176 protein-coding genes and 1 pseudogene are annotated in these 199,951 nt (G+C 59.9%); 94 read left to right on the plus strand and 83 right to left on the minus strand.

The window, feature by feature from the left end:
* Positions 1-514: 514 nt before the first annotated feature.
* Together LGH70_RS19450 and LGH70_RS19455 are read left to right on the plus strand one after the other, a co-directional pair.
* Positions 515-676, plus strand: coding sequence for a hypothetical protein (locus tag LGH70_RS19450; RefSeq protein WP_226189166.1), 162 nt, complete (start codon positions 515-517; stop codon positions 674-676).
* A gap of 45 nt (positions 677-721) precedes the next feature.
* Positions 722-1,231: a DUF6169 family protein gene (locus LGH70_RS19455; RefSeq protein ID WP_226189169.1), complete on the plus strand. Its 510-nt coding sequence runs from the start codon at positions 722-724 to the stop codon at positions 1,229-1,231.
* A gap of 47 nt (positions 1,232-1,278) precedes the next feature.
* On the opposite strand, the gene LGH70_RS19460 is transcribed toward LGH70_RS19455, so the two are convergent.
* The 25 genes from LGH70_RS19460 to LGH70_RS19580 all read right to left on the minus strand — a co-directional run bounded on the left by LGH70_RS19460 (position 1,279) and on the right by LGH70_RS19580 (position 18,815).
* Complete coding sequence (locus LGH70_RS19460) at positions 1,279-1,533, minus strand: hypothetical protein (RefSeq protein WP_226189170.1); 255 nt, start codon at positions 1,531-1,533, stop codon at positions 1,279-1,281.
* Between the two features lie 239 nt (positions 1,534-1,772).
* On the minus strand, positions 1,773-2,552 hold the full coding sequence (locus LGH70_RS23875; RefSeq protein ID WP_348533754.1) for a T9SS type A sorting domain-containing protein: 780 nt from the start codon (positions 2,550-2,552) through the stop codon (positions 1,773-1,775).
* 77 nt (positions 2,553-2,629) lie between these two features.
* Positions 2,630-3,475, minus strand: a complete 846-nt coding sequence (locus LGH70_RS19470; protein WP_226189171.1) for a hypothetical protein — start codon at positions 3,473-3,475, stop codon at positions 2,630-2,632.
* Between the two features lie 10 nt (positions 3,476-3,485).
* Positions 3,486-4,043 carry a hypothetical protein gene (locus tag LGH70_RS19475; RefSeq protein ID WP_226189172.1) on the minus strand — a complete coding sequence of 186 codons (558 nt, stop codon included), beginning with the start codon at positions 4,041-4,043 and terminating at the stop codon, positions 3,486-3,488.
* Complete coding sequence (locus LGH70_RS19480) at positions 4,036-4,860, minus strand: hypothetical protein (protein WP_226189174.1); 825 nt, start codon at positions 4,858-4,860, stop codon at positions 4,036-4,038. Before LGH70_RS19480 ends, LGH70_RS19475 begins: the two co-directional genes overlap by 8 nt.
* A 1-nt stretch (position 4,861) precedes the next feature.
* On the minus strand, positions 4,862-5,095 hold the full coding sequence (locus LGH70_RS19485; protein ID WP_226189175.1) for a hypothetical protein: 234 nt from the start codon (positions 5,093-5,095) through the stop codon (positions 4,862-4,864).
* Entirely contained in the window at positions 5,085-5,936 is an 852-nt protein-coding gene (locus LGH70_RS19490; RefSeq protein WP_226189177.1) for a hypothetical protein, read from the minus strand. The genes LGH70_RS19485 and LGH70_RS19490 overlap by 11 nt, the downstream gene beginning before the upstream one ends.
* A complete protein-coding gene (locus LGH70_RS19495) occupies positions 5,936-7,489 on the minus strand; it encodes a hypothetical protein (protein WP_226189178.1) in 1,554 nt (517 codons plus the stop codon). The genes LGH70_RS19490 and LGH70_RS19495 overlap by 1 nt, the downstream gene beginning before the upstream one ends.
* A 9-nt stretch (positions 7,490-7,498) precedes the next feature.
* On the minus strand, positions 7,499-7,813 hold the full coding sequence (locus LGH70_RS19500) for a LysM peptidoglycan-binding domain-containing protein (protein ID WP_226189181.1): 315 nt from the start codon (positions 7,811-7,813) through the stop codon (positions 7,499-7,501).
* The gene (locus tag LGH70_RS19505) at positions 7,810-8,118 is read right to left on the minus strand and encodes a hypothetical protein (protein WP_226189184.1); all 309 of its coding nucleotides are present in this window, start codon (positions 8,116-8,118) and stop codon (positions 7,810-7,812) included. Before LGH70_RS19505 ends, LGH70_RS19500 begins: the two co-directional genes overlap by 4 nt.
* Complete coding sequence (locus tag LGH70_RS19510; protein WP_226189187.1) at positions 8,115-8,309, minus strand: hypothetical protein; 195 nt, start codon at positions 8,307-8,309, stop codon at positions 8,115-8,117. The genes LGH70_RS19505 and LGH70_RS19510 overlap by 4 nt, the downstream gene beginning before the upstream one ends.
* A 2-nt stretch (positions 8,310-8,311) precedes the next feature.
* A complete protein-coding gene (locus LGH70_RS19515) occupies positions 8,312-8,734 on the minus strand; it encodes a hypothetical protein (RefSeq protein WP_226189190.1) in 423 nt (140 codons plus the stop codon).
* Entirely contained in the window at positions 8,731-9,699 is a 969-nt protein-coding gene (locus tag LGH70_RS19520) for a hypothetical protein (RefSeq protein ID WP_226189193.1), read from the minus strand. Before LGH70_RS19520 ends, LGH70_RS19515 begins: the two co-directional genes overlap by 4 nt.
* Complete coding sequence (locus tag LGH70_RS19525) at positions 9,699-10,328, minus strand: DUF6046 domain-containing protein (RefSeq protein ID WP_226189196.1); 630 nt, start codon at positions 10,326-10,328, stop codon at positions 9,699-9,701. Before LGH70_RS19525 ends, LGH70_RS19520 begins: the two co-directional genes overlap by 1 nt.
* Positions 10,328-12,166, minus strand: coding sequence for a tape measure protein (locus tag LGH70_RS19530; protein WP_226189200.1), 1,839 nt, complete (start codon positions 12,164-12,166; stop codon positions 10,328-10,330). Before LGH70_RS19530 ends, LGH70_RS19525 begins: the two co-directional genes overlap by 1 nt.
* A 212-nt stretch (positions 12,167-12,378) precedes the next feature.
* Positions 12,379-12,681: a hypothetical protein gene (locus LGH70_RS19535; RefSeq protein ID WP_226189203.1), complete on the minus strand. Its 303-nt coding sequence runs from the start codon at positions 12,679-12,681 to the stop codon at positions 12,379-12,381.
* Complete coding sequence (locus tag LGH70_RS19540) at positions 12,672-13,106, minus strand: hypothetical protein (RefSeq protein WP_226189205.1); 435 nt, start codon at positions 13,104-13,106, stop codon at positions 12,672-12,674. Before LGH70_RS19540 ends, LGH70_RS19535 begins: the two co-directional genes overlap by 10 nt.
* A gap of 12 nt (positions 13,107-13,118) precedes the next feature.
* Complete coding sequence (locus LGH70_RS19545) at positions 13,119-14,315, minus strand: DUF2586 family protein (RefSeq protein WP_226189207.1); 1,197 nt, start codon at positions 14,313-14,315, stop codon at positions 13,119-13,121.
* Between the two features lie 153 nt (positions 14,316-14,468).
* Entirely contained in the window at positions 14,469-14,744 is a 276-nt protein-coding gene (locus tag LGH70_RS19550) for a hypothetical protein (RefSeq protein ID WP_226189210.1), read from the minus strand.
* A complete protein-coding gene (locus tag LGH70_RS19555) occupies positions 14,686-14,913 on the minus strand; it encodes a hypothetical protein (protein ID WP_226189212.1) in 228 nt (75 codons plus the stop codon). The genes LGH70_RS19550 and LGH70_RS19555 overlap by 59 nt, the downstream gene beginning before the upstream one ends.
* A 50-nt stretch (positions 14,914-14,963) precedes the next feature.
* Positions 14,964-15,566, minus strand: a complete 603-nt coding sequence (locus tag LGH70_RS19560; protein ID WP_226189214.1) for a hypothetical protein — start codon at positions 15,564-15,566, stop codon at positions 14,964-14,966.
* The gene (locus tag LGH70_RS19565; protein WP_226189217.1) at positions 15,563-15,847 is read right to left on the minus strand and encodes a hypothetical protein; all 285 of its coding nucleotides are present in this window, start codon (positions 15,845-15,847) and stop codon (positions 15,563-15,565) included. The genes LGH70_RS19560 and LGH70_RS19565 overlap by 4 nt, the downstream gene beginning before the upstream one ends.
* A gap of 2 nt (positions 15,848-15,849) precedes the next feature.
* Entirely contained in the window at positions 15,850-16,470 is a 621-nt protein-coding gene (locus LGH70_RS19570; protein ID WP_226189220.1) for an N-acetylmuramidase family protein, read from the minus strand.
* A gap of 78 nt (positions 16,471-16,548) precedes the next feature.
* Positions 16,549-17,640, minus strand: a complete 1,092-nt coding sequence (locus tag LGH70_RS19575) for a major capsid protein (protein ID WP_226189223.1) — start codon at positions 17,638-17,640, stop codon at positions 16,549-16,551.
* A gap of 65 nt (positions 17,641-17,705) precedes the next feature.
* A complete protein-coding gene (locus tag LGH70_RS19580) occupies positions 17,706-18,815 on the minus strand; it encodes an ATP-dependent Clp protease proteolytic subunit (RefSeq protein WP_226189226.1) in 1,110 nt (369 codons plus the stop codon).
* 149 nt (positions 18,816-18,964) lie between these two features.
* Between LGH70_RS19580 and LGH70_RS19585 the strand changes: the two genes are divergently transcribed.
* From LGH70_RS19585 to LGH70_RS19595, 3 genes are read left to right on the plus strand one after another with little or no spacing between them, the layout of a single operon-like run.
* On the plus strand, positions 18,965-19,450 hold the full coding sequence (locus LGH70_RS19585) for a hypothetical protein (RefSeq protein WP_226189228.1): 486 nt from the start codon (positions 18,965-18,967) through the stop codon (positions 19,448-19,450).
* Positions 19,440-20,930, plus strand: coding sequence for a hypothetical protein (locus LGH70_RS19590; RefSeq protein WP_226189232.1), 1,491 nt, complete (start codon positions 19,440-19,442; stop codon positions 20,928-20,930). Before LGH70_RS19585 ends, LGH70_RS19590 begins: the two co-directional genes overlap by 11 nt.
* Before the next feature lie 2 nt (positions 20,931-20,932).
* Positions 20,933-21,346, plus strand: coding sequence for a phage protein Gp36 family protein (locus LGH70_RS19595; RefSeq protein ID WP_226189234.1), 414 nt, complete (start codon positions 20,933-20,935; stop codon positions 21,344-21,346).
* 1 nt (position 21,347) lies between these two features.
* Here LGH70_RS19595 and LGH70_RS19600 read toward each other — a convergent pair whose 3' ends face one another.
* Positions 21,348-21,530 carry a hypothetical protein gene (locus tag LGH70_RS19600; protein ID WP_226189236.1) on the minus strand — a complete coding sequence of 61 codons (183 nt, stop codon included), beginning with the start codon at positions 21,528-21,530 and terminating at the stop codon, positions 21,348-21,350.
* 26 nt (positions 21,531-21,556) lie between these two features.
* Here LGH70_RS19600 and LGH70_RS19605 point away from each other — a divergent pair, with 26 nt between their 5' ends.
* The 6 genes from LGH70_RS19605 (at position 21,557) to LGH70_RS19630 (ending at position 26,228) form a co-directional block, all read left to right on the plus strand.
* Positions 21,557-22,798, plus strand: a complete 1,242-nt coding sequence (locus LGH70_RS19605; protein WP_226189238.1) for a phage portal protein family protein — start codon at positions 21,557-21,559, stop codon at positions 22,796-22,798.
* 116 nt (positions 22,799-22,914) lie between these two features.
* Complete coding sequence (locus tag LGH70_RS19610) at positions 22,915-24,261, plus strand: phage head morphogenesis protein (protein ID WP_226189239.1); 1,347 nt, start codon at positions 22,915-22,917, stop codon at positions 24,259-24,261.
* Complete coding sequence (locus LGH70_RS19615; RefSeq protein WP_226189242.1) at positions 24,243-24,422, plus strand: hypothetical protein; 180 nt, start codon at positions 24,243-24,245, stop codon at positions 24,420-24,422. Before LGH70_RS19610 ends, LGH70_RS19615 begins: the two co-directional genes overlap by 19 nt.
* A complete protein-coding gene (locus LGH70_RS19620; RefSeq protein WP_226189244.1) occupies positions 24,422-24,907 on the plus strand; it encodes a phage virion morphogenesis family protein in 486 nt (161 codons plus the stop codon). The genes LGH70_RS19615 and LGH70_RS19620 overlap by 1 nt, the downstream gene beginning before the upstream one ends.
* Before the next feature lie 10 nt (positions 24,908-24,917).
* The gene (locus tag LGH70_RS19625) at positions 24,918-25,667 is read left to right on the plus strand and encodes a hypothetical protein (RefSeq protein ID WP_226189247.1); all 750 of its coding nucleotides are present in this window, start codon (positions 24,918-24,920) and stop codon (positions 25,665-25,667) included.
* 12 nt (positions 25,668-25,679) lie between these two features.
* On the plus strand, positions 25,680-26,228 hold the full coding sequence (locus LGH70_RS19630) for a hypothetical protein (RefSeq protein ID WP_226189250.1): 549 nt from the start codon (positions 25,680-25,682) through the stop codon (positions 26,226-26,228).
* Here LGH70_RS19630 and LGH70_RS19635 read toward each other — a convergent pair.
* From LGH70_RS19635 to LGH70_RS19650, 4 genes are all read right to left on the minus strand, one after another.
* A complete protein-coding gene (locus LGH70_RS19635; RefSeq protein ID WP_226189253.1) occupies positions 26,217-26,981 on the minus strand; it encodes a hypothetical protein in 765 nt (254 codons plus the stop codon). The genes LGH70_RS19630 and LGH70_RS19635 overlap by 12 nt on opposite strands.
* 73 nt (positions 26,982-27,054) lie before the next feature.
* Complete coding sequence (locus tag LGH70_RS19640) at positions 27,055-27,267, minus strand: hypothetical protein (protein WP_226189256.1); 213 nt, start codon at positions 27,265-27,267, stop codon at positions 27,055-27,057.
* On the minus strand, positions 27,264-27,725 hold the full coding sequence (locus LGH70_RS19645) for a hypothetical protein (protein WP_226189260.1): 462 nt from the start codon (positions 27,723-27,725) through the stop codon (positions 27,264-27,266). Before LGH70_RS19645 ends, LGH70_RS19640 begins: the two co-directional genes overlap by 4 nt.
* A complete protein-coding gene (locus LGH70_RS19650; protein ID WP_226189262.1) occupies positions 27,725-27,952 on the minus strand; it encodes a hypothetical protein in 228 nt (75 codons plus the stop codon). Before LGH70_RS19650 ends, LGH70_RS19645 begins: the two co-directional genes overlap by 1 nt.
* A gap of 166 nt (positions 27,953-28,118) precedes the next feature.
* Here LGH70_RS19650 and LGH70_RS19655 point away from each other — a divergent pair, with 166 nt between their 5' ends.
* Entirely contained in the window at positions 28,119-28,808 is a 690-nt protein-coding gene (locus LGH70_RS19655) for a hypothetical protein (protein WP_226189265.1), read from the plus strand.
* A gap of 63 nt (positions 28,809-28,871) precedes the next feature.
* Here the strand turns inward: LGH70_RS19655 and LGH70_RS19660 are convergent, their stop codons facing one another.
* The 12 genes from LGH70_RS19660 to LGH70_RS19715 all read right to left on the minus strand — a co-directional run bounded on the left by LGH70_RS19660 (position 28,872) and on the right by LGH70_RS19715 (position 34,962).
* Complete coding sequence (locus LGH70_RS19660; protein WP_226189268.1) at positions 28,872-29,402, minus strand: YfbU family protein; 531 nt, start codon at positions 29,400-29,402, stop codon at positions 28,872-28,874.
* Positions 29,403-29,424: 22 nt separating this feature from the next.
* Complete coding sequence (locus LGH70_RS19665; RefSeq protein ID WP_226189271.1) at positions 29,425-29,607, minus strand: hypothetical protein; 183 nt, start codon at positions 29,605-29,607, stop codon at positions 29,425-29,427.
* A 61-nt stretch (positions 29,608-29,668) separates the two neighbouring features.
* Positions 29,669-29,872, minus strand: coding sequence for a hypothetical protein (locus LGH70_RS19670; RefSeq protein WP_226189273.1), 204 nt, complete (start codon positions 29,870-29,872; stop codon positions 29,669-29,671).
* Complete coding sequence (locus LGH70_RS19675; RefSeq protein ID WP_226189276.1) at positions 29,872-30,081, minus strand: hypothetical protein; 210 nt, start codon at positions 30,079-30,081, stop codon at positions 29,872-29,874. The genes LGH70_RS19670 and LGH70_RS19675 overlap by 1 nt, the downstream gene beginning before the upstream one ends.
* A 38-nt stretch (positions 30,082-30,119) precedes the next feature.
* Positions 30,120-30,989, minus strand: coding sequence for a hypothetical protein (locus LGH70_RS19680; RefSeq protein WP_226189278.1), 870 nt, complete (start codon positions 30,987-30,989; stop codon positions 30,120-30,122).
* 4 nt (positions 30,990-30,993) lie between these two features.
* The gene (locus tag LGH70_RS19685) at positions 30,994-32,031 is read right to left on the minus strand and encodes a helix-turn-helix domain-containing protein (RefSeq protein ID WP_226189280.1); all 1,038 of its coding nucleotides are present in this window, start codon (positions 32,029-32,031) and stop codon (positions 30,994-30,996) included.
* Positions 32,028-32,300: a hypothetical protein gene (locus tag LGH70_RS19690; RefSeq protein ID WP_226189282.1), complete on the minus strand. Its 273-nt coding sequence runs from the start codon at positions 32,298-32,300 to the stop codon at positions 32,028-32,030. The genes LGH70_RS19685 and LGH70_RS19690 overlap by 4 nt, the downstream gene beginning before the upstream one ends.
* Before the next feature lie 375 nt (positions 32,301-32,675).
* Positions 32,676-33,530 carry a hypothetical protein gene (locus LGH70_RS19695; RefSeq protein ID WP_226189284.1) on the minus strand — a complete coding sequence of 285 codons (855 nt, stop codon included), beginning with the start codon at positions 33,528-33,530 and terminating at the stop codon, positions 32,676-32,678.
* An 81-nt stretch (positions 33,531-33,611) separates the two neighbouring features.
* Positions 33,612-34,022, minus strand: a complete 411-nt coding sequence (locus LGH70_RS19700) for a hypothetical protein (protein ID WP_226189285.1) — start codon at positions 34,020-34,022, stop codon at positions 33,612-33,614.
* Positions 34,019-34,222: a hypothetical protein gene (locus LGH70_RS19705; RefSeq protein ID WP_226189287.1), complete on the minus strand. Its 204-nt coding sequence runs from the start codon at positions 34,220-34,222 to the stop codon at positions 34,019-34,021. The genes LGH70_RS19700 and LGH70_RS19705 overlap by 4 nt, the downstream gene beginning before the upstream one ends.
* Before the next feature lie 33 nt (positions 34,223-34,255).
* Positions 34,256-34,726 (minus strand): hypothetical protein, encoded by a 471-nt coding sequence (locus tag LGH70_RS19710; RefSeq protein ID WP_226189288.1) that lies wholly within the window; start codon positions 34,724-34,726, stop codon positions 34,256-34,258.
* Positions 34,726-34,962 (minus strand): helix-turn-helix domain-containing protein, encoded by a 237-nt coding sequence (locus LGH70_RS19715; protein WP_226189290.1) that lies wholly within the window; start codon positions 34,960-34,962, stop codon positions 34,726-34,728. Before LGH70_RS19715 ends, LGH70_RS19710 begins: the two co-directional genes overlap by 1 nt.
* Before the next feature lie 499 nt (positions 34,963-35,461).
* Between LGH70_RS19715 and LGH70_RS19720 the strand changes: the two genes are divergently transcribed.
* The 3 genes from LGH70_RS19720 to bglX all read left to right on the plus strand — a co-directional run bounded on the left by LGH70_RS19720 (position 35,462) and on the right by bglX (position 41,508).
* A complete protein-coding gene (locus LGH70_RS19720) occupies positions 35,462-36,211 on the plus strand; it encodes a LexA family transcriptional regulator (protein WP_226189291.1) in 750 nt (249 codons plus the stop codon).
* A gap of 375 nt (positions 36,212-36,586) precedes the next feature.
* Positions 36,587-37,948: a phage integrase SAM-like domain-containing protein gene (locus LGH70_RS19725; protein ID WP_226189293.1), complete on the plus strand. Its 1,362-nt coding sequence runs from the start codon at positions 36,587-36,589 to the stop codon at positions 37,946-37,948.
* Between the two features lie 1,202 nt (positions 37,949-39,150).
* Positions 39,151-41,508, plus strand: a complete 2,358-nt coding sequence (gene bglX, locus LGH70_RS19730; RefSeq protein WP_226189294.1) for a beta-glucosidase BglX — start codon at positions 39,151-39,153, stop codon at positions 41,506-41,508.
* An 86-nt stretch (positions 41,509-41,594) separates the two neighbouring features.
* Here bglX and LGH70_RS19735 read toward each other — a convergent pair whose 3' ends face one another.
* Positions 41,595-42,455, minus strand: coding sequence for an SdiA-regulated domain-containing protein (locus LGH70_RS19735; protein WP_226189297.1), 861 nt, complete (start codon positions 42,453-42,455; stop codon positions 41,595-41,597).
* Positions 42,456-42,739: 284 nt separating this feature from the next.
* On the opposite strand from LGH70_RS19735, the gene LGH70_RS19740 reads away from it, so the two are divergent.
* A complete protein-coding gene (locus tag LGH70_RS19740; RefSeq protein ID WP_226189299.1) occupies positions 42,740-43,585 on the plus strand; it encodes a phosphatase PAP2 family protein in 846 nt (281 codons plus the stop codon).
* A gap of 111 nt (positions 43,586-43,696) precedes the next feature.
* Here the strand turns inward: LGH70_RS19740 and LGH70_RS19745 are convergent, their stop codons facing one another.
* Entirely contained in the window at positions 43,697-44,875 is a 1,179-nt protein-coding gene (locus LGH70_RS19745; protein ID WP_226189302.1) for a LacI family DNA-binding transcriptional regulator, read from the minus strand.
* 326 nt (positions 44,876-45,201) lie between these two features.
* Between LGH70_RS19745 and uxuA the strand changes: the two genes are divergently transcribed.
* The 13 genes from uxuA to LGH70_RS19810 all read left to right on the plus strand — a co-directional run bounded on the left by uxuA (position 45,202) and on the right by LGH70_RS19810 (position 71,912).
* Positions 45,202-46,452 carry a mannonate dehydratase gene (gene uxuA, locus LGH70_RS19750; protein ID WP_226189304.1) on the plus strand — a complete coding sequence of 417 codons (1,251 nt, stop codon included), beginning with the start codon at positions 45,202-45,204 and terminating at the stop codon, positions 46,450-46,452.
* Positions 46,453-46,488: 36 nt separating this feature from the next.
* Entirely contained in the window at positions 46,489-48,609 is a 2,121-nt protein-coding gene (locus tag LGH70_RS19755; RefSeq protein ID WP_226189306.1) for an alpha-glucuronidase family glycosyl hydrolase, read from the plus strand.
* 27 nt (positions 48,610-48,636) lie between these two features.
* A complete protein-coding gene (locus tag LGH70_RS19760) occupies positions 48,637-49,449 on the plus strand; it encodes an SDR family NAD(P)-dependent oxidoreductase (protein ID WP_226189308.1) in 813 nt (270 codons plus the stop codon).
* 42 nt (positions 49,450-49,491) lie between these two features.
* Positions 49,492-52,599 (plus strand): SusC/RagA family TonB-linked outer membrane protein, encoded by a 3,108-nt coding sequence (locus LGH70_RS19765; protein WP_226189311.1) that lies wholly within the window; start codon positions 49,492-49,494, stop codon positions 52,597-52,599.
* An 11-nt stretch (positions 52,600-52,610) separates the two neighbouring features.
* A complete protein-coding gene (locus LGH70_RS19770) occupies positions 52,611-54,563 on the plus strand; it encodes a RagB/SusD family nutrient uptake outer membrane protein (protein WP_226189314.1) in 1,953 nt (650 codons plus the stop codon).
* Between the two features lie 369 nt (positions 54,564-54,932).
* The gene (locus tag LGH70_RS19775) at positions 54,933-56,867 is read left to right on the plus strand and encodes a sialate O-acetylesterase (protein WP_226189317.1); all 1,935 of its coding nucleotides are present in this window, start codon (positions 54,933-54,935) and stop codon (positions 56,865-56,867) included.
* A 41-nt stretch (positions 56,868-56,908) separates the two neighbouring features.
* Complete coding sequence (locus tag LGH70_RS19780) at positions 56,909-59,617, plus strand: glycoside hydrolase family 3 C-terminal domain-containing protein (protein WP_226189319.1); 2,709 nt, start codon at positions 56,909-56,911, stop codon at positions 59,615-59,617.
* A 394-nt stretch (positions 59,618-60,011) separates the two neighbouring features.
* Positions 60,012-61,535 carry a xylulokinase gene (locus LGH70_RS19785; RefSeq protein ID WP_226189322.1) on the plus strand — a complete coding sequence of 508 codons (1,524 nt, stop codon included), beginning with the start codon at positions 60,012-60,014 and terminating at the stop codon, positions 61,533-61,535.
* Complete coding sequence (gene xylA / locus LGH70_RS19790) at positions 61,513-62,844, plus strand: xylose isomerase (protein WP_226189324.1); 1,332 nt, start codon at positions 61,513-61,515, stop codon at positions 62,842-62,844. The genes LGH70_RS19785 and xylA overlap by 23 nt, the downstream gene beginning before the upstream one ends.
* Before the next feature lie 407 nt (positions 62,845-63,251).
* The gene (locus LGH70_RS19795; RefSeq protein WP_226189327.1) at positions 63,252-66,095 is read left to right on the plus strand and encodes a bifunctional transaldolase/phosoglucose isomerase; all 2,844 of its coding nucleotides are present in this window, start codon (positions 63,252-63,254) and stop codon (positions 66,093-66,095) included.
* A gap of 97 nt (positions 66,096-66,192) precedes the next feature.
* The gene (locus LGH70_RS19800) at positions 66,193-67,749 is read left to right on the plus strand and encodes an alpha-N-arabinofuranosidase (protein ID WP_226189328.1); all 1,557 of its coding nucleotides are present in this window, start codon (positions 66,193-66,195) and stop codon (positions 67,747-67,749) included.
* Between the two features lie 105 nt (positions 67,750-67,854).
* Positions 67,855-68,946 (plus strand): endo-1,4-beta-xylanase, encoded by a 1,092-nt coding sequence (locus LGH70_RS19805; RefSeq protein ID WP_226189329.1) that lies wholly within the window; start codon positions 67,855-67,857, stop codon positions 68,944-68,946.
* A 281-nt stretch (positions 68,947-69,227) separates the two neighbouring features.
* A complete protein-coding gene (locus LGH70_RS19810; RefSeq protein WP_226189330.1) occupies positions 69,228-71,912 on the plus strand; it encodes a glycosyl hydrolase 115 family protein in 2,685 nt (894 codons plus the stop codon).
* A gap of 140 nt (positions 71,913-72,052) precedes the next feature.
* Here LGH70_RS19810 and LGH70_RS19815 read toward each other — a convergent pair whose 3' ends face one another.
* From LGH70_RS19815 to LGH70_RS19830, 4 genes are all read right to left on the minus strand, one after another.
* Positions 72,053-73,129 (minus strand): hypothetical protein, encoded by a 1,077-nt coding sequence (locus tag LGH70_RS19815; RefSeq protein WP_226189332.1) that lies wholly within the window; start codon positions 73,127-73,129, stop codon positions 72,053-72,055.
* 78 nt (positions 73,130-73,207) lie between these two features.
* A complete protein-coding gene (locus tag LGH70_RS19820; RefSeq protein ID WP_226189333.1) occupies positions 73,208-73,732 on the minus strand; it encodes a thioesterase family protein in 525 nt (174 codons plus the stop codon).
* A gap of 131 nt (positions 73,733-73,863) precedes the next feature.
* The gene (locus LGH70_RS19825) at positions 73,864-77,199 is read right to left on the minus strand and encodes a UTP--glucose-1-phosphate uridylyltransferase (RefSeq protein WP_226189335.1); all 3,336 of its coding nucleotides are present in this window, start codon (positions 77,197-77,199) and stop codon (positions 73,864-73,866) included.
* A gap of 13 nt (positions 77,200-77,212) precedes the next feature.
* Entirely contained in the window at positions 77,213-78,157 is a 945-nt protein-coding gene (locus tag LGH70_RS19830; RefSeq protein WP_226189336.1) for a UTP--glucose-1-phosphate uridylyltransferase, read from the minus strand.
* Between the two features lie 293 nt (positions 78,158-78,450).
* Between LGH70_RS19830 and LGH70_RS19835 the strand changes: the two genes are divergently transcribed.
* Positions 78,451-78,855, plus strand: a complete 405-nt coding sequence (locus tag LGH70_RS19835) for a hypothetical protein (RefSeq protein ID WP_226189340.1) — start codon at positions 78,451-78,453, stop codon at positions 78,853-78,855.
* 57 nt (positions 78,856-78,912) lie between these two features.
* Here the strand turns inward: LGH70_RS19835 and argH are convergent, their stop codons facing one another.
* Positions 78,913-80,211, minus strand: coding sequence for an argininosuccinate lyase (gene argH / locus LGH70_RS19840; protein WP_226189342.1), 1,299 nt, complete (start codon positions 80,209-80,211; stop codon positions 78,913-78,915).
* Positions 80,212-80,393: 182 nt separating this feature from the next.
* Here argH and LGH70_RS19845 point away from each other — a divergent pair, with 182 nt between their 5' ends.
* Positions 80,394-80,858: a VOC family protein gene (locus tag LGH70_RS19845; protein ID WP_226189345.1), complete on the plus strand. Its 465-nt coding sequence runs from the start codon at positions 80,394-80,396 to the stop codon at positions 80,856-80,858.
* Positions 80,859-80,860: 2 nt separating this feature from the next.
* Here LGH70_RS19845 and LGH70_RS19850 read toward each other — a convergent pair whose 3' ends face one another.
* Both LGH70_RS19850 and argB read right to left on the minus strand, forming a co-directional pair.
* A complete protein-coding gene (locus LGH70_RS19850) occupies positions 80,861-81,934 on the minus strand; it encodes a M20 family metallo-hydrolase (RefSeq protein ID WP_226189347.1) in 1,074 nt (357 codons plus the stop codon).
* Positions 81,922-82,704, minus strand: coding sequence for an acetylglutamate kinase (argB, locus tag LGH70_RS19855; RefSeq protein WP_226189350.1), 783 nt, complete (start codon positions 82,702-82,704; stop codon positions 81,922-81,924). The genes LGH70_RS19850 and argB overlap by 13 nt, the downstream gene beginning before the upstream one ends.
* Before the next feature lie 616 nt (positions 82,705-83,320).
* On the opposite strand from argB, the gene LGH70_RS19860 reads away from it, so the two are divergent.
* The 9 genes from LGH70_RS19860 to LGH70_RS19900 all read left to right on the plus strand — a co-directional run bounded on the left by LGH70_RS19860 (position 83,321) and on the right by LGH70_RS19900 (position 94,441).
* Positions 83,321-83,896: a GNAT family N-acetyltransferase gene (locus LGH70_RS19860; RefSeq protein ID WP_226189353.1), complete on the plus strand. Its 576-nt coding sequence runs from the start codon at positions 83,321-83,323 to the stop codon at positions 83,894-83,896.
* A gap of 116 nt (positions 83,897-84,012) precedes the next feature.
* Positions 84,013-85,203 carry an argininosuccinate synthase gene (gene argG, locus LGH70_RS19865; protein ID WP_226189356.1) on the plus strand — a complete coding sequence of 397 codons (1,191 nt, stop codon included), beginning with the start codon at positions 84,013-84,015 and terminating at the stop codon, positions 85,201-85,203.
* Positions 85,193-86,173: an N-acetyl-gamma-glutamyl-phosphate reductase gene (argC, locus tag LGH70_RS19870; protein WP_226189358.1), complete on the plus strand. Its 981-nt coding sequence runs from the start codon at positions 85,193-85,195 to the stop codon at positions 86,171-86,173. Before argG ends, argC begins: the two co-directional genes overlap by 11 nt.
* Positions 86,173-87,312 (plus strand): aspartate aminotransferase family protein, encoded by a 1,140-nt coding sequence (locus tag LGH70_RS19875; RefSeq protein ID WP_226189362.1) that lies wholly within the window; start codon positions 86,173-86,175, stop codon positions 87,310-87,312. Before argC ends, LGH70_RS19875 begins: the two co-directional genes overlap by 1 nt.
* A gap of 535 nt (positions 87,313-87,847) precedes the next feature.
* Positions 87,848-88,933: a glutamine-hydrolyzing carbamoyl-phosphate synthase small subunit gene (gene carA / locus LGH70_RS19880; protein WP_226189363.1), complete on the plus strand. Its 1,086-nt coding sequence runs from the start codon at positions 87,848-87,850 to the stop codon at positions 88,931-88,933.
* Between the two features lie 133 nt (positions 88,934-89,066).
* Entirely contained in the window at positions 89,067-89,468 is a 402-nt protein-coding gene (locus tag LGH70_RS19885; protein ID WP_226189365.1) for a hypothetical protein, read from the plus strand.
* 99 nt (positions 89,469-89,567) lie between these two features.
* Complete coding sequence (gene carB / locus LGH70_RS19890) at positions 89,568-92,798, plus strand: carbamoyl-phosphate synthase (glutamine-hydrolyzing) large subunit (protein WP_226189367.1); 3,231 nt, start codon at positions 89,568-89,570, stop codon at positions 92,796-92,798.
* Between the two features lie 32 nt (positions 92,799-92,830).
* Positions 92,831-93,160, plus strand: a complete 330-nt coding sequence (locus LGH70_RS19895) for a hypothetical protein (RefSeq protein ID WP_226189369.1) — start codon at positions 92,831-92,833, stop codon at positions 93,158-93,160.
* Positions 93,161-93,496: 336 nt separating this feature from the next.
* The gene (locus LGH70_RS19900) at positions 93,497-94,441 is read left to right on the plus strand and encodes a Rossmann-fold NAD(P)-binding domain-containing protein (protein ID WP_226189370.1); all 945 of its coding nucleotides are present in this window, start codon (positions 93,497-93,499) and stop codon (positions 94,439-94,441) included.
* A gap of 62 nt (positions 94,442-94,503) precedes the next feature.
* Here the strand turns inward: LGH70_RS19900 and LGH70_RS19905 are convergent, their stop codons facing one another.
* Both LGH70_RS19905 and LGH70_RS23735 read right to left on the minus strand, forming a co-directional pair.
* Complete coding sequence (locus LGH70_RS19905; protein ID WP_226189372.1) at positions 94,504-95,301, minus strand: oxygenase MpaB family protein; 798 nt, start codon at positions 95,299-95,301, stop codon at positions 94,504-94,506.
* Between the two features lie 257 nt (positions 95,302-95,558).
* Positions 95,559-96,893: a glycoside hydrolase family 11 protein gene (locus LGH70_RS23735; protein WP_284438447.1), complete on the minus strand. Its 1,335-nt coding sequence runs from the start codon at positions 96,891-96,893 to the stop codon at positions 95,559-95,561.
* A gap of 411 nt (positions 96,894-97,304) precedes the next feature.
* Between LGH70_RS23735 and LGH70_RS19920 the strand changes: the two genes are divergently transcribed.
* Positions 97,305-97,520, plus strand: coding sequence for a hypothetical protein (locus LGH70_RS19920; RefSeq protein WP_226189373.1), 216 nt, complete (start codon positions 97,305-97,307; stop codon positions 97,518-97,520).
* A 74-nt stretch (positions 97,521-97,594) separates the two neighbouring features.
* On the opposite strand, the gene LGH70_RS19925 is transcribed toward LGH70_RS19920, so the two are convergent.
* Positions 97,595-99,361, minus strand: coding sequence for a T9SS type A sorting domain-containing protein (locus LGH70_RS19925; protein ID WP_226189375.1), 1,767 nt, complete (start codon positions 99,359-99,361; stop codon positions 97,595-97,597).
* Positions 99,362-99,711: 350 nt separating this feature from the next.
* Here LGH70_RS19925 and LGH70_RS19930 point away from each other — a divergent pair, with 350 nt between their 5' ends.
* The 16 genes from LGH70_RS19930 (at position 99,712) to LGH70_RS20005 (ending at position 124,046) form a co-directional block, all read left to right on the plus strand.
* Positions 99,712-102,357: a pectinesterase family protein gene (locus LGH70_RS19930; RefSeq protein WP_226189377.1), complete on the plus strand. Its 2,646-nt coding sequence runs from the start codon at positions 99,712-99,714 to the stop codon at positions 102,355-102,357.
* 92 nt (positions 102,358-102,449) lie between these two features.
* Positions 102,450-104,087, plus strand: a complete 1,638-nt coding sequence (locus tag LGH70_RS19935; protein WP_226189378.1) for a glycoside hydrolase family 43 protein — start codon at positions 102,450-102,452, stop codon at positions 104,085-104,087.
* 172 nt (positions 104,088-104,259) lie between these two features.
* Positions 104,260-104,442: a hypothetical protein gene (locus tag LGH70_RS19940; RefSeq protein WP_226189379.1), complete on the plus strand. Its 183-nt coding sequence runs from the start codon at positions 104,260-104,262 to the stop codon at positions 104,440-104,442.
* Between the two features lie 193 nt (positions 104,443-104,635).
* Complete coding sequence (locus tag LGH70_RS19945) at positions 104,636-107,953, plus strand: SusC/RagA family TonB-linked outer membrane protein (RefSeq protein WP_226189381.1); 3,318 nt, start codon at positions 104,636-104,638, stop codon at positions 107,951-107,953.
* A gap of 21 nt (positions 107,954-107,974) precedes the next feature.
* On the plus strand, positions 107,975-109,759 hold the full coding sequence (locus tag LGH70_RS19950; protein ID WP_226189382.1) for a RagB/SusD family nutrient uptake outer membrane protein: 1,785 nt from the start codon (positions 107,975-107,977) through the stop codon (positions 109,757-109,759).
* A gap of 161 nt (positions 109,760-109,920) precedes the next feature.
* Positions 109,921-111,441: a tagaturonate reductase gene (locus tag LGH70_RS19955; protein ID WP_226189384.1), complete on the plus strand. Its 1,521-nt coding sequence runs from the start codon at positions 109,921-109,923 to the stop codon at positions 111,439-111,441.
* A 100-nt stretch (positions 111,442-111,541) separates the two neighbouring features.
* Positions 111,542-113,533, plus strand: coding sequence for an alpha/beta hydrolase family protein (locus tag LGH70_RS19960; RefSeq protein ID WP_226189385.1), 1,992 nt, complete (start codon positions 111,542-111,544; stop codon positions 113,531-113,533).
* A 244-nt stretch (positions 113,534-113,777) separates the two neighbouring features.
* A complete protein-coding gene (locus tag LGH70_RS19965) occupies positions 113,778-115,460 on the plus strand; it encodes a sodium/sugar symporter (RefSeq protein ID WP_226189387.1) in 1,683 nt (560 codons plus the stop codon).
* 294 nt (positions 115,461-115,754) lie between these two features.
* A complete protein-coding gene (locus LGH70_RS19970) occupies positions 115,755-116,537 on the plus strand; it encodes a rhamnogalacturonan acetylesterase (RefSeq protein WP_226189388.1) in 783 nt (260 codons plus the stop codon).
* Positions 116,538-116,548: 11 nt separating this feature from the next.
* Positions 116,549-117,367: a rhamnogalacturonan acetylesterase gene (locus LGH70_RS19975; RefSeq protein ID WP_226189389.1), complete on the plus strand. Its 819-nt coding sequence runs from the start codon at positions 116,549-116,551 to the stop codon at positions 117,365-117,367.
* A complete protein-coding gene (locus tag LGH70_RS19980) occupies positions 117,364-118,317 on the plus strand; it encodes a pectinesterase family protein (RefSeq protein ID WP_226189391.1) in 954 nt (317 codons plus the stop codon). Before LGH70_RS19975 ends, LGH70_RS19980 begins: the two co-directional genes overlap by 4 nt.
* Positions 118,318-118,425: 108 nt before the next feature.
* Positions 118,426-119,463: a pectinesterase family protein gene (locus LGH70_RS19985; RefSeq protein WP_226189392.1), complete on the plus strand. Its 1,038-nt coding sequence runs from the start codon at positions 118,426-118,428 to the stop codon at positions 119,461-119,463.
* A 91-nt stretch (positions 119,464-119,554) separates the two neighbouring features.
* Complete coding sequence (locus tag LGH70_RS19990; RefSeq protein WP_226189393.1) at positions 119,555-120,259, plus strand: 3'-5' exonuclease; 705 nt, start codon at positions 119,555-119,557, stop codon at positions 120,257-120,259.
* 1 nt (position 120,260) lies between these two features.
* Complete coding sequence (locus LGH70_RS19995; protein ID WP_226189396.1) at positions 120,261-122,180, plus strand: DUF294 nucleotidyltransferase-like domain-containing protein; 1,920 nt, start codon at positions 120,261-120,263, stop codon at positions 122,178-122,180.
* 46 nt (positions 122,181-122,226) lie between these two features.
* Positions 122,227-123,285 (plus strand): aldose epimerase family protein, encoded by a 1,059-nt coding sequence (locus LGH70_RS20000; RefSeq protein ID WP_226189398.1) that lies wholly within the window; start codon positions 122,227-122,229, stop codon positions 123,283-123,285.
* 191 nt (positions 123,286-123,476) lie between these two features.
* Positions 123,477-124,046: a hypothetical protein gene (locus LGH70_RS20005; RefSeq protein WP_226189400.1), complete on the plus strand. Its 570-nt coding sequence runs from the start codon at positions 123,477-123,479 to the stop codon at positions 124,044-124,046.
* Between the two features lie 151 nt (positions 124,047-124,197).
* Here LGH70_RS20005 and LGH70_RS20010 read toward each other — a convergent pair whose 3' ends face one another.
* The 5 genes from LGH70_RS20010 to LGH70_RS20030 all read right to left on the minus strand — a co-directional run bounded on the left by LGH70_RS20010 (position 124,198) and on the right by LGH70_RS20030 (position 128,779).
* Positions 124,198-124,554, minus strand: a complete 357-nt coding sequence (locus LGH70_RS20010; protein WP_226189403.1) for a hypothetical protein — start codon at positions 124,552-124,554, stop codon at positions 124,198-124,200.
* Positions 124,555-124,590: 36 nt separating this feature from the next.
* Positions 124,591-125,505, minus strand: coding sequence for a UV DNA damage repair endonuclease UvsE (gene uvsE / locus LGH70_RS20015; protein ID WP_226189405.1), 915 nt, complete (start codon positions 125,503-125,505; stop codon positions 124,591-124,593).
* 164 nt (positions 125,506-125,669) lie between these two features.
* Positions 125,670-126,332, minus strand: a complete 663-nt coding sequence (locus tag LGH70_RS20020; protein ID WP_226189408.1) for a carboxypeptidase-like regulatory domain-containing protein — start codon at positions 126,330-126,332, stop codon at positions 125,670-125,672.
* 367 nt (positions 126,333-126,699) lie between these two features.
* The gene (locus LGH70_RS20025; RefSeq protein WP_226189410.1) at positions 126,700-127,368 is read right to left on the minus strand and encodes a hypothetical protein; all 669 of its coding nucleotides are present in this window, start codon (positions 127,366-127,368) and stop codon (positions 126,700-126,702) included.
* Positions 127,369-127,519: 151 nt separating this feature from the next.
* Positions 127,520-128,779, minus strand: coding sequence for a metallophosphoesterase (locus LGH70_RS20030; RefSeq protein ID WP_226189411.1), 1,260 nt, complete (start codon positions 128,777-128,779; stop codon positions 127,520-127,522).
* Between the two features lie 160 nt (positions 128,780-128,939).
* Here LGH70_RS20030 and radC point away from each other — a divergent pair, with 160 nt between their 5' ends.
* The 6 genes from radC to rny all read left to right on the plus strand — a co-directional run bounded on the left by radC (position 128,940) and on the right by rny (position 135,615).
* The gene (radC, locus tag LGH70_RS20035) at positions 128,940-129,638 is read left to right on the plus strand and encodes a RadC family protein (protein ID WP_226189524.1); all 699 of its coding nucleotides are present in this window, start codon (positions 128,940-128,942) and stop codon (positions 129,636-129,638) included.
* Between the two features lie 78 nt (positions 129,639-129,716).
* Positions 129,717-130,358, plus strand: a complete 642-nt coding sequence (locus LGH70_RS20040) for a DUF1684 domain-containing protein (protein ID WP_226189413.1) — start codon at positions 129,717-129,719, stop codon at positions 130,356-130,358.
* Positions 130,359-130,483: 125 nt separating this feature from the next.
* Positions 130,484-132,919, plus strand: coding sequence for a phenylalanine--tRNA ligase subunit beta (gene pheT, locus LGH70_RS20045; RefSeq protein ID WP_226189414.1), 2,436 nt, complete (start codon positions 130,484-130,486; stop codon positions 132,917-132,919).
* 256 nt (positions 132,920-133,175) lie between these two features.
* The gene (locus LGH70_RS20050; RefSeq protein WP_100334523.1) at positions 133,176-133,472 is read left to right on the plus strand and encodes a hypothetical protein; all 297 of its coding nucleotides are present in this window, start codon (positions 133,176-133,178) and stop codon (positions 133,470-133,472) included.
* A 31-nt stretch (positions 133,473-133,503) separates the two neighbouring features.
* Positions 133,504-133,794 carry a cell division protein ZapA gene (locus tag LGH70_RS20055; RefSeq protein ID WP_226177438.1) on the plus strand — a complete coding sequence of 97 codons (291 nt, stop codon included), beginning with the start codon at positions 133,504-133,506 and terminating at the stop codon, positions 133,792-133,794.
* A gap of 123 nt (positions 133,795-133,917) precedes the next feature.
* Complete coding sequence (gene rny, locus LGH70_RS20060; protein WP_226189415.1) at positions 133,918-135,615, plus strand: ribonuclease Y; 1,698 nt, start codon at positions 133,918-133,920, stop codon at positions 135,613-135,615.
* Between the two features lie 61 nt (positions 135,616-135,676).
* On the opposite strand, the gene LGH70_RS20065 is transcribed toward rny, so the two are convergent.
* Positions 135,677-136,771: a DUF695 domain-containing protein gene (locus LGH70_RS20065; RefSeq protein WP_226189417.1), complete on the minus strand. Its 1,095-nt coding sequence runs from the start codon at positions 136,769-136,771 to the stop codon at positions 135,677-135,679.
* A gap of 360 nt (positions 136,772-137,131) precedes the next feature.
* Here LGH70_RS20065 and LGH70_RS20070 point away from each other — a divergent pair, with 360 nt between their 5' ends.
* Complete coding sequence (locus LGH70_RS20070) at positions 137,132-137,956, plus strand: hypothetical protein (RefSeq protein WP_226189418.1); 825 nt, start codon at positions 137,132-137,134, stop codon at positions 137,954-137,956.
* 9 nt (positions 137,957-137,965) lie between these two features.
* Here the strand turns inward: LGH70_RS20070 and LGH70_RS20075 are convergent, their stop codons facing one another.
* Positions 137,966-139,360 (minus strand): mercuric reductase, encoded by a 1,395-nt coding sequence (locus LGH70_RS20075; protein WP_226189420.1) that lies wholly within the window; start codon positions 139,358-139,360, stop codon positions 137,966-137,968.
* 151 nt (positions 139,361-139,511) lie between these two features.
* Here LGH70_RS20075 and LGH70_RS20080 point away from each other — a divergent pair, with 151 nt between their 5' ends.
* Positions 139,512-140,270, plus strand: a complete 759-nt coding sequence (locus LGH70_RS20080) for a hypothetical protein (RefSeq protein ID WP_226189421.1) — start codon at positions 139,512-139,514, stop codon at positions 140,268-140,270.
* Positions 140,271-140,492: 222 nt separating this feature from the next.
* Here LGH70_RS20080 and sucD read toward each other — a convergent pair whose 3' ends face one another.
* Entirely contained in the window at positions 140,493-141,374 is an 882-nt protein-coding gene (sucD, locus tag LGH70_RS20085) for a succinate--CoA ligase subunit alpha (RefSeq protein ID WP_226189423.1), read from the minus strand.
* A gap of 577 nt (positions 141,375-141,951) precedes the next feature.
* Between sucD and LGH70_RS20090 the strand changes: the two are divergent.
* Both LGH70_RS20090 and LGH70_RS20095 read left to right on the plus strand, forming a co-directional pair.
* A pseudogene (locus LGH70_RS20090) lies at positions 141,952-142,926 on the plus strand (PLP-dependent cysteine synthase family protein); the annotation flags it as partial.
* 63 nt (positions 142,927-142,989) lie between these two features.
* Positions 142,990-143,415, plus strand: coding sequence for a response regulator (locus LGH70_RS20095; protein WP_226189425.1), 426 nt, complete (start codon positions 142,990-142,992; stop codon positions 143,413-143,415).
* 81 nt (positions 143,416-143,496) lie between these two features.
* Here the strand turns inward: LGH70_RS20095 and ade are convergent, their stop codons facing one another.
* Complete coding sequence (gene ade / locus LGH70_RS20100) at positions 143,497-145,149, minus strand: adenine deaminase (protein ID WP_226189426.1); 1,653 nt, start codon at positions 145,147-145,149, stop codon at positions 143,497-143,499.
* A gap of 297 nt (positions 145,150-145,446) precedes the next feature.
* Here ade and LGH70_RS20105 point away from each other — a divergent pair, with 297 nt between their 5' ends.
* The 7 genes from LGH70_RS20105 (at position 145,447) to LGH70_RS20135 (ending at position 150,504) form a co-directional block, all read left to right on the plus strand.
* Positions 145,447-146,115, plus strand: a complete 669-nt coding sequence (locus LGH70_RS20105; protein WP_226189428.1) for a hypothetical protein — start codon at positions 145,447-145,449, stop codon at positions 146,113-146,115.
* A 12-nt stretch (positions 146,116-146,127) separates the two neighbouring features.
* Entirely contained in the window at positions 146,128-146,829 is a 702-nt protein-coding gene (locus LGH70_RS20110; protein ID WP_226189429.1) for a hypothetical protein, read from the plus strand.
* A gap of 10 nt (positions 146,830-146,839) precedes the next feature.
* Positions 146,840-147,232, plus strand: coding sequence for a hypothetical protein (locus tag LGH70_RS20115; RefSeq protein WP_226189432.1), 393 nt, complete (start codon positions 146,840-146,842; stop codon positions 147,230-147,232).
* A 35-nt stretch (positions 147,233-147,267) separates the two neighbouring features.
* A complete protein-coding gene (cmk, locus tag LGH70_RS20120; protein WP_226189527.1) occupies positions 147,268-148,005 on the plus strand; it encodes a (d)CMP kinase in 738 nt (245 codons plus the stop codon).
* A gap of 59 nt (positions 148,006-148,064) precedes the next feature.
* Positions 148,065-148,952, plus strand: coding sequence for a 4-hydroxy-3-methylbut-2-enyl diphosphate reductase (locus tag LGH70_RS20125; protein WP_226189436.1), 888 nt, complete (start codon positions 148,065-148,067; stop codon positions 148,950-148,952).
* A gap of 96 nt (positions 148,953-149,048) precedes the next feature.
* Positions 149,049-149,606, plus strand: a complete 558-nt coding sequence (locus LGH70_RS20130) for a DUF502 domain-containing protein (RefSeq protein ID WP_226189439.1) — start codon at positions 149,049-149,051, stop codon at positions 149,604-149,606.
* 103 nt (positions 149,607-149,709) lie between these two features.
* The gene (locus LGH70_RS20135) at positions 149,710-150,504 is read left to right on the plus strand and encodes an alpha/beta fold hydrolase (RefSeq protein ID WP_226189441.1); all 795 of its coding nucleotides are present in this window, start codon (positions 149,710-149,712) and stop codon (positions 150,502-150,504) included.
* Positions 150,505-150,683: 179 nt separating this feature from the next.
* Here the strand turns inward: LGH70_RS20135 and LGH70_RS20140 are convergent, their stop codons facing one another.
* Positions 150,684-151,253 (minus strand): O-acetyl-ADP-ribose deacetylase, encoded by a 570-nt coding sequence (locus LGH70_RS20140; protein ID WP_226189443.1) that lies wholly within the window; start codon positions 151,251-151,253, stop codon positions 150,684-150,686.
* Positions 151,254-151,439: 186 nt separating this feature from the next.
* Here LGH70_RS20140 and LGH70_RS20145 point away from each other — a divergent pair, with 186 nt between their 5' ends.
* Positions 151,440-151,745, plus strand: a complete 306-nt coding sequence (locus tag LGH70_RS20145) for a 2TM domain-containing protein (RefSeq protein WP_226189445.1) — start codon at positions 151,440-151,442, stop codon at positions 151,743-151,745.
* Positions 151,746-151,755: 10 nt separating this feature from the next.
* On the opposite strand, the gene LGH70_RS20150 is transcribed toward LGH70_RS20145, so the two are convergent.
* A complete protein-coding gene (locus LGH70_RS20150; protein WP_226189447.1) occupies positions 151,756-152,892 on the minus strand; it encodes an MBL fold metallo-hydrolase in 1,137 nt (378 codons plus the stop codon).
* Positions 152,893-153,099: 207 nt separating this feature from the next.
* Between LGH70_RS20150 and LGH70_RS20155 the strand changes: the two genes are divergently transcribed.
* The 9 genes from LGH70_RS20155 to LGH70_RS20195 all read left to right on the plus strand — a co-directional run bounded on the left by LGH70_RS20155 (position 153,100) and on the right by LGH70_RS20195 (position 162,737).
* Positions 153,100-154,224, plus strand: coding sequence for a PQQ-dependent sugar dehydrogenase (locus LGH70_RS20155; RefSeq protein ID WP_226189448.1), 1,125 nt, complete (start codon positions 153,100-153,102; stop codon positions 154,222-154,224).
* Between the two features lie 291 nt (positions 154,225-154,515).
* Positions 154,516-154,992, plus strand: coding sequence for an ATP-dependent zinc protease family protein (locus tag LGH70_RS20160; protein ID WP_226189450.1), 477 nt, complete (start codon positions 154,516-154,518; stop codon positions 154,990-154,992).
* 70 nt (positions 154,993-155,062) lie between these two features.
* A complete protein-coding gene (rimK, locus tag LGH70_RS20165) occupies positions 155,063-156,022 on the plus strand; it encodes a 30S ribosomal protein S6--L-glutamate ligase (protein WP_226189453.1) in 960 nt (319 codons plus the stop codon).
* A gap of 118 nt (positions 156,023-156,140) precedes the next feature.
* On the plus strand, positions 156,141-156,569 hold the full coding sequence (locus LGH70_RS20170; protein WP_226189456.1) for a GNAT family N-acetyltransferase: 429 nt from the start codon (positions 156,141-156,143) through the stop codon (positions 156,567-156,569).
* Positions 156,570-156,708: 139 nt separating this feature from the next.
* The gene (locus LGH70_RS20175) at positions 156,709-157,761 is read left to right on the plus strand and encodes a succinylglutamate desuccinylase/aspartoacylase family protein (RefSeq protein WP_226189459.1); all 1,053 of its coding nucleotides are present in this window, start codon (positions 156,709-156,711) and stop codon (positions 157,759-157,761) included.
* 34 nt (positions 157,762-157,795) lie between these two features.
* Positions 157,796-158,356 (plus strand): GNAT family N-acetyltransferase, encoded by a 561-nt coding sequence (locus LGH70_RS20180; protein ID WP_226189462.1) that lies wholly within the window; start codon positions 157,796-157,798, stop codon positions 158,354-158,356.
* Between the two features lie 92 nt (positions 158,357-158,448).
* Entirely contained in the window at positions 158,449-159,099 is a 651-nt protein-coding gene (locus LGH70_RS20185) for an OmpH/Skp family outer membrane protein (RefSeq protein ID WP_226189464.1), read from the plus strand.
* Positions 159,100-159,293: 194 nt separating this feature from the next.
* Complete coding sequence (locus tag LGH70_RS20190) at positions 159,294-161,690, plus strand: TonB-dependent receptor (RefSeq protein ID WP_226189466.1); 2,397 nt, start codon at positions 159,294-159,296, stop codon at positions 161,688-161,690.
* A gap of 18 nt (positions 161,691-161,708) precedes the next feature.
* On the plus strand, positions 161,709-162,737 hold the full coding sequence (locus LGH70_RS20195; protein ID WP_226189468.1) for a DUF4249 domain-containing protein: 1,029 nt from the start codon (positions 161,709-161,711) through the stop codon (positions 162,735-162,737).
* Between the two features lie 114 nt (positions 162,738-162,851).
* On the opposite strand, the gene LGH70_RS20200 is transcribed toward LGH70_RS20195, so the two are convergent.
* The 5 genes from LGH70_RS20200 to LGH70_RS20220 all read right to left on the minus strand — a co-directional run bounded on the left by LGH70_RS20200 (position 162,852) and on the right by LGH70_RS20220 (position 168,865).
* A complete protein-coding gene (locus LGH70_RS20200; RefSeq protein WP_226189470.1) occupies positions 162,852-164,156 on the minus strand; it encodes a T9SS type A sorting domain-containing protein in 1,305 nt (434 codons plus the stop codon).
* A gap of 403 nt (positions 164,157-164,559) precedes the next feature.
* Positions 164,560-165,141, minus strand: a complete 582-nt coding sequence (locus LGH70_RS20205) for a hypothetical protein (RefSeq protein ID WP_226189472.1) — start codon at positions 165,139-165,141, stop codon at positions 164,560-164,562.
* Positions 165,142-165,201: 60 nt separating this feature from the next.
* Positions 165,202-165,876, minus strand: coding sequence for an NAD(P)H-binding protein (locus LGH70_RS20210; RefSeq protein WP_226189473.1), 675 nt, complete (start codon positions 165,874-165,876; stop codon positions 165,202-165,204).
* Between the two features lie 106 nt (positions 165,877-165,982).
* On the minus strand, positions 165,983-166,819 hold the full coding sequence (locus tag LGH70_RS20215) for a CvfB family protein (protein ID WP_226189474.1): 837 nt from the start codon (positions 166,817-166,819) through the stop codon (positions 165,983-165,985).
* A 129-nt stretch (positions 166,820-166,948) separates the two neighbouring features.
* A complete protein-coding gene (locus LGH70_RS20220; RefSeq protein WP_226189477.1) occupies positions 166,949-168,865 on the minus strand; it encodes a BamA/TamA family outer membrane protein in 1,917 nt (638 codons plus the stop codon).
* A gap of 260 nt (positions 168,866-169,125) precedes the next feature.
* Here LGH70_RS20220 and LGH70_RS20225 point away from each other — a divergent pair, with 260 nt between their 5' ends.
* The 5 genes from LGH70_RS20225 (at position 169,126) to rfbD (ending at position 173,541) form a co-directional block, all read left to right on the plus strand.
* Positions 169,126-170,391: a putative DNA modification/repair radical SAM protein gene (locus LGH70_RS20225; RefSeq protein WP_226189480.1), complete on the plus strand. Its 1,266-nt coding sequence runs from the start codon at positions 169,126-169,128 to the stop codon at positions 170,389-170,391.
* Positions 170,392-170,514: 123 nt separating this feature from the next.
* Entirely contained in the window at positions 170,515-170,703 is a 189-nt protein-coding gene (locus tag LGH70_RS20230) for a hypothetical protein (protein ID WP_226189483.1), read from the plus strand.
* A 22-nt stretch (positions 170,704-170,725) separates the two neighbouring features.
* Positions 170,726-171,607 carry an alpha/beta fold hydrolase gene (locus LGH70_RS20235; RefSeq protein ID WP_226189485.1) on the plus strand — a complete coding sequence of 294 codons (882 nt, stop codon included), beginning with the start codon at positions 170,726-170,728 and terminating at the stop codon, positions 171,605-171,607.
* A gap of 63 nt (positions 171,608-171,670) precedes the next feature.
* On the plus strand, positions 171,671-172,600 hold the full coding sequence (locus tag LGH70_RS20240; RefSeq protein ID WP_226189487.1) for a TIGR03915 family putative DNA repair protein: 930 nt from the start codon (positions 171,671-171,673) through the stop codon (positions 172,598-172,600).
* A gap of 83 nt (positions 172,601-172,683) precedes the next feature.
* Complete coding sequence (gene rfbD / locus LGH70_RS20245) at positions 172,684-173,541, plus strand: dTDP-4-dehydrorhamnose reductase (RefSeq protein ID WP_226189488.1); 858 nt, start codon at positions 172,684-172,686, stop codon at positions 173,539-173,541.
* 92 nt (positions 173,542-173,633) lie between these two features.
* On the opposite strand, the gene LGH70_RS20250 is transcribed toward rfbD, so the two are convergent.
* Complete coding sequence (locus LGH70_RS20250) at positions 173,634-174,848, minus strand: MFS transporter (RefSeq protein ID WP_226189490.1); 1,215 nt, start codon at positions 174,846-174,848, stop codon at positions 173,634-173,636.
* Between the two features lie 256 nt (positions 174,849-175,104).
* Here LGH70_RS20250 and LGH70_RS20255 point away from each other — a divergent pair, with 256 nt between their 5' ends.
* Positions 175,105-175,629, plus strand: a complete 525-nt coding sequence (locus tag LGH70_RS20255; protein ID WP_226189491.1) for a GreA/GreB family elongation factor — start codon at positions 175,105-175,107, stop codon at positions 175,627-175,629.
* A gap of 81 nt (positions 175,630-175,710) precedes the next feature.
* Here LGH70_RS20255 and LGH70_RS20260 read toward each other — a convergent pair whose 3' ends face one another.
* Positions 175,711-178,200, minus strand: coding sequence for a M1 family aminopeptidase (locus tag LGH70_RS20260; protein WP_226189493.1), 2,490 nt, complete (start codon positions 178,198-178,200; stop codon positions 175,711-175,713).
* 79 nt (positions 178,201-178,279) lie between these two features.
* Complete coding sequence (locus tag LGH70_RS20265; RefSeq protein WP_226189494.1) at positions 178,280-179,200, minus strand: AraC family transcriptional regulator; 921 nt, start codon at positions 179,198-179,200, stop codon at positions 178,280-178,282.
* Between the two features lie 137 nt (positions 179,201-179,337).
* Between LGH70_RS20265 and LGH70_RS20270 the strand changes: the two genes are divergently transcribed.
* On the plus strand, positions 179,338-180,867 hold the full coding sequence (locus LGH70_RS20270; RefSeq protein ID WP_226189496.1) for an aldehyde dehydrogenase family protein: 1,530 nt from the start codon (positions 179,338-179,340) through the stop codon (positions 180,865-180,867).
* A gap of 59 nt (positions 180,868-180,926) precedes the next feature.
* Here the strand turns inward: LGH70_RS20270 and LGH70_RS20275 are convergent, their stop codons facing one another.
* Positions 180,927-181,304: a four helix bundle protein gene (locus LGH70_RS20275; RefSeq protein ID WP_226189497.1), complete on the minus strand. Its 378-nt coding sequence runs from the start codon at positions 181,302-181,304 to the stop codon at positions 180,927-180,929.
* A 67-nt stretch (positions 181,305-181,371) separates the two neighbouring features.
* On the opposite strand from LGH70_RS20275, the gene LGH70_RS20280 reads away from it, so the two are divergent.
* Positions 181,372-181,776: a DUF779 domain-containing protein gene (locus LGH70_RS20280; RefSeq protein WP_226189500.1), complete on the plus strand. Its 405-nt coding sequence runs from the start codon at positions 181,372-181,374 to the stop codon at positions 181,774-181,776.
* Between the two features lie 147 nt (positions 181,777-181,923).
* On the opposite strand, the gene LGH70_RS20285 is transcribed toward LGH70_RS20280, so the two are convergent.
* The 4 genes from LGH70_RS20285 to LGH70_RS20300 all read right to left on the minus strand — a co-directional run bounded on the left by LGH70_RS20285 (position 181,924) and on the right by LGH70_RS20300 (position 185,453).
* Positions 181,924-182,391 (minus strand): YybH family protein, encoded by a 468-nt coding sequence (locus LGH70_RS20285; RefSeq protein ID WP_135397004.1) that lies wholly within the window; start codon positions 182,389-182,391, stop codon positions 181,924-181,926.
* Positions 182,392-182,477: 86 nt separating this feature from the next.
* Entirely contained in the window at positions 182,478-183,026 is a 549-nt protein-coding gene (locus tag LGH70_RS20290; RefSeq protein WP_226189501.1) for a YMGG-like glycine zipper-containing protein, read from the minus strand.
* Between the two features lie 198 nt (positions 183,027-183,224).
* Positions 183,225-184,145 (minus strand): alpha/beta hydrolase, encoded by a 921-nt coding sequence (locus LGH70_RS20295; RefSeq protein WP_226189503.1) that lies wholly within the window; start codon positions 184,143-184,145, stop codon positions 183,225-183,227.
* A gap of 591 nt (positions 184,146-184,736) precedes the next feature.
* Positions 184,737-185,453, minus strand: coding sequence for a hypothetical protein (locus LGH70_RS20300; protein ID WP_226189504.1), 717 nt, complete (start codon positions 185,451-185,453; stop codon positions 184,737-184,739).
* Positions 185,454-185,671: 218 nt separating this feature from the next.
* Between LGH70_RS20300 and LGH70_RS20305 the strand changes: the two genes are divergently transcribed.
* Complete coding sequence (locus tag LGH70_RS20305; protein ID WP_226189506.1) at positions 185,672-189,448, plus strand: RCC1 domain-containing protein; 3,777 nt, start codon at positions 185,672-185,674, stop codon at positions 189,446-189,448.
* Between the two features lie 68 nt (positions 189,449-189,516).
* On the opposite strand, the gene LGH70_RS20310 is transcribed toward LGH70_RS20305, so the two are convergent.
* From LGH70_RS20310 to LGH70_RS20325, 4 genes are all read right to left on the minus strand, one after another.
* Positions 189,517-190,119: a nitroreductase family protein gene (locus LGH70_RS20310; RefSeq protein ID WP_226189507.1), complete on the minus strand. Its 603-nt coding sequence runs from the start codon at positions 190,117-190,119 to the stop codon at positions 189,517-189,519.
* A 68-nt stretch (positions 190,120-190,187) separates the two neighbouring features.
* Entirely contained in the window at positions 190,188-193,424 is a 3,237-nt protein-coding gene (locus tag LGH70_RS20315) for an efflux RND transporter permease subunit (protein ID WP_226189509.1), read from the minus strand.
* Positions 193,425-193,647: 223 nt separating this feature from the next.
* The gene (locus LGH70_RS20320; RefSeq protein WP_226189510.1) at positions 193,648-194,787 is read right to left on the minus strand and encodes an efflux RND transporter periplasmic adaptor subunit; all 1,140 of its coding nucleotides are present in this window, start codon (positions 194,785-194,787) and stop codon (positions 193,648-193,650) included.
* Between the two features lie 146 nt (positions 194,788-194,933).
* Positions 194,934-196,283, minus strand: coding sequence for a TolC family protein (locus LGH70_RS20325; protein ID WP_226189512.1), 1,350 nt, complete (start codon positions 196,281-196,283; stop codon positions 194,934-194,936).
* Positions 196,284-196,713: 430 nt separating this feature from the next.
* Here LGH70_RS20325 and LGH70_RS20330 point away from each other — a divergent pair, with 430 nt between their 5' ends.
* A complete protein-coding gene (locus tag LGH70_RS20330; RefSeq protein WP_226189515.1) occupies positions 196,714-199,017 on the plus strand; it encodes a PAS domain-containing sensor histidine kinase in 2,304 nt (767 codons plus the stop codon).
* Here the strand turns inward: LGH70_RS20330 and LGH70_RS20335 are convergent.
* The coding region (locus tag LGH70_RS20335; RefSeq protein ID WP_226189518.1) for a sulfite exporter TauE/SafE family protein at positions 199,010-199,951 on the minus strand (942 nt) is incomplete at its 5' end. The two genes, LGH70_RS20330 and LGH70_RS20335, sit on opposite strands and share 8 nt — an antisense overlap.

The following is a 199,951-nucleotide window of genomic DNA, read 5'->3' on the forward strand; positions in this document are numbered from 1 at the left end:
CCGTAGACCTGACTAGTCAGGTCTACGGGCCCCTCCAGTGCACGGTTTCCGTATCGTGGTCTTTTTTTGCAATGACGTAACCTACGACCAGCTTGTGCGTATCTGCTTAAGCAGATACGCACAAGCTGGTCGTACAATTCGGATCCTTTTGTTGGGATGTAAGCAAAGTAGTATGGATGCGAATCCCTGTACTGTACTTGGATTCTCTTTGTAGGCGAGTGACATCTTCTCTCATTCAGTACCACATAACCGGGTATTCATCCCTACAAACCCATCGTTGGTCCACGAGTGACAGATGCTATATAACAAATCGCTATACTTGTAACGGGCCTAACATCTGGTTATAGATGTTGCTTGCTAACTTCCTAGCATTCTGACTAAAACATTTCCTTTACTACAAAAAGGGTGTACTAGCCGAACCTGAAAAAAAGCTATTGCGTTATAACCTGAACCTGCTACATTTGTCATAATTGTAACCAACGGTTATAGAAAAACCGTTTAAAAACCGCTAGTCATGTCAACTGACTTCAACACCCAGCAAGCTAATCAGCCTGCTGCTCGCGGTGCGAATGTCATCAGCACCATCTTGAAAATGAAGAAAGCTGCTGATGCAGCTATTCGTAGTGGCCAAGTGAGCAAGCTGAAAGAGGCCGGCTACAACTTTGTTGTATCCTAAGCCACTGATTAAGTACGGGGTAAGTGCTGATAGCCGTAGTGTCCGATGTTTGACCCGTACTCAATCACAGTAGAAGAAGGCTCTACTTATTCCTTCGTAACCCAACACTCAGTACAATATCAAGCCTACTTTCTGGCTGTCCCTACCTCAGAGGCACCGGAAATCGATGGCTTGATATTTACGTTTTCATTCGTGGCTAATCATGAAGCGTGTGACTTTCTCCCTCCCTCTGATTACCGTGTAAAAGCGACGCTACGCCAAATTATCCGTGATTTTCTGGCGAAAGACTCTGAGCGTGTGTTATGCTTCACTTGTGATTCAAATGATGGCAAGCATCACAAAAGACAGATAACCTTTGAGCGGTGGCATAACGAGGAAGACCCCCAGAAGCAGTATTACTACTGGCCATTCTCTATACCAGCACCTTCAGAGGATGAACACCCGACTTTAGGCGGGTACTTTATCCACAAGGATCATCCAATGCGCGGTGTTATTCAGGAGCACTTTGTAGAGTCAGTGATGATGTTCACAGACATCAAGACTCAGGCAGCCTAATTTCACTTTGGTATTCGAGCCCCGCTTCGAAAGAATGCGGGGCTTTTTCATGCTTCCAAGTCATGCAGCTTGACATACGCCGCATAGTCTTCTAGGCACCGCGTGCTGGTAAACGCGCGTGTGCGCAGCATCTCGTTGCTCTCTGGGTCATAGTACACCTCGGCGAAGAAGGTGCCCATGTGGTAGAGGTTCACGGCATCGTCTTCCTCCCAGCGCGTGGCCAGGAAGGTGCCCTCAGCCCAGATGGCTTTGAGCCGATCCTCGAAGGGCAGGGCGCGGAAAGCATAGTGGGAGAGGGGCATCAGAGTAGTTATGGATAAAGCCACATCAATAGGCGAGCCAGCCCGATGAGCAGGGCCACACCAAGCACTTTCATCCACCACGGTGGGGTGTCTGGGTCTTCGTAGTCGTTGTAGGGAGAGTAGCGGCCCATATAGGCAAGAAACGAAAAAGCCCCGACCTGCGCCGGGGCTTTTTGCTACAATAGGCTTTGCCCAGTGCACACCTCTGTGAATTCTGGGCAAGGCAAATATATAGTGGCTTATCGGCTCACAACAAACTTCTTACCGGCAGTGGCTCCAGTGGCCGAGGTTACCCGGTACACGTAGGTGCCGGCGGGTAGCTCCCGTGCGCTGAGCTGCAGGTGGTCAAACGTCGCGTCGACCTGGTACGACTTCACCACTTGGCCTGTCATGTTGAGCACGTCGAGCGTGGCCACCTCGCCTTTCTTCACCAAGTAAGGTAGGCGGATAGATTCAGCGGCTGGGTTGGGGTAGGGGGAGGCTGTGAGTTCATCCAGTTTGGTGGACGCTTTAAGTGGTGTGTACGTGCCACCTATGCTATAAAACCTAGGGCCTTCCTTAGTCCGCTTTATGTTGTAATTACGGTCAACGATCATCTTAGTCCCCAAGGGAGAGTTAAAAAACTCTACTGACGACACAGAATCAATGCTGGCTAGTAACGTACCAGCTTCTGTAATTACTTTGTATGCTGTATTTGAGTACGTTGGGGTTGAAACCTTAATGCCGAACTCCAGTGCTGCATCTTGATTGAAGAGCTTGTCACTTACTAGCTCAATGTAAAAGTTGCTACTCAGCAGTGCTGTTGGTAAAGTGACTTGTCGAAACAGAGAATGGTCTTGATTGTAAAGTCGAACAGCAGGGTCGTTATCCACCGTCAAAACATACTTTACGGCACCAGTAGACAGCTTAATAGGAGTCACGTAGCTGCCACTGTTACGAGTGTACTCTTTCTCAAAAGTTATTTGAGCACTGGCGGCAAAAGCGGAAAACGAAAGAATGAGAGTAAATAGTCTTTTCATAAAATGACTTAGAGTGAAGCGCAAAGCTATGCATTTGTAATATTCACCCTAAGTCATCTCATGCTAAAAGCTGTGGACTAGAGCCCGATCCACTGGCGAGCTGCCAGAGTGATGAACGGCTGGCGGTTTTCGTGTGCTTGTCCACCACCGGCAGGGTCCGTCTGGAACATGGCTGGTCCTTCACCACCTTTTACTCCTCCTTTCAGCGTAACGCTACCATCATTAGGCCCATTAGGCGAATACGAATCCCGCTGCCGGTGCACGTGATTCGGCATCTGGGCCGCCGTCAGCGTGACCGTCTTTACGCCCCCGGTTTTGCCAATGGTATCGTAATCCGGATCGGCCGCATCGAGAGCCACCGCAACACGCGACCTGATATTTTTCGTGCCATTGTTCCCGTCGGCCCGGGCCCAGCCGTAGGCCTCCGTCCCATACTTACCCAACCCATTCTCGTAGTCGTCGCTATTCCACTCGGCCAGCCACTGAATTTCGGATTTGGCCCGTAGCCGCGCCTGCTGCACGTGCCACCACGTTTTAGTGCCGGTCGCCAGCACGGGAATCTTGCTGACGGGTTCCGCCGATGCCTCCCGGCAGAGAGCTTGCTGTTCCACGATACCGGCCCGACTGGAGCCATCGGCATAGGCCCGTTCCTGGATGGCTTCCACCGGCCCAAGCACCAGCTCCGCCGGCAGCACCTGGTTACTGGCCCCCACGAACCGCACAATCTGCCCGCCCAGGAATACGATGCCACTACCAATATTATAAGCATTCGGGCCGGCAGGAGTGACTTTGCAGCCCTCCAGGACGAAGGAGCCATTGCCCAAAAACTGAGCACTCATGGCCGTGTAGATTTCCTGTTGGGGTACGATCAGGTCATCGTTGGTGATTTCGCGGCCGTTAATGTCGGCTTGTAACATTTGCATAGGAAAGCGCTTAAAAGAAAACTGTCGTGTGTTGAATGGTGGCCAGCTTGTAGCGCACGATGAAGGCGTCGAGTCTGGCGTAGTAAGCCCTGGTGCCGGCGGCATCGCTGGCATCGGGTAGCAAGGAAGCCGGTACAAAGACCGTGAACCCGGCAGCGACGGCCTCCCGGGTAAAGCGCAAAAACCGCTGGGTGCGGTCGGGCTCGGCTTCGAACCAGACTGGTATCGGTGGCTGTGCCTCTACCTTGAAAGAGAGAAAGAGTGGCTGCACGTCCACATCATTGTTCTCGATGTAGATCCGGCGCAAGGCCGGATCGAACGTGTCATTCAGCGCCTTCTCAAACAGCAGCGTCTGCGAGTTGTAGCTGAGCAGCACGCGCACGCGCTGGGCATAGCTCTGCAGCTGCTGGTTGAGCTCGACTACTGGACGGAGCAGGCAGAGCAGCCAGGCGACCATGCGCGGGCGCCTCAGGAAAGAAGGCAGCAGGTCCCGCACCAGCGCCGGCACCTCCAGCTGCGTGCCGGCGTCGCTGGGCAGCTTGCTAATCGTCTTGTTTGGGTTAGCCATTGTAGGGGATGAATTCCAGGGTGTCGAGCCAGCTCAGGCCGGACTCATCTTCTTCTACTACATAGCCCGCTCGGGTTTCCCACACGCGGTCGAATACTACGGGCAGGTCATTGCCCAGCCGAATGGATGCCTCCACAATGTCCTGGTCAATGATGCCGGGCACTTTCTGAAACTCGTCTACCAGCTTGGCTTTGTAGAGCACGCCGGCAAAGTCTAAGGCCTTGGTGTAGGTGGTCAGGCCCGCCCGCAGCGCCGGCTTTATCTGGCCCTCCAGGTCGCGCAACGGGTCGTAGTACACCTGGCCGTGGAGCTGCAGGCGGTCGGCTTCCCGGCTCACCAGGCTGATTTTCACACCAGCCGGCCGGATGCGGTCCAGGTAGGAAAACACCTGTACCTGTTCCTCATCCGTCAGGCCCCGAAGCGTGTCGGCCGTGGTGCCCAGGCCGGCGACCTTGATAATGAGCTTGCCTTTGGTATCCTCCTTGGCCGCGGCCCGTGTCACGATGCGGGCACCGGTGGAGCCCACCTTATACTGAATGATGTTGTTGCGCACCTCCAGCGTGTCGTTGAGTTGAAACAGCAGCACCTGCCGCTGAAACCAGGTTGGCGTGCCGTACTGGTTATTGGCAATGGCCGTATCGACATCGGCCCGGAGCCCATCCATGAGCACCTCGTGAAAGTGGTGCACCGTGGCCACCACGTAGGCCCACAGCCGGTGCAGGGCTGTCGCGGAGGGCGAGCTCAGCGCGGCCAGCTCGGGACTGGTGGCGCGGGCCACCTGGATAGAATCAAAGATTTCGGGTATCGTGCGGGCCATCTTAAATCGTCAGAGAGTGAAAAGGAGGATGCACCGGGAAGTCCACCGCCCCGAGCGTGGTGATGGTGATGGTGGTATCAGCGAAGATTTCCGGGAAGTCGAGCAGGCTGCACAGGGCACACACGTAGCGGCCATCAATGGAGCGGGTGGCCCGGAAGGTGTTTTGGCCGTTCACGTAGCCGGCGAAGCGGGTGGCGAAACTGGCTGAAACCACGGCGTAGTAGTTAGACAACATATCGATTGAGGGCTAGTTGAAACTCTCTGTTGAGCTGCTCGATGGCGGCCAGTTCTACCGGTGTGAGGCCTTGCTTGGCATACCAGGCGGTGCCGCACTCCCGGGTGGTGCCGTAGAGCACGTCGAAAATCAGCAGGCCCCCGATGGTGAGAATGTTGGTGGGCAGTAGGCCCTCGAAGGGCTGCGAAACCAGTTGCACAGTATCCCGGTACAGGGCCGCCGGCGTGCCGGTGCCAAACGAGCTGGTCATAAAATGGCCGTAGCCCGGGCCGGCTTCCCCGTACATGCTGGAGCCGGCATTGCGCGCCGCCGGTCGGCCATCGGTGCCCTTGGTCACCAGCAGCAAACTTTGAGAAGGCGTGTTGTTGCTGCCCATGTCGATTTCACCCGGGGCAATAATGTCCTCCCGGCTGTAATAGCCCATGGCCACGCCGGTTTCCTCCGTCGAAACGCCCGCGGGCGTCAAGTGGCTCAGGGCATACTGTGTGGTGCCGTTCCAGTCGATGCCGGTGGCCGCGTGCAGCGGGCTACCCACAAATTCCTGCCGGAACGCATCGTTCGTATCGCGCGGGTCCCGCAGGTTCCATTTGTGGCTGAAGGCGGTGCCGCCAATCAGCGGATACCAAAAGCCCAGCTTCCACCACACGCCGGAATCCTTGAGGCCTTTTACCAACCGGTTCAGGGCGCTCCACAGGCCCGAGCCGCCAATTTCGTACGGGGTATCCGGGTAGTAGATGCCCCCGTATACGATGCCTGCCGCCTGCAGAAAGGCCCGGGCGTCGGCGTCGAATACCGTGGCCGGGTGAAAGCCCGGGTTAAGAATGGAAAACGCGCTCGTCATTATTTCACCAGGGAAAACACGGCCGTCACGTCGCTTTCCAGCGGGCCGAAGCAGTACAAACTCAGGATGCCTTTCTTGTTGGCGGGTAGGGCGGCCGGCGCTCCCTCGCCCAGCCAGTCCCACCCGGCCGGAAAGGCCAGCGTACGGCTACTGGCGTCGCAGATAATGCGGATCATCTTCTGCCGGGCATTGCCCCGGTTGCTCGTGCCCGAAATCGTCAGGTTGCCCGCCAGCACGAGGTTGCGCACGTTATCGGTGGCAAAGTCCACCGTGACCGACGCGGCATAGCCCATGGCCGACAGCACGTCAGCGGGAGCCTTGCCGTTCCAGGATGCCTTTTCCGCGTCGGTCACGAAACGCGCTGTAGCGGAGGTCAGAATCTGGGCCGGGGCAAATTTGCCATCCCCGTCCGGGTCGTAGGTGCTGGCCAGCATGTCACCGCCCACGGTGGCCTCCGGGAGCTGATCCGCCGGCACCTTGCCCGTCGCATCGAGGGCGGCGTAGCCGTTGGGCTGGCCTTTCTCCGCCGCGCCCTGCTTGCCGTTCCAGGTGTTCCTTTCCGCATCGGACACAAACCGGGCAGCCGCGGTGGTCACAATCTGCCCGGGGCTGAATTTGCCGTCGCCGTCCGGGTCGTAGGTGGCGGCCATCATGTCGCCACCGGTCACGGCACCGGGTAAGTGCTCAGCCGGCACCTTGCCGTTGTCGTCCAGGCCGGCGTAGCCACCGGGCTGCCCTTTCTTGGCGCTTTCTTCGCGGGCATCCCAGCTTTGGATCTGCGTATCCTCCACGAACATCCGGGAGGCGGTGGGCTCAATCAGCGCCGCCGAAATCTTGCCGTCGTTGTTCGGGTCGTACACTGACCGGAGCATGGCATCCCCCGCCACGGGCACCTCGCCGGTGGGGGCAGCACTGGCAGTGAAGCGCAGGCGCCAGATATCGAATTCATCCGTGCCGTTGCTCAGCTCTGGCCGGCCCACGCACTCGTAGAGGGCGTACTGGGTTTCACTCAGCAGGTGGTACCAGGCATCCCCCGTCCGGCCCGGGTTGGCATTGGTCGGGGCGTAGGATTGCCAATTGATGGTATTGCCATCGGCTCCGTTCTGACCATCCTGGTAGTCCACCCCTTTGATGGGCGTATAGCCATTTTCCCCGTCCCGGTAGTCCACCCCCTTGATGGGCGTATAGCCGGGCTCCCCGTCGAAATAGTCTTTGCCCTTCACCGGCGTTTTGCCATCCTTGCCCCGCATGGTGAACTTGTACACCCAGCCTGTTGCCTGCTTGCGCGACAGGTCGCCGGTGGTTTCGTTCAGGTACACATCGTTCAAGCTGCCCAGGGAGGCGACCGGTGCTCCAGCACCAGACAGGATTTCATTGGCGTGCGTGACGGTAAAGAGGGCCGCTATTAGCGCCTCTTCGTAGGCCAGCACTTCCTCCGTCCGGACCTTATTCTCTGGGTTCGCGGGGTTGAATGGCCGGAAAACCTGACGCGCCAGCAGCTGGAGCTGGAGCATCAGGGGTTGCGTAATGCCGATAGGGTTAGAAGCTGCCATTATTCTGTATTAAAACCATTGTAGATGAAGCCATTCGGCGTTGTCCCACTGCTGCGGCCCTTCCTCCACCGGTTCGGGGTCGGGACCGACAGGCAGCAGCTCACTGCCCTGGCCGGTATTGATGCGCTGCTGCCGGCTGGCGAAGTAGGCGGCTATATCCGGGCGGCTGGCTAGGCTCGCAGGAATCACCAGGCGCTGCCCGGCCTGAAGTGCCGATGTGATGCGTAGACCGTTGGCCGTGGCCAACTCGGGCGCTACGGCCACCGTGCCCAGCTCCTGCAGGCAGATGTCGAGCAGGCTTTGCCCGTCGCTTACCTGAATCATAGTCGTTCGGCGTTGAGTTTGAAGTCGGACAGGTCGGCCACGTCGAGCTCCAGTACTTGCAGCCCGTCTCGCTCCAGCTGCACGGAAATTTCCCGGCCCAGAACAGCAGCCTGCGCGGGGCCATAGGGTGCCTTCAGGTAGCGGGCAATGCCCACGCCCACGAGCGGGTTTTCGCGCCAGTCGCCTTGCCGGCTCTGGAGCAGCAGATCCACGTGCTGCGCCTCTGACTCGCCCAGCACGAAATCTCCCTGGGCCGATACAGCCAGGTCAAACGACTCATCGAGCAAAATATCGAGGCTCTTCATAGGATGGTGCCGGTTTGCGTAGTGGCCGAGCCGGTGGTGGTGACGGTACCGGTTTTGATGTGGGCCGTGATGGCCACGGCCAGCTGGTGGGCGAAGTCCTTGCGGGCCTGCGCCGGGTTGTCGGTGCGCTGGGCCTGGTCGTCGAGGATGCTTAGGATGGAGGTTTCGAGCTGCGGGGTGTTCAGGGGCATGGCTACTTTACAAAGAGGTTGGGCAGGCGCTGGGCCAGCTGCTGGAAGGCGGGCAGGTTGATGGGAGGGCCGCTCTGGCCGGTACCCGTCGTCACGGTGAGCTGCATGATGGCCTGCAGCACGTCCTGGGCCCAGGTGAGGAAACTCTCCTGCTCGGTGGCCAGGCGGAAGTGCGTCACCTTGTCGGCCGAAATGAGGAAGGTATCGACGAGCCGGTTTTCCACCAGCCCGATGAGCACCTCGGCACCCACCGCCGGGTAGATGCCGTTGAGCAGCGCCACATCGAGCACCAGGGCATCCCCATTATCGGGCTGCACGTCGCAGGTATCCTCTTCCGGCCGCACGGCTGTTACCGTACCACTGATGACGGCCACCGGAATCTGGCCGTTCACCATTCGCTCGAATTCGTCTTTTAACTCGCTCATGCTTTTGGCCCTAGTGTGATGACGCGCCGGCTGCCGCCCACGCCGAATGTCTTGACTACCTTATCCACCGCGTAGGCCCCTTCCCGTTCCGGATACAGCGGGTCCTGAATCACCACCACGTGGCCATGCTCCACGTAGGGCGCCCCGAACGTGGTGAGCGTGCCCCGGTAGCCGTCGAAGCGCAGGCGGGCCAGCTCGGCTTTCGCGCGGGCCTCCAGGTCGGCCTCGGCCACACCCACGAAATTGAGCGTGCGCAGCTCCCCATCGAGGATATCCCCGAATTCTTTCACGATGCGCTTGCGGCCCCGTTTCTTGCCCTCAATGTGGCTGATGGCCCGCACCTTGATGCGCACGTCGGAAGCCCGCACGTACTGCAAATCGTTGGTGATGACGTTGCCGCCGAAGGTGAGCAGATGGCGCGGGGCCGTGGCCACCGCCTGGTAGGGGTCGCCGGCGATGAGCACCCCGGCCCGGAAAAAGCTGCGGATGCCGTAGTCCTTGCGCAACGCGTCGAGGGCCTGGGCGCCCGTGGCCTGGTTGATGGTGAATTTGCCCAGATCGGCCGCGCCCAGTGTCTCGATGCCGAACGACAGGCCGGCCTGGGTGCGGATATACTCCAGTAATCCCTGTAGCGACACTGCCCGCCACGAGTGGGTCAGCGGCTTGCGCTTGAGTAGGTACATTTCATCCTCACACTGGATTTCGGCCGGTGGCCCCGTCTTCACGCCCACGATGTAGCCAGCAAACTCGGTGCGCAGCACGCCATCGTAGCCGTATTTCACCTCCACCCGGTCGCCCACCCGTAACGCGTCGGGCAGCAGCTTGCCCCCCAGCACCAGGGCGCGGCGCGGAAGCTTCAGCGTGCAGGTGTCGGTGAGCTGCTGCCAGGAGCTTTCGATCTGGATCTCGTTGACGAAATCCAGGGTAAAGCGCCCGATGGTGAGTTGGCAGGTGAGGCGGAGCATTAGGTCGTCGGCGAGAAAGCGAAGCCCAGGGCGGGCAGGGTAGCGGTTTGTAATTCGATGGCCTCGTCGCTGAGGCAGCGCAGCTCGTAGGCCTGCAGGTTGGTGAAGCCCGGCAGCGACGGCCACGAGTGGCCCTTTATCACCAGGTTGCGAATGCCCAGCAGCTTGAACAGCCGCCCCGTCACGGGCAAAGCTTCCTTAGCGTTGATGATTGCCTGGAGCGCCTGCACTTCCCGGGTAGGGTAGCGCCGGGCATAGCGGCCGTCGTGTGGGTCACTGGCCAGCACCCCTTTGATGGTCACGGCATAGTCGCCGTTGCTGATGAACTCCTTCACGGTCCCGTCGCGGCCCTCGATTTCGGTCGTCACGATGAGCTTGTCGCGGCTGATTTCCACAATCGGGTCGTTCAGCACCACCTGGGCCCAGCCGGCGGCGGCCAGAAATTCTACCCGCGCGAAGACGGGCAAGCCGAGCAGGCCGGTGCCTTCGAAGTCGGGCGGGAGGGGCGTGCCGTAGAGTTCCTTCGACGGGCCTTCCTGCTCGGGCTGCTCGGGCAACTCATAGCGGATCAGGGGCGCGTAGCCGAAAGCCTCAGCGGCCAGGGCGCGCAGGTTGATATTGTACTGCATCAGGTCGTCATGGCGTTAGCGTCGTTGAGCACCGAGAGCAGGGCCCCGCGCACGCTCTCTTTCATCTGGGTGGTGCCTTCGCGCACGGAGGTGCTGTGAATAGTCGTCTGGCCCAGGCTCTGAATGTTGATGGTAATGTGCGTGACGCCCCGACCGGCCCCGGTCGCGCCGCCACTCTTGCCCTTGGCATCGGGCAGGCCCACGCCACCGCCGGTAGGCGTCGGGCCAGCGGCACCAAGTACTTGGTCGGGCGAGGTGCCGACTTTTGAGCCTCCACGGAACGACTCAACCCCTTTCCCGTAGCCTTCCCGGTACCGCTTGCTGATGTTCATCAGCTGCTCGACACCACGGGCTACCTGCATCGGGTTGATGGTAAAAGCGCCAGCAATCACGTTGCCCAGGCCCTTGAACAGCTCCATAGCGCCAAAGGCGAAGCCGTAGAGGAAGGCCCGGAAGCCTTCGAACTTATTCCAGCAGTAGAGCACGCCCGCTACCAGGGCCATAATGCCCGCCACCACCAAGCCGATGGGGTTGAGCATCATCGCTCCGTTCAGCAGCATTTGGGCCGTCGTCCAGAGCCCGGTAACCATAGCCGCGGTGCGCACATAGGCCGAGTAGGCCAGCACGCCGGCCACGACGGGCAGAATAAAGGTGGCCAGCACTTTGAAGGCTGTGGCGTGCTCCTGCACAAACTGCGTAGCAGCGCGCACCACTTCCATCGTGCTACGCACGCCAGCCATCAGCTCCATGACCGTAGGCAGCAGGGCCTCTACCAGAATGGTTTTGGTTTTGAGCCAGTCGTTATCGAAGCGGTTCAAATTGGCCTGGGTAGAATTCACCGCTTTCGCTAAGCCAGGACCGAAGACTTTCTGCAGCTGGGCGGCAAACCTGGGCAGGAACACGTCGGAGGTGAGCTTGCCGTCGTCCATCATCTTGTTGAGCGCGGCCTGGCTCACGCCCATAGCATCGGCGGCAATTTTGAAGGCCCCCGGGATTCGCTCCCCAATCTGGCCGCGCAGTTCTTCCGCCTGCACCTTGCCCTTGCTCATGATCTGACCCAGCGCCAGGAACACGCCTTTCTGGTCGTCGCCACTGGCACCCATCACGGTGGTGGCGGTGGCCACCTGCTCAAACATGCGCCGGGTGCCTTCGCCCTGCAGCTTGGTGCCCATCATCGAGCCGGCCAGCGTACGGTAGCCCTCCGTGGCACTGAGCAGGTTCAGGCCCAGCTTATCACTGCTACGGTCCAAAAACTGCAGCGTGGTAGCTCCTTCCTTCGCTGAGCCAGCGGCGAAGGTGATGGCGTTGTTCATGCCCTGCATCTGGGCTGTATCGCGCACGCCACCCATCAGGCCGGCCACACCGCCGGCAATGGCCAGGCCACCCATAAGCCCACCTAGGCCGAAGCCCCCACCACTGCGGCGGCCGTGGTTTTCCAGCTGGTCCATCTTCTGCTCGACTTCCTGAATGGCGCGGTTGGCGAGGGCCAGGTCGTTGAGATTGAGGGCCACACGTCGCTCGTTTTTCAGCGTGTTGAGCTTTATCTCCAGCGCGTTCAGGCTGCTGGTGGCGCGGGTGCTCGTGCTCAGGATACGCTGATTAGCGGCCGAAAAGGAGCTACCCATCTGCACCGCTTTGGCGGCGGCACCCTGGGCAGCCTGACCGAGCTTCCCCACCGCAGCCGCTCCACTCGTGCCGGCCTTGGTCGTAGCCGCCTGCACCCGCTGAGCCGCGCGTGTTACCCGGCCCATCGACGACTCTCCATCTGCCGCTGCCTTGCGGAGCGGAGCCGTGAATAAGTCGACGATTTTAAGGGTGTAGGAAAGGAGATTGGCCATAGAGGGAAAAGCGAAGGGGAGCCACCGTGGCGGCTGCTCCCCTTACTGTTGTTCTTGAATGATCCGGTGCAGCCAGTTGGCTTGCCCGGCTTTGTCCTGCCACACGTCATCCGAAAGGGCTTCCGGATGCGGAATGTGGAGGTAGTAGCTAATCAGCGCATCGGCTTTGCGCAGGCCATCTTTGCCTGCGCGCTCGTCGATAGGCAGCGGCGTTAGTTTTTTTTAAGCTCCCCGTCGAGCATCTCCACCAGCTGCACGGCCTGCATGGCGGCCGACATTTTCACCTTGGGAGTGCTGAGTATCGAGTCTTCGCCGGCGACCAGGCAGTTTTCCAGCAGGAACTCGCCAGCCTCGAAAACTTTGGTTTGGGCAATGAGCGACATGGCCCGGGCCACCTGGTTGCGGTCCGGATCTTTCAGGTAGGCCGTAGCCACCACCTGGCCAGACTTGTCGTTGAGCGTGAGCGTGTGAATGTCGCCGTGCTCTTTCTTGAGGTCTTCGATGTTTACTTCCACTGGATGTGCGAAATGATGAGTTCGTGTTCTACTTCGATTTTGGTGTCGCCTGCTTTCACGTCGCGCTTATTGCCCTTGAACTGGCAGTTCATCAGCTTATGCGTCACAGTTTTATTAGCGGGGTTGACATAAGCCACCGTGATGGGGAACGGGGGAATGTCCTGGATGCGGCCGGTGGGCGTGGCTTCCACGAGGCGCTCGGATTCCTTGGCCTCGATGGTGATGGAGGCTTTGGATTTGAGCTGACCATAGCCGCGGCTGGTGGGCATCATGCCGGCACCGAAGTTGTCCTCCATCACCTGGTCATCCTCGTAGGAAATGGCCGTGATGCCGTACATGGTTTTGCCCAGAATCTGGGCGTTGATGTCGGCCCAGCTATAGGCCACACCGTTGATAAGCGGCTGAATGTCGTTGAGTCCAGGCATTGCTAGGAGAGATTAAAGGCTTTTGACAAAGCCGATGGTACCCACGATTTCCCGCGCTACTCCCACCGGCACGATAGAGTAGTCAACCCCCACCCGGCTGGTGGCCAGCACGTCCTGGGCCGGGTCGATGTACACGTCGCAGGCCGAGAATTCACCGGCCCGGCCCATGTTAGCGTCCAGGGCAGTTTTGCCTTTGGCCTCCAGATCACCCACCACCTGAGGTTGCAGCAGGCCATCGGCCGTGAGCCGAAGTGGGCCTTTGAGCGAGGGCAGCAGCGACTGGCGCACCACGCGGGCCACCTTGTTAAGCGTGCGGGTGTTCTCGATGTAAGCATAGTCGCTGTCCAGGGGCGCGCAGGTATGCGAGTCATTCCAGTACAGGCCATCAAAGCCGGTATGCTTCAGCGCGAACAGGTAACCTTTGCTATCGAGGGCACCCAGGTCGGCCGGCAGGATGGTGCTCAAGGCATCGCCGTTGGCCAGGCCTGCTTTCAGGAAACGGCCATCGGAGGCAAGGTTGAACTTGTCGAGCCAGCCAATATCCTCGTGCACCTGGGCAAAGCTGAGCGTACCCAGCAGCGTACCCACCGCCGGCACGCCGGGCTTGGTCACGTGGTCCGTACCGATAACGACACACACATTTTCGGCATTCTGGGCGCGCAGATCCAGCACGCCGGCCAGGTTGGTCGCCAGGCCGTGGCCGCCGAGCAGCACGAGCACCGGGCGGTGCTCGATGAATTCCTGCGCGGCCAAGCCTTGAGCCAATGGCAGCGCGGCTACCACGTCGGCATCGAGGCCATTGACGATAGAGGTCGGCGTGTAGCCGGCAGCCGAGTCGAGGCAGATAGCCAGCTGCTTGATTTTCCCATCAGCTTCGACGAGCAAACGCTTGGCGTGGGTGAGGGTTTTGTCGGCCATCTGGGCCATCGTGACCGTGCGGGCCACTACCAGCAGGTAGAGCACGCCGCCCTGGCTCATGCGGAAGAATTCCGACACGTGGTAGTGCAGGTCGGCACTGTTGGTGGTGTCGTAGTCGGCATCCACGCCCAGGGCTTCGAGCTGCCGCAGGGAGCGGAGTTCGTAGACGGTGCCGAGCTCCAGGCCACCATCAACGGCAATGCCCTGGGTAACCAAGCCACAAATACCGTCCTCGGTGGGGCGCTGCCGGCCCAGGCCGCCGCGGCCTTTTTTTAACAAAACGTCAGCCATTACGGGAGCGTATAAGTAATGAGGGTTGAACTGTCGCCACTATTGTAGGCTGTGGCGGCCTCGGGGGTAGTGAAGTAGGCCCCATCCCCGGTGCCATAGAGCACCGCGACACCGAGCAGCTGCAGGGTGTCGCGGGCCCGGGTAGCGTCGGCCTTAGTTGGCCTCTTCTTCTTCCGGCTCGTCATCGGCATCGTCGCGGGTCACAATCGACACGGTATTGTCGCCCAGGAATTTGGCGTGAGACTTGGCGGGGCCTTCTTTCAGAAATGCCTGGTTGTCGCTGGTGACGTAGAGTTCCTCGGCAGCGGGGTTGGCTTCGAACGTCGAGCTGAAATCAGGGGTAGCTGCCTCCGTAGTGGCTTCTGCGCCTTCAGGGGAGGATTTGCGGCCCTTGCGGGCTTTCTTGGGGGTTGGGGTATTCGGGTCCATCCTTACAGGTGAATTGCGCCGTACCGGCGACGGTGGTAAAAAAGACAAAAGCGTATTTGAGGTAGCCCATCACCACGTCGGGCACGAGCTCTGGCTCCAGCTTGAGGGCGGCAATCACGCCCAGGCCGAACAGGGCCAGTTTTTGGGCGCGCCGCCAGAACGTGGGCATCTCAGCCCGTAGCCGGGCAAAGGGGACGAAGAGGCTGGAAAGCAGGGTTCTCATCGGGTAGCGCGTAAAACGAGGGAGCAAATCACAAGGCAGAAGCCAACACCCGCTACGAGGCCGGCTAGGAATGACCACCACCAGGGCCAGCCGCGCGGGTCATACCACAGATATTCCGGAGCATCAGGGCAGGGCACCAGCTTGGTTGCCACCACGTCGGTTTTGCTGGTGGCCTCGATGGCCTTGCGCACCACCCAGACCTGGTAGGTATCTGCTTCGCGCCACACCCAGCCTTTGACGCCCAGCGTGTCGAAACACAGCGTGTCGTTGAGCACCGGCCGGCTCTGCACGTATTTGATCACCTGGTGGCGGGCGGCGGCGCGCTGGGCGCTGTCGAGGGAGGCCTCCACGTGGCGGAGTAGCGAATCCAGGCGCAGGCTTTCCCGCTGCTCCCGGAGGGTGTCGCGCACCGGCACGTATTGGGTCCGAAACTCGACCTGGGGCACGACGACTGGCACCTCGACACGAATCGTTTCCGTGGCTGTCAACTCAGGATGCTGTTCGACGAGGGTGGCCAGTTTCTCCTGAGGCGTGGGCTGCTGCAGGACGGCGCAGCTGGAGAGGGCCAGGCTAAGAAGGGCGGAATACAAGATTTTCATTTGGCGGATGCTTTAGGTATGCCCAGGGCCCCACGGATGGCAGCCATATCCACTTTCACGTCGTTGACGGCTTGCAGCACCTCCTTTTGGGTCTGGTCCTGGGTGTTGAGCCGCTGGTACACATCAGCCTTGGTTTCCTTGGCTTCATTGATGTGCGCCTGTAGGGCCTGCTCCGTGCTCGTGAGCCGGTGCTCGGTGTTGAGGGCGTACCCAAAGGCGCCGCTGCTGAGTAACAGAGCGACGCCCAGGGCCCACTTCACCCATTCACTAGTTGATTGCACACTCACGATACAGAAGCATAAGCCGCGGCGAGGCGGCGGTCATAATTGAATTGTTTATAGCCTGCCCCATTGTAGTAGTATGCCACCATCGCCCAATCCTTAGCTTTCACCGCGCGGGCCAGGGCGGGTTTGCTCTGGATAAAGCGGAGCATGCCGGCGAGCTGGTTGGCTTCACTTTCGCGGAAGCTATCCACCAGCGCATCCACCGTGGCAAAGCCCAGGGCCGCATGGTTGAACCCCATCATTTGGGGCAAGCCCCACGAGGTTGACAGCATAGCCGCCGTCTTATCGATGGAAAAAGCCGCGTTGAAGGCTTCCCACTCGCGTCTCTGGCCTTCCACGCCGTTGGCCTGGGTGGTTTCCCAGGCGGCAATCAGGGACAGTTGAATGGTCGAGGCGGTGCCGGCGGCGCGGGCCAGCCGGGCCCGCTCGATTTCCAGGAGCCGGGCTTTGCTGAGTTTGCGCCGAAACCAGCTGGGTTCAAACTGAATCAGCAGCTTGCCCGTGGTCAGGTCGTAGCCACTGCCGCCGGTTTCCACCTTCAGGATGGCCTGCACGGTGCGCGGCTCGAAGCCGGCGGCCATGGCGGCACTTTTGATCTGCAGGGGAGTGAGGCGGTTCATAGGACAGGCTTTTGCCGCCACAAGCGGCCACCCCGAAGAGTGGCCGCTGGTTTGCGGTTAAGCGTTGCGTGCTGGAGCTTAGACAGCCGACTGGCGAATGGCCACCACGCCCTTTTTGTCGGTGCGCAGCAGCTTCATGCCGAAGCGCACGGCGTTGTTCATCAAGCCGCCCAGGTACTGCGCCTGTGCTTCGTTGATATAGACTTTCACAGCGCCCTCCACACGGCCGATGGCATTCTCATTCCAGATGAGCATACCCTCGTTGTCGTCGGCAGCAGTAGCAGCGCCCACCGCCTTGGCAACGCCCGCACCGGTGAAAATGGCTGCGGTGCTCCGCTTGTACCACTCCACGCCCATCACCGAGCCGAGGGCACCGGTGAGCAGCGCCGACTTGTTGCCGGTCTTCTCGTAGTCCACGAAGCCCTCGATTTTGAGCAGCTCACTGTAATGGGTCGCACCCACCAGGCCGTAGCGCTTGCCCTGCATGTCGGTGCGGTCGAGGATTTCGCAGGCCTTGATGATGTCGTTTTTGGTTACGGCCTTGCGGTTGCCGGTCAGGCCAGGCAGCGCAGCAGCGGCAGCGTCACCCGAGGTCAGTACCATGGCCCCGGAGGCCACTTGCGACATGCGGTTGAGGGCTACGCCGGCAGCCATCTGGTCGAGCACAGCCGCGTGCAGGCTCAGGAAGCTGGCGCGGCGGTCGTAGCTGGTTTCCAACTGCTCCCGGTCACCCAAGCGGGTCGGCTTGGTGGCCAGCAGGCTCAGCGTCACGATTTCGTTACCACCTTCCAGCTCTTCAATGGGCAAAGGGAACGTAGTCGGGTCGGTAATGCCCTCGGGCATCTGGAGCTCTTGCGGGATCTGATAGGAGGCCGCCGCAGTACCAGGTGCATCCGAATCTGTGTTCAGCTTCTTGGTGCGCTTGTAGAAGCTGTTATCCGGGAACAGGATTTTCTGCAGGTCCCGGGTGAAAATGCTGGTCAGCACATCGTCGAAGGCCAGGCCCGGCATTTCTACCGGCTTGGTGCAGGCGCGCAGCACCTGGGCACCGAATACCACGCCGCCGGTGAGCAGCGGGTTGAGGCCCATGGCCGAGCCGATGATGGCGCCCACGAACAGGGCAATCAGGAAGCCAATAGCCAGCTTACCGATGAGAAGGAGATTTTTCATGAGAAATAAGAGAAGTAAAACAGTCGGATAGGGCGTGCCCTGGTAGATGCTGGAGAGAAAAGGGCTTAGATGATGCCGGAACTGGTCAGTAGATTCTGGTACTGGTCGGGGTCGTTGCGCTTCATCTCGCGCAGGCCCCGCTCATCTTCCTTGCTCCACTTGTCGAAGTCCCAATCGTTGCGAGCGGTGTTGGCGGCACCTGATGCGGCTTGCGAGTTGGCGCGCTGGGCGGTTGACGTGCGGCCGGGCATCGAGTCCAGCGCTTTGGTGGTGTTGGTGAAGTCCGCCTTCAGCAGCGACGTGTAAGTATCTTTCTGCGTGGCCGTAATCTTGCCCGTGCTGATGGCCGAATTCACCACGTTTTCGATTTGCTTCTGCTGGTCGGACTGGCGCGACTCTTCCAGATCCTGGATTTTCTTGCGGAGCTTGGCCAGCTCGTTGTTGTCATCTTCCGACTTCGGCGCGGGCGCCTCGGGCGTAGGAGCCTGGTTTTTCAGTTTGGCAATGGCAGCCAGTACGTCGGCATCAATGGCGTCAGCGGCCAGGGTCACGCCGGCTTGAGCCAGTGCGTTTTTCACTTCGTCGAGTTTCATCTCGTTTGTTGGGGGAATGAGTGACATATAGTATTTGTGCACGTCGGCCGCAGCCATGCTGGCGTCGGCGGCAACGAGGCCAGGTTTGGCCGGAAGCACTTCCGTGCAGAATTCCATTGTGTGGGCCTGTTCTGCGCTGAGCCAGGTTTCAGCCTCCATCAGTTGCTCCCATTCCTCCACCGTCTTGTTGGAGGCCACCACATACATTTCGGCGGTGGAGCGGTTCAGGGCTTCCTGAGCAGCCACGGCCTTTTTCAGCTCCTTTACCTGCACATAGCCCGGCTCACTTGATACCTGGTGCATCATGAACTTGGCGTGGGGCTGGCACTGGCGGACGTTGCCGGCGGCGTAGAGCAGGGTGGCCGCTGAGCCAACCAGGCCCTCGTTCACGGTTGTGACCTTCAGTTTGCTGCTGAGTAGCTGCACACGCATGAGCTGGCCAGCCATCCAGGAGCCGCCGGGGGAGTTGATGCGGATGGTAGCCGTGCGGGCCCCGCTGCTCTCCAGTTGGGAGAGAAAGGTGCTGAGATGGGCCACATGCCACATCTCGATTGGCTCAAACAGTTTGTAATCGCGCTCCATTGTGCCCCAAAACTTGCCCTATGCAGCGCAGGGGGCAAATTGGCGGGGACAGACACGGTACCAGAAACCCGTTATTCACGGTAAAATTTGCCGTGATTGTCTTCTGAAAATTGACGAAAAACGGCATTAGGGCCACATTTGAGGCACTTATGCCCTCGAATTCGAACGAACAGCGTCAAGACGCCCAGCGCAACCAGGCCAAAATCCAGAAGGAAATAGCCCGGATCATCCGCAAGGAGATGCGCAAGCCTACCGTGCAGGAGTTGGTGGCCGCCACCGGCTTGTCGGATAAGACGGTAAAGGCTCACCTCAAGCGCGTAAAGCTGGGGGATGGGGCTACCAACGTATTCCAGGCCCTGACGCCACACGTGATTCTGAAGCTCTACGAGCGGGCCACGGGCTACTCCCACCAGGCCGTGAAGTTCATGACCGTATCCGCCGGCCAGGGCCTGGGCTCCAGCGTGGAAGAGCACGAGTACACCGAGCACTACCCGCCCGACACGGCCGCAGCCAAACTATTTGTGCAGCTCGTCGAGGGCTTCAAAGAGAAGTCCGAAACGGAGCATAAGCTGCCCGCTGGTGGCTTCACCTTCAAGTATGTAGTACCTACAGACCCCAACGCCGATGGCCAATAAAGCGAAGGCAGCCGCCAAGCTCAAGGCCAAGGAGGATGCTGCGTACTTCGAAGGCGCCGGCGTCAACTTCCGGCCCAGCTGGAAACAGCACCTGGCCTGGCAGGCTCTGGAGGATGACACCACCGAGGAAGTGATGTACGGCGGCGCGGCCGGCGGCGGGAAATCGTACCTGGGCTGCTCGTGGAAGGTGTACCGGCGCATGCGCTACGCCGACAGCCGCGGCGTTACCGCGCGTACCCGCCTGATCGACATCAAAGAGTCGACAGTCATTACCTATTTCAAGGTGCTGGCCGAGTGGGGCCTGGTGATGGGCAAGGACTACCGGTACATCACGCGCTCGGGCGCTCCGGAGGCGCTCATCTTCAACAATGGTAGCCGCGAAATCTTCAAGGAACTGGCCTACTCGCCGGCCGATGAGGACTACCAGCGCCTGGGCTCCCTGGAAATCACCGATTGCTGGATTGAAGAGGCCAACGATGGCGTGCCCGAAAAAGGCGCCGACATCATCAAAAGCCGCATCCGCTGGAAGCTGGCTGAGTTCGGCCTCATCCCGAAAATCCTCATCACCTGCAATCCGGGCTACACCTGGGTGCGGCTCAAGTACGTGTATGATGTCGAAAACAACCCGGTACTGCTCAAGCCTTACCAGCAAGTAATCCAGGCCCTGGTGACCGATAATCCGGACCGGGAGTTTGTGCGCATCTACAAAAAGAGCCTGGAGCAGCTGAAGGACTACGACCGGCAGCGCCTACTGGAAGGGGACTGGAACGCCGTGGAGAAAACGGGCGGCGAGATGTACCCCAGCTTCGATACGCAGCTGCACGTGGGCGACTACGCCGGTACCTACGACCCGGGCCTGCCGCTGCACATTACGCTCGACTTCAACCTCACGCCTGGCGTGACGCTGAACGTGTGGCAGGTGCGGGGCAAGCAGGCTACCCAGATTGATGAGTTCACCCAGGACAGCAAAACCAAACTGGCCTGCCAGCGCTTCATGCGCAAGTATGGCCAGCACAAAGCCGAGGTGTTCCTCTACGGCGACCCAGCCGGCAAGCACGGCGACACCCGCACCGAACAGGGCTCCAACGACTTCACTATCGTGATAAAGGAGCTGCGCGGGCTTCCCAAAGTCACCCAGCGCATCGAGGCCTCGGCGCCATCGGTGAGCATGCGGGCCCTCTGGATTGATGAAATACTGGAGCATGAGCAGGACGGCATCCGGATTCGGATTGACCGCAAGTGCAACGTGACCAGCACCGACTACCAGAAGGTGAAGAAGGCCAGCGACGGGACCAAGGACAAAAAGAAGGTTCAGGACCCGAAAACGAAGGTCAGCTACGAGCCTTACGGGCACGCCACCGACGCCAACGACTATTTCCTCTGCCGCTGCTTTCAAAGCGAATGGCGCGCCTACCAGCGCCAGGGCAACAATAAACCCGCCGTGGGCAACCGCTCCGACGTTCACCAACGCGCCTTTTAACCATGGCCTTTCTCACCGCCGCCGACTACGGCACCCTCATCAAGCAAGAGCAGCTCGACATCGTGCTGCAGGGCAACGCCACCGCCTTGAGCGGGGCCGAGCTATTCGCGCAGCAGTTTATCGAGAGCTACCTCCGGAGCCGCTATGACGTGGCCAAGATTTTCGGCGCGCTCGGCGCTGAGCGGAGCCAGCTCATCATCACCTACATGGTGGACATCACGCTCTACACCGTGCACAGCCGCCACGGCCGTGTGCAGATGCCCGACAAGCGCATCGACCGCTACGACCAGGCCGTGGAGTGGCTCAAGGCGGTGGCCGCCGGCAAGATATCCGCCGATTTACCGCTGCTGCCGCCGGCGGAGCGCACGGGTGGCTTTAAGTGGGGCTCCGCGCCTCAGCAAACCCTCAGCTGGTAGCTTATTTATCGGGCCAGTTGCGCTTGTAGCGCAAATAGAGAACAATGACGGCCCCGAAACCCAATATCACTTTCACAAAAAGTAGATATGCCTCTGAAGTGGAAGGGTCTTCAGCTGCATAAGCACTGATAGGCAAGCAGCCTATAAACAGAAGGGTGAGCCACAAGCCCGCGCGGTTTTTCATGATTCAATAATAGCTCCGAAAGTAAGATGAACCTGCACCAACGACTCCAGGCCCAAGTGGGCGCCGTCAATACGAATATCACCAAGATGGGCCGCCGCTCGGTATCAAGCCGCATCCAGGAGCACCAGACTGCGCGCCTGCGGGCCGACCTGAGCCACTGGCGCATGGCTCTGGCCAACGCCGAGAATAAGGCCTATCCGGACCGCACGGAGCTGTACCGGCTTTACCGGGAGGCCATTATCGACTCCCACCTCACCAGTGTGATGGAAACCCGCACGCTCAACATCCTGTGCCAGCCTTTCAAGGTCGTGAGCATCAAGGGCCAGAAAGAGGATGAGAAACTGACGCACATGTTCATGACGCCGTGGTTTTTCAGCATCCTGAAGGAAGCCATGGAAGCCGTGTTCTGGGGCCCGCGGGTCGTCGAGCTACTCGTGCCCGTCGACGGAGAGTTTTCCGGTACCGAAGTCATCCAGCCCGAAATGGTCGTGCCCGAGTGGGGCCTCATCCGCTCGGCACCGGGCAGCGCCACCGGCATTCCCTACCGGGAGGGCGTCGAGGCGCAGTGGCTGGTGCAGTTGGGCGACTCCAAGGAGTTGGGCTTGCTGCACAAGGCCATTCCGCACGTCATCTGGAAAAAGAACAGCATGCAGGCCTGGGCCGAGTACTGTGACCGGTTCGCGCTGCCGGTGCGCACCGTGGAAATGGATCTGGGCGACGAGGACCGGGTGGAGGTGGAGAACATGCTCAAGAACATGGGCCGGGCTGCCTACGCCATCCTGCCACCTGGTGCGCAGAACTTCACCTACCACACCCCGCAGAACTTCCAGCAGGGCGTGTTTTCGGGCATGATTGACTACCCCAACGCGGAGCTGAGCAAGCTCGTGCTCGGGCAAACTATGACCACCGAGGACGGCAGCAGCCGCAGCCAGGCCGAAGTGCACGAGCGGGTGAGCGACAAGTACACCAAGGCCGACAAGATGTACGTGCGCAACTTCGTGATGTGGGAGCTCTGGGACCGGCTGCTCATCCATGGCTACCCTGTGGGCGGCTTCGAATTCAAGTGGGACGAAACCGAAACGCTCACCAAAAAGGAGCAGTGGGACATCGTGCAGGGCATCATGCAGCACTCGGGCTACCGCGTGCCGGCCAAGTACATTCTTGACACCTTCGGGGTAAACGTCGAGGAAAAGCCTGAGCCCGTGGTGGTGCCGGCGACGCCCGGCCAGCCAGCACCAGGTAAGCCAGCACCCGCGCCGGGAAAGTAGTCGGCGCGGGTGTAGCCGCTCTCTACGCCCGCGCCTGCACCCATGGCCACGAACATGGCCTCGATACTGTACGCGCCGCCGGCGACGAGTCGGGCAACGCCTTGCTACAGGAGTTTATGGCCCTGGCCCGCGCGGTGCACAAAGCGCAGTCCCCCGGAGCCGGCCTGCAGCTGGGGCTGTTCACCCAGACCAGCAATAAGCTGATGAGTGGGGTAGAGGTGGGCTACAACTCTACCGACGAGAAGGCCACGGATTTTCTGCGGAAAAACGTCTATCTGTTCTCGGCCGCGAAGACCCGGCACCAGGCCGTGGAGCTGAGCAAGCAGCTGCTCGACGACGAGGGCCAGATACGGCCGTGGCGGGCGTTTCGGAAAGAGGCCCTGGGCATTCACCAGCAATACAACGTGCGCTGGCTGGAGGCCGAGTATGAGCACGCCGTGGCCAGTGCGCAGATGGCCAGCAAATGGCAGGAATTCGAGGACGAAGATGTACTCCAGTACGAAACCGTAGGTGATAGTCGGGTGCGTCCGGAGCACAAAGCCTGGGACAGCATCACGCTGCCCAAATCGGACCCGTGGTGGCTCACACACTACCCGCCCAACGGCTGGCTGTGCCGGTGCACCGTCATTGGGGGCGCGCCCGGGGCCCGGCACACGCCGCAGAGCATCCTGCCGGCACTACCCGAGCCGGATGGCATTTTCCGGGGCAACGTGGGCAAAACCGGCATCATCTTCCCGCTGGAGCATCCTTACTATGCTGAACTGACCGCCGGCGAGCAGCAACTTGTGCAGAAGGCGGCTGGCCAACGCCACATCAGCGACCTGGTAACGCACAGCAAGTCGCTGGCCGGTGTTCGGCGGGATGGCGTGAGCTCCGCGCTGCAGGCTATCAACAAGGTGCACGTGCTGCCTGAGTCACCCACCAGCAATAAGACACTGCCCATTTCCTTTGCCAAAACGGCCCAGGGCACCAATGGCGTGTTTAGCTACGTGCCCCTGCGGGACGTGCCACCGCCCACGCTGAAACTGTCCTCTGACCTAACCGATGCCGGCCAGATTGCCTTTACTACACTACACGAGTTGGCCCACTTCATTGACCATACTTACCTGGACCTGCCGCGCATGGTGACCAAGTACATGGATAAGGTCGATATCGAGGACGTGCTCAATGCCGTGAAGGAAACCAAGCTCTGGCAATCGTATGATACCATGTTGGCTGACCGGCTGCTGCCCCGCAACCGGCGGGCGTTTCTGGAGGACTATCTGATGCAGCCCTACGAGGTCTGGGCCCGGGTGTACAGTCAGTATATTGCTGAACTCTCCGGCGACGAAGCCATCATCGCGGCCATGGCCAAGGGCCGTACCGGCATCATTGCCGACCAATGGGAGGATGAGGATTTTGAGCCTGTCCGGAATGCCCTACGCTCACTATTTGTTAAAAAAGGATGGACACCAACCGAGTAACAGAGCTAGAAACCAAGTTTGACCAAGGCACGCTCACCTTCGATGAGTATGTGGCGCTGAGCGTCGAGCACTACGGTGAAACCAAGGAAGATGCCGAGCGCATGTGGGTGGGCTATCTGGCCAAGCACACCCCCAACTACGGTAACGGCATCCTGTTCTAATGCAGTTCAACCTGAAGCAGCTGGAGCGGCAGGCCGCCGCCATCGAGCGGTTCATGGCCAAGGCCCCGCGGCAAGTGGGGCAGCTGGCCGTGCGCGAATTCGTGGGCAACTTCAAACGGCAGAGCTTCCAGGATGAGGCCGGCGCTGAGCATGCGTGGCCCTCTCGAAAAGTGCGGCGGTACCGGCGCACGTCGAGCAAGGGTAAGAGCAGCCGCCTGGTGCTCACGGCCGCCGGCAAAGCCGACCGGGGTCGGGCCCTGCTCGTGGACTCGGGCAAGCTGCGCCGCTCCATCCGGGTAGAAGCCGTCGACAAGGACAGCGTGACCGTGGCCACCGATAGTGAGTACGCCCAGGCCCACAACGAAGGGCACCGCTACGACAACCACACGCTGCCTCAGCGTCAGTTTATGGGTGGTTCGAAGCGCTTGAATAATGAGATGATTACTTACCTTAAGTCTGGCATTGAAGCCATATTAAAAGCATAAATGAATTAATATGTTTGAATTTAAAGAGAGATGGCCATGGATTTTGTTAGCCCTTGCTGTTTTTATGTCAACTCTTTATGAGTATGGCTACTGGTCAACATTTCAGTTTAACGCGTTCGAGTATTTCTCTATAGAGGCCTTGATCAAAAACTTTGCTTATGTAGTTATCTCTGGTTTTGCTCCATCAGTTCTGTGTCTGTTAGTTAATCTTGTTCCCAGCATAATACGCGAATACAAGGGTGAGGAAAGCTCATATTCGCTTATTGAGGATTTTGAAGAAAATTATCCGAAGGCTAAGCTAACGTTTGAATTGTTTGCTGTGGCAATGTTTTTTTTTGTTACTGTCTACATAGGCTCCTATTCCAAGTTGCAAGATATTCCATCATGGATAGTCATGATCGATTTAGGGTTGCTTTCACTTTACATAGCATTAGATGATAATTATAAAATATTTGGCAAGAGACAGATTCGTGGTTTAGTTTTATACTTTGTTGGATTCTATTGTTGGGTTGCTGTTAGTACGGGACGTAAAGAGGCAATTGCTATTTTGCGCGGACATAATTGCTTTTATGTGAACCTTTCACCAGGAGAGCAAAAAGATTTAGGTGCTAAGCAGGCAAAGTATATAGGTGCATTAGGTGATTCGTATGCATTTGTTACTGTGGATAACAAGAAGACTTTCTTAGTTACAAAGGAACATATGCCAGCTCTACGGCTGGAAAGATCAAATAAGAAAAGAGGTCTTCCTCGTTTACATTAATATCCAACAAGAATGCTGCATATCCTTTACCCTCAACTGGCTAACCACTTGCGCCAGGCCGTGCCGTCGCTGGGTACCATTGATCTAGATATGGCCCAGCTCGACTACCAGAGCAATGAGCCGATCAGCTACCCAGCGGTGTACATCGACCTGGAGGATATCCCATGGCGCGACATGGGCGCGGGCATCCAGACCGGCCGGGCGCTGCTGCGCTTCACCGTGGCCACCGAAGTATCAGAGGAAACGCACCAGGGCAGCGGACAGGTTGAGGCCGCCGTGGCGCGCCTGCTCATCGTGCAGCAGGTGCATGCGGCCCTGCAGCACTACCAGGGCGAAGGCTTCGGGCCGCTCGTGCGCACGAGTTACCGCCGGGACCGGCCGCAGCATCCGGAGGCCTGGTGCATGGCCCTGGGCTACGTGACCGAAGTAAAGGACGAGGACGGGGCGAAGCGGGGCATTTTGGTAAGCGACGTACAGCTCAGTGCGAGTCCTGGGCTTCGGCCTGTAGTAGAGGAAGAGGGCAACTATATAGTGCCTCTCAAAGAACGGTCATTTGTATAAGGGCTCTAATTCAGCATCTATCTCCATTTGACATAGATATGCATCAGGCATATCTATAATCTTTAACAGCATGCTGGATGTTGATAATGCGCATCTCACCGCCAAGTCAAAAAAGTGTATGCTGCCTCCGAATTTATCGTAGGTAAGCCTCTTGCTAAATGATGAAACGTGGGCTTGCTGAGATAAAGCCGTATAAGCAAAACTCAAGTCCTTTATCAATGTGCTTTGGGGAGTATTGCCTACGTATTCGCATATTTCTGAAAAAGTATACTTCCTTGTCTTCAATGGCGATATACTTTCCGCGTTAGTTGTGAAATTATTAGGGGCAATGTTTCTCCATCCTTGATAAATGGCCTGAATTTCTGCTTCTGAAGAGCTTTCTCGAAGCTTGTTGGTATTTGTTCTTATGAAATTGGCATCTTCACTCATAAGTCTTTCGGGGAAAGTCTTATCATCTTCGAAGAGCCAATAAGCCATGACCATATCATATATAAGTGCTCTGAATATTTGGCTCAGAGGGACTAATAGATTTTTAGTGTCTCTAAGAGGGTCTATCATATAAAGAGCGCCTCTGCAGTTATAACATACTCTTTCTAAGAAGTCAAACGCTACTAAAGCCATTTTGCTATTAACGCTTTTGCCATCAAGTGATTCTAGAAACGGGCTAACTATTTTATAGTAACCTTCTAAGCACTTCTCAATGCGATTTACTCTAAATATAAGTTCTGCTATATGGTTTTCTGGATTCTGCATAGTGCTTCAGGAGTAGAGTTTTGTCTTTGCAATATAGATAACTGACAAAGTATCTTCGCCTTATTTAAATAGACTACGCAGCTGCTTTGGTTTCCTCCGAAGCGTAGATGATATCCTCTACTGTGTGCATCGAGAGGTAGTATTCCTCGGCCAGCTGGGAGATGATGTACTCTCTGGAGTATTTGCGGGGCCGGGGCGCATCGGTGTACCGCTTCTTGAATTGGGCCCGAATCCGGGCGTTGCGCTTCTCTCGATTGGTTTTGCGGGCTAGTACGCGTTTTGTCATAGAATGAGCCAGGCCCCCACGCCCCAGAGCACCAGCGCCACCGCCGCCATCCACGTGCGCTGCTTTCCATTAAAGTCATTCCGGGCCGTGGTGGTGGGCGACTGGTAGCCGTACTGGTATTCGGTCCAAGCAAGGTCCCATGCAGCCCAGTCGGCATATTCGTGCCCATCCTTACCCCACTTGTAGGTAATCCACAGCCGGGTGAAGTTATAAGCCTCATCGTGAAACAGGGGAAACAGCAGCGCCGCCGGCACCAGCTCGAAGCCCACGTAGAGCATCGAGCCGGACCACTTATAGAGCAGCACGCCGGCCAGCGGCAGGGAGGCAACGACAATCCGCTGCAGCACCATTTCGGCATGCTCATTCCGCGTGAAGGCTTCGGCGCCTCGACGAGAATACAGAACGGCCTCGATGATGCCACTCAGGATGCCGAAAAGTTGATACAGCAGTACAATCATTACTTAGCCTCCTGATTTTGGCCCGATACCAATACCAGCACCAGCAGGCCACCCACTACGATGCTACCTGCTATGCTCCAGCCCACGGCCGCAAACGAGTAATCATGTGGCAGGCCCCGGACTATCCACGTGGCAGCAGAGCCCACAATAGCATGGTAAGCAGCACAAGCGGGGTAGGCCACCGGCTGCACTGCTGTTGAAACGAAGTTGAAAATAGATTTCTTCATGATGTAGGCGTTTTGATTTTACCTGTTCTCTTGTACTTAACAGGTATCAAAACTGGCTCCATTCATCATTCAGAGCTAGAAAAGGATAGTTAAAAGTTGATGACGCAGAATATTAATTTACCTTAACGATCTACTTCCGGTATTCTTCAGTAACGCCTCAGACCTAATGATAAACCTTCTTACTTCTCCCCCTTGGCGTATTGTTCAGAGTGCCGACCAAACTATACCACTAGCTACATACAGACACTTAGAAAAACAGTATGTTGAGAGCTTCTTTGCAACTGGTGCATTGCGGTTAAGTTCTGTAAAGAGATTCTCAACTCACACAGACGAGGTTAGAGGAGATAACCAAGAGCATTCTGCTATGTATATGTCGAACTATCGACCTGAAGAGGGAGAGGGAGCAGGACATGCCATAGTGTTCGGCATAAAAGCAACAGAGAAAGCATTTATACTCTGTACAACTCAAACTCCGAGTAATGAGCAGACATTCGAGGGGTGTGACTATGACGCTAGTTTCAGAATCAACGATCCTCTAAGATTCGCTATAGAAGTTGGTAAAGTCCTAGCTACGTTTCGAGGGGGACTACTAGGACCATGCCTTTACAGAGAACCTCCGATACTGACACTGGATCTAGGTAAGTTTAACACAGTAGACTTGAGCCCATCCCAATTGCAGGAAAAGGTAGATCAAGCACAAAGATTAATAGCTGACGACCATGAGATACTCTTCCTAAAAAGAAAGCACTTCGAGAACCAGACAGAATACCGAATGATTTGGTTTGTTGATAATGAAGAGGAATACATAGACATATTCTGTCCTGAGGCAGTAAGATTCTGCGAAAGGCTTACCTGATAAGTAGCTTTGTAGAGAGAGCCTCACCACCGAAGTGATGAGGCATTCCCATTACTGTTTTCTTTATTCTTCTAGAGCAGCTGCTTGAATGGCTTTAAGGCTTTCAAGAGGTAGAACACGGGTTATTTGCTCTTTTTGCTGAGCATTAAACTCAGCAAGCATCCTCCTATAAATTTCTATCGAATAGGAATGATGAGAATTTATATCTTGGCCATGCAGCTCACGATACAAGCCCAACTTTTCGATCAAGAACTCAGCTATGGAATAATGAGGGTCGTTATTACCATCGAACCCTTGGAATTCAAAAGTGAATTGTGACCGCTCTTCAGCAGGTAGTAGGGCAACCGCATTTTCAAGGACTCGAAACATGGTTAATATGTCATACGTCTCTCGGACAGTCGACTCTGGCACTTCTTCGCTCAGAACGTCAAAGATTTTGTGATACAGTCCGATATAACCACGTTCTAATATCTCAGCCTGCATTTCATAGTCCTTGCGCTGGGAATCGTCTAAGAGTGCCAGGATTCGAAACTGATTGATCAATTGGACACGCTCTGTGTTATTCATAATAAGTTTCTTAAAGGTGAGCTTCAATATACGGGCTTAACTAAGCTCATCAAGCTCGGCCCCGCTTCTTCAGTTCAGGGTGGGCATTGATGAAGTACTTGAGGCTGCCGACCGTGCGGCCCAGTTCTGAAGCACAGGCCGCCGCCTTCTTCTGGCCATAGTTCATCAGCAGGTAATTGTAGTCGGCAGTCCGGTAGGCCCGCCGGGATTGGATAGTACGGGTTGGGGGCATATAATCAGGTGGTTACAGGTCGCTAAATGCTTTCTGAAAGGGGGAAGTTTCTCGGAGTTTCTCAGTAAGGATGGAAGCCGTTTTGATCCAGTAGTTTCTTCAGGGTCTCCCACCGCTCCGGGCTCATGCTGTTGATTTTGCAGTTCATTAGCCCATGCTCTGTCTTGGATTCGGCGGCCATGTAGCGGGGCCGGTCGGTGGGTGGCTTGGGGCCGGGCGTTATGATGCGCCCGGCCAGGCCTTCCGCGGTAAAGCCTTTCGCCATTACTGGGTAGAGGTAGGTTTCTTCTTCCTGGCCGGTGCTTTGGGCTTGACTGTCGGCACGGGCGTGTTCAGCCTTTTGACCTCCACCACCAGTGCCTCAGCAGCATCCGCAATGCGGCATAGCGCTGAGAGGAGAAGCAGTTTGTTGCCAGCACGCTGGTTGGTAGGAAGCGTCCTGTTCCGGCTCAGATCGGTGATTTTAGTGCTCATGGATTCTTGAGAGTGTAAGTGATGAAATTGGAGTTTGCTCAGGCAGCCTTGGAATTGTGGCTCAGGTCCGTGAGCCAGGTGAGTAAGTCGGTGCCACGGGCTACGTGGTAGCGAATCCACTCGCGCAGCACCCGCTTTTTGCAGTTGTTGATGACCGTCGTGGCCAGGGGGTGCTCAGCCGGCCAGCCGTGGCGGAGCTGGTGGGCGAAGGTTTTGACCTGCCGACGAACATCTTTTTCCAGGCTCTGGGCTTTGGTGAGGTTGATAGACTCTTTGCGCATCATTTCCTGGTACTGCTCGGGCGTTTTGAAGCCCGAGAAGGCCCCGACGCTTTTCAGCCAGTTGTAAGCCAGATTGCCGGCGTCGAGCGGATTGGGGAAATAGCCGAGCGTGGCCACCTGCCGGGCCAGCTGGGCCACCGCCGCCGGCAGCTCATGTTCGAAGGTGGGCGCGGGCAACTGCTTCCGCTCTGCTTCGGCCGCCGTCTGCAAGGCCTTGAGGGCATCGGCGCGGCACGTGGCCTGGTAGCTGCTCAGCCAGTGGGTGAAGTTGGGCAGCGACGGGGCTAGGAAGCCGTTGGGGAGTAGCCACTCTCCAGAGGCACCCCGAATCAGGGCCTCGGTAATCTCGGCCAGCTTCAGGGCCGGGAAGCGCCGGTGCACCACGGCAGCCAACGCCGTGCCCATTACCTTCAGGTCCTTGGCTTCGGCCAGGGCGTTGTTGTGGCCCAGCAGCAGAGCTACGGCCGAAAGAGGCTGGTACAGGGCTTTGCGCAATTCCACCGACGTGAACGTATTGGCGGCGGGCTCTTGGCTGAGCACCAGGGCAGCGGCCTGGCGCACTTGAGGGGAGAGGGAGGGAGGCAGCTGGCGCTGCAGCTCCGGACGGAGGGCAAGGGCTGTGCTCATCGGGCTACTGGTTTTCTTCTTCATCATCCAGGGCCATGGCTGCCTCGATAGCGCTACGGCGCTTATCAACCTGGCCCACTTTACCGGGCTTGCCGCCGGCCACCGGCATCTTGGTCACGAGGCCGGCATCAGAGTCCCGTTCCCGCTTCAGCCAGGCGTGCACGTAATTGCGCCAGCCGGCTTCGTCCCGATCTTCCTCCCCCAAAGCTTTGACCTTCATGTCGGGCAGGTAGTACTCAGCGCAGGCCGTGGAGCAGTTGCATTGGCTGGCCAGCTCTCGGAAGCCCTCCAGCGTAGCAAACTTGGAATCTGCGAAGGGCCGCCGCGCCGCCCCCCTAGTGTGCGAAGCCGACGCGGTAGCGCCACCAGGACGAACAGCGTTCAGGCTGTTGCGGAGCTGGTCCCGCTGGTGGGTAACTGTCTCCAGCTTGGCCGACAACTCCTCATTTTTTTTTGAGGCGGCGGCGAGGGCGGAGCGCAGCGCCTCCACCTCCACCGTCTGGTCGTTCTTGGTCGTATGGTCGTCTCTATATACGCGCGACCCTACTTGGCTATAGTTTGACCCCAGTTGTCCATAGTTGGTGCCCTGGTTGTCTATAGTTTCGGACAAAGTGGCTATAGCCATTCGGTCCGTTTTGTCTATAGTTGGGGCCGTTTTGTCTATAGTTAGGGCTTGCGAAACGAAGCGTATTGCCGCCGGCATATCGGTACCGGCGTAGCACGCCCGCAGTTGCGGAGAGGGCAGCATCTCCCGCTTGTTGGTGGCGCCCGACACGTCGAGCAGGCCCAGCGCTTCCAGGCCTGCCAGCGTACGCGAAATGGTACGGGGGCTGGCCTGGAGCCGCTCGGCCAGGTACTCATTGGATGCGTTGCAGGTGCCGGCGGTACCATTCTCCACCAGCTCACAGACCTCAATCAGCACCGCCTTATAGGTGCGGTTGATGCCGGCAAGTTGGTTGAGGTTCTGACGAATGGGAAGCATGCGGCGGGAAGGGGTAAAGGAGCCGCCCACGTGGGCGGCCATCATCGGCAGGGCACTCATGGGCGGTCAAGGTGTCGGGGTGGATACTTGCGGCCCTCGTCCCGGCCGAAGAGGCTGGCCTGCTCCACGGGCCGCATCGCCGGGTAGAGCTGGTACATGTCTTCGATCAGTTCCTCGATGACAGCAATGCGGTGGGCAGCATCCTCAGCACTAATGCCGGTTTTGGAATTCTGCCGGTGCTTGTCAATCCAGCCAGGGTACACGCGCTTGCGGGTGCTCAGCTCCCGGAGTAGCTCGGTTACGCGCTGGCCAGGGGTGGTCTTAGGCACGGGCCACCTCCTTTCCTGCCAGCAGGGCCAACAACTGCTGGGCTGCCTTGTGAAGGGTCGGACCGCCAAAATCCGATACTCCATGCTCACCAGGGAGGTAGATGCTCCAGACTGCACCGCCCACATGAAATAGAGTGCCGAGCCAGGTACTGCCTTGGTAGACATAATAGTGTACATCTCCCATCTGCTCAGCCTGCACACGGGCCACTAGGCCGCCGGGCAACACCTGCTTCGGCGCATCGGGTTCTGGGCCTTCCGGATGCGGCCCCAGCCGGCGGATAGGCTGCCGCTGAGGGGCAACGAACAAGGAAAGCTGGCTACTCATCGTCGAGCGTCCTCCCCCGTAGGATTTCAGGAAATACCATGGACAAAGGGCTAAACACTAGCATGTGCATGGTTTTCTACCTGTGCCATTTCCTCCATCAGCCATTCCATGCCCTGCTCTTTCTCCAGCAGTAGCGATGCGGTGGCCACGGTAGCATCCTGGCAGATACCCATCAGGCGGCCGGTTTCGGCAACACCCAGCGCGGCCTGGTTCTGCTCGGCAAACTCATAGAGGGCAGCCGCTGCGGCGGTGCGCTCTGTGGCCAGCTCCTGTTTGCGCGTGGCGCAGGCTTCCACAAACAGCTGGTTTTGCTGGAGGTGGGCATTGGCTTCCCAGATCGGCTTCACTTTGGGTGCGGTGGCCAGCTGGGCCAGCACCTCAACTAGTGGGTTTTCTTCGGACGCCGCGGGTGCTGTAGGGATTACTGTAGCCGGCACGCTGGCCACGGGTGCCGGCTGGGTAGGGCGCACAGCGTCTACATCGTCCAGCGTAGGCGCGCCCACATTTTTGGACTGCTTGAACTCATCGGATTCCTCTTCCCCGTACACGCCCAGCTCATAGAAGCCCATCAGCATGAGGATGCTGCGCGACTTGGCGCGCTTCTCGGCCATCTCGGCGTAGTAGCTCACATGACTATTCTTGGCATTCGCGGAACCCAGCGACTGAACGCTGAGCCTCCTGCGGTCAACCGAACGGACGGCCGTGGCCTTCACTACGGCGAAGTCTGCGCCGGCAGCAGCCAGCTCAATATCAACTTTGATGTTATTCAGGCCCTGAATCTTCTCGATGCCGGGGCGGCTGATAATCCAGTTTCCGGACTGCTTGTGCTGCCATACATCGGTTTTACCCAGGCCGTTGGCTTTGCACAGGTTGCGGAAAGTTTCTAATTGTTCTATGGTTTGCATAAGTTTGCGGCCAGTCCCGGCCTTTCTTGGTGAAAAGGTTTAGGAGGGCGGCACTCGGTCAGGGGTGCCGCCCTCACTTTTTTAGTAGCCGTTGGGGTTGGCTTGCTCTCTATCCTGCAGGGAAACTGCCTTAGTCGGGGCCAGCTTCTTCTGGCAGGCACTCAGCACCAGGCTGCCCACCACGAAGGCTACCACCAGCACCAGGCCCACCAGCGCTTCCACCTTCTGGCCCAGCGTTGAGAGCAGGCTTACCGCCTCGTACTCTTCTGCCTCAGTAGGTCCATTGTAGGAGAGTGTGGCAGAAGCCGGGGTAAAATCGTTGACGGCGTAAGGCATGGTGGAGGGCGCAGCAGAGCAGAGGTCGAGCCGGTAAATCATATCGTGCCGGCCGGTCACGATGAAGCTGGTGCCGTCTGAGGCTTGCCAGCGAAGGGCGCCGCCGGCATCGATGCCCAGGCGGCGCGACAATTCGGAGTGCAGGACGGTCTTCATGCTGCTTGCTGTGTTGCAAGTGTCAGCTGAGTCTGCATCGGCTGGCGCTGCCGGTTCAGTTCTTTTTGGGCAGCCTGCCGGCACTGGTACTCGGCGTTCAGCTTCGTGCGGCAGCCATCGACACCACACAGGTAATGGCTGTTGTAGGTTGCCGTGGCGCTCCAGCCGTCGGCGTACTTCTTGGAGGTGATACTAAGCATCGGTCAGAATGATTAGAGGTGAGAAAATGAGGTTTAAGCGGCTTCTTCGAGGTCGTCGTATTCGTCTTGACCGAGGTTGTCGTGCTCTTCCAGCGCTGCCGAGCGGGCCTCTAGCACGGCGGTGAAGTGGGCCAGCAGCCATTCACGCTCAGCCGGGTGGCACACCATGGCCAACTCCCGGGCCTGCTGGTATTCGTCGCGCGGGTCGATGAGCACCTCGTGGGCCGACAGTACCGCCAGCAGCTCACGCGGGTGGATTGAGTCAGCGGGTACTGGCACCTGGTGCTTGAGCTTTTCCCGCTGAGCCTTCAGGCGGGTGGCTAGGCGGTGCTGTTCGGTACTGCTCCAGCCTGGGTACTGCTCCATGCGCTCTTTCACTAGGTCCGGATGCTTTTCCAGCAGCAGCGGGTTGGTGAGCCAGAAGGCGCAGGCCGCGCGGGCTGGCATTCGGGAAGGCAGCAGCACGAAAGCGGTGTTAATAGAGGCGGTGGCCAACAGTGTCATTAGGCTGCTTCCTGTGTGGTACCAACCAAATGAGCATAGCCAGCTGGGTCGAGGTAGCGGAACACCGCCGACTCACTCACCACGATTTTCTTACCCATGCGCTGATGCTTAATAGCATTTGCGCGGAGCAGGGCGTAAGCTGTGTTCTTGCAGCAGCCCAGGCGCTCGTGCAGTCGGTCATCGTAGTCCAAGCCTTCGGTGGGCTCGTCGCTCAAAACGTAACGGCGCGCCAACATTCTGAATTTGGCTTCCTCAGAAGCTTGAGCAGCAGCAGCCATTCCCAGAATGAACTTCTCTTGGGGGGCAGTCAGGTTTAGGCCTACGCCTGTATTGTTTATTACTAACTCCATGATTTAAATGGTAAGAAATGTGGTGAAATGGCTTGTTGGAATGAGAAAAAGCTTAACAAAACGATGCAGACAGGGCAAAAAAAAGCCTCAGCCTTTTTTGGCTTTTTCTTCTATCCACTCGGCGGCAATATCAACGATTCGCACTCGCTGGCCTGTGGCTGCTTGCCTACGAGCTTGCTCTTTTACCAAGGCTGTTCGGGCATCTTGAGATACCTCAGCTTGGACGCTGTAAGTAGACTTGGTTGCTTTCTGTCGCATGGCGCTATGGTATGTTCTTCATAACAAATATACGTAACATAACTTACCACAGTATACCAATATGTAAAATATTTTTACCATATGCTTTGTATGGAGTTGTTTTGTAAAGGATTCCTTGCTCAAAATCATGTCTGCTGCGCTCTCACAAACCAAATCGAACCAAGCCACTCGCCTTGCCGAGCTTCGCCGCCAGAGCGGGATGTCACAGCGAGAGGTAGCAGACAATATCAATAAGCTAGGCGTGAAAATAAGCTACCCCCGTATTGGTGCTTACGAAGCGGATAAGGACATCCAAATAAAAATGCCTGTGCTCAAAGCACTGGCGAAAGTTTACAAGACCACAATTGAGTTTATCGAGCGTGGCGACACAACTCCACCTAAACCCACCGGTGCTAATATAGAAGTGCAACCACTCGCCACTGGCGGGGAAGGGGGCCGCATCCTGGGTAGTTTACCTTTTATGGAATACGTGAACCTACCATTCATCCCATACACGGCTTTCGGCACCTTTGCCGAGAATTGTCGGGACCCCAACTACGAAGAGTTTCGCTTCGTCCCCGTTTTAAAGCGGCCAGGCCTGGACTATGATAACGCTGTCGTTATCGAGGTACGGGGAAACAGCATGGCCCCACGCTACCCGGATCAGAGTTGCCACGTGGCACGCCCCGTCTCAGATGGTAATTGGCAATATGCCACTGGTGTACATGGACTATCCTTGCGCAACCACATGTTTCTGATTAAGCGCATTGTGGGTAATAAGGAAGGTACCATCACCTTAAGCAGTGATGCTACCAATGAGCAAATGGAAATAACGCTCGGGGATATTAACTGCATGTGGAAGGTCGGGGAAGCTGCTTATATGCCCTCCGAGGATTAAATCAACCAGTCTTATGAAAAAGTATGCACTTCCGCTTCTGCTCCTAATAAGCTGTGGCGGACCAGATTCGTCATTTCGTTTGATTCCTCAAACTCAGAAGCCAAACCACCTCTACCTGCAGGTTGTCAACTTCCACGGTGAGTGGGGAGCTTTGCAAGATTCTATGCAATGGTATGCTGATGGAGTTGCGGGGCCTGAGCAGTCCGTAATGGTGCACGTGCTGGATACGACTATGAGTGCGCCCCCTGTATCTGGGCTGTATGGGGGAAAGCAAATGCAGCAAAAAGTAGTTGCGCAGTTGGTACGGCCAGCTGGCGGGGGCGAAGTAATATTCTCCCAAAACCCTTTCGATAATTCACGCTACAAGTAATTCTCGTGAACCTGTCGATTCGCCAACGCACCGACCGGCCAGATAAGAAGGGGCAGTGTCAAATCTTCTTTGATATTACCTGGAACAATCAGCAGTTGCTCGTGGCTACTGGCGTTAAGTGTCTGCCGGCACACCTACAGCCAAACAAGAAGCTTACCGTATCTGGCAAGGATCTGCTCGCTGGCGAAAAGAACGATAAGCTTGACGCGGTACTAGCAGCCATCAGTGGTGTGTTCAAGCTGGCCTCAGCAACGGATGCGCTTGTGACACCCGACCAGCTCAAATCCGCGGTGGCCCTGGCTGCTGGTCGGAAACAAGCAGCCAAGCCCGAGGCAACAGCGGCGCCCGCCTGCACCCCGCTGCAAGCCTTGTACGAGGTTTGGAAACGGGAGCATCCCAATCAGAGTCTCGACGCTGCCCGGCGCTATACCCAGGTAGTTGCCCGCCTCGAATCATTCCAGCCCGGCCTGACACTGGAGCAGCTGACCCGCCCGATATTCATGGACTACCTGAGCATGCTCTACGAGGCAGGCCTCAGCGACGGGACTATTTCCCACCACGTAAAGTTCCTGCGCATCTGCCACCGCCTGGCCGAGCGGCCGGTACCGGTATGGCTGAAAATCAAAGTACGCTATGGCCGCGCGGTTTCCCTACGGCGCGAAGAACTGCAGGCGGTGCTCAGCGTCGACCTGAGCAGCACGCCCTACCTGGAACGGGAGCGGGAGCGGATGCTCTTCCAGACGCTGCTGCTGCTCCGGGATTCTGACCTACGCCGCATCAAGCCCCACCACATCACCGAGCAGGAACTCGTGGGCTTCGGCCGCCTGCACGTGCTGGAGTTCTACCAGAAGAAGACCGGGGAAGAGGTCCGATTACCGGTGCCGCCGGCGGCCGTGGCTATCTGGCAACGGTGGGAGGGTAAGGTGCCCAACGTGACCCAGCAGAAGCGCAACATGTACCTGAAGGAAATGGCCCGGGCAGCCGGCCTGGAGCGGGGCTTCGTTCGAGTGCGCTACCACCAGGGCCAGCCCCTGGAGGAAGTATTGCCGCTCTGGCAGGTGGTGACGACCCACACCCCCCGCCACACCGGGGCCGACCTGGTGCTCTGGGGGAGCAATGGTGACCAGAATTTAAAGGAGGTTGCCCTGGGCCACTTGGCTGGGGCCAGCGTCTACGGCTATGACCGCATCGAGCGCTACGGCCCGCTGTTCCTGCGGGCGTGGGCAGAAGTATTGGCAACTCCGATTTCTGCCAATACTTTTCTTGGTACATCAGAGCAAGCAGATAGTAAGACCTGTGACGTAATGGTAAATCAGATGCCGTTTACGGGCGCTTTCTACCGTGTCGTGCCAAGCTATGGCAAATAGGCAACTCCCTGCAGCTCCACTTTAAACCCGCCTTACAGCATTGTAGGGCGGGTTTTTTGGTTTCTGCGCCTCATTGTGGCGGCTTGGTTTCAACTCGTTTCTTTTCAGTCCAGGCTCTTGCCTGGCTTTTGAAATTCTTTGCTTGACGCTTGTGATACTTGCTGGCCGGGGCAGCGCTACCACAAATTTTGATGCGCTGAAGCGAAGGTGCGGTTCCGAAAAAGCCGGGGGTGGCCGCTGGTTGCCCGCCCCTATAAGCTCTAGCGCTGTCAGTCGCAGCGGCTCCGTTGGGCAAGCAACGGTTATACGCTTACATAACACGTAGAAAAGGCTGTTGAGAGCTTCGTATAGCTGTTTTTTATATATAAAAACAGCCCGCTGGTTCCAGGATAAATTCGTGGCTTCCGATTGGGGTTTTAGCCCTGGTTTCGTTACCACCCGGGCTGATGGCAGCAAGTCGTTACGTCGCTTTAATACCCCTTTATATTGTTGGCAGGCCTGGCTATTCTAGGTTGCCGCCGCCGTTTACTGCCTCGGGTGCATACGGGCATGAGTGCTGTAGCTGTAGTGCGCGGCCCACCGGCAATGAACTGAGCGGGAAGTTCTGCTGGTTGTTGCTATTTCAGAAAAAAGCGGAAACTGCCCGGCCTTAAGTAGGCGACTACACTGTGTCTTTGTCCCGCGGGAAACTAGAAAACATTGATAGCCAGCAGGCAGCCCTGGTGCGTCGCCAACGAGCAGATGTGAGGCTTGCCTGAGCCCAAGGATTCTGCTTTCTTCAGGAAAGAAACCAGCGTTTGCCGACTGGTTTCTTCTTAAAAAATGGTTTCGCTTCGAGGCCGCCCCGGCAATTGCCAGGTCCCGCGCCTGCCGTCCCGCGCCATTTTTCGCCCAATAGACAGCATTAACCGCCAGCCACTAGCGCCGGCCTATACTGACGCTTACGGCGCACCCCCGACCATAGGTCCGGGGAAGGTAGCTGCCCGCGTAGTCGTGCCTCTGTTACTTCCGACTTCCTACCTGCTTCTGACCTGAAATCGACCACCCCGTCTTCCCGACGGTCCGGGTATGCTGCTCCCGTGGTCTTGGCACCACACTAGGGGCAGCGGTTAGATGACAACAAAGCCCGCCGCTGAAATCGTGTTGACTTGTGCGCAGGTAGGTATACCGTAGTACGCTTCACCCTTCTTAATTCTCTGCTTATGAAACGCACCTTCCGCGCGGTCGGGCTCCTGGCTCTGGGCCTGCTGCTGAGCCCGTCGCTGCCTGCTCAAAAAACGTCCGGGCCCGCCGGGCCTGCTGCACCGACCACCGCCGCCAACGACCCCAAAATGCAGCGCTTCATCGATGAGCTGATGCGCAAGATGACCTTAGAGGAGAAAATCGGCCAGCTCAACCTGATTACTGTCGGCTTCGACGTGACCGGCCCGGTCGTCAGCAAGGACGTGGATGCCAATATCCGCAAGGGTTTGGTCGGTGGCGTGTTCAATACCTACACGCCGGTGGCCGCGCGCAAGCTCCAGGACATGGCCCTGAAGGAGTCGCGCCTGCATATTCCGCTCATCTTCGGCTACGACGTTATCCACGGGCACCGCACGATTTTCCCGATTCCGCTGGGGCTGTCGGCTACCTGGGACATGGCAGCCGTGGAGCGCAGCGCCCGGATTGCGGCCGAAGAGTCGGCGGCCGACGGGCTGCACTGGGTGTTTTCGCCCATGGTCGATATTGCCCGCGACCCGCGTTGGGGCCGCGTGGCCGAAGGTGGGGGCGAAGATCCTTACCTGGGCAGCCAGATTGCCCGCGCCATGGTGCGCGGCTACCAGGGCACCGACCTGAGCAAGAACAACACCGTCATGGCCTGCCTCAAGCATTTTGCCCTGTACGGCGCCGCCGAAGCCGGCCGCGACTACAACACCACCGACATGAGCCTGCCGCGCATGTACAACGAGTATCTGCCGCCCTACAAGGCGGCCATCGAGGCCGGCGTGGGTTCGGTGATGAGCTCGTTTAATGACATCAACGGCACGCCGGCCACCGGCAACAAGTGGCTGCTAACCGACTTGCTGCGCGGGCAGTGGGGCTTTAAAGGCTTCGTGGCCACCGACTACACGGCCATCAACGAAATGGTAGCCCACGGCGTGGGCAACGATGCCCAGGTGTCGGCCATGGCTCTGAATGCCGGCGCCGACCAGGACATGGTGGGGGAGATATTCCTGAAAAACCTGGCCCAAAACCTGAAGGACGGCACCGTGAAGCAGGAAACTATCGACCTGGCCTGCCGCCGCATTCTGGAAGGCAAGTACAAGCTGGGCTTGTTTCAGGACCCCTACCGCGGCGTGAGCGAGAAGCGCGCCAAGGCCACGATGATGAAAAAGGAGTTTCTGGACGACGCCCGCGCCATTGCCTGCAAAAGCTTTGTCCTGCTCAAAAACGATAACAACGTCCTGCCCCTGAAAAAGGCTGGTACCATTGCCTTGGTCGGCCCACTAGCCAGCCGGCAGCGCGACCTGATCGGGAGCTGGAGTGGGGCCGGCGACTGGAAGCAGGCTGTTTCGGTAGAACAAGGAGTGCGCAACGTAGCGGGCAGCGGAGTGAAAATCGTAACGGCCCAGGGTGCTAACATCACCGACGACGCCCAGCTCGTGGAGCGCCTGAATGCGTATAGCGGCGACATTGTGCCCGACAAACGCTCGTCGGAGGAAATGATTCAGGAAGCTGTGCGCGTGGCCCAAGGTGCCGACGTGGTAGTGGCCGTGGTGGGCGAGTCGCAGGGTATGACCGGGGAAGCCGCCAGCCGCGCCGACCTGGGCCTGCCCGGTCAGCAGCTGGAGCTACTGAAAGCCCTGAAGAAGACCGGCAAGCCGCTGGTGGTCGTGCTCATGAACGGGCGGCCCCTCACCCTGAGCTGGGAGCAGCAGAACGCCGATGCTATCCTGGAAACCTGGTTTGCGGGCAGCCAGGGCGGCAATGCCATTGCCGACGTGCTCTTTGGCGCCTACAATCCCTCGGGCAAGCTCACGGCTACCTTCCCGCAGTCAGTGGGGCAGGTACCGCTCTACTACAACCACAAAGCCACCGGCCGGCCCTTCGACGCCGCTGACCCCAAGGAGCGGCTGACCAAGTACAAGTCTCGCTACCTCGACGTGAGCAACGAGCCGCTTTACCCGTTTGGGTTTGGCCTGAGCTACACCACGTTTTCCTACTCCAAGCCTACGCTGAACACGTCTACGCTCAGCGCCAGCGGCGTGCTGGAAGTAAGCGTGACGGTGAAAAATACGGGCAATTACGATGGCGAGGAAGTAGCACAGTTGTACCTGCGCGACGTGGTAGGCTCGGTAACGCGGCCAGTGCGGGAGCTGAAAAGCTTCCAGAAAGTGCTACTTAAGAAGGGAGAAAGCCGCACGCTCACTTTCCGCCTGACAACCGAAGACCTTAAGTTCTACAACAACGACTTGCAGTGGGTAGCTGAGCCCGGCGACTTTCAGGTGTTCATCGGCCCCAATTCCCGCGACACCCAGGAGGCGTCGTTTCGGCTGGTAGAAGGCACGGCGGCTAACTGAGGTCTAGCTGACCATCCTTGACATTCAACACAGAGGGCGTGCCCCCCCGCGGAGCACGCCCTCTGTGTTGAATGTCAACGGGCGCATTATTTATTCACGGCCACGGGTGAGGAGCGGAAAAACTGAATCTGGCCCGCTTGGCCATTGTCGCCCATTTCACTGGCAATGTACAGGTCGCCGCTGGGTGTGAAGGCCAGGCCCTCAGGCTGGGGGAAACGCTTGCGCGGCAGCTTCTGCACGGCCAGCAGGCTGCCCTGGGCATCCAGCTCCACTAGGGCATTGCCGCTGGCGGCCAGCACGAATACATGGTGGGTAAGCGGGTGAATAGCCACGGCCGAGGGTGCAAACCGGTTGATGGTATTACCCTGGCCCTGGCGGCGGTCCAGGGCAATAATGTCAGCCACATCCAGCACGAAGGCGGGTTTGGAACTGGCCTGGTAGGTTTTGGGGTCGAGGCGGTAGAGGGCCCGTTTCTGGTCGGGCTGGCCCACGCCGGCCACACCCTTGCAGGCCACCAGCAAGGTTCCGGTGCGCGGGTCGTAGGCCAGGCCCTCGGGGTCGTTGGCGGCCGTCAGCCCGGTGGCGTAGGAGGTGGTCGTGCCCTTATCCGTGTACTTGAACAGCATCCCGTCGGCGCGCAGCACCAGCCAGGCGTCTTTCAGGCGGGCCAGGTCCTCGTAGTCGCCCTGCTTGCCAAATTTCAGCGTCGATTCCACCTGTTTGGTGGCCGCGTTGTAGATGTAGATGCTGCCCGTCTGATCTTCCACGCACCCCAGGCGCTGCCCCGCCAGCAGTGCAATACCCGATATTTCCTGCAGCTCCTTGGGTAGCGTATAGGTGGCGCTGGGCTGCTCCAGATCATAAGCGGCCGGCGGCGCTTCAGCGGGAGTAGCGGCGATACTGACAACCAGAAAACTGGCTACTACACAGGCAGGTAGGTTTTTCATAGCAAAGAGCGAAAAGGCGGGACAGACAGTATTCTTTCAACGCAGGCAACCCTATGAAGTTGACTTCACGTAGGCACGAGCCCAAACCGGCCCTTGCGCTGGGGCGGTATTTTTTCGGCACCGGCATGCGACGATTTGATGCCCGGTCGTTGTTCACGAGCTGAGCCGGCGCGTGCGGATGGCAGATAGTCTGCCGCGTTTTTTACCGTAACCCGGCGAACTTCATCTGCCTTGCCTCCAGGTTGCGTCCTTTGTTGTTCAGTCTTCTCGTTCTTTTCAGCTGTATGCCTATTTCCTTTGCCCGCACTATTGCCACTCTGGTTCTGTGGACGACTTCCTTTGGACCGGTCCTTGCCCAGGTGACCCCGCCCACCTCACCCGCGCCCACCGATACGACTCGGAAGTATGAAAACCCGGCGGGTGTGTCGGGGCAAGCCAAGCAGCCCTGGTACAAGAGCAAACTGGTGAAAGCCACGGCCGTACCGGCCCTGCTTATCACCTATGGCGCCATTCATGCCAACAACGGGGGATTTTATACCAACGAGCAGGCCAACCGGGATATTCACAAGCTGTTTCCCGGCTACCGCACCCGCCTCGACGACCTGCTGATCCTGGCGCCCTACGCCGAACTGGGGCTTGTGGCGCTGGCCGGCGTCGAGTCGCGGAGCGACCGGCTGAACCTGCTGCTGGTCGTGCTGAAAAGTGAGGCCATTATGCTGACCAGTACTTTCGCGGTGAAGCACTTAGTACAGTCGGAACGGCCCGACAAGTCCGACAAGCTGTCTTTTCCCTCGGGCCACACGGCTCAGGCTTTTCTGGCTGCCAGCATTGTGCACACCGAGTTTCGCGACCAAAGCCAGTGGTACGGCGTGGGGGCCTACGCCATTGCGACCAGCGTAGCTGCCCTGCGCATGATGAATACCAAGCACTGGCAGAGCGACGTAATAGCCGGTGCCGGCTTCGGTATTCTCTCGGCCCACCTGGGCTACCTCACTCACCGCAACCGCTGGGGCCGTCAGCCGCGCCTGCCCAAAGGCATGGGCTTTTCGCCTACCTGGCAAACCGGCTACACGCCCACCGGCAGCCTGGCCGGCGCCCCGGGCCTGCGCTTCACCTGGCAGCTGCAATAGGCAGCGGAAAGTGGCGCTGACTATACCTCATAAAAAACGGCCGCCCCGGAAGGAGGCGGCCGCTTTGCTTATGGCATAAGCACGCGTGTCCTTAATCGGGTTGAACTGTTGCTAGATGCTCAGCCGGAACAGCGGACCTTTGCCTTTCAGGGATGATTGCCGAATCACCAAATCGCCGGACAGCACGTAGGTGCGGGGTTTGAAGTTTTCCTTGAGCCGTACCTGGTCCAGAAACAGACGAGCGGCTTGCTGGCCGATGCGGTAGGGGTGCAGGTCTACGGTCGTCAGGGCCGGCTCGATCATGGAGGCCAGAAACTCGTCGCCGTAGCCAACCACGGCAATGTCTTCCGGAATGCGGATGCCGCGCTGCTTCAAGGCCTGAATTACATCCAGGGCGTTGGTGTAGTTCACCGCGAAGATGGCGTCGGGTGGCTCGACCAGCGCCAGCCACTGGTCCAGGGCCGCCACTGCCGACTCGGAGCGGAAGTCGGTGTTGATGCGCAGCTCTTCCATGGGCTCGATGCCGTAGTGGTGCAGCGCGTTGAGGTAGCCGCCAATGCGCTGCTTGCTAATGAGCAGCGCATCGGGGCCAGCCAGGATGGCAATGCGCTGACAGCCTTCCAGAATCAGGTGCTCGGTTACGGCGAAGGCACCGCCCCAGTCGTCGAGCATCACCTGGGCGCTGTTCACCTCGTTGCACACCCGGTCAAAATGTACCACCGGAATTCCGCGGCAAGCATCGGCGCGCACGTGGTCGAAGTTCTCGGTTTCGCGGGAGTGGCAGATCAGCAGGCCATCGACGCGGCTGGCAATCAGGGCCTGCACGTTGCTCACCTCCGTCTGATACGATTCCTTCGACTGGCAGATCATCACACGGTAGCCCGATTCGGCTGCTACCTGCTGAATGCCACTAACGGCGGTGGCGAAAAAGGGGCGCTCAATGTCCGGAATCAGCACCCCGATGGTATAGGTCTCACTGCTTTTCAGGCTTTGGGCCAGCAGATTGGGCTGGTAATCGAGCTGGCGGGCCACTTCCAGAATGGCCTGGCGCGTGTTGGGGCTGATGTCGCTGTGTCCATTCAGCGCGCGTGAAACGGTGGAGGAGGCCACGCCTAGGGCCTTGGCTACGTCGCTGATGGTGGTTTGGTGGCGGCGGCGCTCAGGCACTGCTGCCGATTTTTCTTCCGTGAAGTGGTAGTCGCAGGCTTTGCAGAAGAACCGCTGCCGGCCCCGGATGAAGCCGGCTTTCATGACATCGTCAGCCAGCTTGCATTTAACGCACTTTATCATGGTGAATAGTATTTTTTAACAATAAGCCGGGTGGGAGGGTAGCAGAGCGGGTGGCTTACCGTTTCATTATTCGAAGATAATGTACTAAATATTTTTCGTGCTATGCCAGAGCAAAGATACCTATCACAAACGTTTCCGGAAACGTTTTCGGTATTTTTATTTCGAAATCAGTTAGTTATGGCGGTTTTTGACTTGTTTTTGATAGGTCTACCTACCTTATCTTTAAGGACCGGATACGCACCGATAGCTATTTCCGGCTTGTATTGCTCAATGGCCGCACCAGCCGAGGAGTATACTGAAAATTGTATTTTTTGTTCTGCTCTGCTATGCTTCACACCATGCGCTGGTTCGGCCCCCACGACCCGGTTTCGCTTTTCGATATTCGTCAGGCAGGATGCGCCGGTGTGGTAACTGCTTTGCATCAGCTGCCGGTCGGGGCAGTATGGCCCGTTGAGGAAATTCGCCGCCGCCAGGAGCTGATTGAAGCCGATAACACGCGCTACTCGCCCCTGCACTGGGCCGTGGTTGAGAGCCTGCCTGTGCACGAAGACATCAAAAAAGGCCGACCCACGCGGGCGGCTTACATTGATAACTATAAGGAGTCGTTGCGCAACTTGGCCGCCTGCGGTATTCGCACCGTGTGCTACAACTTCATGCCCGTGCTCGACTGGTCGCGCACCAACCTGAGCTACGAGCTGCCCGATGGCTCGTTGGCCCTGCGCTTCGTCTGGCAGGACTTTGCTCTGTTCGACCTCTGCATTCTGAAGCGCCCCGGCGCCGAAGCCGACTACGAGCCGGAAGTAGCGCAAGCCGCCCGTGCGCAGTTTGCCCTAATGAGCGCCGAGCAGATAGCCGAGCTGACCAACACCGTGTTGCTGGGGCTGCCCGGTTCGGAAGAGGCGTTTGAGCTGGCCGGCTTCCAGGCTCTGCTCGATGAGTACGCCACCATCGACAGCAAGGCGTTGCGCGCTAACCTTTACTACTTCATTCAGGAAGTAGGCCCCGTGGCCCAGGAAGTTGGCATCAACCTCTGCATTCACCCCGACGACCCGCCGTATCCGCTGCTGGGCTTGCCCCGGGTAGTTAGCACCGAGGCCGACCTGGCCCAGCTGCTGGCCGCTTACGACGCACCGGCCAATGGCCTCACGTTTTGCACCGGCTCCTTGGGCGTGCGCCCCGACAACGACTTGGCCGGGGTGGTGCGCCGCTTTGGCTCCCGCATCCACTTTGTGCACCTGCGGGCTACCAAGCGCGAAGAAAACCCGCGCAACTTCCACGAAGCCGACCATCTGACCGGCGACGTGGATATGTACAGCGTCGTGCGGGAATTAGTGCTGGAAGAGCAGCGCCGGGCCCGCACCGGGGAAGGTAATGCATCCTTGCCCATGCGCCCCGACCACGGCCACCAGATGCTCGACGACCTGAAAAAGAAAACCTACCCCGGCTACTCCGCCATCGGCCGCCTACGCGGGCTAGCCGAGCTGCGGGGCCTGGAGCATGGCATCCGCCACGCCCTGGCCGCCGAAGCGCACGTAGCCGCCCGCCTCACTTCCGAGGTTTTGCTGGCCAGTCGCTAGCCTCCCATTTCGCTTTCCGCCTTTCCCACCCCGCCCATGTTTCTCCGCCACCTCTTGCTGTTTCTGTTCTGCTGCGCTGCCGCTCACCCGAGTGTGGCCGACGACGGATATCGGCTGTGGCTGAAATATGACCTGATGGCCGACAACGGTCTGCGCAAAGACTACCAGAAAGCTACTGGCTTTATTGCCGGGACGGGCAACTCTCCCATTCTGAAAACGGCGGCCGAAGAGCTGCAGCAAGGCCTGCAGGGGCTGCTGGGCCAGAGAGTACCAGTACTAGCCGGCGCCGAAAAGAGAAAAGGCGGGGTCCTTTTTGTTGTAGATGCTACCGCAAACGTTTCCGGTAAGCCTCTGGCCAAGGATGGCTACCGCATTGCCGCGCAAAATGGCAACGTGGTAATTACAGGCAGCTCAGAGTCAGGGGTGTTGTACGGCGCGTTTGCCCTGCTACGCCAGATCCAGACCCGCCAGCCGCTCAAAAACATCGACCTGAGCAGCAGCCCCCGAATTCAGTATCGCCTGCTCAACCACTGGGACAACCCCAACGGCACCGTGGAGCGCGGCTACGCGGGCTCCAGCATCTGGAAATGGTATGAACTGCCCGAGCGCCTCGACCCCCGCTACCAAGACTACGCCCGCGCCAATGCCTCTATCGGCATCAACGGCGTGGTGATAAACAACGTGAATGCCAGTGCCCGCTACCTCACGCCCGAATACATCGGAAAAGTAGCCGCGCTGGCCTCCGTGATGCGGCCCTACGGCATCCGGGTGTATATGTCGGTGCTCTGGGCCGCGCCCAAAGTCATCGGCGGCCTCACAACTTCCGACCCGCTCGACCCCAAGGTAAAGCAGTGGTGGACGGCCCGCACCGACGAGATTTACCAAGCTATTCCCGACTTCGGCGGCTTTCTGGTGAAGGCCAACTCGGAAGGGGAGCCCGGCCCCCAGGATTACGGCCGCGACCATGCCGATGGCGCCAATATGCTGGCCGACGCCCTGGGCAGTCACGACGGTATTGTGATGTGGCGCGCCTTTGTCTACAAAGCCAACTCCGACGGGGACCGGTTCAAGGAAGCCTACCAGGAATTCAAGCCCCTTGATGGTCGCTTCAAGCCCAAAACCCTGGTGCAGGTCAAGAACGGGCCGATTGACTTTCAGGCTCGGGAGCCGTTTCACCCGCTCTTCGGCGCCATGCCCCGCACCCCGCTGGTGCTGGAAGTGCAGCTCACGCAGGAATATCTGGGCTTTGCTACCCATATGGTGTACCTGGCGCCCATGTTTAAGGAAACCCTCGACGCCGATACCTACGCCAAAGGCAAAGGCTCGACGGTGGCTAAAGTAATTGACAGCTCGGTAGATAACCACCCCATTAGTGGCATTGCTGGTGTGGCCAACATCGGCTCGGACCGCAACTGGACCGGCCACCCCATGGGTCAGGCCAACTGGTACGCCTTCGGCCGCTTGGCTTGGGACCACACCCTGACGTCGCAATCCATTGCGGAAGAGTGGACACGCATGAGCCTGACCACTGACGCGTCGGCCGTGCGCACCATTGCCGACGTGATGGTGAAGTCGCACGGCATCTACACGCGCTACACGATGCCGCTGGGCCTGCACCACATCATGGGCCAAAGCATCCACTTCGGCCCTGAGCCCTGGCTGGCCAGCAGCGCCCGGCCCGACTGGACGTCGGTGTACTACCACAAAGCCGATGCCGTGGGCCTGGGCTTCGACCGCACCGCCAAGGGCAGCAACGCGCTGGGCCTCTACCGGCCCGAAGTGCAGCAGCTCTGGAACGACCCCAAAACCTGCCCGCCCGACTACCTGCTCTGGTTTCACCACGTGCCCTGGACCCAGCCGCTGAGTACCGGCCGCACCCTCTGGAACGAGCTCTGCACCCGCTACTACACCGGCGCCGACTCCGTGACCTGGATGCAGCAGCAGTGGGCCGCGGTAAAGCCCCAGATTGACCCCGAAATCCACGCCGATGTAACGGGCCGCCTGCAAACCCAGCGCAAGGAGGCACTCTGGTGGCGCGACGCCTGCGTGCTGTACTTCCAGACCTTCGCCAAGCAACCGATACCCGCACCGTTCAGCCCACCCGAACGCACCCTCGACGACATCAAACGACTGGTAATGATCTACCAGCTTCGGTAACGACCTGAATTTCAAAATTTTATTGTCATGAAAACTTTGCCGTACGTGAACGGTCACGCCGTTCATACCAGCAGTATTACGCACCAGAACAGCTTTTCCCTGGAAGGGCGTCTGGCTTTGATTACCGGCGGCGGTAGTGGTATCGGTTTGGCCATTGCCCAGAGCATGACCCACGCCGGCGCCCACGTCATCATCACCGGCCGCCGCGAAGAAGTACTGAAGGAAGCTGTGGAAGCCCTAGGCGAATCGGCTCAGTACATCGTGAACGACATTTGCGACCTGGCCTCCATTGAGGACATGGTCGAGCAGCTCGAAGCCACCCACGGCCCTCTGGACGTGGTGGTGAACAATGCCGGTATCAACCTCAAAAAACCCGCCCTGCAGGTAACCGACGAAGAATTCAACAACATCCTGCACACCAACCTGAACTCGGTGTTCTCCCTAACCCGCGCCTGCGCCCGCCGCATGGTGGAGCGGCAGCGGGGCGTAATTTTGATGATTTCGTCGATGGCCGCCTACTACGGTATCGATAGGGTAGTGGCTTACGCCGCGTCCAAGTCGGCGGTGGAAGGCATGGTGAAAGTACTGGCCTCCGAGTTTTCCGGCGACAATGTGCGCGTGAATGCCATTGCCCCGGGCTTTATCGAAACTGAGATGAGCCGCAAGGCCATGAACAACGACCCCGACCGCCGCGACCGGGCCATGCGGCGCACGCCTATGGGCAAGTTTGGCCAGCCCGACGACATCGGCAACGCTGCCGTGTTCCTGGCCTCTGATGCCGCCCGCTACATCACCGGCGTCTCGCTGCCCGTCGATGGCGGCAACTCGATTGGCTTCTAATTTCAAGAAATTTCAAAAACACCTTAAAATTCCCACACTCCTATGTATCAACCCATACGCAAAACGGCCTTCTGCCTGAGTTGGCCGCTGTTTGTGGCCTCCGGGCTACCGCTGGCTGGTGCGGTGCTGCTGCCTTCCAAGGCCTGGGCCCAAGCCACTCCGCAAACCATTTCGGGCAAGATTACCAGCTCCGACAACGGCGAAACGCTGCCCGGCGTGACGGTGCTGCAGAAAGGTACCACCAACGGCGTCTCGTCTAATGCCGACGGCTCCTTCGTGCTGACGGCACCCCTGGGTAGCACGCTGGTAATGAGTGCCGTAGGCTACGTCAGCAAAGAAATTGAGGTGACGGGTACTACCCTGAACGTCACGCTGGCTTCCGATATCAAAGCCCTGAGCGAGGTAGTCGTAGTTGGCTACGGCACGCAGCGAGCGGAAGCGGTAACGGGTTCGGTGGCCTCGGTCAGTGGAGAGACCTTGCGCGAAGTACCCGCTGCTAACATCACCCAGGCCTTGCAAGGCCGTTTGCCCGGTGTAGAGTTTGCGCAGTCCTCCTCCCAGCCTGGTGCTACCACCCAAATTCGGATACGCGGTACCCGCTCACTTGGTGCCAGCAATGATCCATTAGTGGTATTGGATGGTATTCCTTTCCCGGGTTCAATCGGCGACATCAACCCCAACGATATCCAGAGTGTGGATATCCTGAAAGATGCGTCGGCCACGGCTATTTATGGCTCACGTGGGGCGAACGGTGTTGTCCTGATAACCACCAAAACCGGTAAAAAAGGGCAGAAACCGCAGATAACCTACGACAGCTTCGTTGGCGCAAAAACCCTTTTCGCCAAATACCCCATGATGAATGGGCCTGAGTTTGTTGCGCTTCGCAAAGCCGCCGGCCTGTATAAGAATGGCTTGGATGAAGCCGATGATGTAGATACCGATTGGCAGGATCTGTTGTATAAAACCGGTATTCAATCCAACCACAACCTGGGTGTTTCCGGTGGCACTGAGAACGGGCGTTACAACTTCAACGCGGGTTATTACAAGGAAGAAGGGGTAATTCCTACCCAGCAATACACCCGTTATTCCGTCCGTGGAACGCTTGACCAGGGAGTTGGTAAATACATCCGGTTGGGTTTCACTACCAACAATACCTATAGCCTGTCGGAGGGCTCTAACGTGGGTATATATGGTGTCCTGAACTCGTCGCCAATCGCCAATCCTTACAATCCTGATGGTAGCCTGAAAAGAACCATCAGAATGCCGTTGGATGAGCAATGGGTGTATACCCGCGACGTAGTAGAAAGCTTGAGTGATAGATGGTTAAGTGAAACCAGATCTATGGCCACCTACAATACCCTATTCGCGGAAGTTAAAATGCCGGGCGTAGAGGGGCTGAAGTACCGGGTCAACCTGGGGGTAAACTACCGGCAGGGCCAGGGTGGTTCTTACACCGGACAGGGAATCACCGCAGTGAACCCTACTACCCTTTCTACAGCATCCGTCAGTAACTCAGTTACCAGAGACTGGACTATTGAAAATATTCTGTCCTACGACCGCACCTTTGGTGAGAAGCATAACATAAATGCCATAGCCTTATACTCTGCCTCAGATAACACCTTCAATCGGTCGCAGGTTAATGCCCGGGATATTCCTTCTGATGCCTTCCAATACTACAACCTGGGACTGGCCGCCGGCGAAATCACCGTACCCACTGGTAATAATGAACAGCGGTATGAAAAATACGGTTTGTTGTCCTACATGGGGCGGGTGATGTATTCCTACGATGACCGGTATCTGTTATCTGCTACAGTCCGTGCAGATGGCTCCTCCAGACTTGCCCCCGGGAACAAATGGAAAACCTACCCGGCTGTGTCGGCAGGCTGGAACGTGGCCAAAGAGTCGTTTATGCAGGGTATTTCTGCCATAAACATGCTGAAGCTGCGTGCTGGTTACGGTATAACGTCAAACCAGGCTATTACTCCGTATTCTACCTTGGGCCGTTTGAGTACCCGGTTCTATAACTTTGGCCCCACCGGTTACCAGACAGGTCTGTTCGTAAGCCAGCTGCCGAACGCTGACTTAGGTTGGGAATTCTCTAAAACCTGGAACTACGGGTTGGATTTCGCTGTCCTGAAGAACCGTATTTCGGGTACCGTTGAGTACTACCTCACCAACACCGAGGATGTTCTGCTGCCCTTGCCATTGCCTGCCACTTCAGGCGTAGAGAGCTACACGGCCAACATCGGATCTACCCAGAACAAAGGGGTGGAACTGTCCTTGAACGGCGTGATTCTGGAGAACCTCAATGGCTGGACTTGGGAAGTGGGTGTCAACATGTACGCCAACCGCAACAAGATTACGTCGCTGGCCGGCGAGCAGCAGCGGGATGAAGGAAACTGGTGGTTTGTTGGCAAACCGATCAACGTCATCTATGATTACGAGAAAGTAGGCCTGTGGCAGGAAGGTGACCCATACCGAAGCATCCTGGAGCCCGGCGGAAACGTGGGTATGATTAAGGTAAAGTACACCGGCGATTACAAGGCAGATGGTACCCCTTCCCGAGCCATTGGCCCACAAGACCGGCAGGTGCTGGACGTGACCCCGAAATTTCAGGGTGGCTTCAATACCCGTGTTGCGTATAAAGGATTTGATTTCAGCGTAGTAGGTGCTTTCCAGAATGGCGGTATCCTCAACAGCACCCTGTATGGTGCATCGGGCTATCTTAACCTGATGAACGGTCGTCGGGGCAACGTGAAAGTGGATTACTGGACGCCGGAAAACACGGGTGCCAAATATCCCAAGCCAGGTGGCCTCGCTAGCGGCGACAATCCCAAGTACGCCAGCACGCTGGGTTACTTCGATGCCTCCTACCTGAAGGTGCGCACCATTTCGCTGGGCTATAACTTCGATAACAACGCGTGGCTGAAAAGCACCGGTATTAGCCGCCTACGGGTTTACGCAACGGCTCAGAACCCATTTGTAATCTTCTCTCCCTACAAGAAAGAGTCGGGCATGGACCCTGAGACCAACTCTTACGCCGACCAGAACGTGGCTGTAACTACCGGCGTTCCGGCCCGTCTGTTGACCATAGGTACTAACTCGCCTGCAACCCGCACCTACCTGGTGGGCCTGAACTTTACCTTCTAATAAAGAGCAAAATGAAAAGCTTCAACATAAAATTCTTTATCGGAGCGGCCCTAATATCAATGGCCGCGCCAGGCTGCACCGACCTTTTGGACGAAGAACCCCGGAGTATTTACACGCCCGAATTCTTTCAGACCGAAAGAGGCGTGAACGGTGGCTTGACCTCCATGTACGCTCACCTGCGCTACATCTACGGGGACGCTTACTTCTACAACGCGACGCTGACCGGCACCGATGAGGTAACCTACGGCCGGGATGCCGACGAGAACTTTCTGGCCATGGACTTCTCCGGCCGGGCGGTGCTCAACTCCAATAACAGCCGGGCGGATAGATTGTGGACGGCTGCCTTCCCGAACATCAACACGGCTAATGGTATTATCAAGAATGCCAGCGCAGTACCAAGTATTTCGCCAGCCCTGGTTGCTGAAGCACGGTTTTTCCGCGGCTTCGATTATTTCATGCTGGTCCAAACCTTTGGCGGGGTGCCGTTGGATTTAGGGGCGGGAGAGCTGCAGTTCAACGTCAATGCTTACCGCACCTCGGTCCGCAATACGGTACCCGAAGTTTATACCAAAGCAATTTTCCCTGATCTGCTGCAGGCAGTTGCTGACTTGCCGGCAACTCCGCGGGTGATAGGTGGTGCTACCAAAACGGTGGCCCGCCTATATCTGGCCAAGGCCTACCTGACCTATGCCTGGTGGCTGGAAAACCCGAACGGTATTCCAACCTACCCAGCGACTACCAGAACCGACCCTGCCGGTCGTACCGCCCAGTATTATTATCAGCAGGCGTATGATGTGGCAATGGCTGGTATTGAGAGCCCCGGCCCATTCCGTTTGCAGCCAACGTACTACGATGTACACCTGGCAACGAATGACCGCAATGCTGAAATGCTGCTGTTTGCTGACCACACCGAATCCAGCGAGCAGTACAACGGTGGCAGCCTGACCTTTGGTAACGGCGGGGCCCCAGATAACTTTGCCGGCTGGATGATGACCTGGAACTATACCAACATCAGAAGCGCCACCAATGCGAACGGATCTAATCCTGTCTCGTCGGTTCAGCGGGAGGCAGTTCAGCAGCTGGGTCGTCCCTGGAACCGGATGGCGCCTACCATTGGCGCCGTGGAAACCACCTTTGCCGACAAGACGAACGATTCTCGTTACGACGGCACCTTTACCACTGTTTACCGTGGCAACTGGCCCAAAGGCGGCATCGCTAACGCAACCTTGTACAATGCCAACAATCTGCCCGTTAGCCCAGGTGCCCCAATCCTGACTTTCCTGAACGAAGAGCCTACGACTGCTATTACGTACCCCACCGGAGGCGGTGCGAGCAATGTAGGAGCAGGAACGCTGCCTAACAGAGCGGATTATGTGATTTCGCCGCGTGGCATAAGCAGAATTGTGTACCCCGGCCTTTGGAAGCTTGGACCTTACCGGACCGATAATGGCTCCGGATTAGGACAGCCTAATGCTGCCAGTACGCGTCCGTTCAATATTGCCAAATTCTCGGAGCTGTACTTTGTAGCGGCAGAAGCTGCTGTAAAAGGAGCAACTACTAAAGCTGGTCAGGGTGCCAGAGAATTGATCAACGTTATTCGGGCCCGGGCCGGTAAATGGCGTTTCGACCAGAACGGCAACACGGCCAAGGTGCAGGATAATAGCGCGGCCATGGTTGCGGCCACTCCGGCTACAATCGATATCAACTACATCCTGGCAGAACGCTCCCGTGAGTACTATGCCGAGGGCTACCGCTGGTATGACTTGGTGCGTACCCAGAAATGGAATGAGTTGGCTTCTACCTACCGTATTGGCGGAATCAACTACGGAGACCATACACCACAAACCGTTACGCGTACCATTAAGCCGACTGACTACCTGCGTCCTATTCCGCAGGTTCAGCTTGACCGGATGGATGTGCCAGCATCGGAAAAAGCTGCTTATCAAAACCCAGGCTACCTGTAGCCTAGTGGAGAAGGGGTAAAAAGAGTGGGTGCTCGTAACTGAGCACCCACTCTTTTTACCCCTTTTTTTGACGCATTGTCAGGAAACGAATGCCGACTGGTACGTGCCGGTCTGTGGAGCTTCTGCAGCGTCGCCTACCGACGGAGCCAGCAACTACGGTTCCGGTGCGGCCTACGCGTTGCAGCCCATTGTACAGCGCGAAACTGGCCGTGCGGGCAGCAGGACAACGCAGAGCCCTGGTTACCGGCAGTAAGGGTAACCGTTGTCAGAACAGTTGAAATAAGCTGTGATTTCGCTCTGAAATCACAGCTTATTTTATGAGGGGGTACTGTACAACGGCCTAATCAATATAATGGCTTTAATAATCTCATGATAAACAATACGTTAAAGGTTTCGTTGCTGCTGACCATAGCCGCCGCGCAGCCAGCCACAGCTCAGGTGCGCCTGCCCAAGCTCGTGAGCGACGGAATGATTCTGCAGCGTGATGCCCCCGTAGCCGTGTGGGGCTGGGCCGCGCCCGGCGAGAAGGTAACCGTGACGCTGGCCGGCAAAACCGCCGCCACCACCGCCGGGCCCGACGGCCAGTGGCGCACCAAGCTGGCCAGCCTGAAAGCTGGCGGCCCCTACGAAATGACCGTCGCGGGCACCAACCGCATTACCATCAAGGATGTATTGGTCGGCGACGTGTGGGTGTGCTCGGGCCAATCCAACATGGAAACGCCCATGTCACGCTTGCGCGACAAGTACCCCGAGGTCGTGGCCCAGGCCAACAACCCTATGATCCGGCAGTTCAATGTGGATCTGCGCTACGCCTTCAACGGACCGAAAGCGGATGTAGCGGGCGGCAAGTGGGTAACGACTACGCCCCAAAATGTGCTGGCCTTTAGCGGGGTAGGATACTTTTTTGCCAAGGCGCTTTTCGACAAATACCGGGTGCCCATCGGAATTATCAAGTCGGCCGTGGGTGGTTCGCCTGCCGAAGCCTGGCTGAGCGCCGAGGCTCTGAAGGCTTTCCCGACCTACCAGCAAGCCGCCGAGAAAGTAAAGGACAGTACCTACGTGGCCAGCACGATTGCGCAGGGCCAGGCCGCCTCCCGGGCGTGGTACACCAATCTGCGGCAGCAAGACCAGGGCCATGCCAAGGGCTCGACGCCCTGGTATGCCCCGGCCTACAACGCCACGGATTGGAAAACCATGAAAATTCCCGGCTACTGGGCCAACCAGGGCCTGGGCCCGGTGAACGGCGTCGTGTGGTTTCGCAAAGAAGTAGACGTGCCGGCCAGCATGGTGGGCAAGCCCGCCCGCCTGGAGCTGGGCACCATCGTCGATAGTGACTCGGTGTATATCAATGGGCAGTTTGCGGGCACCACGGGTTACCAATACCCGCCGCGCAAGTACGAGCTGCCCGCCACGCTGCTCAAGCCCGGCCGCAACCTGCTGGTAATTCGCGTCATCAACAACGGTGGGCGCGGCGGTTTCACCCTCGACAAGCAGTACCGGCTCGTGGCGGGCGGTGAAACGCTGGATTTGCGCGGCGACTGGCAGTACAAGCTGGGCGCTGCGACGCCACCCACGCCCGGCTCCGTTTCCTTTCAGAACCAGCCCGGCGGCCTGTATAACGGTATGATAGCACCGCTGCTGCCCTACGCCATCAAGGGCGTGCTCTGGTACCAGGGCGAATCGAATACCGCCAAGCCTGAGGAATACCAGCCGTTGCTCACGGCCCTGATTGCCGATTGGCGCCAGCACTGGCAGCAGCCGGAGCTACCCTTCCTGTATGTGCAGCTGGCCAACTTTATGGCGACCAAAGACCAGCCCTCGGAAAGCAACTGGGCAGGCGTGCGCGAAGGTCAGCGCCGCACCTTGGTTGTGCCCAACACCGGCATGGCCGTGGCCCTGGACCTGGGCGAGTGGAACGACATTCACCCGCTCAACAAGGAAGACGTGGGCAAGCGCCTTGCTTTGGCCGCCCAGAAAGTAGCCTACGGCGACAAGAAAGTGGTGGCCTCAGGGCCACTGTATCAGAGCATGAAAGTGGCCGGCAATAAAGCCACGCTCAGCTTTACCAGCACCGGCGGCGGCTTGATTTCCAAGGACGGCAAGCCCCTACGCTACTTCGCCATTGCCGGCCCCGACAAGAAATTCGTGTGGGCCCAGGCGCGCATTGAAGGCAACAAAGTGGTTGTCTGGCACGACCAGGTAGCCACGCCGGTAGCCGTGCGCTACGCCTGGGCCGACAACCCCGAAGGCGCGAATCTGGCCAATAAGGAGGGGCTGCCGGCTTCGTCGTTTCAGGCAGAATAAGGTCGCGTTGCTCGCACTCCACCACTCAACTCACCCAATGCATGAAGAATACCTTTCTCACCCTGGGGCTGGCTACGCTGCTGGGCTGCGCCTCAAGCCAGCGCCAGCCGAGCGCAACGGCCGCCGCCCCGGCCGCAGTGCCCGAAGCCGCCACCGCCGTTAATCCGGCCGATCTGCCTTTCCGAAACCCCAGCCTGCCCATCGACCAGCGCGTGGATGACCTGGTGAGCCGCCTCACACTACCCGAAAAAGTGTCGCAGATGCTGAACGCCTCGCCGGCCATCGACCGGCTCGGCATTCCGGCTTACAACTGGTGGAACGAGGCCCTGCACGGCGTGGCCCGCACCAGCATGAAAACGACGGTATTTCCGCAGGCCATCGGCATGGCTGCCACCTTCAATACCGACGCCATGCTGCGCATGGCTACCATCACCTCCGACGAAGCCCGGGCCGTGCACCATGAGTACGCCCGGCGCGGCGAGCGGGGAATCTACCAGGGGCTTACTTTCTGGACGCCCAACATCAACATCTTCCGCGACCCACGGTGGGGTAGAGGACAGGAAACCTACGGCGAAGACCCCTACCTGACCGGCCAGCTAGGGGCGGCCCTGGTGAAGGGCTTTCAGGGCGACGACCCGAAGTATCTCAAGATTACGGCCTGCGCCAAGCACTTTGCCGTGCACAGCGGGCCCGAGCCCTCGCGCCACGAGTTCAACGCCCAGATTGGCGACTACGACCTCTGGGACACGTATCTGCCGGCTTTTCGGGACCTGATTGTAGATGCCAAAGTGGCCAGCGTGATGTGCGCCTACAACGCCTACGCCAGCCAGCCCTGCTGCGGCAGCGACAAGCTGATGAACGAGATTCTCTACGATAAGTGGAAGTTCAAGGGCTATGTCACCTCCGACTGCGATGGTATCAACGACTTCTGGCAGCACCACAAAACCGACCCCGATGCCGCTACCGCCGCGGCCAACGCCGTGATGCACGGCACCGACCTCGAATGCGCCACCGGCAAGCTGTTCACCTACAACTCGCTGCTGGAATCGGTGCAGCGCGGGTTGATTACCGAACAGCAGATCGACGTATCGGTGAAGCGGCTGTATAAAATCCGCTTCCAGCTGGGCATGTTCGACCCCGTGGAGCAGGTGAAATACGCCCAGATTCCGATGAGCGTGGTGGAAAGTGCCCCGCACCAGGCCCACGCTCTGCGCATGGCCCAGGAGTCGGTGGTGCTGCTCAAGAACGAGAAGAACACGCTGCCGCTGCGCAAAAACCTGAAGAAAATCGTGGTGCTGGGTCCTAATGCCGACAACGAAACCGCCCAGCTCGGCAACTACAACGGCTTCCCGACCAACAACGTGACGCCCTTGGAAGGCATCCGGGCCAAGGTGGGCCCCGGCACGCAGGTCACCTATATCCAGGGTGTTGATTATGCCAGCAACATCGTGTACGAGACGCTCGACCTGAATAAAAACCTGGCCTACGAAGGCAAGCCAGGCTTCAAGGCTGAGTACTTCAAGGGTACAGAGCTGGAAGGCCAGCCCGTGGCCACTGTGCAGGAAGCCGGCCTCGACCGGTATCTGGCCAATGTGAAGCAGGAAATCGTGCCGGGCCTGCTGGCCGAAAATGTATCGGCCCGCTACCGCACCACGTTCACCCCGGCGAAGTCGGAGCAGATGGCGTTTCAGATTACCGGCGACGACGGCTACCGCCTGTTTGTGAACGACAAGCTGGTGCTCGACAACTGGAAAGGCCGGGGCGTATCGACCCAGCAGCACACGATGCAGGTGGAAGCCGGCCAACAGCTGGACCTGCGGCTCGAATATTTCCAGACTGACCGCCGGACCATTCTCAAGTTCACCGGCGCACGGGTAGTGCCGATGAATGCGCAGAACATCCGGGCCCAGGTGAAAGACGCCGATGCCGTGGTGTTCGTGGGTGGCATCTCGCCCCGCCTCGAAGGCGAGGAAATGAAGGTGAACGTGGAAGGTTTCAGCGGCGGCGACCGAACCAGCATTGCCCTGCCCAAAGTGCAGACCGAGCTGCTCAAGGTGCTGCACGGCACGGGCAAGCCTGTGGTGTTCGTGATGATGACCGGCAGCGCCATTGGCTGCCCCTGGGAAGCCCAGAACCTGCCGGCCATCGTCAATAGCTGGTACGGCGGGCAAGCCACCGGTACGGCCCTGGCTGATGTGCTTTTCGGCGACTACAACCCGGCCGGCCGCCTGCCCGTCACGTTCTATAGGTCGGAAAGCCAGCTGCCGCCCTTCGAGAACTACGATATGGCCGGCCGCACCTACCGCTACTTCAGCGGCACGCCGCTCTACCCGTTCGGACATGGCCTGAGCTACACCACTTTCGGCTACCGCAATCTGAAAGTGGCTTCCACGGCTCAAACCGGTACTCCTGTAACCGTATCGGTGGAGGTGCAGAACACCGGCAAGCGCGCCGGCGACGAAGTAGTGCAGCTGTATGTGCGCCATACCGGGGCGAAAGGCCGCGTGGCGCTGCACGCGCTGCAAGGCTTCCAGCGCGTGCCGTTGCAGGCAGGGGAGAAGAAGATCGTGCAGTTTACGCTCACGCCCCGGCAACTGTCGCGGTTGGATGCCAACGGCCGGCGGGCCGAGCAGCCCGGCACTATTCAGCTTTTCGCCGGGGGCGGGCAGCCCGTTAGCCAAGCCGTAAGCAAGGGCAAAGTGCTACAGGCCGCCGTTACCCTGACCGGTACCAGCGTTGCCCTCGACTAGAGACGCCGGAATTGATTTCCTTTCTCGGCCGGGGAGAGAAATCAGTTCCGGCGCTTTCGTCCTACCAATCGGTAGCCTCTTCACTATTCAATGATTATCCGGTAATTATTTCCCGAAAAATATTTTTCGGGCGCTCACCTATCGAAACCGTTTCCGGAAACGGTTTCGATATTTTATCTTCGAAATTGGCCTGTAAACAAGGTTTTTACATGGGCTTTCCTATCTCCGAGCCCACTATCTTCGAAGAGAAGTCAGGCCTACCGGCCGGCCACCGCTCTGAGTACCGCTCGTTGCAGGCATCATCGGCAAGGATGAGCGCCTGGCACTTTCTCTTCAAAAACCCCACCTGGCAATGCTACCCTCTCAGAGGTAGTGCGCGCCATCTTTCACCCCCATGAAATACCTCCTCGGCTACGACATTGGCAGCTCGTCCATCAAGGCGTCGTTGCTCAGTATTGACACCGGCCGGTGCGTGGCTTCGGTCACCTCGCCGAAAAAGGAGATGGAAATAACCGCGCTCCAGCCCGACTGGGCCGAACAGCGCCCCGAGCGGTGGTGGCAGGAAGTCGTAAATGCTACCCTGCAGCTGCGCGCCGACTACGATTTCGACACGGCCCTGATTGCCGGTATCGGCATTACCTACCAGATGCACGGCCTCGTGCTCGTCGACAAAGACGGTGAGGTACTGCGCCCCGCCATTATCTGGTGCGACAGCCGCGCCGTGGATTACGGCAACCAGGCATTCCAAGACCTGGGCCAGGAATATTGCCTGAGCAACTTCCTCAACTCGCCCGGTAACTTCACGGCCTCCAAGCTGAAGTGGGTGCGCGAAAATGAGCCCGCCATCTACGAGCGGATTCACAAAATCCAGCTGCCCGGCGACTACATTGCTTTCAAGCTTACGGGCCAACTCCAGACCACCGTGTCGGGCTTGTCGGAGGGTGTGTTCTGGAATTTCAAGCAGCAGGCCATTGCCCAGGAGTTGCTCGACTATTATGGCATCAGTTCTGCCCTGCTGCCCGAAGTCGTCGACACCTTCTCGGTGCAGGGCCACCTGAGCGCCGAAGCGGCGCGGGAGCTGGGCCTCACGGCCGGTACGCCCATCAGCTACCGGGCCGGCGACCAGCCCAACAACGCCTTTTCGCTGAATGTGCTGCAGGCCGGCGAAATAGCCGCTACGGCCGGAACCAGCGGCGTGGTCTACGGCATCAACGAAACCATGACCTCGGATTCCCGTTCCCGGGTCAATTCATTTGTGCACGTAAACAGCACGCTGGAGCAGCCCAAGAACGGCGTGCTGATGTGTATGAACGGCACCGGGATTCTGAACAGCTGGCTGCGCAAAGTCCTGGGCGATATTCCCTACGAGGACATGAACCAGCTGGCCGCGCAAGCCCCGATTGGCTCCGAGGGCCTCACGTTTCTGCCCTTCGGCAACGGCGCCGAGCGAATTCTGGAAAACCGCCAGCTCGAAGCCGAATTACGCGGCCTCAACTTCAACCAGCACGGCCGGGTGCACGTGGCCCGCGCCGCCCAGGAAGGCATCGTCTTCGCCCTGAACTACGGCGTCGACATCATGCGCGAATCCGGGGTGCAGGTGCGCAAAGTGCGGGCCGGCAACGCCAACATGTTTTTGAGCCCCATTTTCCGCGAAGCCTTCGTGAATAGTGCGGGCGTGGAGCTGGAGCTGTTCAACACCGATGCAGCCCAAGGCGCGGCCCGTGGCGCGGGCGTCGGGGCCGGCATCTACGCCAGCACTTCCGAGGCGTTCAACGGGCTGGAACGCATCCTCACGCTGGAGCCCCAGGCCCAGCTGCAGGAACAATATCAGGCTGCCTACACCCGCTGGCAGGCCATTCTCAATCAAATCGTACCATTACCAACCACCCCTCGGCATGTCATCCAACACGCTTTCTAAAACCGAGTATTTCACCGGCATCGACACCATTCGCTTCGAAGGACGCGAATCGGACAATCCGTTGGCCTTCAAGTGGTACGACGAAAACCGCATCGTAGCTGGCAAAACCATGAAGGAGCACCTGCGCTTCGCGGTTTCGTACTGGCATACCTTCACCGGCACCGGTGGTGACCCGTTCGGCCCCGGCACCAAGCAATTCGCCTGGGATTCGCACCACGAAATTATCGGCCGCGCCAAAGACAAGATGGACGCCGCCTTCGAGTTCTTCACCAAGCTCGGCACGCCCTACTACTGCTTTCACGACATTGACCTCGTGGACGAAGGCAACTCGCTGGCCGAGTACGAGCGCAACCTGGCGGCCATCGTCGACTACGCCAAGGAGCACCAGGCCGCTACCGGCGTGAAGCTGCTGTGGGGCACGGCCAACGTGTTTTCGAACCCGCGCTACATGAACGGGGCCAGCACCAATCCCGACTTTCAGGTGGTAGCCCACGCCGCTACCCAGGTGAAAAACGCCATTGACGCCACCATTGCCCTGAACGGCGAAAACTACGTGTTCTGGGGTGGCCGCGAGGGGTACATGACCCTGCTCAACACCAACATGAAGCGCGAGCAGGAGCACATGGGCCGCTTCCTGACCATGGCCCGCGACTACGCCCGCCAGCAGGGTTTCACCGGCAAGTTCTTCATTGAGCCCAAGCCCGCCGAGCCCACCAAGCACCAGTACGACTTCGACGCGGCCACGGTAATTGGTTTCCTGAAGCAGCATGGGCTGGAAAACGACTTCATGCTCAACCTGGAAGTAAACCACGCCACCCTGGCTGGTCACACCTTCGAGCACGAGCTGCAAGTGGCGGCTGATGCTAACATGCTGGGCTCGATGGACGCCAACCGTGGCGACTACCAGAACGGCTGGGACACCGACCAGTTTCCCAACAACCTCAACGAGCTGACCGAGTCGATGCTCATCATCCTCGAAGCCGGTGGTTTCAAGCACGGCGGCATCAACTTCGACGCCAAAACCCGCCGCAACTCGACCGACTTGGAGGACATCTTCATTGCCCACATTGCCGGCATGGACACCTTCGCCCGCGCCCTGGTAACGGCCGATGCCATCCTGGAAAAGTCGGCCTACCGCAAGTTCCGGCAGGAGCGCTATGCCTCATTCGACTCCGGTGCCGGTGCCGCTTTCGAGAAAGGTCAGCTGACGTTGGAAGACCTGCGCAAGATTGCCCACGAAACGGGTGAGCCTACGCCGAAGAGTGGCAAGCAGGAGTGGCTGGAAAGCATCATCAACCAGTACATCTAGAAACTAAAAAGGTGAGAGAGGAACGTTGGCCGCGCCGGTGCTGTAACGCCGGCCGGCCAACGGAACTTTCGCTCACGGAACAGCTTTCCTGAAAGCCCGGCCCGGTGCCGCCTTTCAGGTAGTGTGGGAGAGGGAAGCAGAAAAGAGGCGTACCAGCGCGCAGTGCGAATCGAGGGAGAGCTTTTCGCATTGCGTTGGCAGCTACGATACTGCCGGCTGGCACGCCTCACTGCGCCTCCTTTTCAACGCTTCTAATTCAGAAATAAGGCTTGAATTGCGGCGGCCCCTGCTTTTCTACTGGAAAATATCTGGTAGAAAATCAGGGTTTTATAGCAAAATAAACTGCCTGAGGTAAAGCCCAAAGAAGTAGTTTCCTCATCTTTGGAACGACTTCTAACTGAAACCCTATGAATCCATTAGTTGACATCCGTCAATTCGACCAAAGCATCTGGCTGGACTTTATCCGCCGTAAGATCCTGATCAACGGTGAGTTGCAGCGGCGTATCACCGATGAGGCTTTGCGCGGCGTAACTTCCAACCCGGCCATTTTCGAGAAGGCCATTGGCGGCTCCGACGACTACGACGCGGCCATCCGCAGCCTGGCCCTGCAGGGCAAAACCACCGACGAAATCTACACCGCCCTGGCCGTGGCCGACGTGCAGCACGCCTGCGACCTGTTCCGTCCGCTCTACGACAGCCACGATAATTCCAGTGACGGTTACGTAAGCCTGGAAGTGTCGCCGGCACTGGTGAATGACACCGAAGGCACAATTGAGGAAGGCATCCGTTTCTGGAAAACGGTGAACCGCCCCAACGTCATGATTAAGGTGCCGGCCACCCTGGAAGGCCTGCCCGCCATTCGTCGTCTCATTGCCGAAGGCATCAACGTCAACGTAACCCTGATTTTTGGTCTGGAGCGCTACCGCCTCGTGGCCGAAGCCTTCCTGGCCGGCCTCGAAGACCGGGTGAAAGCCGGTCTGCCCATCAAGAACATTGACTCCGTCGCCAGCTTCTTCCTCTCGCGCATCGACGTGCTGATTGACCCGATGCTGGAGAAAATTGCCGCCGAAGGTGGGGCGAAAGGCGAGCTGGCCCAATCAATGGTGGGTGAAGTAGCCCTGGCCAGCGCCAAGCAAGCCTACCAGATCTACAAGGAGATTTTTGCCGGTCCGCGCTGGGAAGCCTTGGCCGCCCAGGGTGCCGATACGCAGCGCCTGCTGTGGGCCAGCACCGGCAACAAGAACCCTAAGTATGACGACCTGAAGTACGTGGAGAACCTCATCGGCCCCAAAACAGTGAATACCGTGCCGGTGGAAACCCTCGACATCTTCCGCGAAAAAGGCAAACCCGCCAATCGCCTCGAAGACGGCCTCGACAAAGCCGCCGAGGTGCTGCGCCGCCTGCCCGAGCTGGGCATCAACCTGGAAGAGCAAACCAACTTCCTGGAAGTCGACGGCGCCAAGAAATTCAACGAGCCCTTCGGCAAGCTGATGGACTCCATCGAGAAAAAACGCCTGACTTCGCTCGACACGACCGTAGCCGAAGCCACCATGCAGCTGGGCCAGTACCAGGCCGCCGTGGATGCCAAGGTGCAGGAGTTCAACGCCAAGAACTTCACCCGCGGCTTCTGGGACAAGAAAGCCGACTTGTGGGTGCAGGACGAGGACGGTCAGAACAGCATCCGCTCGTTTATGGGCTGGCTGCGCGTGGCCGAAACGATGGTGGGCGCGGTGCCCGAAATCGAGCAGTTCGTCAACGAAGTAAAAGCTGCGGGCTTCAAGCACGTGGTGGTAATGGGCATGGGCGGCAGCACGATGGCGCCGATTGTGTTCAAATCCTCGTTCCCGATGGGCGAGAACGGCCTGCCCATGTCGGTACTCGACACGACGGACCCCGGCACGGTGCGCCAGATTGAAGAATCGGTGCCGCTGGCCGAGACGCTGTTTATCGTGGCCAGCAAGTCGGGCACCACGGCCGAGCCCCTGGCTTTCGGCGACTATTTCTACGACCGGCTGAAGCAAATCAAAGGCGACAAAGCTGGCGAGAACTTCGTGGCTATTACCGACCCGGGCTCCAAGTTCGTGACTTCGGCCACCGAGCAGGGCTACCGCCGCATCTTCCTAAACTTCGCCGAAGTGGGCGGCCGTTTCTCGGCTTTGTCGTACTTCGGGCTGGTGCCCGCCGCTTTGTACGGCTTGCCCATTGGCGAAATACTGGAGCGTGCTATTCGCATGATGCGGGCCAACGGCGCGTATGGTTCGGTAGAGCAGAATCCCGGGCTGGAGCTGGGTGTGGCGCTGGGCGTATTGGCGCAGCAGGGCCGCGACAAGCTTACCCTGATTGTGCCCGATTCTCTGGCTGATCTGGGCTTGTGGCTGGAGCAGCTCATTGCCGAAAGCACTGGCAAGGAAGGCAAAGGCATTCTGCCCGTGGCCGGCGAGCCAGCCCGCGAGCCGGAAGTGTACGGCCAGGACCGCGTGTTCGTGTACGTGGGCTACGAAAACGACGCTGACGCTGATAATACGGCCAAAATTGCCGCGCTGCAGGCTGCTGGTCACCCGGTTATTTCGGTGCGCATGACCGATGCCCTGGACCTCGGAGCCGAGTTCTTCCGCTGGGAAGTGGCTACGGCCGTGGCCAGTGCCGTGCTCGAAATCAACCCCTTCGACCAGCCCAACGTGCAGGCCGCCAAAACCGCTACCGACAGCCTGATGAAGGTGGTGCAGGAAAAAGGCAGCCTGCCCCAGGGCGACGCTCCGAAAGTGACGGAAAACGGCGTATCGTTCTACTCGGCCGTATCGGGTAACTCGGCCGCCGAGGTAATCCAGAACTTCTTCGGCCAGGCTAAGCTCGGCGACTTCCTTAACATTCAGGCTTACCTGACTGAGTCGGAGGAGCTGAACAAAGGGCTGGCTGAGCTGCGCACCCAGGTACAGGAGCAGCTGCACTTGGCTACCACTTCGGGTTACGGACCGCGCTTCTTGCACTCCACGGGCCAGTACCACAAGGGCGGCCCCGACAAGGGCTTGTTCGTGCAATTCACCGTCGACCACCCGCAGGACCTCGCGCTGCCAGGCCGTTCGTACACCTTCGGGACGTTCAAAAACGCCCAGGCCGCCGGTGACTTGCAGGCCCTGCACGACTACAACCGCCGCACGCTGCGCATCCACCTCGGCGACAATGCCGAGCAGGGTTTGCGCACGGTGCTGAGTGCGTTGCAGTCGGCGCCGCTGACCGCAACTACCGCGTAAGAATGCTGCCGGGGCGGCTGGTTGGGAGGCCGGCCGCCCCGGTAGTTTTTTGCGCTTTCTGACCTTTCCCCATCGAAAAATTCCCTATTTCCTCTCGATGTCAAACTTAAAGCGCCTTGTGGCGGCCGCTGGCTTTACGCTGGCCGCTAACCTGACTTTTGCCCAAACGGTAAGCCTGACCGTGCAGCCCGGAGACCCGAAGCTGCAAATCAGCAAAGACATTTATGGGCATTTCGCCGAGCACCTGGGCCGTTGCGTCTACGACGGTTTCTGGGTTGACCCCGGCTTGAACGTGCCCAAGCAGGGCCGCATCCGCATGGATATCGTGGAGGCCCTACGCAACGTTAAAGTGGCCAACCTGCGCTGGCCCGGTGGCTGCTACGCCGACGCCTACCACTGGCGCGACGGGGTAGGACCCACCGCCCAACGCCCCCGCACCATCAACACCTGGTGGGGCGACGCCGTGGAAGACAATTCCTTCGGTACCCACGAATTTCTGGAACTCTGCAAGCTGCTCGGCGCCGAGCCGTATCTGGCGGCCAACGTGGGCAGCGGCACGGTGCAGGAAATGGCGAACTGGATGGAGTACCTGAACTCCAACGCCGATACCCCGCTGACCCAGCAGCGCAGGCAAAATGGCCGCCCCGAGCCGTATGGCGTAACCATGTGGGGTATCGGCAACGAAAGCTGGGGTTGCGGCGGCAACATGACCGTCGACTACTATACCGACGTGTATAAGCGCTACGCCACTTTTGCCCACAACTACCCGGGCAGCCCCAAGCTGAAGCGCATCGTGAGCGGGGCCAACGGCGACGACGCCAACTGGACTGAAACGTGCATGAAGAAGATTCCGCTCGACCAGATGTGGGGCCTGACCTTGCACCAGTATACCCTGCCTACCGGCAGCTGGACCGGCAGCAAGGGCCCGGCCACCGGCTTCGACGAGGCCCAGTACTTCAACACGATGAAGAACTGCCTGAAGATGGAAGCCGTGGTGACCAAGCACGCGGCCATCATGGACAAGTACGACAAGGACAAAAAGGTGGCCTTGCTCGTGGACGAATGGGGCGTGTGGACCGACGTGGAGCCTGGCACTAACCCCGGCTTTCTGTACCAGCAAAACTCCCTGCGCGACGCGCTGGTGGCCGGCACCACGCTCAACATCTTCAACAACCACTGCGACCGGGTGCGCGGCGCCAACCTCGCCCAGGCCGTAAACGTGCTGCAGGCCCTGATTCTCACCGACAAGGAGAAGATGCTGCTCACGCCCACCTACCACGTGTTCGACCTGTATCAGGTGCACCAGGACGCGCAATACCTGCCCCTGCAATTTACCAGCCCCGAGTACACGCTGAACGGGGACAAGCTGCCGGCCCTGAATGCCTCGGCCTCGAAAGATGCCAAAGGCGCGGTGCATATTTCCCTGGTCAACCTCGATACCAAGAAGGCCCTGAAGCTAGAAACGACCTTGCCCGGCGTAACCTGGAAAAACGTGTCGGGCCGCATCCTGACCTCGGCGAAAGTCAACGACTACAACAGCTTCGACAATCCGAATAAGGTGAAGCTGGCCGACTTCAAGGGCGCCAAAAAGCGCGGCGGCAACCTGGCCGTGGAGCTGCCCCCGCAGTCGGTAGTGGTGCTGGAGCTGAAGTAGAAAGTAGCTGGTAAAGCATAACCTCAAACCGTCGGTCATCCTGAGCTTGCGAAAGTCCTTTGCAAGCTCAGGATGACCGACGGAAAAAACATACGCGTAACCTATATGAAACCCACCTCGACCTTCCGCAAGCTCACGGCCGCCGGCCTTTTGCTAACGGGCCTTGCCGTATTCAGCAGCCAGCAAAAAGCGCCCGAAAAGGGCCTGAAAGACTATTACAAGGACTATTTCCTGATGGGCGTGGCCGTGTCGCCGGCAGGTCTGAAGGGCGCGGAAGGGGAGCTGATCAAGCAGCACTTCAACAGCATCACGCCCGAAAATTCCATGAAAATGGGCCCGATTCATCCGGAAGAAAACCGCTACGAGTGGAAGGATTCCGACGAAATCGTCCAGTTTGCCCAGGACAACAAGCTGCGGGTGCGGGGCCACAACCTGCTCTGGCACGAGCAGACACCCAAGTGGCTTTTCAAGGACGCCAACGGCAAGCAGGTGAGCAAGGAAGTGCTGCTCAAGCGCCTGCACGACCATATTTTCACGGTGGTGAAGCGCTACAAGGGCAAAATCTACGCCTGGGACGTGGTAAACGAAGCCATTTCCGACAACCCCCAGGAGTTTCTGCGCAACTCGGAGTGGTACCAGATCTGCGGGGAGGATTTCATTGCCAAAGCCTTCGAGTACGCCCACGAGGCCGACCCCAAAGCGGTACTGTTCTACAACGATTACAACACCGAGCGGCCCGAGAAGCGGGAACGAATTTTCAAGCTGCTCAAGAAACTGAAAGACGCCAAAGTGCCGATTGATGCTGTCGGCCTACAAGGCCACTGGTCGTTGCAGGAACCCACTGAGGCCGAGCTGCGCCAGGCGCTGGACCAGTATTCGTCCTTGGGCCTGAAGGTGCAGATTACCGAGCTTGACGTGTCGATTTACCCCTGGGAAAAGGAGAAGCGTGCCAAGCGCCCCGGCGAGTCGGATGCCTACACGCCCGAGCTGGAGCAGAAGCAGGCCGAGCAGTACAAGATGTTCTTCAAAGTGTTCCGCGACTACAAAAAGGTGCTGACCGGCGTCACGTTCTGGAACATCTCCGACAAGTACACCTGGCTGGACACCTACCCCGTAGCCGGCCGCAAAAACTACCCGCTGCTCTTCGACCAGAACCAGAAGCCCAAAAAGGCCTACTGGGAAGTGGTGAAGTTTTAGAGCTAATAAGATAGTCCAGTCCCCCTCCTTTTTTCAAGTTCCGCGCATCAAGCGGTGTGGGTGCCCGGAGGGCGGGGTGGTCTAATCGTTGAACAACCTTCTGGCTCTAGTTCGCCTCACCCTTAGCCCTTCTCCAACATGGAGAAGGGGACTAGCGCTAAAACTGTGCAACGGTTGAACCACCCCTAGCCCCTCCTTGAAAAAAGGAGGGGAACTAGTTTTCTAGCTTTAGTCACCTGCCTCATACTTTCCGACTGCCGCGCCTTTTCCACCCGATTCCAATGAAAACCCTGCCTTTCACCCAACCCCACACCTGCGCCGCCCGCCGCTCCTGGCTGGGTCGGCTGACGCTGGTGCTGCTGTTCTCAACGTCCGTTGCCTGGGCCCAAGCTCCGAAATCGACGCTGAAAGAAGACATCTACGTATCTTCGGAAAAGGGCAAAAGTGGCTTTCCATTGGCTGCTTCCGGTAAAACGGCGGCGCTGTTTGCCAGCAACACCGACTGGCCCGGCGTGCTGCGCGCCGCCAAGGATTTGCAGGCCGACATCAACCGCGTGACTAAGCTGACGCCCACTTTCACGACCGACAAAGCGCCCACGGGCAAGGAGGTCGTGCTGATTGGCACCATCGGCAAAAGTGCGCTGATTGATGGGCTGGTTAAGGCCAAAAAACTGGATGTATCCGGCGTGGCGGGCAAGTGGGAAACCTTTGTGTTGCAGGTAGTAGAAAAGCCCATGCCGGGCGTAGAGCGGGCCCTGGTTATTGCCGGCAGTGACAAGCGCGGCACTATCTACGGTATTTACGACCTCTCGCAGCAAATCGGGGTGTCGCCGTGGTACTGGTGGGCCGATGTACCGACCAAGCCGCAAACGGCATTGTACGTAGCCCCCGGCCGCCATTCACAGGGCACCCCGCAGGTGAAGTACCGCGGTATTTTCCTTAACGACGAAGCGCCAGCGTTGTCGGGTTGGGCCAAGGAAAAGTTCGGCGGTATTAACTCGAAGATGTACGTGCACGTGTTTGAGCTGATTTTGCGGCTCAAGGGCAATTACCTGTGGCCCGCTATGTGGGGCAATGCCTTCAACGACGACGACAAGCAGAGCCCGGTGCTGGCCGATGAGTACGGCATCGTGATGGGCACCTCGCACCACGAGCCCATGGTTCGGTCGCAGCAGGAGTGGAAGCGCTTCGGCTCCGGCCCCTGGAACTATCAGACCAACGAAAAGACGCTCCAGGACTTCTGGCGGCAGGGCATCAAGAACATGGGCTCCAAGGAAAGCATCGTGACGCTGGCCATGCGCGGCGACGGCGACGAGCCCATGAGTGAGGGCAGCAACATTACCCTGCTCGAAAAAATCGTGGCCGACCAGCGCAAGATTATTGCCGAGGAAACCGGCAAGCCCGCCGAACAGACGCCCCAGCTCTGGGCCCTCTACAAGGAAGTACAGGACTATTACGACAAAGGCATGCGCGTGCCCGACGACGTGACCCTGCTCTTGTGCGACGACAACTGGGGCAACCTCCGTAAGCTGCCCAAGGCAGGGGAGAAGCCCCGCAAAGGCGGCTACGGCATCTACTACCACTTCGACTACGTGGGCGGGCCGCGCAATTACAAGTGGCTCAATACGAACCCGCTGCCCCGCATCTGGGAGCAAATGCACCTGGCCCACGAGTACGGAGCCAACCAGATCTGGATTGTGAACGTGGGCGACCTGAAGCCCATGGAATTTCCCATCAGCTTCTTTCTGGACTACGCTTGGAACCCCGACCGGATCAGTGCCGACCAGGTGGACGACTACTCGCGCGCCTGGGCCGCTCGGCAGTTTGGCCCCAAGCACGCGGCCGGTATTGCCGATATTCTGGCCAAATACGCCAAGTACAACTCCCGCCGCAAGCCCGAGCTGCTCGACGCCAACACCTACAGCCTGACCAACTACCGCGAATGGGAAACCGTGGTGGCCGATTACAACCAGCTGCTAACCCAAGCCGAAGCCATCAACCAGCAGCTGCCCGCCGAGTACCGCGACGCCTATTACCAGCTGGTGCTGCACCCGGTGCAGGCCTGTGCCAACCTGAACGAGCTGTACTACACCGTAGCGCAAAACCGGGAGGCCGCCAAAGCCAGCCTGGCCACTACCAATGCCTTGGCCGAAAAAGCCAAGGCGCTGTACGCCAAAGACGCCGAAATTACGAAGCGCTACCACGCCCTGGCCGGGGGCAAGTGGAACCACATGATGGACCAGACCCACATTGGCTATACCTACTGGCAACAGCCCGAGCAGAACGCCATGCCCGCCGTGCAGACCCTGGCTCCGGGTGCTGCTACTACGCCGGCCCCCGCCGCGTCCGTGCAAAAGTCGCCCGCAAAACCGGCCGCCGGCGCTGGATTCGTAGAGGCCGACGGCTACGTAAGCATCGAGGCCGAGCACTACAGCAAGGCTGTAAATGGCAGCGCCGTGAAGTGGCAGACTATTCCCGACCTGGGCCGCACGCTTTCCGGCGTCTCCACGTTCCCCACAACGGTGCCCGGCCAGGACCCCACGGCCAGTTCGCCACACCTGGAGTACCGCGTGCAGCTCACCAGCACCGGTCCGGTAACGGTGCAGGCTTACCTGGCGCCTACGCTGAATTTTAGTGGCGGCCAGGGTTTGCGCTACGCCGTGTCGTTCGACGATGAAGCCCCGCAGATTATCAACCTGCATACCGGTATGGTGGCGGATAATGGCAACCGGCCCTGGGAAAAGGCAGTGGCCGAAAACATCCTCATCAAAACCTCCAAGCACACCCTAAGCAAGCCCGGCGCCCACGTACTCAAGTTCTGGCGCGTAGACCCCGGCGTGGTACTCGAAAAGCTGGTGGTAGACCTGGGCGGCGTGAAGCCCAGCTACCTTGGGCCGCCGGAAAGCCCTTCGAGCACGGTAGCGCCGAAAGCTGCGGACGCTAAAGGCAGCGTGGGCCAACGGTAGAACGGCTGTGTAATGTAGCTCTCTGCGACTGTCATGCTGCACCTGAGGGCCTTTGCATAACGAAAAGTGGGGCGGTAAAGCACTGGTCGACCAGTACTTTACCGCCCCACTTATTTGTGGCTAGCTTGCTCTAGCTCGTTCTAGCTGCGGTCGGCGTCATTGTCGCGGCCGGCGTTGCGGCGGGGCATGGTGCCATAGTCGGTGCCGTTGTCGTGGGGCGGCACGGGGGCGTCGTTCTGCACGTCGCGGCTGTAGTCGTCCTTGGTCGGGGAGGAGGCGTCGGCTGCTGGGTTCATCGGCGTGTTCGGGTCGTTGTAGGAGCCGCCTTTCGAGCCGATTCCCTCACCGCTGTTACCCTGGTAGCTGGCCTCGCCTTCGGTGCGGGTGTAGCCGGTGCGCGAGTCGGAGCCGGTGGGCGTGGCGGCTTCCTGGTTGGGGCCGGGCTCGTTGGCACCGCTCAGCTCACCGGTGCGGCCGTGCACCGTCGGCTGCGGATTGTAGGTGGTGCCCGGCTGCTCGTCGCGCTTATCGTTCTGAGAAGGGATATAGTCGTAGTCGGCACTCTGGTTGCGCTGTTCCCCATTGCCCCCATCGTGCCCCGAACCCTGGCCACCAGCTAAGGAAGAGTGGCCGTAGTCGGCGCTGAAGCCCGAATCCGGCGCTTGGGGCGAGGCGTTGTCGTTGCGGTAGTGCGGGTCGACGGTGGTGCCGGCCAGGGGCGTGGCGGGCTCGTGGCCGAAGGTGCTGCCCTGGGGGTTGTACTCGTCGGTGCCGGTGTTATTTTCGGGCCGGCCGCCCACGTAGCCGCCGGAGCTTACCGGCTGGGAACCGAGCTGGGCGCCGTACACGTCGTCGGCGCGGTACTGATTGCCGTAGCCACCCTGCGTACCGCCGGGGCCCTGGGCGCCAAACTCGCCGCGGCCGGGGCTGCTAAGCTGGTTTTCGCGCCGGTCGTTATCATGGTAAATGGGCTGGACGCTGTTGCCAAACTGCCCGCCCCAATCGGCTTTCGGCGCTTCTTGCGTCGGAGCCTCGCCCCGCCGCACCGCGTTACGGTCAGCTTCCTTGTTTTCCTGCTCGTCTTCAGGTCCAGCATCCAGGGCGCCTTTGCCCACGCTCATTTCCGAATCGGCCAGGGATTGGCTGGAGGTGCCGGGTGAGGTAGCCTGGTGCTTTTTATCGTCGTTATTCGTCGTGTTATCTTGTTCAGTAGCCATGATGCAGTGGGTTTTAGCCGGCAACAACAAGTGTCGCCTCTAAAACCATACGCGCCGGCTACAGTAGAGTTTTGGCCTTCAGGCCGCTCGCAGTTCGCGCATGTTCTGGCTCCAGGCCCGCACCCAGTCCGGCAGCTCCGGCGACTCTGTAGCCTCGCCGGCGTGGGCCAGCACCTCGGCCGGGTCGACGGTGCCGCCCTTGCGTTTTACGAAGCGCAGGCTTACTACGGCCGTGGCAATAACCTGCTCGCCGCGGATAAACTGCTGCTGCAGGTAGAGCAGCCGGTCGTCCCAGCCCAGGGCCCGGGTTTCGATTTCGAAGGACTCAAACGGCTCCAGGGAGCGGCTAAACTGAATGGTTTCGGCGGCCACTACGGCCATGGGCGCGAAGTTCTTGATTTTGCTGAGCAGCCCCGAGCGAATCAGAATATCCATGCGGGCCAGGTCACAGAGAATCAGGTACTGCCCGTTGTTCATGTGGCGCAGCACGTCCAGGTCGGTGGGCCACACCCGAAACTTGGTGCGGCATGGGCCCATTACGGGTACGTTGGGTTGAAAGCGAGCAGTAAGCAAAAGCCAGATCAGGCGGAAGTACAGTTTCATAGCGGCAAAGAAAAAGGCCCCGGCCGGTAACTACACCGGCCGGGGCCTTTAGGTTTTGGTATTGTCGGAGCTAAAAAGAACGTCATGTCTCATTTAGGCTCGACATGACGTTCTAATTGGGCACTCTAGCGCTACTCAAACAAGCCCAGTGACTCGACGTGCGCTTTGCTGCCGTCCGTCACCCAGGCGTCGAGCTGGGCGGGGTCTTTCATCTGCTGGCCGCGGCTGCGGGGCACCACGATGTAGCCGCATTTCACGTCGGGCAGAGCCGACATGTCGCTCCACAGCTTTTCAATCTGCGCTACTGGATAGATATCCTCCTGACCGTGGCCCCAGCGGAACTTCACGTCCTTGGTCGTCACGTAGGTCGGGATGCGCTGGGCCACGGCGCGCACGGCGCGGGCCAGCTGGGTTTCGTCGGCCGTTTGCAGCTCGGCGCGGGTGAGGCCGAAGAGCTGGAGCAGCGGGTCAACCTCAATCCAGGTCGTCATCGAGTTGTAGTAGCTCAGGGCCAGCTCGTCTTCCTCGCGCGGTTGGGCCAGGCCTTCCAAGAGGCGCACCTGGCCGTTCACGCGCGCCAGTCCGCCGCCGCGGTCCTCGATGCGGCGCGGAATTACCTCGAAGGTCAGCGCATTGCCCGAGGCCCGGTGGTAGCCCAGGGCCGCGGCGTGCACGTCGGCGCCCAGCGTGTCGATGTTGTGGAGCATGATGGTTTCCACGGCCGGGTTTTCGCGCAGCAGGCGGGCCAGCGTCCCGTTGCGCAAGAGGTTCGACACCTCGTACCAGTGGCCGAGCGGGGAGAAGCGCTGGGCGGCAATGTTATCGACGTAGTCGGTGCCTTCGCCCTTGGTTTTGGCCCAGCCAATCATGGTGTTGCGCACCGCGTCGCGCACTTTCTGCTTGTTTTCGTCGAGGGTTTCCTGGGGCATCTCCTCCCACATAAAGCGCAAGTCCCGCTCCATGGGCACGAAACGCTGCCCAATCGAGCGGCCTTCGGAGAGGTACACCGCGCCGTCGTAGCCGTAGTTCCGGGTCTGGGCCAGCGTTTGGCGAATCGGCTCGTGGGTCAGGTAGCTGGTGGCCACGATGTGCGGAATTTTCGCGCCGTACTCCTGGGCCACGCGGCGCGTTTTGGCCAGGTGGATTTCCAGGAAGCTGCGGTGCCGCCCGCCTATTTCCACGAAGGGATTCAGGGCCTTAATCACGCCCGCGCCCTTGGTCCAGCGGCTGCCCACGCCGGCCGCCAAGCTCAGCACGGCCACTTTGCCGGCCCGAATAGCGTCTTCACCGCGCTGGGGTACGTCCTGTAAGTCGGCAAACTGCACCACGTCGGCAGCCTGCACGTCGTCGATGGCCGTTTCGGCCGGTAGGCGGTTGCGGGAGAGGCCAATCAGCCCCTTTTGCAATTCCTCCCGGATGTCCTCGTGCTGAATGTAGTCGAAGCCGTTGTCGCGCTTGATTTGCTCGGCCTTGTCGTTTTCCACGCTGCGGTTGCCCTGGCTCGTGGGGTCCGACACCTTGAACAGGTTGCTGACAATGGTGCGCAGCAGCGGATAGGCCAGGTTGTTCTGTTCGCAGTAGGTCGTGAAATAGTCGATTTCGGCCCGGCGCAGGTAGGAAATGGATTCCGGGTCGCGCTTCACCAGGCCCGAGACGTGGATGGCGTAGTACTGCTCCGGCATCAGGGCCTCGTTGCCCTCGTGCAGCGTGCTCCAGGTGCCGCGCCGGTTGATGCTCCAATTGTACACCACCGGCTCCATGGCGAAGGGCAACGCGGCCGAGAGTTCCTGCTTGGTTGTGCGCAAGAGGTCCAGCACGCGCACCTTGTAGTCCTCATACTTGTCGGGATTTACGAACATGCCCATGCCGCCGCCCGACATGCCGCCGAGCATCAGGAAGCCGTAATAATCAGCGCCGAATCCCTGCTTGGCCTTGGCAATAATCTGCTCGGTGAAGTAGGTCGAGGCCCAGGGAATGATGGTTTTGATGGGCCCCTCGAAGTTGCGGGCCGTGTTAGCCCCCAGCTTTTGAATGTCGCCTTCCTTGATGGAGGACAGGATGTTGTCGAAAATCTCGTTGGTCTGGTGCCGGGCCGCCGTTTCCTGGGCCCCGCGGAGCAGGTATTTCTCGGTCACCATCTCCAGAATCGGGCCCACGTTGGAGGCCATGCCCCCGTGCATCAGCACCAGGGACTTCATGATTTTCTCCCCGATTTCGGGATGCACATCGTCGCCCTCCAGCACCCGGTGCCGCGGCAGCAGCGTGCCCCGGCTAATGTCGTATTCCGGGTCGCCGGGCTGGGCGAAGGTGCCCTGAATGGCCTTGATGCCGGGCCACACGCCGCCCGAATCCTGCCAACCCCCGCCCGAGCCGCCAATCCACTCCCCCAGAATGGCACGGGAGGCCACCAGACGCCGCTCATTCTCGTCGAGGCCGCCGGTCAGGTTTTGGGTCTGCCCCGTGGCCCGCATCAGCAGGCTGATAATGGAGCCCAGCAGGTTAGTGGAAACCGCGAAACGGGAGCCTTTAGGAATGTCGTTTACCTTGGTCACCAGCTCGATGCCCATACCCGGGGCCACAATGCGCGCCAGGATTTCGGTCAGGCTCTGGTTGGTGCCTTCGAAGGAGGGCGGAATAAGGCCCGAGGCAATAACCCCGGCTTTGACCAGGCTCAGGTAGTCGTTGCCGAAGTTGAACAAGTCGGCCAGGTCCGTGACATCCTTGGTCGTGTTCAGGTCGATGCTAGTCAGGCGCAATACCGGCTCGGGAATGACGCGCACGTAGGCGTGCAGCGGGGGCCGGATGTCCTTGTCGCGCCCGAACATGCCCAGGTCAATCGACAGGTTGACAACCCGCGCACCCTCGGGGTAGTCCATGCCCAGAAAGAAGATATCCGACCAGCCGCTGTGCGTCAGGTCCATGCGCACGGAGGTGTGCTCGTGCAGCACGGGGTAGAACAACGACGAGTCGGAGCGCTGCAGCAGGGCCGGGTGAATCCGGATGGGATGCTCGTCCTGGTGGCCCACGCGGAACATCCACTGGTTGCCCTTGCTGGAGCGTACGCTCTTACGAACCTGGTCGGCCAGAATCTGGAAGGAGAGATGGTGGTAACTATCGGCCAGGGCGCTGAAGAGGGTGGCATTGGGGCCGTGCTGGTCCAGCTCGCGCAAAAACGTGCTGATGGCCTGCTCGAAGCGGCGGCTCAGCAAATCCTCAAAGCCGTGGTAGGGAATCTTGCCCACAGCCGGAATGTCCTTGGATTCCTGCAGGAAAAACCGGAAGCCGGCGTACAAAAACAGGATGGCCCGCACCTTGTCGTAGAGGTTGGGCGTGGCCTTGCGGAACTCGTCCAGCTCCCGCAGGTTCTGCAGCAGCTCCCGGGCCGAGAGGCCGCGGCTCAGGGCGTAAAAGTCCCGGTTTCGCTTCTCGGGCTCGGTAGCGGTAATCGTTTCGACGAAAATATTCATGGGTGGCACGGCTCTACTTGCGGGTATTGGCTTCGGCCAGCAATTCCACCATGGTGGTTAATGTCTCGTCGTGGGCTTCGCCAGCCAAACCCAGGGCCAGTTGGGCGCGGAGCAGGCCGTGGCGGCGGCTCAGGTCGTAGCGGTTGCCGCGTACTTCCAGGGCCAGGTACTTCTCGGTTTCGGCCAGCTCCTGCAGAGCGGGCGTCAGCAGCACGTTGGTCGAGCCAGCATCGAGCTGCTTCTGCAGAATCGGGAAGATGCTGGGCGTCAGCACGTGCATGCCGAAGAAGCAAAGGTAGTAGCCCGCCCGCAGGCCCGGCGTCTGGAGTTCCAGCTCGGCGGTGCTCAACGAAGGCTTCTCGATGATTTTGTCAATCTGATACACGCCCGCCTGACCGGCCACGTGCTTGCCCGTGAGCGTGCCGTAGCGGCTGATCTGGTGCTCAATGGTCGGGTTGACAGCGGCCACAGCGCATTCTTCCTGCGTAGCCAGCTCCAGTACCTGGGCGGCGCAGCGCTTGCCGGCCACGTCAGATACGTAGAGGTAGTCGCCGAGCAGCAGCAGGAACGGTTCGTTGTTGACGAACTCCCGGGCGCAGGCCACGGCGTGACCGTAGCCCAGGGCTTCGGTTTGCTCGGCAAACTGCAGGCGGCTAAGCAGGTGGTCGATTTTCTCGGCCTGCTGCCGGGCCCAGTCGATGTTCTGGTAGGTCTTAATCAGGTTGTCGCGCAGGGACGTGAAGGCGGCCACGTAGCGCGGCCCGTCGCCGGGGGCGCAGACGACGCACAGCTCTTCGATACCGCTGCTAAACGCCTCCTCGGCAATAATCTGAATGACGGGCTTGTGCAGACCGTCTACGTCTACTACCGGCAGCATGGCCTTCTGAATCGTGTCGGCCACCGGATACAACCGTTGGCCGCGGGCGGCGGCAGTAATGACTGCTTTTTTGATCTTCATGGGAATGGATTGTGTATTCACTCAGGAAAATGCCGGGAGAGAGGCGGGGTTGAAAAAATAGGTTCATCAATCCGGAGCGGGAAAGCTGCTGACCGGTCTGATGTTGTTTATCGTTTGTGTTGCAAGAACGTCATGCTGCACTTGCTGAGAAATGTCGCGGGCTGAGGTTGCAATAGCAGCTGTCATGCTGAGTGAAGTTGAAGCGTCTCTACCGCTTCGTTGATTGAACTTTGTTCAATGGATTTTTCAAATTGAAACAGAAGAGGTAAAGGCTAACAAAGGTAAGTTTGCCTATGACGCAGAACATCGAATTAGAAATCAAAGTAATCCAACGGTTTATCAACCAGAGCAAACAAGACCGATACATCCAGTTCGTGCGTTCGACCAGGAACCGGAGAAAGTTTACTGCCGACCTAAATCACTGGGATATTCTGCAAGCAGATGCTTTCGAGTACGTTCGAGGTGCTGAGAGCGAAGTAATTCAAGCAACGCTTCAGGCACAGGGAGTTATCAATACGACTTGTTATGTCATTAGCGAAAACACCTTTATCGATGCTCAGACGCTAGCCATAGATGAAGCTTTGCGAATGACTGTGGGACATGGTATGGGCACAATTCTGGTTTTTGGCAACGCAGAAGTGGTGTTTTACGAGTGTGAAACTATGAACGTGCGATACATCAGCAAGCCTAAATATTAAGCGGCCCGACGAAGCGGTAGAGATGCTTCGGCAAGCTCAGCATGACGTTCAAGAAGCTTAGAACAAGTTGCTCGAACTCTTCAGCCGCTCCACCTTCGCCCGGATTTCCTCCAGGCCCAGGTTGTGAATACTGCCCAGGTGCGTAGTCTGAAACTCCTTGTGGGGCACGTAGGAGCCGTCTTCCACCGCCTGGCCCACCTGCTTGTAGGCCGTGCGAAACGGCGTGCCGCTTTGAATGAGCTGGTTGATGTTTTCCACCGTGAAGGTCGCGTCGTACTTCTCCTTGTTGAGCAAATTCGGCTTGATCTGCAGCTGGGGCAAGGCGAAGAGCACGATGTCGAGAATGTCCAGAAACTGCGTGAGCGGCTCAAACAGCAGCTCCTTGAGAATCTGAAAGTCGCGGTGGTAGCCGCTGGGCAGGTTGCTGATGGTAAGCGTAATCGTGTTGGGCAGGGCCTGCAAGGAGTTGCACCGCGCCCGGATGAGCTCAAACACGTCCGGGTTTTTCTTGTGGGGCATAATGCTGGAGCCGGTGGTGAACTCCTTGGGCAGCTCCACAAAGGCCAAGTCCTGAGAGTTGTACATCACCAGGTCGTAGGCCATTTTGGCCAGGGTAGCGGCCATGCCGGCCACGGCGAAGGCCACGGTTTTCTCGGTTTTGCCCCGCAGCATCTGGGCGCCCACGCTGCTCACGGCCACGTTGCCGAAACCCATTTGCCGGGTCGTTAGCTGCCGGTCGATGGGGAAGGAGCTACCAAAGCCCGCGCCCGAGCCCAGCGGGTTCTGGTCGGCCACGGTGTGAGCCGCTTCGAATAAGGCTAAGTCCAGCAGCAAATGCTCGGCGTAGGCCGAAAACCAGAGTCCGAACGAGCTGGGCATGGCGGCCTGAAAGTGGGTGTAGCCCGGCATCAGGTCGGCCTGGTGGGCGTCGGCCTTTTGCAGCAGCACGTCTACCAAATTCATTGTCTTACTGGCCACCCGCTCGGTGTAGTCTTTCAGGAACAGCTGAATGGCCGTGAGCACCTGGTCGTTGCGGGAGCGGGCGGTGTGGATTTTCTTGCCCGCATCGCCAAACTTCTCGGTCAGGTAGTACTCAATCTTGGAGTGCACGTCCTCAAACTCCGCCTCGATGGTGAAGCTGCCGTCGGCAATCTGCGTGGCCAGCTCCCCGAGGCCCTGCTGGAGCTGCTCGTTTTCCTGCGCCGAAAGCAGGCCGGCCTGGGTTAGCATAGCCGCCTGGGCCTGGGAGGCCTGCACGTCGAACTGCGCCAGGTACATATCCAGTTCCCGGTCTTTGCCCACGGTGAACTGCTCAATCTTTTTGTCAACGGCGATGCCCTTGTCCCAAATCTTCATGCTCGGTTGTCTAGGAAAGCCCGGCTGTCGGGCTATTCCGGTACTACGTTTTACGGCCGGGTTCAGCCAGCGCAAGCCCTAAGTTGACTTGTCGCAAACCACCCGGTAATTGTTGTTTTTCTACTGCCTGCGGCCTGGCCCCGGTGGTACTTTTACGCATCATCCACCCAGATTACGGCGCCATGCAAAAGATTACCACCTTCCTGACGTTCAACGACCAGGCCGAAGAAGCGGCCAGGCTCTATACCAGCTTGTTCCAGGATTCGGCCATCCGCACTACCACGTATTACCCGGCCGGCACCTATATGCCGGCGGGCAGCGTGATGACCGTGGAGTTCGAGCTGGCCGGACAAAAGTACGTGGCCCTGAACGGCGGACCGCACTTTTCGTTCAGCACCGGCATTTCGCTGGCAGTAAGCTGTCAGGATCAGGCCGAAATAGATGCGCTCTGGAGCCAGCTCACGGCAAACGGCGGGGAGCCGGGCCAGTGCGGCTGGCTGAAAGACCCGTTTGGCGTATCCTGGCAGATTACACCCGCCAACCTGCCCCAGCTCCTGCACAGCGCCGACCCGGCCCGGAGGCAACGCAAAATGGCCGCTATGCTGCAGATGCGCAAACTCGATATTGCCACCCTGGAAAACGCCTAGGCCTACAGCTGCAGCCCTTCGAGCAGCTCGATGTAGGCCTTGATGCCACCCCGGATTTCGTAGAGGTAAATGTACTCGTCGGGGGTGTGGGAGCGGGCCGAGTCGCCGGGGCCCATCTTCACCGTCGGAAACGGCATCAGGGCCTGGTCCGACATCGTGGCCGAGCCGTAAGTTTTGCGGCCCAGGGCCACACCTTTGCGCACCAGCACATGGTCGGGGTCGATGCGCGAAGAGTTGAGGCGCACGGAGCGGGGCACCACTTCCGACTGCAAATGCTCCTGCACCGTGCGCACCACTTCCTCGTTCGAGTAAAACTCGTTGGTGCGCACGTCCACCACGAAGCGGCAGGTATCGGGCACCACGTTGTGCTGGGTGCCGGCCTGAATCTGGGTCACAGTCATCTTCACCGGCCCCAGCAGCTCCGACGACTGCGGGAACCGGTACTGCTGCAGCCACTGAATGTCGGTCAGGGCTTTGTACAGGGCGTTTTCACCTTCGTTGCGGGCCGCGTGGCCAGTCTGGCCGTGGGTGGTGCAGTCGAGCACCACCAGTCCCTTTTCGGCTATGGCCATGTCCATCTGCGTCGGCTCCCCCACGATGCCCAGGTCAAGCCGGCCCAGCTTGGGCAGCAAGTGGCTGATGCCGTTGGCGCCCGAAATTTCCTCCTCGGCCGTAATGGCGCAAATCAGGTTGAAGGGCAGATCTTGCCGCTCGTGGAAATGCAGAAACGTAGCCAGCAGACTCACCGCGCAGCCGCCCGCGTCGTTCGAGCCTAGCCCGATCAGCTTGTCATCCTCCTCGATTACGGCGCCAAACGGGTCGTAGGTCCAGGTCGTGCCGGGCTTCACCGTGTCGTGGTGGGAGTTGAGCAGCACGGTCGGCTTTTCCGCGTCGAAGTGCCGGTTCACGGCCCATACGTTGTGCAGCTCGCGCCGGGGCTGGGCGCCGTGCTGCCGCAGAAACTCGAAAATCAGGTCGGCGGTGGCCGCTTCTTCCCGCGAGTAGGAGGGCGTCTTAATCAGGCGCGTCAGCAGCTCAATGGCCTGCTCCGACAGCGGCTCCGCTAGCTCTGGCATAGAATCGTCTTTACGGGCTCGTTGATTTTCAGCGCATTCTCAATAACCACCCGCTCCACGCCGGCCTCCAGGGCGGCAAAGGCGTTGTCGAGCTTGGGCACCATGCCGGCCGCAATTACGCCGCTGGCTTTCAGGGTTTGGTACTGGGCGGGCGTTATCTGCGGAATTACCGACTGCTCGTCCTGCACGTCGGCCAGCACCCCATCCTTCTCGAAGCAGAAGTGCAGCTCGACCTGGTAGAATGGCGCCAGGGCCCGGGCCAGGGAGCTGGCAATGGTGTCGGCGTTGGTGTTGAGCAGCTGGCCCTGGCCGTCGTGGGTAATGGCGCAGAAAACCGGCGTCAGGCCCGCGCTGAGTAGGGTTTGCAGCAGCCCGGTTTCCACGCTGTGCTCGTCCACGTCGCCCACGAAGCCATAGTCGATTTCCTTGACCGGCCGCTTGCTGGCGCGAATCACGTTGCCGTCGGCCCCACTCAAACCCAGGCCATTCACGCCGTACTGCTGCAGCAAAGCCACCACCTGCTTATTCGTTTTACCAGCGTAAAACATGGTCACGATGTCGAGCGTGGCCGCGTCGGTGATGCGGCGGCCCTGCACCATCCGGGGCTCAATGCCCAGGCTCTGCAGCATCTGGCTGGCGCCTTTGCCGCCGCCGTGCACCACAATTTTGCGCTCCGGCACCCGGGCTAGCTCCCGCAGAAACTGGCTGAGCTGGGCGGTATCGTCGATAATGCCGCCGCCGATTTTAAAAATTTTCAGGACTTCGCTCATGCGGATAGGAAAAGGAAATGTGGCGCTCAGGTCCATGAAACGCCAGAATATAGACTCCGTTCAATCTTCGCCGCTTCGGCCAGCCAGTGGGCCCGGATCTTTTTTTGAAGCCGGAGCGGCAAAGTTTCCGAAAAAAAACATCTAGTTTTGCAACGATTTAGCGGTTTAAACGATTTAAACCGCGAAACACTCCCTATGCCGCCCCGCGGCACCCGTCATGATTCGTCTCTCCTCAATTGCGCTTTTGCGACGACCGATGCAGGTCGTGCGAATTATGCCAGCTTAACCGCTGGCTGCAATACTTCGCCGACCTTACTTTTCTAGAATCGGCGCGGGGCCCACGGATAGCCGGCCCCACTTGAAGAGAATTTCTACGAATAACCGACCTGAGTCCGAGTGTAATTTCCCAGTGCGACTTTTCCTGGCCTAGCGCCCGAACGCCCCACTCCCTGGCCTGATACGCCAAGCCCATTCCGCTTTTCTGGGTTTTATCTGTTGCTGCCGGCGCTTGTGCCGGTTGCCGCGTAGCCTCGCCCCACCCGCTACGCTCCCCGCATTTCTTTCCGTCTTTCCGAGTCTGTTGCCGTATAACGAGGCGACCAACCGAGCTTTGACCATGATGTTACGAGTCGCCAATGCTGCCGATGCGCAGTATGTGGAAACCCTTTGTCAATGGTATGAGGAATCTGCCAGAACGCGCGGCGTTGGTATTGCCAAGCGCGATCCTAACTATCTGAAAAAGAAGATGGAACGGGGCGATGCCATCATTGCCTTCGTCGACGAGCAGCTGGCCGGCTTCTGCTATATCGAAACCTTCGAGGACAACAAGTTTGTCGTCAATTCCGGCCTGATCGTCAACACCGAGCTGCGCAAGGAGGGCCTGGGCCGCGCCATCAAGCACCGCGTGTTTGAGTTGTCGCGCACCAAGTACCCCAGCGCCAAAATCTTCGGTATCACTACCAGTGGGCCGGTCATGAAGATCAACACCGAGCTGGGCTACCGTCCCGTGACCTTCACCGAGCTAACCCAGAGCGACGACTTTTGGAAGGGCTGCATGGGCTGCAAAAACTACCCGATTCTGCAGGAAAACCAGCGCAAAATGTGCCTGTGCACCGGCATGGTCTACGACAAGCTCGAAGACCAATACGGCAAGATTGCCCAGGAAACCATCGAAATACTAAGCCAGAAATAGCGCTGAGCGCTTAGCAGTCAGAGCGTAGAAAAGCTCTGGCAGCAACCTCTCCCGTTTTCTGCCTCCAACCTCGATTACAGAGCTCTCAGCTCTAAGTTCTAACCTCTAAGTTCTACATGAAAAAGAAGGTAGTTTTAGCGTACAGCGGCGGCTTGGATACGTCCTACTGCGCGGTATACCTGACCCGTGAGCTGGGTCTGGAAGTGCACACGGTTATCGTCAACTCCGGCGGCTTCTCTGAGGAAGAACTGGCGGCTATCGAGAAGCGGGCCTACGAGCTGGGCTCGACCAAGCACGAGGTCATCGACGTAACCCAGCGCTTCTACCAGGACTGCTTGCGCTACCTCATCTTTGGCAACATTCTCAAAAACGACACCTATCCGCTGAGCGTCAGTGCCGAGCGCATGTTTCAGAGCCTGGCGCTGGCTGAGTATGCCCGCGAGCATCAGGCCGACTACATTGCCCACGGCAGCACCGGTGCCGGCAACGACCAGGTGCGCTTCGACGTGGCTTTCTCGGTGATTACCCCCAACACGGAAATCATCACGCCCATCCGCGACCTGAAACTCTCGCGCCAGGCCGAAATCGACTTCCTCAACCAGCACGGCTTCGAGATGAGCTGGGAAAAAGCCAAGTACTCCATCAATAAAGGTATCTGGGGCACCAGCGTAGGCGGCGTCGAAACGCTGACCTCGCACCAGGCTTTGCCGGAGTCGGCCTACCCCACCCAAATCAGCGCGACGGAGCCGACCAGCATCGAAATCACCTTCGAGAAAGGTGAGCCGGTAGCTCTGAACGGAGAGACAATGAACCCCGTGGCCCTGATTCAGGCCCTGAACGAACTGGCCGGCACCTACGCCATTGGCCGCGACACCCACGTGGGCGACACGATTCTGGGTATCAAGGGCCGCGTGGGCTTCGAGGCACCCGCCCCGCTGATTCTGCTCAAGGCCCACCACTTGCTGGAAAAGCACACGTCCTCGCGCTGGCAGCTGCTGCACAAGGACTACGTGGCCAACTGGTACGGCACACTGCTGCACGAGGCCCAGTACCTCGACCCGGTGATGCGCGACTTCGAAGCCCTGCTGACGTCGTCGCAGGAGCGGGTGTCGGGCAAGGTGTTCGTGACCTTGAAGCCGTATCAATTTGAGCTGCAGGGCATCGAGTCGAAGTACGATATGATGCGCTCCAAAGTGGCGACCTACGGCGAGGAAAACGACGCCTGGGACGGGCGCGACGCTAAGGGCTTTATCAAGATTTTCAGCAACCAGCTGCGCATTCACTCTTCCTTCAACGATGAAAATTAAGGCTGGCATTGTCGGCGGCGCCGGCTACACGGCCGGGGAGCTCATCCGCATCCTGCTCCACCACGAGTTTGTGGCGCTGGGCGGCATCGTCAGCTCGTCCAACGCGGGCAACCCCGTGTACCAGGTGCACGACGACCTGGTAGGCGACACCGAGCTGGTATTTGCTGCGGAGCTGGCCGGCGACGAAGACGTAGTGTTTCTGTGCCTCGGGCACGGTAATTCCAAAGCCTGGCTGGAGAAAAACAGCCTGCCCGACACCACCCACATCATCGACCTGAGCAACGACTTTCGTCTGGAGGCCGACGCTGAGTTTGCCGACCGGGAATTTGTGTACGGGTTGCCGGAACTGAACAAAGGCCGGATTCAGCAGGCCCAAAGCATTGCCAACCCCGGCTGCTTTGCCACCGCTATTCAGCTGGCCTTGCTGCCGCTGGCCCAGGCCGGCAAGCTGACCGAGGACGTACACGTATCGGCCATTACCGGCTCCACGGGCGCGGGGCAGAGCCTGTCGGAGACGGTGCACTTCTCGTGGCGCAACAACAACGTGTCCATCTACAAGCCTTTTACGCACCAGCATTTGGGCGAAATAGGGGAGAGCCTGGGCCAGCTGCAGCACGAGCTGGCGGTGGATATTCACTTTGTGCCCTACCGCGGCAACTTCGCCCGGGGCATCTTTGCCAGCGTCTACACGCCTTCGGATTTAACCCAGGACGAGGCGCGGGAGCTGTATAAGAAATTCTACGCCGACGCCCCGTTTACCACGGTTTCGGACAAGGAAATCCACCTCAAGCAGGTGGTGAATACCAACAAGTGCCTGCTGCACGTGCAGAAATTCGGCAAGCAGCTGCTCATCACCTCGGTTATCGATAACCTGGTGAAGGGCGCTTCGGGGCAGGCCGTCCAGAATATGAATCTGCTTTTTGGCCTGCCGGAAACGACGGGACTCAACCTCAAATCGGTGCTTTTCTAATGGAGCTTTTCAACGTATATCCGCTCGTCAACATTACGCCCGTCAAAGGGCTGGGCGCTAAGCTGTGGGACGACAAGGGCCAGGAATACCTGGATTTCTACGGTGGCCACGCCGTCATTTCCATTGGCCACAGCCACCCGCACTACGTGCAGCGCCTCACCGAGCAGCTGCAGAACATCGGCTTCTACTCCAACTCGGTGCAGATTCCGATTCAGCAGCAGCTGGCCGAGAAGCTGGGCCGCGTGTCGGGCTACGAAAGCTACTCGCTGTTTCTGTGTAACTCGGGCGCCGAAGCCAACGAAAATGCCCTGAAGCTGGCCTCGTTTCACACCGGTAAAAGCCGCGTTATTGCCTTCAAAGGCGCTTTCCACGGCCGCACGTCGGGCGCGGTAGCCGCCACCGATAACCCCAAGATTGTCGCGCCCTTCAACGCCGGCCACGCCATTGCCTTCGTGGAGTACGACCTGACGGCCGTGGAAAAGCAGCTGCAGGACGGTGACGTGTGCGCGGCCATCATCGAGCCTATCCAGGGCGTGGGCGGCATCATCATGCCTTCCGACGAATTCCTGCGGGGCTTGGCCGCGCTGTGCAAGCAGTACGGGGCCCTGCTCATTGCCGACGAGGTGCAGAGCGGCTACGGCCGCAGCGGCAAGTTCTTCGCCCACCAGCACGCCGGTATTCAGCCCGACGTTATTTCGGTGGCCAAGGGCATGGGCAACGGCTTTCCCATCGGCGGCATCCTGATTTCGCCCGAGCTGAAGGCCTCTTACGGTTTGCTGGGCACCACGTTTGGCGGCAACCACCTGGCCTGCGCCGCGGCGTTGGCCGTACTGGAAGTAATTGAGCAGGAAAACCTGCTGAGCCACGCCGCCGAGCTGGGCGCTTACCTGCGCCAGGAACTGGAGGCCAATGCCGGAGCTGAGGAAATCCGCGGCCGGGGCCTGATGGTAGGCATCAAGTACGACTTTCCTATCAAGGACGTGCGCGACAAGCTGCTGAGCGAGTACCACATCTTCGTCGGTAACGCCTCCGACCCCACGGTGCTCCGCCTGCTGCCCCCGCTCAATATCAAGCGCGAGGAAATCGACCGGTTTTTGCAGGCCCTGTACACACTTATTCCGGTCGAGGTAAAAAAGTAAGCGACTTGTGGCCTAACTTGCAGCCCCAATGAGTAGCACGATGAGGTTCAAGAGCCAGTCTCCCCTTCTGATTAGCTGCACGCTGCCATTGGCTACAATTGCGCAGCAACCGGCTGGTTCTTTCCGTGAAAGAACGGCCCCCCAATTCCTTTTCTTCCAGCAGGCCTGCCCGCCCGATTCCCCAATGCCTGACATCTGGGAGCGGCAGGGTGTGGGACCGATTGATATATCCTCTTTCGCTCCCGTTTGGCTTAAGTCCTCGTTCGGCTGGAATAGACCTTTGATGTTTGGTTCTGTTCCAGCCGAAATTGTATTCGGGCGGTTCCGAAAGTTGGCTGAGGCTACCCCTCGCACCCGCAAAACGCCCGACCTGGGGGCTCGACGAATAGTCACTTCTCCTTTGATGACTAGGTTCCAACTAGCCTTGGGCCGATGGGCGCACCCGTTACTTTCTCCCCATTGACGAGAAAGGAAGCAGCCTGCCCGGCTACCGCAGAAAATCAACAACAGAGTAAACCATTTTTCGCATAACAGAGTGGAAAACGCTAAATCGGTAAAACTCATTCTCGAAGACGGCACCGAAATCGAGGGTACTTCTTTTGGGGCCTTCACCTCGGCCGCGGGCGAGGTGGTGTTCAGCACGGCCATGACTGGCTACCCCGAAAACCTCACTGACCCGTCCTTCGCCGGCCAGATTCTGGTCTTGACCTATCCCATGGTGGGCAACTACGGCGTGCCCGGCGAGGAGCTCTACGAGTCGATTTCCAAGATCTTCGAGTCGGACAAGGTTCACATTGCCGGCCTGGTGGTGAACTACTACTCCGAAGAGCACAGCCACTGGAACGCCGCCAAAAGCCTCGGCGACTGGCTCAAGGAGTACAACATTCCCGGCATCTTCGGCGTGGATACCCGCATGCTGACCAAGATCCTGCGGGAGAAAGGTGCCATGCTGGGCAAAATCGTGGCGGAGGAGGATGTGGAGCTGCACGACCCCAACCAGGACAACCTGGTGGCCCAGGTGAGCCCCACCGAGGTGCAGCACTACGGCCACGGCCAGCACAAAATCGTGCTCGTCGACTGCGGCACCAAGACCAATATCATCCGCTGCTTCCTCCAGCGCGACGTGGAGCTTATCCGCGTGCCCTGGGACTACGACTTCACCACCCTCGACTACGACGGCCTGTTCCTGAGCAACGGCCCCGGCGACCCGAAAATGTGCGAGCCGACCATTCAGCACCTGCAAACGGCACTGGGCCAGGACAAGCCTATCTTCGGCATCTGCCTGGGCTCCCAGCTCATGGGCCTGGCCGCGGGCGGCGACACGTTCAAGCTTAAGTACGGCCACCGCAGCCACAACCAGCCGGTGCTGCTCTCGGGCACCAAGCGCAGCTACATCACCAGCCAGAACCACGGCTTTGCCGTCGATACCGACACGCTGCCCGCCGAGTGGGAAATGCTGTTTGAGAACCTCAACGACGGCACCTGCGAAGGTATCCGCCACAAGACCAAACCGTTCTTCTCCACCCAGTTTCACCCCGAAGCCGCCGGCGGCCCCGAGGATACCGAGTACCTGTTCGACGACTTTCTGAAGGCTGTGGCGGAGTATAAGGCGGCCAAGTAGAACGAACTGAAAAGAACGTCATGCTGAACCTGTCGAAGCATATCTACCGCTTCATTGAGATGGTGGACTGTCAAGAGGTAGTAATGTCAGCTTACAAGACTGTTGTCAGCAAAAATCAGAGCCGATTTAGCTAATGGAAGCAAATCAATCCACAGCGAAAGAGGGCGAATTGCTATCCTATGCGGAACTGCAATACGCCTCAGATTTCTTGCACAGTCCAGAGCACAGTAGACTTCAAAACGCAGTTGATTTTCTGCTTAACGCCGTCACTGACTGGCCAATATTTGGCCTTAGTGAGCCCAAAGACCTATTGGCGAATCTGCACATTGAAATCACCGGCCCATTAACTTTTAATGCACTGCGCATCTATGCTACAGTCGCAAGCGACCCATGGAAAGGAGAGGCCATTAATTCGCTATTGGAACTGTTCGATTCAGAGCGAAAACAGCAGTTCAATTTAGATATTGAACTGGAAGCCATACTCATTCAACTTACTCACCAATGTCGGATGGTAATTAGCCCAACTGCGCGGTAGAGATGCTTCGGCATGCTCAGCATGACACTGTAACCAACAACGAAACCCGACTGCCCTTTTAACACGGCCTAATCCACGGTCTGTTACCCAACCCTTAGAATGAACAAACCCAACAAAGTTCTCATCCTCGGTTCCGGCGCGCTCAAGATTGGGGAGGCCGGTGAGTTCGATTATTCCGGCTCCCAGGCCCTCAAGGCCCTGAAAGAGGAAGGCATCCGCACCATCCTCATCAACCCCAACATTGCCACCGTGCAGACGTCGGACAACATTGCCGACGACGTGTACTTCCTGCCCGTGACGCCCTTCTTCGTGGAGGAAGTCATCAAGAAGGAGCAGCCCGACGGTATTCTGGTGGCTTTCGGTGGCCAGACGGCCCTGAACTGCGCCGTGGCCCTGTACCGTGCCGGGGTGTTTGAGAAGTACAACGTGAAGGTGCTCGGCACGCCCGTGCAAAGCATCATCGATACCGAGGACCGGGATATTTTCAAGGAAAAGCTCGACCAGATTGGCGTGCTTTCGGCCCGTAGCGTGGCCGTGACCAACATGGAGGACGCGCTGGCCGCCGCCGAGAAAATCGGTTTCCCGATTATCGTGCGGGCGGCCTTTGCGCTGGGTGGCCTGGGCAGCGGCTTCGCCAACAACATGGACGAGCTGCGGACCCTGGCCCAGAAGTCCTTCACGACCTCCGACCAGATTCTGGTGGAAGAGTCGCTGAAAGGGTGGAAGGAAGTGGAGTACGAAGTGGTGCGCGACCAGTATGACAACTGCATCACGGTCTGCAACATGGAGAACTTCGACCCCATCGGCATTCACACCGGGGAGAGCATCGTGGTGGCTCCGTCGCAGACGCTCAGCAACCGCGAGTACCACAAGCTGCGCAGCATCGGCATCAAGACCATCCGCCACCTGGGCATCGTGGGCGAGTGCAACATTCAGTACGCGCTGGACCCCGTGTCGGAAGACTACCGCGTGATTGAGGTGAATGCCCGCTTGTCGCGCTCCTCGGCGCTGGCTTCCAAAGCTACTGGCTATCCGCTGGCGTTTGTGGCGGCCAAGCTGAGCTTGGGCTACTCGCTGTCGGAGCTGAAAAACAGCGTGACCCAGACGACCTCGGCCTTCTTCGAGCCGGCCCTGGACTACGTGGTGGTAAAGCTGCCGCGCTGGGACTTGGGTAAGTTCGAGGGCGTGAACCGGCAGATCGGCTCGGCCATGAAGAGCGTGGGCGAGGTTATGGCCATCGGCAAATCGTTCGAGGAAGCCATTCAGAAGGGCCTGCGCATGCTCGATACCGGCAAGCGCGGCTTCGTGGCCAACAAGCCCGAGCAGGTCGATAACGCTACCATCGACAAGCTGCTGAGCGAGCCCAACGAGGAGCGCATCTTTGCCATTAATCTGGCATTTGAGGCCGGCTACACGCTCGACCAGGTACACGATCTGACCAAGATTGACCACTGGTTCTTGCAGCGTTTGATGACGATTTTTCAGTTGGGCAATAAGCTGGCCGAAGGTCGGGCCACCGGCCTCAATGGGCTGGAAACCCAACTGCTGCGCGAAGCCAAGAAAGCCGGTTTCTCCGACCAGCAGATTGCCGTGAAGCTGCTCGGCGAAGGCGACGTGAAAGCCGACGAGCTGCTGGTGCGGGCCCGCCGCAAGGCTTTGGGCGTGCTACCCGTCATCAAGCAGATTGACACGCTGGCCGCCGAATTCCCGGCCAAAACAAACTACCTCTACAGCACCTACCACGGCACCGAAAACGACCTGGCCCAGGAAACCAGCAAGTCCATCGTGGTGCTGGGCTCGGGCGTGTACCGTATCGGCAGCTCCGTGGAGTTCGACTGGTGCGGCGTAAATGCCGTGCAGACGGCCGCCGAAGAGGGCTACAAAACCATCATCATTAACTACAACCCCGAAACGGTCAGCACCGACTACGACGTGTCGGACCGGCTGTACTTCGAGGAGCTGAGCTTCGAGCGGGTGATGGACATTCTGGACTTCGAGCAGCCCCAGGGCGTGATTCTGAGCACCGGCGGCCAGATTCCCAACAACCTGGCAACCCGGCTGGCCGACGCCAACGCGCCCATTTTGGGTACCGCCCCGGCCCGCATTGATGAAGCGGAGAACCGCCACAAGTTCAGCAGCATCATGGATGAGCTCGGTATTGCCCAGCCCCGCTGGAAGGAGCTGACCTCGCTGGAAGCCATGCACGAATTTGTGCGCGAAGTCGGTTTTCCGGTGCTCATCCGGCCGAGCTACGTGCTGTCGGGCGCAGCTATGAACGTGGTTTCTAACAACTTCGAGCTGGAAGCCTTCCTGCAAACGGCCGTGGAAGTAAGCTCCGAATACCCGGTGGTGGTGTCGGAATTCATTCAGGAAGCCAAGGAAATTGAGCTCGACGCGGTGGCCGACCACGGCGACATTGTGAGCTATGCCATTTCGGAGCACGTGGAGTTTGCCGGCGTGCACTCCGGCGACGCCACCATGTACTACCCGCCCCAACGGGTATACGTGGGCACCATCCGCAAGCTGAAAATCATTGCCGAGAAGATTGCCAAACGCTACGAAATCAGCGGCCCGTTCAACATCCAGTTCCTGGAGAAAAACGGCGAAATCCGGGTGATTGAGTGCAACATCCGCGCCTCGCGCAGCTATCCGTTCGTGTCGAAAGTATCGGGCAACAACCTCATCAAAAAGGCTACCCAGGTGCTGCTGGGCAAGAAGGTAGAGCGTGACGAAAGTGAGCGGGTCTACGACCTGCCCTTCGTGGGCGTGAAGGCCCCGCAGTTCTCCTTCACCCGCCTGCCCGGCGCCGACCCGGTGTTGCGCGTCGACATGGTAAGCACCGGCGAAGTGGGCTGCCTGGGCGACACCGCCGAGGAAGCCTTGCTGAAATCGATGCTGAGTGTGGGCTACAAAATCCCGCAGAAATCGGTGCTGATTTCCGGCGGTCCCATCATCTCCAAAGTGGCCCTGCTCGCGCCTGCCGCGCTGCTCATCAAAAAGGGTTACACCGTGTACGCCACCCAGGGCACGCACCGCTTCTTCGCCGAAAACGGCATTCCCAGCAGCCTGCTTTTCTGGCCCGATGAGCTGCAGGAGCCCAACGTGCTGACGTATCTGAAGGAGAAGAAAATCGACCTGGTCATCAACATTCCCAAGAACCTCTCGAAGGGCGAGCTGGACAACGACTACAAAATCCGCCGCACGGCCGTGGATTTCGGAGTTGGGTTACTGACCAATGCCCGCTTGGCCAAGGCCTTCATCCAAGCCTTCTGCACCCTGGAAATGAAAGACCTGAAGATCAAGAGCTGGAACGAGTATAAGGCGATGTAGCGCGAAGCTCCTGCTTCGCGTATCGTTGCAGAATGGACTCCAGAAACATCTACATATCAAGCCAACATAAGTTGACTGGACTTACATGGTCAGAGTTGATTTATGTTGGCTTGAATCATGAAAAGGCAGATGAGTATAAGGCTGATAAAGTTGCCGAGTACGCTCATGCCTTGTTTGACGAGCGGGAAGTCTACGTTGTTGTTGGACGTCACGATTCTCATTTGGCCTTATTGGACGACGCGCTGAAAGGCGTGAGCACATGGTTGAAGACAACTGATGTGTTGCTTTGCAATTGGTCATTTACCAAGGCAATGAAGTTTTACAAAATCGGGGTAATGAACTACGGCGAGAAAGTTTCTTAAATCAAATTGTGTGGGCCACAAGAACGTTTGTCTTAGCTGCCGCACGGCCTTCAATGTGCCCTATGAGGGCATTCGTGAAGTAGTCTGCATCACATGCGGTAAACCACTGCTTCAACTGCCGCATAGATTCCGTCCGCCTAAGAGGAGCGAATCTGCCAAATGGGAGATAGTGAAATTCTTGGTTGAAAACGGCTTTCTATACCAGCACATAGTTGAACGAAGCGAAACGCCCAGCCATCTAAACCGCATTGAGCAATACGTTGAGTATCCCGAAAATATGAGGGATGCACAAGAGTTTGTAAGCAAGTATAAATCCCAGGCAAAGAAGCCTATAAAATGAAAAACTTCACCTCCTTCGCCGATGCAGGCGACTATAAAGCCTTGTTGCAGCAAGCTCTGGAAATCAAAGCTAATCCGTTTGGCTATCAGCACGTGGGCCGCAACAAAACCGTCGGTCTGATTTTCTTTAACCCCAGTTTGCGCACCCGCCTGAGCTCCATTAAGGCAGCGTATAACCTGAGCGCGCAGGCTTGGGTGCTCAACGCCGGGGCCGATTCCTGGACGCTGGAAATGGCCGACGGCGCAGTGATGAGCGGTGGCACTCAGGAGCACATCAAGGAGGCCATTGCCGTGATGAGCCAGTATTGCGACGTGCTGGGCGTGCGCACCTTCCCCACGCTCAAGGACCGCGACGAGGACTACCAGGAAGTCGTCTTCAAGAAGATTATGCAGTACGCCACGGTGCCGGTTATCAGCTTAGAAAGCGCTACACTGCACCCGCTGCAGTCGTTTGCCGACCTGATTACGGTGGCCGAAACCAAGCAGAAAGAGCGGGTGAAAGTGGTGCTGACCTGGGCCCCGCACGTGCGCGCCCTGCCCCAGTGCGTGCCCAACTCGTTCTGCGACTGGTTCTCAGAAATCGACTGGGTTGACTTCGTCATCACCCACCCCGAAGGCTACGAGCTGGACCCCAAATTCACCAAAGGGGCCCGTATCGAGTACGACCAGCGCAAGGCCCTGGAGGGCGCCGACTTCGTGCAGGCCAAGAACTGGAGCAGCTACCAGGACTACGGCCAGGTCCTCAGCAACGACCCCAGCTGGATGCTGACGCCCGAGCATATGACCGGCACTAATGACGCCAAATTCCTGCACTGCCTGCCCGTGCGCCGCAACGTGGAAGTATCCGACGCCATTCTGGACTCGCCTAACTCTCTGGTGATTCAGGAAGCCGGCAACCGGGTTTTCTCCATGCAAACCGTGCTGCACGAGCTGCTGAAATAATCTGACGAATCCGTTCCTGCCAACAAAAAAGGCCGTTCCCCCGGGGAACGGCCTTTTTTGGTTTAGCTGGCCATAGCCAGCGTCGTAGGCGGTACTACATCCAGGCGCAGAAATTTCTCTTTGTAGTCCGCGGGGAGCAGGCTGGTGCGGGCCCATTTGCTCAGGGAGAAATGCTGGGTGTAGCGGTACACCAGCAGCACGGGCCGCAGCCACGGCGTGCGGCCCAGGCGCAGCCGCTGGCGCACCGCGGCTGGTACCACCACCCGCTGGGCCTGGAGCAGCAGGCGGTAGCGCACCGGGCCCAGATGACGGGCGTACTGCTGATACAGGTCGGCGGTGAAGCGGCTGTGTTCCAGGTGACTTTCCAGGTGCTGCTGCCGGTCGTGCTGCCACTGCTGGTGCGAAGTCGGCAAATCGGGAATGCCCATGCGCTGGCCCACGCGGGTAAACACCTCGAACACCTCGGCCTGCTCGGCCGGGCTTAGGGGGCGCTCCAGGGTTTCGAAGGCCCGGATAGAGTAGTCGATAAGCATGTAGAGCACGTCGCGGTAGGCCCAGGCCGGAATGGCCATGCCGCGCTTGGCTTCCACGGCCGCGTGAATGGCGGTAATGGTATCAATGGCCTGCTCGGCGGCGGGGCGCTCGGCAAACACAATCTGGCGGGCATACTCCACGGTGGAAAACAGGCGGGCCAGCGGGTCGGCGGGCAGGCGGCCGGTGAAGTACAGCCAGTCGACGGCCTTGTTGAGGGCAAACTCGGCGGCTGCCCCGGCGAAGATGAACAGCACCGTGTCCGCCTTGCCCCAGATAGTGCGCACCACCGAGCCTGGGGCTACAAAATATTCCGGCTGCTGCGGCATACTACTCAGTGTAAGGTAGAAATTGATACAGTTCATCCGAACGAAAGGAGCCGGATGGGTTGTTGTTACTGTCACAAAGTTAACAAAGAACTTTGAAATGCAAAGTAAAGCCTAAGCCCATTGTGTTCAGTGGATAATAATCCACAGCGCCAAAGCCACGAAAGACAGGTAAAGGGGGCTGATTCAACGCAAAACTCCCGCTGCAGCCTCACTCGAAGCCGCAACGGGAGCTGCTATTACAATACTATGAAACTGGGCTATTCCACCGCTAGGCGCGTCGCCACCGACTCGCCAGCCCCCGTCACCTGCAGGTAGTACAGGCCCGGCTGCGTATCGAGCTGCACCGGAATAGTGGCGGGCCCCACGGCATCCAGCTGCTGTACCACGCGGCCCTTGCTGTTGCGGATGGTCACGCGGGCAGGCCCGGCGGGTAGCTGCACCATGAAGTTGCCGGTCGTGCTGGGGTTGGGGTACACCTGCGCCGCAGCGGCATCCAGGCTGGAGGTAGCCGCTACGCTTTCGGTCAGGAGCCGGCCGGCCGTGGTGGAAGCATTGCCAAAGCCGATGTAGCCGTTACAGTTCAGCCATTCGCTGTTGGCCCCGCCGCAGGCCCCGTTCTGATACACACCGGTATTGGTGCTCTGGTTTTCGGCCTGGCGGGTGGTGCCGTTCACGGTGATGTAGTCCACCTGCACGTCGCGGTTGGTGGCGTCGTTGGTGTACTCCACGTTGATGCCGCCGGTGGCGCTGGTCGTCACGGAGTAGTTCTGCATGGCCGTGCCCAAGGTCCAGGCGCCTACCTGGGTGCCGCCTACCGTCAGGCGCATATTCTCGGTGCCATTAGCGCCCCGGGCCCGTACCACAATGTTGTTTGAGCCACCGCCGCCAGTGGGTGGGGGAGTAGTGCTGCCGCCCGTGCCCATGCTCATGCTGGTGATGTTGGCCGAACCGCTGCTCTGATAGCCTTCCACCGTCAGCGAAACTTCGTACATGCTGCCCACCGTCCAGCCCCGGCTCTGCCAGGCGTTGAAGTGGTTGGCTACCGTAATCGTGCCGCTGGTGCGCTTGGAAGTACGCACGCTCCAGTACTGGTAGAAAGTAGCGTTACCCTGAATAGAAGGCTGATTCACGCGCTGGGTCCGGTACAGGTCGTAGGTGCCGCCGTCGGAAGTGACGGTGCCCACGGAAGTGCCTCCCGGAGGGCGCCAGGTGCCCCAGCTATCCACAATGTAATACTCGACCATGGGGCTGGTAAACCACCCGTACACGCACAGGTAGGAGTTGCCGTTGGGGTTGTAGCTGGCCGAGTAAGTAACGGTCTGGTTTTTGGCGCCGGGGCGCAAACCTTTGCGAGCCAGTAGGTTACCGATATTGCTCCACGTAACGCTGAAAGCGCCACCTGAGCCCAGAGTCATGCTGCCCGTGCCGTTGTCTTTCCAGTATTCGTAGGTATAGCCACCCTGGGTGCCAATCTGGTTGGCCGTTATAGTCTGGGCATCCGACTGTTGAGCGCCGAAAAGCGCCAGCACAAATACCAGCAGCAGCGACATAGTCTGCCGGCCCGCTACGCGCGGTAAGTAGTTTTTGGTCATTGGGTTGGGGGATTTTGGTTGTAGGTAAGTAAGCAGGTCGGAATTCCGTTGTAACAATAGCCAATCATCCGGGCTAAGTGCAATAGATGTATAAACATATCATGTTGATTATCAAACTAATAGTATCGGGCTCGTTTGCACAATCGTTTTGATAGGTAGGAGCCGAAGCAAATTTCCGGACGTTATTTTCGCTCTGCTAACCGGCATATCAGGCTATAAGCCTGTGTTACTGTGCCCCACCCAGCCCCATATCCGTTACTCTAGTCATGAAGCGCCGTCTGGCCTTCCTGCAACAAGCCCGTGAGATGCTGCGCCGGTAACTATGGTAGAATTAGATTAATACTCTGATAGTCAGTTTGTTTTAGGGTTGGAAACCCGTATATTAAGGTATTCACTCTTCTTCTTAGCCCTATGGAAAATCAGGACGCAAAACGGGCCCGCCTGCTGGTTGAGCAGTGGCTGGTGGCCCACCCCGAGCGGGTACTCAACCGCCGCCGCAAGCCCGCAGACCTGCTGAACTGGAAGCTGGCCGCCATTCACTCGGTGCGCACCGGCAACCCCTACGACACGGACGATATTCTGCGCTGGCTCGCCACCCAGGCCGAAGGCTCGGCTATGGAAGACTAAGGCCGACACGCAAATGCAACAGAAAAAGCCCGTCGAAGTAGCTTCGACGGGCTTTTTCTGGGTACAAGAAGTGTCTATTGCTTCACGAACTTCGTGGTGAGCTGGGCCTTGGCGTCCTGGTAGCGCACCAGGTAAATGCCGCTGGCCAGCTTGCTGGCTTCTAGGGCCGTGCTGGTCGTGCCCACCACCACCGGAAACTGAGCCACTTGCCGACCGGCCGCGCTGAATACCGTTACGGTGGCCGTTTTGCCAGCTACGGGGTGCGTTACGGTCAACTGCGCGCCGGCCGGGTTGGGGTACACGCTCAGGCCCGCTTTGTCGGCTTGGTCGGCTTTGTTGCCCATCACCACCGAGGCAATGCCGTTCAGGTAGTTTTCGAGCATGGTATAGCCGTTGGCGGCGCGCACGTTACGGTCCGCGGGGTCGTTCGGGTTCAGGCCGTTGCTGGCTTCGAAGGCATCGGTCATGCCGTCATGGTCGGTGTCGGCGGGGGCGGGGCCGCAGGTCAGCACGGGCCAGGCACTCTGCGAGGTGCTGAAAGCTGTGCCGTGGGCGTAGCCGCCCTGTACGTCGATGAGGCGGCCTTTCCGCTCGCGCACGTTTCTGATGATGCGCTGGTCGAGTGTGTCGCGGGCGGGCAGCACGGCCCCCACGTTGGCCAGCACGGCCTCATACGCCTGCTGGGCCGTTTGGGTGGGCATGGGCAGGATGTTGAACGGCGTCGTAACCTTGGACTGGGCTGTGTCGGTGCGGGCACCGCCAGCCATTACCACGCCCAGCCAGTTGCGGTTCGTCACGGCGGGGTAGCCGTCTACGTAGTTGCCGGTCATGTACACCTTGGGGTAGGGCAGCACCGGGGCCGTGGTTTGTTTGCCCGGGTTCATAATCATGGACCGCACCGGTACGCTGCTCGAGTTGCCAGTGCTGGTGCTGGGGCCGTACTTGTAGTAGTTGCCCACCACGTTGTAGTTGCCGCCCTCGCCGCCGTTGGTGCTGTAGCTGGCCCAGTTGTAAATCACGTTGTTGCGAAAGTCGCCGTTTTCCTGGCCCGCGGTGTAGGGCGGCAGGTTGCGGCTACCTTCGAAGCGCGGATTGCGGCCCCGGCAGTGGGCAAACAGGTTGTGGTGAAACGAGGCATTCCGGCCGCCCCAGATACCGCCGTAGCCGTGGCGCTCAAAGTCGGTGTCGCCGGTTTCGAAGTGGTAGGAGTAGTCGAGCGGCTCGCTCATCAGGTTCCACTGCAGGGTCGTGCTGTCGCCGCGGTACACGCTCAGGGCTTCGTCGGTGCTCCAGCTCATGGTGCAGTGGTCGATGACGATGTTCTTGCGGCCCGTGCTGCCAAAGGCATCATCGGCCCCGGCTCCGTTCACCATGCCTTTGTTCTGGAACCGGTCGCCCATGCGGAAGCGTAGAAAGCGCACAATAACGTTGTCGGCGCTGATGGTAACCGGGTAGTCGGCCAGGCAGATACCTTCGCCCGGCGCGGTCTGGCCGGCAATAGTGGTGTTGGCCTTATTGATGGTCAGGGCCGAGGTCAGGCGAATGGTGCCGCACACCCGAAACACGATGGTGCGGTGCGTGGCCGTCTGGGCCAGGGCGTAGCGCAGCGTGCCGGGCGTGTTAGTGTCGGCCAGGGAGGTTACCTCAAACACGGTGGTGGGCACAGTCAGAGTGCCGCGGCCGCCTTTAGTGAACTTACCGGCTCCTTCGGCCCCCGGAAACGCCACCAGCTGAGCCTGAGCCACGGAAGCGGAGGCCAGCAGCGCGGCAGTAAAGGCCAGGCCCAGTTGCCGCTTGAATGTACGGATGGTGCCTTGTCGGAAAGTAAAGTTCGAATGCATAAAGCCTCGGTTGAGTGGGATGGAAGCAGCGCCGCCCGCGAAAACCATCGGCGGAGTGCGGCAAGCAGAAGTTGATATTACTCAATAGTAGAGGCGGAAGCCGAAGGAGAGCCAGACTTTATTCGCGCAATCGTTACCGGGAACGTTGCCAAAGGTCGGGCTGAAACCAGCCGCGGTAGGTGGGTACTCACTTCACTTGACCTCCCTTCGGCTCTGACGCCGAGGCGGGCTAAGGGCGTCGGCAACGTTCCCGACAACGATTGCGCAAATAAAGGAGGGGGCCAGGCCTGATACTGCTGGGCAATCAGCTTACTATTAAGCTCTGGTACTTCCCCCCAAACCCCATTTCTATGACTTCAATCCGTACGCATTCAGGGGCTTCCACACCGGGCTGCCGCCACTGGCTGGCGCTGTGCTTCCTGCTGGCCGCCCTTATTCTGAGCAGCGCCGCTCAGGCCCAAACCTACGACGCCATTGTGGCCAAAGACGGCTCGGGTACCTTCCGCACGGTGCAGGCCGCCGTAGATGCTGCTCCCACGGGCCGCACCATCGCCTACACCATCTACATCAAAAACGGCAAGTACAAGGAGAAAATTAACGTGCCGGCCAACAAGCCATTTCTGCAGTTTATCGGCCAGAGCGTGGCCAATACCATCCTGACCTTCGACGACTTCTCGGGCAAGCCCATGCCCGGCGGCGGCACCTACGGCACGTCCAACTCGGCCTCGGTGACCATCAACGCCCCCGACTTCTCGGCCCTGAACCTGACCTTCGAAAACACCACCGGCGACGCGCCCCAGGCCCTGGCCATCAACGTGAATGCCGACCGCGCCGTGTTCAAGAACTGCCGCTTTCTGGGCGGGCAGGATACGGTGCTGGCCAACGGCAACGGCTTGCGCCAGTACTTCCGCGACTGTTACATCGACGGCACCGTAGACTTTATCTTTGGTAGCTCCCGCGCCGTGTTTGAGCGGTGCATCGTGTACGCCAAAACCCGGCAGGACGGCCTCAGTGGCAGCTACATTACCGCCGCCAACACCCAGCCCGGGCAGGCCTTCGGCTACGTATTCCGCAGCTGCACCATTCCGGCCAACCGCGGCACAACCAGCTACGTGCTGGGCCGCCCCTGGCAGAACTCGACCGGCAGCTCGCCGCTGGCCGAAAACAAGGTAGTATGGCTTAAAACCACCATGGCTACCGGCATCATCAAGCCCGAGGGCTGGCAGGTGTGGGACGCGGGCACCAACACCGCTCTGATTACCTACGCCGAGTACAACAGCCGCAAGTTCGACGGCCGCCCCATCAACGTGAGCCAGCGTGCCCCTTGGTCGAAGCAGTACACCGCCGCCGACACGGCCCAGTACACGGTAGCCAACCTGTTTGGCACCTGGGACCCCTGTGCCGTAGCGCCCGGCGTTTGCACCCGCTTCACCCCCGACATTGCCGTTACTAACCTGCGCGCCACCAAGGGTGCCACCACGGCCACCTTCACCTGGAACATGGCCTGGGCCGTGAACCAGGCCACGTTTGAGGTGTTCCGTTCGACCACCCGCAAGGGCACCTACGCCAAAGTCGGTACCGATATCGTGGCCCCGAACGATACGACTTACAACTTCCAGGCTTCGGATGCTCTGCCCGCTGCCGGCGGCGCCTATTACTACTACATCCGCGCCTCAAAAGCCGGTCTGGCCACGCAAATCACCGATACGCTGGAGGTGTCGCGCGTCCCCACCATCGGCACCACCGGTAGTCTGGGTACGTTTGCGCAGTACGCCAACGGCCCTTCGGCGGCCCGCACCTACCTGCTAACGGGCGAGAACCTGACTGTCAACGTAACCGTGACGCCACCCGCCGGCTATGAGATTTCGCCCAACGGCGGCACTAACTGGTACACGCCCACCACGCCGCTGGTGCTTACCGCTACCAACAACGCTATTCCCAACACGACCATCAGCGTGCGGCTCAATGCGGCGGCGGCTGGTACTTACGCGGGCAACATCACGCACAGCAGCACTGGCGCGGCCACGGTAGCCGTGCCCGTGAGCGGTACGAAAGTGAATACCACTGCCCCCGTTTCGGAGCGCCTGCAGATGTGGTCGTTGCGCGTGAGTGCCCAGGATAGCGCCGCGGTCCGCTCGCCGCGCGTAGCGGCTAGCACGCCCACGCTGCGTCGCCTCTACGTGTCCAATGGCACGACGGTAGCGACCGTGCCGGCCTATTCGGCCCGCTACGGCCAGGCTTTCGGGGCCAGCACCAACGGCGACGGCTCGTGGGGCACGGCTGCTCCCGTGGCCGGCCCGGGCGGCAACCTGAACCGCCGCTTCTACGAGCAGTTCACTATTACGGCCACCGGCGGCCCGGCCCGTATCGACTCGGTGCTGCTGTGGTCGGCCTTCTTCAACACCAACAGCAACACCCGGCTGGCCGTGGTGTATTCACGCACCGGCTTCACCACCGCTGATTCCACCGACGTATCGGGCGGCATGGGTCCGGCCGGCGCGCTGAACAGCACCGCCAACGGCGCTTTCGCCACGCCCATCGTGCTCAATAACCAGAACACGGGCACCAACCAAAACTACCGCCTGGCCCTGGCCGGCGCTTCGGGTGTGCCGTTGGCCGCCGGCCAGACGCTGACTATCCGAATGTACTGGAGCTGCGGCAGCGGCAGCTCGGGCCGCTACGGTCTGCTGCGCGACGTGCAAGTGAAAGGCGAAGCGCTAACCATTACGAGCACTCACGCCGCGGCAGCCCTGGCCGCCGGCCTGGCCGTGTACCCCAACCCGGCCCAGCAGCAGCTAACCCTGACTCACCCCAAAGCTGGCGCCGATGCGGCCGTAACGGTATATTCCTTTGATGGCCGCCGGGTCGCTGGTTTCAGCCCCAGGCCGGGAGCGGAACAGACTCCGCTGACGCTGGAAAGTCTGGCGAAAGGCACGTATCTGCTGCGCTACAGCAGTGGGCGGGAAAGCCTGACAACCAAGTTTATCCGCAACTAACCGTCCTGTGACAACGGCCCCGGAAGCTGCTTCCGGGGCCGTTTTGCGTTTTAGTAGAACCCTTTTCTTATCTGCCGAACAACCGTTTCTGAATGGTAAAATCAACCCGAATCCTTCTGCTGGCTGCTTTGGCGGCTGCTTGCTGTCTGCCCCGGTTGGCCGCGGCCCAAAGCTCGTCCTTATCGAAAGTCTGGGTGCCCGACCTGGGCAATGGCACCTACAAGAACCCGGTGCTCTACGCCGACTACTCCGACCCGGACGTGGTGCGCGTGGGCAACGACTACTACCTGACGTCCTCCAGCTTCAATGCCGTGCCGGGCCTGCAGATTCTACACTCTACCGACCTGGTGAACTGGTCAATTATCGGAGCGGTATTCACCCAGCAGCCCCCGCAGGCCCGCTACGATGTGCCTCAGCACGGCAACGGCGTGTGGGCCCCGGCCATCCGCTACCACAAAAAGGAGTTCTACATCTATTACCCCGACCCCGACCTGGGTATCTTCATGACCAAGGCCAAAAACCCGGCCGGGCCATGGTCGGTGCCAGTGTGCGTGAAGGAAGCTAAGGGCTGGATTGACCCGTGCCCGCTGTGGGACGCCGACGGGCAGGCCTATCTTGCGCACGGCTTTGCGGGCAGCCGGGCCGGTTTCAAGAGCGTGCTTGCTGTGAGCCGTATGAGTCCCGACGGAACCCGCCTGCTCGGCGACGACCGGCTGGTATTCGACGGCCACGAGCAGCACCCGACCATCGAGGGGCCCAAGTTTTACAAGCGCAACGGCTACTACTATATTATGGCGCCGGGTGGGGGAGTGGCTACCGGCTGGCAGGTGGTGCTGCGCTCCAAAAATGTATTTGGCCCCTACGAAGACCGGATTGTGATGGACCAGGGCAAAACCCCCATCAACGGGCCTCACCAGGGTGCCTGGATTGACACGCCCACGGGCGAGGATTGGTTTATGCATTTCCAGGACCAGGGCCCCTACGGGCGCGTGGTGCACCTGCAGCCCATGGTCTGGAAAAACGACTGGCCCGTCATCGGCAATGACCCCGACGGGGACGGCAAAGGTGAGCCGGTACTTACCTTCCGCAAGCCCACGGGCAAAGGCAAGCCCGCCGCCCTGGCCACTCCGGCTACTTCCGACGAGTTCGACGGCCAGCAGCTGGGGTTGCAGTGGCAGTGGCACGCCAATCCGCAGGTGGGCTGGTTTTTTTCGACCGGCGCGGGCGCCCTGCGCCTCTACTCGGTGCCGGTGCCCACCGACTACAAGAACTTCTGGCAGGTGCCCAATCTGCTGCTGCAAAAGCTGCCGGCGGAGGTGTTCACCGCCACGACTAAGCTGAGCTTCACGCCGCGCTTCGAGGGCGAGAAAACCGGGCTGATACTAATGGGCCTGGACTACGCCTATCTGTCGCTGACCAACAAGGGCGGCAAGCTGCAGCTGAGCCAGACCACCTGCCAGAACGCCGACAAAGGCAGCGCCGAAACTACCGGCGCGCCCGTGGCGGAGGTGGCGGCCAAGCAGCCCGTGTACCTGCGGGTGGCCGTGGGGGCGGGGGCCAAGTGCCAGTTCAGCTACAGCCTCGACGGGCAAACCTACCAGCCTGTCGGGCCGGCTTTTCAGGCGCGGGAAGGCAAGTGGATTGGCGCTAAAGTGGGCCTGTTCTGCACCCGGGCCGCCAAAACCAACGACGCCGGCGCGGCCGACATCGACTGGTTTCGAATTGAGTAATTAGCCACGACCCAATGGAAAAGGCCCGCAGATACTTCTGCGGGCCTTTTTCGTGTCTGGCAGCAGTAGAAAATTTCTACTGCTGCCAGCCTTCGGGCAGGGAACTTGGACCAGGGAATTCTGCTTAAGCAAAGGCACTCACTCGCGCCGAAGTGAGTGTTTACTCAGTAAGTTGGAAAAATTCAATTCGGTAGGAATGGAGGCAACTGGTACGCAAAAATCAAATGCGCCTATAAATATGACTATTTGTGTTAATTTATTGGACAAAGTGAAGTTAAATTGGGCGGTGGCAACGTTGCCGGGAACGTTTGCACAAATAAAAACCCTTTACTTCTTCGCTATTGGAAAGGGTTAGTGTAAACTTATAGAACCGATTAATCGGCTAACAATACAAAATTAGCCGCATCAACAGGTAAGAGTACAAAAAGCGTTTTAGTGTTTCGGCCGCAGGCTGTCTGCGGTGCCGGTGAGTCTCTCCACACCTATCGGCTGCAGGTTACGAAACTCCTTTCCGCCAGTCATTTTCCAATTCCCACACATCTATTCCAATGAGAAAGTACATACTGTTCGTCTGGCTGCTGCTCAGCGTTGCGCTGCACGCGGTAGCGCAGCAGCGCAGCATTCAGGGGGTCGTCCGATCTACCGAAAAAGATGAGGCCCTGCCCGGCGTAACGGTCGTGGTGAAGGGAACCACCACCGGTGCCTCCACCGATATGGAAGGCAAGTTCAGCATTACGCTGCCCGCCAACGCCACCGACGTGGTGCTGCGCCTGAGCTACATCGGCTTTATCTCCAAAGATGTGCCCGTGAGCGGCAGCCAGAGCAACATTGCCATCCAGCTCAGCCCCGACACAAAGGTGATGGAGGATGTAGTGGTAATTGGCTACGCCGAGGTGCCCCGCAAAGACGTAACCGGCTCGGTGGCTTCGGTAAGCGCCAAGCAGATCAAGGACGTGCCGGTAAACTCGGCTGCGGAGGCCCTGACCGGCCGCTTGGCGGGCGTACAGGTAACTTCCTCGGAAGGCCAGCCCGGCTCCGACATCCGCATTCGGGTGCGCGGCGGCGGCTCTATCACCCAGGACAACTCGCCTCTGTACATTGTAGACGGCGTGCAGCTGGAAAATGCGCTGTCGGTGCTTTCGCCCCAGGATATTGCCTCGGTTGACGTGCTGAAAGACGCTTCGGCCACGGCTATTTACGGTGCCCGCGGTGCCAACGGCGTAGTAATTATCACGACTAAAGGCGGCCGCGAAGGCAAGCTGAACGTGACCTACAACGGCTTTGCCGGCGTGCGCCGCATTACCAAGACGCTCGACGTAATGAAGCCCAACGAATACGTAGACTACGTGTATGAGAAGGCTGCCCAGGCCGGCAGCGCTGGCCTGAGCACCATCAAAAGCCGCTTTGGCTCTACGACCTTCCGCGACACGCGCGACTACTCGCAGCCCGTGGGCAAGGATGCGGCCGGCAACGACATCTTCGGCTACGACACACTGGGCCGCGCCCGCAGCGCCGAGTTTATCGACTGGCAGGACAAGGTATTTGGCCGCGACGCTTTCCAGCAAACCCACAACCTCTCGGTGTCGGGTGGGGGCAAGGGCTCGACGTTCTCCCTGAGCCTGACGCGCAACCAGGAAGACGGTATCCAGATGAACTCGGGCTTTACCCGCAACCTGGTTAACTTCCGTTTCGACCATAAGGCCAGCGACAAGTTCAAGTTCGGCATCAGCACCCGCTTCAACGACCAGACCATTGAGGGCTCGGGCACGTCGAACCAGGGCTCGGGCTCTACCACCAACACGCGTCTGCGCAACACTATTGTGTACCAGCCGCTGGCCCTGGCCCGCCCCGGAGCCATCGACCCGAACGAAAACCTGGAGGACGACGAGTTTTTCCGCACCTCAGGCTCGTTGTCGAACCCGGTGCTGACCCTGGAAAACGAGTACCGCGCCGATAAGCGTCGCCTGTTCAACCTGGGCGGCAACGCTACCTTCAACTTCACCAAGAACTTCTCGTTCCGCTCCACCGTTGGCTTCGACAACACCAACACCCGCGTGGAAACCTTCAACGGCCAGTTTTCGCCCGTTATCAAAGGCGCCAACTTCTCGGGTCTGCCCTTCCTGGGCATTGCCACCGGTACGCAGGTCACGTTCAACAACTCGAACGTGTTCAGCTACAACTTCAAGAAGGACAAGCACACGTTTGACGCTCTGGCTGGCCACGAAATCTACATGCAGGAGTTCAACACGCAGAACGTAGACAGCTACTACCTGCCGCTGACGATTGGCTACGAGAAAGCCTTCAACAACATCAACCAGCGCGACCCTAATGCCCCGGCTACCCAGCAGCCGGCTCCCCGGACCGACCAGCCCATCAAGGCGCGTTTGCTCTCGGGCTTTGGCCGCGTGAATTACTCCTTCGACGACAAGTACCTGCTGACGGGTACGTTCCGGGCCGACGGCTCTTCGAAATTCAGAGGCGGCACCAGCAGCCGCTGGGGCTTCTTCCCGGCTGCTTCCCTGGCCTGGCGTATTTCGCAGGAAGAGTTCATGAAGCCGTTTGCCAACACGGTTTCCGACCTGAAGCTGCGCCTGAGCTACGGCCTAGCCGGTAACAACCGGATTCCGGACAACCTGTACCGCGCCGCTTTCCGCACCACGGGCCAGTATGCCCTCAACGATGGTCTGGTACCCGGTGCCGTGGTAAACTCCCTGTTCAACGAAGGCCTGAAGTGGGAAACTACCATTTCGCGCAACCTGGGCGTAGACCTGAGCCTGTTCAGCAACCGCGTGCAGATTACCGTGGATGCCTACTCGAACCGCACCCGCGACCTGCTCCTGAACCTGCCTATCTCGCCAATTTCGGGCTACCCCTCGCAGCTGGTGAACATTGGCGCTACCACCAACCGCGGCCTGGAGCTGCAGGCAACCGGCACGGTGCTCCAAACCCCGGACTTCTCCTGGTCGGCTAACGCCAACGTGGCCTTCAACCGCAACCGCGTCGAAGACCTGGGTCCCGACCCGTTCCCGCTGCAATACTCGGGCTGGGCCAGCACGGCCATCACCGCCGACTACTACGTGGCCGTTGGGCAGCCCGTGGGCCTGATGTACGGCTACGTAACGGAAGGCTTCTACACCGCCGATGACTTCGAAGGCTACAGCAACGGTAAGTGGAACCTGAAGCCAGGCGTCGTGTCAGACCGCGGCGTGGTGGGCTATAGCGGCGAGAACGAGGAAGTAATTCCGGGCACCATCAAGCTGAAGGACGTGAACGGTGACGGCAAGGTAACCGACGCCGACCGCACGGTTATCGGCAACGCCAACCCGAAGTTCACAGGTGGTTTGAACCAGCAGTTCACCTACAAGGGCTTTGATGCCAGCATCTTCCTGAACTGGGTGGTGGGCAACGACATCTACAACGCCAACAAGATTGAGCTGACCTCGAACCTGGCCAACTCCTACCTGAGCAACGGCCTGGCCATCATGAACGACCGGTACCGCACCATCGACGAAAACGGCGTCATCATCACGGACCTGGAAACCTCGCGCCGCCTGAATCAGAACGCCAAGATCTGGACCCCGACCCGCCAGCTGTTCCCCCACTCGTGGGCTGTGGAAGACGGCTCGTTCCTGCGCATCAACAACCTGACGCTGGGCTATACGCTGCCCAAAACGGTGTCGTCGTACGCCAAGCTCGCCCAGGTGCGCTTCTACGTGACGGCCAACAACCTCTACACGTTTACCAAATACACCGGCTTCGACCCCGAGGTAAATACCCGCCGCGGTACGCCTCTGACGCCCGGCGTGGACTACGCGGCCTACCCCCGCAGCCGCGCCCTGCTATTTGGTATCAACCTCTCCCTTTAATAGTAGCAACGGTTTCCCACCATGAAACGCATATTTCGTCCTACCATCGCCGCCCTGGGCATCGTCTGTCTGACGGGTGTCATGTCCTGCAAAGACTTCCTGGAAATCGAGCCGAACTCATTCGATACCACGGAGCAGGTGTTCAGCACCGTGAGCGGAGCCACCAGCGCCGTGATGGGTGCCTACGACCCGCTCTCGGGCGACGCCGGCTACGGCAACCGCCTCAGCAGCTTCTTCCCCTTCGACTCGGATGAGATGCAGAGCAGCCAGGGCGGCAACGACGCCGGCACCGGCCGCCGCGGCATTGCCCGCTACTCGTCGGTGGCTACCAACGCCGAGGTGCAGAACCCCTGGAACGCCTTGTACCAGGGCGTTGAGCGCGCCAATATCTGCATCAAGTACATCCCGCAGATGCCCCAGTACCAGAGCGGTGCCGAGATGGCGGCCCTCAAGCGCCTGCACGGCGAGGCCCTCACCCTGCGCGCCCAGTACTACTTCGAGCTGATCCGCAACTGGGGCGACGTGCCCGCGCAGTTTGAGCCCTCGGTAACGGGCCAGGATTTCAACATCCCGCGCGAAAACCGCTTCAAAATCTATGACCGGCTGCTGGCCGACCTCGACGAGGCCGCCAAGCTGGTGCCGTGGCGCACCGCCATTGCCTCGGCCGATGAGCGTATTACCAAAGGCGCCGTGAAAGCCCTGCGGGCCCGCATAGCCCTCTACCGCGCCGGCTACTCGCTGAACCAGCTCGGCGCTGTGGAGCGGGCTCCTGACTACCGCCAGTTCCTGGATACCGTGCGCATGGAGTGCCAGGAGCTGATGGTGAACCGCAACCAGCACAACATCAACAGCAGCTACGAGGAAACCTTCCGCAGCATCAACGAGCTGCGCCGCGACGCTAACCGCGAAATCATGTTCGAGGTGGGCATGGGTGGCGCCAGTGCCGCTTCCGACAGCAAGCTGGGCTACTACAACGGCCCCCGCATCAATGCCTCGCCCAAGTACGGCGCCTCGAGCGGGGCCATTACGGCCCTGCCCACCTACTTCTACGCCTTCGACTCCCTGGACGCCCGCCGCGACGTGACGCTGGCGCCTTACACCATCGAGTCGAACGACGCGCAGAAGGCTACCAACCTGATTACCATCTACGACGGCAAGTTCCGCCGCGACTGGCGTACCCCGCTCATCTCGGGTGCCTCGGTGCAGAGCCTGGGCTACAACTGGCCCCTGATCCGCTTTGCCGACGTGCTGCTGATGTTTGCCGAGGCGCAAAACGAGCTGGCCGGCCCCACGGCTACCTACAAAGGCGTTTCGGCCACCCAGGCCCTGATGGAAGTGCGCCTGCGTGGCTTCAAAGGCAATGCCGCGGCTGCTGGCAAGGCGCCCGCCGACCAGGCAACCTTCGCGACTTTCCTGCAGAACGAGCGTTTCCTGGAATTCGGGGGCGAAGGCGTCCGCAAGTACGACCTGATCCGCTGGAACCTGCTGGGCACCAAGCTCGACGAGGCCAAAAGCACCCTGCGTAAGTGGATGGCCGACAAGACACCGACCAGCCCGTACGCCAACATTCCGCTGACGGTATATTTCACGGTAGTAAACGGCCAGATCAAGTTTGCTCGCTCGCTCTACCGGCCCGCCCCGGCTACTGCCCCGGCTGGTATGTCGGCGGTGGCCTGGCGCTCGGCCATCAGCGAAAACCGCATTGCGGACATTGCTTCGGGCTACGTGCCCACGCGTCAGCTGCTGCCCATTCCGGCTACGTCGCTGAACACGAACAACAAGCTGAAGCAGAACCCGGGCTACTAACCCGGTGGCCTGTGCTCGCCGTGTCCCCAACGTCCTCGGCCGCTGCCCCGCTTAGGAGGCCGGCGCCGGGGACGTTTGGTTCCCGGCGAGCCACAGGCAGGATGCCCGCAAAAAAGTAGAATTGGAGAGAAGGAAATACCACCGCATATGATCCGCTGATCATGAGAGAATTATCTACCCATACGCTCGGTCGGCTCAGCAGCGCCGCCGTAACTCTGCCCGAAGCCGCCCAGTTGGCCCTGCCCGAGAAGGTGCTGCAGTTCGGCACCGGCGTGCTGCTGCGCGGCCTGCCCGATTACCTCATCGACAAGGCCAACCGCCAGGGCATCTTCAACGGCCGGGTGGTGGTGGTCAAATCGACCGATGGGGGCGATATTACCGCCTTCACGCGCCAGGATGGGCTCTACACGCTGTGCATCCGCGGCATCGAGGACGGGCAGCAGGTCGAGGAAAACCTCGTCAGCTCGGCCATCAGCCGGGTGCTGTCGGCCAAAAGCCAGTGGGCCGAGGTGCTGCGCGTGGCCCAGAGCCCCGACCTGCAGATCGTTATTTCCAACACCACCGAAGTCGGCATTCAACTCGTGGCCGACGACATCCGGCAGGCCCCGCCCGTGTCGTTTCCGGGCAAGCTGCTGGCCGTGCTGTATGCCCGTTGGCAGGCTTTCGGGGGCGCTCCCGACAAGGGCCTGGTGATTGTGCCCACCGAGCTGATTCCGGAAAACGGTACCAAGCTCGAGGCTATTCTGCTGGAGCTGGCCCACCGCAACGGCCTGGAAGCAGACTTCATTGACTGGCTCGAAACGGCCAATACCTGCTGCAATTCCCTCGTGGACCGCATCGTACCGGGCCGGCCAGCCGCCGCCATGCAGGCCGCCCTGGAAACCGAGCTGGGTTACTCCGATGATCTGCTTACCATGTCGGAAGCCTACCTGCTCTGGGCCATCGAAGGCGACGACAAGGTGCGGCAGGTGCTGACCTTCGAGCAGGCCGATGCCGGCGTGGTGGTGCAGCCCGACATCAACCTGTTCCGGGAGCTGAAGCTGCGCCTGCTCAACGGCACGCACACGCTCAGCTGCGGCCTGGCCTTCCTCAGCGGCTTCGATACGGTGCGCGCCGCCATGGACGACGAGGTGATGAGCGGCTACATTACCCACCTTATGCAGGACGACCTGCGGGCCGGCATTCCGTATCCGGTGGCCGATGAGGCGTCGCGCGAGTTTGGCCGCCAGGTGCTCGACCGGTTCCGCAACCCCTACATCGAGCACCGCTGGTTGGGCATCACGCTCAACTACTCGGCCAAGCTGCAGATGCGAGCCGTAGCCACGCTGCTCTGCTACGTGGAGCGGCAGCAACAGGTGCCCGCCTGCGCGGCCCTGGGCTTCGCGGCCTATCTGCTGTTTATGCGCGGCACCCACCAGCAGGACCATACCTGGTACGGCGAACTGAACGGCGAAGCCTACCCGATTCAGGATGAGAAGGCCGGCTATTTCGCCGACCTCTGGCAGCGCCTCGACGCCACGGAGCTGACCACCACCGTGCTGCGCAACCAGGCCCTATGGAACCACGATCTGGCCTTGCTGCCGGGCTTTGCCGCGCAGGTAGCCAGCTGCCTGCAGCGCATGCTCGACGAGGGCGTGTACGCCACCGTAGCCAGCCATCTGCACGCCCGGGTGTCGGCTTAAACCAATACACCACTGCTGAAAAGCCTGGGTCGCGCCGCTGCTGCCCGGGCTTTTTTGTGGTAAATGCGTTCCTCTGATTACGCTAAGCTTACAGTAGACTATGAAAAACTTCCTGCTGACGATACTGAGCCTGCTGAGCGCGTATGCCGTTCGGGCACAGAAGCCTTACGATGTGCTCGACTGGAAGGCCAACGTGTCGTTGAACACCGCCCTGGTGCAGCAGATGCGGGACCAGTATGCCACACGCCGCACAGATCTGGCCCGGGCCGGGCAGTCGGAGGCCGGCGTGCGGGCCTACCGCGACAGTGTGCGGGCCCGCTACCGCCGCCTGCTGGGGCCACTGCCGGCCCGCACCCCGCTCCGGGCCCAGATTACCGGCACGCTACCCCGCGACGGGTACCGCATCGAAAAAGTGGTGTACGCCAGCACGCCCCGCCACCGCGTGACGGCCAACCTCTATGTGCCCGCCAACGCGGCGGGCAAGTTGCCGGGCGTGCTGCTGCTCTGCGGGCACGAAGCCGAGTCCAAAGCCACCGAATCTTACCAGAAAACCGCCATTCTATTCGCTAAAAACGGCTTTGTAGTGCTGGTCATCGACCCGATTTCGCAGGGTGAGCGGTATCAGCTGGTAGGCCCTGAAGGCAAGCCCCTGACCCGCGGCGGTACCACCGAGCACACCTTGCTGAACGAGGAGTCGGCGCTGGTCGGCACCAGCACCATTGCCGACCAGCTCTGGGACAACGTGCGTGGCCTCGACTACCTGCTAACCCGGCCCGAGGTGGATACTGAGCGAATTGGGGCGCTGGGCAACTCGGGCGGCGCCACCCAGACGGCCTACCTCCTGGGCTACGATGAGCGGGTGAAGGTGGCCGCGCTGTGCAGCTACGTGGCCAGCGGCGAGCGGGTGCTGGAGCTGACCGGCCCCTCCGACGGCTGCGTGATGATTCCTGGAGCCGGCCAAGCCCGCCTCGACGTGGCCGACTGGCCTATCATGTTTGCGCCCCGGCCCCTGCAGATTCTGGCCGGCCGCTTCGACTTCGTGGACTACGGCCTCATCCAGGATGCCTACGCGGAAGTAAAACAGGTGTACCACGGCTTCGGGCAGGAAGAAAAAGTTAGCCTGTTTACCTACGACGACGGCCACGGCATCTCGCAGCCCAAGCGGGAGGCCGCGGTGCAATGGTTTCGGCAGTGGCTGTATAACGACCCGCGTCCGGTGCCGGAAGGCAAGCTGGCTACGCTGAAGCCCGAGGAACTGTGGTCTACCAGCTCGGGACAGGTAACCACCACGTTCAAAGATGAGCTGACTATCCCGGAGCGCAACCTGACCCTGGCCCGGCAGCTGGCTTCGGGGCGCCGGAAAAACCGCCCGGAAGCGTTGCCCGGTCTTATTCGTCAGCAGCTCCAGTTGCCGGCCCAGCTGGAGGCGCCCGTGGCAGTGGAGTGGAAGGAAACCGTGCTGGGTAAAGACAACGTGGCCCTACGCAAGCTCATCATCCGCCGCGCGGGGCAGGTGCCGCTGCCCGCCCTGCTGGCCCTGCCCCTCGGCGAGGCTCCCGTGACAAAAGTAGTGCTGTGGCTGCCCGAGCAGGGCAAGCGCACCCTGGCCGACAGCACCGGTCTGCTGGCCGGCTACCTGCGCCAGAATTACGCGGTGCTGCTCACCGACCTGCGCGGCCTGGGCGAAACCACCGACCCGGAGCAGTTCAACGACAAGAAATTCTACAACCGGGAGTACCGCAACGCCCTGCTGGCCCTGCACGTAGGCCAGCCGCTGCTGGGCCAGCGCGTAGTGGATGTGTTCATGGCCCTGGGCTTCGTGGGGCAGGAGCCGCGCCTGCGCGCCGCCCCGGTAGAGGTGTATGCTACCGGCCGCGCCGCGCCGGTGGCTTTGCACGCGGCCGTTCTCACACCCCGCATTGCCCGCCTGTGGACCGGCGCCGGCCTCACTTCGTTTCAGCAGGTACTGGAGCAGCCCACCGCCCGCGACTGGTACTCGCTCGTGCTGCCGGGCGTGCTGCGGCGCTACGATTTGCCGGAGCTGGCCGCCGCGCTGGGCCCCGGGCGCCTGCAATCGGTTGCAACCCCCTGACGCCGAAGAAGCAGCAGTGGGGCAGAGGTGCCCCGAAAACCAGGCACGCAGGTGGAGCCTATGCAAACGTTTACGGTAGTTTTTTTGGCCTGTTAGCGGGGGCAAACCGGTTTTAAACGCTTTATTTCGGGTTCGAAGGCTGGAACTCAGGGTCCAGAAAGCTAGCTTTAGCCGAGCTTTTCCGCGCGGGGCTTCTGTGGGCTCCGTCCTCCGCCTTTCCTTATCTACTCTTTCACCGTCTTCAATGAACCAACTCGCCACGCTTGATTACATTGTATTCTTTGTCTATTTCCTGATTGTCTCGGGCTATGGCATCTGGATTTACCGCCGCAAAACCGGCCACGACGGCACGATAGAAGGTGACTCCAAGGACTATTTCTTGGCCGAAGGCTCCCTGACGTGGTGGGCCATCGGCTCCTCGCTCATTGCTTCCAACATCTCGGCCGAGCAGTTTGTGGGCATGTCGGGCTCGGGCTTCAAGATGGGCCTGGCCATTGCCACCTACGAATGGATGGCGGCCCTGACGCTGATTATCGTGGCCGTGTTCTTTATTCCGGTGTATCTGAAGAACCACATCTTCACGATGCCCCAGTTTCTGCACCAGCGCTACAACGGCACGGTAGCCATGATTATGGCCATCTTCTGGCTGATGCTCTACGTGGTCGTCAACCTGACCTCGATTCTGTACCTGGGCGCCATTGCCATCAGTAGCATTGCCGGCCTGAACCTGACGTTCTGCATGTACGCGCTGGCCGTTTTTGCCGTCATCATCACGCTGGGTGGCATGAAGGTAATCGGCTTTACGGACGTAATTCAGGTGTTCTTCCTGATTCTGGGCGGCCTGGCCACTACCTACCTGGCCCTCGACATGGTGGCTGACCACTACGGGCAGTCGGGCGTAATCAGCGGCTTCAAGCTGATGCAGGACCAGGCCGCCGACCACTTCCAGATGATCTTCGACCAGGACAATCCCAACTTTATTGACCTGCCGGGCCTCACCGTGCTGCTCGGCGGCATGTGGATTGTGAACCTGAACTACTGGGGTTGCAACCAGTACATCACGCAACGGGCGCTGGGAGCCGATTTGCCCACAGCCCGCGCCGGTATCCTGTTTGCTGCTTTCCTCAAGCTGTTGATGCCCGTTATCGTGGTACTGCCCGGCATTGCGGCCTACGTACTCTACAAGCAGGACGTGTTCAGCGGCGAGATGATGCAGGACGGCGAGCTGAACCCCGACCGCGCCTACCCCGTGCTGCTCAACATTCTGCCCGTGGGTCTGAAAGGCCTGTCGTTTGCGGCCCTCACGGCGGCAGTAGTAGCTTCCCTGGCCGGCAAAGCCAACTCCATTGCCACCATTTTCACCCTTGACATCTACAAGAAAGTGCTCAACCAGGATGCTTCCGAGAAGAAGCTGGTGCTGGTAGGTAAGATTGCCGTTGTGGTGGCCATGATTCTGGGCGTGCTGATTGCGCCCCACCTGGGTATCGACAAGAAAGGCGGCTTCCAGTACATTCAGGAGTACACGGGCTTCGTGTCGCCGGGTATTTTTGCCATGTTCATCCTGGGCTTCTTCTGGAAAAAGACGACGTCCAACGCGGCCCTGTTTGCCACCATTGGTGGCTTCCTGCTCTCCATCATGTTTAAGTTCCTGCCCGGCCTGGTCGATCTGTCGTTCCTGGCACCCCTGGGCTTCGCGGTGAAAAGCCAGGCTGGCGTCTACGAAATTCCCTTCCTCGACCGGATGGGCTTCGTATTCGTTATATGCATCGTCGTGATGGTAATTATCAGCCTGTTTGAAACCAGCCGCGGCGTCGTAGCGAAAGGCCTGGAGGTCGATGCCAGCATGTTCAAGCCCCAGCGCAGCTTCACTATCGGCGCCATGGTCATTGCCGTCCTGCTGACGGCGCTCTACACGATCTACTGGTAAGCGGAGCCGGCGAAAAGCCCCTAGCTTCGTTTCCGTGAAAAAGGGCGGCTGCACGATGGTGCAGCCGCCCTTTTTCGTTGGGATGTTGTCTGTGGTACTTAGAACTGCCTGCTGCGCTGGCTTGGCAACGTTCCCGGTAACGTTTGCGCAACTATAATCCCGGAACGGGCTTTTCCTGGCCGCAAATTGGCCTTACTTGCTGAAACGCGTACTTCGTTGCAGAGCTTCTGTGAGCCCGGCTGCCCCTTGGGAAGCGCGTGGTACGTTGGCAATTTCACTTTCTACTTCCCCGGCATGATGCATCGTGTGCTTTCCGTGGCGGCGGGTTTTGGCCTGCTGGCGCTGCTGGCCTTCACCGGGCCGCCTGCTACCATTAAAGTCTACCTTATCGGCGACTCTACCATGTCGAACAAGGAGGAAAAGGCCTTTCCCGAAACCGGCTGGGGCATGCCCTTTCGCTACTTCTTCGACGAAACTGTGACAGTGGACAACCGCGCCCAGAACGGCCGCAGCACCAAGTCGTTCCTGGCCGAAAACCGCTGGCAGCCCGTGGCTCAGGACCTCAGGGCCGGCGACTACGTCTTCATCCAGTTCGGGCACAACGACGAGGTGCCGACCAAAGCCAATTACACGCCCGAGGCCGACTTCAAAGCCAACCTGACGCGCTTCGTTACCGAAACCCGCGCCAAAAAGGCTACGCCGGTGCTGCTCACGCCCGTGGCGCGCCGCAAGTTCGACGCGGCCGGCAAGGTAGAAGGAACCCACAGCGCGTATGCCGCCCTCGTGCGGGCCGTGGCCCAGGAGCAAAAGGTAGCCCTGATTGATCTGGACGCGGAAAGTCAGGCCCTGTTGCAGCAGTTCGGAGTCGAGAATTCCAAGCTGCTCTTCAACCATCTGGCCCCCGGGGAGCACCCCAACTACCCCGCCGGCCGCGACGATAACACCCACTTCAGCGAGCTGGGCGCCCGTAAAGTGGCCCAACTGGTGCTGGCCGATATCCGCACGCTCCAGCTGGAGCTGGCTAATCGTATTGTGAAGCGCGAAGTGAAGAAAACCGTGGACGCCCAGGCCCGCTAACCCGACTAACTATGCAGACACCCCTCCTGAAACGCGTCTGGCCGCTGGCGTTGCTGCTGATGCTGGCCTTCACCGGGGCGACACCCAAGAAAATCAAGCTCTACCTGATTGGCGACTCCACCATTGCCCAGAAAATCAAGCAGACCTTCCCCGAAACCGGCTGGGGCATGCCGTTGTCCACGTTTTTCGACTCGACAGTGGTGGTGGACAACCGCGCCCAGAACGGCCGCAGCACCCGCACTTTTCTGGCCGAAAACCGCTGGCAGCCCATTGTGGATGCCCTGCAGGAAGGCGACTACGTCTTCATTCAGTTTGGCCACAACGACGAGTCGGAGGCGCATCCGGACCGCTACACCTCACCCGCTGACTACCGCAAAAACCTCATCAAGTTTGTGACCGAGACGCGGGCCAGGAAGGGCAACCCGGTGCTGATTACGCCCGTCACGCGCCGCAAATTCGATAAGCAAGGCAAACAGCAGGAAACCCACGCGGCCTATTCCGCTGCCACCACGGACGTGGCCAGGGAATACAAAGTGCCCCTGATTGATCTGGATAAGATGAGCCGGGAGCTGTTGCAGCAATTCGGCGTGGAAAACTCCAAGCTGCTATTTCTGCAATTGGAGCCCGGCGACCATCCCAACTACCCCTACGGCCGCCAGGACAACACCCACTTCAGCGAGCTGGGCGCCCGTAAGATGGCCCAGTTGGTGGTAAGCCAGGTGGTAGCCCAGAAGCTGCCGCTGCTCTCGGAGCGTATGGCCAGGCCTACCGCCAAGAACGCCGTACCGCCCGCGGCTACCGGTAAAGATGCCCAACCCACCACGCCATGAGGAAACTACTGAGCCTGCTTTTTCTGCTGGGGCTGCTCACCGGCCGCGCCTTTGGCTACGACTTTGTGGTGGCCCAGGATGGCTCGGGGCAGTACCGCACGGTGCAGGAAGCCTTCAACGCCGTGCCCGACTTCCGCAAGAAAGTCACCACCATCTTCATCAAGAAGGGTGTGTATAAGGAGAAGCTTATTCTGGCCGGCTCCAAGAATCTGGTTACAATCATTGGTGAGGATCGGGAGCAAACCATCCTGACTTACGACGACTACAACCAGAAGAAGAACATCTTTGGCGAAGACAAGGGCACCTCGGGCTCGTCGAGCATCTACATCTATGGCACCGACTTCTCGGCCGAGAACCTCACCTTCCAGAACTCATCGGGGCCGGTGGGGCAGGCCGTGGCCGTGTGGGTGGCCGGCGACAAAGCCCGCTTCCGCAACTGCCGCTTCCTAGGCTTCCAGGATACGCTCTACACCTACGGCTACGGCAGCCGCCAGTACTACCAGAACTGCTACATCGAGGGCACCGTCGACTTTATCTTCGGCTCCAGTACGGCCTTTTTCGAGGACTGCACCATCTTCTGCAAGAAGGGTGGGGGCTACGTCACGGCCGCTTCGACCCCCGACAGCACCCGCTACGGCTACGTGTTCCGGAACTGCCGCCTCACGGGCGACGCTCCGGCCGGTTCCTTTATGCTGGGCCGGCCCTGGCGGCCTTATGCCAAAACCGTGTTCATCAACTGTGAGCTGGGCGAGCAGATTGCGGCCGTCGGCTGGGACCATTGGGGCAAGGAAACCAACAAGCAGACCGCCTATTACGCCGAGTACCAGAACAAAGGCAAAGGTGCCCGGCCCAAGCAGCGCGTCGCCTGGAGCCATCAGCTCACCGATGAGCAGGCCCAGGCCTACACCCGCGAGAAGGTGCTCCGCAACTGGGACCCAAGCAAAAACTAGCAGCCCCTTCAGCTTCGGCTTGCAGACGTGAGTTGTCTCCTTACTTGCTGTGATGAAAAATAAGAAGACAGGTTGCGCTGACTTTCTATCCGCCCAGATTCTTTCACCATGTCCTTTCCTCGCCTTCTGCTGACGGCCGCCTTGCTGGTCGGTGCTACGGCTCTGCACGCCCAGACTACGCCCCCGGCTCCGGCAACTGCCCCGCCGGCTTCACCTGCTCCGGCCAAACCGGCCCCGGCACCCGCTCCGCCTCAGGTCACGCGCATGACCGTGGCCCAGGACGGCTCGGGCGACTACCGCACCGTGCAGGAGGCCGTGAATGCCTCCCGGGACTTGTCGCAGGTGACGGTGACCATCTTTATCAAAAACGGCATTTACCGCGAAAAGCTGGTGGTGCCCTCCCACAAGACGCACGTCACGCTGCTGGGCGAGAGCAGCACGGGCGTCGTCATCACCTTCGGCGACTACTCCGGCGACGCGCAGAAGCACAGCACCTACACGTCCCACACGGTGCTGGTGCAGGCCAACGACTTCACGGCCGAGAACATCACCTTCGAAAACTCGGCCGGGCCGGTGGGGCAGGCCGTGGCCCTGCACGTGGAAGGCGACCGGGCCACCTTCCGCAACTGCCGCCTGCTGGGCCACCAAGACACGCTGTATACGGCCGTGGAAAGCAGCCGCCAGTACTACCAGAACTGCTACATCGAGGGCACCACCGACTTCCTGTTTGGCACCGCTACCGTGGTATTTGAGGGCTGCGAGCTGCGTAGCAAGCGCAATTCCTACATCACGGCGGCTTCTACCACGGCCCACCAGAAATATGGCTACGTGCTGCTCAACTGCAAGCTCACGGCCACCGACGACGCCAAGAAAGTGTACCTGGGGCGGCCTTGGCGGCCCCACGCCAAAACGGTGTTTATCAACTGCGAGCTGGGTGCCCACATTACACCCGCCGGCTGGGACAACTGGCGCAACCCCGAGAATGAAAAGACGGTGTGCTACGCCGAGTACAAGTCTACCGGGCCCGGTGCCAACGCCCAGGAGCGGGTGAAGTGGGCCCACCAGCTCACGGCCAAGGAAGCCAAAAAGTACACGCTAAAAAACATCTTCGCCGGCGGCGAAGGGTGGGAACCGGTAAGAAAGTGAGCCTGCTGGTGCGAACTTTAGCCGCGCGGGGCCAGTGGTTGCGGTTTGCGCTGCTATCTTGCGCTACGCCTACAATTGCTGTAAGAACGCCGTGAGAGAGTATGTGCTGTTCGTCGATACCGAAACCTCCGGCATCCCCCAGGACTGGAACCAACCGTATTCGGTGCTGGGCAACTGGCCCCACATTGCCCAGCTGGCCTGGGTACTCTACTCCCGCGACGGACAGGAAATCAAGGCCGAAAACCACTACATCCTGCCCAGCGACTACGACCTGAGTCCCGCCTCCATCGGCGTGCACGGTCTCACGCGGGAGTTTCTGCTGGCGCACGGCCGGCCCCGCCACGAGGTGCTGCGCCTGCTCTATCAGGATTTGCTGCGCTACGAGCCGCTGGTAGTGGCCCACTTCATGAAGCTCGACTTTCATATGCTAGGCGTGGGCTTCTACCGGGCCGGCCTCGAAAATCCGCTCGACGTGCTGCCTACCTTCTGCACCATGCTCACCACCAGCCGCTTCGTGCGGCCCGGGCAGCAGGGCTACCTGCGCCTGGGCGAGCTGTATGAGCGCCTGTTTCACGAGCCCCTGGAGCGGCAGCACGATGCCCGCGTGGATGCCTACGCCACGGCCCGTTGCTTTTTTGAGCTGTGGCGCAAAGGTGACATCACCGACCAGACCATTGCCGCCCAGGCGCCGCTGCGCCGGCCGGGCCTTGCGGCCAACCCCAACCATTGGGTTATACTTGCCGCGTTGCTACTGGGGCTGGCGCTTTTGCTGGCGGCCTACCTCTTATTCTTCTGATATGACCGAACGCATAGACTTCCTGCGCACCGTCAAGCCCTTCGACCTGCTGCCCGAAGACGTGCTCCGCGAAATTGCCGATCTGCTGGAAGAAGTGACCCACCCGCGCGAGGCCATCATCTACATGCAGGACGTTTCGAAGCTGCGCGGTATTGATATCGTGGTGGAAGGCGAGTACGAAACGTTTTTCTACGACAGCCAGCAGAACCGGCGCCTGGTGGAGCACTGCGGGGCGGGCTGCTGCTACGGCGGCATTTCGGTGCTGCTCAACAAGAAACGCTCCCTGCGCACGGTGCTGGCCAAGAAGGGCACCAAGATCTACTTCCTGCACCGCCGCGACTTCCGGGCCCTGTGCCAGGCGTATCCCGGCTTCTTCGAGCATTTTACTACCAAGTACGGCCAGCGCATGCTCGACGACGAGTACGCGCACTTCGTGAAGCTCAACCAGGGAGGCCCGGCCCAGAACTACCTGGCCTCCGACCAGCTCTACTCGCGCCGCCTCGAAGCCGTGGAGCTGCGCGAGATAGTGTCCTGCCCCGGCTCCACGCCCATTCACGAAGTGGCTCGCCGCATGGCCGAAGCCCGCACCAGCTGCTACTTCATCACCGCCGATGACAATGGCAGCGGCGGCGCCATCAGCGGCTACGTCACCGACATTACCCTGCGCGACAAAGTGGTGGCCGGCCTGGCCGATGCGCGCCAGCCGGTCAGCACCATTATGGATGCGCCGGTGGTCAGCATCAGCACCCAGGCCTTTGTGTATGAGGCCATCCTGCTCATGTTCCAGACCAAAACCCGCTACCTGCTCGTGCGCGACGACGCCAGTGGGTACGTCGGGTTTGTGAGCCGCAACAAGCTGCTCAGCGACCAGGCTCAGTCGCCGTTTATCTTTATCCAGTCGGTGAAGCAGGCCGTGTCGGGACAGGAGCTGCGGCGGCGCTGGGAGCAGGTGCCCGACATGGTGTATCAGCTGCTGGACCGCGGGGTGAAGCCCGAAATTGTGAACCAGCTCATCACCAGCGTGTCCGATACTATTGCCCTGAAGGTCATCGAGGGCGTGATTCAGGAAATGGGGCCGCCGCCGGCCCGGTTCGTGTTTATGGTGCTGGGCAGCGAAGGGCGCAAGGAGCAAACCCTGCTTACGGACCAGGACAACGCCATCATCTACGAAGACAAGGCCAACGAGCAGCGCGAGGCCGTGCGGGCTTACTTCAAGCAGTTTGCCGAGCACGTTTCCGACCAGCTCAACGCCATCGGCTTCAGCTTCTGCGAGGGCGGCTTCATGGCCAAAAACCCCAAATGGACGCATTCCCTCTCGCACTGGAAGCGCAGCTACACCGAGTGGATGAACGAGTCGAACCCCGAGGCGGTAATGCAGTTCGCGGCCTTTTTCGACTGCCGCTACCTCTACGGCGACGCCACCATTATGGAGGAGCTGCAGGCATTTCTAAGTGAGCAGCTGCAGGTGCCCCACGACCGGTTTTTCTACTACATGGCCATCAATGCCCTGCAGTTTGAGCCTCCGCTCACGTTTTTCCGCAATATCCGCACCTTCACCGTGGGTACGCAGCAGGTTTTCAACCTGAAGAAAACCATGACGCCCATCGTGGATCTGGCCCGCATCTACGCCCTGAAGCACCGCATCTTCCTGACCAACACCGGCGAGCGGCTGGCGGCCCTGAAGGAGCAGGGCGTGTTTTCCGACAAGGAGTACCACGAGCTGCTGCAGTCGTACTACTACCTGATGGGCATGCGCCTGAAAAAGCAGGCGGTGCAGATCATCAGCGACAAAACCCGGCCCGATAACTACATTGACCCCAAAACCCTGACCCGGGTGGAGGAAGTAAGCCTGAAGGAAATCTTCAAGGTTATCGGCGACTTTCAACTCAAAATCAAGGTGGGCTTCGCCAAAACGCTGTAACCCAGAAGCCATCCGGCTACTTATCTTCTCCCGAAATCTGCCTGCTATGTCAACGATTTCTTCCTTCGGCCACACCCAAGACGGCACCGAAGTGCAGCTCTACACCCTCCGCAACGCCCAGGGCGTGCAGGTGAGCATCACCAACTACGGCGGCACGGTGACCAGCCTGCTGACGCCCGATAAGAGCGGGCAGCTGGGCGACATCGTGCTGGGCTTCGACGACGTGAGCGGCTACCAGAGCCCGGAATACCAGAAAGCCGGACCTTATTTCGGAGCCCTGATTGGCCGCTTCGGCAACCGCATCAAAGGCGGCAAGTTCACGCTCGACGGCAAGGAGTACACCCTGGCTACCAACAACGGCCCCAACCACCTGCACGGCGGGCCCAAGGGTTTCGACAAGGTGGTGTGGCAGGCTGAGCCCGGTACCTCGGCCGACGGGCCGACGCTCACGCTCAAATACCTGAGCAAGGACGGCGAGGAAGGCTACCCCGGCAACCTGCAGGTAACGGCCGTGTACACGCTGACCGACCGGAACGAGCTGCGCATCGACTACTCGGCCACCACCGACAAAGCCACGCCCGTCAACCTGACCAACCACAGCTACTTCAACCTGAGCCTGGGGCAGAGCGAGGATGTGCTGGAGCACGAGGTAACGCTGCACGCCAGCCGCTATACCGTCGTCGACGATACGCTGATTCCGACCGGCGAGCTGCGCCCCGTGCCCGGCACGCCCTTCGACTTCAGCAGCCCGCGCTACATCGGGGCCCGCATAGCCGAGGTGCCCGGCGGCTACGACCACAACTGGGTGCTGAGCCAAGCCCGCGCCGGAGAGCTGCACGTGGCCGCCCTGGTATACGACTTTGCCTCGGGCCGCACGCTGCAAGTCACGACCACCGAGCCCGGCGTGCAGTTCTACACCGGCAACTTCCTCGATGGCAGCCTCCGCGGCAAAGGCGGCACGGTATACGGCAAGCACGCCGGCTTCTGCCTAGAAACCCAGCACTTCCCCGACTCGCCCAACCAGCCCGGCTTCCCCAGCACCACGCTGCAGCCGGGCCAAACGCTGCAGTCAACCACCATTTACACGTTTGGCGTGCGGCAGTAAATGGCCGCTTTAAAAGCGGCCTGGCATAAGGGCCAGGCCGGATTTGGCAGGAGGCGCGTCCAGTCAGCCCGGAAGAAATCCGGGGGGTGAGCGGCTAATTTTCAACACCCGAGGAGTTTTCCCCGTAAGAGGCTCTACCGTCCCAGTCCCACAGGACGGTAAAATCCTTTCTACCTTCAAAATCTCTCACTATGAAAACTGCTTTTGCTCTCGCCGCTCTTGTTGCCGCTGGTATCACTTCGGCTTCGGCTCAAACTACTTCAGGCTCTACTACTTCCGGTACCAGCACCTCGGGTACCAGCACTTCCGGCTCCATGACGAGCGGCTCGATGACGAGCGGCGCCTCGACTAGCGGCACGATGAACACCGGCACCACGTCGGGCACGATGAACACGGGTACCACCAGCGGTACCATGAATACCGGCACCACGTCCGGCACCATGGGTACCGGCACGACCTCAGGCACCATGAACACCGGCACCACGTCGGGAACTATGGGCACCGGCACTACCTCCGGTACGATGAACACGGGCACTACCAGCGGTAGCGGCACGATGGGCACCACCTCGGGCACCGGCACCATGAGCACCGGTACCACATCGGGCTCGGGCTCGATGAGCACCGGTACTACCTCGGGTGCTACTATGAGCGAAGGCGCCATGGAAAGCGGCAAGATGAAAACCAAAGCCGATAAAAAAGGCAAAATCAAGACCAAGGACGACAACATGAAGGCCAAGGCTAAAACCAAGCCCGGCATGTAATTCCACGTCGGAACCCTCATTCTAAAAAGCCCTTGCTATCCTGTATAGCAGGGGCTTTTTGGTGGATAAAACTAAGGATGCCATGAGAGCTAAGCGCAGAAAAAAGCCCACCCGCATTGTGCAGGTGGGCTTTTTCCGTGGAGGCTGCCGCTTACGCCGGTTGGCCCTGCAGCTCCGTGCCCAGCCGCAGCAGCAGGTCGCCGATGGAGCGGACATCGGCTTGCTGGTCGGCCGTGGCCTGGAAGGCAAACTGCGTGGTCTGGGAACCCAGCAAGCTCAGGGCGCGGCCCACGGCCGGACCATCAATCTTGGGGGCCGTTAGTAAGGACTGCAGGTTGCCTATTTCGCGGGCTATGTCCTGCAGGGCCGGAATGCCGCTCTGCAGAAACTCTTGCTGCCAGGCTTCGGTATTGTCCATGGCCGCGCTGAGCGGAATGCTGGTGAGGCCTTTTTTCAGGGCCTGAATCGTATCGGCCAGATGGTTCTGGGGAAGGGTGTCATTTGCCATTGAGGAGAGTAAATACTGTGGAAAGTTTGAGTGGGTTCAGGACAGGGTAGCGGCTTCGGCGGCTACCAGCTGCAGCTCACGCAGCACGCTCACGGCCCGGCAGGCGCTGGCCTCCTTGTCCTTTATTTCGAGCATGATATCGACGTCGAGGCCGTGCAGGTGGGTTAGGAACTCGCGGAACAGGTCTTCCTCCAGCGTGCTGGTGTGCTTGCCTTTCCGCTCGCCTAGCTGCTGCGAGCTGTAGTCCATCATCATCACACCGTCGCGCTCGGGGTGCCAGGTGCCGGCCGCCAAGCGCAGGGCCTCGGCCATCGACTCGCCGTGGTTGAGGCACTCGTGGTGAAAGTTGTCAAACAGAATCGGGATGCCCACGGCCTCATGTACCCGCAGACAGTCGCGCAGGCTGAACAGGCGGTCATCGTTTTCAATCACCAGCCGCCGCTGCACTTCCGTAGGCAACTCGCGGTAGGTGGCAATAAAGCGGCTGATGGCCAGGTCCCGGTCGCCGTAGAGGCCCCCGACGTGAATCTGGAGCTTGGCCGTGCTGTCGAGCTCCATCAAATCCAGCATCGAGCCCTGATACACTAGCTCGGCCACGCTGCGCTGCACAATATCCTCGCTGGGCGAGTTGAGCACCACAAACTGGTCGGGGTGAAACGAGATGCGCATGTGCTGGGCCTTCACGTAGTCGCCGATGGCGCGAAACTCGGCGGCAAAGCGCGTCTGCCACGGGAAGGTGTTGATGGGGTGGGAACCAAAGGGCACGATGCCCGAGCTGATGCGGAAAAAGCGCAGCCCGTGCGCCACATTGTACTCCAGAATGCGCTGCAGACACAGCAGGTTGCCAGCCACGGCCAGCTCTACCCGCTCATCGGAGTAGGAAGCCAGCCGAAACGTGGCCGACGAGGTGCAATCCAGGGATTCATTGACGCAGGGATATCCGATTCTCATACCCTGGGTTTACGACGGGGCAGAAGTGAAGTTGTGAAGGATTAATGTGCTGAAGTGCTAATGTGGATAATGTGTTGAAATGTGAAAATGTGTCCTGCGGGTGCTTCGGCTGCGCCTCGCAAGGACACGAGCACATTACCCACAGCAGCACTTCAGCACATTCCTCATTCGTAGCCGGTGTTATCCTTGAAGTTCTTGTTGTATTTCTGGCGGGCTTTTTCGGCCTGGATGGCTTTTTCCTGGGCCTGAATCTCCTCCATCTTACGGCGCTGCTGGCCCTCGCGCGAAAACTGGTCGTAGATCAGGCTAATTGGGCTGGCCAGTGTCGGGACGGGCATGCGGGGCGCAATGGTATCGACCGGGAACAGGGGCTTGGGCGGGGGCGCCCTTCGCACGGCATTGGCCGGCGGGGTAGGGCGGCGCACGTTGCGCAAGGCCCGGTTAATCACGGCCCGGTCGGGGCGGCCCTCCTGAATGCGCACTTCGCCCAGCTGGATACTGTCGCGCACCATGTAAATCTGCACCACAATCTGGGCTAGGCCGGTGCGGCCCAGCGGCAGGCGCTGGGGCTTGAAGCCCACGGCCCGGAACACAAGCGTATCGGTGTTGGACACGCTGATGCTGAAGTCGCCTTCGCCGTTGGCTACGGCGCCGCGGTTGGTGCCTTGCACAAGCACTGCGGCCCCGGGAATCGGCTGCCGGCCCTTTGCCTCCGACACGGTGCCGGTGACGCGCACCTGCGCCGCTGCCGAGCCGACCAGCAGCCACAACGCTACCAGCAGGGAAAGCACCCGCTTGGGGTGGATAGAATGACGTAATCGAACCAAATTATTCACAAAGCACAAACAAGGGAAAACTGCCGCGAAGCAGCCAACTACTGAGCCAAAAATACCCGCTACCGTTGCAGCCGGAAGCGCTTAGCCAACGAAAAGTTATGCGCAAAGGTGCATCCTGAAACCGGATGCCGACCTGCCGCCGCTACTTTCTGCCATTCATGCAACCCAGTCCGGAATATGTTCTAGGCTGTGCGGACGGTAAACCACCAGAGCTTCATGTGTCGACCAGCAAAAGACATGACGCGCAATGAAGCCGAAGAGCAGCATTTTCACTTGCTGTCCACACAGATACTGGTACAACAGAAAAGCCCGGTCTGGTAGACCGGGCTTTTCAATAAGGGGCGCTAAACCGCAACGACTACTCTGTTTTGGTCTTGTTGCCGTCGGCGTCTTTCACCTTCATCTTGCCGTCTTCCTTCACTTTCAGCTTGCTGCCGTCGGAGCCCTTGGCTTTAAGCTTTTCAACCTGCGTGCCGCCCATCTGGGTGCTGGCCGCGGCCGAGTTGTCGGTTGAGGTGGTCGTGGAGGTTTCCGTGGTGGTGCTCATATCGGCTGTAGTGCTCATATCCGCCGAAGATGACATAGCCGAGTTGTCGTCCATGTAATTCGACTCGTCGTAGGCCGAGCGGTTGGTTTCGTAAGCCTGGTACTGGGTGGGCTCGGTGAAGATGGTCTTGAACTCCGAGTCGGTTTCCATGTTGGCCTCACGCATGGCGGCGGCCATGCCCGTGGTGTCTGAGGTATACTGGTTGCGCAGCTCGGCCAAACGGCGCGAGCGGTTGTAGTAGGCCGTGCGCACCCGCGACACCGTGGCTGTATCCTCGATTTTCATGTCCGAAGCCATTTTGGTGGCAATGGTATTGGCGCGGTTCCGGTACTGAGTGTCCATGTCGCCGGTGTTCATGGCGGTGCCCGCCGAGCCGTCGGTGGTGATGGTGGTATCGGTCGTTTCGGTGGTTTTTTCCTGCGAGCAGGAGGCCATGGTCAGTGCAGCGGCACACGACAACAGCAAAAGTGAATTTTTCATGGTCTAGAGAGTCGGTTGTGAGAGAAATCAGAAACTGATGCGGCATATACGCTCCTCCAAACTCCTCGGTTACTGCCAGGTAAACTAGGGAAATAAAAAAAGCGACTAGGAATAATCCTAGCCGCTTTTTCTCCGGAAATAAATTGTTCTGCTACGCCCGGCGCAGCTCAAATACGGTGATTTCGGGCAGGAAACCCACCCGGCCGGGGTAGCCGATAAAGCCCAGCCCGGTATTCACGTACAGGTGCTGCTTGCCCTTGGAATAGAGGCCCGCCCACTGCTTGTACACGTACTGCACCGGGCTCCACTTCAGAAACGACAGGTTGACGCCGAACTGCATGCCGTGGGTGTGGCCCGAGAGCGTAAGGTCGATGTCGGGGTATTCTAGCACCTGGGCTTCCCAGTGCGAGGGGTCGTGGCTGAGCAGGATTTTGAACGGGGCGTCGCCGCTGCCGGCGTGGGCCTGAGCCAGGTTGCCGTACTTGGGAAAGCGCATCTGGGCCCCCCAGTTCTGCACGCCCAGCACCGCTATTTTCTCGCCGTTGCGCTCAATCGTGTGGCTTTCGTCCATCATCAGCTTCCAGCCGATTTTGGCGTGGTTCTGCTTGATGCGGTCCAGGTTGGCCTGCTTGGCCGCCGGCCCGCCCAGGTCGGTCCAGTCCACGTAGTCGGCGTAGTCGTGGTTGCCCAGGACCGAGTATATCGGCAGCTTCGACTGAATCTTGGCCAGCGTCTCGATGTGGGGCTCCACTTCCGTGGCCACGTTATTCACCAGGTCACCAGTCATGAAGACCAGGTCGGCCTGCTGCTTGTTGATCAGGGCCACGGCGCGCTCCAGCGGCTCGGGGTCGGCGTTGAAGCTGCCGGTGTGCAGATCCGAAATCTGGAGCAGCTTGAAGCCGTCGAACGAGGCGGGCAGGTTCGGGAAATTGAGCACGACGCGCTTCACCTGGTAATCGGTAGCGCCCTTTATCATGCCCCAGATCAGGGCCGCGAACGGAATGCCGCCCGCCACCAGGGCCATGCGGTTCAGAAACTGGCTGCGCGAAATGCCGGGCCCGCCGTTGCCGAGCGGGTCGGGCTTGGCGCCAAACTTGGAGGCCATGAAGCGCACCAGCCGGCCCGCGTCATCGACGAGCAGAAACAGCACAACCACCAGCTTCGAGACAAACAGCACCATAATGGCGCTGGTCAGGTAGGTGCGCGTCAGGGTGGGCGGCGTGCCCCGCATGGCGGCCATCCACAGAATGCCGAGCAGGGAAATGATGGTGAGCAGCCAGTAGCCGATGGTAATGAAACGCTGGGTAGCCGCCGAAGCGCCCTGGCTGACGGTGCGCACGGCCTGAAACACGTACCAGTCGACACCCAATAAAAGCACGACAAACAGCGCGCTGGTGATGATTCTTTGCATAATGAAAGGAGAAACTGCCGCGGAGCACCGAAGGTTTGGCTGCCGCTGCCTACTTTACCAGACGAATTACGCCTCGTTATACTTTATCCGTTACGCTCTACAACACCAATACCAGATGGAATCGTTTGACAATCTGTCCGAAGAATCAATTACCCCCGTTATGTACCAGACCCCGACCAGCTTCAGCATCAAGAGCTGGGCCGAGGAAGACCGACCCCGCGAAAAGCTTATGCAGAAGGGCCGCACAGCCCTTTCCGACGCCGAATTGATGGCCATTCTGCTCGGTTCGGGTACGGCCAAGCTCTCGGCCGTAGACGTGGCCAAGCTGATTCTGGCGGCCGTTAAGAATGATCTGAACGAATTGGCGCGCTTGTCGATAAAGGATCTGATGCGCCATAAAGGCATAGGCGAGGCCAAGGCCATTACCATCGTGGCGGCTCTGGAGCTGGGCCGCCGCCGCAAGGAAACGGCCGCCGCGGCCCGCACCACCATCACCAGCTCCCTCGACATCTACAACCTGGTGCGGCCCAACCTGCAGGATCTGCCCCACGAGGAGTTCTGGGTGATCCTATTGAACCGGGCCAACGTGGTGATGCGCAAAACCGCCGTCAGCAGCGGGGGCGTGGCCGGCACCGTGGCCGACCCCAAGATGATTTTCAAGGAAGCCCTGGAGCAGCTGGCCAGCAGCATTATCCTGGTGCACAACCACCCCAGCGGCAACCGCCAGCCCTCGGCCGCCGACATTGCCCTGACCCGTAAGCTGAAGGAAGGCGGGCAGTTTCTGGATCTGCCTATTCTGGACCACCTCATCTACACCGACCACGGCTACTACAGCTTCGCCGACGAAAACATCCTGTAGAGCAAGCAGGCTCGTCTGATGCGGCAGGTGTGGGCAACGCGGCAGCTTTGCCCGCGAGGCGCTACTTTTGCCCTTACTATGCGCATCAACCCCAAAATTTTCATTGGCCTGGGCTTCCTGCTCATCCTTGCCTACTTCCTGCAGGATATTGTGCTGGGCCACGACCAGTACGCCACCGGCATTCAGAAAGCCCGCACCGAGAAAAACAACTCGTTCCGGCGCGCCAAAGACTCGCCCCTGAACGCCGAGCAGCGCGACCATTTCGACTCGCTGCGCTACTACGCCCCCGATAAGGCGTTCCGTATTACGGCCAAACTGGAGCGTTTTGCCACCCCCGATACCATCGCCATACCGCTCACCGATGGCAAAGCCGACCAGTACCTGCGCTGGGGCAAGGCCACGTTTGAGCTCAATCAGCAACCCCAGCAGCTAGTCTTGCTGCTAAAGGTCAACGATGACAAGCCCGAGCTGTTCGTGCCCTTCACCGACAAAACCAACGGCTTCGACACCTACGGCGGGGGCCGCTACCTCGATATTGCCCTGCCGGCCGAGAAGGACAAGCAAGTAGTGCTCGACTTCAACGCGGCCTATAACCCGTTCTGCGCCTACAACAACGAGTATGCCTGCCCCGTGCCGCCCGCCGATAACCGCCTGGTGGTGCCCGTGCCGGCCGGGGAAAAAAGCTTTCCGGAAATCGACCATACCGGTCATTCACACTAGCTTTTTGCCGCCCGCCCGAATCCGTACCTTTGCCGCTTGGTGTAGTTGATGGCTGATGGGTGATTGTTAATTCATTCAACAAGCCCCAGCAATCAACAAGCAGCCATTAGCAATCAACAACTAAGATGAAAATATCCCTCGACTGGCTCCGCACCCTGATTCCGACCGACAAACCCGCCGTGGAACTCGGCCAGCTGCTCACCGGCTCCGGCCTGGAAGTAGAGGGAATCGAGGAGCTGGAAAGCATCCCCGGTGGCCTGCGCGGTGTGGTGCTGGGCACGGTGCTCACCTGCGAGCGGCACCCCGACGCCGACAAGCTCAGCCTGACCACCGTGGACGTGGGCGACGCCACGCCCCGCCAGATTGTGTGCGGCGCTCCCAACGTGGCCGCCGGCCAGCGCGTGGTGGTGGCCCTGGAAGGCGCCATGCTGTACCCCAGCAGTGGGGAGCCGTTCAAAATCAAAAAGTCCAAGATTCGCGGGGCTGCCTCCGAGGGCATGATTTGCGCCGAGGATGAAATCGGGCTGGGCCAGTCGCACGCCGGCATTATGGTGCTGGACACTGCGCTGCCCAACGGCACGCCCGCCGCCGACTACTTCGGCCTGGGCTCCGACTCGGTCTACGAAATCGGCCTGACCCCCAACCGGGCCGACGCGGCCTCCCACTACGGCGTGGCCCGGGAGCTGCGCGCCCTGTTGCGCCAGCCCTGCCAGCTGCCCGACATCAGCCAGTTCCACGCCCCGGCCTCGGCTGCGCAGAACATTGCCGTGGAAATCCAGGATGCCGAAGCCAGCCCGCGCTACGCCGGTCTGCTGCTGGAGAATGTAACAGTAGGCCCGTCGCCGGAGTGGCTGCAGCGCCGCATGCGCAGCATCGGTTTGTCGCCCATCAACAATGTGGTGGACGTGACCAACTTCGTGCTGCACGAGCTGGGCCAGCCCTTGCACGCCTTCGACGCCGACCAGATTACGGGCAACAAAATCATTGTGAAGCGGGCCGCGGAAGGGGAGAAGTTCACGACCCTGGACGGCACCGAGCGGACGTTGAAAGGCGCCGACCTGGTTATTGCCGATGCCAACGGTGCGCCCATGGCCCTGGCTGGCGTGTTCGGGGGCAAAACTTCCGGCGTGTCGGAGGCTACCACCCGCGTGTTCCTGGAAAGCGCCTACTTCCAGCCGGCTGCGGTGCGCAAAAGCTCCCAGGTGCACCAGCTCAAAACCGACGCGTCGTTCCGCTTCGAGCGGGGCACCGACCCGCACATGGTGCCCGTAGCGTTGAAGCGCGCCGCCTTGCTGCTGCAGGAAGTGGCCGGTGCTACCATTGCCGCGCCCATCGTGGATGAGTACCCTGCGCCCATCAGCCACACGCCGGTGCGCCTGCGCCTGCCCCGCGTCGAGCGGCTCGTGGGCCAGTTCATTGCCCCCGAGCGAATCCGCCAGATTCTCACCGACCTCGACATTCTCATCAGTGAGGAAAGCACCGATGCCGCCGGCCACACCGAGTGGATTCTGAGCGTGCCCCCGCACAAGGTGGACGTGACCCGCGAGGCCGACGTGATTGAGGAAATTCTGCGCATCTACGGCTACAACCACGTGGCGCTGCGGCCCCACAACTCGGCTTCTTACCTGGCCAAGTTTCCGAACCCCGACCCCGAGGTGCTGCGCCAGAACACGGCCCGCCTGCTCAGCGGCCAGGGCTTTTCGGAAATCATCACCAACTCCCTGACCAACTCGCTCTACTTCGAGAAAGAAGGCGAAAAGGACGAAACCCTGGTGCCGGTGCTCAACTTCAACAGCGCCGACCTGAACGTGATGCGCTCCACCATGCTGCACTCGGGCCTGGAAATCATCCGCTACAACGTTAACCGCCGGCAGCGCGACCTGAAGCTCTACGAGTTTGGCAAAACCTACCACCGCGAAGCCGAGGGCAAGTACACCGAGAAGAACAAGCTCGTCATCTTCCTGAGCGGCAACACTACCGCCGAAACCTGGCAGCAGAAGTCCGACAAAACGACTTTTCACCAGCTGGCCGCCGCCGTGCAGCAGGTGCTGGCCTCGTTCGGCTTTGCCCAGTCCGCTTCTCAGCCGGTGCAGCACCCGTATCTGGCCGGCGGCCTCACGCTGCTGGCTCAGAACCAGCCGGTAGCTCACCTTGGGGCCGTATCACCCGCCATTTTGAAACGAATGGACGTGAGCCAGCCCGTGTGGTACGCCGAGCTGGATTGGGATTGGCTGATGAAGAAGTACAAGAACACGCTCACGGCCAAGGAGCTGGCCAAATTTCCCGAGGTGCGCCGCGACCTTTCCCTGGTCGTCGACCGGACTGTGACTTTCGACCAGCTCCGCCAGATTGCCCAGCGCACCGAGAAAAAACTGCTGCAAAGCGTGAACGTGTTCGACGTGTATGAGGGCGAAAACCTGGGTGCCGGCAAGAAGTCGTACTCTGTAAGCTTCACCCTGCAGGACCCGACCCAAACCCTGACCGAGCAGGCCATCGATGGCGTCATGCAGCGCCTCATTGGTCAGTTTGAGAAGCAGGCTGGCGCCGTTATCCGGCGGTAGAACGGTTAATAGGGACGTCATGCTGAGCTTGTCGAAGCATCCCTACCGCCAAAGTAACTCTGAGTTACTCGTGCAGTAGAGATACTTCGGCAGGCCCAGCATGACGGCTTTTAAGAACAATGCTCAACGGCAAACTCCCCGGCGCTTTTTGGTGTTAAGCGCTATTGGCTGAAGTAAGTTAAAGCGCAACTTTAACTGCGAAGTACCAGAGGCGGTATCTTCGTCTTACATTAGCTTCCAAAATATTTCTTTTTCGATGGCCTCTTCCAAGCAACTTGCCCAACTAGACCGCTTAGAGCGTCAGGTGACGTCTTTAGTGGCTGCCTATCAGGGCTTGCGCGAGGATCTGGCCGATGCCCAGACCACCATTCAACAGCTCCGGGCCGACGTGCGCGACCGGGAGCGGCAGTTGAAGGATTTCCAGAATCAAGAGAATATCGCTAAACTTGTCAATACCATAGCAGGGGAACCTGCCAACGCAAACGAGCTGAAACTTCGCCTCAACGAATATATCCGCGAAATAGATAAGTGCCTTGCCTACTTGAGAGAGTAACAACCTTACCACCCCACGACTGCTGCTCCCGATGAGCGAACTTTCCATCAAAATCCGCATTGCCGACAGGGATTACCCTATGCGGGTAGCCCCCCTAGAGGAGGAACGCCTGCGCATGGCGGGCCGCCTGCTGGGTGAGCGGATCAAGGAATTTCGCGAGCAGTATGGCATTCAGGACAAGCAGGATCTGCTGGCCATGATTGCCTTGTCCACCATGGCTGACAGCCTGAAGGTCAGCAAGGAAAAGGACGGCACCGATGCGGCCCTGACTGAACGCCTGGCGCGTTTGGACGAGCTGCTTTCGGGCGTGGTGCTGGGCTAACGCACTGGCACCGGCATAGTTTCAGACTCGAATCGGGTGGGGCAAGCGGCTCCGCCATTCGTTCGTCGTCGGCAGTATTTTCCGTGTTATGGTTTCTTCCCCACCCCCTAAAACCATAGCTCAATGCCCGACATTTTGTATATCATCCTGGCCGCCGTGCTTGCCCTTGGGGTCGGCATCGTGGTCGGCAGGCAGCTGGCCGGCAAGGCCCGCCTGGACCACGAGGCCGACGCCAAAGCCCGCGCCCAACAGATCATTCAGGAAGCCGAAACCCAGGCCACCCGCACCCGCGACGAGCGGATTCAGCAGTCGAAAGACAAATTCCGTCAGCTCAAGAGCGAGTTTGAACAGGAAAGCAAGCGCCAGAAGCAGGAGCTCGAGGCCGAGTTGACCCAGCGCCGCCAAGGCGTGGTAGAGCAGGAGCAGAGCATCAAGCAGCTCACCCAGACCACCCAGCGTCAGATCGAGCAGATCCAGAAGAAGGAACAGGATTTGGATCTACTGCGCGAAAAGTTGCAGAACGACTCCCAACAGCAGCGTGAGCGGCTGGACGCCCAGGAAGAAAAGCGCCGCGCCACGGTAGAGGCCCAGCTGGCTAAACTCCAGCAACGCGAGCAGGAAGTGGAAGAGGAGCTGGAAAGCACCCGTGAGTCGCTCAGCGCCCAGCTCACCCAGGTGCAGCACCAGCTCGAAACGATTTCGGGCCTCACCGCCGCCGAAGCCCGCGAGCAGCTCGTGGAGTCGCTCAAGAACGAAGCCCAGATTCAGGCCAGCTCCTACATCAAGGACGTGGTGGCCCAGGCCAAACTCACGGCCACCAAGGATGCCAAGAAAGTGGTGCTCGAAACCATTCAGCGCACCGCCGCCGAGCACGCCATTGAAAACTGCGTGTCCATCTTCAACATCGAATCGGACGACGTCAAAGGCAAAATCATTGGCCGCGAAGGCCGCAACATCCGCGCCCTGGAAGCCGCCACCGGCGTCGAAATTATCGTGGACGACACGCCCGAGGCCATTATCATCTCCGGCTTCGACCCGGTGCGCCGCGAAGTTGCCCGTCTGAGCCTGCACTTGCTGGTGAAAGACGGCCGCATTCACCCCGCGCGCATTGAGGAAATCGTGGCCAAGACCCGCAAGAATATCGACGAGGAAATCGTGGAAATCGGCGAGCGGACCATCATCGACCTAGGCATTCACGGTCTGCACCCCGAGCTGATCAAGATGGTGGGCCGTATGCGCTTCCGCTCCAGCTACGGCCAGAACCTGCTCCAGCACTCGCGCGAAGTAGCCAACCTTTGCGCCACCATGGCTGCCGAGCTGGGCCTGAACGTGAAGCACGCCAAGCGCGCCGGCCTCCTGCACGACATTGGCAAAGTAAGCACCGAGGAGCCCGAGCTGCCCCACGCCATCCTGGGCATGGAGATGGCCAAGAAGTACAAGGAGCACCCGGATGTAGTGAATGCCATCGGCGCCCACCACGACGAAATCGAGATGACGGCCATGATTTCGCCTTTGGTGCAGGCCTGCGACGCCATTTCGGGCTCCCGCCCCGGCGCCCGGCGCGAGATGATGGAAAGCTACATCAAGCGCCTGAAGCAGCTCGAAGAAACGGCCGTGTCGTTCGACGGCGTGCTGCAGTGCTACGCCATTCAGGCCGGCCGCGAGCTGCGCGTAATGGTGAATGCCGACAACGTAACCGACGACCGCGCCCAGGAGCTGAGCTACGAAATCTCGCAGAAAATCGAGAAGGAGATGCAGTATCCCGGTCAGATTAAGATTACCGTAATCCGGGAAATGCGCGCCGTGTCTTACGCCAAGTAAGCTCTTGCGTATTCTAAGTAAAAAGCCCCCGCAGCGAAAGTTGCGGGGGCTTTTGCTTGTATTAAGTAGTCTGAAACCGCTCGAACGACTGCCAATACTTGTCCTTATATATATCGTACTCAATATCAAATACGTCTGAGAATCTTTCCTGGATATCATTCAATACTTTGGCGGGAAGCCTGAAATCCTTACAGGCAAAATATATTTCTCTTGTATTATCGGCCGTTTGCCTTCCTATGTTCAAATAACCCTCATAGTCTTTCAAGTTCTCTAAAATATCTTCTTCTATCTTTTCTAGTAACTCGTAAGTTTTTTTATTAGGCATTCCACTAGTATTGTCTCCATCGTATTTCAACTCAATAGAAGCAATCCAAGGATGCGAGGCCTTTGCGTCCCATTCGAGCAAGCCTGTGTTAACAACTGCTACCAAATAATTACCACTTTTAAGTTTGGCCTCAAGAGCAGAATAGGTGTCATTCTCTGTATTACGCCGGGTTTCTTGATACTTCTCAACAAACTCCTTTTCTCGCCAAGCTAAAAAGCTTCCTAGCTTCTCAATCGGAACAAGTTCTTTTTGTGCTTCCTCTTTACTGACGACAGTGATGTCATCAATCATAGTTATAGAAGCCAGTTCTCCGATATAGTTATCCAAAAAGATGTATACACCATTAGTTATTATCTCTCTATTATCTTCATTAAAATCACTGTGAATAATGGTTACATCAATTTGGTCTGGATAAGTAGAATTATCGTTTGCATAAAAAAACAGGGTGTCCTTGTTAAAAGAATAAGCTGACATTTCAACGCTCATATCTGGTATGTTCGATGCTGGTTTGAGTGCAATGAATTTCCAATCTTTTAGTTTTGGAGCAGCATTAACCAGCTCTTCTACAAACACGATATTTTTTATAGTGCCGTCTGGAGTTAAGATCAGTTCAGCCGTATTGTCGTCGTGCATACCGGTCAAGAAGAAAATTCCTTCCTTCACCTCATCCAGCTTGGGAGATAATGCTTCAAAGAAATTTTCATCTATATTCTCTCCAGACTTAACTGTCTCGAAAAAAGCTCTTTCATGCTTGCTGAACCAAGTCCAAAAAGCTTGGTGAGGATGAACCGGGTTCTTCTTCTGGCTGAAGATATTCCTTATGAAGCTCATGGCGCGTTAGTAGGTAAGTGTGATAATTAAGAGTACAAATAACTGCTTTACTTTTGACCAAAAGAAACGCAAAGCAGGTTATGCTTCCGTCCCGGCTGATGAGTAAACTCAAATGTAACTAGGGTATTTAATTAGTTCGATTTGGCCTTATTGCGAAGATGTCAAGTGTCTATATTCAAGTGTGCTATTATACATTGAAAGTGTGTTTAAAAGTATTAAAAGCCATTATTAAGGCGAGCAGAGCTTGTTTTAGAACCCAATCAAAAGTCTAATAAATCGGAAAGCTCGTTTCCGGTGGCAGTGGGGGAAGCGTACGTTTGAGGCATCAACAAACCCAAGCTATTCCTTCCACTGTCCGTCATGGCAACCCGCAATTTGTATTCAGCCCTTAGCTATTCCCTGACCCTTCTGTTGCTGGGTAGCTGCACGGTGTATGTGCCCATGCAACCCACCGTATCGACGGTCAGCTGCCAAGGGCAATTGGAGCTGGCGGGCAGCATGCAGGCCAACAGCCGGCTGGAAGGAACCGCCGTTTATTCGCCCCTGCCGCACACGCTGGTCATGGCCGCCGGCTCGTTTCGGCCCAAGATTGGCGACACCACTTTTTCTGCCACCCGGCAGTGGGAAGCCGGCTTGGGCAGCTACGCGCATCTGGGCTCCGGCTGGCTGCTCACGGGCATGGCGGGCTACGGCCGGGCCACTACCTCGAAAGCCATTCCGGGAGTTGCAATCGGGATATATGGGGGCGGGACCAGCGTATACGATGCCAGATACCGCAAACTATTCGGGCAGCTGAGCTTGGCGCACGAAGCGCGGCGGCAGTCCTTTGGCGTGGTGTACCGCCTGGCCCGGGTAAGCTACGACCAGCTCGACTACCGCTTTGGGCTCGACAACACGGCGGCGGTAGTAGCCATACCGATGAAAAGCGCGTTCCGGCACGAAGGTCTGTCGTTTTACCGGGTGGGCCTCGACCCGCGCAACCGCTGGCAGCTACAGGCTACTTTAGGCCTATCGGTAGCGCAGCAGCCGGAACGGGTAGTAACGCCAGTCGGGCCCAACCGTAACGACGGCTACACCGAGCAAAATGAGGCCAAAAAAGCGTCGCGCCCGGTGCTGATGACCAGCCTGGGCGTAGTGTTTCGGCCGCAGTTTCTGAGCAGGAAAGCCGCTGGTAGTCAGCCTTAAGTTGTGTAGCTATTCCGGCTTCTTGAGCTTGGTAAACACATTATTGAGTCCCTCGGCCCAGGTAGGATGGGCAATAACCATGCTCTGCAGCTGCGGATACTTGAGCTTGCCCATCATGGCCAATTGAAACATGGTCATGATTTCGCCTCCTTCCGCACCCAGAATGGCGGCGCCCAGAATCCGGCCCTGGGCATCGACCAGCACCTTCCAGAAGCCCGTGGTATTGCCCGTTTCGCGCGCCCGCCCGATGGTGCGCACCGGCATCTTGCCCACCCGATACACTATGCCCTGCTTCCGGGCCTGCTCCTCATTCAGGCCGATGCGGCCTAGCTGCGGGTCGGTAAAAACGGTGTAGGGCAACGGGCGCTGCCGGGCTGAGCGGCGCTTGCCGTGCAGAATAGCGTCGCGCACCACGCGGTAGTCGTCGTAGCTGATGTGCGTAAACTGCGGCCCGCCGTGAATGTCGCCCAGCGCGTACACGCCGCGGGCTGCGGTTTGCAGCTGACTGTTGACCTGGATGTAGCCCTTCTCGTCGGTTTTGACGCCGATGGTAGCCAGCCCGAGCTTGTCGGAGTTGGGCACGCGGCCCGTGGCTACCAGCAGGTGGGTGCCGCGCAGGCGCCTTTCGCCGGCTTTGGTGTGGGCCGACAGCGTAATCAGGCCCTCCGCGTTGCGCGACACGCGCCGCGCCTCGGCGCCCAGCACCAGTTCGATGCCCTCGACCTCCAGCATTTCCTGCATGGCCGCGCACACGTCGGCATCCTCGTGCTCGAGCAGGTGCGGGCCCGACTCAACGAGGGTGACCCGGCTACCGAAGCGGCGGAACATCTGGCTGAACTCGATGCCGATGTAGCCGCCCCCCAGAATCAGCAGGTGCTCGGGCAGCTCCGGCAAGTCGAGCAGTTCGGTGGTTGTCAAGTAGGGCACATCGGTGAGGCCTTCCAGCTCGGGTAGTGCGGCCCGCGTGCCGGTATTGATGAATACGAGCGGTACCTTTATTTCCCGGGTTTCGCCGCCCGCCAAAGCCACCTGCACGGTGCGCGGACCCGTAAAAGTGGCGTGCCCGTGCAGCACCGTAATGCCCTCGTGCTCCTGCGTCAGATTGCTGCGCACGCCCTCCCGCGACTTTTTGATGATGGCATTTTTGCGCGCCATTACGGCCTGGAAGTCGACGGTTGGCTCGGGGGCGCCTATGCCGTAGGTGGCAGCCGTGCGCACCTGGTGGGCCCGCTCGGCTGAGGCCAGCAGGGCTTTAGTGGGCGAGCAGCCGTAATTGATGCAGGACCCGCCCAGGTGATTTTCCTCAACCAGCACCACTTTCCGGCCGGCTTCGGCCATAGCCACGGCCAAGGGGTTGCCGGCCTGGCCGGAACCAATAATCAGAACATCGTACGAAGTAGGCATAAAAAGCAGAAATTGGCGGGAAATAGGATCTTGGCCCCGTAAGCGGCACTGGCCTGTTGAGCTTCCGAATGAAGGCTATACGAGTCGAGTGGCCGGCTAGCTACCCTATCGAAAAGCGTTTTCTCATTTCTGGTCTTTTTCCGCCGTTCCTGTGGCTAGTAAGTTGTTGCTGCGGCCTGCGCTGCTAAGTGTCCTGATTATCGTGAGCAGCTGCTCGTCGCTGTATTTTCCGCCCCCGCCCCAGGCCCCGCTGCTCACGCAGAAAGGCGAGTTCAGCGGCGGTATCCATACCAACTTCAGCCAGAACACGGCTCTGCAGGGCGCTTATGCCCTCGGCGACCATATCGGGGTGCAGGGCAGCGCCTCGTTTCTGCGCTCCGACAAGAAGCAGTCGTTTTTTGGCAGTAAAAACAACCGTAAGTACGAGGAGCACAGCTTTGGCGAGGTAGGCCTGGGTTACTTCACCCGTCTGCCCGACCAGCGGGTGCTGGAATTCTACGGCGGCTACGGCCTGGGCTACGGCAAGCGCACGGAGAGCCGGGAAGGCGTGTCGAAAACCCTGGAGGGCAACCTGGAGAAGTACTACCTGCAGGCCAATTTCAGCAAGAAGGAAAGCAAAACCTGGCACTTTTTCAGCCGCGACTGGCCCGTATCCTACGGTATGGCTCTGCGCGCCAGCTACGTGCAGCTCCACGACTTCACCATCGACGGCAAGCCCCAGGAGCCGGAGGATAATATCTTCCTGGAGCCCATCAGCTTCACCCGTATCAGCGTGCTGGGCCCCATCCAGTTTCAGATGATTAGCGGCAGTAATTTCGGCCTGCGCAGCCGCCGCTACCTGAAGGCGGCCAACTCAGTGTTTCAGCTCGGCATTGTGGTCAACCTGGGCGGGCAGGAGGGTATGCGGTAAGGCAGTATCAGATACGGCAAGAGCTTCCCACGCGAGTAGGAAGCTCTTTTTGCTTTTCGTTGAACTGGATTAGGGGCGCAAGACTCTGAAAAAGCCTGTTCTTTTGCCATCCACACTGTCCGTTGGCCGCTGTGGGGCCGCTTGGGTGCCTTAAGAAACAGACCAACAAAAAAAGCCCCGACTTGCGCCGGGGCTTTTTTATCCTGTAGACAGAGGCAGAAATTACTTGCCGCTCAGTACGCGCAGCATCGTGTCGCCAATCTCGGCGGGCGAATCCACTACGTGGATGCCACACTCGCGCATGATGGCCATTTTAGCAGCGGCCGTGTCGTCGGCGCCGCCTACGATGGCACCGGCGTGGCCCATGCGGCGGCCGGGAGGGGCCGTCTGGCCGGCAATGAAACCAACGACGGGCTTCTTGTTGCCGGTTTCCTTGATCCAGCGGGCGGCTTCGGCTTCCATGCCGCCACCGATTTCACCGATCATCACGATACCTTCAGTTTCGGGGTCGTTCATCAGCATTTCCACGGCTTCTTTGGTGGTAGTGCCAATGATGGGGTCACCACCAATACCGATGGCCGTGGTCTGGCCCAGCCCGGCTTTGGTCAGCTGGTCTACGGCTTCGTAGGTCAGCGTGCCCGACTTGGACACGATGCCCACGCGGCCTTTCTGGAAGATGAAGCCGGGCATGATGCCCACTTTGCACTCTCCGGCAGTCATTACGCCGGGACAGTTGGGCCCAATCATGCGCAGACCTTCGCGGCCTTTCAGGTACTCCTTCACCGCAATCATGTCCTTGGTTGGAATGCCCTCGGTGATGGTCACAATAACCTTGATACCAGCGTCGGCGGCTTCCATGATGGCGTCGGCGGCGAAAGCCGGGGGCACAAAGATGATGCTGGTGTCGGCACCGGCTTTCTCTACGGCCTCAGCTACGGTGTTGAATACGGGACGGTCGAGGTGGGTGCTGCCGCCTTTGCCGGGCGTTACGCCGCCAACCACGTTGGTGCCGTACTCAATCATCTGCTGGGCGTGAAACGAGCCTTCGGAGCCCGTAAAACCCTGCACAATCACTTTGGAATCCTTGTTGACCAGAACGCTCATTCGGAGAAGTGTTAAAGGATAATGTCGATTTGGGGTGGGAACCAGTAGCCTCCTGGGCTACCGGTGTGCAAAAGTAGCCTTTTTTGGGGGCGCGGCAAGCCAGTATAGGATTCAATCCGAAGGACCTAAAGCCGCGACGGTGCCGCCCGCCGGCCCGGCTCAAACAACCGCGCGGCTATGGTTCTGTTCAGGCCAATTTGTGCCGGCTCGTCCAGAGCCTTTTCCCTTTTTCCACGATTATTTTCCCTCCGCGGCTACCCGCCGCAAGGTCCATTAGGCGGGCGCGGTGCCTGAATTGAGAATTAACCTTATGATTTTAAAAGATTTATAGAATTTCTGAAGTGGCTTCCGTCCACCTGAAGGCAACGAGACAGCTACACGAATCCTTTGGCACCCTCCGGGCACTTTAGGCGGCCGAACTGGTGTAGGTCCTGCCGGGCACTCGGCACAATTGCAGAAAGCCGTCAATTTTTAGCCGGGCCCAAGGGTAGGGGAGAAAAGCGCGGGGGGCATAAGGGCTACGGCCGCAAATCCGTACCTTTGCGGCCCTCTCACTCAAAATGCTTACCTCTCTCGCATGTATTTGAATAACATCGTTGAGGCCATCGGCAACACGCCTTTGGTGAAACTCAACAAAGTCACCGACGGCATCAAAGGCACTGTGCTGGCAAAAGTGGAATACTTCAACCCCGGCAACTCGGTGAAAGACCGGATGGCCATGCGGATGATTGAGGACGCTGAAAAGGCCGGCCTGCTGAAGCCCGGCGGCACCATCATCGAAGGCACCAGCGGCAATACCGGCATGGGCCTGGCCCTGGGCGCCATTGCCAAAGGCTACCAGTGCATCTTCGTGATGAGCGACAAGCAAAGCAAGGAGAAGCAGGACATTCTGCGGGCCGTGGGCGCGCAGGTGGTAGTATGCCCCGTAGACGTAGCGCCCGACGACCCGCGCTCCTACTATTCGGTAGCCAGGCGCCTGAGCGAGGAAACGCCTAACTCATTCTACCCCAACCAGTACGACAACATGTCGAACACGGCCGCGCACTACGAAGGCACCGGCCCCGAGCTTTGGAAGCAGACCGAAGGCACCATCACGCACCTGGCCTGCGGCGTGGGCACGGGCGGCACCATCTGCGGCACTTCGCAGTACCTGAAAGAGCAGAAGCCCGAGCTGGTAACGGTTGGGCTTGACACCTACGGCTCAGTGTTCAAGAAGTACAAGGAGACGGGTATTTTCGATGAAAACGAAATCTATCCGTATAAGACAGAAGGCATTGGGGAAGATATTCTTCCTAAAAATGTTAACTTTGACCTCATTGATCTGTTTATCAAAGTCACTGACCAGGACGCGGCCGTCATGACTCGGCGGTTGGCCAAGGAAGAAGGCTTATTCGTGGGCTGGTCGTGTGGCTCGGCGGTATACGGCGCTTTGGAGTACGCCAAAGAGCACTTGAAAGAGGAAGATGTGATGGTTATTATTCTTCCTGACCACGGCACACGCTACCTCGGAAAAATCTATAATGACGACTGGATGCGCGAGCAGGGCTGGTTGTAATTGAATTCCCCGGTTTCAAACCAAGCCGGGCTTACGCTTTCAACAAAAACCACGAACGCCATGCTCAAGAAACTGCGCAACGTCGTGCTGGTCGATGATAACGAGACGACCAGCTTCCTCAACAACCGTCTGCTCAGCCGCCTCGACGTGGCCGATAAAGTGTACACCTTCTCGCGGGCCGAACAAGCCTACGACTTCCTCTGGGGCAATGGCGCCGACCGGGCCAGCTCCATGGAGCCCGATGCGCCCCAGCTGGTGTTCGTCGACCTGAAAATGCCTGGCATGGACGGCTTCGAGTTCCTGGAGCAATACAGCCAGCTCCCGCCCGACATCAAGGAGAAAACGGTGATGGCCGTGCTGACAACTTCCATGCACTCGGCCGATACGGCCCGCGTCGCGAAGTTTGAAGGCGTGGAATACCTGGCCAAGCCCCTGACGGAAGAGAAGATGCGCAAGCTCCTGGACAAGCGCTTCGTCACGAACTAGCTTACTTTAGCTTTAATATAAAAAAGGCCGCTGCAAGCATTTGCAGCGGCCTTTTTTATGCCTTCACCAGAAAACAGGCAACTATACCACCGCCTCCACAAACCGGAAAGCCTCGCCGTCGAACAAGCCTTTGTCGCTGAGCTTGAGGCTGGGAATTACCAGCAGGGCCATAAACGACAGGGTCATGAATGGCGCACCGAGCGGGCTGCCCAGGCGCTTCGATAGCGCATCGACAGCGGCGTAGGCTTCGGCCACGTGGTAGCCGCTCTGGTCCGACATCAGGCCGGCCACGGGCAGAGGCAGCAGGATTTCTTCGCCATTAGGGCCTACGGCCGCCAGTCCGCCTTTGGCCTCAATCACCAGGTTGATGGCGCGGGCCAGGCTTTCGTCGTCGCAGCCCACGGCCGTAATGTTGTGCGAATCGTGGCCCACGCTGGAGGCCAGGGCCCCGCGCTGCAGGCCGAAGCCGGTGATGAACGACACAGCCGGCGCGGCCGGCTGGTAGCGGTTTACCACCGTAAGCTTCAACACGTCCTTCTCCACATCGGGCACCACCAGGCCAGTTTCCACCCGCGCGGCCAGGTCGTGGCGGGCCGTAATGAGCTGGCCGTCGAAGCACTCGATAACCCGAACCGTGGCGGCCGCCGCCGGAGCCGGCAGCTGGAAATCCTGGGCCGCCACGGGCCGGGCGTGGAAGTTGTTGACCACTTCACTGGGCACCGACGCAATGCGCGTTTCCCCGTTTTCGGCCACCAGCGCGCCATCCAGATACGTCTGGCGCACCAGAAAGTCCCGCAGGTTGTCGACCACGATAAAGTCGGCCGGGTCGCCTTCGCGCAAGAGGCCCACCGGCAGCTTATAGTGCAGCACGGGGTTGAGGCAGGCCACGCGCAGCACCTTGAGCACGTCCTGGCCGCGGGCCACGGCCCGCTGCACCAGCTGGTTGATGTGGCCCAGCACCAAGGTATCGGGGTGCTTGTCGTCGGAGCAGAACATCAGGTTCTCGTAGTGCTCCGGGAGCAAATCAATCAGGGCGTCGAAGTTGCGGGCGGCCGAGCCTTCCCGAATCAGGATTTTCATGCCCACGGCCAGCTTGTCGAGGGCTTCTTCGGCGGTAAAGCATTCGTGGTCGGTGCTGATGCCGGCCTCGGCGTAGCGGCGCGCATCGTCGCCGCGCAGGCCGGGGGCGTGGCCATCTACGGGGCGGCCGTAGCGCCGGGCTAACTCAATTTTCTCCATCACGCCGGCGTCGCGCTGCAGCACGCCGGGCCAGTTCATCATTTCGGCCAGGTAGCCGATTTCCGGGTTTTGAAACAGCTGCTCAATGTCGGCCGCCGTTATTTCGGCCCCGGCCGTTTCGAAGGGCGTGGCCGGCACGCAGGACGGGGCTCCAAAGCAGAACTTAAACGGCACCGAGCGGCCGCTTTGCAGCATGTACTCCACCCCGGCCACGCCCAGCACGTTGCCGATTTCGTGGGGGTCTGATACGGTGGCCACGGTGCCGTGCGTGACGGCCAGGCGGGCAAACTCGGCGGGCACCAGCAGGGAACTTTCCACGTGCACGTGCGCGTCCACAAAGCCGGGCAGGGCGTAAGGCAGCGCGGGGTCGGGAGCAGTAGCTGCCTCCAGCGCCACGGCCCGAATCCGGCCCGCCGTTACGTGAATGGTCCCCGGCAGTATGGTGTTCGAAAACAGATTGATAACGTTGGCCCGCAGGCTAAAATCGGCAGACATGAAGCAGGAGAGAAGTAGGGGGAAAGTTGAGCTTAAGCAAAGGCGAACGGGTAAAGAACCGTATATTTGCCGAAAATCCGTGCCGGTGAGAAAGATTGTGACTTTGCTGTTGGCCGCCCTCATAGCGGGTTCCGGCCTTACCCTGACGAGCTGTGCCCAGCGCACGGTGCAGCAGAAAAAAACGGCTTCCTTTAAGCGCAAAGCCAAATCCGGTAAAACGCCCTGTCCCTGCGACAGTCATTAGCCCCGTGCCTCTGTAAGCTGGTATCCTCCTATCACCTCGTATCTCTTCCTGTTTTGGCCGTCCTCTCACACTCCGCTGCCCCGTTTGCTTTGCTGCTTTGCGCAGGAGTGTGCCTGGCCGTGACGCCGGCGCAGGCCCAGTACACGAGTGGTGGAGCCGGCTTGCCGCGCATCGTCAATTACCACGACGGCGCTTACCAGCTAGCGGATGGCCACTGGCAAACGGGACAGCTGTACCTGGAAACGTCGGGCCAGCTGCGGGTGCGCCCCATCGACAGCAAAGCCACTACCGTTTATCAGCCGGGCCAAGTAGAAGCCTTTGTGCTGAAGACCGATACGTTTGGCACCGTGCGCAACGTGGATATGTCGTACCGGCGAATCCCGGCCGTATTTGCCCAGCGGCTTTATCGATATGGCCAGCTTACCGCCTTCACGCTCGACCATCGGTATATGGGTGAAGGCAGCCAGCTGCTTGGCAGCAACACGGTGGTGCCCGCCGGAGCCGTTGATCTGGTGCTGCAGCCCGCCGTCGGCGACGCCGTAGTCGTACCCGCCGGGCGCCGGGCATTCACCCAGACCATGCTTGCGTTGGTGGGCGACTGTCCGGAGCTAGCGGCCCAGATTACGAAAGGCAAAGTAGGACGTCAGCATATGCGGCAGATTTTGCGAACGTATGCCCGCTGGCAACAGGCGGGTTCAGCGCAACCTACTTCCGTCAACTAATTGCGCCGCTTCATGCCACACGTCACGCGAGCCGCTGTGCCCCTGAAATACCTGCTGGCTGCCGGGCTGCTGGTGGCCGGGCACTTCGTCGGGGTGGCGCAGCAGCGGCCCCACGCGGCCTTTATTCCCCCAACGTCTTACCCCGAGCAGACCCGCAACCCCACGCTGCGCTACGAGCCCGGCGGCCGGCCCGGCACGTTTCGCGGCCTCGATGGGCAGTGGCACCCCGTGCAGATTGCCGGCTGGCTGCCCGACCGCGTCTACCTGAACGAAAGCGGCAACCACTACCGCGCCTTCTCGCCCGAGGAAATGACGGCCTTTGTGCTGGGCTCCGACACAATGGTGACGGTAGCGGGCGTGGCCCCCGGCAAGCTGGGCCACCGGCACCGGCTCACGGCCTTCGGGCGGCAGCTGTTTCGGGGTGGGGGCATGCAGCTGGTGGATGTCACGGACGAAACCACCTCCCTGCTCACGCTGCTGGTAACGCCCCACAAGCTCTTTATTCGCAAGAACGCCGGTGGCTGGGAGCTGTTGCCTAAAGACCGGTTTGCCCTGCAACAGCTCCTGCTGGCCATGCTCGCCGACGACCCCACGCTGGTGGCCGAGCTGCGGGCCCGGCGCGTGGGCCGCTGGCGGGTGCCGCAGCTGCTGGCCCGGTACGCCGATTTTCGAACCACGCAGTTTTTGCAGACGGCTGCTCAGCCGCGTCCTTAGCCTGTAGCCTATGACTTCCGAAAACCCGATTATTCCTTTGCAGAAAGCGGCCGAAGCCGTGCGCCGGCAGCTGCAGGTAAATGCCTTTGATGCCGCCGCCGTGCAGCGCCTCGCCGAGTTTATTGACGCCCAGCGCACCAACATCAAGGATGCTGAGCGCGAAGGTGTAATTTCGGCCCTGGGCTGCTTTCTGGGCCAGTGCCTGGTGAGCACCTACCAGGGCGAGTGGGCGCTGGGGCCGGATAAAACCACCGGCGTCGGTATTGCCGGCAAGCATTTTTTCAACCCCTTCTACCGCGTGTCGCAGCAGTTGGCTCATGGCCAAAAAGAGTCTGTTGCCGTATTCTTCGCGGGTATACCTGAACGCGTGGCCACCGAGCCGCGTCGTAAAAATTGGATTTAGTGACTACGACCAGCCCCCAGCCCACCGACTTTGCCATGAGAAAAATCGTCATTGCCATCGACGGATACTCTTCCTGCGGCAAGAGCACCACGGCCAAAGCCGTAGCGGCCGAGCTGGGCTATGCCTACATCGATACCGGCGCCATGTACCGGGCCGTGACGCTCTACCTGTTGGAGCGCGATATTGCCTTCGATGACCTGCCCCGCGTGGAGCAGGCCCTGCACGATATCCACATTTCCTTTAAGCGCAACCGCAAAACCGGCCGCAATGAGCTGTGCCTGGATGGTGTGATTCGGGAAGACGAAATCCGGCAGATGCGCATTTCCAACTCCGTGAGCGAGGTGTCGGTGATACCGGCCGTGCGCCACACGCTGGTGGCCCAGCAGCAACGCATGGGCCGCAAGCGCGGCGTGGTGATGGACGGGCGCGACATTGGCACCACCGTCTTTCCCGATGCCGAAGTCAAAATCTTCATGACGGCCGAGGTCGAAACCCGCGCCCGCCGCCGGCAGGAAGAGCTGGCCGTGAAAGACGAGCACGTGCCGCTGGAAGACATTGTGGAAAACCTGCGCAAGCGGGACCACATCGACTCGACCCGGGCCGAAAGCCCGCTACGCCGTGCCGCCGACGCCGTCTTGCTCGACACAACCCACATGATGATCGACGAGCAGGTAGATTTTGTGCTGGAGCGGGTGTCGGCCCGCCTGTTTGAGCGTAGCTTGCTGGCCCTTACCGGCAATGAGGAACGGAATACTTCCGGCGCTGGTCTATAAAGGAATATGGGCGCGAAAGTTGCTGCCAGCACCGCGTCTTTGCTACTTGAACGAGAGTCATGAATGTCACGATAGATAAGAATTCGGGGTATTGTTTCGGGGTTGAATTCGCCATTCAGATGGCGGAGGATGAGCTGGCGCACGAGTCGACGCTCTACTGCCTGGGCGACATTGTGCACAATCGTATGGAGGTGGAGCGCCTGCACCAGCAGGGCCTGCGCATCATCGACCGGGAGCAGCTCCAGACCCTGCGTGACTGCAAGGTGCTGATCCGGGCCCACGGTGAGCCGCCGGAAACCTACGAGCTGGCCCTGCGCAACAACCTGGAGCTGATTGACGCCTCCTGCCCGGTGGTGCTCAAGCTGCAGAACCGCGTGAAGCACGCCTTCGACAGCACTACCCGCCAAAACGGCCAGGTTGTCATCTACGGGCAGCCCGGCCACGCCGAGGTAACCGGCCTCAACGGGCAGACCGGCAACCAGTCCATCATCGTGATGACCGAAGCCGACCTCGACCAGATTGACTTCGCCCGGCCCGTGACGTTGTTCAGCCAGACCACCAAGAGCACCGCCGGCTTCTACCACATGAAGGAGGTCATCGAGCAGCGTATTGCCGCTGCCGGGGGCAGCCTGGAGTCGTTCGATGCCAATGACAGCATCTGTCGGCAGGTGAGCAACCGGGAGCCCGCTCTGCGCAAGTTCGCCGTGGACTACGACGTGGTGTTATTCGTGAGTGGCCGCAAAAGCTCCAACGGCAAGGCCCTGTTCAGCGTGGTAAACCAGACTAACCCGCGCAGCTACTTTATCGAGAACGAGCAGGAATTGGACGAAGCCTGGCTGCAGGGTGTCGGCAGCGTGGGTATCTGCGGGGCAACCAGCACACCCATGTGGCTGATGCAGCGCGTAGCCGACCGGGTAGCCGGGGTGGCCGAAAGTCTGCCGGCTTAAGACCACGGCCGAGCTAAAAACTCCAATTTTCTACCGTCATTCTTTGTTACTTGCCCGGCCGGTTATGGCCGGGTATTTTTTTGCCTTTTTCTCGCTATGAGCAGGTTTTTCAACTACTTCCTGAACGGGTTTCTTATCGTCGCGCCCATCACCCTGACGATCTACATCCTGTTTTCCATCTTTAGCTGGCTTGATAACACCTTCGACCTGACCTGGGACGGTAGCCATATTCCGGGCCTGGGCCTGGTGATTATCGTGGCCATGGTAACGGCGGTGGGCTTCATTGCCAAGTCGTTTATGGTGCGGCCCTTCCTGGTGCTGGCCGAGCGGATTCTGCACCGCACCCCGCTGGTCAGCATCATCTATTCCAGCTTGAAAGATCTGCTCGACGCTTTCGTGGGCGACAACCAGAAGTTCAACCAGCCGGTGCTGGTGCTGGTGAACAAGGCCACGCAGTGCTACAAGATGGGCTTCGTGACCCAAACCAGCATGACGGCCATTCACCGCGAAACGCTGATGGCGGTATACTTTCCCCATTCCTACAACTTCTCGGGTGAGCTGGTACTGGTGCCCGCCGACCACGTGACCTACCTCGATTTGCCCAGCAGCGACGTGATGAAATTCATCGTGTCGGGTGGCGTAGCGCGCCTGTAAAAGGTTCTTACGATGCAGCCAGCCCCGAAAAAGCCCCGGCCGGCACCGGCATCGGGCGGCCGCGACCGTATAGGTAGGCTTTACTATAGCCACTGACTGCCGCATGAAAACGACCCTGCATTTTCGCACGTATGGCACCGGGCCGCGGGTGGTGCTGGCTTTTCACGGCTACGGGCAGAGCGAGGGGCACTGGCGCGGTATGGCTGCCATTTTGGGCAATGACGTGACGCTCTACGCCTTCGACCTGTTTTACCACGGCCACAGCAAGCTGGCCAAAGCCGATGCTCCACTGCGCAAAAAGCGGCTGGGGGAGTTATTAAGGGTATTTTTAACGGAACAACACATTACCACCTTCGGGCTGCTGGCCTTCAGCATGGGCGCCAAATTTGCCCTGACCGCCGTGGAGGAGTTCCCCGACCGGGTGGAAAATGTCTGGCTGATAGCCCCGGACGGCATCAGGACGCAGTTCTGGTACGCCCTGGCTACCTATCCGCCCTGGATGCGGGGCGTGCTGGGCCGGGCCGTGCTGCGGCCCCAGCGCCTGCTGCGCTTCATCGATGGGCTGGCCCAGCGCCGCCTCGTCGATTCGGGGCTGGTGCGCTTTGCCCAATGGCAGCTCGACAGCCGCGAAAAGCGCCTGCGCGTGTACCGCAGCTGGGTTGGGTTTCGCCATCTGGTGTTCGATACCAAGCGCCTGGCCGCGTTGCTCAACCAGCGGCCCACGCCCGTCACGTTCTTTCTGGGCCGTTTCGACCGAGTGATTCCGCACGCGGGCCTGCAGGAGTTCATTGCTTCCCTCAAAAACGCCCATACCGTGCTGCTGGAAGCTGGCCACGCCGGCCTAATCTACGACGTGGGCAACTACCTGCGCCGCCACCCGGAAGAGGTAAAATGGTGAGTTGTCGTTCGAAGACGCGTGTCCTTGCGAGGCGTGGCCGAAGCAATCCGTCCGCTGAGATGCGCTGCGCTTTCTTCACTAAAAAGGCCTTTCTGGTAAAAGGTCATTCCGTACTGCGCAGAAGACGGCTGGCCGTGTCTCTGCTTCACGCGCAGAATGCTCGCAAGGACACAGTTTTTCTATTTGCTCAATTCCAATTCATACAAGCGGCGGCTTTCCTCGTCGAATACCACGAAAACAACCGTCTGGGGTAGCGCATGACTTTCCAGGAACTGCCGCACCTCCCGCACCGCTATGGTGGTAGCTTCTGCTTTGGGGTAGCCGTAAATGCCGGTGCTAATGCCGGGGAATGCCACGCTGTCGATTTGGTTTTCGGCGGCCAGCCGCAGGCTGTTGCGGTAGCAGCTGGCTAGCTTTTCGGGCGCCCCTTTCTGGCCGTCATTCCAGACCGGCCCTACGGTATGAATGACGTGGGTGGCGGGCAGGCGGCCGCCGGTGGTAACGACGGCCTCGCCGGTAGCCAGACCTTTGCCGTAGTGGCCGGCCCGCAGGCGGCGACAGGCTTCCAGAATCTCGGGGCCGCCGGCGCGGTGAATAGCCCCATCGACGCCCCCGCCACCCAGGAGCGAAGAGTTGGCCGCATTAACAATAGCCGTGGTATCGATGGTGGTAATGTTGCCCTGGTACAGAAGAATGCGGCCGAAGGAAACGGCCTGGGTCTGCCAGTCGGCAGCGGCAGTAGGTGCCATAGTAAACAGATGAGGTTGGCAAAAATGGAGGAAAGCCGCCCAACAGCGGGTAGGAGATACTACGCTTCGTCGGGCTTTTTCGACGCTTCAGCCCCGGCAGGAGCCCAATCCGGTATATTACGATTTGCCTATGTAAAAGCGAATGAATAGGTTCGTTGCGTCTTCACCCTCTAACGCACCTTCGCTATGGAAGCTACCAATCGTGACCCCCAGCTGTGGCGCCTGGCCAAAGCCCGCGCCAAGTTCAAAACTCATCTGTTTACTTACCTGGTGGTAAATGCCCTGCTCTGGGCCATCTGGCTGCTCACCAATGCTAACAGCGGCGGGCACCACGTGGGGCGTCATTTTGGCTACATTCCCTGGCCGGTGTGGTCCACCGTCTTCTGGGGCTTTGGCGTGCTCATGAACGGCATTCGGGTGTACAGCGGCTTCGGCGGGCAACAGTCGGAGCGGGAGTACGAGCGGCTGGTGCGCGAGCGGGACGGCCGCTAATCTCGTTAGCCTACTGCCCCACACTCAGCCACCACGGGCGCTGCGGCAGCGGCCCGGCCCCGAGCGTGACGGGCTGGCCCAGCTCGGGTGTGGTGATGGGTTGAGCCAGGCGCGTGGCCTCGGTGGTGGCCCGGCGTATTGGGTCGTTCCAGGCGTGGTTGGCCTCGGTGAAAGCGCCCCAGTGCACCGGCAGCAGCACCCGGGCCTGCACGTCGCGGGCGGCCTGCACGGTTTGCTCGGGCAGCATATGAATCTGGGCCCAGTTGGCATCGTACTGCCCGCACTCCATCAGGGCCAGGTCGAAGGGGCCGTGCTGTCGGCCGATGGTTTGGAAATGCGGGCCGTAGCCCCCGTCGCCGCTGTAGAACACGCGCTTCGAGGCCGACTTCACCACCCAGGAGCTCCAGGAGGTAGAGTTGCGGTTGGTGAGGCCCCGGCCCGAAAAGTGGCGCGCCGGCGTGCTGATGATGGTCAGGCCCCCGAGCTGCACCGAGTCGTGCCAGTCCAGCTCGTGCACTTTTTCGGGGGCCACGCCCCAGGCCAGCAGGTGAGCCCCCACGCCCAGGGGCACGTAGAAGTGGGCCGTTTTATCCTTGAGCCGCCGGATGGTCTGGTAGTCGAGGTGGTCGTAGTGGTCATGCGAAATCAGGACCGCATCGATGGGCGGCAGTTGCTCGGCGGTAATGGCCAGCGCGGGGTTGTAGCGCTTGGGCGTCACCCAGGGAATGGGGCCCATTTTTACGCTCAACATAGGGTCGAACAGGATGTTGCGGCCCGCTATTTCCACCAGGCTGGCCGAGTGCCCGAACCAGGTGACGCGCAGCAGGTTGGCCGTTTTGCGGGTGATGCTGAGCGAATCCAGCGGCTGGGTGGGCAGGGGCGCGGGCGGCATGGCATCGGGCGTCTTGCTGAACAGAAACTTCCAGAGCACCGACACCGTGCTGCCGCCAGTCATCATCGTAGTCGGCACCAGATTCTGAAATTCCCCGTCGCGGTAGTGGCCGGTTTTGGCGTAGGCCGCCCGCTGGGCCTTGGTGGGCTTGCCGCCCAGCTCGGGACTCAGGTTGGCAAAGGCCACGCCCGCTACCAGCAGGACCGCCAGCAGGCTGGCCACCAGGCGGCCAAGTAGTTTCAGGGGTTGGGTCATAGAAAGTCGGGGTAAAAACGGCAGGAGGGCAGAGGCAGAACAGGCAAGCCGCTGAGTTGGCTTGGCAGACGAAATACGATGACAAATACTTTAAGGGCGCCGACGGTGGCCTCTGTGCCCCGGCTTACGAGTCTTGGCGCCCCTAAAGCCGCCCGCTAAAGCCCGCGGAGCCGCAACCTTCGGGCGAAACTCATGGTTGTAGGCAATATGACAACGCGCCGACTTCTTCCCGTTCTGCTGCTGGCCCCTTTGGCCCTGGCTTTCAGCCCCGACCGCCCTAACGCTCCCGCCGATGCCAACCTGGCTAAAATCAAGCTGCCCGCGGGCTTCACCATTACCTACTTTGCCCAGGGTGTGAAAAGCGCCCGGGAGCTGGCCGTGGGTCCCGACGGCACCGTGTACGTGGGCACTAAAGACGACAAGGTGTACGCCCTGCCCGACCGCAACAAGGACGGCCGCGCCGATGAAGTTGTTACCATCGCCACTGGCCTGAACGCGCCCAACGGCGTGGCCGTGCGCAACGGGGCCCTCTACGTAGCCGAAATCAACCGGGTGGTGCGCTACGACAACATTGCCAAAACCCTCAAGCAAAAGCCCAAGCCGGTGGTGGTGTACAACCAGCTGCCCAACAAAGACTGGCACGGCTACAAGTACATTGCCTTCGGCCCCGACGGCAAGCTCTACATTCCGGTGGGCGCGCCCTGCAACTCCTGCGAGCCGGAAGAGCCGATTTTTGGCACCATCAACCGGATGAACGCCGACGGCTCGGGCTTCGAAACCGTGGCCAAGGGCGTGCGCAACACCGTGGGCTTCGACTGGAGCCCGGTGGATAAGGCCATGTGGTTTACCGACAACGGCCGCGACCAGCTCGGCGACAATCTGCCCGCCGACGAGCTGAACCGCGCCGCCGCGCCCGGCCTGCACTTCGGCTTTCCCTACTTCTTTGCCGGCGACGTGGCCGACCCCGAGTTCAGTGCCGGCAAAACGGCCGCAACCTACACCAAGCCGGCCCGCAAGCTGGGGCCGCACGTAGCCGCGCTGGGCATGAAGTTCTACACCGGCAAGCAATTCCCGGCCCAGTACCGCAACCAGATTTTCATCCCCGAGCACGGCTCCTGGAACCGCAGTTCCAAAATCGGCTACCGCATCAGCCTCGTCAAGCTCGACGCCAGCGGCAAGCAGGCCACCAGCTACGAAACCTTCGCCGACGGCTGGCTGCAGGGCAAAACCAGTTGGGGCCGCCCCGTGTGCCTGCTCCAGCTCCCCGACGGCTCCCTGCTGCTCTCCGACGACCAGAACGACGCCGTCTACCGCATCAGCTATAAATCTTAATGTGATAGAATGTAAGAAATGTGCTGTGGAGAATGTTATTGCGAGGCATAAGCCGAAGCCATTCGTCCTCTAAAATGTGCGGAGCTTACTTCAGTGAAAAGCCCTTTCCTACTCGTGCGGGAAAGGGCTTTCTGGTAAAAGGGGGGGGTGACTACCGGTGCCGAGGACACATGGCTTCGCCCGCCGTGATAGAACAATAATTAGTACAGCAGCACATTCAACCACATTTCTCACATTCTCCACATTCGCATTTTAGAACTTCCGCACATTAACCTCCTATCTTGCCCGCCGATGAAAAAGCAACGGTTTCCGAAGCGCGTAGTAGGCCGCCGCGAGCTGGTCGATTTTCCCGAGTTTGATATTCAGGGCGTGGAAGCCAAGGTAGACACCGGGGCGTATACCGGGGCCATTCATTGCTCCAACATTCACGTGGAGCGCCTTGCAGATGGCCGCGAGATTCTGCGCGTGCAGCTGCTCGACGACACGCACCCCAACTTCAACGGCCGGCCCATGGAGTTTACGGAGTTCAGCCTGCGCGACATCAAAAGCTCCAACGGCGACGTGCAGGAACGCTATGTTATCCAGACCATTATCCGCCTGTTCAACGAAGATTACTCCACCGAATTCTCCCTTTCCGACCGTTCCGATATGAAATATCCGGTCCTGATTGGGCGGCTGCTGCTGCGTAGCGCCCGGTTTGTGGTGGACGTGGCCCGACGCAATCTTTCTGCAAAATTTCAGCATGCCACGAACCAAGCGCGGCCATAAGCGCTTTGGGTAGTTACTTTGCACTCCCGCTTCTGCTCTTCTCACAACCTCCTCCAAGACACCCTTTCCGATGAAACTTGCGATTCTGTCGCGTGAGCCGAAGCTGTATTCTACGACCCGTCTGGTAGAAGCCGCCCGCGAGCGAGGCCACGACGTGGCCGTCATCGACCATATGAAATGTAACCTGGTGCTCGAAAAAGGGGCGCCCGGCATTGTATATCTCGACAACAAGCTCGAAAAGTTCGACGCCATTATTCCCCGGATCGGGGCCTCGGCCACGTTTTACGGTACGGCCGTAGTGCGGCAGTTCGAGATGATGAAAGTGAAAACCGCCGTCGAAAGCCAAGCCATCATCCGCTCCCGCGACAAGCTGCGCTCCATGCAGATTTTGTCGCGCGCCGGAGTAGGCATGCCCAAAACGGCCTTTACCAACTACTCCAACGAGGTTTCCGAGCTGATCGGGCTGGTCGGCGGCGCGCCCGTCATCATCAAGCTGCTCGAAGGTACCCAGGGCCTGGGCGTGGTGCTGGCCGAGTCGGAAAAGGCGGCCCAGTCCGTTATTGAGGCTTTCCACAACCTCAAGGCCCGCATTATCGTGCAGGAATACATTGCCGAAAGCAAGGGCGCCGACCTGCGCGCTTTCGTGGTGAATGGCGAAGTGGTGGGGGCCATGAAGCGGCAGGGCAAGGAAGGCGAATTCCGCTCGAACCTGCACCGCGGCGGCACCGGCACCCTGGTCAAGCTCACCCGGGCCGAAAAAGCCGCCGCCCTGCTGGCTACCAAAGCCCTGGGCCTGGGCATTGCCGGCGTAGATATGCTGCAAAGCAAGCGCGGCCCGCTGGTGCTGGAAGTAAACTCCTCGCCCGGTCTGGAAGGCATTGAAAAAGCCACCGGCCTCAACATTGCCGGCAAAATCATCGAGTACACCGAGGCCCTGACCCAGCGCAAAACTAAGCCCAAAGAAGCTGTTGCTAAAGAAATAGCCGCCGAGCCCATGCCCGACTCGCAGGCCGACGCGCAGCTGCGGTAACGGCGAAACCGATTTAATATGTAATGGCCTCTTTTTGCATTCTTACGTGCGAAAAGAGGCCATTGAATTTTTTACCTAAGGGAAAGTTGGCAAGCCCGCCGCAGCCCGTCACCGCAAGATGGCCACGACAATAGAAGAATATGCGGCTCACCACACGGCGGTACTCCGCCAGCTGTATCTGGAAGCTCGGCAACAATCCTTTACCTGGGCCGACCCGCAAGCTTTCGACTTGCTCGACTTTGACATAGCTACGAGGGGCGAAACCATTCTAGTGGCCCTGAGCAGCGGAATACCGGTCGGCTTCATTGCCTGGTGGCCGCCCGACAACTTCATTCATTCTCTGTTTGTCGCGCCCGGGGAGCAGGGCAAAGGCGTGGGCAAAGAGCTGCTAGCGGCCGGACTGGCGCGAATGGGGCGGCCCGCTACGCTCAAATGCCTGCGGCAAAACCAGCAGGCGCTGGGGTTTTACGAGGCCCGGGGCTGGACAAGAATAGGGGAGGGAGAAACGACTGAGGGCCCGTATTGGCTGCTGGTATTGCCGGAATAAACGGTGGCCGATTGGGATTGGGCGGAGTGCCACCGCAATTAATCACGCAAATTTTTGAAACTTACGGGCTTTCTGAGCGGGTAAGAAGCCCGGTCCCGGCCTGCGTCCGGTGGTTGCGCAGCCCTAACGCTGCCCGACTTTGCTGGAAGACCCGTTTGCCGCCCCCGCCAATCTACACATCAACGGCCTGACCATCCGGCCCGGCGAGCAGGTCCTGACGCGGCTCGTTATTTCGCGCCTGCCCTCGGGCACTGTCATCGACGTGCCGGTGTACGTGTTTCGCTCTACCCAGCCCGGCCCCACGGTACTGCTCATGGCCGGCATGCACGGCGACGAAGTGAACGGCATTGAAACCATCCGCCGTCTGATCCGGCGCGACCTGCTGCACCCGCTGCGGGGCACCATCATTGCCATTCCTATCCTGAACATCTACGGCTTCCTGAATTTCAGCCGGGAGGTGCCCGATGGCAAAGACGTGAATCGCAGTTTTCCGGGCCACCCGCGGGGCTCCCTGGCCAGCCGCGTGGCCCACCGCTTCATGCGCGAAATCCTGCCCTTGGTCGACTGCGGCATCGATTTCCACACCGGCGGGGCCGCCCGCAGCAACTTTCCGCAGGTGCGCTGCCAGCTCGGCTCCCCCGATAGTGACGCGCTGGCCCAGGCGTTTGCCGCGCCCTTCACCCTGCATTCTGCCCTGCGGCCGGGCTCGTTGCGGGAGGCGGCCTTCAAGCAGGGCAAGTCCATTATCGTGTACGAGGCCGGCGAGTCGCTGCGCCTTGATGAGGACGGCATTGAGCTGGCTATTGCCGGCACGTTTCGGGTGCTGCACCACCTGGGCATGGTGGCCGAAGCTACGCCGCCGGCTCAGCCCAGCATCGTGTGTTTGCGCCACACCTGGCTGCGGGCCAAGTTTGCGGGCCTGTTTCGGAGCCACGTGCAGAACGGCCAGTACCTGGAAAAAGGCCAGACCTACGGCAGCGTGGCCGACCCCTACGGCGAGCAGGCCGTGCGCCTGGAGTCGCCGGTGGCGGGCTACATCATCGGCCTGAACCACATGCCGGTGGTCAACCAGGGCGACGCGCTGCTGCACGTGGGCTTGGTGGATGAGGCCGAAGCCGCCCGCCTGGCGCTCAATCCGCCTTTCAACGAGAAACCCAACACCCCCGAGGAGTTGGATGAAGAAGATCTGTAAGCTGTAATTTAAGTCGCGCTACCAAGTTGCTGCCATGAGTGCCACCCCTCTCTTGCTGACTGCCCGCCTGCGTTTGCGGGCGTTTCAGCCTACTGATGTCACGGCCTTTGCCACCTACCGCGCCGCGCCGGAAGTTGCGCGCTTCCAAAGCTGGGAGCCGTACTCGGCCGAACAGTCGGCGGCCTTTGTGGCCTCCCAGGCCGGTATTTCGATTCCCGGGGAGCCGGGCAGCTGGGTGCAGATTGCCATTGCCCGCCCGGATACCGACGAGCTGCTCGGTGACTGTGCCCTGTGCTTGAATGCCGACGAGCCGCGGCAGGCCGAAATCGGTATTACGCTGGCCCCGCAGCACCAGGGGCAGGGCTACGCCACCGAGGCCCTGCGCGGCCTGCTGGGCTACTGCTTCCAGGAGCTGAAGCTGCACCGCGTGGTGGCCGTGACCGACTGTCTGAACCAGAGTTCGGTGCAGTTGCTGATGCGGGTGGGAATGCGGCGGGAGGCGCACTTCCGGCAGAATATCTGGTTCAAGGGCGCCTGGGGCGACGAGTACGTGTTTGCCCTGCTGGGCGAAGAATGGGCTTCCATCGAAGGATAAAACGCGCTGACCGGCAGGAAGCTTGCCGCTTTTTACGTTTCTTTGGGTAGCCATTGACGGGCTTATTCTCTTTTCTCCCCTTTTTCTGCCGAATGAACAATCCCCTGCGCCTGATTATCGACGCCGTACTTGTGGTGGCCGTAGCCGTCCTGTTTTACCTGCATTTCTCTTCCAAGTCTGCTGCCCCCGCGCCCGCCAAAGCGGCCGTGGTGCAGCCCGTAGCCAAGGACGACGACGATACCACCGCCACCGTGGCCGAGCCCATCGTGGCCGTGGCCGATACCGACAAAGTAGCCTACGTGGAATCGGGCAAGCTGCTGGAAGGCTACAAGGCCATGCAGGATGCCCGCCGCAGCTTCGAGGCCAAGGCCCGGGGCTGGGAAAAGCAGAACCAGGCGCTGGTAACCGGCTTCCAAAACGCCGTGCAGCAGTACCAGAAGCAGGCCGAAAGCCTGACGCCCGAGCAGCGCGCCGCCACTGAGCAGAAGCTCCAGGCCCAGCAGCAGCAGGCCGGCGTAGCCCAGGAAAAGCTCCAGCGCCAGGCCCAGGAAGAAGAAGCCAAGATGACCCAGCAGGTGCTGGAGCGCGTGAACAAGCAGATTGAAAAATACGGCAAAGACAACGGCTATAAGCTGATTCTCATCGCCGCGCCCAGTGGCACCATTGCTTACGGCCGCAAGGACATCGACATTACCGATGCCGTGCTCAAGCACCTGAACCGCGAGTATAGCGCCAAGAAATAACCCTGCTCTATCCGCCGGATACTGCCTGCAAAGCGCCTGCTGTTTACTGAAAACGGCAGGCGTTTTTTTGGGTGTTCCGGCCAACTATTCACCCTCCACGCTACTCTTTCCCTTACGCATACCAAACTCTTCGGCCCGGGCGTTCAGGGCCTTTCACCAGCTACTCTCTCTATATCCCTTAGCTACTCTCCTTTATGAGCCACTTTCGCTCAACCTTGTTACTCGGCGGCCTGCTGCTGAGCGCCGGCGCGGCCCAGGCCCAGCAGCCCGGCAAACTCACCATCAGTGGCTACGTGCGCGACCAGGCCACGGGGGAAAACCTCATCGGCGTGGCCGTGATGAACCCTACCACCGGCCAGGGCACGGCCACCAACAACTACGGCTTCTACTCGCTCACCCTGCCCGTCTCGGCCGACTCCGTGCGGCTGTTCGTGTCGTACCTGGGCTACGAGAAAGGCCGCTTCGCCGTGAAGTCGGAGCGGAGCGTAAGCCACGATTTCCGGCTGCGGCCCGCCACGGCCGAAATAGCCGGGGTGGAAGTGGTGGGGGCCAAAGAGGAAAAGATTGCCCAATCCACCCGCATGGGCACCATCAACGTGCCCATCACCCAGATCAAGACGCTGCCGGCCCTGTTTGGGGAAACCGACGTGCTGAAGGTGCTGCAGCTGCTGCCCGGCGTGCAGAGCGGGGGCGAGGGGCAGAGCGGCCTCTACGTGCGCGGCGGCTCCCCCGACCAGAACCTGATTCTGCTCGACGGCACGCCGGTGTACAACGCGGCCCATTTGTTCGGCTTCTTTTCCGTGTTCAATGCCGACGCGCTGAACAATGTGGAGCTGATCAAGGGCGGCTTTCCGGCCCGCTACGGCGGCCGGCTTTCCTCGGTGCTTGATATCAGCATGAAGGAAGGCAACATGCAGGAGTTTCACGGCGAGGGGGCCATTGGGCTGGTGGCCTCCAAGCTCACGCTGGAAGGGCCCATCAAGAAAGACACGGCCTCCTTCATTATCTCGGCCCGCCGCACCTACATCGACATTCTGGCCCGGCCCTTTATCAACCTGGCCATGGCCAGTGAGGGTATTCCGTACGACGAGCGGCCCACGGTGGGCTACTTTTTTCACGACCTGAACGGCAAGTTCAACTGGAAAGTAAGCCGCCGCGACCGGCTCTACCTGAGTGCCTACACCGGTTACGACAAGTTTTACGCCCGCTACAACGACAAGCGGGAGGACGGCGGCTACGCCAAGGAAAACGACGGCCTGGGCTGGGGCAACCTCACGGCGGCCCTGCGCTGGAACCGGGTGCTGAACGACCGGCTGTTTATGAACACGCACTTCACCTACAGCAAGTACCAGTTCAACATCCGCATCAACCAGGAAAACAAGTCGGTGAATCCGCAGAACCCGGACGAGTCGCGCACGGAGAAGTTTGCCCTGCACTACCTGTCCAACATCCGGGACCTGAGCCTGAAAACCGACCTGGACTACGTGCCCAACCCCGACCATTACATCCGGTTTGGGGGCCAGTACATTCTGCACTCGTTCCGGCCCGGCGCCCTGCAGGTGCGGGGTGAGGGCATGGACGACATTGCCTCGGGTGTGCAAACCCTGGCCAGCGAAGCCAGCCTGTACGCCGAGGACGACTTCCGTGTTACGGACCGCCTTAAGGTAAACGGCGGGGTGCGGCTGAACAGCTTTCTGGTCGACAACAAGCTGTACCCGTCCCTGGAGCCGCGCCTGGCTGCGCGCTTTCTGCTCACCGAAAACTGGGCCCTGAAAGCCTCCTACGCCCGCACCACGCAGTATATTCACCTGCTCACCAACTCGGGCATTGGCCTGCCCACCGATTTGTGGGTGCCTTCCACGGCCAAGATCAAGCCCCAGAAAGCCCAGCAGGTGAGTATCGGGGCGGCCCGCACGCTGCGCTACAAGGACGAGGAGTACGAGCTCAGCTTCGAGAGCTACTACAAGCCCATGCGCCACCTGATTGAGTACCAGGAAGGCGCCAACTTTCTGGGCACTACCGACAGCAAGTGGGAAGATAAGGTGACCAGCGGCAACGGCTGGGCCTATGGCGGGGAGCTGTTTCTGCAGAAGAAATCGGGCCGCACCACGGGCTGGATCGGCTACACGCTGGCCTGGAGCAACCGCCGGTTTGCGGAGCTGAACCAGGGCCGGCTCTACCCCTACAAGTACGACCGGCGTCACGACGCCACCCTGGTCGTGATTCACAAGTTCAGTCCCACCTTCACACTGTCGGGCACCTGGGTATACGGCACCGGCAACGCCACCACGCTCTCTCAGGGCCGCTTTCAGCTGGGCCAGGGCGAGCAGTATGAGGAATACGGCGAGCGGAACAGCTACCGCATGCGCGCTTACCACCGCCTCGACCTGGACCTGAGCAAAACCAAGAAGAAGAAGTGGGGCGAAGTGGTGAACAGCTTCAGCCTCTACAACGCCTACAGCCGCCGCAACCCCTACTACATCTACCTCTCGCGCGAGGTGGACTACCGCACCGGCACCAGCAAGGGCGTCTACAAGCAGATTTCCCTGTTCCCGATTATTCCTTCCTTCAGCAAGAGCTTTAAATTTTAACGCCCCCTTCCGATGGCTATGTCTCTATCCAACTTACCGGCGCGGGTTGCGGCGCTCCTGCTGCTGAGCCTGCCCCTGGGGGCCTGCGAAACCACCCTCGACCTGCCCGAGCCCGAGCACACGCCCCGCATTGCCCTGCAATATTCCCTGAGCAACTACGATGCGCAGGCCCAGGCCGGCTCCGAAAACGACGAGCTGGCGCGGGTACGGCGCCTCTACGTAAGCAACAGCCAGCGCGTATTCGATCTGCGCCAGCTGCGCGGCCGCCAGGATGCTACCGTGGTTATCGTGGATGAAAGCGGGGCCGTGGTCGAGTCGTTTCTGCCCGTGCCGCCCCGCAGTGCTTACCCCGGCGACACCTTTGATATCGGTTATTACCAGCCGACTATGTCCCTGAAAGGCGAGCCGGGCCGCACCTACACGTTGCGGGCCTCGCTGCCGGGCTTCGAAACCGTGGAAAGCACCCAGACCATGCCCAAGGCCCCGGTCATTGAAAGCGCCACGTTCACCAAAGACCAGAGCGCCAGCAACCCCAACGACGTGTACGGCCGGCTCGCCGTTACCATTGCCGACGACCCGAACGTCACCAACTACTACGTCGCCTTCGCCCGCGTAGTCGACAAGAACTACAAGCTGACCACGGGCTGGGCCCAAGTACAGCCCGATGAGCGCGACAGCAATGGTGATATAACGCCCGAAGTGGGGCAGTTTCAGCTTTCCAGCATCGGGGCCTTCGCCGGCTCCGGCTATTACGGCTTCTACCCGTACGCCGATACCAACGTGAATGGCAAGCGTTTTGGGCTTACGGCCGATGTGCGCTACTATCCCGGCTGCCCCTCGTCGCCTGGCTGCACCGAGGCGGCGTATATGGAGGTGTTCGTGAGCAGCCTCACCCGCGACGCCTACAATTTCTACCTCTCGCGCCAGCGCTACACCGATACCGAGTTTAATCCCTTTGCCGAACCCGCGCCGCTGGTTTCCAACCTGAAAAACGGCTACGGCCTGTTCGGCGGCATCACCGACGCCGTGTACCGCATCAAGCTGTAGCCGGGCTGGGCAGCGGCAGCGGCAGCGTGCGCGCTGCCTGAAAAGTAATAGTCAACAAAAATCCCCGCTACGGCTTATAGCGGGGATTTTTGTTGTAAGCGCATGAGGCAAGCGTTACTGCTTAATAAGCCGCTTGACCACTGTGCCCTCGGCTGCGTGCAGGCGCACGGAATACACCCCGGCGGGCAGCTTGCGCACATCCAGCACCTGACTGACCGTGCCCGCCTGTGCCGGTACGGCCTGCGCCTGCACGAGTTGCCCCAGCGTGTTGAATACCGCTATCTGCACCGGGCGCTGTGGGCGCAGTCCGCCCAGCTGCAGCGTAGCTGTACCGGTCGTGGGGTTAGGGAAAAGCTGAGTCTGGGCTTGCAGGGCCGGAGCATTGGTGGCCAGCACGAAAGACTGGAAATTGGAGTAGTAGAACTTATTGGCGTTTACCCAGGCACGGGTGGTGGTATTGACATTCTGCCGGAAACGCCGAATCAAATCATTGGTGGCGTTGAAGACGTCAGTGAAGCGGTTGCCGGAGTCAAGCTGCCAGGCCGAGCCGGTCCAGGTTTCGTTGCTAAAGCCGGTCCCGATGCCATTGGGAGTTGGAAACTCGGTGAAGCGGGTCGAGTTCTGCCAGATGCCGCCAACCAACTGCTCGGTGAGGCGCACGCTGCCACCACCGGCCGGAAAAGACGACGTAGTGCGTGAGGCCAATTGCCAGGTGGTAGCGTTGGTCCAGGTCTGAGTTTCGTAATACGTAGCCCGGCCCTGGGCGTCGTAGACGAAAGCATTTTGCTGCGTACTGTTCACCCAGGCATTATTGGTCCAGCGCTGATACACGTAGGAGCTGTAGTTGGAGGTGGTGCCCGCGTAGCTGTACTGGTAGCGGCTGGTTGGCTGAAAGGTGCGCGTAGTCGTGCTCCAGTCGCTCTGGGTTTGCTCCGTCACGCGGTTTTGGGCATCATACACGTAGCGAATCTGGTAGCCAAAGTTGGTCACCCAGGCATTCGTCACCCAGCCCTGCCCGATGTACTCCGTGGTTCGGCCCTGGCTGTCGTAGGCGTAGAGAAACTGGGTGGTGTTACGCCAGGCGCCGGCCACCCAGCTTTCGTCGAGCAGCGACGTGGTCAGGTTGGCTGCATTGTAGGTATATGTCGTCCGGATTGTTGGCACCAGCGTAGCCGAATCGACGGTAACAGCCTGCTGAACGTTCGCCATCTGGTTGTACACCGGATTGTTAATAGTGGGGCTGCCCCAGCGGCCCGTGCTGCCCGACCATACGTAGGATGCTATGCGAGTGGGCCGCCGCACAGTCGTGGAGCGGACCCCTGGCAAGTTGTCTTCAATCGGCGCGATGGCAGCACAGGCCGCCGAATGCCAGTGGCGGGCCTCATCGGCACCATCAGTAGACTGCGCGAATGTGGGCACTCTGCCATACAGCAACGCTACGAGCAATAGAAGTAGTGGTTTTCTCATTGGATTGAACAGTGAAAAGCGAAAAAACGTGTGTAGCGGCGTTTCAGCCTCAGAACGAGCCTCATCCGGGAATAGCTGAACTGGTTTATATAATATAAATTATAATATCTATTGTATAACGATGAAGGTAGGCTTTGCTAGTAAGCCCGGCAATACCTACTTGTGGGTATTATGTGGACAGGGCAACAGCAGATAGCAGTTGCTTGAAGCGTCTCAAGCATACGCCTGGGAATACCGGACTGACGGAGGCTACCCGTGGGTACAGACCAAAAAAAGGCCAGCCGTGGAAGCTTCCACGGCTGGCCAGATATGCTGGAGCAAAGAGCCAACTAGGCGTTGGCGCCGATACGCAAGCTTAGAATGTGTAGCGCAGGCTTACGGCTGCGTCGTTGTAGAAGCCAGTGTAGCCGTTGAACACCTCGAAGTACGGCTTATAGTCGACGCCCACGACGAAGGGCAAATCCTCCATCTTGTACTCCAGGCCCAGAATCAGGTCGGCGCCGAAGGCTACGTAGGTTTCCTCGTCGTAGCGGTAGTCGTAGAGTACATACACGTCTTTTTTCTTACGGCCATAGCGGTAATAGCGCGCATCGGCGAAATAGTAGCGGCCCTGGTAGGCGCCCAGGTGAAAGCCGGCGCCGTAGTAGAACTGCAGGCCTTTCACGTCCGGAATGCCTTTGTGCTTTTCCCCCAGCAGGGTCAGCCGGGCGCCGCGGGCCTTATATTCCGTCGTCACCAGGGCTTCGATGGCCACGCCGTTTTTGCCGCTCATGAAGTGCTTGATGGTCAGGCCCGAGGAGTAACCACCGCCGCGCAGACCAATGCCCGTGTTGTAGCCTGAGCTGCTACCGCCGGATTTCTTCTTGGATTGGGCCGATACCAGCGTGGTGCTGAGCAGGGCAAGCGAGAAAAACAGGAATACAGAAAAACGCTTCATGAGTCCAGAGACAGGTAAATGAAAAAGTGCAAGCCCAAAAGTACGCACCCGGGCCCGAACTTAGCGCCCCGGCTCGTACTTAGCGGCTATTTCATCTGATAAGTGCACTAAAATCCCGCCCCCGTCATCTTCTGCCGCCCGCAGCATAGCCCGGGCTACGGAGCTGGCCTGCACTGCCCGGTACTTGCGCAGCGGGCCGATCAGCAGCGGGTTCAGCACCTGGAGCAAAACCGCGCCTATCTGCTCACCGGTGCGCTTTTCGCTTCGGTCGCCGAGCAGGAGCGAGGGGCGGAAAATGTGAATGGCCCGGAACTGCGTCTGGCGCACGGCCTCCTCCATCTCGCCCTTCACGTGATTATAATAGATGCGGGAGCCGGCGTCGGCACCCATAGCCGAAACGACTATAAACTGCGCCGCGAAGTTGGTAGCCGTAACGGCTGCTAGCTTCACCACATACAAATAATCCACTTTGTAGAAAGCCTCCTTCGAGCCGGCCTGCCGCATGGTGGTGCCCAGGCAGCAGAACACGTCGTCGGCAATGAGGGCCATGCGGTGCTGCTCTAGCTGGTCTAGGTCCAGCACGCGCTGCTCGAGCTTGGGGTGCACCATGGGCAGGGGCCGCCGGCCCACGGCAATGACTTTGGCGTAGCGGTCGGAGGCCAGCAGCAGGGGCAGCAGCTGGCTGCCGATCAGGCCGCTGGCCCCGGCAATAAGAGCGGTTTTTTGCAGTTTCATGGCGCGGCGTAAGCGGGTGGCACGGGAAGCGAGGAGAGGAAAGTCCGGCTACCCATACGCAAGAATACCGCTCGGGAACGAATCAAACGTGGGGAAAGCGCGCCGGCTACTTTCCCTCTACCAGACGCGTCTGCTCGGGCAACAGTTGTACGAGGCCCCGCTTATAGAGGGAGCCCAGCGCCTTTTTGAATACTTTCTTGCTCATTCCCAGGCGCCGATAAATATCATCGGGCTCACTTTTGTCCGACAGCGGTAGCGTGCCGCCGCCTTTGCGCAGGGCCGTCAGCAGGGTTTCGGCTGCGTCGAGGGCTTCGTCGTAGCCCAGCTTCTGCAGGCTGATGTCGAGCTTGCCGTCGGGCCGTATCTGGCGCACGTAGCCCGTGGGCGTGTCGCCCAGGCGCAGAGGCTTGAACACTTCATTATAGTAAAGCAGGCCCTGGTGGGTGCCGTTTACGATGGCCGAGTAGCCCAGGTCGGTTTCGGCCGCTATCAGCAGCTGCACCGCGTCGCCGGTCTGGCCGGGGAAGGGCTCCTCGCTCAGGAACCGGTCCCACTTGGCGGTGGCCACGATGCGGTCCGTGGTTTCGTCCAGGTACACGTACACCGTCACGCGCTGGCCGGGGCGCAGGTCGCGCCACTGGTTGCTGTAGGGCAGAAACAGGTCCTTTTCCAGGCCCCAATCCAGAAAAGCGCCCACCGACGATACGTCGCGCACGCTCAGGGCGGCAAACTGATCGACGCGCACGTACGGCTCGAGGGTGGTGGCAATCAGGCGGTCTTCCGAGTCGCGGTAGACGAACACGCGCAGCACGTCGCCGATCTGAGTGCCTTCGGGCACGTACTTGCCCGGAATCAGCAGGTCGCCGTCGTCGGAAGTCAGATACAGGCCAAAATCGACCGCGCGGGCCACTTCCAGTTCGTTAAAATCGCCTAGCGCCAGCATACCGTGAATTAGTGAGTTAGAAAGCGGCAAAGGTAACCGGAATAGAAGTAGTCTTGCCCGCAGTAGCTACGCGCCAGATTATTTCGAGGATATAAAACTCGCTAAATCGCTAAGTCACTACTTCACCGCTTACTCGTAGCGCACGGTGTTGGGCTGGGCGAAGTTAAAGTCGCTGAAGTCGTAGTAGGGGCGGGCGTTTTCGAAGATGCGGAAGCCGTTGGCCGTAGTCTGGCCGCGCGGGTAATAGCCTAGCAGCAGCTGTACTGTGCGCACGGCAATGTACTCGTTGCGCAGGCGCAAGCCCAGGCCGAAGCCAGTGTAGGGCGTGTTGCGGAAGGGAAGCTCCTGGCCCGGCTGCTTGGCCAGCCAGGCAGCATCGACGAAAGCCACGCCGGCCACGCGGAAGCCCAGGAAGGAAACCGGCGTAAACACGGTGGTTTCGTAGTTGACCACGAAGCGGCTGCCCCCGCGCATATCCGACTCGAAGCCGCGCAGGCCGCGGTTGCCGTCGATGAGCAGGCCCTGCTCACCGGGCAAGCGGTTGAAGCCCAGGGCCGAACGGTTCCAGAAAAAGTGGCGCCACTGAAAGTTGCCGGTGTGGTAGAGGCGCGTGAAATACAGCACTTCGGTGCTCAGCAGGCCCTGCTGCCAGTCTTTGTCGCGCTGCCGGATAAAGCTGCCGAACTCCCCGCTCAGGTAGAGGTAGCCGTTGCGCAGGCTGAAGTTGCCGGTGGCCGCGCGCAGGGCGTAGTAGTTGCGGTTGGCGCGCGTATTCATGTCGTAGCCCGCCGTGAAGCTCAGGATTGAGCCGGTAGGAATGTCCTCGGTGCGGCCGAAGCCAAAGAGGTACTTGTCTTTGTAGTAGCGCCGTACGCTGTAGCCCACCGTGCTCAGCATCAGCGACGAGTTGAGGTAGTCGGGGTTGGGCCGGGCGGTGTACATCGTGTTGATAACGCGCCCCGAGACAATCAGGCGGCCGGGGTTTTCGTAGCCCAGATCGTAGCTGCGCAGGCGAAAGGCCCGGCCCAGCCACACGTCTTTCACGCTGTAGTTGGCCGGTACAAACGTGTAAGGCTCGCCGGGCGGGGGCTCCGATATGGGAATTCCCTGCTGGGCCATACGCAGGGAGGCCGCCCCGGCGTAGCGCGTATTGAGCGAGTAAAAGTTGCGCGACACCGAAATAGCCTGCTCCTGGTACTGAAACACGTTGCGGTAGCGCACCTCGGCATTGATGAAGTTGCGGAACGGCACCACGTAGCTGCCCTCGTAGCTCCACGACTGCGGCGCGTTGCGGCCGTACTCGAAGCGGTTGCGCACCTGGTGGCCCTGGCCCAGGAAGTTGATGTCGCGCAGGGCAATGACGCCCGCGCCCACGTCGCGCAGCTGGTAGGAAGCCCCGATGCTGAACACGTCCTTGGTGATAATGCGGATGTCGACGCTGTCCTGGGTGGTGGTTTGCTCGTCCACGAACACGCGGGCGTCGAGCAGCTCATCGGTTTGGCGCAGCAGACGTTCCGATTCGGTCAGGGCCTGTGGGGCCAGCTCCTCGCCCACCCGAAACAGCAGCAGCTGCCGGATACGGGCCCGGGAGGTGGTCACGTGCAGGCTGTTGCCGGTGCGCTCCAGAATGTTGCGGGGCTGGCGGGCGGGGTCCGAGACGCTGTAGCCAAAGGCATCGAGGGCCCGGATTTCGATGCTGCGCACGATTTTGTAGCTGTGCTGGTCGAACTGCCGGTCGAGCAGCTCCACGTCGATGCCCATGCGGTCTTCCTTGCGCTCGGTGAAGTTGAAGATGGCTGAGGCTACCTTACCGGCTATGGTTTTGCGCCTGGTATAGGCCTTCAGACCCGTCAGCACGCGCTCCTCGTCGAAGCGGCGGCGCAGGGAGTCGCGCCGGGTTTCGGGCTGGGTACGCATCGAGTCCGTCACGACGGGCACGGGGGAAACGGGCTGCTGGGCCCGCGCCGTGCCGGCCAGCAACAGCAACGCCAGCAGCCAGGGCAGGCGGCCGAGCAACACTCGAGCAAACCGAAAAGAAGAAATCATTGAACGCAACAACACAGCTACTCGCCGGGGGCTGCGCGTGCAGCCGGCGGAGCCCTACACGGCAAGTTACGAAGGAGAAGGGGCGGCTCGCAACAGTGGCCGGAAACTAAGCCAGCCCAGGCAGGCAGCAGGTAAGGAAAGAGCCGGGAAAGTTAAGAGAAGCCCAAGCCTTGCGGAACCATTTCCTAAAAAAATTAGCTTAGTATAGTATTGCGTGTAAAGAATCAACCTGCTATTTTTAAGCCTTCAAACAGCCAATAATGAACGAGCGGATTCAGGAAAAGCTAAGTATTTTGGCAGATGCCGCGAAGTACGACGTGTCGTGCTCCAGCAGCGGTGGCAAGCGGAAAAACGAGAACAAGGGCTTAGGCAATGCCGAGGGCATGGGCATCTGTCACTCGTTCACCGAGGACGGCCGCTGCGTGTCCCTGCTCAAGATCCTGCTGACCAACTACTGCATCTTCGACTGCGCCTACTGCGTGTCGCGCCGCTCCAACGACGTGAAGCGCGCCGCCTTCACCGTGGATGAGGTTGTGGACCTGACCATGAACTTCTACCGCCGCAACTACATCGAAGGGCTGTTTCTGAGCTCCGGCATTTTCAAGGACTCCGACTATACGATGGAGCGGCTGGTGCGCATTATCAAGAAGCTGCGCACCGAGCACAAGTTCAACGGCTATATCCACGTCAAGACCATTCCGGGGGCTTCCCCCGAGCTCATTGCTGAAGCCGGCCTGTATGCCGACCGCCTCAGCGTGAACATCGAGCTGCCCTCGGAGCTGAGTTTGACCACGCTGGCGCCGGAGAAGAACTACCAGGAAATCCTGACCCCGATGGGCCAGATTCGGGACGGCATCACCCAGAACAAGGAGGAAAAGGCCCTGTTCAAGAAAGTGCCCAGCTTTGCCGCCGCCGGCCAGAGCACCCAGCTCATCGTGGGCGCCTCGGCCGAAACCGACCACCAGATCATCACGCTCACCGACTCGCTCTACAAGGGCTACGGGCTGAAGCGGGTGTACTACTCGGGCTATATTCCGATAACCGACGACGCCCGCCTGCCCCAGGTAACCCAGCCGCCCGTGATTCGGGAGCACCGACTCTACCAGACCGACTGGCTGATGCGCTTCTACGGCTTCGAGGCCGACGAAATCCTGGACCCCGAGCACCCGTTTCTGGACCTCGAAATCGACCCCAAGCTGGCCTGGGCCCTGCGCAACCGCCACGTGTTTCCGGTCGACATCAACTCGGCCGACTACGAGATGATTCTGCGCATTCCCGGCGTGGGGGCGCGCTCGGCCAAGCGCATCGTGGCTGCCCGCCGCTTCTCGCCCCTGAGCCTCGACCACCTGCACAAGTTTGGCGTGGTGCTCAAGCGGGCCAAGTACTTTATTACCTGCAAGGGCCAGGCCCTGGAAACCCGCGACTACGACGAGCAGACCATCCGCCGCCAGATTCTGTTTGGCGCGGGCTCGGTCCGCTCGGCCCTGGTCACCCAGCAGCTCGATTTGTTTGCCCAGGCCAGCTGACGACCCTTATAGTGGTGATGAGGAGAGAGGAAAAGCAGCAGAAACGCACCCGACAAAACCAGCCAGTACCCCGTTGATTGTTGCCCTCTTTCCTGACCCGCTACCCCTGCTTAACCTACTACGATGATGACTATTACCCACCGCGGTGCCGACGCGTCGGCCGCTTCGCTCACTACTGAATCCAAACCCGAAAAAGTAGCCCGCCTGGCCTGCTGCTGCAAGCTCAGCGACCTGCTGCCCATCGTGCGCCAGCTGCACGAGCAAACCCGGGCCCGTGCCACCCAAACGGCCGACCGGCCTGAGGCAGCCTGAGCCCGACCGCAACCCCGGCGCTATGCTAGCGGTAAAGCGTAGGGTTCACTACGACCTCGAACATCACTATGTCGAAACCAACGGCATCCGGCTGCACGTGGTGCAGTGCGGCCCCGTGGATGGGCCTTTGGTGGTATTGCTGCACGGTTTCCCGGAATTCTGGTATGCCTGGCACAAGCAAGTCGACGCCCTGGCGGCGGCTGGCTACCGCGTGTGGGCCCCCGACCAGCGGGGTTACAACCTGAGCGACAAACCCCGCCGCGTAGCCGACTACCGCCTCGATACGCTGGCCTGCGACGTGCTGGGCCTGCTCGACGCCGCCGGGCAACAGCAGGTCTTGGTGGTGGGCCACGACTGGGGCGCGGCCGTTACCTGGCACCTGGCTACGCACTATCCCGGGCGGATACGCAAAGCGGCAGTGCTGAACGTGCCCCACCCGAGCGTGATGTTTCGCACGCTGCGCCGCAGCCTGGAGCAGTTGCGCAAGAGTTGGTACATCTTCTTTTTTCAGCTGCCCTGGCTGCCCGAGTGGCTGGTGCGGCGCAATAACTGGCTATTTGGCCGGCAAGCGCTGGTACAGACCAGTCGGCGCGGTACCTTCAGTACTGCTGATCTGGCCGAGTACGTGGCGGCCTGGCGGCAGCCTGGGGCCATGCGCAGCATGATCAACTGGTACCGCGCGGCGGTGCGTACGCCCGGTCACACGAAGTCGGCGGGGCGGGTAACGGTGCCGGTCCATATCATCTGGGGCGTGAAGGACGCGTTTCTGAAGCGGGAAATGGCCGAGCGCAGCCTCATGCTCTGCGACCAGGCCCAACTGACCTATCTGCCCGCCAGTCACTGGGTGCAGCACGAGGAAGCCGAGGCTATAAACGCCCTGCTGCTGCGTTTTTTTGCGGCCTGATTATCCCAACTCAGCCGATAAATAGTATAGTCATAGTGTTGCCGCCTTCCCATCGTATCTGCTATGAGCCGCTCCCTGACTCCTTTGAACCAGCCCGCCACGCCTGGCAAAGCCATACGCGCCGACCGGCCCGCGGCCCCGGCGCTAACGGCTTCCCCGCTCGACTACACCTACGACGGCTCATTTGAGGGCCTGCTGACGGTTCTGTTCACCATTTATGACCGCAAGGCCGCACCCAACAGCATTCAGCCGGAAGGCGCGGTCCAGGGCGGACTGTTCACGCAGCCGCTGCTGGTCGAAACGCACGAGGCCACGGCGGTACGGGTGTGGGAAGGGCTGCTGCGCCACATGACTCCGGAGGCGCGTACCCGCCTGTTTCACGCGTTCTTGAGCGAGCAGCCCGACCGGGAGCTGCTCATTTTTCGCTACGCCGACCTGGCCATGCGCTCCAGTCAGGATATAGCCGAAAACTACGCCGACGACAATGTGCGGCGCGTAGCGCACCTGGCCCAGCAGATGGGCCGCGAAAAGCACCGCATGGAGGCCTTTGTGCGCTTCGAGAAAACCGCGGACGAGCTGTTTCACGCCACCATTGAGCCCGATTTCGACGTGCTGCCGCTGATTGCGCCCCACTTCACCAAGCGCTACGCCGACCAGCGCTGGCTGATTTATGACCGGCGCCGCCACTACGGCCTCTATTACGATTTGCACCGCACCGACATCGTGCAGTTTGAGCCCGATACCGCCGCGCCGCGCCGCAGCACCAGCGTGTCGGCCACGGTGCTCGACGAGCGGGAGCCGCTGTTTAAAGTGCTGTGGCAAACGTATTTCGACCACGTCAATATTCCGGAGCGCAAGAATATCAAGCTGCACCGGCGCCACATTCCGCTGCGGTACTGGAAGTATCTGAGCGAAAAACAGCCCCGGGAAACCCGCTTCGAGCCCATCAAAAACAAGCGCCCACCCCAGCCTGATACCTTGCGGCTCGGGTAAAACCCTCTTACTTTGTCGTGGCACCGGCCCCCTGCACCACGCGCGGCCGGCCACTCTTTTGATCAACTCAAGCGGCAAAGTATATGGGTAGCGTACTGGTTTTTGGAGCTTCCGGGCAATTAGGGCAGTGTTTGGCGCACGTAGCCAAGGAAAGAAATACCCCGGATCTGGTGTTTCTGCCCGAAGAGCAAGCCAATATTCTCAACCCCGAAGGCCTACAAGCTTTGTTTGCCCAGCACAAGCCCACGTACGTCATCAACTGTGCCGCTTATACCGCCGTCGATAAGGCGGAAGATGAGGTGGACATTGCCCGGAAGGTGAACCGCGACGGAGTGGAAAACCTGAGCCGGCTGTGCGCCGCGCACGGCACCACCCTGATTCACATTTCGACGGACTTCGTGTTTGCCGGCACCGGCAACCAGCCGTTGGTCGAAACCGACGAAACCGCGCCTATTAGCGTGTATGGCCTCACCAAGCTGGAAGGCGAGCAGGTGATTTCGCAGCATACGCCGCAGTACTTCATTCTGCGCACCAGCTGGCTGTATTCCGAATACGCCAACAACTTCGTGAAAACCATGCTCAAATTTGGCCGGGAGCGGGACGAGCTGCGCGTTATCTGGGACCAGACTGGTACGCCGACCTACGCCATCGACCTGGCTGGCTGCATCCTGACCATCATTGAAACCCAGAGCCCGCACTACGGCACCTACCACTACAGCAACGAGGGCGTGACTTCCTGGTACGATTTTGCCGTGGCCATCTTCGAGCTGAGCCAGACCCAAGTGAAAACTACCCCGATTCGCACGGCCGAATACCCAACCAAGGCCATGCGCCCGGCTTATTCGGTGCTGGACAAGACCAAGGCTAAAACCCAGCTGGGCGTAGCCATTCCGCACTGGCGCGACAGTCTGACGGTGTGCCTCAGCCGCCTGCCCGCGTAAGCGCGGCGTCCTAGCCGATAGATAGTCTTGAAATGCAAAGAGCCGCTATCCATACAAGGGCAGCGGCTCTTTGGCGTTGAGCTACCTGGGGGCTACGCTTGCGCGGCGTTGCCGTAGAAGCGGTTTACCAGGTAAGCCGCCACGACGAAAAATAGGCCCACGGCGCACACGCCCGGCCACTGGTAGTGGGCCCAGGCCGTGCCGCCGGCCAATGAGCCCACCGAGCCGCCGATGAAGTAAACCGTCATGTAAATGGTGTTGAGGCGGCTGCGGGCTGCGGGTACCAGGGAAAAGATGCGCGACTGGTTGGAAATATGCGTCACCTGCACACCAATATCCAGCACGATAACACCTACCACGAGCCCCACCAGATAGTAGCCCCCCAGAGCCAGCACCAGATACGCCCCCAGCGACATGACAATGCCGATATTAATGGCGTAAGCCGGGCCTCGGGTATCGGCCGACTTGCCGGCCAACGGTGCGGCTAAGGCTCCTAAGGCGCCAATCAGGCCGAAGAAGCCGGCCACGTCGCTCTTGTAGAAGTAGGGGCTGCCCTCCAGGAAGAAAACCAGCGTAGTCCAGAATACGCTGAAGGACGCAAACAGGAAGCCACCCGTCAGCGCTGACTTGCGCAGCGAAGGCAGCGTGCGGGTCAGCGTAGCCAGGGACTTCATCAGGCTGCCGTAGGTGCCGGCAAAGTCGGGCTGGTCCTTGGGCAGGCGAAAGGCCAGAATCAGGGCCAGCACCAGCATGGCGCCGCTGCCCATGCCGAACACCAGCCGCCAGCCACCGTGGGCCCCGATGTAGCCGCTTAGGGTGCGGGAAAGCAGGATTCCAATCAGCAGGCCGCTCATAATCTTGCCTACTACCCGGCCCCGGTCGTCATCCGAGGCCAGGTGGGCGGCCATGGGTACCAGCAGCTGGGGCACGGCCGAAAATATCCCGATCAGTAGGCTGGCTCCTACGAGCAGAGCAAACGAGGGCGCCAGGGCCGCCGCCGCCATAGCCCCAGCCGCCAGCACAAGCAGCATCAGAATCAGACGCTTGCGCTCCAGCTTGTCGCCCAAGGGCACCACGAAGAACAGGCCCAGGGTGTAGCCGACCTGCGTGAGGGTAGCTACCAGGCTGGCCCGGCTGTCGGAGAGGCGGAAGGTGCGGCCAATATCGGCCAGCAGGGGCTGGTTGTAGTAGATATTGGCTACTACCAGCCCGCAGGCCACGGCCATCAGCCAGACCAGGGCGGGCGTCAGGGGCGGGGCCGCGTGGGGAGCAGGAGCGGTAGTGGGAGGGGAGGAAGAGGAAATCATGCGGGAAAAGACCCGGAATAGTCGGCTGACTATCCGTGGGCCGCAGTAAAAAGTGTGGGGTTCAGGCAATGCTTGGCAGCGGCGCTTTATCTGTTTCGGGCCGCCGGGATGCTACGCGTAGTGCTAAACCCACAGGTATGTTGAAGAGTTATAAAGAGGCCAATAATGTGGCCGGTGCCTTGGTTTTTGGCCGGGCTGCTTTTCTCACTACCGGTTTGGTATAACTCCGCTTCCGGCCGCTGCGTTAAGCAGAAGTATGAGCCGCGCATTTACCAAAGAGGACGACGTTCAGGCGCCGACCATCATCCCGCCCCGGGCCGCTTTGCCGCCCAATACCCCCAACTACGTGACGCCCCGCGGCCTGGAACTGCTGCGCGAGGAGCTGACCACGCTGGAAGCCGAACGCGCGCAGGCCGAAGCCAACCGTGACAACGACGCCGACCGGACCCGCCACCTCTCGCTCTACAACGGCCGCATCAGCGACCTGACCAGCCGCATTGCCAGCGCCAAGCTCGTGGACCCCAAAACCCAGCCCGCCAAGGAAGTGCGCTTTGGCGCCACCGTCACGCTACGCACCCAAGCGGGCGGCAAGGTGGGACTCGAGCGCAAATTTACGATTGTGGGCGTCGATGAGGCCTCAGTAGTGGCCGGCAAAGTAGCTTTCGTAGCGCCCATTGCCCGCGCCGTACTCGGGGCCAAGCTGGGCAAAACCGTGACCCTGAAGCTGGGCCCCAAGGAAGAAACGGTGGAAGTAGCCGCTATATCCTACGAAGCCGTTTAGATACTTTCAATATCACGGCATAGAAAAGAAAAGGCCCTTCACCACATAGTGAAGGGCCTTTTTCTGTTGACCAAGTCAGGGCTACTTAGCCTGCTGAATTTCCGCTACGGCCTGGTCGATGGTTTGCTGGGCCTGCTGCACGTTGGGGCCGGTAGTTTTGCGCTCTTTCACGCTCTGCAGCAGCCCAATCATGGGCTCGGCGGCGCCCTGGGCCTTAAACTGAATGGCTATGGCCTTGATGCGCTCCACGCCCTGAGCGAAGTTGGTCGGGTCGTTCAAGCGCACGAGCATGGTAGAAAGGCCTTCCAGCAGTCCGAAACGGGCCTGCAGGGGCGCGGCATCGAACTTGTCGCGCACATAAGCCCACTGCGTGTCTCCGCCCTGCGCGGCGTACACATTAATTACCGCCGCCAGCGTCGTCTGGTTGTCGCTCGACTCCAAAGCCTTGGCCCGGGCCAGGCCTTTGGCCGGTGCCACGGCCGTGAGGCCCGCCAGGGCCGCGGCACTCACCTGGTACGACTGGTTATCGAGCTGCTTGGCAAACAGCTTCTCGTCTTTCTTTTCCTTAAGCTTGGCCAGGGCCATCAGCGCATCGGCGCGCACCGAGTTCTGCGGGTCGTTGGCGGCCATTTTGCGCAGGGTAGGCGCTGCGGCTTTAGCTACCGGCGCTTTTTCCAGATCCAGGGCGCCTACCGCCACGGAGCGTAGGATATAGAATTTATCCGACAGGGCTTTTACCAGCAGGGTGCGGGCCGCAGCTTCGTCCTGCTTGTCCTTGGCCGCAATAATGGCCTCGCGCCGGTCGCCGAAAAGCGGGGCGTTGGCGTACTGGTACGCAAACTCCGACAGCGGCTTATTGTCTTTTTTCAGCCATACGGTCAGCTTGGTGGCGTCCACGTTCACCAGTTCGGGCTTGGCGCTGGCCGCCAGCTGGAAGGTTTCGGTGGCCTGGCGCATCATCACCTGGTGGCGCTGGGGCTTGCCGTTCACGTACAGATCAATGGTCAGGGGCAGCTGAAACGCGGGGCCTTCCTGAGTTTGCTTGATGGTCACGCTCTGCATTTTCTTGGCCGCGTCCCAGCTGTAGTCGATGCTGACTTCGGGGTGGCCGGCGTTGTAGTACCATTGGTTGTAGAACCAGTTCAGGTCGCGGCCCGAGGCGGCTTCCATGGCCAGGCGCATCTGGTGGGCTTCGCCGTTGCCCAGGGCGTTCTGCTTCAGGTACTGGTTCAGGCCGGCAAAGTACACGTCGTCGCCGAGGTAGGTGCGCAGCATGTCCTGAATAGCGCCGCCCTTCTGGTAGGTCACGGCGTCAAACATTTCCTCTTTGTCGCCATAGTGGAAGCGCACGAGGTTTTTGCCGTAGTTATTGGGGTTGTTGAGGTAGTTGCGAATGTACTGCAGGCGGTGGGCATCGGCGGCGTCCTTGCCGTACTTGTGCTCGGCCCACAGCGCTTCGCTCATGTCGGCCATCGACTCATTCACCGTCAGGTTGCTCCAGCTCTCGGCCGTCACGTAGTCGCCAAACCACTGGTGAAACAGCTCGTGGGCAATAACGGACTGGTTGTTGGCATACTCCCGGTCAAGCAGCTCGCGGGCATCCATCTGCAGAAACTCGCCGTGCAGGGTGGCCGTGGTGTTTTCCATGGCCCCGCTCACGTAGTCGCGCGTCACAATCTGGGCGTACTTGTTCCAGGGGTAATCTACGCCCAGGCGCTTGGAGAAAAACTCCAGCATTTCGGGCGTGTCGCCGAAAATCTGCTTGGCGAAGGGCGCGTACTTGGGCTCCAGATAATAGGTCACGGGCTTGTCGCGCCACTTATCCTCGTAGATTTTAAAGTCGCCGACGGCCATCATAAACAGGTAGGGGGCGTGGGGCAATTCCATCTTCCAGGTATCGGTGCGCAGGCCCGCGGCAGCCGGTGTCTGGCTCACCAGCTTGCCGTTGCTCAGCGTCACGTACTTGCTGGGCACCGTCATGCTGATTTCGGAGGTCGTCTTCTGGTTGGGCCTATCGATGGTCGGAAACCAGGCCGACGAGGCTTCCGTCTCGCCCTGGGTCCAGATCTGCACCGGCTTGCCCTTCACGGCGCTGTCGGGGTTGATAAAATACAGGCCCTTGGCGTCGGTAATGGCCGCGCTGCCTTTGGCTTTTAGCTCGTCGGGCTTGGCCGTGTACTCAATATAAATCGTGTAGGGCGTGCCCACTGGCATCATCCGGCCCAGCTGAATGCGCAGATTGCTCTGGTCGGCGTAGTCGTACTTAAGCGGCGTCTGAGTGGCACCGTCCATCAGGGCCACGGTTTTGATGTCCATGCCCTTGGCGTCGAGGCGCAGCGAGTCGGTGGCGTAGGCGTAGGGCTTGAGCGTGAGCCAGGCTTTGCCGTTGAGGTAGCGCTTGGCGTAATCGAAGCCCACGGCCAGCTTGGTGTGCACCAGCGCGTTGATTTTGGTGTCGGTAGCGCGGTAGGGCAGCTGGGGCTCCGAGGCAACGGGCGTAAGCGTTGGCGACTGGGCCCAGCTGGCGGAGGCGGCCAGCAAGCCAACACTCAGGGTAAGAATGTTCTTCACAGGATGCAGAGAAGGGGAGAGGAGTGGTTTTGCGTGAAAGTAACCGTTCCGGCCCTAAAGGCTGCAATCTGGTGCCGTTTTACCCCAGGCCATACTGTTTTTTGTACAGGCCCGGCGTGATGCCCTCGTACTTTTTGAAGATGGTCTGGAAGTAAGCCGTGTTGTTGAAGCCGGCCCGGAAGCACACATCCGCTACGGTCGTCACCGGGTTGCGCAGCAGGCGCTTGGCTTCGGCAATACGCTCCCGAATGATGTACTCGACCGGCGTGAGGCCAAACTCGCGCTTAAAGAGGCGAAAAAAGGTGGCCTTGCTCATGCAGGCCAGCTCACTGAGCTTGTCGACGGTAATCTGCTCGGTGAAGTGGCGCTTGATGTACTGCACCACCTGGGCAAAGCGGTGGGAGGTCAGGTGCTGGGCGTAGTTATGGAAAATCAGCTGGCGGGCATTGGTCTGCATCAGCCGGATCAGCAGCTCCTGCAGCGTGAAGCCGGCCAGCACATCCTTAGCCGCGTGGGTTTCCTGCGACAAGTGCACCAGGCGCTCCAGGGTGCCGGTCAGCTCGGGCGTGTTGGTCAGGTGGGTATTGTTGTTAGCGTCGAGATGCCAGGGCGTGTGCTCCTCGGCCAGCGGGAACCGCTCGTTGAGCAAGTCCACGGTGTGCCGGATGGTATCCGAGGGAATGGCCACGGCCAGGCACTGGGTGGGGTTGTCGGGGGTGGCTTCGGGAAAGTCAATTTCCATCACCTGCTGCTCGCCCACAATCACCGACTCGCCCGGCAGGTAGTCGAAGGCGGCTTGCCCGCTCAGGTGCATCACTTTTTTGCCCCGCAGCATGGTCGTCAGCACCAGGCTGCCCATGCTCAGGGGCACGCGCCGGGCCGTCTGGTGGGTTTCGAAGATGTTGAGCTCAAAGGCGTCCAGGCAGTATACGGTGCGGTTTTCAACCAGCGTGGTGAGGTCTTCCTGGGTGTGGAGGGCGGGCAGCAGGCGTGGGTTCATGGCAGCGGATAAATGGGCGGATGGCACCTTCGGGAAACTTGCGACTATCCCCGAGCTTGTTGAGAGAATACTACATATTTTCTGGCAATTTCAGAAGCTACCTTGTGAGTAAGTCATCACTCATTAACACCCACCTCATGGAAACGTTAGAAAAGCCTTCCACTCTCGTTGCTCGTCCCCAGTTCAAATCGCACTACGACAACTTCATCGGCGGCAAATGGGTTGCGCCGGTTAAGGGTCAGTATTTCGACAATCCTTCGCCCATCGACGGCAAGGCGTTTTGTAAGGTGGCACGCTCCACGAAGGAAGATATTGAGCTGGCCCTGGACGCGGCCCATGAGGCGTTTAAGTCGTGGAGCAAGGCCTCGGCCGCCACGCGCAGCAACGTGCTGCTCAAGATTGCCGACATTATGGAGGCCAACCTGGAGCACCTGGCTGCCGCCGAAACGGTAGAAAACGGCAAGGCTATCCGCGAAACCATGGCCGCCGACCTGCCCCTGTGCATCGACCATTTCCGCTACTTCGCCGGCGTCATCCGGGCCGAGGAAGGCTCGGCCACCGAACTGAACGAAACCACTTTGTCGCTCGTGATTCAGGAGCCGCTGGGCGTGGTGGGCCAGATTATTCCCTGGAACTTCCCGCTGCTGATGGCCACCTGGAAGCTGGCCCCGGCCCTGGCCGCGGGCTGCTGCGTGGTGATGAAGCCCGCCGAGCAAACGCCCGCCAGCATCATGATTCTGATGGAGCTGATTCAGGACGTCATTCCGGCCGGCGTGGTAAACGTGGTGAACGGCTTCGGCCTGGAAGCCGGCAAGCCCCTGGCCTCCAACAAGCGCGTGCAGAAGGTGTCTTTCACCGGCGAAACCACCACCGGCCGCCTGATTCTGCAGTACGCCGCCGAAAACATCATTCCCGTGACCATGGAGCTGGGCGGCAAGTCGCCGAACATCTTCTGCAAATCGGTGATGGATGCCGACGACGACTTCCTGGATAAGTGCCTGGAGGGCGCGGCCATGTTTGCCCTCAACCAGGGCGAAATCTGCACCTGTCCCTCGCGCCTGCTCATCCACGAGGATATCTACGACGCTTTCATGCCCCGCCTGATTGAGCGGGTGAAAGCCATTAAGCTCGGCCACCCCCTCGACCCCAGCACCATGATGGGCGCCCAGGCCAGCAACGACCAGTACGAGAAAATCCTGAGCTACCTGGAAATCGGCAAGGCCGAGGGCGCCGAAGTACTGACCGGCGGCGAGGCCCACCGCGACCATGAGCACGACGAGCTGACCGACGGCTACTACATCCAGCCCACCATCTTCCGGGGCCACAACAAAATGCGGATTTTCCAGGAGGAAATCTTCGGTCCGGTGCTGTCCGTTACGACTTTTAAGGACAACGACCACGCCATCGAGCTGGCCAACGACACGCTCTACGGCCTCGGGGCCGGCCTCTGGAGCCGCGACGCCCATGAGCTCTATACCATGCCCCGCGCTATTCAGGCCGGCCGCGTATGGGTAAACTGCTACCACGACTACCCCGCCGGGGCGCCCTTCGGCGGCTACAAGGCTTCCGGTTTCGGCCGCGAAAACCACAAGATGATGCTGGCCCACTACCGGCAGACCAAGAACATGCTCATCAGCTACAGCCAGCAGCCGCTAGGCTTCTTTTAACAATGAGAGAATGAGTGAATGGAGAATGATTGAATTTTGCTCCATCGTTCTCCATTCACTCATTCTCTCATTGTTCTATGGGTACTGCGGGCTTTTTCCAAGACGGAAACAATTTCTAAGTATTCCTGCATCAGATCAGTTAGGCGAGCATAAGGAACTATACCTGCCTCGCCCAGCAGTTCGAGCCAAAGCTGACTTTCATCGGCTTCCTCAACACAAATACAAAGCTTCGCAAACTGTTCATTCCCTGAACGAGCCCGGCATACTGCCCGGTAGTTGGCGGCAACAGATGTGGCTGAGCGCAACAGTTGCTTGCCAACTATTTGCGCCTCTCCGGTTTGGGGCAAGCTCTGGTATAGCTTAATAATTCGTAGCGCCGCATTCTTGGTTCGTTGTTTAAAAGTGCTGATAAATTCAACTTTTGTAGTAGTGTCCATTAGCCAAAGAAGTATAACAGCTTCAATATAAGTCATTCAATCATTCTGCCATTCATACATTCACCTCATGCTCCCAACCCCGCGCGTACTCGTCACAGCCGCCGCCGAAGCCACCATCGACCTGCTGCGCGACGAGCATGGCCCGCTAATGTTTCACCAGAGCGGGGGCTGCTGCGACGGTTCCTCGCCCATGTGCTTTGCCAAGGGCGAGTTCCGGGTGGGGGGCAGCGACATGTGGCTGGGCCAGATTCACGGCTGCGACTTTTTCATGAGCGCCAGCCAGTTTGAGTACTGGCAGCACACCCAGCTCACGGTGGATGTGGTGAAAGGCCGGGGCGCAAGCTTCTCCCTGGAAATCCCGCTGGGCATCCGTTTCCTGATTCGCTCCCGGCTGTTTACGGAGCAGGAGGAGCAGAACATGGCCCCAGTGTATGACGGGGAAGAATACCTGGAGCGGGCACCGGAAGAATAGAATTGGCTTCGGCCAAAAACAGAAAGCCCCGGCAGCAGCTGCCGGGGCTTTCTGTTTTTCAGTAGCGCGAACTGTGTAGTTCGCGTGGTAGAACGATTATAACGGCGCGGGCCACGCAAACTACGCAGTTCGCGCTACTAGTGCCGTTTACCGCACCCGAACCGGCAAGCCTTCGAGCTGGGCGTAGCTGAGCTTCCAGGCGCCCTTGGGGTTCTTTTTCCAGAGCAGGATAAAGTTGCCTTCGCCCACGCCCATAGGCGTGCCGGGCGTAGTCGGAATAACGTCGACGACGTAGGTGCCGCCCTCGTAGGCCGTCTGGGCATCGGTGCCGGAGGAGGCTACGTTCAGGCGCAGGTTGGAAATGGTGCCCATCGTTTCGCGCACCCAGCGGTTCGATACTTCCGATTTGCCCTGAAAGTGGGTTTCGCCCTGCAGGAAGTGCACGTCGTCGGCAAACAGGGTGTCGAGCTGAATTGCGTTTTTGCTGTTCCAGGCGCTGATGAATTGCTGGTTGAGCGTTTGCGCATTGACCGCCGTAGCGGGCGTTTCAGCGGTTTTGGTGCAGGAGGAAGCCAGAACTACCGTCAAGGGCATCATCCAGAGAAGGGACTTCATACAGTCAGGGGTTTGGTGGGGGATGGAAACAATTTCGCCGACTCCGGCACGGGGCTGGAGTCGGCGAAACTAAGCAAAGTCCGGAGTTACCAGCTCTTACGACGAACTTCCGAGGTCGAGTAGGCTTTGTTACGGTCGCCGTACGACTCGTTGGGCAGGTAGCCGGCGGCTACGGGGCCGTTAGCGGCGGTCAGCATCATGGGCGTGTTGGCGGCAAAGCCGTTGGCCATGGCAGGATACTGCTGCTGTTGTTTCTGGGCCTGAGCGGCCAGGTCGGCTTTACGCTCGGCGGCATCTACGCGGCGGGCCAGGGCGGCACGCTCGGCGCGGGCCTCAGCGGCGCGGTTGGCAGCAGCGCGGTTGGCGGCCGCTACGCGGGCGGCTTCCTTGCGCTTGTTGTCGGTGCGCTTACCAATGGCATAGCCTACACCGGCACCAGCCACACCACCTACTACGCCACCCACGGCGCGGTTGCGCTTGTGAATGATGGCACCGGCGGCAGCGCCGCCCAGACCACCAATAACTGCACCTTTAGCCTGGGGGCTCCATTTCTTTCGTTCCTGGGCCTGGGCTACGTTGCTAAGCACCGAGGTGAGCATCATTACCAGAGCGAGAATCAAACTGACCTTTTTCATGACTATGTTCTTTAAGGTTTCAGAAACACTTCTTCAGTTGTGAGAAAGTGTTTTGCAAGCACCGTGCCAGTACGGATGCCATCGGGCTACGGTTCTGCTAAGCCTATACGAAGCCGCGCCGGCTCCGGATTAGCGGCCCCAGCCCAAGAAACAGCTGCCAGCAACCCGGATAAGGCTTCTCAGGGTTCAGCAAAAGGCTTATTTCGCCAGCCAGCCGTTGGCATCGAGCCAGTTCTGCAGCCGCTCGGGCCAGTTGTCTTTGGTGGTCTTATTGTGCAGGCCAAAGCCGTGGCCGCCCTTGGGGTAGAGGTGCATTTCGACCGGCACGCCGGCCCGCAGGCAGGCCTCGTAGAAGCGCAGGCTGTTCTGCACTTTCACCGTTTTGTCGTCGGCGGCGTGCACCAGAAAGGTGGGCGGCGTCAGGGACGTCACCTGCTGCTCGTTGGAGTAGAGCCGGATTTGCTCGGGCGTGGGCGCTGTGCCCAGCAGCCGCTCGCGGGAGCCGGCGTGGGCCAGGCTGTCGGTGAAGCTGATAACGGGGTAGAGCAGCACCAGAAAGTCGGGGCGCACAGAGGGGTTATCCTTCGTGTCGCCGGCGGGGGGGGCGAAATGGGTGCCGGCTGTGGAGGCCAAGTGGCCGCCCGCCGAGAAGCCCATGATGCCCACCCGGGAAGAGTTGATGCCGTACTCGGTGGCCCGCTGCCGCACCAGGCGCAGGGCCTGCTGGGCATCCAGCAGTGAGGCCGTAGTTTTGTCTGGCTGACTCTGGTCGTTGGGCAGGCGGTACTTGAGCACGAAGGCCGTGACGCCCATTTCGTTCAGGCGCTTGGCCACGTCGGTGCCCTCACTGTCGATAGAGAGGCGCGTGTAGCCGCCGCCGGGGCAGATGACGATGGCCGTGCCGTTGGCCTTGTCTTTGGCCGGCCGAAACACCTGCAGCGTGGGCTGCACCACGTTGGAGATGCGCACCCCGCCGTTGGCCAGCGTAATGCTGCTTTCCTGCAGGTTGGTGGCAATGGAGTTGGGAATGGTGCCCGAGTAGAGCGACACGGTAGCTTGGGCAAACAGCAAGGCAGGAGCGGCAACAAGGGCCAGAGTGAGGGCAAAGAGCTTTTTCATACGCAGGACGGGGCAAGAAGATGAGCGTTGAAAAGAAACGGGCAGCAGCTGGGCGCGCCGCGGGGCCGCGGAGCCGCACGGGAACAGGACCGCGCTGGTCCCCTCTCGGGCGGGGGCGCAACGCCGGGGCCCTGCACTCTGGGCTGGCCCAACAGGTGCTCAGCAAAGAAATGCAAAAGCCGGGTAGAACCCGCGCCGCAAAGCCGCGTGGCCGGAAATAAACTACCCCAGCCCCAACCGCCCCGTTCCCGCCCCGGTATGCGGCTCGCCCAGGGCCCGCCCGGAACATGCACAAGCCCCGTCGGCACCTGGCCGGCGGGGCTTGTAGAAAAGCCACTAGCTCTGGCAGGGGGCGCTATGGTATCTGCACCGGTGCAGGGTGTCTGCCGGATCCTCCGGCTGCCTTCTGCACCGGTGCAGAGCCTGTATCGGCAGTCCGGCAGACACCCTGCACCGGTGTAGAACCTATTCCGGGTACCCGGCAATCCTTCTGCACCGGTGCACGATGGGTCCAGGCCACCCGGCAGGCTTCCTGCACCGGTGCAGAGCCTGTACCGGCCGCCCGGTAGGCATCCTGCACCGGTGCAGACGCTATTCAGCCGCGGGAGCAGGGGGTAGAATGCCTTTGCGGGCGGTGGTGCGTTGGCCGTTCCGCTTCAGAAGCTTGTCGTAAGCGAAGTACGTGGGGGCTTTGGCGGGCTCGCGGCGGTGCACGTAGAGGGCGGTGCAGTGCACGTCCCACAAGGCGTCGGCCAGAGACTGGGCATCAGGACCCAAGGCTGAGATGGTGTCCTTTACGATCTTGCTGCCCTGGTTTTTGGCGGCCGTGGCGGCAGAGTAGGCTATCAGCAGGGCTTTGGCCTGGGCCCCGGCAGCCTGTAGGCCGGCGTCGGGGTGAGCTTCCAGCTGCTGCACGTAGGCCGTAAAGCGGGTGAAGCGCTTGGTTTTGGGAGCTTCGGTCAGGCCACTGAGCTTGTCGGGGTAGAACAGGGCTTTCTCGGTGGGGTGGTCGTAGAAGCGGGGCTGCAGCAGCTTCTTATCGGTGGCCTGCACCAGCTTTTTAAAGCTTTTGAAGGCCTGGTCCTCAGTTTGAGTACCGCTCTGGCGCTGCCCGCTGCCGCTGGTGCGCCCACTTAGGCCCTGGCGGTACTTATCGAGGGCAGCCTCTAGAGCAGGCCGCTCGTCGCGCAGCAGCTTGGGCACGGCGGCCAGGCGCAGGGCCTCCAGGGTGAAGTCGGCAAAAGAAGCCAGCGTGTCGCGCGAGGCCGTCAGGCGCCGGAAATGGTTGTCGTACCGTTCGTTGTACATAACGGGGAAAAGGGAAGAAATAAGAGGATAAGACAAGCGGCCGGAGCGAAGATAAGCGCGGTGTGTAACGGGGCCCGAGCCAGGCGGATAGGGTAGCGGTAAGTGGTTGAAAGATGGGTAGAAATGGGCGCCGGTGCAAGGGTGGTGTCTGTTAGGATAGCAATATTCTTTGGCAGAACTTTACGGACTTAATCGCGCCCATACCTTATCCCTATTGCATGAAACACGTCTTCTCTCTGCGGCTTCGGCTGCTCCTGCTGCTCGTGGCCTGTAGCCTGCTGGCCCGGCCTCTGGCGGCCCAGGTCCTGAGCGGCACCTTCGATACCGGCTTCACGCACACCGCAGCCATTCACCCCGATGGTACGCTCTGGGCTTGGGGCAACAACACCAACGGCCAGCTCGGCGACGGCACCACTACCACGCGCACCAGTGCGGTGCAAGTAGGCGCGGCCACCACGTGGCAAAGCGTCAGCGCGGGCCGCAACTACACGTTGGCTCTAAGGGCCGACGGCACCTTGTGGGCCTGGGGGCTTAACAGCAGCGGTCAACTCGGCGACGGCACCGTCGTGGACAAAACCACCCCCGTGCAAATCGGTACCGGCACCACGTGGAAAAACATTAGCGCGGGCGGTAGTCACACGCTGGCTGTACGGGCCGACGGCACCTTGTGGGCCTGGGGGCTTAACAGCAGAGGCCAGCTGGGAGACGGTACTGTCGTAAACAAAACCAGTCCGGTGCAAGTAGGCACGGCCACCACCTGGCAAAGCGTCAGCGCGGGTATCAACCATACGCTAGCCGTGCGGGCTGACGGCACCTTGTGGGCCTGGGGCATCAACGTCAGCGGCCAACTCGGCGACGGTACCCGGATCGACAAAAGCAGCCCGGTGCAAATAGGCACGGCCACCACGTGGCAAAGCGTCAGCGCGGGCGATATTCACACCGTGGCCCTGCGGGCTGACGGTACGCTCTGGGCCTGGGGCAACAATAGCAGCGGCCAGCTCGGCGACGGTAGCACTATCACGTACAGTAGCCCGGTGCAAGTAGGCACGGCCACCACGTGGCAAAGCGTCAGCGCGGGCGATAGTCACACCGTGGGCCGTCGGGCCGACGGTACGCTCTGGGCCTGGGGGGATAATACAAACGGTCAGCTCGGCGACGGTACAACCGTCAGGAAAACCAGTCCGGTGCAAGTAGGTACGGCCACCACATGGACCGGCATCAGTGCGGGCAGCAGCCACACGCTGGCCCTGCGCGCCGATGGTGACCTGTGGGCCTGGGGCAGCAACAGCAGCGGCCAGCTCGGCGACGATGCTACCATCGGCCCCAACCGCACGGTACCCACGCAGATTGGCACCGTTACCAGTTGGGCGCAAGTCAGCTCCAACAGCAACCACACCGTAGCCGTGCGCACCGACGGGACGCTGTGGGCCTGGGGCAGTAATGCCCAGGGCCAGCTCGGCGACGGCACGACCACCACCCGCACGGTCCCCGTGCAGATAGGTACTGCCACTACGTGGGTCCAGGTCAGCGCCGGGAACCTCCACACCCTGGCCGTGCGTGCCGATGGTACCCTGTGGGCCTGGGGCTATAATTTCTATGGGCGGCTCGGCGACGGTACGAACGTAAACAAAAGCAGCCCTGTGCAGATTGGCACCGAAACCAGCTGGAAGCAGGTCAGTGCCAGTAATTCTCACTCCGTGGCCATCAAAACCGATGGCACGCTCTGGGCCTGGGGCTATAACATGCAAGGCCAGCTCGGCGACGGCACGACCACGGATAAATCCACCCCCGTGCAGATTGGCACCGCCACCGGCTGGGCGCAGGTCAGCTCCAGCGGCAGCCACACCGTAGCCGTGCGCACCGATGGCACCTTGTGGGCCTGGGGCCTTAATAGCCAGGGCCAGCTCGGCGATGGTACGACCCTGGGCAAAACCAGCCCGGTACGAGTGGGCGTGGAAACGACCTGGGTCCGCGCCAGCGGTGGTGGTTCTCACTCCGTGGCCGTACGCACCGATGGTACCTTGTGGGCCTGGGGCAACAACGCCAACGGCCAGCTTGGCGACGGTACAACCGTTAGGAAAACCAGCCCGGTACAAGTGGGCACCGCCACCAATTGGACGCAGATTAGTGCTGGTCTTGACTACACCACTGGTATTCGCACCGATGGTACCTTGTGGGCCTGGGGTGACAATTTCAACGGTCAGCTGGGCAACGGAACTGTCAATAACGCCAATGTGCCAACCCAAACTGGCACAGCTACCGACTGGACGCAGGTCAGCGCCGGTAATAGCCGCACGCTGGCTATCCGCACCAGCGGCACGCTCTGGGGCTGGGGTGCTAATGGCGGCGGGTTTCTCGGGCTCGGCTACGCGGATGCCGGGTATGTCACGGCTCCCCAGCAAGCCGACGCGGCCCTGGTCACGCTCAGCCTGGCGGCTTCGCGCAGCTCCTTCAGCGCTGGTATCCGGCCCAACGGAGTGCTGGTCATGTGGGGCAGTAACAGCAGCGGCCAGCTCGGTAACGGCACCACTTCCTTTCCCCCCAACAGCCGCCCCATACCGGTTGGCACCGCTACCAACTGGGTGCAGGTCAGCACTGGCAGCAGCCATACGCTGGCCCTGAAGGCCGACGGCACCTTATGGGCCTGGGGCAGCAACGGTCAGGGCCGCCTCGGCGACGGCACCCAACTGGACAAAAACAGCCCCGTGCAGATTGGCACGGAAACCAACTGGGCCCAGATCAGTGCCGGTGAATACCACAGCGTGGCCATCAAGGCTAACGGCACGCTCTGGGCCTGGGGCTACAACGTCGATGGCCAGCTCGGCGACGGCACCACTACCCAGCGCCTTATCCCCACGCAGGTAGGCACTGGTACTAGCTGGGTGCGGGTGAGTGCGGGCAGCAACCACAACCTGGCTGTGCAGGCCAACGGCACGCTGTGGGCCTGGGGCGACAACGGTGGGCGTCAGCTTGGCGACGGGTCGGCTGCCTCCCGGCGCACCGCCCCGGTACAGATTGGTACCGGCACCTCCTGGACGCAAGTCAGTGGCGGCACCAACCACAGCAACGCCCTGCAAGCCAACGGCACGCTCTGGACCTGGGGCTTCAACACCAGCGGCCAGGTCGGCGACGGCACCACCACGACCCGCCCCGCCCCGGCCCAGTTGGGCACCGCCACCTGGACGCAAGTGAGTGCCGGCTTCAATCACACCGTGGCCCTGCGCACCGATGGCACGCTCTGGGCCTGGGGTGCCAACAGCAGCGGTCAGCTCGGCGACGGCACTATCGTGAGCAAAACCAGCCCCGTGCAGGAAGTCACGCTCCGCACCGACTGGCGGCAGGTGGCCGCGGGCAGTTCCCACACCCTGGGGCGCACCCCGCAGGCCTTTGGCTTTTTGAGCACGGGCAACAACGGCGCCGGCCAGCTAGGTGACGGCACCACCACCGCCAGCACCCGCTTCGACCGGGTCAGCCCGCTGGTGTCGGTGCAGCCGCTGCCCGTAGAGCTAACGCAGTTCACGGCCCAGCGCAGCAGCCCCACGCAGGTGCAGCTGCGCTGGACGACGGCCCAGGAGCAGAACAACGCCGGCTTCCGCGTCGAGAAAAGCCGGGATGCGCAGCTCTGGCAGCAGGTAGGCTTCGTAGCCGGCCAGGGCACCACTACCACGGCCCACCGCTACACTTACACCGATGCGGAAACCGGGGCGGCCTACTACCGCCTCGTGCAGCAGGACACCGACCAGACCGAAACCAACTCGCCCGTGCGTCACGTAGCGGGCACCGCTACCGCGCTCCAGCTGTTGCCGAACCCGGCTACCACCACGGTGCAGCTGCTGGGCACGGCGGCAGGGGCCGAGGTGCAGCTGCTGAATCTGCAGGGGCAGGTGCTGCGTCGTTTTGCCGCCGGCACCACTCTGCTGGGTTTGGAGGAGTTGCCGGCCGGGCTCTACCTGGTGCGTGCTGGCCAGCAGACGGCCCGCCTCATCGTGCAGTAAACCCTGAATATTGACCGCACAAGAAAGCCCACTGCGTGCAGTGGGCTTTCTTGTTGTATTGCTGGTGCTTACTCTCTCACCCAGGTTACTTTCTCCGCAATGGGCTTGCGCAGGTTGCGGCCGGGCAGTTGGGCCACGTAGCCCAGGTAGAAAAAGCCCAGCAGTTTATCCTCCGGCCCCAGGCCGAAAAAGGGCTTGGCTTCTTCCAGGTAGGTGATGCCGCCCGAGCCCCAGTAGCCACCCAGGCCGTGGGCTACGGCCGACAGGTGCAGGTTTTGCACGGCGCAGGCCACGGCTTCCACCTCCTCAATTTCGGGCAGCACGTAGTGGCGCTTCATCCCGATGGCAATGACGTGGGAGGCCAGCAACGGGTTCTGGGCCAGCTTCTGGGCCTTTTTCTCGTCCGCAAACTCGCCGGCCTGCTGGCGGTACAAGTTCGATTGGAACTCGGCCAGCCGCTGCCGCCCCGCCCCCGCAAAGACCACGAAGCGCCAGGGCTCGGTGCGCTTGTGGGTAGGGGCCCAATTGGCGTTTTCCAGCAACTGCTGCACAACCTCGTCGGGCACGACGCGGCCGGGCTCGAACTGCACGGGCTGAATGCTGCGCCGGGCGCGGATGAGGGCATCGAATTGAGCAGGCGTGGGCAGGGTGGTTTCGGGAATGTCGGACATCAGGGACAAGAAGGTTCAGGAAGCAGACAGGAAACCCCACTTTCTCCGGGAGAAAGTGGGGTTTGTTTTTAGTGCGCCGGCAGCAGCTTAGGGTCGTCGGGGCCGGGGGTGAGGCGGTCCGGGTCGTGCGGGGGCAGGTTGTGCTCGTCGTCGGGCTTGTAGTTGGCTTCCAGCTCGGCCAGCTTGTCCTTGCCGTAGGCCAGGCGCGTGATGAGGACGTAGAGCACCGGCACGATGAAGATGGCCAGAATGGTAGCCGAAAGCATGCCGCCAAACACCGTCCAGCCGATGGTTTGCCGGCTCTGGGCGCCGGCCCCGGAGGCAAACACCAGCGGCAGCACACCCAGGATAAAGGCCAACGATGTCATGATGATGGGCCGCAGGCGCAGGCGTACGGCTTCCAGGGTGGCCTCCACCAGGGGCATGCCCTTATCGACCCGCTCCTTGGCAAACTCGATGATAAGAATGGCGTTTTTGGCCGACAAACCGATAAGCGTAATCAGGCCAATCTGGGCGTACACGTTGTTGGTGAGCTTGGGCAGGAAGAACAGGGCCAGAATAGCACCAAACGCCCCCAGCGGTACGGCCAGCAGCACCGAAAACGGCACCGACCAGCTTTCGTACAGGGCCGCCAGAAACAGAAACACGAAGATGATGGACAGCGCGAAGATGTACACCGTCTGCCCACCGGCTAGCTGCTCCTCGCGGCTCAGACCCGAAAACTCGTAGCCGTAGCCGGCGGGTAAGCTCTGCGCGGCGGTTTCCTCCAGGGCTTTCAGCGCGTCGCCGGAGCTGTAGCCGGGAGCCGCGTTGCCGTTGATTTCGGCCGAGCGGAACAGGTTGTAGTGCGAAATCAGCGGGGCCGACTCGGTGCGCCTGTAGCTGGTGAGCGTGCTCAGGGGCACCATACCGCCCGAGGAGTTGCGCACGTAGTACTGGCCCAGGTTGCTGATGTCGGCGCGGTACATGCTGTCGGCCTGGGTCACGACGCGGAAGTTGCGGCCGTACACGGTGAAGTCGTTCACGTAGGCCGAGCCCAGGTAGGTGCGCAGGGCCGTGCCGATATCGGCGATGGAGACGCCGAGCTTCTTGGCTTTCTCCCGGTCGATGGTCAGCTGGTAGCCGGGCGTATTGGCCGTGAAGAAGGAGAAGGGGTTCACGATTTCGGGCCGCTTGCGCAGGGCCGCCACGAAGGCCTGCAGGTTGGCGTCGAAGTTCTTGATGTCGCCCCCGGCTTCGCGCTCCTGCAGAATAAAGCTGAACCCGCCGGAGTTGCCGAGGCCGGGAATGGCGGGCGGCGAAATCACCACGATATTGGCTTCCTTCAGGCGGCTCAGGCGCTGCTGTACGGTGGCAATCAGCCCCTGCAACTGCAGCTCCTTTTCCTTGCGGTCGTCCCAGGGCTCGAGCTGGCAGAACACCGTGCCGCTGTTCGACTTGGACGAGAAGTTGACCACGTTCAGGCCCCCCAAACCAGCGTAGTGCTTGATGCCCTTGATCTGGTCCAGCTCCTTCATCACCTCCTTCAGGGTGCTCACGGTGCGCTCCGTCGACGAGGCCTCGGGCAGGGTGAAGGTCACGAACAGGCGACCTTCGTCTTCGGTCGGAATAAAGCCCGACGGCTTGCTGCGGAACAGCAGCCCGGTGGCCGCAATGATGCACACCAGAATAATGACCACGAGGCGGGAATGCTTGATGCCGCGCTGCACGCCGTTGCCGTACTTGCCCGTCACCCTATCAAACCAGGTGTTGAACCGGTAGAAAAACTTGTCGATGCCGGTCGAGGTTGAGTCGCGTTTGTGGGGCTTGAGCAGCAGTACGCACAAAGCCGGGGTGAGCGACAAGGCCACGAAGGCCGAGATAATCACCGAAATGGCGATGGTAATGGCAAACTGCTGGTACAGCCGGCCCGTGATGCCGGGGATGAAACCGACGGGGACGAACACGGCGGCCAGAATCAGGGCAATGGCAATAACCGGGGCCGAAATTTCGCGCATGGCCGCCAGCGTGGCATCCAGGGGCGAGAGGCCCCGCTCGTTCATGTTGTGCTCCACGGCTTCCACCACCACAATGGCATCATCGACCACGATACCAATGGCCAGCACAAAGCCGAACATCGTGAGCGTGTTGATGGTGAAGCCCAGCGGAATAAAGAAGATGAATGTGCCGATGATGGACACCGGAATGGCCAGCACGGGGATAAGCGTGGAGCGCCAGCTTTGCAGAAACAGGTACACCACCACAATAACCAGCAGCAGGGCCTCCACCAGGGTGTGCAGCACTTCGTTGATGGATACTTTCACCACCGTGGCCGACTCAAACGGTACCACGTAGTCGAGGTCGGTGGGGAACTGCTTCTTGAGCTGCTCCATCGTCTTGTTCACGTTCTCGTAGGTGTCGAGGGCATTGGCACCGGGGGCCTGGTACACGAGCAGGTACGCGGCGCGTTTGCCGTCCACGAAGGAGTTGTTGGAGTAGTTGAACTTGCCCAGCTCCAGGCGGGCCACATCCTTGAGGTACACCACCGAGCCATCCTCGGGCCGGGTTTTGACGATGACGTTGCCGAACTCCTCGGTGTTGGTCAGGCGGCCTTTCACGAACACGATGTACTCAAACGTCTGCCCGGTCTGGGCGGGCGGGGCCCCGATGGAGCCGGCCGCAATCTGGGCGTTCTGCTCCTGAATGGCAGCCGTTACTTCCTGGGCCGTGACGCCGAGCTGGGAGAGTTTATCCGGGTTCAGCCACACGCGCATCGAGAAGTCATCGGCCCGGCTCACGATGTCGCCCACGCCCTTGGTACGCAGCAGCGCGTCCTTGATAAAGACGTTGGCGTAGTTATCGAGAAAGGTAGTGCTGTGGGTGCCTTTGGGCGCGTACATGGCCACCAGCATCAGAATGCTGGGGTTCCGCTTGCGCACCACCAGGCCCAGGCGCTGCACTTCCTGAGGCAGGGTGGGCTGGGCAATGCCCACGCGGTTTTGCACGTCGAGGGCGGCAATGTTGATGTCGGTGCCCACCTCAAAGTTCACCGTCATGCTCATCTGCCCGTTGCTGGTACTGTTGCTCTGCAGGTAAGTCATGCCGGGCGTGCCGTTCACCTGCACTTCCACGGGCGTGGCCACGGTTTGCTCCACGGTCTGGGCGTCGGCGCCGGTGTAGGTGCCGCTGACGGATACCGTGGGCGGCGTAATTTCCGGGTACTGCCCCACGGGCAGGTTCAGGATGGCCAGCACCCCCACCAGCACTATCACCAGGGAGGTGACGATGGCCGTGACGGGGCGCCGAATAAAGGTTTCTGCAATCATGGATGCGGTATAACTATCGGCGAATAAGCCGGATGAATGAGAGCTAAAAACTAGCTCCCCTCCTCAGATGATTCTGCGACTCAAGCAGAGAGGGGCTGGGGGTGGTTGAAATGCCAGAACAATACTAGAGCTACTGATAAAGAGCCGTTCAACGATTGAACCACCCCGCCCAGGAGTTCCCCTCCTTTTTCAAGGAGGGGAACTCCTGGGCTTATAGCTTTAGCTATTTAGCTGCGGCCGTGGGGGCGGCTGGGGGCGGGCCAGTTTGAATCAGGCCGCCGTCGCGCAGGCGGTTCAGGCCCTCGGTTACTACCTGGTCGCCGTCCTTGATGCCTTCCATTATCACAATCTGGTCGCGCAGGCGGGGGCCCAGCTGCACCTTGCGCTGGCGGGCCTTACTGCTGTCGCCGGCCACGAAGACGAAGTTCTCGCCCATCTGCTCGACGACGGCCTTGAAGGGAATCACCACGCGGCGGCCCGACTGCCGGTTGAGCACCCGCAGCACGGCGCTCATGCCATCCTTGAGCTGGCGCCCGGAGTTGCTGAACTGCACCCGAATCTGCACGGTGCCGGTCTGCTGATTCACGCCCCGGTCGATGGCCAGAATGCGGCCCGGCTGGGCGTAGCGGGTGCCGTCGGGCAGCTCCAGGCGGAACGTGGAGTCGGCGGTGGTGCTGGCCTGGCGCTGCAAGTCCACGAAGCGGGCCAGGTCGGATTCAGTAATCACGAAGTCCACGCCCATCGGGTCTTCCCCGCTAATGGTGTTGAGCAGCGTAGAGCCGGGGCTGACCTGAGCCCCCAGCCGCACCTGCGAAATGCCGATACGACCCGCAAACGGCGCTTTAATCAGCGAATAGCTGAGGTCGGCCTGGGCGGCGGCCACCCCGGCCTGGGCCACGGCTACCTGGCTCTGGGCCGTAGCGTAGGCCGTGGCGGCATTGTCCACGACTTGGCGGGCAATGGCGTCCTGCTCGGCCAGGCGCTGGTAGCGGTCCAGGTTTACTTTGGCATTCTGCACCACGGCGCGGGTGCTGCGCAGGCCGGCCAGGGCCTGCTGATACGCCGCCTCATACTTGCGCCGGTCGATTTCATAGAGCGTCTTGCCCTTGGTCACGAACTCACCGTCCTTGAAGAAGATGCCGGTAATGAAGCCCGCCACCTGGCTGCGCAGCTCCACGTTGTTGATGGCTACTACGGTAGCCGGATATTCGTCGTAGTACACCGCGTCGGAGGTGCGGGCCGCTACCAGGGTCACGGGCGTGGCCGGCGGCGGACCGGCCGGCTTGTCGGCCTCTTTGCTGCCGCAGCTGGTAAAGGCCAGCAGGCTGGCAGCGTACGAAAGAGCCAGAATCGTTTTTTTCATATCGGGTAATTCTAGAGTGCTCAGAAGTCAGAACTCAGAGCTTAGAAGCAGGAAAGGCGGAAGTGGAAAAGGGTAGCGCAGCGGGGAGCAACAGGTTTTGGTCAGACGTTCGTGAGTCTAGGCTCTAACTTCTGGGCTCTGAACTCTTAATACGCCACCGGCAAACTGCCCTGGGCGCGCAGCACATCTACTTTGCTGCTGAGCACCTGAAACAGGGCGCTGTAGTAGTTGAGCTGGGCGGTGCGCAGCGTGGTTTGGGCCACAATCACGTCGAGGTAGGTTTTGATGCCCTCCCGGTACTGCAGGTTCACCACCGAGTACACTTCCTTCGACAAGGCCAGATTGCGCTGCCCGATGAGGTAGTCGATGTAGTAGCCTTTATAAGTGGCCAGAGCCTGCTCAAACTCGGTGTTGATGCGGTTGCGGGTGGCGAGTAAGTCCTGGTCGAGGCGCTGGTCGGTAAGCCGCTCCCGGCGCAGGTTCTGCAGACGGCGGCCCCCCTGGAAAATGGGCAGGCTCAGCTGCAGGCCGGCGTAGGAGCTGGGGAAGCGCTGGCTGTACAAATCACCGAAGTTGTTGTTCTGGAAAGCCGCGTTGTAGTTGCCGAAGGCCGACAACGACGGCAGAAACCCCCAGCGGTAGTAGCTGATCTGGGCTTCCTGCAGGGCTTTCTGGGTTTGCAGCTGCTGAATCTCGATGCGGTTGGCCGTTTCCACGGCCACGGCCGTGTCCATCACCGCGTCGCGCATCAGCCGCACGGTGTCGTATTCCAGGGTGAGGGGCTGCTGTCCGGCCAGGCCCATGAGCTCCTTAAGGTAGGCCGACTTGGCCTTAATAGCCTCCACGGCCTGCTTGCGGGCCACGACGGAGTTGTTGAGCGAAATTTCGGCCTGCTTGTAGTCAATCTTATCCACGATGCCCACGTCGTAGCGGGCCTTGGCGTCTTTCAGGCTGCGCTGCAAGCGCACGATGTCCTCACTGAGCACGTCGAGCTGGCGCTGGGAGAGCAGCACGTCGTAGAAGGCCTTGCTCACGTTGCTCACCACGTCGATGCGGACGCTGGTGGAGTTTTGCTGGTAGAGCTGGCGCGAGGGCCGGGCACTGCGCCGGGCCAGCTGCACGTCGTTGTTGTAGATGGCCTGGGTGGCCGCCAGCCCAACGGTCGAGGTGTTGCGCAGACCAATCTGGCGCGGCACGTTCACGCCCTCGGCGTTGGGAAACACGGTGTAGGGCAACTGGAAAAAGTGCTGGCCGGTGGCATTCAGCGCCACCTGGGGCAGCCAGCCGGCCAGCCCCACCCGGATGTTGGCCTCATTGGCTTCCTCATCGATACGGGCCTGGCGCAGCAGGGGCTGGTTTTGCAGGGCAAACTGCAGACACTGTTCCAGCGTGTACTGGCTGGGGGTGGGCGGCGCTGAGGGCTGGGCCACGGCCAGGAAAGGAGCAAGCAGAAAAAGGCCCAGCAGGGACCAGACGGCTTGTTGCGTTTTTTTCATAGCAGGTAAACTAAACAGCCCGCGGGCAGCTGGCTGTTGCATACGTGTCTTCGACCGCGGCCGTGGGGCTGCGGTATAAAACCAATAAGAGTAGGGGGCCGGACGGGGTGGGGGTGGTGCCCGGCACAGAATAGCGCGGATAAAAGCCGGGGCTGCGGTCTGGGGCCCGGCAGCACGGCTTTTTTAGGGTATTTTGCCCACAGCACGTCTTGCTGGGGCCGGGCTGCCTCCGGGGGTGCGGGAACAACTACAAGCCTGTTAAACCAAAGTGCCGGAGAAAAGTTATGACTTTGGTCCGGCGGGTGCGCAGCCGCCGGTACCGGTGCTTACGTGGGGGCAAAGTCGGGCCCAAGGCGGCAGGGGTTGCATCCGGGTGCGCAAAGCCCCGCCGCTGCGTACTTTCGGTTTTTCTACGTGTGTTCCCAGAGCAATGCCGGCTGCCCCCCTTTCCCATACGCCACCGAGTGCAGCGGTGCTGCAAGCCTATGCCTCCCTGCCCGACCGTTACCTGATCCTGACGCCCGACCTTATTATTCTCACGGCTACGGATGCCTACCTGGCGGCCACGCTCACAGTGCGCGAAGACATTGTGGGCCGCTCGGTATACGATGTGTTTCCCGAAAGCCCGGATGAGTCCTCATCCTTCAGCAAGCAGATGCTGCACGCGTCCTTTCAGCGGGTGCTGGCTACCGGCCGCCCCGACCAGCTGCCCGTGCAGCGCTACGACGTGCGCCGGGCCGGCGCCGAGGAAGCGGGCTTCGAGGAGAAATACTGGCTGGTGCAGAACTCGCCCGTGCTGACGCCCGACGGGGCGGTGCAGTACCTCATCAACAAGGTGAGCGAGGTGACGGAGCTGGTGCGGCAGGGCCACCGCATCGACGACCTCAGCCGGGAGGTAGACCTGACTAAGGCCCTGGTGCACGAAAACCGCCTACTGGTGCAGCAGCTGCAAAAGGCCAATGCCATTCTGGATTCCATCGGCGAGGCCTACGTGGAGCTGAGCGCGGCCGGCGAGTTTACCTACCTCAACCGCCGCGCCGAACAGCTTCTGCAGGTAACCAAAGCGGAAATTCTGGGCCAGAATATCTGGCAGACTACCCTGCTGCGCGTGAGTCCCGAAGGCCAGGACCTCATCCGGCAGGCCCTGAGAACCGGGCGGCGCACCGAAGACGAATATCACTGCAGCGTGCTGGGCCGGTGGGTATACATGTCGGCCACGCCCACCGCCGACGGCCTCATCGTGCTGCTCTACGACATTCAGGAAGTGAAAGAGTCGCGGGAGCGGCTGCGCCAGGAGCACCAGCGCCTGAAAGAGTCGCAGGCCATGGGGCACATCGGTAGCTTTGAAGTGGAGCTACCCAGTGGCCGCGTGTACTGGACCGACGAGCTGTACCGCATCTACGGGCTGCCGCCCCAGAGCCAGCCGCTGACGGTGGAGCAAATCGTCGGCTTTCTGTATGCGGAGGACGTAAACGCGTTTCGGGAGCTGCTGCAGCCGGTGGGCGCCTCGGCCCGGTTTCAGCTGGTACACCGCATTATTCGCCACGACGGCACCACCCGCCTGGTCGAAACCCGCACCGAGGCACAGTACGATGCGCAGGGGGCGGTAACCAAGCTCTACGGCACGGTGCAGGACGTAACGGAGATGAAGCAAGCCGAAAAAGAGCTGCGCGAAAGTGTCAGCCAGTTTCAGGCCCTGGTCGAAAACACGCCCGACATCATCACCCGCTGGGACCAGGCGCTGCGCCTGACCTTTGCCAATGGTGCCTACTGCCAGCGCATGCAGCGCCCCCTGGCCGACATGCTGGGCAAAACCAACCTGGAAATGGGCCACCCCGAGGACATGGCCCGCCCCTGGATGGACAAGCTGCGCCTGGTGCTCAGCAGCGGCCAGGCCCACGACCATTACAACCAGGCCGAAACACCCGTGGGTACCAAGTACTTCTACTCCCGTCTGGTGCCCGAGGTGTCGGAAGAGGGGGAAGTGCGCAGCGTGCTGGCCATTGCCCGGGAAATTACCGACATCAGGCGCCTGGAAAAAGAAAACCTGCACCTGCAGCTTTTGCAGCAGAAGCAGCTGCTCAACGCCGTGCTGGAAGCCCAGGAAGAGGAGCGCCGCCGCATTGCCGAGAGCCTGCACAACGGCCTGGGCCAGGTGCTGTACGCCACCAAGCTGCAGCTCGAGCAGATTGTGGTAGAGCCCGGGCAGGCCAGCAGCCGGCGCACGGCCGAGGCCCGGCAGCAGGCCAGCCTTTTTCTCTCCGAAGCCATCAAAACCACCCGTACCATCTCGCACGAACTGATTCCGACCACGCTGGAGGACTTTGGGTTGGCCACGGCTATTAAGGACGTGTGCCAGCACATGAGCTGCGGGGCCGTGCGCATCCGGTGCCAGCTGCTGGGTCGGGGCCCCCGGTTGGACAAGTACCTGGAGCTGGCCCTCTACCGCCTGGTGCAGGAGCTGGTCAACAACATCGTGAAGCATGCCCAGGCCACGCAGGCTCAGGTGGTGCTCACGCTGGAAAGCGCGGCCGTGCGGCTGCGGGCCGACGACAACGGCCGGGGCTTCGACCCGCTGCGCCCGGGTGGCAAAGGCATCGGCCTGAAAACGATTCGGGACCGGGTGAAGCTGCTCAATGGTACCACTGACGTCCGCTCCGCGCCCGGGCAGGGCACCAGCGTCAGCATCTGGTTTCCGGTGGAGCCTGAGCGGACGAAGCAGCAGCCTACATAAACAGCTTGCGCAGGGCCCACAGGCTCCACACAATTACCATCAAACCTACGCCTACGAACATCCAGCGGGTGGGAATGCGGCCGGCCAGGCGGGCGGCAAACGGCGCCGCAGCAATGCCGCCCACCACCAGGCCCAGGATAATCTGCCAGTGCGTGATGCCGATGGTGGCAAAAAACGTCACGGCGCTGGCAAACGTGACGAAGAACTCCGTGACGCTCACCGAGCCGATGACGTACTGCGGCGTGCGCCCTCCGGCAATGAGGGTGCTGGTCACCAACGGGCCCCAGCCGCCGCCGCCGAAGGAGTCGAGAAAGCCGCCGGCCGCGGCCAGCAGCCCCAGTTTCTTGTGCTTGCGGCGCGGGCCGGGCTTGCTGAAAGCCTTGGTCAGAATGCGCAACCCCAGCAGCAGCAGGTACACCGCCAGCAGGGGCTTGACGTAGGCGCCGTAGGTTTCGCCGAAGCGGGAAAGCAGGTACGCGCCCGTAATGGCCCCCAGTACACCCGGAATCAGCAGCACCTTGAACAGCTTCTTGTTCACGTTGCCGAAGCGGTAGTGGTGGTAGCCCGAGGCCCCGCTGGCAAACATTTCGGCGGTATGAATGCTGGCACTCACCGCCGCCGGCGAAATATTGATGCTCATCAGGCTGATGGCTGTCACCACACCGTAGCCCATGCCCAGCAGCCCGTCCACAATCTGAGCCCCGAAGCCGATGGCCACGAAGATGTAGAACATCTTGGCGTTGGACGCCACGCCCCAGACCTGGTTCCAGGTGACGTAGTAGGAGAGAATGTTGAAGACCAGCATGGCCGCAAACGCCAGCAGCGTGGCCGTGGCAATCTTGCGCCAGCGCGCCGCCGCCGGCGACTCATACGCCGGCCCGCCGGCCAGCTCGGCCGTCACGGCATTCAGCGACTTCACCTTATTGGCAAAGTC

It is taken from the genome of Hymenobacter nitidus (assembly GCF_020447315.1).
Taxonomy (GTDB): Bacteria; Bacteroidota; Bacteroidia; order Cytophagales; family Hymenobacteraceae; genus Hymenobacter; species Hymenobacter nitidus.

Coding starts and splice junctions, on each gene's coding strand:
- LGH70_RS19450 (WP_226189166.1), top strand. CDS start 515: ATGTCAACTGACTTCAACACCCAGCAAGCTAATCAGCCTGCTGCTCGC.
- LGH70_RS19455 (WP_226189169.1), top strand. CDS start 722: ATGTTTGACCCGTACTCAATCACAGTAGAAGAAGGCTCTACTTATTCC.
- LGH70_RS19460 (WP_226189170.1), bottom strand. CDS start 1,533: ATGCCCCTCTCCCACTATGCTTTCCGCGCCCTGCCCTTCGAGGATCGG.
- LGH70_RS23875 (WP_348533754.1), bottom strand. CDS start 2,552: ATGAAAAGACTATTTACTCTCATTCTTTCGTTTTCCGCTTTTGCCGCC.
- LGH70_RS19470 (WP_226189171.1), bottom strand. CDS start 3,475: ATGCAAATGTTACAAGCCGACATTAACGGCCGCGAAATCACCAACGAT.
- LGH70_RS19475 (WP_226189172.1), bottom strand. CDS start 4,043: ATGGCTAACCCAAACAAGACGATTAGCAAGCTGCCCAGCGACGCCGGC.
- LGH70_RS19480 (WP_226189174.1), bottom strand. CDS start 4,860: ATGGCCCGCACGATACCCGAAATCTTTGATTCTATCCAGGTGGCCCGC.
- LGH70_RS19485 (WP_226189175.1), bottom strand. CDS start 5,095: ATGTTGTCTAACTACTACGCCGTGGTTTCAGCCAGTTTCGCCACCCGC.
- LGH70_RS19490 (WP_226189177.1), bottom strand. CDS start 5,936: ATGACGAGCGCGTTTTCCATTCTTAACCCGGGCTTTCACCCGGCCACG.
- LGH70_RS19495 (WP_226189178.1), bottom strand. CDS start 7,489: ATGGCAGCTTCTAACCCTATCGGCATTACGCAACCCCTGATGCTCCAG.
- LGH70_RS19500 (WP_226189181.1), bottom strand. CDS start 7,813: ATGATTCAGGTAAGCGACGGGCAAAGCCTGCTCGACATCTGCCTGCAG.
- LGH70_RS19505 (WP_226189184.1), bottom strand. CDS start 8,118: ATGAAGAGCCTCGATATTTTGCTCGATGAGTCGTTTGACCTGGCTGTA.
- LGH70_RS19510 (WP_226189187.1), bottom strand. CDS start 8,309: ATGCCCCTGAACACCCCGCAGCTCGAAACCTCCATCCTAAGCATCCTC.
- LGH70_RS19515 (WP_226189190.1), bottom strand. CDS start 8,734: ATGAGCGAGTTAAAAGACGAATTCGAGCGAATGGTGAACGGCCAGATT.
- LGH70_RS19520 (WP_226189193.1), bottom strand. CDS start 9,699: ATGCTCCGCCTCACCTGCCAACTCACCATCGGGCGCTTTACCCTGGAT.
- LGH70_RS19525 (WP_226189196.1), bottom strand. CDS start 10,328: ATGCAGTACAATATCAACCTGCGCGCCCTGGCCGCTGAGGCTTTCGGC.
- LGH70_RS19530 (WP_226189200.1), bottom strand. CDS start 12,166: ATGGCCAATCTCCTTTCCTACACCCTTAAAATCGTCGACTTATTCACG.
- LGH70_RS19540 (WP_226189205.1), bottom strand. CDS start 13,106: ATGCCTGGACTCAACGACATTCAGCCGCTTATCAACGGTGTGGCCTAT.
- LGH70_RS19545 (WP_226189207.1), bottom strand. CDS start 14,315: ATGGCTGACGTTTTGTTAAAAAAAGGCCGCGGCGGCCTGGGCCGGCAG.
- LGH70_RS19550 (WP_226189210.1), bottom strand. CDS start 14,744: ATGGACCCGAATACCCCAACCCCCAAGAAAGCCCGCAAGGGCCGCAAA.
- LGH70_RS19555 (WP_226189212.1), bottom strand. CDS start 14,913: ATGCCCACGTTCTGGCGGCGCGCCCAAAAACTGGCCCTGTTCGGCCTG.
- LGH70_RS19560 (WP_226189214.1), bottom strand. CDS start 15,566: ATGAAAATCTTGTATTCCGCCCTTCTTAGCCTGGCCCTCTCCAGCTGC.
- LGH70_RS19570 (WP_226189220.1), bottom strand. CDS start 16,470: ATGAACCGCCTCACTCCCCTGCAGATCAAAAGTGCCGCCATGGCCGCC.
- LGH70_RS19575 (WP_226189223.1), bottom strand. CDS start 17,640: ATGAAAAATCTCCTTCTCATCGGTAAGCTGGCTATTGGCTTCCTGATT.
- LGH70_RS19580 (WP_226189226.1), bottom strand. CDS start 18,815: ATGGAGCGCGATTACAAACTGTTTGAGCCAATCGAGATGTGGCATGTG.
- LGH70_RS19585 (WP_226189228.1), top strand. CDS start 18,965: ATGCCCTCGAATTCGAACGAACAGCGTCAAGACGCCCAGCGCAACCAG.
- LGH70_RS19590 (WP_226189232.1), top strand. CDS start 19,440: ATGGCCAATAAAGCGAAGGCAGCCGCCAAGCTCAAGGCCAAGGAGGAT.
- LGH70_RS19595 (WP_226189234.1), top strand. CDS start 20,933: ATGGCCTTTCTCACCGCCGCCGACTACGGCACCCTCATCAAGCAAGAG.
- LGH70_RS19600 (WP_226189236.1), bottom strand. CDS start 21,530: ATGAAAAACCGCGCGGGCTTGTGGCTCACCCTTCTGTTTATAGGCTGC.
- LGH70_RS19605 (WP_226189238.1), top strand. CDS start 21,557: ATGAACCTGCACCAACGACTCCAGGCCCAAGTGGGCGCCGTCAATACG.
- LGH70_RS19610 (WP_226189239.1), top strand. CDS start 22,915: ATGGCCCTGGCCCGCGCGGTGCACAAAGCGCAGTCCCCCGGAGCCGGC.
- LGH70_RS19615 (WP_226189242.1), top strand. CDS start 24,243: ATGGACACCAACCGAGTAACAGAGCTAGAAACCAAGTTTGACCAAGGC.
- LGH70_RS19620 (WP_226189244.1), top strand. CDS start 24,422: ATGCAGTTCAACCTGAAGCAGCTGGAGCGGCAGGCCGCCGCCATCGAG.
- LGH70_RS19625 (WP_226189247.1), top strand. CDS start 24,918: ATGTTTGAATTTAAAGAGAGATGGCCATGGATTTTGTTAGCCCTTGCT.
- LGH70_RS19630 (WP_226189250.1), top strand. CDS start 25,680: ATGCTGCATATCCTTTACCCTCAACTGGCTAACCACTTGCGCCAGGCC.
- LGH70_RS19635 (WP_226189253.1), bottom strand. CDS start 26,981: ATGCAGAATCCAGAAAACCATATAGCAGAACTTATATTTAGAGTAAAT.
- LGH70_RS19640 (WP_226189256.1), bottom strand. CDS start 27,267: ATGACAAAACGCGTACTAGCCCGCAAAACCAATCGAGAGAAGCGCAAC.
- LGH70_RS19645 (WP_226189260.1), bottom strand. CDS start 27,725: ATGATTGTACTGCTGTATCAACTTTTCGGCATCCTGAGTGGCATCATC.
- LGH70_RS19650 (WP_226189262.1), bottom strand. CDS start 27,952: ATGAAGAAATCTATTTTCAACTTCGTTTCAACAGCAGTGCAGCCGGTG.
- LGH70_RS19655 (WP_226189265.1), top strand. CDS start 28,119: ATGATAAACCTTCTTACTTCTCCCCCTTGGCGTATTGTTCAGAGTGCC.
- LGH70_RS19665 (WP_226189271.1), bottom strand. CDS start 29,607: ATGCCCCCAACCCGTACTATCCAATCCCGGCGGGCCTACCGGACTGCC.
- LGH70_RS19670 (WP_226189273.1), bottom strand. CDS start 29,872: ATGGCGAAAGGCTTTACCGCGGAAGGCCTGGCCGGGCGCATCATAACG.
- LGH70_RS19675 (WP_226189276.1), bottom strand. CDS start 30,081: ATGAGCACTAAAATCACCGATCTGAGCCGGAACAGGACGCTTCCTACC.
- LGH70_RS19680 (WP_226189278.1), bottom strand. CDS start 30,989: ATGAGCACAGCCCTTGCCCTCCGTCCGGAGCTGCAGCGCCAGCTGCCT.
- LGH70_RS19685 (WP_226189280.1), bottom strand. CDS start 32,031: ATGAGTGCCCTGCCGATGATGGCCGCCCACGTGGGCGGCTCCTTTACC.
- LGH70_RS19695 (WP_226189284.1), bottom strand. CDS start 33,530: ATGCAAACCATAGAACAATTAGAAACTTTCCGCAACCTGTGCAAAGCC.
- LGH70_RS19700 (WP_226189285.1), bottom strand. CDS start 34,022: ATGAAGACCGTCCTGCACTCCGAATTGTCGCGCCGCCTGGGCATCGAT.
- LGH70_RS19705 (WP_226189287.1), bottom strand. CDS start 34,222: ATGCTTAGTATCACCTCCAAGAAGTACGCCGACGGCTGGAGCGCCACG.
- LGH70_RS19710 (WP_226189288.1), bottom strand. CDS start 34,726: ATGACACTGTTGGCCACCGCCTCTATTAACACCGCTTTCGTGCTGCTG.
- LGH70_RS19715 (WP_226189290.1), bottom strand. CDS start 34,962: ATGTTGGCGCGCCGTTACGTTTTGAGCGACGAGCCCACCGAAGGCTTG.
- LGH70_RS19720 (WP_226189291.1), top strand. CDS start 35,462: ATGTCTGCTGCGCTCTCACAAACCAAATCGAACCAAGCCACTCGCCTT.
- bglX (WP_226189294.1), top strand. CDS start 39,151: ATGAAACGCACCTTCCGCGCGGTCGGGCTCCTGGCTCTGGGCCTGCTG.
- LGH70_RS19735 (WP_226189297.1), bottom strand. CDS start 42,455: ATGAAAAACCTACCTGCCTGTGTAGTAGCCAGTTTTCTGGTTGTCAGT.
- LGH70_RS19740 (WP_226189299.1), top strand. CDS start 42,740: ATGCCTATTTCCTTTGCCCGCACTATTGCCACTCTGGTTCTGTGGACG.
- LGH70_RS19745 (WP_226189302.1), bottom strand. CDS start 44,875: ATGATAAAGTGCGTTAAATGCAAGCTGGCTGACGATGTCATGAAAGCC.
- uxuA (WP_226189304.1), top strand. CDS start 45,202: ATGCTTCACACCATGCGCTGGTTCGGCCCCCACGACCCGGTTTCGCTT.
- LGH70_RS19755 (WP_226189306.1), top strand. CDS start 46,489: ATGTTTCTCCGCCACCTCTTGCTGTTTCTGTTCTGCTGCGCTGCCGCT.
- LGH70_RS19760 (WP_226189308.1), top strand. CDS start 48,637: ATGAAAACTTTGCCGTACGTGAACGGTCACGCCGTTCATACCAGCAGT.
- LGH70_RS19765 (WP_226189311.1), top strand. CDS start 49,492: ATGTATCAACCCATACGCAAAACGGCCTTCTGCCTGAGTTGGCCGCTG.
- LGH70_RS19770 (WP_226189314.1), top strand. CDS start 52,611: ATGAAAAGCTTCAACATAAAATTCTTTATCGGAGCGGCCCTAATATCA.
- LGH70_RS19775 (WP_226189317.1), top strand. CDS start 54,933: ATGATAAACAATACGTTAAAGGTTTCGTTGCTGCTGACCATAGCCGCC.
- LGH70_RS19780 (WP_226189319.1), top strand. CDS start 56,909: ATGAAGAATACCTTTCTCACCCTGGGGCTGGCTACGCTGCTGGGCTGC.
- LGH70_RS19785 (WP_226189322.1), top strand. CDS start 60,012: ATGAAATACCTCCTCGGCTACGACATTGGCAGCTCGTCCATCAAGGCG.
- xylA (WP_226189324.1), top strand. CDS start 61,513: ATGTCATCCAACACGCTTTCTAAAACCGAGTATTTCACCGGCATCGAC.
- LGH70_RS19795 (WP_226189327.1), top strand. CDS start 63,252: ATGAATCCATTAGTTGACATCCGTCAATTCGACCAAAGCATCTGGCTG.
- LGH70_RS19800 (WP_226189328.1), top strand. CDS start 66,193: ATGTCAAACTTAAAGCGCCTTGTGGCGGCCGCTGGCTTTACGCTGGCC.
- LGH70_RS19805 (WP_226189329.1), top strand. CDS start 67,855: ATGAAACCCACCTCGACCTTCCGCAAGCTCACGGCCGCCGGCCTTTTG.
- LGH70_RS19810 (WP_226189330.1), top strand. CDS start 69,228: ATGAAAACCCTGCCTTTCACCCAACCCCACACCTGCGCCGCCCGCCGC.
- LGH70_RS19815 (WP_226189332.1), bottom strand. CDS start 73,129: ATGGCTACTGAACAAGATAACACGACGAATAACGACGATAAAAAGCAC.
- LGH70_RS19820 (WP_226189333.1), bottom strand. CDS start 73,732: ATGAAACTGTACTTCCGCCTGATCTGGCTTTTGCTTACTGCTCGCTTT.
- LGH70_RS19825 (WP_226189335.1), bottom strand. CDS start 77,199: ATGAATATTTTCGTCGAAACGATTACCGCTACCGAGCCCGAGAAGCGA.
- LGH70_RS19830 (WP_226189336.1), bottom strand. CDS start 78,157: ATGAAGATCAAAAAAGCAGTCATTACTGCCGCCGCCCGCGGCCAACGG.
- LGH70_RS19835 (WP_226189340.1), top strand. CDS start 78,451: ATGACGCAGAACATCGAATTAGAAATCAAAGTAATCCAACGGTTTATC.
- argH (WP_226189342.1), bottom strand. CDS start 80,211: ATGAAGATTTGGGACAAGGGCATCGCCGTTGACAAAAAGATTGAGCAG.
- LGH70_RS19845 (WP_226189345.1), top strand. CDS start 80,394: ATGCAAAAGATTACCACCTTCCTGACGTTCAACGACCAGGCCGAAGAA.
- LGH70_RS19850 (WP_226189347.1), bottom strand. CDS start 81,934: ATGCCAGAGCTAGCGGAGCCGCTGTCGGAGCAGGCCATTGAGCTGCTG.
- argB (WP_226189350.1), bottom strand. CDS start 82,704: ATGAGCGAAGTCCTGAAAATTTTTAAAATCGGCGGCGGCATTATCGAC.
- LGH70_RS19860 (WP_226189353.1), top strand. CDS start 83,321: ATGATGTTACGAGTCGCCAATGCTGCCGATGCGCAGTATGTGGAAACC.
- argG (WP_226189356.1), top strand. CDS start 84,013: ATGAAAAAGAAGGTAGTTTTAGCGTACAGCGGCGGCTTGGATACGTCC.
- argC (WP_226189358.1), top strand. CDS start 85,193: ATGAAAATTAAGGCTGGCATTGTCGGCGGCGCCGGCTACACGGCCGGG.
- LGH70_RS19875 (WP_226189362.1), top strand. CDS start 86,173: ATGGAGCTTTTCAACGTATATCCGCTCGTCAACATTACGCCCGTCAAA.
- LGH70_RS19885 (WP_226189365.1), top strand. CDS start 89,067: ATGGAAGCAAATCAATCCACAGCGAAAGAGGGCGAATTGCTATCCTAT.
- carB (WP_226189367.1), top strand. CDS start 89,568: ATGAACAAACCCAACAAAGTTCTCATCCTCGGTTCCGGCGCGCTCAAG.
- LGH70_RS19895 (WP_226189369.1), top strand. CDS start 92,831: ATGGACTCCAGAAACATCTACATATCAAGCCAACATAAGTTGACTGGA.
- LGH70_RS19900 (WP_226189370.1), top strand. CDS start 93,497: ATGAAAAACTTCACCTCCTTCGCCGATGCAGGCGACTATAAAGCCTTG.
- LGH70_RS19905 (WP_226189372.1), bottom strand. CDS start 95,301: ATGCCGCAGCAGCCGGAATATTTTGTAGCCCCAGGCTCGGTGGTGCGC.
- LGH70_RS23735 (WP_284438447.1), bottom strand. CDS start 96,893: ATGACCAAAAACTACTTACCGCGCGTAGCGGGCCGGCAGACTATGTCG.
- LGH70_RS19920 (WP_226189373.1), top strand. CDS start 97,305: ATGGAAAATCAGGACGCAAAACGGGCCCGCCTGCTGGTTGAGCAGTGG.
- LGH70_RS19925 (WP_226189375.1), bottom strand. CDS start 99,361: ATGCATTCGAACTTTACTTTCCGACAAGGCACCATCCGTACATTCAAG.
- LGH70_RS19930 (WP_226189377.1), top strand. CDS start 99,712: ATGACTTCAATCCGTACGCATTCAGGGGCTTCCACACCGGGCTGCCGC.
- LGH70_RS19935 (WP_226189378.1), top strand. CDS start 102,450: ATGGTAAAATCAACCCGAATCCTTCTGCTGGCTGCTTTGGCGGCTGCT.
- LGH70_RS19945 (WP_226189381.1), top strand. CDS start 104,636: ATGAGAAAGTACATACTGTTCGTCTGGCTGCTGCTCAGCGTTGCGCTG.
- LGH70_RS19950 (WP_226189382.1), top strand. CDS start 107,975: ATGAAACGCATATTTCGTCCTACCATCGCCGCCCTGGGCATCGTCTGT.
- LGH70_RS19955 (WP_226189384.1), top strand. CDS start 109,921: ATGAGAGAATTATCTACCCATACGCTCGGTCGGCTCAGCAGCGCCGCC.
- LGH70_RS19960 (WP_226189385.1), top strand. CDS start 111,542: ATGAAAAACTTCCTGCTGACGATACTGAGCCTGCTGAGCGCGTATGCC.
- LGH70_RS19965 (WP_226189387.1), top strand. CDS start 113,778: ATGAACCAACTCGCCACGCTTGATTACATTGTATTCTTTGTCTATTTC.
- LGH70_RS19970 (WP_226189388.1), top strand. CDS start 115,755: ATGATGCATCGTGTGCTTTCCGTGGCGGCGGGTTTTGGCCTGCTGGCG.
- LGH70_RS19975 (WP_226189389.1), top strand. CDS start 116,549: ATGCAGACACCCCTCCTGAAACGCGTCTGGCCGCTGGCGTTGCTGCTG.
- LGH70_RS19980 (WP_226189391.1), top strand. CDS start 117,364: ATGAGGAAACTACTGAGCCTGCTTTTTCTGCTGGGGCTGCTCACCGGC.
- LGH70_RS19985 (WP_226189392.1), top strand. CDS start 118,426: ATGTCCTTTCCTCGCCTTCTGCTGACGGCCGCCTTGCTGGTCGGTGCT.
- LGH70_RS19995 (WP_226189396.1), top strand. CDS start 120,261: ATGACCGAACGCATAGACTTCCTGCGCACCGTCAAGCCCTTCGACCTG.
- LGH70_RS20000 (WP_226189398.1), top strand. CDS start 122,227: ATGTCAACGATTTCTTCCTTCGGCCACACCCAAGACGGCACCGAAGTG.
- LGH70_RS20005 (WP_226189400.1), top strand. CDS start 123,477: ATGAAAACTGCTTTTGCTCTCGCCGCTCTTGTTGCCGCTGGTATCACT.
- LGH70_RS20010 (WP_226189403.1), bottom strand. CDS start 124,554: ATGGCAAATGACACCCTTCCCCAGAACCATCTGGCCGATACGATTCAG.
- uvsE (WP_226189405.1), bottom strand. CDS start 125,505: ATGAGAATCGGATATCCCTGCGTCAATGAATCCCTGGATTGCACCTCG.
- LGH70_RS20025 (WP_226189410.1), bottom strand. CDS start 127,368: ATGAAAAATTCACTTTTGCTGTTGTCGTGTGCCGCTGCACTGACCATG.
- LGH70_RS20030 (WP_226189411.1), bottom strand. CDS start 128,779: ATGCAAAGAATCATCACCAGCGCGCTGTTTGTCGTGCTTTTATTGGGT.
- radC (WP_226189524.1), top strand. CDS start 128,940: ATGTACCAGACCCCGACCAGCTTCAGCATCAAGAGCTGGGCCGAGGAA.
- LGH70_RS20040 (WP_226189413.1), top strand. CDS start 129,717: ATGCGCATCAACCCCAAAATTTTCATTGGCCTGGGCTTCCTGCTCATC.
- pheT (WP_226189414.1), top strand. CDS start 130,484: ATGAAAATATCCCTCGACTGGCTCCGCACCCTGATTCCGACCGACAAA.
- LGH70_RS20050 (WP_100334523.1), top strand. CDS start 133,176: ATGGCCTCTTCCAAGCAACTTGCCCAACTAGACCGCTTAGAGCGTCAG.
- LGH70_RS20055 (WP_226177438.1), top strand. CDS start 133,504: ATGAGCGAACTTTCCATCAAAATCCGCATTGCCGACAGGGATTACCCT.
- rny (WP_226189415.1), top strand. CDS start 133,918: ATGCCCGACATTTTGTATATCATCCTGGCCGCCGTGCTTGCCCTTGGG.
- LGH70_RS20065 (WP_226189417.1), bottom strand. CDS start 136,771: ATGAGCTTCATAAGGAATATCTTCAGCCAGAAGAAGAACCCGGTTCAT.
- LGH70_RS20070 (WP_226189418.1), top strand. CDS start 137,132: ATGGCAACCCGCAATTTGTATTCAGCCCTTAGCTATTCCCTGACCCTT.
- LGH70_RS20075 (WP_226189420.1), bottom strand. CDS start 139,360: ATGCCTACTTCGTACGATGTTCTGATTATTGGTTCCGGCCAGGCCGGC.
- sucD (WP_226189423.1), bottom strand. CDS start 141,374: ATGAGCGTTCTGGTCAACAAGGATTCCAAAGTGATTGTGCAGGGTTTT.
- LGH70_RS20095 (WP_226189425.1), top strand. CDS start 142,990: ATGCTCAAGAAACTGCGCAACGTCGTGCTGGTCGATGATAACGAGACG.
- ade (WP_226189426.1), bottom strand. CDS start 145,149: ATGTCTGCCGATTTTAGCCTGCGGGCCAACGTTATCAATCTGTTTTCG.
- LGH70_RS20110 (WP_226189429.1), top strand. CDS start 146,128: ATGCCACACGTCACGCGAGCCGCTGTGCCCCTGAAATACCTGCTGGCT.
- LGH70_RS20115 (WP_226189432.1), top strand. CDS start 146,840: ATGACTTCCGAAAACCCGATTATTCCTTTGCAGAAAGCGGCCGAAGCC.
- cmk (WP_226189527.1), top strand. CDS start 147,268: ATGAGAAAAATCGTCATTGCCATCGACGGATACTCTTCCTGCGGCAAG.
- LGH70_RS20125 (WP_226189436.1), top strand. CDS start 148,065: ATGAATGTCACGATAGATAAGAATTCGGGGTATTGTTTCGGGGTTGAA.
- LGH70_RS20130 (WP_226189439.1), top strand. CDS start 149,049: ATGAGCAGGTTTTTCAACTACTTCCTGAACGGGTTTCTTATCGTCGCG.
- LGH70_RS20135 (WP_226189441.1), top strand. CDS start 149,710: ATGAAAACGACCCTGCATTTTCGCACGTATGGCACCGGGCCGCGGGTG.
- LGH70_RS20140 (WP_226189443.1), bottom strand. CDS start 151,253: ATGGCACCTACTGCCGCTGCCGACTGGCAGACCCAGGCCGTTTCCTTC.
- LGH70_RS20145 (WP_226189445.1), top strand. CDS start 151,440: ATGGAAGCTACCAATCGTGACCCCCAGCTGTGGCGCCTGGCCAAAGCC.
- LGH70_RS20150 (WP_226189447.1), bottom strand. CDS start 152,892: ATGACCCAACCCCTGAAACTACTTGGCCGCCTGGTGGCCAGCCTGCTG.
- LGH70_RS20155 (WP_226189448.1), top strand. CDS start 153,100: ATGACAACGCGCCGACTTCTTCCCGTTCTGCTGCTGGCCCCTTTGGCC.
- LGH70_RS20160 (WP_226189450.1), top strand. CDS start 154,516: ATGAAAAAGCAACGGTTTCCGAAGCGCGTAGTAGGCCGCCGCGAGCTG.
- rimK (WP_226189453.1), top strand. CDS start 155,063: ATGAAACTTGCGATTCTGTCGCGTGAGCCGAAGCTGTATTCTACGACC.
- LGH70_RS20170 (WP_226189456.1), top strand. CDS start 156,141: ATGGCCACGACAATAGAAGAATATGCGGCTCACCACACGGCGGTACTC.
- LGH70_RS20180 (WP_226189462.1), top strand. CDS start 157,796: ATGAGTGCCACCCCTCTCTTGCTGACTGCCCGCCTGCGTTTGCGGGCG.
- LGH70_RS20185 (WP_226189464.1), top strand. CDS start 158,449: ATGAACAATCCCCTGCGCCTGATTATCGACGCCGTACTTGTGGTGGCC.
- LGH70_RS20190 (WP_226189466.1), top strand. CDS start 159,294: ATGAGCCACTTTCGCTCAACCTTGTTACTCGGCGGCCTGCTGCTGAGC.
- LGH70_RS20195 (WP_226189468.1), top strand. CDS start 161,709: ATGTCTCTATCCAACTTACCGGCGCGGGTTGCGGCGCTCCTGCTGCTG.
- LGH70_RS20205 (WP_226189472.1), bottom strand. CDS start 165,141: ATGAAGCGTTTTTCTGTATTCCTGTTTTTCTCGCTTGCCCTGCTCAGC.
- LGH70_RS20210 (WP_226189473.1), bottom strand. CDS start 165,876: ATGAAACTGCAAAAAACCGCTCTTATTGCCGGGGCCAGCGGCCTGATC.
- LGH70_RS20215 (WP_226189474.1), bottom strand. CDS start 166,819: ATGCTGGCGCTAGGCGATTTTAACGAACTGGAAGTGGCCCGCGCGGTC.
- LGH70_RS20220 (WP_226189477.1), bottom strand. CDS start 168,865: ATGATTTCTTCTTTTCGGTTTGCTCGAGTGTTGCTCGGCCGCCTGCCC.
- LGH70_RS20225 (WP_226189480.1), top strand. CDS start 169,126: ATGAACGAGCGGATTCAGGAAAAGCTAAGTATTTTGGCAGATGCCGCG.
- LGH70_RS20230 (WP_226189483.1), top strand. CDS start 170,515: ATGATGACTATTACCCACCGCGGTGCCGACGCGTCGGCCGCTTCGCTC.
- LGH70_RS20235 (WP_226189485.1), top strand. CDS start 170,726: ATGCTAGCGGTAAAGCGTAGGGTTCACTACGACCTCGAACATCACTAT.
- LGH70_RS20240 (WP_226189487.1), top strand. CDS start 171,671: ATGAGCCGCTCCCTGACTCCTTTGAACCAGCCCGCCACGCCTGGCAAA.
- rfbD (WP_226189488.1), top strand. CDS start 172,684: ATGGGTAGCGTACTGGTTTTTGGAGCTTCCGGGCAATTAGGGCAGTGT.
- LGH70_RS20250 (WP_226189490.1), bottom strand. CDS start 174,848: ATGATTTCCTCTTCCTCCCCTCCCACTACCGCTCCTGCTCCCCACGCG.
- LGH70_RS20255 (WP_226189491.1), top strand. CDS start 175,105: ATGAGCCGCGCATTTACCAAAGAGGACGACGTTCAGGCGCCGACCATC.
- LGH70_RS20265 (WP_226189494.1), bottom strand. CDS start 179,200: ATGAACCCACGCCTGCTGCCCGCCCTCCACACCCAGGAAGACCTCACC.
- LGH70_RS20270 (WP_226189496.1), top strand. CDS start 179,338: ATGGAAACGTTAGAAAAGCCTTCCACTCTCGTTGCTCGTCCCCAGTTC.
- LGH70_RS20275 (WP_226189497.1), bottom strand. CDS start 181,304: ATGGACACTACTACAAAAGTTGAATTTATCAGCACTTTTAAACAACGA.
- LGH70_RS20280 (WP_226189500.1), top strand. CDS start 181,372: ATGCTCCCAACCCCGCGCGTACTCGTCACAGCCGCCGCCGAAGCCACC.
- LGH70_RS20285 (WP_135397004.1), bottom strand. CDS start 182,391: ATGAAGTCCCTTCTCTGGATGATGCCCTTGACGGTAGTTCTGGCTTCC.
- LGH70_RS20290 (WP_226189501.1), bottom strand. CDS start 183,026: ATGAAAAAGGTCAGTTTGATTCTCGCTCTGGTAATGATGCTCACCTCG.
- LGH70_RS20295 (WP_226189503.1), bottom strand. CDS start 184,145: ATGAAAAAGCTCTTTGCCCTCACTCTGGCCCTTGTTGCCGCTCCTGCC.
- LGH70_RS20300 (WP_226189504.1), bottom strand. CDS start 185,453: ATGTACAACGAACGGTACGACAACCATTTCCGGCGCCTGACGGCCTCG.
- LGH70_RS20305 (WP_226189506.1), top strand. CDS start 185,672: ATGAAACACGTCTTCTCTCTGCGGCTTCGGCTGCTCCTGCTGCTCGTG.
- LGH70_RS20310 (WP_226189507.1), bottom strand. CDS start 190,119: ATGTCCGACATTCCCGAAACCACCCTGCCCACGCCTGCTCAATTCGAT.
- LGH70_RS20315 (WP_226189509.1), bottom strand. CDS start 193,424: ATGATTGCAGAAACCTTTATTCGGCGCCCCGTCACGGCCATCGTCACC.
- LGH70_RS20320 (WP_226189510.1), bottom strand. CDS start 194,787: ATGAAAAAAACGATTCTGGCTCTTTCGTACGCTGCCAGCCTGCTGGCC.
- LGH70_RS20325 (WP_226189512.1), bottom strand. CDS start 196,283: ATGAAAAAAACGCAACAAGCCGTCTGGTCCCTGCTGGGCCTTTTTCTG.
- LGH70_RS20330 (WP_226189515.1), top strand. CDS start 196,714: ATGCCGGCTGCCCCCCTTTCCCATACGCCACCGAGTGCAGCGGTGCTG.